This window comes from Frigoribacterium sp. ACAM 257 (assembly GCF_007954365.1).
GTDB lineage: Bacteria > Actinomycetota > Actinomycetes > Actinomycetales > Microbacteriaceae > Frigoribacterium.
On sequence record NZ_VOLO01000001.1, the window covers coordinates 457,517 to 685,474 of the forward strand.

The window sequence follows — 227,958 nt, forward strand, 5'->3', positions numbered from 1 at the left end:
AGGCCAGTGAGACGACGGCGAAGGCCAGCCAGAGCACGAGGAGGCGCGGCAGGCTCCGCACCCGTGGCGGGTGCCGCACGACGACGACCGCGGCGGCGACCACCATGACGCCGCAGACCACGCCCCAGCCCCAGAAGCTCGTCGCGTTCCGCAGCACGTCGCCGCCGAGCAGGACGAGGAAGACGATCGTGGCGAAGAGCGTGCGGGCACGCTCGGGAGGCGCCGGCGCGGCACGGCGAGCGGGGAGCGTCGTCGTCATGCGGACCAGGCTAGACGACGGCGCGCCCCCGCCGGGCCGGTGGTCAGACGAAGGCCGCCTGGCCGGTGATGCTGCGCCCGACGATGAGCGTGTTCATCTCGCGCGTGCCCTCGTAGCTGTAGAGGGCCTCGGCGTCGGCGAAGTGGCGTGCGACGTCGTAGTCGAGCACGATCCCGTTGCCGCCCAGCACCTCGCGGGCGTGCGCCACCGTCTCGCGCATCCGGGCCGTGGTGTAGGCCTTGGCGAGCGACGCGTGCTCGTCGCGCTGCTTCCCGTCGTCGAGCATCTGTGAGACCCTCACCACCATCCCGAGCGACGCGGTGATGTTGCCGATGCACTTGACCAGCAGGTCCTGGATCAGCTGGTGGGCGGCGATGGGCTTGCCGAACTGGATGCGCTCCCCGGCGTAGGCCAGGGCCGCCTCGTAGGCGCCGATCGAGTTGCCGACCGCGGCCCAGGCGACCTCGGCCCGGGTGAGCCGCAGCACGGAGGCGGTGTCGCGGAAGGAGTTCGCCTGCTGCAGGCGGAGGCTCTCCGGCACCCGGACCCCGTCGAGCACGATGTCGGCGTTCTGGACGATGCGGAGGCTCTGCTTGTCCTCGATCTTGGTCGCCGTGTAGCCGGGGGTCGATGTGGGGACGATGAAGCCCTTGACCTGGCCGTCCTCGGCGCTCTTGGCCCAGATGATCGTGAGGTCGCTGAAGGTCGCGTTGCCGATCCAGCGCTTCGACCCGTTCAGCACCCAGTCGTCGCCGTCACGGGTCGCGACGGTGCGGAGGCCCTGCGCCGAGTCGGAGCCCGAGAGCGGCTCGGTGAGGCCGAAGGCGCCCACGAGCTCGCCGCTCGCCATCCTCGGCAGCCACTCGGCTCGCTGCTCGGGGGAGCCCCCGACACTGATCGATCCCATCGCCAGCCCGTTCTGGACGCCGACGAAGGTGGCGACCGACGCGTCGACCCTGGCCAGCTCGAGGGCGACCCAGCCGCGGAACACGGCCGAGTTCTCGAACGGGCGCGTCTCCTCCCAGGGGAGGGCGAAGATGCCCAGGTCGGCGAGCCCCTTGACGATGCGCGTCGGGAACTCCGCGCGTGCCCAGTGGTCGTTGACGATCGGCTTCACCTCGGTCTCGAGGTAGTGCCGCAGGTCGGCCAGCACCGACTTCTCGCGGTCGGTGAGCAGGTCTTCGTACCCGTAGAAGTCGCTCGCGAGCGAGGTGAACGAGGTGAGGGTCGGTGTGGACATCAGGTGGCTCCGTTGCTCCGTGTCGTGGTGGCGACGACCGGCGCCCGCGCGCCGTCGTCCCTGGTGAGACGCGGCGAGCCTAGGCAGGCAGGTCGGGAGCGGCAACGAGCTTGGTAGTTTTGGCCAAGACCTCCCCGCCCGGGCGCTCGGCCCTTTGTAGAGGGGGCCCAAGCCCGGCCGACAGGTCGCAGCGCACGCCGCCCGACGGGCACGACCCACGACACGCTCGGAGAACCATGTTCCTCGCCATCACCAACACGCCGCGCGACTACGCGTGGGGCTCGCGCACCGCGATCTCCGAGCTGCTGGGCCGCAGGCCCTCCGGCGGGCCGGAGGCGGAGCTGTGGCTGGGGGCGCACGCGGGGTCGCCGAGCATCGTCGTGAACCCCGCCGTCGTCGACGGCGCCGACACCCTGGCCGACTGGTTCGCGGCCGAGCCGGCCCGGGCGCTCGGCCGGGGCCGCACCGAGCTGCCGTTCCTCCTCAAGGTGCTCGCCGCCGACCAGCCCCTCTCGATCCAGGCGCACCCGACGCCCGAGCAGGCCGAGGAGGGCTTCGCCCGCGAGGAGGCGGCGGGCGTCCCCCTGGGCGCGCCGCACCGCAACTACAAGGACCGGTTCCCGAAGCCCGAGATCATCGTCGCCCTCAGCGAGCGGTTCGACGCGCTGTGCGGCTTCCGCGCCCCGGCCGAGACGCTCGCGGACATCGACGCGATCGACGCGGGGACCGGGCGTCTCGCGGCCCTCCGCGGCAGCGTCGCGGCGTCGCTCGAGTCGACGCTGGCCTGGCTCTTCGACGGCTCGGACGAGTCGCGACGGGTCGTCGGGGCGGTGGCCGAGCTGGCGAGGGGGGTCGTCGACCCGACCCCGAGCACCGCGACCGTCGTCGAGCTCGACCGCCTCTACCCGGGCGACCCCGGCGTCGTCGTGTCGCTGCTGCTCAACCGGGTCTCGCTCCGGACCGGCGAGGCCCTGTTCCTCCCGGCCGGCAACGTCCACGCGTACCTCGGCGGGCTCGGCATCGAGCTGATGGCGCCCTCCGACAACGTGCTGCGCGGCGGCCTGACCCCCAAGCACGTCGACGTGCCGGAGCTGCTGCGGGTGCTCGAGTTCTCCCCGCTGCCCGTCCCGTGGCTCCGACCCGTCGAGGTGGCCCGCGGCGTCGAGCGGTTCGCCCCCGAGGGCACCGGGTTCGCCCTGCTGCGCGTGCACGCAGGAGGCGCGGGCGCGGTCGTCGAGATCGGCGGGCCCAGCATCCTCCTCGTCACCGACGGCGAGGTCGACGTCAAGGGACAGGACGGCACCATCCACCTGGCGCGGGGCGAGTCGGCGTTCGTGACCCCCGACGAGGTCCGTCTCGCGGTCAGCGGCGGCGGGCAGCTCTGGGTGGCGACGCCCGCCTGAGGCGCGCCTCGGCCTCGCCGGGCCGCAGCACCGGGAGGCGCCTCCTCGCCTCGCTAGGCTGACGCCATGTCATGGTTGGTCACCGGCGGTGCCGGGTACATCGGGTCCCACGTCGTTCGCGAGCTCACGGGGGCGGGCATGGACGCCGTCGTCCTCGACGACCTCTCGTCCGGCCTCGAGGCGTTCGTGCCCGACGGGGTGCCGTTCGTCCGCGCGAGCATCCTCGACCGCGACGCGGTCGCCGCGGCGATCGAGCAGCACGGGGTCACCGGGGTCGTGCACGTGGCCGGCTACAAGTACGCCGGGGTCTCGGTGCAGCGTCCGCTGCACACCTACGAGCAGAACGTGACCGGCACGCAGGTGCTGCTCGGCGCCATGGCGGACGCCGGGGTCGACCGGGTCGTCTTCTCGTCGAGCGCGGCCGTCTACGGCACCCCGCCGACGGACGTCGTCACCGAGGACACCCCGAAGGCCCCGGCCTCGCCCTACGGCGAGAGCAAGCTGATCGGCGAGTGGCTGCTCCGCGACCAGGCGACGGCCGTCGGCCTCCGGCACACGAGCCTCCGCTACTTCAACGTCGTCGGCTCGGGCTCGCCCGAGCTCTGGGACGCCAGCCCGCACAACCTCTTCCCCCTCGTCTTCGACGCGCTCGCGGCGGGGCGGGCGCCGCGGATCAACGGCGACGACTACGACACGCCCGACGGCACCTGCGTGCGCGACTACGTGCACGTGGCCGACCTCGCGGTCTCGCACGTCGCCGCCGCGCGCCGCCTCGACGCGGGCGAGCCCGTCGAGGCCGCCTACAACCTCGGCTCCGGAGGCGGTGTCTCGGTCGCCGAGATCATGGCCGCGATGCGAGAGGGCACCGGCATCGACTTCACCCCGGAGATCGGTCCGCGCCGTCCCGGCGACCCCGACCGCATCGTGGCCGACGGCGCGCTCGCGGCCCGCGACCTCGACTGGGAGATGCGCCACACGCTGCTCGAGATGGTGACCAGCGCCTGGGACGCGGCACCGCGCCGCTGAGCCGACGACCGCCTCCTGGGCAGGGGTGTCGGCGCTCGTGCCGACGCTCGCCGCTCCGTGGTCCGACACGCCGGAGCCCGCTTGACCCTCGATGAGGGGTGCAGGGTTTATGGGGTCCGACTTGACGTGGCCGAACTACACCGGTGTAATTGGCACATCGCAGCCGTCCAGGGAGCGAGCGACACGAGGGGAGATGTGCCATGGCGATCGACGAGAGCCGTGACGACCGAGACCTCGTCGCACCGGTCCGAGCGGGTGTGCCCGACGACTGGCACGTCGACCCGGTGCTGCTGGGCGTCCCCGGCGTCCGCCGGTCCGGCGACGACGACGAGGCCCAGCTCTCCTGGCAGGTCGACTCGCTCTGCGCCCAGACCGACCCCGAGGCGTTCTTCCCTGAGAAGGGCGGCTCGACCCGTGACGCGAAGAAGATCTGCGCCTCCTGCGACGTCCGGGCCCAGTGCCTCGAGTACGCGCTCCAGAACGACGAGCGCTTCGGCATCTGGGGCGGTCTCTCCGAGCGCGAGCGCCGCAAGCTCCGCAAGCGGGCCTGACCCGCTGCTCAGACGTCTGCACGGCGCCCGTCCCCTCCCGGGGCCGGGCGCCGTCGTCGTCGGTCGGGCGCCCGGAGGCCCGTCGATCGCCCGTCATCGGCCCCTCACAGGTAGTGGGGGACCGGCGCGGCGCGGCAGAGGTGCGGGGCGCCCGACCTAGGCTGCTCAGGTCATGCAGCCGAGAGTCACAGCGATCCTCGTCGCCCCTGGTGGAGCGACCTACCTCGACCGAACCCTCGACGCGCTGTCGCGGCAGACCCGCCCGCCGGAGTCGCTCGTGGTCGTGGACGCCGGCGGCAAGGACAGCGAGGCCGGCAGGCTCTCCCTGAGCGGCGCGGCCCAGCTGACGAGCGTGCCCGCCGGGACGACCTTCGTCCAGGCGCTCGCGCAGGGGGTGCGCGTCTCGGGGCCCGGCGACTCTCCTCGCGACGGCTCGGTCGACCCCGACGAGTGGCTGTGGTTCCTCGGGCACGACAACGTGCCCGGCCCCGAGGCGCTGGACCGCCTCCTGTCCCAGGTCGAGGTGTCGCCCTCCGTCGCCGTCGCCGGGCCCAAGCTCATGCGCTTCGACGACCCGACGGTCATCGCCGAGTTCGGCGAGACGATGACGCGGTACGGCGCGTCGATGCCGCTCGTCGAGAGCCAGCTCGACCAGGGGCAGCACGACCACCACGAGGACGTCCTGGGGGTCGCGGCCGCCGGCATGCTCGTCCGGCGCAGCGTCTGGACGGCCCTCGGGGGCTTCGACCCGGCCCTGCCGCACGTCGACTCGGCCCTCGACTTCTCCGTCCGCGCCCGTCTCGCCGGGCACCGTGTCGTGCTCGTGCCGGACGCGCGGGTGTCGAGCGCCGGCCAGCCGGAGGACTTCGGCCAGGCCCCCGGCGGACACGCCCGAGCGGCACGCCTGCACCGCGCCGCGCAGCTGCACCGTCGGCTCGTCTACGCGCCCCCCGCGGCGCTGCCGCTGCACTGGCTCTCGCTCGTGCCCCTGGCGTTCGTGCGCTCCGTCTGGCACCTCCTCACCAAGAACCCCGGGGCGGTGCCGGGGGAGTTCGCCACCGCCCTCGCCGCGGCGTTCGGGGGTTCCCGGGTGCTGCCGGCGCGGCGGGCGCTCGCGCGGACCCGGACGACCAGCTGGTCGGCCGTGGAGCCGCTGCGCGCCTCCTTCAACCTCATCCGCGAGCGGCGCGTCAGCGACCGTGACGCGCTCGTGGCGCACGGCGAGGACGCGTCCGACCCCCGGGCGAGCTTCATCGGGTCGGGAGGACTCTGGGTCGTCCTCGTCGCCGCCGTCGTGGGCGTCGTCGCGTTCCTGGAGTTCCTGCCGCAGCCGGCCCTGACCGGCGGCGGGCTCCTGCCCCTCAGCACCTCCGTCCCCGAGCTCTGGGACAACGTCGGCTGGGGCCGACACGAGATCGGCACCGGGTTCGTCGGCCCGAGCGACCCGTTCACCGCGGTGCTCGCCGTCCTCGGCTCCGTCACGTTCTGGTCGCCCTCCACCGCGGTGCTCGCGCTCTGGCTGGTCGCGTTGCCGGCCTCGGCCCTCGGCGCGTGGTTCGCGGCCCGCCGGGTCACGAGCCGGTCGTGGACCCCTGCCGTCGTCGCGGCCGTCTACGCCGTCTCGACCCCTCTGCTGTCCGGCCTGCAGTCGGGCCACATCGGCGCGGTCGTGGCGCACGTCGCGCTGCCGTTCCTGATCTGGGCGCTGATCGGGTCGGCACGCTCGTGGGCCGCCGGGGCGACCGCCTCCTTGCTCTTCGCCGTCGTCGCGGCCGCCGCACCGTCGCTGCTGCCCGCCCTCGTCGTGATCTGGCTCGGGTCGCTGGCCACCCGGCCCCGGGGCATCCACCGCATGCTGGCCGTCCCGCTGCCGGCCGTGGCGCTGTTCGTGCCGCTCGCCGTCGCGCAGATCTCGCGCGGCACCTGGTGGGCCGTCTTCGCCGATCCCGGCGTCCCCGCCAGGATCGAGCCCGCGTCGCCGTGGCAGCTGCTCGTCGCCTCGCCCGAGACCGGGCTGAACGGGTGGACAGCCGTGCTGGCCGGCCTCGGGGTGAGCGGGGCCACGGCCGCGGTCGTCGTGGCGGCCGCCTTCGTCCCTGTGGCGCTCCTCGCCGTCGCCGCGCCCTTCGTCGGCCAGGCCCGACGTGCCGTGCCGGCCCTGTCGCTCGCCCTGCTCGGCTTCGTCACGGCGGTCGCCGCGACCCACGTGTCGATCTCCGGCGTCGGCAGCGAGACGACGTCCGTCTGGGCCGGGAGCGGACTGAGCCTCTACCTGCTGGGCCTGGTCGGAGCCGCCTCGGTCACCCTCGACCGGCTGCCGCGCGTGGCGCCGACCGTGGGGGTCGTCGTCGCCGCCGTGAGCGTCGCGTCCGTCTTCCCGCTCGTCGTCGCCTCCTACGCGGGCACGGGCGACGTGCGTCCCAGCTCGGGCCGCATCCTGTCGGCGTACGTGACGGCCGAGGCGGAGGCGTCGCCCGAGGTGGGCACGCTGGTGCTGACGCCGCAGCCCGACGGCTCGCTGGCGGTCTCGCTCGAGCACGGCCAGGGCGCGACGCTCGACGACCAGTCGACCCTCGACGCCACCGCGCAGCGACTCAGCTCGACCAACGAGGACCTCACCGTCCTCGCCGGCAACCTCGTGAGCATCAGCGGCTTCGACCCGTCCGCCGACCTCGACCAGCTCGGGATCGGCTTCGTCCTGCTCGGCGAGGCCGCCGACGGCGACGACGAGGCACAGGACCTCGCGCGCCGGGCGAGCGAGGCGCTCGACGGGACCGCGTCGTTCCAGCCCGTCGGCGAGACCAGCAACGGCCTGCTCTGGCGCTGGGTGGACGCCTCGGGCGCCGCTCCCGACCGCGACGACGCCGGGCCGCTCCGCCCCGTCGTGCTCATCAGCTGGGCCCTCGTGTTCGGCTCTGCGCTCCTGTTGGCCGTCCCGACCACGCCGCGCCGTCGTCGATCGCGCGCCGGGGTGCCTGAGTCGGAGCAGCCCGCCACCACCTTCGACGAGGAGAGAGATGACTGAGCGACCCATCATCGCGCGGACCCGCCGGGTCGCGCTCGGCGCCGCCGGCCTCGCCGTCGCGGCCGTCGTCGTGGGCGCCGCGGGCGTCCTGCCGCTGCCGACGCTGCAGACCGTTCCCGCCGGGCAACTCGTGACGCCCGTGGCGGTCGACCAGCAGCGCGTCTGCGCGGGCGGGCTGCTCCGGCTCTCGGACGAGGAGGGGCAGCAGGCGACCACCGCCAGCTCCGTCGGACGCGCGAGGGTCGCCTCCGCCTCGAGCTCGGGCGACGACGAGAGCGCCGCTCTCGCCGGCGCGGACGGCAGCGCCTCGGACCCCCTGCTGTGGACGACGCCCGTCGAGGGGGACGACGTCCCGCTCGTCGCCGCGGCCCAGAGCCAGACCGTCTCGGACGGCGAGCTCGTGGGCTTCGCCGCCGCCCCGTGCACCGAGCCGACGAGCTCGACCTGGCTGGTGGGCGGTTCGACCGAGACGGGCCGCGTCTCGCTCGTCGTGCTCGTGAACCCCACGGACGTGAACGCGACCGTCGACCTGGGCATCGCCGCCGAGAACGGCCCCGTCCAGGGGCCCGGCATCGACGGCATCGTCGTCGCCCCCCGCAGCCAGAAGGTCGTGCCGCTCTCCGGCTTCGCGACCGGGCTCGTGTCGCCGGTCGTCCACGTCCAGAGCCGGGGCGGGCGGATCGTCGCCTCGCTGCAGCAGAGCGTCGTGCGCACCCTCGACCCTGGCGGCGTCGACATCGTCACCGGCGCGGCGTCGCCGGCCCGCCAGGTCGTCGTGCCGGGCATCGTCGTGCGGGATTCGGCAGCGCTCGAGGGCGCGCTCACCGAGCCGTCGTCGGCCGACCTGCAGAGCGTCGTCCGGATCTACGTCCCCGGCGACGACGCCGCACAGGTCTCGGTGACGCTCGCCACGGCCGACGGCACCGGCGCGACGTTCCAGACCAGGGCCGAGGCCGGCCGCGTCACCGACGTCCCGGTCGACGGCCTCGCCGACGGGACCTGGACGGCGACGCTCGCGTCGCAGGTCCCCGTCGTCGCCGGGGCCCGCACCTCGACGATCTCGGCCGAGGGCGCGGTCGACCTCGCCTGGGCCGCAGCGGCCCCCGCGCTTCGCGGCGACACGCTGGTGCAGGTGCCGCAGGGCCAGGGCTCCACGCTGTCGATCGCGAACCCCGCCACGGAGGCGGCCACGGCGGTCGTCGAGGTCGGCGACGACGAGCAGGAGCTCGCGGTCCCGGCCGGCAGCACGGTCGACGTCCCCGTCTCGAGCGGAGACGTGCTGACGCTGCGCGAGGCCGACGGGCTGCGGGCGGCGGTCAGCTGGTCGGCCGACGGCGCCGTCGCGTCCTGGCCCGTGACGTCGGCGTTCCCCGCGTCGACCCCGGTGGTCGTCTACCCCTAGGGCCTCGGCCGTCGGCGCCCTGCAGGGGTCAGCGATCGCGCCAGCGGTCGGGGGACAGGTCCCACGGGTCCTTGCCGAGGAGGTCGCCGACGGCCTGGAGCACCCAGCCCTCGACGAGGACCCGGTGCTGCCACTCGTCGTCGACCGGCCCGTGCGACTCGGGCACGTGGGACAGCCGCTCGATCGGCAGCCGGTAGACGACCACGGTGCGCGCGGCACGGTCGACGCGCCATCGTTCGACGCGGGTCGGGTCGGGGGCGGCCGGGAGGCCCGCGACCTCGAACGTCACGTCGGCGAGGTCGTCGGGCCACAGCTCGCGCAGGTGGTCGGCCGTCTCGGCGACGAGGTCGTCGAAGAGCTCGACCCGCGTCCGCAGGAAGGGCAGGTGCGGACCCGCGGCGGAGGAGCGGAGCCCGCGCCCGTGTCGGTCCCGACGTCGAGAGCGGTCGGTGACGCGGACTCGGCGTGGCCTCGGCATCCCGCTATCGTAGACCGGAGGTATCGTGTCGGACGATGATCCCACGCCCCTGCAGCAAGGTCGCCTGCCACGACGAGGCGGTGTCGACGCTCACCTACGTGTACGCCGACTCGATGGTGGTGGTGGGGCCGCTGAGCGAGCGGATCGAGCCGCACGGGTACGACCTGTGCGCGCGACACGCGTCCTCGCTGTCCGTGCCCCAGGGCTGGCAGGTGCTCCGCCAGGTAGTTTTAGGACATGACTACTGAGAACACCCCCGACCTCACCGCCTTCGTCAAGACGTACGACGTCCGCGGCCTGGTGGGGACGCAGCTGACCGACGAGGTCGTCGAGGCCTTCGGCGCCGCCTTCGCCGACGAGGTCGGAGCGGCGGGCAGCGAGCTCGTCGTCGGCCACGACATGCGCGACTCGTCGCCCGCCTTCGCGGCGGCCTTCTCGCGCGGGGCGCAGGCGAGGGGCGCCGACGTCGTCGCCCTCGGGCTCTGCTCGACGGACGAGTCGTACTTCGCCTCCGGCTCGCTCGACGCCCCGGCCGCGATGTTCACGGCCAGCCACAACCCGGCGACGTACAACGGCATCAAGATGAGCCGCGCCGGCGCCCAGGGCATCAGCCTCGACACCGGCCTGTCGTCGATCCGAGACCGCGCCGCCCGCTACCTCGCCGACGGCATCGACTCCGTCGACGAGGTCGGCTCCCTGCGGGAGCACGACGCGCTGCCGGGCTACGTCGCCCACCTGCGCGGTCTCGTCGACCTGACCGGCGTCCGTCCGCTGAAGGTCGTCGTCGACGCCGGCAATGGCATGGGCGGCCTGACGGTGCCCGCCGTCCTCGGCGACGCCGCCGGGCTGCCGGGCCTCCCGCTCGAGATCGTCCCGCTCTACTTCGAGCTCGACGGCACGTTCCCGAACCACGAGGCGAACCCGCTCGAGCCGGCCAACCTCGTCGACCTGCAGGCCGCCGTCGTCGCCCACGGGGCCGACCTCGGCCTGGCCTTCGACGGCGACGCCGACCGCTGCTTCGTGGTCGACGAGCGCGGCGACGCGGTGACGCCGTCGGCCGTCGCCGCGATCGTGGCCGTCCGCGAGATCGCTCGCGTCCGGGCCGCCGAGCCCGACGCCTCCATCTCGGTGATCCACAACCTCATCACCTCGCGCGCCGTGCCCGAGGCGATCGTCGCCTCCGGGGCGGTGCCGGTCCGCACCAGGGTCGGGCACTCGCTGATCAAGGACGAGATGCGCACCACCGGCGCGATCTTCGGCGGCGAGCACTCGGCGCACTACTATTTCCGCGACTTCTGGGGCGCCGACAACGGGATGCTCGCCGCCATGCACGTGCTCGCCGAGCTGGGCCACCAGGACGAGCCGCTGTCGACCCTGACCGACCGCTACACGCCCTACACGGCCAGCGGCGAGATCAACTCGACCGTCACCGACGTGCCCGCGGCGTACACCCGCGTCGTCGAGGCGTTCACGGGCCGCGGCGACTTCGACGAGCTCGACGGCCTCACCGTGTCGGGCTCGTCGGCCGACGGGGCCTTCTGGTGGTTCAACGTCCGACCCTCGAACACCGAGCCGCTGCTCCGGCTGAACGCCGAGGCGGCGACGCGCTCGGGGATGGAGTCCGTGCGCGACGAGGTCCTGGCGCTCATCCGGCAGTCCTGATGACCGGGGCCACGCCCGGCTACGGCGACTCCAAGCAGCAGATCGTCACGCGCCTCCGTCGTGCCGAGGGCCAGGTCCGCGGCATCCAGCGCATGGTGGAGGACGACGTCTACTGCATCGACGTCCTCACGCAGGTGAGCGCGGCGACGAAGGCCCTCGAGACGGTGGCCCTGCAGCTGCTGGAGGACCACCTCGCCCACTGCGTCGCCGAGGCGGCGCGCGAGGGCGGGGCGGTGGCCGACGCCAAGATCGCGGAGGCGTCGGCCGCGATCGCGCGTCTCGTGCGTTCCTGACGCGGTCGCCCGGTCCTGGGCGACACACGGGGCGGCGTGGGCGAGAATGGTCCCATGCCCACTGACACGACCACGCTGCCCTACAAGGTCGCCGACCTGTCCCTCGCCGAGGCCGGACGACACCAGCTCCGCCTCGCCGAGAACGAGATGCCCGGCCTGATGGCCCTCCGCGAGGAGTTCGGCCCCACGCAGCCCCTCGCGGGCGCCCGCATCGCCGGCTCGCTGCACATGACGGTGCAGACCGCCGTGCTGATCGAGACGCTGACCGCCCTCGGCGCGCAGGTGCGCTGGGCGAGCTGCAACATCTTCTCCACACAGGACGAGGCGGCGGCCGCGATCGTCGTCGGCCCGACCGGCACCCCCGAGCAGCCGGCCGGCGTGCCCGTCTTCGCCTGGAAGGGCGAGACGCTCGACGAGTACTGGTGGTGCACCTCCCAGATCTTCGACTGGTCGGCCGAGGCCGCCGAGTCGGGCGCCTCGTTCGCCGGCCCGAACATGATCCTCGACGACGGCGGCGACGCCACGATGCTCGTCCACAAGGGCCGCGAGTACGAGCTCGCCGGCACCGTGCCCGACGACGCCCCGGGCGACAGCCACGAGTGGCGGGTGATCCTCGAGGTCCTCCGCGGCTCGCTGGCCGAGTCGACCGACCGCTGGACGACCATCGGCGCCGAGCTGCAGGGCGTCACGGAAGAGACCACGACGGGCGTGCACCGCCTGTACGAGCTCGCCCGTGCCGGCGAGCTGCTCTTCCCCGCCATCAACGTGAACGACTCGGTCACGAAGTCGAAGTTCGACAACAAGTACGGCATCCGGCACTCGCTGCCCGACGGGCTGATGCGGGCGACCGACGTGCTCATCGGCGGCAAGGTCGCCTTCGTCGCCGGCTACGGCGACGTCGGCAAGGGCGCCGCGGAGGCGCTGCGCGGCCAGGGTGCCCGCGTCATCGTCAGCGAGGTGGACCCGATCAACGCCCTCCAGGCCGCGATGGACGGCTACCAGGTCGCCCGTCTGGAGTCGGTCGTCGAGACGGTCGACATCCTCGTCACGGGCACCGGCAACCTCGACGTCGTGACCGTCGACCACCTCCTCGCCCTCAAGCACCTCGCGATCGTCGCGAACGTCGGCCACTTCGACAACGAGATCGACATGGCCGGGCTCGAGTCGCTCGCCGGCGCCGAGCGCGTCGAGATCAAGCCCCAGGTGCACGAGTGGCGCCTCCCGACGGGTCGCAGCGTGCTCGTGCTCAGCGAGGGCCGCCTGATGAACCTCGGCAACGCCACCGGTCACCCCTCCTTCGTGATGAGCAACTCCTTCACGAACCAGGTCCTCGCGCAGATCGAGCTCTGGGCGCATCGCGAGAACTACGAGACCGAGGTCTACGTGCTGCCCAAGCACCTCGACGAGAAGGTCGCGCGGCTGCACCTCGACGCGCTCGGCGTCGAGCTGACCACCCTCACCGACGCGCAGGCGAAGTACATCGGCGTCAGCGTGGACGGGCCCTACAAGGTCGACCACTACCGCTACTGAGGCAGGTGCACGAACGCCCCCGGACCGTCGTCGCGACGGGCGGGGGCGTTCGTGCGTCCAGGGGAAGGACTGGTGCTCAGCGCCGCGGGAAGCCCCGCACCGTGCCCGTGAGGGCAGGCTCGAGCCTGCCGAGCAGCGCTGACTCGCGGGCCAGGGCGACGCCCTCGCGCTCGCGTCGGAGCGCCGACACGGCCGCGAGCAGCGACTCCGCGTCGGTCGCGGGCACGGGCGAGACGAACGGGGCGAGCTCCGTCGCGAGGGCCTCGGCGATGCGCCGTCGGCTCTCGGGGCGGAGGGCCGGGGCCTGCTGCAGGAACGACGAGACGCGACGGGCGAGGGGATCGGGGAGGCGCGCCACGTCGGCGACGTCGGCCCAGCCGAGGAGGTGCTGCGGCACCTGGACCACGACGCGCCCCGTGCGCGGTGCCCGCTCGTTGCGGCTGTAGGTGCCGGCCATCAGGTCGCCGAGGCGGCGCGACGAGCGGTTCAGGAGGGCGACGACCACTGCCAGCCCTCCTGTCGTCATCACGATCTCGAGCATGCCGACGAGCGACCGGGTGAGCGCGTGCCGGAGGCCGATCGCGCCTCCGTCGGTCCGCACGATGCGTGCGCCCGTCGCGAGCTTGCCGAGCGACCGCCCGTGCGAGGCCGTCTCGACCACGGTCGGCAGGCCGATCAGGCAGACGACGATCGAGGCGACCACGAGCGCCTGCGCGGTGGCGTCGTCGACGGCGCCGCGGTCGTTCAGCGAGACGACCAGCAGGACGAGGCCCACCAGCGCCAGGACGTAGCTGAGGTAGTCGATCAGGGCACCCGCGACGCGCAGGACGAAGCCCGTCGGACGGCGGTCGAGCCCGACCGCCTCGCCCGTGACGAGCTGGTCGTCGGCGCCGTCGAAGAAGTCGACCTGGTCGGGGCGCAGCGTGGGCGCCGACGTCGACCGCGAGCCGCGCGTCCCACGCGGGCGGCGCGTCGTCGGCGGAGGCGTCGTCGGCGGGTGCGTCGTCGGGTCGGACATGCCTAGTATCTAAGCAGAATGGATCTCGACGCCTACGCCGCCGCCCACGGTCACGAGTGGACCGAACTCGAGGCCCTCGCGCGCCGCCGTCGCCTGACGGGCCCGGAGGCCGACGAGCTGATCCGGCTGTACCAGTCGGGAGCCGCAGAGCTGTCGGCGTTGCAGACGGCGGCAGGCCCGTCGGTCGTCGCCGACCGGCTGTCGTTGACCCTGTCGCGCGCGCGGCTCCGGTTCACCGGGGCGGGGCGCAACCTCGCCTCGCAGGTGCCCGCCTTCTTCGTCGCGCAGTTGCCGGCGGCCCTCTGGCGGGTGCGCTGGCTGTCGATCGCGGTGCTCCTCGTCACCGTCGTCGTGGCGACGTCGTTCGCCGTCTGGGCTGCCGGGTCTCCCGCGGTGCTCGCGTCGTTCGGATCGGAGGAGTTCCGTCGCCAGTTCGCGACGGAGGACTTCGTGAACTACTACTCGGAGAGCGCGCCGTCGTCGTTCACGGGGCAGGTGTGGACGAACAACGCCTTCATCGCCGCCCAGTGCGTCGCGTTCGGCATCACCGGCGTCTGGGTGCCCTACGTCGTGCTGAGCAACGCGATGAACGTCGGGATCTCGGCGGGCCTCATGGCCGAGCAGGGGCGCCTCGAGTACTTCTTCCTGTACATCCTCCCGCACGGTCAGCTCGAGCTCTACAGCATCTTCGTCGCCGGCGGCGCGGGCCTGTTGATCTTCTGGTCGTGGGTGGCCCCCGGTGCCCGCACCCGGGGGCAGGCACTCGCGCAGGACGGCCGCGCGCTGATCACGGTCGCCGTGGGCCTCATGCTGGCGCTGCTCGTGTCGGGCGTCATCGAGGGCTTCGTCACGCGCCAGGACTGGCCGTGGCCGATCAAGATCGGCATCGGCACGGTCGCGCTGGCCGGGTTCCTCGCGTACCAGTGGGTGCTGGGCGGCCGCGCGCACCGTGCCGGCCAGACCGGCGACCTTGACGAGTTCGAGGCCGGGGCCACGGAGCTCGTCGCCGGCTGAGCTCCGACGACCCGGGCTTTGGCCCCTCCAGGTCTCACCAGAATTCAGGAACTCGGGCGCGCCGGGTCCTGATCTGTGCACGGTTCAGGACTCCGCCTCCCCCCGTCGCGCGGATCAGGACAGAAGTTCCTGAATGAGGAGGGGCGGCGCAGGTCAGAGGCGGCCGGCGGCCTTGTAGGCGAGGTAGCGGTCGGCCAGCGCCGGCGGCAGGTCGGCCGGCGAGCCGGACACGACGTCGGCACCCACCTGGCCGAGGGCGGCGGCCACGCGGGCGACGTCGAGCCGGGCCCGCTCGGCGGCGGCGGCGCGGTAGACCTCGTCGCGGTTCGTCCTCGTGACGGCGGCGACGGCGAGGTCGGGGTCGGTCACCGACGCCACGACGACGAGGTGGCGCTGACTCAGCTGGGGCACGGCCGCGAGCAGGCTGCGCGCCGAGCCGGGGGAGTCGACCGGCGTGACGAGCACGACGAGCGATCGCTGCGTGGTCACCGAGCGCACGAGGGCCGGCACGGTCGACCAGTCGGTCTCGACGAGCTCCGGCTCGATCGGGGCCATGGTCTCGACCATTGCCGACAGGAGGGCGGCCCCGGTCGCCCCTTGCACCCGTCCGCGCACCCGGCGGTCGACGACGACGAGGTCCACGTGGTCGCCCGCGCGCGACGCGAGCGCGCCGAGCAGCAGGGCGGACTCGAAGGCGGTGTCGAGCCGCGGCTCGTCCTCGATGCGAGCGGCCGAGGTCCGACCGCTGTCGACGACGATCACGACGCGTCGGTCGCGCTCGGGACGCCAGGTGCGCACGACCAGGTCGCTGCGCCGGGCCGTGGCCCGCCAGTCGATCGACCGGACGTCGTCGCCGCGGACGTACTCGCGCAGGCTGTCGAACTCGGTGCCCTGTCCCCTGATCATCACGCTCGTGCGCCCGTCGAGCTCTCGGAGGCGGGCGAGGCGAGACGGGAGGTGGCGGCGGGAGGAGAAGCGCGGCAGCACCCGCACGACGCCGGGGACGGCGTGCCCGGCCTGGCGACCCGCGAGGCGCAGTGGTCCGAGCGACCGGACCGTCACCTCCTCGGCTCGGCGTTCGCCTCGGCGGAACGGGGTGAGGGTCGTGGTGGCGCGCCAGGCACGACCGGGCCGGACGACCAGGGCACGGCGCGTGACCGCGGCGCCGGCCGACGGCTGCCAGGCGTCACGGACGACGCCCCGCAGGGTGCGGCGGCCCTCGTTGACGACGACGAGCTCCGCCGAGGTGGTCTCGCCCAGGCGGACGGGCCCCGGCAGCTCACGACGGATGCGCAGGAGGCGCGGCGAGGCGGCCAGCGCGACGTCCAGCGCCCCGAGGGCGAGCACGAGCACGAGCCAGCCCACGAGCGCCCAGGCGCTCCCCGTCGCCACGATCGGCACGACGCCGAGCGCGACCAGCGCGACGAACCATCCGGTGACGGCCATGATCAGATCGGGACCCGCACCTGCTGCAGCACCGACCGCAGCACGGCGTCCGCGTCGACGCCCTCGAGCTCGGCCTCGGGCCGCAGCTGCAGGCGATGGCGCAGCACGGGCAGGGCCATCGCCTGCACGTGGTCGGGCGTGATGCGGTCGAAGCCGGTCAGCCAGGCCCAGGCCTTGCTCGCCGACAGCAGGGCGGTCGAGCCGCGGGGGCTGACGCCGATCTTGACGGACGCGCTCTCGCGCGTGGCGCGGGCCAGGTCGACGACGTACGCGAGCACGTCGGGGGACGCGCCGACCAGCCCGACCTCGGCCTGCGCCTGCGCGAGCTCGGCCGGCCCGAGCACGGGGGTGACGCCCGCGGCGCGGAGGTCGCGCGGCGAGAAGCCTGCCGCGTGGCGCGTGAGCACCTCGACCTCGGCGTCGCGGGGCGGGAGGTCGAGCGTCAGCTTCATGAGGAACCGGTCGAGCTGCGCCTCGGGCAGCGTGTAGGTGCCCTCGTACTCGACGGGGTTCATCGTCGCGGCCACGAGGAACGGCTGGGGGAGCGGGCGCGAGACCCCGTCGACCGACACCTGCCGCTCCTCCATCGCCTCGAGCAGCGCCGACTGCGTCTTGGGGGGCGTCCGGTTGATCTCGTCGGCCAGCAGGATGTTCGTGAAGACGGGACCGGGACGGAACTCGAACTCGCCGGCCTTGGCGTCGTAGACGAGCGAGCCGGTGATGTCGCCGGGCATCAGGTCGGGCGTGAACTGCACCCGGTTCGTCTCGAGCGAGGTGGCGTGGCTGAGGGCGCGGACGAGCAGGGTCTTGGCGACGCCGGGCACGCCCTCGAGGAGGGCGTGGCCCTGGGCGAGGAGCGTGACGATCAGGCCGGTGACGGCGCCGTCCTGCGCGACGACGGCCTTGCCGACCTCGGTGCGCACGCGGGCGAAGGTCTGCTGGAGTTCGGTGGTCATGCGGCGGTTCTCCCGGTGGTGGTCGCTGGGCGAGGGGCGATGGTGGCGGTCAGGGTGCGAGTCGGCCCGGAGCCGGCCGGCTCCGATCCGATCGGCAGACGAGGAGGCGCGGCGCCGGTCACGAGGGAGCCGCCGCCCGTGCCGTCGCCCGCTCGAGGTCGAGCAGGCTGTCGCTGAGGCGGACGAGCTCGGCGTCGTCGGCCGGGTCGGCGTCGACGAGCACGTGCCGGAGCCCGCGGGGATCGGCCCCGACCAGGCCCGCGACGCGGTCGATCACCTCGTCCACCGACGACGTGGACGACAGGCCGGTCAGCCGGGCGAGCCGCCCGAGCGACCCGATGCGCAGCTGGTCGAGGGCGTGGCGGCGCTGGCCGGAGCGCTCGTAGAGCCGCGCCCGCCCCTCCGTCGTCTCGGACGCGCGGACGACGACGGGCATGCGCTCGACCACGAGAGGTCCGAGCCGGCGACCTCGCCAGACCATGGCGGCGACGGCGGTCGCCGTGAGCAGCAGCAGCACGGGCGTGACCCAGCCGGGCGTGAGCGTCGCGAGGGTGCCGGTGCCCTCGGGCACGTCGTCGACGCCGGGGAGGTACCAGACGAGCTCGTCGTCCTGCCCGAGCAGGGCGAGCGCGTAGGCGGCGTCGTCCGCGCCGGCGGTGGCGATCGTGCCGTTGGTCAGGGCCGTCGTCGTGCCCACGACCGTGACGCGGCGGTCACCGTCGTCGAGCACGACGAGCCCGGAGCCGTCGGAGTCGGGGTCTCGCACGCACGTGGCCACGTCGACGCCGTCAGCCGGGTCGACGCCCGCGGCGGAGTACGCGAGGCCGGCGGCGTGGACGCGGTCGACCCGTGCGAGGGAGGTCACGCCACAGCCGAGGGCACGCACCCCGTCGGAGACCTCGGCGACGGCGGAGACCCCGGGGGCGACGGCGTCGAGCGCCGTCGCGCCGGGGGCGAGCAGCACGAGCGAGCTCGCCGCGTCGCCGAGCTCGCTCCACTGGTCGGCGACGAGGTACGAGCCCGCGTCGTCGACGACCACGGTGGTGTCCGGACGTGCTGCGGCCTGCCGGGCCTGGTCGAGGCTCGAGACGACGCGGACCCGGACGCCCTCGTCGCGCAGGACCTCGACGAGGGCCTTGGCGCCCGCGGGGGCGGGGTTCTCGGGGCCGAGCGCCCGGCCGCCCGTCGCGTCCGACCCGCTCAGGAGGACCGTCGCGACGGCTCCGAGCAGGGCGAGGACGGCCAGGGCGACCCACGGTCTCGCGCGACGCGCCGAGGCGCGCACGGTCGGCGTCGTCGCCGTCACGGGGTCGCCACCGGGGTGAGTCGCTCCAGCTCGAGGTCGAGGGCGCTGATCTCGCGCCAGGCCGCCTCGGACCCGGGCCGGTCGAGGTAGCGCACGCCGTCGAAGCTGTCGGCGGCCGAGGCCAGGCGGTCGGCGAGCCCCGGGAAGACCTGGCCCGCACGGGCGCCGACTGCACGGGCGGTCGTGCCGGGCGAGGTCGAGAGGACGTCGCGCTCGACGAGGCCTCGGGCCAGCGCGCGGAAGGACTCGGTGACGGCGAGCACGAGGTCGCCCGCGGCCGCGGCCTCGGCGGCTGCACGCCGGAGACGATCGGCGTCTCGGTGGTCGCCCTCGCCGAACAGCTCCGGGCCGCGCGTCGAGCGCCGGTTCAGCCGAGGGACCCCGTAGACCGCGAGCACCACCACGAGGACGACGACCACGACGACGAGCAGCACCACCAGGGCGACGGCGGGAGCCCCCTCGACGCCGCCGAAGCGGATGCCGTTCAGCCAGTTCCAGAAGGCGTCGGCGGCTCGGTCGAGCCAGGTCGGCTGTGCCGCGACGTAGTCGCGTCCCGTGAGCTCGCGCAGCAACAGCCGGCGCGCCTCGTCGGGATCGGGGTCGAGAGGGGCGGCGGCCAGCACGGTCGTCGACGGCGTCACTGCAGAGGTGCCCCGCCCTGGCGGTCCGGGTGCAGCTGCGGCTCGGGCGAGCGCCACGGGTCCGGCAGGTCGACCTGGCCACGGCCACGGGCCTCGACGTGGCGCACCAGCTCGAGGTCGAGCCCCTCGGTCCGCATCCTGCGGTCGACGTAGACGAGCCCGACGGAGGCGGCCTGGACGACGGAGCCGATCGCCGTCACGACGGCGCTGACCGCGATGGTGAGGACGTACGCCACGGCCGCGACGGCGATCGCGCTGCCGTCGACGTCGCCGGTGGGCGAGATGAGGCTGCCGAACACGCCGAAGAGCAGCGAGAACGGGGCGGTGACGACCTGCGTCGCGATCTGGATCATGACGAAGACGAGCGCGACGACGCCGAAGGTGCGCCAGAACGAGCCGCGGACGAGCGACCACGAGCGGGCGACGGCCGCACGCAGGGGCATGCGCTCGAGCATGAGGGCGCTCGGCACGAGGCTGAGCTTGATCGTGAGCCAGATGCCGAGCACGAGCAGGCCGAGGCCGAGGAGGACGCCGATCCCGATCCCGACGCCGATGCTCGGACCCGTCCCGACGACCACGCCGATCGCGACGACCCCGACCACGAGCCCGGCGGCCACGAGGTAGGCGAGCGTCAGCAGCGCGGACCAGCCGGTGAGCGCGCCGATGCGACCGCGCGCCAGGGTCCAGAGACCGCCCAGCCGGAGGCGCTCGCCGAGCAGCTGACGCGAGGTCTCGAGCACGAACAGCCCCTGCAGGAGCGCGCTGACGACGACGGCGAGGAGCACGGGGACGAGGGTCGCGAGCACCACGGTGGCGACGGCTCCCGCCGCCACCGCGTCGCGGTCCTCCGGCAGGGCCGACTCCACGCGGGAGAAGGCGAAGAAGGCGCTCCCCCCGGCGGCCCCGACGGTGACGAGCAGCAGCACGACCTGCGCCAGCAGGGCGGTGCCGAAGGTGGTGCGCGGGTTGCGCCGGAACACCTGGAACGACGCGGAGAGGACCTCGCCGAAGGTGAACGGACGGAGCGGCAGCAGGCCGGGCCGAGGAGGCGGCGTCCAGGCGCCCGGACCGCCCTGCGGCTGCGGCGGCAGGGGAGGGGCCACGGGAGCAGCAGGAGGAGCGGGGTGCGCAGCCGGGACCCGCTCGCCCCAGCGGGGCTCGCCCTGCGCCCCGGGTGCCGCCCAGTCGTTCGGATCGGTCATGGCTTCCCCCGGTGGTCCGCGATCGAGGTCGTCCTCGCTCGTGGGCCCATGTTTCCACAGGCCGGGCGGGCGTGCCAGCCGACCCGCGCCTCCTTCTCGGCCGATCCGCGCCTCCTGCACTAATCTGGGTCGACGTGCCGCGACCCGAGCGGCCCAGCCGAAGACGGAGACCATGACCCCGCGCATCCTGGTGGTGGACGACGACCCCGCGCTCGCCGAGATGATCGGCATCGTGCTCAGGGCCGACGAGTTCGAGCCGCACTTCTGCGCCGACGGCGACGGGGCGCTCGACGCGTTCCGCGGCTCGTCTCCCGACCTGGTGCTGCTCGACCTGATGCTGCCGGGCAAGGACGGCCTCGAGGTCTGCCGGGAGATCCGGGCCGAGAGCGGCGTGCCGATCATCATGCTGACCGCAAAGGGCGACACCGTCGACGTGGTCAGGGGGCTCGAGAGCGGGGCGGACGACTACGTCGTCAAGCCGTTCAACCCGAAGGAGCTGGTGGCGCGGATCAAGACGCGGCTGCGGCCGCCGACCGAGCCGACGAACGACGTGCTCACGGTGGGCGACCTGCGACTGGACGTGGCGGCGCACGAAGTGCGACGCGGCGACGCCGTCATCGCCCTCACGCCCCTCGAGTTCGAGCTGCTGCTGGCGCTCGCGTCCAAGCCGCAGCAGGTGTTCACCCGCGAGATGCTGCTGGAGCAGGTCTGGGGCTACCACTACAAGGCCGACACCAGGCTGGTGAACGTCCACGTCCAGCGCCTCCGCGCGAAGGTCGAGCACGACCCCGACGCCCCGCGCATCGTCACGACCGTCCGCGGCGTCGGCTACCGCGCCGGCGGCGGGGCCTAGCAGCCCGTCGTGGGCGGGCCGGGCGACGGCACGGGCCGGCGGGGCGTGCTCCGCGGCGCCCTCGACCCGGAGGCCTGGTGGCGGCGCCGGGGCGCCTGGCGAGACGTCGGGCCCCGCCTCCTGTCGGCGTGGCGTCGTTCGCTCGAGTTCCGCACCGTCGCCCTCACGGTCGTCCTCGCCGGGGTCGGCGCGTCGATCATCGCCACGTCCATCTCGGTCAGCATCAGCGCCAACCTGTACGACCAGCGCCGCGACCAGGTGCAGTCCGAGTCCCAGCGCGCGACGATCCTCGCGCAGTCGATCTTCGACTCGGCGACGGCCACGGAGGACGCCGACCAGGTCGAGCTCGACTCGCTGCAGAACGAGGCGCAGAGCACGATCCTCCGCTCCACGTCGAGCCCGGGCGGCACGAGCATCGCGATCCTGCGGACACCTGGGCAGTCCACGGCGCAGACCGTGCAGGACATCGCGAGTCCCGACTTCCCCGGCGCCGAGCTGACGACGGAGCTCCGGGAGCGCGTGGCCTCCGACACCGGGGCGCTGTCGATGCAGCCCGTGGCGCTGCCCAGGGCCGACGGGGGGTCCGTGCCCGGCATCGTCGTGGGCAGCACCCTCCAGGTGCCGACGGCCGGCCAGTACGAGCTCTACCTCGTCTACGACCTCAGCGACGCCGCCACGACCCTCGCGCTGATGCAGCGCACCCTGGCGCTCGGCTCGCTCGCGCTCGTGGTCCTGATCGGGGTCATCACCTACGTGGTCGCCCGGACGGTCGTCCGGCCGGTGCGCGTCGCGGCCGAGACGAGCCAGGCGATCGCGGCGGGCGACCTCGACCAGCGCATCCCCGAGAAGGGCCAGGACGTCGTCGCCACCCTCGGTCGCTCGTTCAACGGGATGGCGGACGGCATGCAGCGGCAGATCTCGCAGCTCGCCGAGCTCTCTCGCGTGCAGCAGCGGTTCGTCAGCGACGTGTCGCACGAGCTGCGCACCCCGCTCACGACGATCCGCCTCGCCGGCGACGTGCTGTACGACCAGCGCGGCTCCTTCACCCCGTCGGCCGCGCGCACGGCCGAGCTGCTGCACACGCAGGTCGACCGCTTCGAGCTGCTGCTGGCCGACCTGCTCGAGATCTCGCGCTTCGACGCGGGCGCGGTCGAGCTCGACGTCGAGAGCACGACCGTCGTCGCGCTCGTCGAGGACGGCGTGGCCGAGTTCGGGCCCCTGGCCGCCGAGACGGGCAGCGTGGTCACCATCGACGCGCGGGGCGGGTTCCTCGAGGCCGAGGTCGATCCACGGCGGCTCCGCCGCATCCTCCGCAACCTGCTCGGCAACGCGATCGAGCACGGCGAGGGCAGGCCGATCGAGGTCGAGGTCGACAGCGACGCCGAGTCGGTGGCCGTCGCGGTCCGGGACCACGGGATCGGCATGCGGCAGGAGGACGTCCAGCGCGTGTTCGACCGGTTCTGGCGGGCCGACCCGTCCCGTCGTCGGACGATCGGCGGCACAGGCCTCGGGCTGGCCATCAGCCTGGAGGACGCCGTGCTGCACGGCGGCCGTCTCGAGGTGTGGTCGAGGCTCGGCGAGGGCAGCCGCTTCGTCGTGACGCTGCCCCGCGTCGCAGGCGCGGCCACCACCTCCTCGCCCCTGCCCGTCGTGCCGCGGGAACCCGACGACGCCGTGGACCGCGTCTCGGAGCCCTGGGCGGGCGCGTCCCCCGAGACGACCGGCGTGCTGTCCGCCACGACCGTGCACGAGGAGGTGCCCCGTGCGAGGCCGTGACCGCCTGCGCGCCCTCGTGGCCGGCGTCGTCGTCGTGGCGACGGTGCTGACGGGCTGCGCCTCCATCCCCGACAGCGGCCCCGTGCAGGAGGGGGACCCCATCACTGTCGACGTCCCGAGCGACGTCGTGTACACGCCGAAGGGCCCCGTGGCGGACAGCTCGCAGGAGCGCATCCTCCGGGACTTCGTCTCGGCGGGAACGGGTCCGCAGGACAACTACTCGGTCGCGCGGGAGTACCTCTCGGCCGGCTTCGCCGACGCCTGGGACGCCCGGGCGAGCGTCACCGTCCGTCCCGGCGGCGGCGCGACGACGCGCGTGGGGGAGAACGAGCTCGAGTACGCGTTCACGGCGACGGCGACCCTTGACGGCGGCGGCCACTACGTCCCCGCCACGACCTCGGTGCCCACCAGCCTCGCCTACTCGTTCGTGCAGGAGGACGGCCAGTGGCGCATCAGCGACGCCCCGGACGGCACGGTGCTCAACCCCGCCACGTTCCAGTCGATCTTCCGCGCGCACGCGGTCTACTTCTACGACCCCTCGTTCCGGTACCTCGTGCCCGACCAGCGGTGGTTCCTCGCCAGGTCGTCGACGAGCACCCGCATCGCCTCCGCGCTCCTCGACGGACCGTCGGCGTGGCTGCAGGGCGCGGTCGTCTCGGCGTTCCCCGAGGGCACGCAGCTCTCCCTCACGGCCATCACCGTCGACGACGGCACGGCCAGGGTCGACCTCACGAGCGACGCCCTCTCCGCCTCGGACGACGCCCGCGCGCGCATGCAGGCGCAGTTGCTGGCGAGCTTCTCGACCCTCTCGACCATCACGGCGGTCGACCTCAGCGTCGAGTCCACCGTCCTCGACGTGCCCGACCTGGGCGGGTCCGCGCCCCTCCGCGATCCCACGGTCGACGCGCGGCCCCTGGTCGTCGCCGACGGCGTCCTCGGGTTCGCCTCCCGGTCGTCCGTCAGCCCCCTGCCGGGGCTCGGCCCCGTCGCCGGGGCGCTGGCCCCGACCTCGGCCGAGGTGTCGGCGGACCTGGCCGTGGTCGTCGTCGGGACCGACCGCGGCGCACTCCGCGTGGGGGCGGACGGCTCGAGCGTGCTCGTCGACGGACGAGCCGGGCTCGCCCCGCCGTCCCTCGACGACGGCGGCTGGGTCTGGTCCGTGCCGGTCGACGACGCTCGGGCCGTCACGGCCACCGGGCCCGACGGCGTTCCCCGCGCCGTGACCTCCACGCTGCCCGCCGGCCCGGCCGTCGTGGCGTTCCGGGTGTCGCGGGACGGCGCCAGGGCCCTCGTCCTGCTCGACGACGAGGGCGAGTCCCGCCTCCTCGTCGTCGCGCTGCTCCGCGACTCGCGCGGCGTGCCGACAGCCCTCGGCCCGCCGGTCGAGCTCGCGGCCCCGACGGGTCGGCCCGTCGACGCCACGTGGGCCGACCAGCTGACCGTCGCCTCCCTGACCAGCACGGGTGAGGGCTCCCTCGTCTCGCTCGCCGAGGTGGGCGGGGCGTCGGAGGGATCGGGGCAGCCGTCGGGCAGCGCCACGACCATCGTCGGCGGGAACGGTCCCTCCAGCCTGCGGGTGCTGACGGCGGAGGGGTCGGTGCTCGAGCCCCGGGGCAGCAGCTGGCAGGACACGGGCGTGGTGGCGGACCTGCTCGCGACCCAGCGCTGAGTCCCGGGTCCCGGGTCCCGGCCCCAGGTCGTCTTCCCTCCCCGAGGCCCGTCGACGCGTCGCCGTCCACGCCCGCGACCGGTCCGTCGTCCGGGCGGATGACGGCGCCGCCACCCTGAGGGGGTGCCCGTCGTCCTCCCTGCCGCAGTCGCCGTCGCCCTCCGCGGCGCCCTGGCCGCCGTGTCGCCCGTCAGCTGCGCCGGCTGCGGCGCTCCCGACCTTGAGCTCTGCGACGGCTGCCGGGACCTCCTGCGCGCTCGGCCCGTCGAGGCGGTGCACGCAGGCCTCCGCGTCGTCACGGCGCTGCGGTACGAGTTCGAGGTCCGCGAGGCCGTCCTGGCCTTCAAGCAACACGGCCGGCTGAGGCTGGCGGCCCAGCTCGGCCCTGCGCTCCGTGCCGCGGTCGACCTCGCCCTGCCGCAGGGCGCCCCGCCGACGGCGTTGGTCGCGGTGCCGCCGTCGCCCTCGGGGCGACGGAGTCGGGGATGGGACCCGGTGACGACGCTGGCCCGGGCTGCGGGGGTGTCCGCCTCCGTCGGCGTCCTCGTCGTCCGGCCCGGACGCTCGTCAGCCCAGAAGCGCCTCGACCGAGAACAGCGCGCCCGGGCACGCGAGGGCAGCCTGCGCTGCCGGGTCGACCTGACGGGTCGACGGGTGGTCGTCCTCGACGACGTCCTCACGACGGGCAGCACCCTGCAGGAGGCGCGGAGGGCCCTCGAGGAGGCAGGAGCCGAGGTGGTCGCCGCGCTCTGCCTGGCGGCCACGCCGCTCGCCGCACGGGCGTCGTCGTGACGGTCTCGGCGGTCGGCGACGGCCCCGGTCCGGCGGCGCACGGGTGGACGGGAGGTGACAGGGAGGCGTCGACCTGGCTACGGTGGGGCAAAGGCGTGAAAGGACATCCGCCTGGCTGACAGGCGGCACGTCGATAGCCATAGGAGGTCGTCATGGAAATTTCCGTCACGGGTCGAAACGTCGGCATCACCGATCGTTTCCGCGACTACGCCACTGACAAGGCCGACAAGGTGGCGCAGCTCGCCACGAAGGCCCTGGCGCTCGAGATCAAGGTCTCGCGCCACAACGAGAAGGCGAGCGGCCAGGCCGGCGACGACCGCGTCGAGCTCACCCTCATCGGCCCCGGCCCCCTCGTGCGGGCCGAGTCGACGGGAGGCGACAAGTACGTCGCCTTCGACCTCGCGGTCGCGCGGCTGCTCGAGCGGATACGCCGGGCCAAGGACCGCAAGAAGGTCCACCGGGGACAGCACAGGCCGACGTCGCTGCAGGAGGCCTCGAGTGCCGACTTCAGCACGCTCGGCGTGGTGCCCGCCGCGGCAGAGACCCTGGACGCCGTCCGCACGGGCAGCGTGCCCACCGTGCAGGCCGAGGCGGCCGAGGAGGAGGACGAGGTCTACACGCCCGTCGTCATCCGCAAGAAGGTCTTCGCGTCGACGCCGATGACGGTCGACGACGCCCTGTACTACATGGAGCTCGTGGGGCACGACTTCTACCTCTTCATCGACTCGGAGACCGATCGCCCGAGCGTCGTCTACCGCCGCAAGGGCTGGGACTACGGCGTGATCGGCCTCGACCAGAGCTCTCCCGACCTGCAGGAGGCGGCGACGGCCCTGAAGGCGGGCTTCGCCGGCTGACCCGGCGGCGCCCGAGCCGGCGTCGCCCCGGCGGCCACGCCCTCGGGGGAGGCAGGGAGGACCACGCCGGTCCTCCCTCCTCCTCCCAGGGCCGTGGCCGCTAGTCTTGTCACCATTCCGTGCTCGTCCCGCGAGGGGGCGGGCACGTCCAGAACCAGGGAGCATCCGTTGGCCAACGTCCTAGAGAAGGTCCTCCGCGTCGGTGAAGGGCGCACACTCCGCAGGCTCAAGGCGTACGCCGCGGCCGTCAACGAGCTCGAGGACGACTTCACGACGCTCACCGACGACGAGCTCAAGAACGAGACCGTCGAGCTGCGCGAGCGCTACGTCGGCGGCGAGTCGCTCGACGACCTGCTGCCGGAGGCCTTCGCCGCCGTCCGCGAGGCGGCGAAGCGGACCCTCGGCATGCGCCACTTCGACGTCCAGCTGATGGGCGGCGCCGCCCTCCACCTCGGCAACATCGCCGAGATGAAGACCGGCGAGGGCAAGACCCTCGTCGCCACGACCGCCGCGTACCTCAACGCCATCGCCTCCCGCGGCGTGCACGTCATCACGGTCAACGACTTCCTCGCGAGCTACCAGTCCGAGCTGATGGGCCGCGTCTTCCGCGCTCTCGGCATGACGACCGGCTGCATCCTGGCCGGCCAGACCCCGGCGGAGCGCCGCGAGCAGTACGCGGCCGACATCACCTACGGCACGAACAACGAGTTCGGCTTCGACTACCTGCGCGACAACATGGCGTGGCAGTCGCAGGACATGGTCCAGCGCGGGCACTTCTTCGCCGTGGTCGACGAGGTCGACTCGATCCTCATCGACGAGGCCCGCACCCCCCTCATCATCTCCGGTCCCGCCTCGGGCGAGGCCAACCGCTGGTTCGCCGAGTTCGCCACGATCTCGAAGCGCCTGATCGCCGGCACCGACTACGAGGTCGACGAGAAGAAGCGCACGGTCGGGGTGCTCGAGCCCGGCATCGAGAAGGTCGAGGACTACCTCGGCATCGACAACCTCTACGAGTCGGCCAACACGCCCCTCATCTCGTTCCTCAACAACTCGATCAAGGCGAGCGCGCTGTTCAAGCGCGACAAGGACTACGTCGTCATCAACGGCGAGGTGCTCATCGTCGACGAGCACACGGGGCGCATCCTCAGCGGCCGCCGCTACAACGAGGGCATCCACCAGGCCATCGAGGCGAAGGAGGGGGTGGAGGTCAAGGCGGAGAACCAGACGCTCGCGACCGTCACCCTGCAGAACTACTTCCGCCTGTACAAGAAGCTCTCCGGCATGACGGGAACGGCCGAGACCGAGGCCGCCGAGTTCATGAGCACCTACAAGCTCGGCGTCGTCCCGATCCCCACGAACAAGTCGATGCAGCGCATCGACCAGACCGATCTCGTCTACAAGAACGAGACCGCGAAGTTCGAGCAGGTCGCCGAGGACATCGTCGAGCGCCACGAGAAGGGCCAGCCCGTGCTCGTCGGCACCACGAGCGTGGAGAAGAGCGAGTACCTGTCTCGCCTCCTCGCCAAGCGCGGGGTCAAGCACGAGGTGCTCAACGCCAAGAACCACGCCAGGGAGGCGGCGATCGTCGCGCAGGCCGGTCGCTTCGGCTCGGTCACGGTGGCGACGAACATGGCCGGTCGAGGCACCGACATCATGCTGGGCGGCAACGCCGAGTTCCTCGCCGTCGCGGAGATGAACACGAAGGGCCTCAGCCCCTCCGACACGCCGGACGAGTACGAGGCCGCCTGGGACGACGTCTTCGCGGCCAAGAAGGCCGAGGTCGCCACCGAGGCCGAGAAGGTCATCGAGGCCGGTGGTCTCTACGTGCTCGGCACGGAGCGCCACGAGTCGCGTCGCATCGACAACCAGCTGCGCGGACGCAGCGGCCGGCAGGGCGACCCGGGCGAGAGCCGGTTCTACCTCTCGCTCACGGACGACCTGATGCGCCTGTTCAACTCGGGCGCCGCCGAGTCGCTGATGGGCCGCGGCAACGTGCCGGACGACCTCGCGATCGAGAACAAGATCGTCGGCCGTGCCATCCGGTCCGCCCAGTCGCAGGTCGAGTCGCGCAACGCCGAGATCCGCAAGAACGTCCTCAAGTACGACGACGTCCTGAACCGTCAGCGCGAGGCCATCTACGGCGACCGCCGACACATCCTCGAGGGCGACGACCTGCAGGACCGCTCGCAGCGCTTCCTGGAGGACGTCGTCAACGAGGTCATCGACCAGCACACGGGCGAGGGCAGCCCGGACGACTGGGACCTCGACGCCCTCTGGACCGAGCTCCGGACCCTGTGGCCCATCTCGATCACGATCGACGAGGTCATCACCGAGGCAGGGTCCAAGGGCAAGGCCACGCGTGACTTCCTGGGCCAGGAGATCCTGTCCGACGCCAAGGTGGCCTACGGGACTCGTGAGGGGACGCTCGGCGAGCCCGCCATGCGCGAGCTCGAGCGCCGCGTCGTGCTGTCGGTCATCGACCGTCGGTGGCGTGACCACCTCTACGAGATGGACTACCTCAAGGACGGCATCGGCCTGCGGGCCATGGCGCAGCGCGACCCGCTGGTCGAGTACCAGCGTGAGGGCTACGCGCTTTTCCAGAGCATGATGGGCCAGATCCGCGAAGAGTCGGTCGGGTTCCTGTTCAACCTCGAGGTCGAGGTCCAGTCGCAGGTCGGCGCCGCGGAGGCGCCGGTGATCGCCGCGAAGGGGCTCGACGGCGAGACGCAGCAGCCCAAGAAGCTCGAGTACTCGGCCCCGAACATCGCGGGCGAGGTCGAGGTCCGCGACCAGCGCGGACGCCTCGAGCAGGCGGCGACGGCCAAGGCGCAGAAGGCCCAGGACGACGCCGAGCGCGGGGACGACCCCGAGGTCGCCGCCGCCCAGGCCACCGGCACCTCGAAGCCCGCCGGGCGCGGGGCCTTCGGCCAGGCGCCGGACGGCACCAGCGGTGGCTCGCCCGTGAACCGCGCGGAGCGTCGCGCCGCGGGCAAGAAGAACAGCTGAGGCAGCAGGCCTCCCGCCGCGCACACGACCCCGACGGGGCCGCTCACCACCGGTGAGCGGCCCCGTCGGGGTCGGCGGACGTGTCAGAGGATGTGGAGCGCGCTCGCCTGCCAGCGCTCGCCGACGATCTCGAGGCGGATCGCCACCGCACGGGCGCGACCCCGACCGTGCACGACGACGACGGTCTCGACGACGCCCGGCACCGGCCGCGCGACCTTCACGGTGCCGATCCGGAGGACGGGGCGGACGGGGCGGTCGGCGAGCACCGAGCGTGCCCGGGCGGCCAGCCGGACCCGGGTGCGCAGGACCGCGTGGACGTCCGAGCTGACCCACCGGGTCAGCTGCTGCAGGTCACGGGCGCCGGCGAGCACCTCGAGCACCGACCGGGCGAGCCCCTCGGCGGCCACGCCCGGGTCGAGCTCCGGCTCGGCGGGCACGGGCCGCTCCGGTGGGAGCGGCTCGACGAGGAACAGCTCGGCGGCCCGGTGCGGTCGACGAGGCCGACGACCGGGCTCGTCCAGCCCGTCCGGCTCGGCGGGCTCGTCGGGCTCGGACGACAGGAGGGCGAGAGGGGGAGTCATGGGGCTCGGACTTTCGTGGGGGGCGTGGCGTTCAACATATGACATGTCCGGACAGGTCTGTTCCGACCAGCTGTCGCTGTGGACAAGTGGCCGAGGCCCCACGCGGCCGAGGGGCCCGGCGAGCGCTCGATCGAGGTCGACCTAGACTGGGCGCGTGTCGACGCTCAGTGATCTCGTTCTCGCCCAGGGCCGCTCCAGCGAGGCGGACGTCGAGTGGCTGCACCTGCTGGTCGGCGACTGGCAGCTCCTCGCCGACCTGGCCTTCGCCGACATGGTGCTGTGGGTCCCCACGGACACCGGCAGCTACGTGGCCGTGGCGCACGCGCGTCCGTCGAGCTCCGCCACGCTCTTCTACCGCGACTTCGTCGGCCAGGAGGTGCGCCCCGAGTGGCGCTCGCAGATCCAGCAGGCCTTCGAGACGACGCGGATCGTCGACTCCGCGGCGCCCGACTGGTACGAGGAGACCCCCACGCGCGTCCGTGCCGTGCCCGTCCTCCGCCGTCTCGGCGCGAGCCGTCCCGACGTGACGGAGGCGCCCATCGCGGTGATCACGCGACACACGAACCTGAGCGAGGCGCGGACCCCCAGCCGTCAGGAACTCACGTTCAACCAGTGCAGCAACGACCTCTTCGCGATGATCGCCGCGGGGGACTTCCCCGACCTCGGCGCTCCGACCGGGCCGCGCCGGGGCGCACCCCGCGCCTCCGACGGCCTGCTCCGTCTCGACGTCGACGGCATGGTCACCTTCGCGAGCCCGAACGGCCTGTCCGCCTTCAACCGCATGGGCTTCGCCGGCGAGCTCGAGGGCGAGTCCCTCGCCGAGGTGACGACGGGACTGCTGCAGGGCAAGCTCGTCATCGACGAGTCCCTTCCGCTGGTCGTCACGGGGCGGGCGCCGTGGCGCACGGACATCGAGGCGCGGGGCGTCACCGTGTCGCTCCGCGCCATCCCGCTGCGGGACAAGGGCGAGCGGGTGGGCGCCGTCGTGCTCTGCCGCGACGTCACCGAGCTCCGACACCAGGAGCGAGAGCTCATCACCAAGGACGCGACGATCCGCGAGATCCACCACCGGGTCAAGAACAACCTGCAGACCGTCGCGTCGCTCCTCCGCATCCAGGCCCGACGCACACACACCGACGTCGCCCGCGAGGCACTCACCCAGGCCATGCGCCGCGTGGCCTCGATCGCGGTCGTGCACGACACGCTGTCCGAGGGCCTCAGTCAGAACGTCGACTTCGACACGGTCTTCGACCGGGTCCTCATGCTCATCACCGAGGTGGCGTCCAGCCACGCCACCACCGTGCGTCCCACGAGGACGGGCAGCTTCGGCGCCCTCCCGAGCGAGTACGCGACGCCGCTCGCCCTGGCGCTCACCGAGCTCGTGACCAACGCCGTCGAGCACGGTCTCGACGGCCGGGACGGCGTCGTGGAGATCTCGGCCGAGCGCGACGACGAGCAGTTGACGGTGAAGGTGCGGGACGACGGCGTCGGCCTGCCCGAGGGCAAGGTCGGCTCCGGCCTGGGGACGCAGATCGTCCGGACGCTCATCCAGGGCGAGCTCGGCGGCACCATCGACTGGCACACGCTCGTGGGCAACGGCACCGAGGTCACCATCGAGATCCCGTTCCGCTGGCTCACCCGCGCCTGACCGTCCCCGCTCGGCCCGTCCCCGCTCCGACCCGCCCTCGGCGGCAGGAAGGGGTGGGCTGTCCTAGCCGGACCCTGACTGTCGTCCGGACACGACGAGGCCGGCTCCCCGTGGGGGAGCCGGCCTCGTGTGTTCGCTGGTGCTCGGTGCCTAGCTGGCGCGGCGGGCGCGGGCGGCGCGGCGCTTGAGGGCCCGACGCTCGTCCTCGCTGAGCCCGCCCCAGACGCCGGAGTCCTGACTCGTCTCCAGGGCGTACTGCAGGCAGGTCTCCGTGACCGTGCAGCGACCGCAGACGGTCTTCGCCTTGTCGATCTGGTCCACGGCGGGGCCCGTGTTGCCGACCGGGAAGAACAGCTCCGGGTCAGCGGTCAGGCAGGCGGCTTTGTCACGCCAATCCATCGATGGGTACTCCTTTGGGTGCTGGACCGGGCACGTCGAAGCGCCGGGTTCCGGTGGGGGGAAGAAAGCCGAGAGACTTCGATTCATTGGGAGGCGCGCACCACGACGTACGCGTCACTTCGACCTCGAATATGGTCGCATACTGGAACCGCCAGATCAAGGATTCTCAGGAGGGATCGAGCGTGGCCGAGCAGTCCGGAGACACCCCGCCCGAGAGGACAGGTCGTTCTGCGACGCCGTCCCGTCCCGCCCTCTACTGGCTGCTCGTCCTCCTGCTCGCGGCCGAGGCCGCACTGCTCGCCGTCGCGACGGCGTACCTCCTGGTCGAGATCCTCACGGTGCGGCCCGACTCCTACGCGGCTGCCGCCGCGATCCTGTTGCTCACCCTCCTCGCCGCCGTCTGGCTGGGCGCGATCGTCGTCGGCGCAGTTCGCGGCCGAGGCTGGATCAGGGGCGCCGCGATCGTGTGGCAGGTGCTGCAGATCGCGGTCGGCGTCGGGAGCCTGCAGGGCACCTTCGCCAACCCCTCCGTCGGGCTTTGGCTCATCGTCCCCGCCGTTCTCGTCGTGGTGCTGCTGCTCGTCCCGAGCGTCGTCGCCGTCACGTCCGCACGCGACGACGCCCCGCCTCGCACCTACTGATCTGCAGGGCGAGGCTGGGCGTCGGCCGAGCGGCTCAGTCCAGGCCGAGCTTCTTCCGCAGCGACGCCACGTGGCCGGTCGCCTTCACGTTGTACAACGGCAGCTGAACGACGCCCTGCTCGTCGAGCACGAACGTCGACCGGATCGTGCCGGTGACGACGCGGCCGTAGTTGTTCTTCTCGCCCCAGGCGCCGTACTCCTGGTGCGCCGTCAGCTCCGGGTCGGACAGCAGGGGGAAGTTCAGTCCCTGCTCGTCCTTGAAGCGGCGGAGCGCCTCCGGGGCGTCCTTCGACACGCCCAGCACCTGGTACCCGGAACCCGCCAACGAGTTGATGTTGTCCCTGAAGTCGCAGGCCTGCGTCGTGCAGCCCGGCGTCGACGCCGCCGGGTAGAAGTACACGATCACCTTGCGGCCGGCGAAGTCCGACAACGAGACAGGGGCGCCCGACTCGTCGTCGAGGGTGAACGGGGGCGCCGTGGCGCCCTTCTCGAGCTTCGTGGACATGGTGCTCCGATCTCGCGGCGCACAGGGGCACCGGTGGTTCTCAGGGGGTCGAATCTCATGCTAGAGTCATTCCTCGTTGCGCCACGCCGCGCAGCACGCACCTCTAGCTCAATTGGCAGAGCAACTGACTCTTAATCAGTGGGTTCTCGGTTCAAGTCCGAGGGGGTGCACCACAAAATTGGCTTCCCCGTGTTCGAAGCTCCGCTTCTTCGCGGGGGATTTTGTTCCACGCCTTTCGTCGCCTGCGGCGACGTGCGGCTCGGGTCGTGCGGGGCAGGCACCTCTGCCCGCCAGGTGCTCGTGGCGCGGGGCGCGGACGACGCTTCGCTCGTCCCCTTCGGCGACAGGTGCGGACGACGCTTCGCTCGTCCCCTTCGGCGACGGGAGCGGACGACGCTTCGCTTGTCCCCTTCGGCGACAGGTGCGGACGACGCTTCGCTCGTCCCCTTCGGCGACAGGAGGGGGCGACGCTTCGCTCGTCTCCTTCGGCGACAGGAGGGGGCGGGGCGGGGCGGGGCCTAGGGTGGCGGGATGGCGACTGTTGTGGTGGTGCGGCACGGGCGGACTACGGCGAACGCGAGCGGGGTGCTGGCGGGGCGGACGGCGGGGGTGCTGCTCGACGAGGTCGGGCGGCAGCAGGCCGCGGCGGCGGGGGCGAGGCTGGCCGTGGTGCCGTTCGCCCGGGTGGTGACCTCGCCGCTCGAGCGGTGCCGGGAGACGACCGAGGCGATCGTCGCGCAGCAGTCGGCCGACGCCTCCTTCGAGGTGCTGGTCGACGACGCGATCACCGAGTGCGACTACGGGGACTGGCAGGGCCGTCCCCTCTCCGAGCTCGCCGGCGAGGACCTCTGGCAGGTCGTCCAGCGGCAGCCGTCCGCCGTGACGTTCCCGGGCGGCGAGACGATGTCGGGCATGCAGCACCGGGCCGTCAGCGCGATCCGCGCCCACGACGCCGCGGTCGAGCGAGAGCACGGGCCGGGAGCCGTCTGGCTCGCGGTCAGCCACGGAGACGTCGTCAAGTCCGTCCTGGCCGACGCCCTGGGCATGCACCTCGACCTGTTCCAGCGCATCTCGGTCGGCCCGGCGTCCGTGTCCATCGTGCGGTACGGCACGCACCGCACCGACGTCCTCGCCACCAACACCGACGGGGGCGACCTCGGCTGGCTGCGCGGCGCGGCGCCCAGCACGGACGCCGCCGTCGGGGGAGGCGCCAGCACCGTCTGAGTGCCCGCCCCGGACACCTGCGCCCGGCGCTCGTAGGATGACGCCATGCCCACCATCGTCCACGGGTTCGACTGGCCCGACCGCGTCGTCGTCGGCACCGTCGGGCGCCCCGGAGCCCGCACCTTCTACCTGCAGGCCCGTGACGGCCGCCGCGTCGTCAGCGTCGCCCTCGAGAAGGAGCAGTCCGCCGTCCTCGCCCGCAAGATCGACGAGATCCTCGACGAGGTGCGCAGCGTCGAGGGCAACCCCGCCAGCGTCCCCGAGACCACGCCCGACGAGCTCGTCGACCACGCGCCCCTCGACCAGCCGGTCGAGGCCGAGTTCCGGGTCGGCGCGCTCAGCCTCGGCTGGGACCCGTCGACGGCCCAGGTCGTCGTGGAGGCGTACCCCCTCGTCGACCCGGGCGACGACGACCTCGACGTCGACCTCGATCTCGACTCCGACGAGGCCGAGCCGGTCGAGATGATGACCCTGAGGCTCCCGGTCGGCACCGCGAGGGCCTTCGCGGCCCGCACCCTCGAGGTCGTGGGCGCCGGCCGTGCCCTGTGCCCGCTCTGCGGAGCGCCCATGGACCCCGAGGGCCACGTCTGCGCCGGTCCCGGCGACTCCTGGTGACGACCGGGCCCGACCTGCTGGCGGGGGAGCTGACGCTCACGGGCCGGGTGACCACCGCCTCCAACGCGACGTTCGTCGGCGAGGTCGACGGGGTCGTCGTGGTCTACAAGCCGATCGCGGGCGAGCGCCCGCTCTGGGACTTCCCCGACGGCGACCTCGCCTCGCGGGAGGTCGCGTCCTGGCACGTGTCCGAGGCGCTGGGCTGGGACGTCGTGCCCCGCACCTGGCTCCGGGACGGCCCTCTCGGCCCCGGCATGGTGCAGCTCTGGTGCGACGTCGACCCCGACCAGGACGCCGTCGACCTGCTGCCCTCCGCCGACGTGCCGGAGGAGGGCTGGCGCACTGTGCTCGAGGGCCTCGACGAGGACGACGAGCCGGTCGCGCTCGTGCACGAGGACTCGTCCGCGCTCCGCCGGATGGCGGTCTTCGACGTGCTCGTGAACAACGCCGACCGCAAGGGCGCCCACGTCCTGGCGATGCCGGGCGGTCACCGTCACGGAGTGGACCACGGGCTGACCCTGCACGTCGAGCACAAGCTCCGAACGGTGCTCTGGGGCTGGGCGGGAGAGCCCCTCACGCACGACGAGCTCGACGGGGTCGCCCGGGTCGAGCAGCAGCTCGGCGGCGAGCTGGGGGCCGTCCTCGGCGGGCTGGTCACCGAGGCCGAGGTCGCCGCGCTCGGCGCCCGGTGCGAGCGCCTGCGGGCGACGGGCACCTTCCCCGAGCCCGAGGGCCAGGCGCCCGCCGTCCCGTGGCCGCTGTTCTGACCGCTCGCTGGGGGCACGTGATCGTCGGCCGGTCCGTCGGCTAGTCCTGTCCGCGCTCGTCCCGGGGAAGCTGCGACGAGGCGTCGCGCCCGGTGACCGGGTAGGGGCCGGTCATGCCCTCGCGCAGCCGCGCGGCGGCCAGGATGCGGTCGCGCTGGAGGTGCCAGCCGAGCATCAGCAGCGGGATGATGACGACGAGCGACATGACGGTGCACGAGCCGATCGGCCAGTCGATCGCCATCAGCACGACCACCGCGAGCAGGAACGCCAGCGTCAGGTAGCTCGTCACGGGCGCTCCGGGCAGACGGAACGACGGCTCCTCCGCCTTGCCCTCCTTGGCCCACTGCCGCAGTCGCATCTGGCAGAGGATGATCGTCCCCCACGCGGTCAGGATCCCGAGCGAGGCGATGTTCAGCACGATCTCGAACGCGGTGTTCGCGCCGACGACGGCGTTCAGCACGACGCCGAGCAGGGTGATGCTCGCCGTGAGGAGGATGCCGCCGAAGGGCACGCCGCCCTTCGACATCTTCGTCGTGAACTTCGGCGCCGAGCCGTTCATGCCCATGGAGTGCAGCACGCGGCCGGTGGAGTACAGCCCGGCGTTGAGGCTCGAGAGCGCGGCGGTGACCACGACGAAGTTCATGATCGAGCCGGCGATCTCGCCCACCTCGGGGCTCCCGATGCTCCCGAAGAACGTCACGAAGGGGCTCTGCCCGGCCTCGTACGACGTGTAGGGCAGCAGCAGCGACAGCAGCACGAGACTGCCGACGTAGAAGACCGCGATGCGGATGATGACGGTGTTGATGGCCCTGGGCACGACCTTCTCGGGGTGCTGCGTCTCGCCCGACGCGGTGCCGACGAGCTCGATCGCGGCGTACGCGAACACCACGCCCTGGATGACGATGACCGCGGGCAGGAGGCCGTTCGGCAGGATCCCGCTCGCCGCGATGACCGACCAGCCCGTGTCGATCGACTCGCCGCCGCTCGTCACGGGGAACGAGGCGGCGAGCCAGACGACCCCCACGACGAGGAACACCACGAGGGCCGCGACCTTGATGATCGCGAACCAGAACTCCATCTCGCCGAACACCTTGACCGCGAGCAGGTTCACGGACAGCACGACCGCGAGCGCCACGAGGGCCAGCAGCCAGTCGGGGGCAGACGTGAAGGCGCTCCAGTAGTGCAGGTAGAGGGCGACGGCGGTCACGTCGACGATCGCGGTCATGGCCCAGTTGAGGAAGTACATCCAGCCGGCGGCGTAGGCGGCCTTCTCGCCGAAGAACTCCCGCGCGTACGAGACGAACGACCCTGAGGAGGGGCGGTGCAGCACGAGCTCGCCGAGGGCCCTGAGGATGAAGAACGCGAAGACCCCGCAGATCGCGAAGACGATCGCGAGCGCGGGGCCCGCCGTCGCGAGGCGCCCGCCGGCGCCGAGGAACAGCCCCGTGCCGATCGCGCCTCCGATGGCGATCATCTGCAGCTGACGGGGCTTCAGCCCTTGGTGGAACCCCTCCTGCTCGTGCGAGAAATCCTGGGGGACGTGATCGGGGGAGGCGCCGGGGCCACCCTCCTTCGAGGGACTCGTCATGGCACGACCGTAGACCCCTCGGTGCACGATCTGCACCCTCCCTGGCCGGTGGGCGCGAGACGAGGAGGCGGCGTGCCCGGCCTGCAGGCTCTGTAACGATGGGGTCTCGATCACGATCCCCGCAGGCACGGGCGACACGCCGTCACGGGGGACGCGCGCGGTCCCCAGGGAGGGGGTCGGCGACTTGGTCGTCACGTGTCGTCCGCGCTACCGTCGTGTCGACCCGGTCCGCCGGGTCCGACATCATCAGGACGCGTCGCCGTCGGCCCCAGGATCACCGGGCCGCGGCGACGTACGGTCCGGTGGCGCCGGCGCCGGTCCCGTGACCGGCCCAGCGGGGTACGGGTTCGCGAGGCAGACCAGGCACGACGCCGGTCACGCGCCGCTTGAGCCGGTCCGTCCCGCACGTGCCGTCGACCCGTCCGCCCGACCTGGACGCCGCCGACGGCTCCGGCCCGAGCGGCCGGACGCCCCTGTCGGCGTGCGCATGGAGAGCCCGTGACCACCACCCCCGCCGTGCGCGCCCGGAACCTGTACAAGGTGTTCGGCCGCCGACCCAAGGACGCCGTGACCCGCCTGGAGGCGGGCGCCACCCGAGCCGAGGCCGCGTCCCTCGGCACGGCCGCCGTCATCGACGCCTCCTTCGACGTGCAGCCCGGCGAGATCTTCGTCGTGATGGGGCTGTCCGGCTCCGGCAAGTCGACGCTCATCCGGATGCTCAACGGCCTGCTCGAGCCCACCTCCGGCTCGGTCGAGGTCTCGGGGTCCGCCATCTCCGACGTGCCCGCCGCGCGCCTCCGCGAGGTGCGACGGCAGAACGTGTCGATGGTGTTCCAGCACTTCGCGTTGCTGCCGCACCGCACCGTCCTCGACAACGTCGCCTACGGCCTCGAGGTCCAGGGCGTGCCGAAGGCCGACCGCCTGGCCAAGGCGCGCGAGATGACCGCCGTCGTCGGCCTCGGCGGCTGGGAGGACAAGCTCCCCGCCGAGCTGTCGGGCGGCATGCAGCAGCGCGTCGGCCTGGCTCGCGCGCTCGCCGCCGAGACCGACATCCTGCTGATGGACGAGGCGTTCAGCGCCCTCGACCCCCTGATCCGGCGCGAGATGCAGGAGCAGCTGCTCGAGCTGCAGGCGACCCTCGGCAAGACGATCGTCTTCATCACCCACGACCTCAACGAGGCGATGTTCCTCGGTGACCGGATCGCCGTCATGCGCGACGGCCGCATCGTGCAGATCGGCACGCCGGAGGACATCCTCACCGACCCGGCGAACGACTACGTCGCCCAGTTCGTGCAGGACGTCGACCGTGCGCGGGTGCTCACCGCGTCGAGCGTGATGGAGCCAGCCCGCGCCGTCGTCCAGCTGACCGCCGGCCCGCGGGGCGCGCTCCGCACGCTGCGTGACCTGCAGACCGCGGCGCTGTTCGTGCTCGGCCGCGACCGCACGCTGCTCGGCTGGGTGCGCGACGGCCACGTGATGCGCCAGGTCAAGGCCGCCGACACCGACCTCGCCTCGATCGTCAACGCCGAGTTCGCGAAGGTCGGCCCCGACGCCGCCCTCGTCGACCTCTTCGAGCTGGCCGTCGAGAGCCCCCTGCCCATCGCCGTCGTCGACGACCGCGACCGCTTGATCGGCGTCATCCCGCGCGTCACGCTGCTCGCCGCGCTCGGCGGGGTCGACACCTCGACGTCGCCGATCCCCGTGCTCGAGCCCGTGACCCGCTACTCCGAGAGCGAGCTCGACGAGACGCTCGCCGCGCCTGCCGGCGTCCCCGCCGCGACCACCGAGGGAGCCCTCCGATGAACGAGTACCTCCGCATCCCCTTCGGCGACGCCGTCGCCGTCGTCGTCGACTGGGTCACGACCCACCTCGGCGGCTTCTTCTCCGTGATCCGCGCGATCGTGACCTTCTTCTACGAGTGGGTCGAGTACTTCCTGAGCGCACCTCCCTTCTGGGCGGTCGTCGTCGTGATCGCGGTCCTGGCCTTCGTCGCGAAGGGCTGGAAGTTCGGCCTCGGCACGGCGGCCGGACTGCTCTTCATCGGCACCCTCGGCCAGTGGGAGAACGCCATGTCGACCCTCGCCCTGGTGCTCGTCGCCGGCGCGGTGGCCATCGTGCTGAGCATCCCGCTCGGGGTCCTCGCCGCGAAGTCGTCGCTGGCCTCGCAGATCATCCGGCCCGTGCTCGACTTCATGCAGACGACCCCCGCGTTCGTCTACCTGATCCCCGCCCTGCTGCTGTTCCGCATCGGCGTCGTCCCCGGCATCGTCGCGACGGTCGTCTTCGCGATGGCCCCCGGGGTCCGCCTGACCGAGCTCGGCATCCGGGGCGTCGACAAGGAGGTGGTCGAGGCGGGCCACGCGTTCGGCTCGTCCCCGTGGCGCATCCTCCGCCAGATCCAGCTGCCGCTCGCGAAGCCGAGCATCATGGCCGGCGTCAACCAGGTCATCATGCTCTCGCTCTCAATGGTCGTCATCGCCGGCATGGTCGGCGCGGGCGGGCTCGGCGGCGACATCGTCGCGAGCCTCAACCGGATCGACATCGCGCTCGGAGCGGAGGCCGGCATCTCGGTCGTCGTGCTCGCGATCATCCTCGACCGGATGACGGCGGCCCTGGGCGCCGACCGCCGGGCGCGTCGACGCCCGCTCCGCAGCGGCGCCGGCCGGGACGACGCTCCCGCGCCGACGCCGAGCACGCAGGAGGCGCGCACCGCCGACAGCGAGCAGCCCGTCCCCGTCGGGGCCGCCGCGTGAGCCCGCGAGCAAGCACCAGCACCAGCACCTCGAACACACCGATCGTCCCCGGAAGGACACCCATGAAGAAGCGCACCATCGCCGCCTCCCTCGCCCTCGGCACCACTGCCGTCCTCGGCCTCGCCGCCTGCTCGCCTCCCGGCAGCTCGTCGTCGGCCGAGACCCTCGACAACGGCGACAAGAGCGTCGTCGAGCTCGCCGTCTTCAACGGCTGGGACGAGGGCATCGCCGCCTCGTGGCTCTGGAAGTCGGTCCTCGAGGACGAGGGCTACATCGTCAACCTGCAGATGGCCGACGTCGCCCCCGTCTACTCGGGCCTCACGACCGACGACTACGACGTCGTGCTCGACACCTGGCTGCCCACGACCCACGCGGACTACGTCGAGCAGTACGGCGACGACCTCACCGACCTCGGCGCCTGGAACGACGACGCGAAGCTCGCCGTCGCGGTGAACGCCGACGCACCGATCGACTCGATCGAGGAGCTGAACGCGAACGCCGACCTCTTCGGCGGCTCCATCGTCGGCATCGAGCCCGGAGCGGGCCTGACGACGGCCGTCCAGGACGCGACCATCCCCGACTACGGCATCGACGCGCTCGAGCTGCAGACCTCGTCGACCGCCGCCATGCTCACCGAGCTGAAGAGCGCCACCGAGGCCGGCGAGAACATCGCCGTCACCCTGTGGAGCCCGCACTGGGCCTACGACGCGTTCCCCATCAAGGACCTCGCCGACCCGAAGGGCACGCTCGGCGACGCCGAGGGCATCCACTCGTTCGGCGGCAAGAGCTTCACCTCGAACTTCCCGCAGCTGACCGAGTGGCTCGAGGGCTTCGAGATGGACACCGAGACCCTCTCGTCGCTCGAGAACGCCATGTTCAACAGCGGCGTCGACGGCAGTGACTACACCGAGGTCGTGGACGAGTGGATCGCCGAGAACCAGGACTACGTGGACGGCCTCACCAGCTGACCCGCACCTCCTCGTCACGCCCCGTCCGGCTCAGCCGGGCGGGGCGTCGTCGTACCCCGACGCCAGGCTCCCGCACAGGCTGACCACCGGGGACGCACGGCAGAGCCCCAGGGGAGACCAGGGGAGTCGCGCGTAGCGTCGGTCTCGCACGTCCCCCACGAAAGGCACCACCCCGTGACCACCATCGCCGTCGAGCCCCTCCGCCGCAGCGCGCAGCTCAGCACCCGGAACGTCTCCGGCGGCCTCGTCCAGGTCTCGACGCCCGACCGCGTCCTCGGCCACGTCCGCGACGAGGGCGGCGTGCACGTGGCGCTGAAGGGCCCGAACCCGGCCTGGGCCGAGGAGGTCGGCCGCTACGCCACGCTCGGCATGGCACTCGAGGCGCTGCGCCTCCGCAAGCGCTCCGTCTGACGCACCGTCCGACGGGCCGCCCGTCGCGCCGTCAGTCGCCCACGCCGGCGAAGAACGACGTGAGCTCGCGGTCGATCCGTGACCGCGCCTCCTCGTCGCTGATCGACGGCTCGCCGTCGCCCGGCTGGGCGCCGTAGCTGCCGAACTGCGCGTGGGCGAGGCCCGGGATCTCGACGACCGTCGCGTCGTCGGGCAGCATGTCGCGGTAGCGCTCGATGTCGTCCGGCGTGCTCAGGCCGTCCCGGCTGCCGCCGAGGCTGAGCACGGGCAGGTCGTCGCGGCCCGAGAGGTCGGTCGTCGCGCAGTACGAGCCGAAGAGGACGAGGCCCTCGACCGTCGGGTCGTCCGCGGCGTACTGACAGGCGCGCACCCCGCCGAGGGAGTGCCCGCCGACTGCCCAGTTCGTCACCTCGGGCGCGAGGTCGGTGAAGTGCGAGAGCGGACGCGGGTCGAGGATCCCGAAGCCGAGCACGGGGCGCTCGACGACGACGGTGACGCCCGTGGCGACGAGGCCGGCGAGCACCTGCTCGTAGGCCTGCGGGTCGACGCGGGCGCCGGCGACGAAGACGAGTCCCTGGTCGAGCGCCGTGGTCCGGGCCGGGCGCAGCACGACGACGTCGGGCTGGTCGGCGACGTCGACCCGAGTGTCGTCCGCGACGGCGGCCAGTGAGGAGGCGGTGGCCGACATCGGCGTCTTCGCCCAGACGAAGAAGCCGGTCGCCACCAGGACGACCACGGCGAACAGGACGAGCGCGACGCCCTTCAGCACGCGACGCGTGCGGCTGCGGGGGGCCGCGCGGCGCCGGCGTCCGGGAGGTGACGAGGACGTGGCGTCGTCGTGACGGGAACCTGTGGATCGACTCACGGTCCCAGTCTGACGGGACCGAGGTCGGTCGGGCGCCCTCCGCGTGCGACAGTGTGGACGGATGCCTTGGATCCAACTGCTCATCTCGGTGGCCGCGGCCGTCGTGCTCACCTTCGTCGTCTCGGCGGTCGTCGGCCTCGTCGTGGGGCTCGTCGCCAAGAAGAAGGAGTGGGCGAAGGCGCTCGTCGAGCGCATGCGCCGTCCGTTCCGCTGGACGCTGCTGGTCGTCCTCCTCACGATCGCCCTCCGCACCTCCTTGCCTGCCCTGCTCGGCTCGCCGTACGCCGGCGAGGAGGTGGTGGCGCAGCTCTTCCGCTGCGCCGTCATCGTGGTCGTGGCCTGGTTCGTCGGGGCGCTGGCCCTCTTCTTCGAGGACCTGGGGCTCGCGCGCTACCGGATCGACACCGCCGACAACCGGATCGCCCGGCGGGTGCGCACCCAGGTGCTGATCCTCCGGCGCCTCACGATGGTGGTCGTGGTCGTCATCGCGGCCGGCGCGATCCTCCTCGGGTTCCCCGGCGTCGAGGCCGTCGGGGCCAGCGTCCTCGCGAGCGCCGGCCTGGTCTCGGTCGTGGCCGGCCTCGCCGCGCAGTCGACCCTCGCGAACGTGTTCGCGGGGATCCAACTCGCCTTCAGCGACGCGATCCGCATCGACGACGTGGTGGTGGTCGAGGGCCAGTGGGGCCTGATCGAGGAGATCACGCTCTCGTACGTTGTCGTCCACATCTGGGACGACCGCCGTCTCGTGCTGCCCTCGACCTACTTCACGACGACGCCGTTCGAGAACTGGACCCGTCGCAACAGCGAGCTGCTCGGCGCCGTCGAGCTCGACCTGGACTGGCGGGTCGACCCCGGCGCCATGCGCGACGAGCTCGACCGCATCCTCGAGCGCACCGACCTCTGGGACCGCCGCACGAAGGTGCTCCAGGTGACCGACGCGACCGGGGGCTGGGTGCGCGTCCGGGTGCTGGTCACCGCCAAGGACGCCGGCACGCTCTTCGACCTGCGCTGCCTCGTGCGGGAGGACCTCGTCGCGTGGCTGCACCGCGTGTCGCCGCAGGCAGTGCCGCGCACCCGCGTCCAGACGGTCGAGGCGGAGCCTGAGCCGACGACACGCCGTCCTGCACGGTCCACGTCGGAGGCAGGAGGGCTCTTCTCAGGCGAGAACGCCGGCTCGGAGCGCACGCAGCTGTTCACGCAGGCGATCCCGATCCAGCGCGACGCCGACCCGGAGCCGCGGCCCTACGCCGCCACCATGGGCGCCGAGGACGAGCGCGACCCGCACGTCGACCGGTCGTTCGACGGCCGACCGACGGGTCGCCCCGACCGCTGAGCCCGGTCCGCAGGCACGAAGGAGGCGCGCCCCCGACCGGGGACGCGCCTCCTTCGTGCCTGTGCCGGCACGTCAGCCGGTCGAGGGCCGAACGGTCAGTCGTTCTCGTTCGCGGCCTCGACCACGTTGCCGACCGCGATGGCCGTCGTGGCGGCCCAGGCCACGGCGGTGAGCAGCAGTCGCCAGTCGCGGGGACCGGAGCTGAGGCTCTTGAGCAGGCTCACGCCCGAGAAGAGCGAGCTGATGATCGCTCCGTTGAAAAGGAATTTGCGCACGGTTCTCTCCTGGTGATCGGTGGCTCCACCGTACTCGTCAGGCCGCTCCGCGCACCGGCGGGGATCGGTGCAGTGCGTGCAGGTCGCGGGGCCGTAGGGTGAGCTGCCCGGCTCGCCCGGTCCGGGCTCGTCGGCCGGAGGAGACCTGGTGCGCACTGCCGTGCTCGGAGCAGCGTTGCTCGTCGTCGGGCTCGTCGCCCTGCTCGCCGGGGTGCTCACGCTGGAGGAGCTGGGCACGCTCGTCGAGCGGGTCGCCCCGGTGCTCGGCTTCGTCGTCGCGCTGACGATCGTGTCGGAGCTCGCGGCCGAGGCCGGTCTCTTCTCCTGGCTGGCCGGGTTCGCCGCGCGGGCGGCGCGCGGTCGCGTCGTCGTGCTCTGGGCCTTCGTGGTCGCGCTCGCGCTCGGCTGCACGATCTTCCTGTCGCTCGACACGACCGCCGTGCTGCTCACCCCCGTGGTCGTGCTCGTCGCCCGTCGGGTCGGGCTGCCGCCGATGCCGTTCGCCCTCACGACGGTGTGGCTCGCGAACTGCGGCTCCATGCTGCTGCCGGTGTCGAACCTGACCAACCTGCTGGCCCTCGACGCCCTCGGGTCGCCGTCGCCCGCCTCCTTCGCCGCGCTCGTGGCGCCGGCGGCCGTGGTCGCCGCCGTCGTGCCGGTCGCCGCCGTCGGCATCCGCTACCGCCGCGAGCTGAGCGGGCGCTTCGAGGCTCCCGAGCGGGAGGAGGCAGGCGACCGCGTCCTCTTCGTCGTGGCCGCCGTCGCCGTGGCCCTGCTCGTGCCGGCGCTGGTCAGCGGGATCGAGGTGTGGATCCCCGCGGCGGTGGCCGCGCTGGTGCTCGTCGTCGTCACCGCGGTGCGTCGCCCGTCGACGCTGCGGCTCGGCCTCGTGCCGTGGGGCACGATCGTCTTCGCCAGCGGCCTCTTCGTCGTCGTCGAGGCGGCGCACTCGCTGGGGCTCGCGGACGCGCTCGCCGTGCTGGTCGGATCGGGCGACGGCCTGCCCGACCTGCTGCGCCTCGCCGCCGGCAGCGCGGCCGCCGCCAACGTCGCGAACAACCTGCCGGCCTACCTCGCCCTCGAGCCCGTCGCCGGCTCGCCGCTGCGGCTCGTGGCCGTGCTGGTGGGGGTCAACGTCGGCTGCCTGGTCGCGCCCTGGGCCTCGCTCGCGACGCTGCTCTGGCACGGGAGGCTCACGTCGATGGGCGTCGAGGTGAGGTGGCGCGGCGTCGTGCTCGGCGGGCTCGGGGTCGCCGTCGTCGCCGTGCCGCTCGCCGTCGTCGCCACGGTGCTCGTCGGGGCGTAGCCCGCCGACGTCGCCGTGCCCCCGGCCGGCACCGTGCCTGCTGCCGGAGTCGCGCCGACCGACAGCGCCGCGCGAGCGTGGGCCAGCGTGCGCCGCAGCATGTCCGAGAGCGCCACCTCGTCGGTCGTCCGGCCGGGGGAGTGCACCTCCGCGACGACCGACCCTGACCAGCCCGACCGCGCCAGGTGCTCGAGCACCTCGGCCACCGGCTGGTCGCCTGTGCCCGGCACCAGGTGCTGGTCGACCAGGCCGCCCGGCCGCGTCGAGACGACTCCGTCGCAGAGGTGGACGTGACGGAGGCGCGGGCCGAGAGCCAGCGCGAGGTCGAGCGCGTCGCGCCCGGCGACGGCGGCGTGCGAGAAGTCCAGCACCGCCGCGTCGACGTCGAGGGTCGACGGGTCGTGGCCGGGGGAGTAGACGTCGGCGACGATCGGACCTGCACGCCAGGGGAACATGTTCTCGACCGCCAGCTCGACGCCGGTCGACGCGGCCAGCTCCCTGACCAGGCCGAGGAACCGCGCGGAGTGCCGACGCTGCCACCGGAACGGCGGGTGCACGACCACCGTCGAGGCGCCGAGCTCGACCGCGAGCTCGGCCGAGCGTCGCAGCTTCTCGCCCTGGTCGCGGCCGAGGGCGAAGTGGGCGAGCGGCAGGACGGGCGCGTGCACCGAGAGCACCGGCAGCCCCCAGCGAGCCGAGGAGTCGCGGAGCAGCCGGGCGTCGCGGCTCGCCCGGTCGGCGGTCACCATCACCTCCACCCCGTCGAAGCCGGTGGTCCTCGCGAGGCGGAAGGCCTCGTCGACGGGGAGCGGGGAGACGCAGGACGTACTCGTTCCGACCGTGATCACGCGGCCAGGCTACGACCGGGCCCGTGGCGGGGGAGCCGAGCGGGGGTGAACGTCGGGCGAACGACCGGGGAACGTCCCCGGGGCCGGGCGACCGCCTCCTCGGGCCGGTCGAGCGCCGACTACAGCCAGTCGCGCTTGCGGAACTGCCACCAGAGCACGCCGCCCACGCCGACGATGAGCACGCACGAGGTGACGAAGCCGCCGACCGTGCTGAAGCCGGGGTACGGCACGTTCTGGCCGTAGAAGCCGGTGATGGCGGTGGGCACCGCGATGATCGCGGCCCAGCTCGTCACCTTCTTCATGATCCCGTTCATCCGGTTCGACTGCAGGTTGAGGTTGGTGTCGAGGATGGTCGAGACGAGGTCGCGGAGCGAGTCGTTCTGCTCGGCGACCCGGACGACGTGGTCGTAGACGTCCTGGTAGTAGGGCTGCATCACCGGGTCGAGGTCGTGCAGGTCGCGGCGCAGCAGGGTGTTGAGCACCTCGCGCATGGGCGAGGCGACGCGCCGCAGCCGCACGAGGCTCTTGCGCAGCGCGAACGAGCGCTTCTGCACGTCGAGGGTGCGGGGCGCGGGGTCGAAGAGGTCGTCGGCGATGCCCTCGATCTCGTCGTCCAGCGCGTCGACGGCCTCGAAGTGCCGGTCGACGACGACGTCGAGGACGCCCCAGAGCAGGAACGAGACCCCGTGCGCCGCGAGGTCGGGGCTCTGGTCGAACGCCTTCTCGAGCCGCGAGGCGTCGAAGTCGGCGTGGTGGATCGTCACGAGCGCCTTCGCGGTCAGGAACGCCTTGACCTCGCTCGTCGTCAGCTCGCCCGAGGCCGCGTCGAACGAGACGTCGTAGAGCGCGGTGAAGAGGTGGTTCTCGTAGCGGTCGACCTTCGGCCGCTGGCCGTCCTGCAGGGCGTCCTCGACGGCGAGTTCGTGCAGCCCCAGCTCGTCCTCGAGGTCGTCGAAGTCCGCCTCCGTGGGGTCGGTGAGGTCGACCCACACGGTGCAGCCGTCGGTCTCCAGGTGGTCGCTGACCTCGGACAGCGGGAACCCCTGCGCCACGAGCTGCCCCTCCCGGTACGCCCGGGTCTGCGTCGGGGTGCGGGTCGCGGTCGGGGCCTCGGTCATGGGGGCATGCTATCCACGTGACCCCGCACGTGAAGCAGCGCGCCGACGCCCCCGACGACTTCTTCGAGGCGGAGGCGGCCGGCCTCGCCTGGCTCGCCGAGGCCGTGCCCCGCGGGGGCGCGAGGGTCGTGGCCGTCGAGTCGGTCTCGGCAGGCCGCATCGCGCTCGAGGCCGTGCACGAGACCCGCCCGACGCCGGAGGCGGCACGGCAGTTCGGCGCGGCGCTCGCCGCCACCCACGCGGCCGGCGCGGACGCTTTCGGGGCGCCTCCTGCAGGCTGGCACGGCCCTGTCTTCATCGGCCGTCGGCAGCAGGACTGCACGCCTCGCGACAGCTGGGGCGCGTTCTACGCGGCCCAGCGAGTGCTGCCGTTCGCCCGGACGGCCGCCGAGGCAGGGGCGCTGACGCGGGACGAGCTCGACCTCGTCGAGTGCGCCTGCACCGCCGTCGCGTCGGGCGCCCTCGACGACGACGCCGCGCCCGCCCGGCTGCACGGCGACCTGTGGAGCGGCAACGTCCTGTTCGACGCCGACGGCGTCGTCCTGATCGACCCGGCTGCGCACGGCGGCCACCCCGAGACCGACCTGGCGATGCTGCAGCTGTTCGGCCTCCCCTTCCTGGAGGAGGCGCTGGCGGGATACCAGGAGGCGTCGCCCCTCCGGGCGGGCTGGCGCGACCGCGTGCCGCTGCACCAGCTGCACCCGCTCGCGGTGCACGCGGCGGGACACGGCCGGAGCTACGGTCGCGCGCTCGCCGAGGCGGCGGGGCAGGTGCTCCGGCTCGTCTGAGCGGCGGCCCGGGGGACAGGCCGCGCCGGGGGCCGGGACGGGCGCGCTGATAATCTGGCCGTCCCCCGTCTCCCGGGGGTCGAACGGAGCTGATCACCCCCATGTCTGACACCGCTGAGCGCTACGGCTTCGTCGTCGTCTCCAACCGCCTCCCCGTCGACCGCGTCGTCGCCGAGGACGGCTCCGCGTCCTGGCAGCACTCGCCCGGCGGCCTCGTGACCGCCCTCGAGCCCGTGATGAAGGCCAACGACGGCGCCTGGGTCGGCTGGGCCGGCCAGCCCGAGCTCGAGTTCGAGCCGTTCGTCGACGAGGGCATCCACATCGTCCCCGTGCCCCTCAGCGCCGACGAGGTGCAGCGCTACTACGAGGGCTTCAGCAACGACACCCTCTGGCCGCTGTACCACGACGTCATCGCCGCCCCTACGTACCACCGGCTCTGGTGGGAGGCGTACGTGCAGGTGAACCAGCGCTTCGCCGACCGCGCCGCCGAGATCACCGAGGAGGGCGGCACGATCTGGGTGCAGGACTACCAGCTGCAGCTCGTCCCGAAGATGCTCCGCGAGGCTCGGCCCGACGTGACGATCGGCTTCTTCAACCACATCCCGTTCCCGCCGCTCGGCATCTTCTCGCAGCTGCCCTGGCGCCGTCAGATCCTCGAGGGGCTGCTCGGCGCCGACGTCATCGGGTTCCAGCGCGGCGACGACGCCTCGAACTTCTCGCGGGCGGTGCGCCACCTGCTCGGCTACGGGACGACGCGTCCCTACGTCGAGGTGCCGGTCGACGACGACGTGGTCTCCGGCTCGTCGCACGTGTCGCGGCGCGGCACGAAGGTGCGCCGGGTGCTGGCCAAGCACTTCCCGATCTCGATCGACGCCGCCAGCTACGAAGAACTGGCCGCGCGACCCGACATCCAGGCCAGGGCCGCCGAGATCCGCGCCGGCCTCGGCAACCCGAAGACGGTCATGCTCGGCGTCGACCGGCTCGACTACACCAAGGGCATCCGGCACCGGATGAAGGCGTTCGGCGAGCTGCTCGCCGACGGGCGCCTGAGCGTCGAGGACGCGACGCTGGTGCAGGTCGCGAGCCCCAGCCGCGAGCGGGTCGAGACGTACAAGACGCTCCGCGACGAGATCGAGCTGACCGTCGGCCGGATCAACGGCGACTACGCGACGATGAGCCACACGGCCATCAGCTACCACCACCACGGCTACCCGCGTGAGGAGATGGTGGCGCTGTACCTCGCCGCCGACATCATGCTGGTCACGGCCCTGCGCGACGGGATGAACCTCGTCGCCAAGGAGTACGTGGCGGTCCGCCGCGACAACGACGGCGTGCTCGTGCTGAGCGAGTTCGCCGGCGCCGCCGACGAGCTCAAGACGGCGCTGCTGATCAACCCGCACGACATCGGCGGCCTGAAGAACACCATCATGCGCGCGATCGAGATGCCGAAGCGGGACCGGACGACGAGGATGCGCGCCCTCCGTCGTCGTGTGCTCGAGCACGACGTGGCCAGCTGGTCCGCGTCGTTCCTGCAGGCGCTCGAGAACGTGCGCCCCGGCCAGCAGATCACGGCACCCGCCGAGGAGGACGCATCGTGACCACGACCCCCCAGACCACGGACGACGAGTCGCGAGCCCTCTCGGACGCACTCGGCCGTCTCGCGACGACCCCGCGCCTCCTCGTCGCCCTCGACTTCGACGGCACCCTCGCGCCCGAGGTCGACCAGCCGATGGCGGCCCGCCCGCTGCCCGAGTCGAAGGAGGCGATCCGTCGCCTGCTCGAGCTGGAGGGCACCTCCGTCGCCCTCGTGTCAGGCCGCGACCTCGCGTCGCTCGACCGGATCAGCGAGATGCCCGAGCAGGTGCTGCTCGTCGGCTCGCACGGCATCGAGGTGCGGATCGGGGGAGAGATGACCTCCCTGACCGACGACGAGCTCGCCCGCCGCGAGGTCATCTCCGATGCGCTGCACACGGCCGCCGACGGTCGCGAGGGCGTCTTCGTCGAGGAGAAGCCCGCGGGCCTCGCCCTGCACACGCGGCTCGCCGACGAGGCGACGACGACGGAGGTGCGCGAGGCTGTCCGGCAGCGCCTCGCCGACGAGCCCGGCGTGCACTCCCGCGAGGGCAAGAACGTGCGCGAGTACGCGGTCCGCCCGACCGGCAAGGATGACGGAGTCGCGCGGCTGCGCGACGCCGTGGGCGCCACCGCCGTGCTCTTCGCCGGCGACGACGTCACCGACGAGGACGCCCTGCGGTCGCTCGGCGACGACGACCTCGGCATCCGGGTGGGGCCCGGCGAGACCGCCGCGAGCCACCGCGTCGCCGACCCGGCGGCGATCGGGCGGCTCCTCGGCGAGCTGGCCGACCTGCGCGCGCACCTGGGACATGCCTGATCGCGCATGCGTCCCTCGGCCGTGCCGTCCTCGGGCGGTCCTCTCAGGTGACCGCAAGGTAAGCTGACATCTCCGCCCGACTCCTCGTCGCCGATCAGCCCGAACGACCGACGAACTCGCCAGCCGACGGAGGTGCACCATGATGATCGCTGCTCTCGCGGCCTTCGCGGTCGCCTCGATCGTCGTCGCCGCACTGGGTCGCCGGCTCGGGCCGTCGCTGTTCCTCTGGGCCTCGGCCGTGCCCTTCGCCGCCATGGTGATGACCGCCCTGCAGGGCCCGCAGGTGCTCTCGCAGGGGCAGGTCGTCGAGTCGGTCCCGTGGATCCCGCAGCTCGGCATCACGCTGACCCTCCGCCTCGACGTGCTGTCGTGGGTGCTCGCCCTGGTCGTCACCGGCGTGGGCGGGCTGGTGCTCGTCTACTGCTCCCGCTACTTCAAGCCGGGGGAGAAGAGCCTCGCCCGCTTCGCCGCCGTGCTGGTCGCCTTCGCCGGCGCGATGTACGGGCTCGTCACCAGCGACGACGTCTTCGTCCTCTTCGTCTTCTGGGAGGCCACGAGCGTCTTCTCGTACCTGCTGATCGGTCACTACACGAACAAGCAGGCGAGCCGCGGGGCCGCGCTCCAGGCGCTGATCGTGACCACGGCGGGCGGGCTGGCCATGCTGGTCGGCCTCGTGGTCCTCAGCGTCCAGGGCGGCACCTCCTCGATCGAGGCCCTCGTCGCGTCGCCGCCGAGCGGCACGGCCGTCACCGTCGCGGTGATCCTCGTGCTCGTCGGCGCGCTGTCGAAGTCGGCCCTCGTGCCGTTCCACTTCTGGCTGCCCGCGGCCATGGCCGCCCCGACCCCGGTCAGCGCGTACCTGCACGCCGCGGCCATGGTCAAGGCGGGCATCTACCTCGTCGCCCGCTTCGCGCCCGGCTACCACGACTCGCCCGGCTGGCAAGAAGTGGTCGTCACCGTCGGCGTCGTGACGATGCTGCTCGGCGGCTACCGTGCCCTCCGCCAGCACGACCTCAAGCTCGTCCTCGCCTACGGCACCGTCAGCCAGCTCGGCTTCCTCACGATCATCGCGGGCTACGGCACGCGGGACGCGGGGCTCGCCGCCCTCGCGCTGCTCGTCGCGCACGCCCTGTTCAAGGCGACGCTGTTCCTCGTCGTCGGCATCGTCGACCACCGCACCGGCACGCGTGACCTCCGCAAGCTGAGCGGCCTGGGCCGCCAGGCGCCCTTGCTCGTCGTCATCACCGTGGTCGCGCTCGCGTCGATGGCCGGCGTGCCCCCGACGTTCGGCTTCGTCGCGAAGGAGGCGGTGCTCTCGGCCCTGCTCGCCGACGCCGAGCACGGCAGCGCCTGGGGATGGATCGCGCTCGTCGGCGTCGTCGTGGGCTCCGTCCTCACCACGGCCTACAGCCTGAGGTTCCTCTGGGGCGCCTTCGCCCGCAAGCGCGACGTGGCCCCGGTCGACTTCGTCCGCGAGCACATCGACTTCCTCGCGGCGCCCGCGGTCCTCGCCGCCCTCAGCCTCGTGCTCGGCTTCGTGGCGGCCCCGGTCGACTCCGTCATGGCCCGCTACGCCGACACGCTGCCGCACGTCGAGGGCGAGCACGGTCCGTACCACCTGGCGCTCTGGCACGGTCTCGAGCCCGCACTCGGCCTCACCGTGCTCTCGCTCGTGCTCGGCGCCGTGATGTTCTGGCAGCGCGAGCGGGTGTCCGCGGTGCAGAAGGCGGTCTCGTTCCTGCCGCGCGCCTCCGACGGCTACGTCCGGATCATGACCGGCATCGACAAGACGGCGTCGCGCACCACGGCGACGACCCAGCGCGGGTCGCTGCCGTTCTACCTCGGCACGATCCTGGTCGTCTTCGTGGTCTCCAGCATCGTCACGCTGTCGTCCAACCGGAGCTGGCCCGACGCGGCCGTCATCTGGGACTACCCGGCGCAGCTCGCCGTGGGCGGCCTGATGATCGTCGGCGCCGTCGCCGCGGCCCGGTCGAACAAGCGCTTCCAGGCCGTCGTGCTGGTCGGGGTGACCGGCTACGGCATGGCTGCGCTCTTCGCCCTGCACGGCGCTCCCGACCTCGCGCTCACCCAGGCGCTGATCGAGACGATCACCCTCATCGCCTTCGTGCTGGTGCTGCGGCGCCTGCCGGCCCGCCTCGGCGACCGCAACGGACGCTCGCACCGCGCGCTCCGAGCCGTCATCGGCGTCTCGGTGGGCTGCGTCATGGCGACCATCGCCGTCGTCGCGCTCGGCGCCCGCAGCGGCGGCACGATCTCGAGCGCGTTCCCCGAGCTCGCGGTCGTCGGCGGCCACGGCAAGAACGTCGTCAACGTGACGCTGGTCGACATCCGCGGCTGGGACACCATGGGCGAGATCAGCGTGTTGATCGCGGCCGCGACCGGAGTCGCGAGCCTCGTCTTCCTCACGTCGCGCACGGACATGCTGCCGCGTCCGGCCCGCCGTACCCGCGCCCAGCGCTTCCTGGCCCGCGTGCGCCCGGCCCTCGAGCCTGCTCCCGTCGTCCCGGGTTCCGGGGACGGCGGCAGCCAGGCCGACCGGGCCGACGCCTCCTCGAGCACGGCGGTCGGGTCAGAGGTCGAGGGCGACCGGCGTGCCTGGCTGCTCGCCGGCCGCAAGCTGGCGCCGCAGAACCGCTCGATCCTGCTCGAGGTCGTCGTCCGGCTGCTCTTCCACGCCATCGTCGTCGTCTCGATCTACCTGCTCTTCGCCGGCCACAACCTGCCCGGCGGCGGCTTCGCCGGCGGATTGGTCGCGGGCATGGCGTTCGTGGCGCGCTACCTCGCGGGCGGACGGTTCGAGCTCGGCGCCGCGGCGCCCCTCGACGCGGGCAAGGTGCTCGGCTCCGGCCTGCTGATCGTCGTCGCCACGGCCGTCGTCCCCCTCTTCTTCGGCGTCGACGCGCTGACCTCGACCTGGTTCGAGGGCGAGGTGCCGCTGCTCGGCCACGTCGAGTTCGTCACGTCGACGTTCTTCGACATCGGCGTCTACCTCGTCGTCGTGGGTCTCGTGCTCGACGTGCTCCGCAGCCTCGGGGCCGAGGTCGACCGACAAGAAGAAGAAGACGACCGCGGCGACGCCTCGGTCACGGCCACCACCAAGGCGGAGGGTCCCGCATGAGCGCGTCGCTCGTCCTGATCGTCGTGATGGCGGCGCTCTACGCGTGCGGCATCTACCTGATGCTCGAGCGCAGCATGACGCGTGTGCTGCTGGGCTTCCTGCTCGTGGGCAACGCGACGAACATCCTCATCCTCACGATGTCCGGCCGCAGCGGCGAGGCGCCGATCGCCGACGGCCAGGTGGCCGAGTCGAGCTTCGCCGACCCGCTGCCGCAGGCGCTCATCCTCACTGCCATCGTCATCACCTTCGGGGTCTCGGCCTTCCTGCTGGCCCTCATCTACCGTTCCTGGCGGCTCGCGCAGGAGGACGACGTGGCCGACGACCTCGAAGACCTCGAGATCGGCATCCGCGGGGTGCCCGCCGAGGACGAGACGCAGGGCGACGGCGACGACGAGAGCGACGGGGACACCGAGTTCGGTCCCGACGCCGAGGCGGCCGTCCCGAAGACGTCCTTCGACGACGACGACCCGTGGGACCACGCCCCGAGCGAGACCATCCCGGTGGCCGACCCGGAGCACGCTCCCGACCACGACCCGGCCCACCCCGAACGAGACCGCGACCGCGGCACCTACCGTGACGACCCGAGAGGAGGCCGACCGTGAACCTCGACTTCCTCGTCCCGCTCGTCGTGCTCGTGCCCCTCATCGGCGCAGGCGCCGCACTCGTCGCGACCCGGCGGCCCCGGCTCCAGGCCGTGCTCACGATCGCCGCCCTGGCGATCGTCGTGGCCATCAGCGCCGTCCTCCTCGTCGTCGTCGACCATGACGGCGCGATCGCGGTGCAGGTCGGCGGGTGGGAGGCGCCCTTCGGCATCCTCCTCGTGGTCGACCGCCTCGCGGCGCTCATGCTCACCATCTCGTCGATCGTGCTGCTGGCCGTCTTCGTGTTCTCGGTCGGGCAGGGCTCGGCGGACGGTGACGGCGACGCCCCCGTCTCGATCTACAACCCCACCTACTTGATCCTGGCCGCCGGCGTCTTCGACGCGTTCGCGGCGGGCGACCTCTTCAACCTCTACGTCGGCTTCGAGATGCTGCTGATCGCGAGCTACGTGCTGATCACCCTCGGCGGCACCGAGCAGCGGATCCGCGCCGGTGTCACGTACATCGTCGTGAGCCTGCTCTCGAGCGTGCTGTTCCTGGCCTCGATCGCGATGATCTACGGCGCCCTCGGCACGGTCAACATCGCCGACATCGCGCAGAAGATGGACACCATCCCGCCGGACGTCCAGACGATCATCCACGTGATGCTGCTCACGGCCTTCGGCATCAAGGCGGCGATCTTCCCGCTGTCGTTCTGGCTGCCCGACTCGTACCCGACCGCTCCGGCCCCGGTGACGGCGGTGTTCGCGGGCCTGCTGACGAAGGTCGGCGTCTACGCCATCATCCGGACCGAGACCGTGCTCTTCGTCGAGAGCAACGTGAACGTCTACCTGCTGATCATCTCGTTGCTGACGATGGTGATCGGGATCCTCGGCGCGGTGGCGCAGGCAGACATCAAGCGCCTCCTGTCGTTCACCCTGGTCAGCCACATCGGCTACATGATCTTCGGCATCGCGCTCGGGACCGTCGAGGGCCTGGCCGCGACGATCTACTACGTGGTGCACCACATCACGGTGCAGACCACGCTCTTCCTGGCGGCGGGGCTGATCGAGCGGCGCGGCGGGACGGCCTCGGTGCTGCGCCTCGGCGGGCTGCTCAAGGCGGCGCCCGTGGTGGCGGTGCTCTTCTTCATCCCGGCCCTCAACCTCGGCGGCATCCCCCCGTTCTCCGGCTTCATCGGCAAGGTGGCGCTCTTCGACGCCGGCGCGCGCCTCGACGACCCGCTCGTCTACGTGCTGATCGGTGCCGGCGCGGTCACGTCGCTGCTCACGCTCTACGCCCTGATGCGGGCCTGGAACCTGGCCTTCTGGCGTCCCGGCAGCGACGTCGAGGACCACGAGTCGCCCCTCACCGAGCGTCTCGAGGAGGCACCCGGCCGCACCGCTGTCCAGGCGAAGCGCGCCAACCCGCGCACCATGATCGGCGCCACCGTCGGCATGGTCGGCGTCTCGCTCGTCCTGACCGTCTTCGCGGGCCCGCTCTACGGGGTCGCCGAGCGCGCGGCGGGCAAGGTCTACGGCTCGAACTCGTACGTGCAGCTCGTCTTCCCCTCGGGTGAGGGCGACACCGCCGACAACGAGGGGAGCGCACCGTGACCGCCCGGCCCTCGGCCCACGAGATCGGACGCAGCCTGCTCCGTCAGCTGCCCCTCCTCGTCGGCCTCGTCGTCCTCTGGATGTTCCTCTGGAACCAGCTGACGGTGCTGTCGTTCGTCACGGGCGTGCTCGTGGCGCTGCTCGTCACGCGCGTGTTCTTCCTGCCGCCGGTCGAGCTGAGTGGGCGGTTCAACCTCGGCTGGGCGCTGGTGTTCCTCGGCCGGTTCGTCTTCGACCTCGTCGTCGCGTCGGTCGAGGTCGCCTGGAAGGCCGTGCGGCCCCGAGGCGTGAAGAGCAACGCCATCGTCGCCGTCCAGCTGCACACCCGGTCGGACTTCATCATGACGCTCGTCGCCGAGGCCGTCTCGCTCGTTCCCGGGTCGCTCGTCGTCGAGGCCGACCGTGAGAGGTCGATCCTCTACATGCACGCCCTCGCGGTCGAGGACGCGGACGGCGTCGAGGAGGTGCGGCACAGCGTGCTCGGCTTCGAGAAGCGCATCGCCCGCGCGCTCGGCAGCGCCGACGACCTCCGCCGCATCGCCGACGGCACGCCCGCCACCGAGGACGCCCCGACCGACCGGTCCGGCGCCGAGGTGCCCGTGAACGAGAAGAACAAGGGGGTCGCCTCATGACGATCGTCTCCTGGGTCGTCGGCGTGCTGTTCGCGTTCGCCGCGCTCGCGTCGGTGCTCCGGATCGTGCGGGGGCCGTCCATCCTCGACCGCATGATCGCGAGCGACATGCTGCTCACGACCCTCATCTGCGTCCTCGCCGCGGACATGGTGCTCGGGAACCACACCCGGACCCTGCCGGTCATCATCGTGCTTGCCCTGACGGCCGTCTTCGGCTCGATCACCGTGGCGCGCTACGTGTCGAGGCAGGACCCGTCATGAGCGACGAGTTCTACACGGTCTCGAGCGCGGTGCTGCTCGTCGCCGGCGCGACGCTCTCCGCGGCCGCGGGCGTCGGCCTGCTCCGGTTCCCCGACGCGCTGACCCGGATGCACGCCGCCACGAAGCCGCAGATCTTCGGGCTGATCCTGATGCTGTCGGCGATCGCGCTCGACCAGCACACCCTCGGCACCATCGCCTCCCTGGTGGTCGTCCTCGTCTTCCAGATGCTCACGGCCCCGATCTCGGCACACATGATCGGCAGGGCCGGCTACCGCAACGGCGACCTGCGTCGCGACATGCTCGTCGTCGACGAGCTCGACGAGGCGGTCGCCCGAGCGGGAGAAGAGCTCGTGGCCGACGGTCAGTCGCTCTCGGACGTCGACCCGTCGACCCTGCCGGTGGGGTCCGCCGACGCGTTGGCCGTCGAGCTCGACCGCGCGGACGGGCTCGACGACTCCGAGGGCGACGACGACGCCCACGACGACGAGGCGCGCGAACGGGAGCACGACGCCCCGCTGCACGTCAAGGGCGGGCACCACCACCCCGCTGATCCCGGCCTCGGCTGAGGGGCCTGCCTGCTGTCGGTCAGGCCCTAAACTCGACCCATGCCCGTGAATGACAGCCAGCCGTCGGACGCAGAAGCCCGAGGCCCCGTAGACGCAGCGCCCATCGACGCAGCACCGATCGACATCAAGCCCCGCAGCCGCGTCGTCACCGACGGGGTCGAGGCCACCACCTCGCGCGGCATGCTCCGCGCCGTCGGCATGGGCGACGAAGACTGGGACAAGCCGCAGATCGGCATCGCCAGCAGCTGGAACGAGATCACCCCCTGCAACCTGTCGCTCGACCGGCTCGCCCAGGGCGCGAAAGAGGGAGTGCACGGCGGCGGCGGCTACCCGCTGCAGTTCGGCACCGTCTCCGTCTCGGACGGCATCTCGATGGGCCACGAGGGCATGCACTTCTCGCTCGTCTCACGAGAGGTCATCGCCGACAGCGTCGAGGTCGTCATGAACGCCGAGCGCCTCGACGGCTCGGTGCTGCTGGCCGGCTGCGACAAGTCCTTGCCCGGCATGCTGATGGCCGCCGCCCGGCTCGACCTCGCGAGCGTGTTCCTCTACGCGGGCAGCGTCGCCCCCGGGTGGGTCAAGCTCAGCGACGGCACCGAGAAGAACGTCACGATCATCGACTCGTTCGAGGCCGTCGGCGCCCACAAGGCCGGCACCATCAGCGACGACGACCTCAAGGCCATCGAGTGCGCCATCGTGCCCGGCGAGGGCGCCTGTGGCGGCATGTACACCGCCAACACGATGGCGAGCGTGGCCGAGGCTCTCGGCATGAGCCTGCCCGGCTCGGCGTCGCCGCCCTCGGCCGACCGTCGTCGCGACTACTTCGCCCACCGCTCGGGCGAGGCCGTGGTGAACCTGCTGCGTCTCGGCATCACCACCCGCGACATCCTGACGAAGGAGGCGTTCGAGAACGCCATCGCCGTGGCCATGGCGTTCGGCGGGTCGACCAACGTCGTGCTGCACCTGCTGGCGATCGCCTACGAGGCCGAGGTCGACCTCACGATCGACGACTTCAACCGCATCGGCGACACGATCCCGCACATCGGCGACCTCAAGCCCTTCGGCAAGTACGTGATGAACGACGTCGACCGCATGGGCGGGGTGCCCGTCGTCATGAAGGCCCTGCTCGACGCGGGCCTGCTGCACGGCGACTGCCTCACCGTCACCGGCAAGACCGTGCGGGAGAACCTCGAGGCGATCAAGCCGAAGCCGCTCGACGGCGAGGTGCTCCGCACCCTCGAGAACCCCATCCACGCGACCGGCGGGCTCACCGTGCTCAGCGGCTCGTTCGCCCCCGAGGGCGCCGTGGTCAAGACCGCGGGCTTCGACGCCTCCGTCTTCGAGGGCCCGGCCAAGGTCTTCGAGCGGGAGCGCGGCGCGATGGACGCCCTGACGGCCGGTCGCATCGAGGCGGGCGACGTCGTCGTCATCCGCTACGAGGGCCCCAAGGGCGGCCCCGGCATGCGCGAGATGCTCGCCATCACGGCGGCCATCAAGGGCGCTGGGCTCGGCAAGGATGTACTACTCTTGACGGACGGGCGATTCTCGGGCGGCACAACCGGCCTCTGCATCGGCCACATAGCACCCGAAGCGGTGGACTCCGGTCCCATCGCCTTCGTGCGTGATGGCGACCTCATCCGTGTCGACATCGCCGCTCGCTCGATCGACCTACTCGTCGACGCCGCTGAGCTCGAGGCCCGCCGAGAAGGCTGGGCGCCCCTCCCTCCGCGCTACACCCGCGGTGTCCTCGCCAAGTACGCACGCCAGGTCCGCTCCGCGGCCGAGGGCGCAGTCACGTACTGACCTCGTCCCGACCGGCTCGGCGCGGCACCGCCGCCCGAGCCGGCATCCGGACGGGGCGTCCGGCTCGCCGCTCCGCACAGCGCACCGCCGTCGACCGGCACCGTCGTCACCGCTCCACCACCACCACGAAGAGGGAATCGGCACTGATGCCCAACGACACGACACCTCAGCCCGGCGCCCCCGTGCGCCCCGGCGCCCGGCCGGCCCCCGCCGCCGGCCCCACGAGCTCCGCGACGACCGCGCAGCCGGTCGTCCTCACGGGCTCCGGCGCCATCCTCAAGTCGCTCGAGCACCTCGGGGTCACCGACGTCTTCGGCCTCCCCGGCGGCGCGATCATCCCGTTCTACGACGAGCTGATGGCGTCGACCGCCATCCGCCACATCCTGGTGCGCCACGAGCAGGGCGCCGGCCACGCGGCCGAGGGCTACGCGGCGGCCTCAGGGCGGGTCGGCGTGGCGATCGCCACCTCCGGCCCCGGGGCCACCAACCTCGTCACCGCCATCGCGGACGCCTACATGGACAGCATGCCGCTGCTCGCCATCACGGGGCAGGTGTTCTCGACCCTGATGGGCACGGACGCGTTCCAGGAGGCCGACATCGTCGGCATCACGATGCCGATCACCAAGCACTCGTTCCTCGTGACGAAGCCGGAGGACATCCCGGCGACGCTCGCCGCGGCCTACCAGATCGCGAGCACCGGCCGGCCCGGCCCCGTGCTCGTCGACATCACGAAGGACGCCCAGCAGAACTCGGCGCCCTTCGTCTGGCCGCCCGTCGTCGACCTGCCCGGCTACCGGCCCGTCACGAAGGCGCACGGCAAGCAGATCGCCGCGGCGGCCCAGATGATCGCCGAGGCGAGGCAGCCCGTGTTCTACGTCGGCGGCGGAGTGATCCGCGCCGGGGCCTCGGCCGAGCTGAAGGCCCTGGTCGAGCTGACCGGCGCCCCGGTCGTCACGACCCTCATGGCGCGCGGCGCCTTCCCCGACACCCACGCCCAGCACCTGGGGATGCCCGGCATGCACGGCACCGTCCCCGCTGTGCTCGGCCTCCAGGAGAGCGACCTGATCATCGCGCTCGGTGCCCGCTTCGACGACCGGGTGACCGGCAAGGCCGATCTCTTCGCCCCCGGCGCCAAGGTCGTCCACGTCGACATCGACCCGGCCGAGATCTCGAAGATCCGCCTGGCCGACGTCCCCATCGTCGGCGACGCCAAGGTCGTCATCCCCGACCTCGCCGCGGCGTTCGCCGAGATCCCCGCCGCCGACCGTGCCGACACCTCGGCCTGGTGGCAGAAGCTCGAGGGGCTGCGCGAGCAGTTCCCGCTCGGCTACACCCAGCCCGACGACGGCCTGCTCTCGCCGCAGGCGGTGATCCAGCGGATCGGACAGCTGTCCGGTCCCGAGGCGATCTACGCCTCCGGCGTGGGCCAGCACCAGATGTGGGCCGCGCAGTTCATCGAGTACGAGCGTCCGCACGCCTGGCTGAACTCGGGAGGCGCGGGCACGATGGGCTACTCGGTGCCGGCCGCGATGGGCGCCAAGGTGGCCCAGCCGGACCGCGTCGTGTGGGCCATCGACGGCGACGGCTGCTTCCAGATGACGAACCAGGAGCTCGCCACCTGCGTCATCAACGACATCCCGATCAAGGTCGCGATCATCAACAACTCGTCGCTCGGCATGGTCCGCCAGTGGCAGACGCTCTTCTACGAGGGGCGCCACTCGTTCACCGACCTGAACACCGGCCACGAGACCCGGATGGTGCCCGACTTCGTCAAGCTCGCCGACGCGTACGGTGCCCTCGGCATCCGCGTCACGCGGGAGGACGAGATCGACGCCGCGATCCAGCTCGCGCTCGAGACGAACGACCGCCCGGTGGTGATCGACTTCGTCGTCAGCCGCGACGCCATGGTCTGGCCGATGGTGCCCCAGGGCGTCTCCAACTCCGAGATCCAGCACGCCCGGGCCCTCGCCCCCGAGTGGGACGACGAGGCCCCCGGCACCAGCGCCTCCGACACGACCCGTGACGGCGACATGACAGGAGAGCACGCATGAGCCACGTCCTGAGCCTCCTCGTCGAGGACAAGCCCGGTCTGCTGACCCGGGTCGCCGGGCTCTTCGCCCGCCGCGGCTTCAACATCGAGAGCCTCGCGGTCGGCAAGAGCGAGGTCGAGGGCCTCAGCCGCATCACCGTCGTCGTCGACGTCGAGGAGCTGCCGCTCGAGCAGGTGACGAAGCAGCTGAACAAGCTGATCAACGTCATCAAGATCGTCGAGCTCGACTACTCGCAGTCGGTGCAGCGCGAGCACATGCTGATCAAGGTGCGAGTCGACGCCACCACCCGGTCGCAGGTGCTCGAGGCCGTCACGCTCTTCCGCGCGTCCGTGGTCGATGTCTCTACGGACTCGCTCGTGATCGAGGTCACCGGCGACACCGGCAAGACGACGGCGCTGTTGCGCGTGCTCGAGCCCTACGGCATCCGCGAGATCTCGCAGTCCGGCCTGCTGGCCATCGGCCGCGGCTCGAAGGCGATCACCGACCGGGTCCCCAAGGCCCAGTGACCGGCGCGGGCTCGTCCCGTCGCCTCCCTGCTCCACCCCACCGCCCCACCGCCCCACACAAGGAGAACCACCACCGTGACTGAGATCGTGTACGACACCGACGCAGACCTGTCGATCATCCAGGGCAAGAAGGTCGCCGTCATCGGCTACGGCTCGCAGGGCCACGCCCACGCGCTCAACCTCCGCGACTCGGGCGTCGAGGTCGTCATAGGCCTGAAGGAGGGCTCGAAGAGCCGCGCCAAGGCCGAGGAGGCCGGGTTCACGGTCCACACCCCCGCCGAGGCCTCGGCCTGGGGCGACGTGATCGTCGTCCTCGCGCCCGACCAGGTGCAGCGCCACGTCTACGCGGACGACATCGCCCCGAACCTCACCGAGGGCAAGGCGCTCGTCTTCGGCCACGGCTTCAACATCCGCTTCGGCTACATCGAGGCCCCCGACAACGTCGACGTGTTGCTCGTCGCGCCCAAGGGCCCCGGCCACACCGTCCGCCGCGAGTTCGAGGCCGGCCGTGGCGTCCCCGTCATCGTCGCGGTCGAGAACGACGCCTCCGGCTCGGCCTGGGACCTCGCCTGGTCGTACTCCAAGGGCATCGGCGGCCTCCGCGCCGGCGGCATCAAGACGACCTTCACCGAAGAGACCGAGACCGACCTCTTCGGCGAGCAGGCCGTGCTCTGCGGCGGCACCTCGCAGCTGATCCAGTACGGCTTCGAGACCCTCACCGAGGCCGGCTACCAGCCGCAGATCGCCTACTTCGAGGTCCTGCACGAGCTCAAGCTCATCGTCGACCTCATCTGGGAGGGCGGCCTCGCCAAGCAGCGCTGGAGCGTCTCCGACACCGCCGAGTACGGCGACTACGTCTCCGGCCCCCGCGTCATCACGCCCGACGTCAAGGAGAACATGAAGGCCGTCCTGGCCGACATCCAGTCGGGCGCCTTCGCGAAGCGCTTCATCGACGACCAGGACGCCGGCGCGCCCGAGTTCGCCGAGCTGCGCAAGAAGGGCGAGGAGCACCCCATCGAGGCCACGGGCCAGGAGCTCCGCGCGCTCTTCGCCTGGAAGCAGACCGACACCGACTACGTGGACGGCAGCGCCGCACGCTGACCACCCCCTCTCCACCCGCAGGGGCCCCTCTCCATCCGGAGAGGGGCCCCTCGGCCGTCCGGGGCTCTCGGGCGCTCGTGGCATGATCTAGGGCATGGCAGCGAGCAAGAAGGCAGTGCACTTCGGTGCGGGGAACATCGGTCGGGGCTTCGTGGCGCAGTTCCTGCACGCGAGCGGCTACGAGGTCGTGTTCGCCGACGTCGCCGACGAGCTGATCGGCCTGCTGCAGCGGCAGCCGTCGTTCGAGGTGCACGAGGTCGGCGAAGAGAGCCGCACCAACGTCGTCGACGGCTACCGAGCGATCAACAGCCGGACCGACGAGGAGGCGCTGGTCGCCGAGATCGCGACCGCCGACGTCGTCACCACGGCCGTGGGCGCCCGCATCCTCCCGTTCGTCGCCCCGGTGATCGCCCGGGGGCTCGCTGCGCGGGACGCCTCCCTGGCGCCCCTCGCCGTCATCGCGTGCGAGAACGCCATCAACGCCACCGACTCCCTGGCCGAGGCCGTGCGCCAGGCCGACCCGGCCGACAACGCCGTCTTCGCCAACTGCGCCATCGACCGCATCGTCCCCGAGCAGGCCGCCGGCTCGCTCGACGTCACGATCGAGTCGTTCTTCGAGTGGGTCGTCGAGAGTGCGCCCTTCGGCGCCGACCGCCCCGACATCGCCGGCGTCACCTGGGTCGACGACCTGGCGCCCTTCATCGAGCGCAAGCTCTTCACGGTCAACACCGCCCACGCGGCCGCTGCTTACCACGGCTTCTCGCGCGGCCTCGACAGCATCCGCGAGGCACTGGCCGACGAGGCCGTGCTGGCCGAGGTCCGCGGCGCGCTCCGCGAGACCACCGAGCTGCTCGTCGCCAAGCACGACCTCGACCTCGACGAGCAGCAGGCCTACGTCGAGAAGAACCTCGTGCGCATCTCGAACCCGCACCTGCCCGACACGACCGAGCGAGTGGGCCGCGGCCCTCTTCGCAAGCTCAGCCGCCACGAGCGATTCGTCGGCCCGGCGACGCAGCTCGCCGAGCGCGGCCTGGGCCATGACGCCCTCGTCCGCGCCGTCCGTGCGGCACTCGACTTCGACGTGCCCGACGACGCCGAGAGCGTCGAGCTGCAGGCGCTGCTGACCTCGGGCCTCCCCGACGCCGAGCTGACGGTGACGCTGACCGGCGTCGAGCAGGGCCATCCGCTGTTCCCGGCCCTGTTGGAGGCGGTCTCGTCGAAGACGGCGGCATGACCGATCCGTCCCCGGCACGTCGCGAGCACGACGAGGCACACGACCTCGACGAGCACGACGACGACGCCCTCAGCTGGGGCGACGAACGCGACGCCAGCCACGTCGAGGGCCCCGCGCCCGCTGCGGCGTCCGGCACCGAGGCCGACGACGAGCTCGACGGGGGCATGAGCAGCGCCTCCCTCGTGGGCCACGGCGTCTTCGGCGGCGTCGCGCTGCTGTCGTGCGTCGGGTGGCTCGTCTCGCGAGACCAGTTCCTGACGTCCTTCGGAGGGACTGCCGTCGACCACCTCCAGACCGCCCTGTGGCTGCTCGGGGTCGCGCTCGCGATCGTCGCCCCCGCGGTGTGGTTCGTGACCACGATCCTGCTGGTGCCGCAGTCGCGGTCGTCGCGGCGCCTCCTCGTGTTCGCGATCGGCGCGGTGGCACTGGCACCGTGGCCCCTGGTGATCGGAGGAGGCGCGTGACCGCCCGCGAGACCGGCCCGGTCACGCACACGGCCGGCGGCACCACGGCCCCTCGTCGTCGTCGCCCCCGGGTCGCCTTCGTCGTGGTCGCCGTCGTCGCCGCGCTCTTCTTCGCCTACGACCTGTACGAGGCGATCACGAACCTCGTGCTCGTGCCGCAGGACGTCCGTTACCAGAACAACGAGTTCTTCGACGAGGTCGGGGTGGACGGCCTCGCCGCCACGCCGCCGTGGGCCGCGCTCGTCGCCAACGTGCTGCTGCCGGTCGTCGCCTGGGGCGGTGCGCTCCTCGTCGCGCGCAGGCGGCCCCTCTGGCAGGTCGTGCTCGCCTTCGTCGCGGGGCTGGCGCTCGTCGGCTCCGTGTCGCTCACGATCACGGCGTACGTCCTCAGCATCTGACCCGACCTGCACCGGTGCGCCCCCTGGCGAGGGCGCCGAGGGCAGACGCGGGGCGGGGCGTCATGTGCGCGTCATGCGCCGCCTGAGTCGATAGAGTGCACAGCAGCCGCGCCCACGGCGCGTCGCGGCGTTCACCCCAGACCCCTCTCGTTAGGACATCGTCTCCGTGGCCAAGCCCGTCGTGCTGATCGCAGAAGAACTCTCACCCGCCACCGTCGAGGCCCTCGGCCCCGACTTCGACGTCCGGTCCGTGGACGGCACCGATCGTCCCGCGCTGCTCTCGGCCCTCGCGGGGGCCGACGCGGTGCTCGTCCGCTCGGCGACGCAGCTCGACGCCGAGGCCATCGCCGCCGCTCCCGGCCTGAAGGTGATCGCCCGTGCGGGCGTCGGGCTCGACAACGTCGACATCAAGGCGGCCACGACGGCCGGCGTCATGGTGGTCAACGCGCCGACCTCGAACATCATCTCCGCGGCCGAGCTCACGGTCGGCCACATCCTCAGCCTCGCGCGCCACATCCCCGCGGCGCACTCCGCCCTGGCGCAGGGCCAGTGGAAGCGCTCGAAGTACACGGGCGTCGAGCTGTTCGAGAAGACGGTGGGCATCGTCGGCCTCGGGCGCATCGGCGCGCTGATCACCGCGCGGCTGCAGGCCTTCGGCGTGAACGTCGTCGCGTACGACCCCTACGTCACCCCGGCCCGAGCCCAGCAGCTCGGCGTCACGCTGCTCTCGCTCGACGAGCTGCTCGCCACCGCGGACTTCGTCACCATCCACATGCCGAAGACGGCGGAGACGACCGGCATGATCGGCCTCGAGCAGATGAAGGCCATGAAGCCCACCGCCTTCGTCGTCAACGTCGCGCGCGGCGGCCTGATCGACGAGGACGACCTCTACACGGCGCTCACCACGGGCGAGATCGCCGGTGCGGGCCTCGACGTCTTCGTGTCGGAGCCTCCCGTCGACCAGAAGCTGCTCGGCCTCGAGAACGTCGTCGTCACCCCGCACCTCGGCGCCTCGACCGACGAGGCTCAGGAGAAGGCGGGCGTCTCGGTCGCCCGCTCGGTGCGCCTCGCCCTCGGCGGCGAGCTCGTGCCCGACGCGGTCAACGTCGCAGGCGGGGTCATCGACCCCTACGTGCGCCCCGGCATCCCGCTGCTCGAGAAGATCGGCCAGGTCTTCGCGGCCCTCGCCGACTCGCCCCTGACCAGCGTCGACGTCGAGGTCCGCGGCGACCTCGTCGAGTACGACGTCAGCGTCCTCAAGCTCGCGGCGCTCAAGGGCATCTTCACGAACATCGTCAGCGAGTCGGTCAGCTACGTGAACGCGCCGCTGCTGGCGGAGCAGCGCGGCATCACCGTGCGCCTGCTCACCGACCCCACGAGCGAGGAGTACCGCAACGTCCTCACCGTCCGCGGCTCGCTCGCCGACGGCGGCCAGATCTCGGTCTCGGGCACCCTGACGGGCACCAAGCAGGTCGAGAAGATCGTCGAGATCAACGGCTACGACGTCGAGGTCCCGATCGCGGCCCACCACCTCGTCATGGTCTACGGCGACCGCCCGGGCATCGTCGCCGTCTACGGCAAGGAGTTCGGCGACGCCGGCATCAACATCGCCGGCATGCAGATCGCCCGTCGCAGCGCAGGGGGCCAGGCCCTCAGCGTCCTCACGATCGACAGCCCCGCGCCCGACGAGCTGCTCGAGAAGGTCCGCACGGCGATCGACGCCGAGCTGCTCCGCGAGATCGACGTCACGCTGTAGCGCTGCCCGCGCTGCCCGCGCGCCCCGCGCGACGCGGCGACGCCCCGGTGCCGGTCCTGTGACCGACGCCGGGGCGTCGTGCTGTGTGCGGGGTGCTGTGCCCTGCGCCTAGAGCTCGATCGACTCGTGGGCGGCGAGCTGGACGGCGTCGCCGCCGACGGACTGCGCGCTCGCCTTCATACGATCGAAGTGCATCGCGAGGCCCGGGCCGGACAGGGTCTGCTCGTGCGTCGGGAACGCCAGCTTCGGCTTCACCGCCGCGACGTAGTCGATGACCTCGGACACCTTGAGCCACGGGGCGCCGACCGGCGTCGCCAGGGTCTCGACCGGCACGCCCGGCACGGTGAACTGGTCGCCCGGGTAGAACAGCGAGCCGTTGACCATGACGCCGACGTTGTCGATGACGGGGATGCTCTCGTGGATCACTGCGTGCCGCGTCCCGTGGAACGACAGGCTGAAGGGCCCGGCCTCGACCGTGTCGCCGTCGGTGACCACGTGGACCTCGAACCCGTCGGCCGCGTCCGCGACGCCCTGCGGGCCGTACAGGACCGCGTCGGGGTTCGTCTCGCGGAGGTGGGCGAGCTGGTCGGGCGTCCAGTGGTCGGCGTGCTCGTGGGTCACGACGACGGCGTCGACGTCGTGCAGGTCGACCAGGGGAGCGGTGAACGAGCCAGGGTCGATGACGAGCTTGCGCCCGTCCTTCTCGACGACGAGGCAGGCGTGTTCGAGTTTCGTGAGGCGCATGGGGCCGACTGTACGCCCGTGGGCGCTACCGATGACCCCTGTCGCGCCCGCCTCCTGCCTGCTCTTGCCGCCCTTGCGGGATGCCTGCGACACGCGGAGCGGCCCCGATTTGTGACCGGCTCGACAGCTGTGGCATACTCGACGAGTTGCAAATACGGCCCCATCGTATAGCGGCCTAGTACGTCGCCCTCTCACGGCGGTAACACGGGTTCGAATCCCGTTGGGGTCACCATCACGAAACCGCCCGGCTCTCAGCCGGGCGGTTTCGTCGTTCGGGGGCACGATCCGCCAGCCGAGACGCCGACCTGACCCTCGCCTCCGGCTGGCCCCTCTGGCGAGTGGTCAGTTGCCGTCCTCCCGGCGCCGCGACGGAACCGTACGCGACCACTCGGCGCGGAGCAGCGCGGCCCGGACGGGAACGGCCCCGGCGACGTCGGGTGACGTCGCCGGGGCCTTCCCGCCAGCAGGCAGGTCGAGCGCCGCAGGCGGGCGATCTAGCCCTTCGTGGCGCCGGCCAGCAGGCCGCGGACGAAGAACCGCTGCAGGGCGAAGAACACGATCAGCGGCACGATGATCGAGATGAACGCACCTGCGGTGAGCAGCTCCCACGACTGGCCGTACGAGCCCGACAGGTCCTGCAGCGCCTTCGTGATGGGCAAGCCCTGCCCCGAGGTGAACACCGTCGCCACGAGCAGGTCGTTCCACACCCACAAGAACTGGAAGATGCCGAAGGAGGCGATGGCCGGCATCGACAGCGGCAGCACGATCCGGAAGAAGACCTGGCCGTGTCCGGCGCCGTCCATGCGGGCCGCCTCGATCACCTCCGCTGGGATCTCGGAGATGAAGTTGTGCAGCATGAAGATCGCCAGGGGGAGGGCGAAGATCGTGTGCGCGATCCACACCTTGGCGAACGAGCCGTCGAGCCCGTTCACCCCGAGGCCGGGGAGGATGTACAGGCCGCCGACGCGGAGACCGTCGGAGAAGAGCCGGAGCAGCGGCACGAGGGCCATCTGGATCGGCACGATCTGCAGGGCGAAGACCAGCACGAACATCGTGTTGCGGCCCTTGAAGTCGATCCAGGCGAACGCGTAGGCCGCGAGGCTGGCGATCGTGATCGGGATCAGCGCCGCGGGCAGCGTGATGACGAGCGAGTTGAAGAAGGCCTTGCCGAGCGTGAGGCTGTCGCCCGAGTTGAACGCGTTGACGTAGTTGTCGAGCGTGAAGCCCGGGTTGGCGAAGACCGTCCACCAGCCGGTCGTCTTGATGTCGTTGGCGGGGCGGAACGACGAGATGAACAGGCCGGCCGTCGGCAGGGTCCAGATGGCCGCGATGATGAGCGCGGCGATGGTGGCGCCTCGGCTCGTGGTGCCCTTCTTCAGCTTGCCGCTCGAGCTCTCGACGGCGGCGAGGCCGCGCTTGAGCTGCCGCTCGGTGCCCGAGCCGACAGCGACCCCGACGGGGGTGGGGGTGGCGGTCATCGGATCTCCCTCTGCTTCTGGATCTGGCGGGCGTTGTAGATGACGATCGGCAGGACGAGCACGAACAGGATCACGGCCAGCGCCGAGCTGTAGCCGGTGCGGCTGCCGAGCTGGAACTGGCGCACCATCTCGAACGCGAGGATGGTGGTGTCGTTGCGGCCGCCGGTCATGGCCGAGACGATGTCGTAGACCTTCAGCGACGCGATCGAGATGGTCGTGAGGACGACGATGATCGTCGTGCGGATGCCCGGCACGGTGATGTGACGGAACGCCTGGAACCCGTTGGTGCCGTCGAGCGAGGCTGCTTCCAGCTGCTCGGCGGGGACGCCCTTGATGGCCGCCGACAAGACGGTCATCGCGAAGCCGGCCTGGGTCCAGATCAGCACGATGACGAGCAGCAGGGTGTTCCACGGCTCGAGTCCGAGCCAGTCGACGGGCTGGCCGCCGAAGCCGACGAGGATGCCGTTCAGCAGGCCGATCTGGTCGCCCTGGCGGATGTCGTAGAAGAACTTGAAGATGATCGACGCGCCCACGAACGAGATGGCCATCGGCATGAAGACGAGCAGCTTCAGGAACTTCTCGCCTCGGCTCTTGTCGATGAAGACCGCGTAGGCGAGACCGATCGCGGTCGCCGTGATCGGGGCCAGCAGCACCCAGATCAGCGTGTTGCCGAAGGCAGTGAGGCCGTCGGGGCTCGTGAACACCCAGACGAAGTTGTCGAGCCCTGCGAAGCCGGACCCGTCGTTCTTCATGAACGCCTGCCCCGCGGTCGTGATCGTGGGGTAGATCAGGCCGATCAGCAGGAAGAACACGGCCGGGGTCATGAACGCGATGAGCTGCAGCGAATAGCCGGCGCCGCGCTTCGAGCGGTAGTCGAGCAGGAACAGCCCGCCGCCGAGCACGGCCGCGATCGCGGCGACCCAGATGACCGACTGGTAGAGGCCGAAGGCGAGCAGCACCACGACCGGGACGACCACGCAGACGGCGAGGCGGAGGATCGTGTACTGGAGGCCACGGCGGGGCGCGAACTCGACGAAGACGAGCACCACGCCCACCAGCGCGGCGAAGGCGAGCAGGATCAGGGGGATCTGGGCCAGGGGCGGGATGCCCGCCAACCACTGGAAGAAGCTGGACATCGCTGTCCCTTTCACGTTCGGGTACCAGGGCGCTCGAGCACGGCGCCGAGGAGGCGGCCGCGCGCGACGGGGATGCGTGAGGGGCCGCCGCCGCACGGCGACGGCCCCTCACGGTCGGGCTGCTGGCTAGCTGGTGTAGCCGGCCTGGATCTCCTCGAGCACCGAGTCGGTGTCCGTGCCGTCGATCCAGTCGACCATGCCCTTCCAGAAGCTGTCGGAGCCGACCGACTTGGGCATCAGGTCAGAACCGTCGAAGCGGAACGTGGTGTCGGTGCCCTGCAGGATCTCGACGGCGCTCTTCAGCAGGTCGCTGCCGGCGTTCTCCGGGTCGAGGCCCTTGTTGGCCGAGATGACGCCTCCGAGCGAGACGCGGCTGTTGGCCCAGTCGGCGCTGGCGAGGTACGCCTGCACCTTGGCGGTGTCGTCGTCGTTCGAGAACGCGGCGACGAACTCGCCGCCGCCCGTGACGGCGGCGGGGTCGCCCTCCTCCATCGGCGGGGTCAGGAAGGCCCAGACGTCGCCGTCCTCGGCGACCGTGGCGGGCGTGCCGTCAGCGTTGTTCGCGGCGGTGAGGAAGCCCTCGAAGAACGAGGCCTGGTGCGTGAGCGCGCAGCTGCCGTTCGCGACGTTCGTGGCGACGTCGCCGAAGGCCGTGGAGTTGATCGACTTCACGTCGCCGTAGCCGGCGTTGACCATGGAGGGGTCCTGCAGGATCGTGCCGACGGAGTCGAACGCGTCCTTGATCTCGGGGTCGGTGAACTTCGTGTCGCCCGTGACCCACGAGTCGTAGGCGTCGGGGCCGGCCTCGCGGAGCACGAGGTCCTCGATCCAGTCGGTGCCGGGCCAGCCCGAGGCCTCGCCCGAGTTGAAGCCGGCGCACCAGGGAGCCGTGCCGGTCTTCTCCTGGATGGTCTTCGAGACCTCGACGAGCTCGTCGTAGGTCTTGGGGATCTCGACGCCCCACTCCGCGAACTTGGCGGGGGAGTACCAGACGTAGCCCTTGACGCTCGCCATCAGCGGAGCGCCGTACTGCGTGCCGTCGACCTGGCCGTACTTCTGCCAGTCCTCCGACCAGCCCTCCTTGACGTTCGCGAGCGCGTCGGCCGGGAGCTCCTGCACCTTGCCGCTGCCGACGGTGTCGGCGAGCAGGCCCGGCTGCGGGAAGATCGCGAGGTCGGGGGTGTCGCCGCCCTGGACCTTGATGCCGATCTGCTTCTCGAACTCCTTGTCGCCCGTGTACTTGATCTCGATGTCGTTCTCGGCCTCCCAGTCGGCCCAGGACTCCTCGAGCAGGGTCGCCTCGTCGCCGTTGATCGTGCCGTACACGTTCACGACGCCGTCGGCCGTGCCGACCGAACCGCCCGCGTCGCCGCCCGCGTTGGGGTCGTTGGGGTCGGCGCTGCCGGAGCAGCCGACCAGCAGGAAGCTGGATGCAGCCAGGATGGCCAGGGGGCCCGTGAACCTGCGGTGCAGGGATGCTCGCATGGTGATCTCCTCGTCGAGTTGCGATGCACGTGGCCTGCTCGTGCTGCCGAGCCGGGCCACTGCCGCGCACGTCGTCGTCGACGCGCGTCGACGATGAGTGTCACACACGCGCAGGAGGCGCGCAACAACCCGTGCTACCGGCGCGCCGCAGCGGGGGCCGCGCCCCGCCCACCTGCTCGGCGGCCGTCGACCGGCGCCGGCGCCGAGCTGCCCCGCACGACGAGCTGAGGAGCCACGAGGAGGTGCGGCGCGTCCGTGCTGCGCCCCTCCAGCCGGTCGACGAGATGGTCGACGGCGGCGACCGCGAGCTCGGCGCCGGGCGGCGAGACGGTCGTGAGCGGGGGCGACGTCATGTCGGCGGCGAGGTCGCCGATGCTCAGCGCCACGACCGACACGTCACGGGGGATCGAGCAGCCGGCGAAGGCCGCCGCCTGGACGAAGCCCGCCAGCGCCGTCTCGTTGAAGGCGATCACGGCGGTGGGGTGCGCCGGCGACGCCGTCAGCGCGTCGAAGGCCGCGCGGCCGCCCGTGACGGAGACGGCGGCGTGGTGGACCTCGATCTTGAGGCCCGCCGAGCACCCGGCCTCGGCCAGGGAGCGCGCCGCACGGGCGAGCGGGCCGGAGCCCCGCTCGTGCGACCTCACCGACTGGCTGAGGAAGAACGCCCGCTCGTGGCCGAGGCCCACGAGGTGCTCGACGGCGATGCGCCCCAGCGCGTCGTAGTCGGCGTCGACGAACGAGAGGCCTGCGACGTCGTCGGGGCGGCCGATGTTCGTGAACGGGACCCGCGCCTCCGTCAGGACCGCCACCCGGTCGTCGTCCGGCGTCAGCTCCATCAGCACGACGCCGTCGACCAGGCCCTCGCTCACGAGGCTCTCGAGCCCCTCGACGTCGTCGATCGGCGTCGACCAGAGCAGGAGGTGGTAGCCGCGTTCCCGCGCACGGTCCGTGGCCGCCGCGACGTACTCGAACTCGGACGACGTCACGCCGCGTCTGCCGTACGGGTAGTGCAGGGCGAGGATCCCGCCGCGCGAGCCGGCGAGGCCACGGGCGAACGCGTTCGGCGTGTAGTTGAGCTCGGCCATCGCCGCCTCGACGCGGCGGCGGGTGGCGTCCGAGATGGTCCGTCGGCCGCTCAGGGCGTACGAGACGGTGCTGGACGAGACGCCGGCCAGGCGCGCCACGTCGTCACGGGTCGCTGGTGCCATGCTCGTCCACCTCGTCGTCGGTCGTGCGCACAGCATACGAGCGCAGGCCCGGACGAGCGACGAGCGTCGCGTGGTGGGCGAGGGCTACGCGGGCCTGAACTGCACCGAGATGCGCGGCCCGTGCGAACAGCCGATCGGTCGAACGTGCGTTCTGGTCGCGTGACGGTCACCATCGCTGAGCCACGACCTGCGACGCCGCCGGCCCCGTGAGCTCGTGCGCCACCCCGTCGACGTCCACGTCGACCAGCACCCCGCCCCAGAACGACACCTGCAGCCTTCCCTGGTAGACCCAGAGTCGGTCGCCCGACGACCGGTCGAAGGCGACGACCGTCGACCGGCCGCCCGAGCTGCCGTAGGCGAACGCGTAGCCGACGGTGCGTCCGGTCGCCGCGGGCACCGCGCCTCCGGGCAGCTCGACGACCGACCTCGCGGCGCCGTCCGACCCGTCGAGCACGCGGAGGGCGAGCGACCCGTCGTCCTGGGCGGGCGACGCGGCGAAGAGGTCGTCGTCGGTCTGGCCCGCGAGGCCGTCGACGCTGACCGCTCCCCGGCGGTCGTGGCTCCACCGGGTCTCGCCCGTGTCCCAGTCGACGCAGCTGACCCTGTCGTCCGCGACGTCGGTCACGACGAGGCACGAGCGGGCCGCGCTCGGCGCGCCCTGCACCTCGGGGGAGGTCGTCCACCGGGTGCGCCCGTCGAGGTCGACGGCGGTGAAGCCCCCCGACCGGCCCGACGCCGACACGATCAGGTCGTCGTGCACCAGGGGCCCGACCAGCGCGTCGAGCCTGGTGCCCCAGTCTCGCTCGCGGCCCGTCCCGGGATCGACGGAGACCGTGCCCTGCGGGGTCGAGACCAGGGCGCGGTCCGCCAGCGCGAGGACGACGCCCGTCGTGGTGCCCGCGCCCCGCCACGTCACGTGCCCGAGGTCGTCCGCGTCCCGGACCTCGTAGCGGTAGGCGCCGCCTGCGGACGGCTGGCGTCCCGTGAGGACCACCTGGCCCTCCGACTGGAACTGGTCGCTGTCCGTCGTCGTCCACGACGCCGAGCCGTCGACGACCTGCCCCGTCGCCGGGTCGAGCGCCACGAGCTTCGAGAGGGCGCCGCCGGAGGTGCGCAGCAGCAGTCGGTCCGGGTCGCCCGCCGGGCCGATCGCCGAGGCCGAGAGCACCTCGGCGCTGTCGAGGTCGCCCAGGTCGGGGAAGTCGTCCCTGGCGTCGTGCACCCAGGCCATCCGGCCGTCCCGCGTGTCGAGCAGCCCGACCCGGGACCCGACCCGGCGAGTGTCGCTTCCGCAGCCCGCGTCGTTCGCGAACCCGTAGGTCCAGGCCGGCGCGGCGCGCACGAGCACCAGGCCGTCGTCGCCGACCGGCACGGACGGGAACCGCAGGCAGAGCGCCGGGGCGCCGGGCGCGAGCGCGCCGGCGAGGTCGGCGGTCCAGCCGGAGGCGGTCGGCGCCTCCCTCAGGTCGACCGTCGACGTGCCCTGCCACGGCGGGAGCCCGCCGTAGACGGGCTGGCCGGGGACGAGCCCGGCGGTGACCGCCGCGGCGGCGACGGCGAGGGCGAGGTAGCCGAGCCCGAGGCGGCGGCCCGGTGCGAGGCGGCGCCACCAGCGTGGACGCGGCGGCGGCGTCCGGCCCGGGGGACGGCCGGGCGCAGGCGCGTCCTGCGGCGTGGCCCGCGCCTCCTCGGCCTCGGTCGCCCTCTGCCCCGGCGAGGGCGTCGTCGGCTTCTCCCAGACCACGGCGGCGCTCGGCCGCGAGGGCTGCCAGGGGGCTCCCGGCGTGGTCACGAGGTGCTCCCGACGCGGGTGCGGTCGACGAGGCGGGAGGCGACGGCCGAGTCGTCCACGACGACGAGCGCGCCGCCCCAGAACGCCGCGCGGCCGGCCGACGTCGAGCCCCAGAGCCGCCGTCCGCCCGACGCGTCGTACGCGGTGACGGCGTCCGGTCCCGCTCCGGAGTCGTCGGTCTCGACGTAGACGACGGTGCGCGACGCGGCGACGACGTCGTCCGAGGGGCCGAGCGGCAGGGCGACGCGGCGGGAGCCGTCAGCGGCGTCGAGGGCTGCCAGTTCGGGGCCGTCGTCCCGCTGCGCCACGACCCAGACGTCGTCCCGCGACTGTCCGGGGACGGGGACGACCCGGGAGGGGCCTCCGAGGTCGCGGCTCCACAGCGCACGGCCGTCGCCGCGGTCGAGGCAGGTGACCGAGGAGGCGTCGGGCGCCAGGGCGAGGACGCACCGGTCCGTCACGGCGAGGGCGCCCGCCTCGACGTCGCTCGTCCAGCGCCGGTCGCCGATCGGGTCGACGGCCGACACGGTCGGACGATCCCGGCCCGCCCGCTCCACGAGGTAGAGGGAGTCGTCGCCCGTGGGGCCGGTGGCGGCCGTCTCGACCGTCGTGCCCCGGCCGCGCTCGAGCGGACGGGCCTCGCCCGTCCTGCCGTCCACGAACGAGCTGCGACCGTCCGCCTCGACGACCACGCCGGACGCCAACAGCAAGGGAGTCGTGCCGACGTCGGCCCGGCCCTGCCAGATCGGCGAGGTGAGGTCGCCCGCGTCGACGAGGGAGAAGCGCCGGGACGCGTCGTCCGTCCCCCCGACGGCTCGGAGCTGCAGGCGCCCGACGGCGGCGACGCTCACGGCCGGCAGGTCTCGGCGCCCCCGTGCGACCTCCAGGGCGGCCCCGTCGGCGAGGGCGAGCGCGACCTGAGCAGCGCCCCCGGAGGTCTGCACCTGGACCAGCACGCGGCCGGCTCCCGGCACGACCTGCGACGCGGGGATGGCCAGGGCGTCGGCGTCGGGGACGTCGTCGGCGAGGTCGTGCACCCAGCGGACCCGACCCGTCCCGGCCTCGACGAGGGCGACGCGACTCGTGTTCCCCGAGACCGCCGAGCGGCGACAGCCGGTCGCCGACGCGGCGTCGTCGGTCTCGAGGTCGACCGACGTGCCGACCGCGACGAGGCCGTCGGTCGCGGCGGAGGGCCACACGTGCACGCAGGCCGGGGGCACGTCGGGAGCGAGGAGGCCGGCGAGGTCGAGCGTCCAGGCGGCGTCCGTCGGCGGGCGCCGCAGCTCGTCGGCGGCCGGGGTGCCGGCAGCGGTGTCGCCGCCGCCGTAGTGGGGGACCACCGCGACGCCCACGACGAGGACGAGCACGGTCGCCGCGGCGAGCGAGAGGTAGAGGGAGCGCAGGCGCGACGACGAGGAGGCGGTCGTCCTGCGCCGACGGCGGGGCGCCTCCTCGAGGGGCACGCCGGCAGGCGGCGAGGACGCCGTGGGGAGGGCTGCCGGCGGCCGTGCGCCGCGCGCCGCGACGTCGGCACGCCAGCCGGCGCCGGGACGGGCCGGGGACCAGGGAGCGTCGTCTCGCACCATGCTCGGTCGACCTCCTCGTCGGGCGGTGCCGCCACGGCGCGGCGGCGGACCTGGTACCAGTCAGGACCCACGAGGCCTCGCGCGTCCACCTCGTGTTCGGAGACCTCCGCCCCGGCGCTCGCCGCGGCGCTTCCCGCGGCGCTCGCCGAGGGAATGCGGGGTGCCCGCGGCCGCGTTGCACCCCGCAGCGCGTCGGGCCTCGGCCGGGAGGCGCTGGCGTAGACTTCGACGATCATTCCGACCGAGACACCCGAGGAGAGGGGCGTGCCCGTGGGCAGGACGCTTGCCGAGAAAGTGTGGGACGACCACGTCGTCGTCAAGGGCGAGGACGGCGCCCCCGACCTTCTCTACATCGACCTCCACCTCCTCCACGAGGTCACGAGCCCGCAGGCCTTCGACGGGCTCCGGCAGGCAGGGCGGCCAATGCGGCGCACCGACCTGACGATCGCCACCGAAGACCACAACACCCCGACCCTCGCGATCGACAAGCCGATCGCCGACCTCACGAGCCGCACCCAGATCGAGACACTCCGCCGCAACACGGCCGAGTTCGGCGTCCGGCTGCACCCCCTCGGCGACGCCGAGCAGGGCATCGTGCACGTCGTGGGCCCGCAGCTCGGCCTCACGATGCCGGGCATCACCGTCGTCTGCGGCGACTCGCACACCTCGACGCACGGCGCGTTCGGCGCGATGGCCTTCGGCATCGGCACGAGCGAGGTCGAGCACGTCATGGCGACGCAGACCCTGCCGCTCAAGCCGTTCAAGACAATGGCCGTCACCGTCGAGGGCGCCCTCCGGCCCGGCGTGACGGCGAAGGACATCATCCTGGCGGTCATCGCGCAGATCGGCACCGGCGGCGGGCAGGGCTACGTGCTCGAGTACCGCGGCAGCGCGATCCGCGCCCTCTCGATGGAGGGCCGCATGACGATCTGCAACATGTCGATCGAGGCCGGCGCCCGCGCCGGGATGGTCGCCCCCGACCAGATCACGTTCGACTACCTCGAGGGCCGCGACCACGCCCCGACCGGCGCCGACTGGGACGAGGCGGTCGCCTACTGGAAGACCCTCCCGACCGATGACGACGCCGTGTTCGACGCCGAGGTGTTCCTCGACGCCGACACACTCGAGCCGTTCGTGACCTGGGGCACGAACCCGGGCCAGGGCGTGTCGCTCAGCGACTCGGTGCCCGACCCCTCGACGGTCGTCGACCCCAACGAGCGCGCCGCCGCCGAGCGCGCCCTCGAGTACATGGCCCTCGAGGCCGGCACGCCGATGAAGCAGATCCCCGTCGACGCCGTGTTCATGGGCTCGTGCACCAACAGCCGCATCGAAGACCTCCGGGCGTTCGCGTCGATCGTGCAGGGCAAGACGAAAGCCGAAGGCGTCCGCGTCATGGTCGTGCCGGGCTCGGCCCGAGTGCGGCTCGAGGCCGAGGCCGAGGGTCTCGACAAGGTGTTCACCGACTTCGGCGCCGAGTGGCGCTTCGCCGGCTGCTCGATGTGCCTCGGCATGAACCCCGACCAGCTCGCGCCGGGCGAGCGCTGCGCGTCGACCTCGAACCGCAACTTCGAGGGCCGCCAGGGCAAGGGCGGGCGCACCCACCTGGTGTCGCCGCTCGTCGCGGCCGCGACCGCCGTCCGCGGCACGCTGTCGTCCCCGTGGGACCTCTCTGGCGACGAGGCAGCGGCCCTCGACGGGGCCGACGCCGCCTCGGCGACCCCCATCCACGACCAGGTCGCCGCCGAGCTGGCCGGCCAGACCGCAGGAGGCGCGTCCTAGTGCAGAAGTTCACGGTCGTCACCGGCGTGGCCGCGCCCCTGAAGCGGTCGAACGTCGACACCGACCAGATCATCCCGGCCGAGTTCCTCAAGAGGGTCACCAAGACCGGCTTCGAGGACGCTCTGTTCTTCTCGGCACGCCAGGATCCCGACTTCGTGCTGAACCGCCCGGAGTACCAGGGCGCCCGCGTGCTCGTGGCCGGCCCCGACTTCGGCACCGGATCGAGCCGGGAGCACGCCGTCTGGGCCCTCCGCGACTTCGGCTTCGACGTGGTGCTGAGCTCGCGCTTCGGCGACATCTTCCGGGGCAACTCGGGCAAGCAGGGCCTGCTGAGCGCCGTCGTGGCCGAGGACGACATCGAGCGGATCTGGGCGGTCGTCGAGGCGAGCCCCGGCATCGAGATCACGGTCGACCTCGCCGCGCAGACCGCCACGGTCGGCGACCTCACGGTCTCGTTCGAGGTCGATGCCTACACTAAGTGGCGCCTCCTCGAGGGTCTCGACGACATCGGACTGACCCTCCGCGACGAAGCCGCGATCACAGAATTCGAAACCCGCCGCGCCGCCTGGCGCCCGAAGACATTGCCGGTGAAGTAAGTGAACTCTCTCGTCCAAGACGCAGCAGCTGCAGGGGCCCGTGTCGGCCTGAAGTCCGATGAGATCGTCATCCGCGGCGGCAAGCCGCTGATCGGTCGCATCGAGGTGCGCGGGGCGAAGAACCTCGCCACGAAGGCCATGGTCGCCTCGCTCCTGGGCGACACCCCCAGCATCCTCCGCGACGTGCCGGACATCAGCGACGTCAACGTCGTCCGCGGCCTGTTGTCGGTGCACGGCGTCCGCATCACCGACCCGGCCCGAGGCGAGATGATCCTCGACCCGGCCAACGTCGAGTCGGCCCACTTCGCCGAGATCGACGCGCACGCGGGCTCGAGCCGCATCCCGATCCTCTTCTGCGGCCCGCTGCTGCACCGGCTGGGCGAGGCGTTCATCCCCGACCTCGGCGGCTGCCGCATCGGCGACCGCCCGATCGACTTCCACCTCGACGCGCTCCGTGCGTTCGGCGCGGTCGTCGACAAGTCGTACAACGGCATCCACCTGACCGCGCCCGACGGGCTCAAGGGCGCCAACATCGAGCTGCCCTACCCGAGCGTCGGCGCGACCGAGCAGGTCCTCCTCACGGCCGTGCTGGCCGACGGGGTGACCGAGCTCCGCAACGCGGCGATCGAGCCCGAGATCATGGACCTCATCGCGATCCTGCAGAAGATGGGCGCCATCGTCTCCGTCGAGCCGAACCGCGTCATCTTCATCGAGGGCGTGAAGTCCCTGCGCGGCTACAAGCACCGTGCCATCAACGACCGCAACGAGGCCGCCAGCTGGGCGAGCGCCGCGCTGGCCACCAAGGGCGACATCTTCGTCGAGGGCGCCGACCAGAAAGACCTGATGACGTTCCTCAACGTCTTCCGCAAGGTCGGCGGCGACTTCGACGTCCACGAGGACGGCATCCGATTCTTCCACCCGGGGGGCGAGCTGAAGCCCGTCGTCGTCGAGACCGACGTGCACCCCGGCTTCATGACCGACTGGCAGCAGCCGCTCATCGTCGCGCTGACCCAGGCGCAGGGCACCTCGATCGTGCACGAGACCGTGTACGAGAACCGCTTCCAGTTCACCGAGGCCCTGAACGACATGGGCGCCGACATCACCGTGCACAAAGAGGGCCTGCCGGGCCACGACCGGCGCGTCGCGCGCCGCGAGTTCGAGCAGGCGGCCGTGATCAACGGCCCGACCGCTCTGCACGGGGCCGACATCCGCGTGCCCGACCTGCGCGGCGGCTTCAGTCACCTCATCGCCGCGCTGACGGCCGAGGGCGAGTCGAAGATCAGCAACGTCGGCATCATCAGCCGCGGCTACGAGCACTTCATCGCGAAGCTGCGCAAGCTGGGCGCCGACTTCGACTTCCAGGGCTGATCGCGACGTGAGCGACGCCTCCTCGCCGACCCCGCCGGCCGGCGGCGTCGACGCGCCCCTCGTCCAGACGCCCCGCCGGGTCGGCCGCTTCGGTCGCGGCAAGGAGAAGAGCGCCGTGTTCCGGGGCGTCGCCGCTGTCGGTGCCCCGCTCTTCGACGGTCTCGCCCGCATCGAGGTGCGAGGCGCCGAGAAGCTCCCGGCCGAGGGCGCGTTCGTGCTCGCGCCGAACCACTACACGAACATCGACCCCGTCGTCGTGGCGCGGCTGATGTGGACGATCGGGCGCGTGCCGAGGTTCCTCGCCAAGGCCTCGCTGTTCCGCGTGCCCGTCTTCGGCTCGCTGATGCGCGCCATGGGGCACGTGCCCGTCGAGCGCGGCGGCCGCACGCACGACAGCGACCCGTTGCAGGCGGGGCGCGCCCTCGCGACCAGCGGCGGGGGAGTGATCATCTACCCCGAGGGCACGCTCACCCGCGATCCCGACCTCTGGCCGATGAAGGGCAAGAGCGGCGCCGTGCGGCTCGCCCTCCAGGCCGGGGTGCCGCTCATCCCGATGGCGCACTGGGGCAGCCAGCAGGTGATGGGGCGGTACTCCGCGAAGATCAGCCTGTTCCCGCGCAAGCGCATCGTGGCCGCCATCGGCGATCCCGTCGACCTGTCGCCGTGGCGTGGCCGCCACCTCGACCAGGCCGCCTACACCGAGGCCACGGCCCTGGTCATGCAGCGCATCACCGAGCTCCTGGCCGGCCTGCGCGACGAGGAGGCGCCCGCCGAGCCGTGGGACCCGCACACGAAGCACCAGAAGGAGACCGGACGCTTTGACCAGCCGTGACGACAGCAGCCGCGACGACCGAGCAGCCGAGACCCGGGAGGACGCGATCGGTGCGCTCGGGGAGGGCGCCGTCACCACGGAGGCGATCTCGGTCGTGATGCGCAGCGCCGTGCCCCGCACCGTGGCCGTGCTGGGCTCGGGCAGCTGGGGCACCACGTTCGCCAAGGTCCTCGCCGAGGGCGGGGCCGACGTCACCCTGTGGGCACGACGACCCGAGGTCGCGCGCGAGATCACCGAGAGCAAGCGCAACACCGACTACCTGCCGGGCATCAACCTGCCCCGCACCCTCGTGGCGACGCCCGACGTGGCCGCCGCGCTGCGCGGCGCCGAGCAGGTCTACCTGTCGGTGCCGAGCCAGACCCTGCGCGAGAACCTCGCCGCCGTCCGTCACCTGGTGCCCGCCGGCGTCCCCGTCGTCAGCCTGATGAAGGGCGTGGAGAAGGCGACCGGGCTGCGGATGAGCCAGGTCATCGAGCAAGAGCTCGACATCGACCCCGACCTGATCGCCGTCGCCTCCGGTCCGAACCTGGCGCTCGAAATCGCTAAGCGGCAGCCGACGGCCGCGGTCGTCTCGTCACGCAGCCTCGAGACCGCGACGGCCGTCGCGGCGACCGCCACCAACCCGTACTTCCGGTCGTTCGTCAACACCGACGTGATCGGCACGGAGTTCGGCGGGGTGCTCAAGAACCTCATCGCGGTCGCCATCGGCATCGTCGACGGGGTCGGCTACGGCGAGAACACCAAGGCGTCGATTATCACCCGTGGCCTGGCCGAGATGACCTCGTTCGCCGTGTCGTTCGGGGCGAAGGCCGAGACGCTCGCGGGCCTCGCGGGCCTCGGCGACCTGATCGCGACGTGCGAGTCGCCGCTCTCGCGCAACAACACGGCCGGCCGCCTCCTCGGCCAGGGCTACGCCTTCGGCGACGTCGTCCGGCAGATGAACCAGACGGCCGAGGGGCTGAGCTCCGTCGCGCCGATCCTCGAGCTGGCTCGCTCGCGAGGCGTCGACATGCCCATCGTGCAGCAGGTCGCCGAGGTGCTCGCCGGTACGCTCGACCCGCGGAACATCGCGCCGCACCTGACCGAGACCGACGAGCCCCAGGGCGAGTAGAGGCAGGAGGCGCGGCGTCCGTCACGGACGCGACCCGCGCCTCCTGCCTGCTCACGCGGGCCGGCGGCGCCGAACCACCCGAAGGGCCCCTCGATGACCACCACTCCCTCCGCCACGGCCGACAAGCAGACCGTCGTCGTCCTCTTCGGCGGACGCTCGAGCGAGCACTCGATCAGCTGCGCCACGGCCGGGGGCGTCCTGGCCGCGATCGACCGCGACCGATTCGAGGTGGTGCCCGTCGGCATCACCCGTGCCGGCGCCTTCACGCTGCAGCCCGACGACGCGGCACTCTTCGCCCTCGACGCCGAGTCGCTGCCCGAGGTGCGCGACAACGGCACCCGGGTGCGCTGGCCCGAGACCGCCGCGAGCCGTGAGCTGAGCGTCGTCGAGCCCGACGGCGGCGTCCGCCTGCTCGGCGACGTCGACGTCGTGTTCCCGATCCTGCACGGCCGGTTCGGCGAGGACGGCACCGTGCAGGGCCTCCTCGAGCTGGTCGGGCTGCCCTACGTCGGCGCGGGCCTGCTCGCGTCGGCCGTCGGCATGGACAAGCACTTCACCAAGACCGTGCTGCAGCAGGCCGGCATCGCCGTCGCGCCGTGGCGGACCGTGCGCCGGGCCGAGTGGGAGACCTCGCCGGAGGCGGTGGCCGCCGAGGTCGCCTCGCTCGGCTTCCCCCTCTTCGTCAAGCCCGCCCGTGCCGGGTCGAGCGTCGGCGTCTCTCGGGTCGACGGCCCCGAGCAGCTGGCCGCTGCCATGCAGGTCGGCCTCGCCGAGGACCACAAGGTGCTGGTCGAGGCTGGCGTCGTCGGCCGCGAGATCGAGTGCGCCGTGCTCGGCGGGCGCGACGGCGGAGCCCCGCGCACGTCGCTCGCGGGGGAGATCGTGCTCAGCGACGAGACCTTCTACGACTTCGAGTCGAAGTACCTCGGCGGTGCCGGCGCCGACCTGGTGTGCCCGGCGCCGTTGTCGGACGACGAGCTGGCCGAGATGCAGCGGCTCGCCGCCCTCGCCTTCGAGTCGATCGACGGCACCGGGCTCGCCCGCGTCGACTTCTTCCTCACCGAGGGGGGCTGGGTCGTCAACGAGGTCAACACGATGCCCGGCTTCACGCCGATCTCGATGTTCCCGGCCTGCTGGCTCGCGAGCGGGCTGAGCTACCCCGAGCTCATCACCGAGCTCGTCGAGCTGGGGCTCGCGACCGACCGCTGAGCGGGCGGTCCCGGTCGAGGCGTCGTCGGCGGGGGTGCGGCGGTCGATCCGCGCGCGGCTCAGGGAGCGGGCGTCTCCGACGGCACGTCGGCGGAGGTGTCGGCCGGGTCGCCGACGCTCGGCAGGTCGTCGACGCCGACGCAGCCGCGGCCGTCCTCGGGCAGGTAGCCGACGGCGTCGGCGAGGTCGAAGAGCGCCGTGGTGCCGACGTCGGCGCTGACGACGACCTGGACCGCCGGGGTGCGGCCGTAGGTGGTGAAGGTGAAGGCGTCCCCGTCCTCCGGGCCGTCCTCGGAGAGCCAGTCGACGCCCTGGATGTCGTTGCAGGGCAGGTCCGAGATCGCGGGGGACTCGACGCCGCAGCGCAGCAGCACCGTCGAGGGCGTGCCCCAGGCGCCGGTGCCCTGTGCGTCGGTCTCCCGGCGCTGCTGAGGGTCGGAGTCCGGCCCGACCGTGTCGGGCAGGTGCACGACGACCTGCGCACAGTCGGGGTCGTTCGCGGCGTCGGCCGACTGCATCGGCACGGCTGCCGTGCAGCCCGACAAGATCGACGCGGCGACCACGCCGAGCGCGACGACGACGGAGGGGCGCAGGAGGCGGCGGGACGGAGCGGACATCCCGGCCAGGCTACCGTCGACCCCATGGAACGAACCTCCAGGTCTCTCGACGCTGGCGACACCGCCGACGCTGCCCGCACCTCCGACGCCGTTGCCGACACCGTCGAGTCCGTCGGCGAGCTGGCGACCCTGGCGCGCATCCTGCCTCGCCTGCCCCGCGGCCTCGACACGCAGCTCGGCCCGGGCGACGACGCCGCCGTCGTCGCCGCGCCCGACGGCCGCTTCGTCGTGACGACCGACCTGATGGTGCACGGCCCGGACTTCCGTCGGGCTTGGTCGACGCCGCACGACCTCGGCTGGAAGGCCGCGGCCTCGAACCTCTCCGACGTCGCGGCCATGGGCGCCCGTCCCACTGCTCTCGTCGTGGCCCTGGCCGTGCCAGGCGACACGCCCGTCGCCGACCTGGAGGGCCTCGCCGACGGCCTCCGCGACGCCTGCGCCGCGATGTCGCCCGGCTGTGGCGTCGTCGGCGGCGACCTCTCGGTCTCGGCCGTCTTCACCGTCGCGGTCACGGCCTTCGGCGACCTCGACGGCCACGATCCGGTCCGCCGCGACGGCGCCCGCGTCGGCGACGTGGTCGCCGTGTCCGGCCCGCTCGGGCGGGCGGCGCGAGGCCTCGACCTGTTGTTCCGCCTGGGCGTCGACCACGAGGGCGTCCCCGACGCCGACCTCGCTCGCCAGGTGCGCGACCGCGACGCGGACGTCGGTTGGCAGCTGGCCCCCACGCCGCCGATCGTCGACGGTCCGGCCGCGGCCCTGGCCGGGGCGACGGCGATGCTCGACCTCTCCGACGGCCTCGCGCTCGACGCGTCTCGCCTGGCCCGCGCCTCCGGCGTCGTGCTCGACCTCGAGTCGGCGGCCCTCGGTGCCGACCCGCACGCCGCCCTCGCCGGCGGCGAGGACCACTCGTTGCTCGCCACGTTCCCGGCGGGCACCGACCTGCCCGGCGGTTTCCGCAGGCTCGGCACGGTGCGTGACCCCGCTGGAGGCGCCCCCCGCGTCGCCGTCGACGGCCGCGACCTCGGCGAGCCCGGCGGCTGGGATCCCTACCGCCTCTGGACCGGCCAGCACGGCTGACCTGACCCCGCCGCGCCTCCTGGTTCCCGCCGCCCGCCGCCCCTCAGGCGTCGCGCGTCGCGAACCAGACCGTCGTGTCGCCGTACGACTTGCGGGCGTCGAGCGTGAGCCCGTCGGGCCAGCCGGGTTCCCCGTCGCGCGAGGCGCGCTCGACGACGACCAGCGCCTCCTCGGCCAGCGACGGGAGCAGCGCCTCGAGGTCGGCGGCGAGCTCGGCCGCCGACAGCTCGTAGGGCGGGTCGAAGAACACGAGGTCGACGAGTCCCGCGCCCCCGGCGAGGTACGACCTCACCGGCTGGGCGACGACGTCGACCCTGGGTGCCTTCCCGGCGGGTGCCCGGCCGACGACCGCGTCGACGTTCTTCCGCAGCGCCTTCGCCGCGGCCGGCGCCTTCTCGACGAGCACGACCGAGGCGGCACCGCGCGACGCCGCCTCGAGCCCGAGCCCGCCCGTGCCGGCGTAGAGGTCGAGCACCCGGCGCCCAGTGATCTCGTCGCGGGCGTCGAGCGACGAGAACAGCGCCTCGCGCACCCGGTCGCTCGTGGGGCGCGTGCCCGTCTTCGGCACGGCCAGGGTCAGGTTGTCGGCGAAGCCGGAGATGATGCGGGACACGCCCCCATCCTGACGCATCGAGGCAGCCGTTCGAGCAAGTCGACAACGCGGCCCCGAGGAGGCGCGCGACCGATCGTGGGACCCGCACAAGCGAGTTGTCGGCCAGCACCCCGCCGGGCACGATCAGCCCCATGACCAGCGTCGACCGTACTGTCAGGCCCTCGTTCACCAAGTCGCTCTTCGCGGGGCGGATCGCGTCCGAGCTGGCGTTCCCGTACCCGCACATGTCCGCGGCCGAGGCCGCGCGGGTCGAGACGGTCTCGGCGTCGGCCCGTGAGGTGCTCGCCGACTACGACCCGCTGCGGGCCGAGCGCGAGGGCTGGATCGGCGACGACACGGTGAGGGCCCTCGGCGAGCGAGGCCTGATGGGCCTGTTCGTCTCCGAGGAGTACGGCGGGCTCGGCCTCAGCCAGAGCGCCTACTGCCGCGTCTACGAGGAGTTCGGCCGGGTCGACGGCACCCTCGCCACGGTGATGGGCGTGCACCAGTCGATCGGCACGAAGCCCCTGCACCTCTTTGGCACCGACGACCAGAAGGCCCGCTGGCTGCCCGACCTGGCGAGCGGCCGGAAGCTGGCCGCGTTCGTCCTCACCGAGCCGAACGTGGGCAGCGACGCCTACGCGCTCGAGACCAGGGCAGAGCGGCAGAGCGACGGCAGCTGGCTCCTGAACGGCGAGAAGCGCTGGATCGGCAACGGAGACAAGGACGTCCTGACGGTCTTCGCGCAGAGCGACCTCGGGCACGTGGCCCTGATCGTCGAGAAGGGCATGGACGGCCTCAGCACGGGCCCGCGCTTCGAGACGCACGGCCTCAAGGCCAACCACCTCCAGCGCGTGCACTTCAAGGACGTCCGGGTGCCCGCCGAGAACCTGCTCGGCGAGCCGGGCGACGGCTTCCGCATCGCGGTGAACACGCTGAACAACGGCCGGATGTCGATGGGCACGGCCATCGCGGGCGGCATGAAGCGGTTCCTCGAGCTGAGCCTGACGCACACGGAGGCGCGCCACCAGTTCGGCAGGCCCCTCGCCGACTTCGAGATGGTCGGCGACAAGCTCGCGTGGATGACCCAGCAGATCTACGGCGTCGAGTCGATGTCGTACCTGACCACCGGTCTCGTCGACCGCGGCGACACCGACTTCGCGCTCGAGTCGGCCATGACGAAGGTGACGGCCAGCGACACCGGCTGGTACGCCCTCAACCGCGCGGTGCAGCTGCACGGCGGCGAGGCGTACATGGAAGGTCACCCGCTGTCCAAGGCCCTGCGCGACTTCCGCATCTTCCCGATCTTCGAGGGCGCGAACGACGTCCTCCGCGCCTTCGTCGCCCTCAACGGCCTCAAGGCCCTCAGCGAGGAGCTACCCGTCGTGGCCTCGCTCAGCATCGGCGACCCCGGCCGCGCGATGGGCGTGCTCGCGCCCTACGTCGCGGGTCGCGTGCAGCGACGCATCAGGCCCGAGCGACCGGTGGGCGTGCACCCGCAGCTCGCGCGCGCCGCGGCCCAGGTGGGCGAGCAGGTCTCGCAGCTTCGCGAGCGGGCCGAGGGCGCCCTCCGCAAGCACGGCAAGCGGGTGCAGGACGCACAGCTCGTGCAGAGGCGTCTCGCCGACGCGGCGTCGGGCATCTACGCGCAGACGGCCGTGCTCTCCCGGGCCTCGGCCGCCCTCGAGCAGGCGCGGGCCGACTCCGACGCCGAGCGCCACCTGGCGATCGGGTTCTGCAAGCAGTCCGCGCGGCAAGTCGCACGGCAGCTGCGGGCGCTCGAGGTGAACGACGACCGGCACGTGGCCGCGCTCGCGGCGTCGACCCGCGCCTCCGGCGGCTACTCGTTCCGACTCTGAGGCGCGGGGCCGGCCCCGCGGACGGCGCGGCCCTGTCGGGGGTGCGCAGTAGCGTGGACGGGTGCCCGCGCCCCTGCCCGACCCGTCGCCGCTAGACGCTCCGCTCTCGAGCGCCCTCGGCGGCCGCACGGCACAGGCGATGCAGAAGGCCTTCGGCCTGCGGACCGTCGGCGACCTGCTGTCGCACTACCCGCGGCGCTACGCCCGCCGGGGCGAGCTGACGGCGCTCGACTCCCTGCCGCTCGGCGAGTCCGTCACGATCGTCGCCGAGGTGCTCGACGTGCGCGAGCGCACCATGCGGGCCCGCCGGGGGTCGATCCTCGAGGTGCGCATCGGCGACGGCGAGGGCATCCTCACCCTGACCTTCTTCAACCAGGCCTGGCGCTCGCGCGACCTCGTGCCCGGCGCCCGTGGCATCTTCGCCGGCAAGGTGGGCGACTATCGCGGCCTCCGACAGCTGGCGCACCCCGACTACGAGCTGTTCGACGCGTCGCACGAGGCCGTCGCGGGAATCGGCGACGCCGAGGCGCAGGCCTTCGCCCGGCAGCCGATCCCGATCTACCCGGCCAGCGCCTCCGTCGCGTCGTGGCAGGTGCAGAAGTCGGTCGAGGTGGTGCTCGACACGCTGCCTCCCCTCGACGACCCGGTGCCGGCCCGTGTCCGTGCCGAGCTCGACCTCGTCCCGTTCCGCGAGGCGCTCGAGCTGGTGCACCGGCCCGAGAAGGACAGGGACCACCTGAGGGGCCGCGACGCGCTCCGGTTCCAGGAGGCGTTCGTGCTGCAGAGCGCCCTGCTGCAGCAGCGCGCGCTGCTCCGCACGACCAAGGCGACGGCACGCGCGGCGCGGCCGGGCGGCCTGCTGGAGCGCCTCGATGCGGCGCTGCCGTTCGAGCGCACCTCCGACCAGGTGCTGGTCGGTTCGGAGATCGACCGCGACCTCGCGGCCGACGTCCCGATGAACCGCCTGGTGCAGGGCGAGGTCGGCTCGGGCAAGACCCTCGTGGCGCTCCGGGCGATGCTCGCGGTCGCCGAGAGCGGCGGCCAGTCGGCGCTTCTCGCCCCCACCGAGGTGCTCGCGGGGCAGCACCTCCGCTCGATCGTGCGGTCGCTCGGCCCGGACCTCGTCGCCGAGCTGCGCCCCGTGCTGCTCACCGGCCAGATGAGCACCGCCGAGCGCCGACGGGCCACGCTGGCGATCGTCAGCGGGCAGGCCCGGATCGTCGTGGGCACCCACGCTCTCATCAGCGAGGCCGTCGAGTTCTACGACCTCGGGCTCGTCGTCGTCGACGAGCAGCACCGCTTCGGCGTCGAGCAGCGCGAGGCGCTCCGCCGCAAGGGCGCGGCGCCGCCGCACGTGCTCGTCCTCACCGCGACGCCGATCCCGCGCACCGTCGCGATGACCGTCTTCGGCGACCTCGACATCTCGACGATCGCCGAGCTGCCGGCCGGCCGGCAGCCGATCGAGTCGTTCGTCGTGCCGCTCGCCGACCGACCCGGCTGGGCGGACCGCATCTGGCAGCGCTCCGCAGAGGAGATCGCGAAGGGACGCCAGGTGTTCGTCGTCTGCCCGGCCATCGACGCCGCGACGGTCGAGCAGGGCGAGCCTGCCCCGGAGGCCGGGGGACCGGAGGCCGGGGGACCGGAGGCCGGCAGCTCGGGCTCCGTCGCGACCGACGGGCCCGCAGGAGGCGCGCCTCCTGCCCCCGAGCGCGCCAGCGTCGAGGCCGTCACGGCCCTCGCCCGCTCGTTGCCTGTGCTCGCGGGCGCCCGGGTCGAGCCGCTGCACGGTCGCATGTCGGCCGACGAGAAGGACGACGTCATGCAGCGCTTCGCCCGCGGCGAGATCGACCTGCTCGTGGCGACCACCGTGATCGAGGTCGGCGTCGACGTCCCCAACGCCTCGACCATGGTGGTGCTCGACGCCGACCGGTTCGGCATCTCGCAGCTGCACCAGCTCCGCGGCCGGGTCGGTCGCGGGGGTCATCCCGGTCTCTGCCTCCTGGTGACGCACGCGCCCGTCGACTCCACTGCGCGCGAGCGCGTCGACGCCGTCGCCGCCACCCTCGACGGGTTCGAGCTCGCCCAGGTCGACCTCGAGCTGCGACGCGAGGGCGACGTGCTCAGCAGCCTCCAGTCGGGCGGGCGGTCGTCGCTGCGCCTGCTCCGGGTGACGACCGACGGCGACCTGATCGGCACCGCCCGCGAGCACGCGGCCGAGCTGCTCGAGGCCGACCCGACGCTGACGGAGCACCCGGCACTCGCCGCGGCCATCGCCCGGCGGCTCGACGACTCGAGCCGTGACTTCATGGCGGCGGGCTGAGGGTCTCTCCCGGGAGCCACCGGCTAGGGTGACGGGATGAGCAGGATCGCCGTCGTCCCGGGGTCGTTCGACCCGGTCACCCTCGGCCACGTCGACGTCATCGCGAGGGCTGCGGGCATCTTCGACGAGGTCCACGTCCTGGTCGTGCACAACCCCGACAAGACGGCCCTCCTGCCCCTGCCGAAGAGGGTCTCGCTGCTCGAGCGGTCACTCCGCGACGCGGGCCTGCCGAGCACCGTCTCGGTTCACAGCTGGAGCGTCGGCCTGCTGGTCGACTACTGCACCGAGGTCGGCGCCTCCGTCCTCGTCAAGGGCATCCGCTCCCAGGTCGACGTCGCGTACGAGACGCCCATGGCCATCATGAACCGCAGCCTGGCCGGGGTCGAGACGGTCTTCCTCCTGCCCGACCCGGCTCACGCCCACGTCTCGAGCTCGCTCGTCCGCCAGGTCGCCTCGCTCGGCGGCGACGTGCGACCCTACGTCCCGACGGCCGTCGCCGACTACCTCGCGACGACCTGACCCACTACCTGGCCCACCCGACCCACCACCCGGCCCACCCGATCCACCACCCGGCCCACCTGGCCCACCCGACCCACCTCAGCCGCACCGCACTCCGAACACGACACGACGCACCACGGACCGATCCAGATCACGCCCGGCACCCGAGAGACGACGACGATGACGACGACCACGACCAGCACCCCCGGCAGCGACGCCCGGCGCGAGCGCCGCAGGCCCGAGGCCGCCGTCGCGGGGCCGCCGATGTCGCTCGACGAGGTGCAGCAGAAGGCACGGGGCATCCTCGAGGCCGTCGCGACCGTCATCGACGGCAAGGACGGGGCCATCAGCACGGCCCTGACCGTCCTGCTGGCCGAGGGGCACCTCCTGATCGAGGACGTCCCCGGAGTCGGCAAGACGCAGCTCGCCAGGGCGCTCGCGAAGGCGGTCGACGCGACCGTGACGCGCATCCAGTTCACGCCCGACCTGCTGCCGAGCGACATCACGGGCGTCTCGGTCTACGACCGGGAACGGGGCGGCTTCCAGTTCGTCCCCGGCCCCGTGTTCGCGAACGTCGTGATCGGCGACGAGATCAACCGGGCCTCGCCCAAGACCCAGTCAGCCCTGCTCGAGAGCCTCGAAGAACGGCAGGTCACGGTCGACGGCATCACGCACCCGCTGCCGCAGCCGTTCCTCGTCGTCGCGACCCAGAACCCGGTCGAGATGGAGGGCACCTACGCGCTGCCCGAGGCGCAGCGCGACCGCTTCATGGCCCGCATCTCGCTGGGCTACCCCGACGCCGAGAGCGAGCTCCGCATGCTCCGCCAGCGAGAGCGCACCAGCCCGCTCGACGTGCTGCAGCCGCTGGTCTCGCTCGACGACCTGACCCGCATGATCGCCGCGGTCCGGGGCGTCTACGCCGCCGAGGCGGTCGAGCGGTACGCCGTGCGCATCGTGCAGGCGACCCGGGTGCACCCCGACGTCCGGCTCGGGGCGAGCCCGCGTGCGACGCTCCAGCTGATGCGCGCCGCGAAGTCGTGGGCGGCGCTCAACGGCCGCTCGTTCGTCGTGCCCGACGACGTCGACGCGCTCAGCGGGCCAGTCCTCGGGCACCGGATCATCCTCGCCGGACGAGCCGGGGCAGGTGCCGTCACGGCGGCGTACGACCTCGTCGCCGACGTGGTCGAGGCCACCGACGTGCCGCTCGGCGACCCCGCCGACGCCCGCTGACCGTGGCGCTCGGGCAGGCGCCGCGCCCCACGGCGCGGGGAGCAGGCGTGGTCGCCGCCGGCGTCGTCGTCGTGGTCTCCGGCGTCCTGCTGGACTCCACGCCCCTCGTCTTCGCCGGGCTGGTGCTCGTGCTGCTCGTCGTCGCGGTGCTCGTCTCGCTCCTCGTCCGTCGGCCCGACCTCGACGTCGCCCGGCGCTTCAGCCCCGGCCGCGGGGTCGCGGGCTGGTCGGTCGTCGAGACCCTCTCACTCACGCCCCGGGGGAGCAGCCAGGTCGTCGTGCTGCGTGAGGGGCTGCCCTGGAGGGGCGGTCCGTCCGCCGAGTCCGCGACCGTCACGCTCGAGCCGGGTCGCGCCTCCACCGCGGTGTTCCGCCACGTCGACCTGATCCGCGGCCGGCACCGGGTCGGCCCGTTGACCGTCGACCTCGTCGAGTCGTTCGGCGTCGGCCGGCGACGGACGACGGTGCCCGGCACGCACGAGCTCGTCGTCGTGCCCGAGGTGCTCGACCTCGGCCTCGCTCGCGAGTCGCGGGCCCTCGGCGACGGGGCGCGTCGTCAGCGCGGACAGAGCCTCACGGGCGCGGAGGACGACCCCGTCACCCGCGAGTACCGCCGGGGCGACCCGATGCGTCGCGTGCACTGGAAGGCCTCCGCCCGGCACGACGACCTGATGGTCCGCCAGGAGGAGCAGCACGGGCTGCCCCACGTCCGCCTGGTCCTGCCGACCTCGCTCGAGTCGTGGGACGACGCCACGACCGGGCCGGGAGGCGTCGGCCGGCACAGCGACGCGTTCGAGTGGGCGCTGTCGGTCGTCGCCACCCTCGCGGTCGAGTGGGGCCACGCCGGTTCCGTCGCCCTCCTCACCACGCCGGACGGCGACCTCGTCGCCCGTCACGACCCCGAGACCACGACCGCCTTCCTCGACGCGCTGGCCGACGTCGCCCTCGACGACCCCGCAGGGCCGCCCGCACCGCCCGCAGCGCCTCGCGAGCCGGTCGTGGCCGTCGTCTCCAGCCTCCGGCGCCGCGACCTCGACGTCCTGCTCCGGTCGCGCGCGGTCGGCGCGTCCGCCGTCGCCGTCGTCGTCTCGCCGACCCTCGGCTTCGCCCACACGGGCCGGCCCGCGACGGGCGACGACCGCGACGCGCCCCTGGGCCCGGACGCGGTCGCAGCGGAGCTGCGGAGCTCCCGGTGGCGGGTCGTCGAGGCGGGGGCGCACGACAGCGTCGCCGACGTCGTCCGAGGTGCGGGGCTGCTCGATGGCTGACGGCACCGCGCCTCGCCGGACCGCCGCCTCCTCGGCGTCCGTGTCGCCGAGCCCGCGACCGCCCGACCGCGTCTCGTCGGCTCGCCGACGGCCGACCTCCCCGACGACCGGCTGGGCCACCAGCCTGCTCGTCTGGCTCACCCTCGCGGCGTCGCTCGCGAGCCTGTCCTCCCTGTTCCAGGGGGCCGGCTGGTGGTTCGCGGGGGCGGGCGTCGCCGCGGTCGTGCTGGGTGCCTCCCTCGGCAGCAGGGCCCTCGGCGCCGGCCCGGTGCTCGGCTGGCTCGCCGGCCTCCTCTCGGGGCTGCTGGTCACGTCCGCGCTCGTCTCCGGCGGCACCGCCGTGCTCGGCGTCGTGCCCACGGCCGCGACCCTGCAGCGCCTCCGCGACCTCGGCGACCAGGCGACGACGACGATCGTCGAGGGCACCGCGCCCGTCGAGGTGCAGGACGGCCTGCTCGCCGTCCTGGTCGCCGCCGTCCTCGGCGTGGCCGTGGTCAGCGACCTCGTCTCGACCGTCGGGCGCCTGCCGGGCCTGACGGGAGCGTTCCCCGCCGTCGTCCTCGCCGTGCCGTCGTTCGTCCCCGGCACGGCCGTCCGGTGGCCCTGGGTCGTCCTCGCCGTGCTCTGCTGGATCGCGCTGCTGGCCGTCTCGACGGGGAGGCGGCCCACCAGGGCGACTGCCGCAGGGGGAGTCGCGGCGGTCGGCGTGGCCGCCCTGCTCACCGCGGTGGTCCCCTTCGGCGGCGTCGCGCCGCTGACCGGCGTAGGTACCGGCACCGGGCTCGCGACCGGGGTCAACCCCGTGGTCGACCTGGGCGACGACCTCCGTCGCGGTGCGCCCGTGACGGTCCTCACCTACCGGTCGTCCGACGCCGAGGGCACCTACCTGAAGCTGGTCGACCTCGTCGACTTCAGCGGCCGCACGTGGAGCCCCGCCGACGCCGAGATCGACCCCGACGACGGACTCGAGGCCATCCCCGACGCGCCGGGCATCGCCGACGGCACCTCGCGTCGCGTCGTCAGCACCGAGGTGCAGATCGGCGCACTCCGCAGCCCCTACCTGCCCGTGCCCGTGCCCCCGCAGACCATCACGGGCCTCGACGACGGCTGGTCGTTCGTCGACCAGTCGGGCGTGACGGTGCGCAGCACGAACGAGAGCACCCAGGGCCTCGACTACACGGTCGAGAGCCGTCCCGTCGACCCGAGCCCGGAACAGGTCGTCGCCGCGCTGAGCGACCAGGGCACCGACATGTCGACGTACCTCTCGGTCGACGGCGTGCCCCAGACCGTCACCGACCTCGCCGCCGAGGTGACGGCCGACGCCGCGAACCCCTTCGACGCCGCCGTCGCCCTGCAGGACTATTTCCGCGACGGCGACTTCACCTACTCGGAGGACACGCCGGTCGACGAGGGCTACGACGGCAACGGCCTCGACGCCGTCGAGCGGTTCCTCGAGGTGAAGAGCGGCTACTGCGTGCACTTCGCCTCCGCGATGGCCGTCATGGCGCGGACCCTCGGCATCCCGTCGCGGATGGCGGTCGGCTTCCTCCCGGGCACTCCTACGGGCTTCGGGGACGACACCGCCAGGGCCGTCAGCAGCGACGACCTGCACACCTGGCCCGAGCTGTACTTCGAGGGCCTCGGCTGGGTGCCCTTCGAGCCGACCGTCGGGCTCGGCACGCCGCAGTCGTACCTCCAGGAGACGGGCGTCGAGCCGACCGCCGACCCCACCGCGCCCGACGAGGCGACGCCGGCGCCCACGGCCGACGAGCCGTCGGCGGCGCCGAGCGCCGGCGGGCCCACCGCAGGGGCGGAGGAGTCGACGGGCGCCTCCGCGCGGTCCGGCACGGCCGGCCCCGTGCCGGTGGTCGGGGGCACGCTCGGACTCGCCGTCCTGGCGGCCCTGCTCGTCGTCCCCTCGGGCATGCGCCTCGCCCGGCGTCGCCGCCGGCTCACCGCGAGCCCGCCCGACCGTGCCCTTGGCGCGTGGCGTGAGTTGCTCGACACCGCACTCGACCTCGGCGTCGCCCCGTCGGCCGGCGCCACCCCTGCCGTCGCCGCCGCCGCGCTCGACGGCGTCCTCCGGGCGGCGGCACGTCCCGACGAGGAGGCGCGGCGCGCCTTGGCCTCGCTGGCGACGGCGCTCGAGGCGGAGCGGTTCGGAGCCGACCCCGCCGACGGCCGGGTCGCCGACGACGCGCGCCGGGTGCTGGGGGCCCTCCGCGCCTCCTCGCCCCCTGGACGACGTGTGGCGGCGACGCTGGCCCCGCGCTCGCTCGTGAGCTCCTCGGAGGCGAGATCCGGCGCGGGTGCGTAGACTCTCCCCTCGTGCCTCACTACACCAAGACCCCCTGGACGCTGTCGGTCTACGACCTCCTGCACCGAGCGGGCGAGATGCGCGAGCACTCGATCGAGGTCGTGGTCCCCGAGCGGCTCGGCGAGGGCCAGGTCGCCGTGCAGGCGGGCGCCGTCCTCGACCTCGACGTGCGGCTCGAGGGCCTGCACGACGGCATCCTCGTCTCCGCGACCGTCACCGGCACGGCGACCGGCGAGTGCAGCCGGTGCCTGAAGCCCATCGCCGAGCCTGTCGAAGTCGATATCGCCGAGCTTTTCGCGTACGATGTCGACGAAGCTTTTGACTACCAGGTTCACGAAGACCACGTGGATCTTGAACCTGTGGTCAGAGACGCAGTGGTCCTGTCACTGCCCTTCCAGCCGGTCTGTCGTCCGGACTGCCCTGGACTCGACCCGGTGACGGGCGAACGAGTAGAGGACATCCCCGACTACCAGCCCCGTGAAGGCGTCGATCCCCGGTGGTCGGCCCTCGCAGGGTTCCAGGCTGAGGCACCTGCCGACACAGCACGGGCAGACACAGAACGGGCCGACACCACGTCGAAGCCCGACGAGTCGGCCTGAGACCACCCGCGTCACCTACCCACGTCAGACCCAGGCCCCCGCGGGGGCCGCAACAGAGAAGAGAACCTCATGGCCGTTCCCAAGAGGAAGCAGTCACGCTCGAACACCCACGCACGTCGGTCGCAGTGGAAGGCCACTCCCGTCCAGCTGGTGAAGACCATCGAGAACGGCAAGGTCACCTACAGCCTCCCGCACCGTGCCAAGGTCGTCGAGGACAGCGCCGGCACCGCCCTGTACATGGAGTACAAGGGCCGCAAGGTCGCCGACGTCTGAACCCGTCTCCCGTGACCACGTCACCCGTGACACCGTCACACCCCGATCAGCCCGCGTCGAGCATCCGTGCCGACCGGGCTGATCTGTTGGTGCAGCTGGGCATCGAGGTGCGCGCCGACCTGATCGAGCTGGCCCTCACCCACAGGTCGTACGCCTACGAGCACGGCGGCATCGCCAACAACGAGCGGCTCGAGTTCCTCGGCGACTCGATCCTCGGGCAGGCCGTCACGGTCATGCTCTTCACCGAGAACCCCGACCTGGACGAGGGCGAGCTGGCCAAGCGCCGGGCGAGCCTTGTCAGCACGGTCGCCCTCGCCGAGGTCGCCCGCAACATCGGGCTCGGCGCGCACCTGCGCCTCGGCCGCGGCGAAGAGCTGACCGGCGGGCGCGACAAGCCCTCCATCCTCGCCGACACGGTCGAGGCGATCATCGGAGCGACCTACCTCGACGCCGGGGGAGAGGTCGCGACCGCCTTCGTGCTGCGCCTCGTGGCGCCGCTCCTCGTCGACCCGGCCCGCTTCGGCGCCGCGATGGACCCGAAGACGAGCCTGCAAGAACTCAGCGCCGCCCGCGGCCGCGGGATGCCCTCGTACCACGTCACCGACAGCGGGCCCGACCACGACAAGCGGTTCCACGCCGCCGTGAGGCTCGGCGACTCGCCGGTCGACGTCGCCCGCGGCACGGGCAGCAGCAAGAAGCAGGCCGAGATGTCCGCGGCGCTCGAGGCCTGGACGCGCCTCTCGAGCACCGACCGCTAGCCGTGCCTGAGCTCCCCGAGGTCGAGGTCGTCCGCGCCGGCCTCGCGCCCGTCGTGGCCGGTGCCGTCGTCACGGGCGTCAGCGTGCTCGACGAGCGCTCGCTCAAGCGGCACCACGGCCCGTCCGACGACTTCGTCGACCGTCTCGTCGGCGGCACCCTCGACTCGGCCGTGCGCCGTGGCAAGTTCCTCTGGTTCCCGTTCGAGCCGGCCGAGCGCCACGAGCACCCCCTGGCCCTCGTCGCGCACCTCGGCATGAGCGGCCAGGTGCTGCTCCGCAGCTCCGACCACGCTGCCGATCGGCTCATGCGCATCCGGCTCGACGTCGACAGCCCGAGGCTCGGCCCCGTCCGGCTCGCGTTCGTCGACCAGCGGATCTTCGGGTCGATGGCCCTCGACGAGACACTCCCCACCTCCGACGGCCGTGCAGCCGGCTACGCGGGGTCGCACCTGCTCGGGTCGCCCGCAGCGGAGGCCGAGCGCGAGGCTCGGGCCGAGCGCGAGGCCAGATCTGGGGCTCGCGTCGGTGCGGCGGCACCGGCACCGGCACCGGCACCGGCACCAGCACCGGCGTGGGCCCTCCGTGTCCCGCAGCAGGTCGCGCACATCGCCCGCGACCCCCTCGACCCGGCCTTCGACGAGGCCGCCGTCATCACGCGCCTCCTGGCCCGCCGCACCGGCGTCAAGCGCGCCCTGCTCGACCAGGGCCTGCTCAGCGGCGTCGGCAACATCTACGCCGACGAGAGCCTGTGGGCGGCGCGCGTGCACCCCGAACAGCCGACCGAGGCGCTCTCGCGGGCCAGGGCGCGCCTCCTGATCGCGGAGGTGCGTGTCGTGCTGCTCAAGGCGCTCGGCGAGGGCGGCACGAGCTTCGACGCGCAGTACGTCAACGTCAACGGCCAGTCCGGCTACTTCAGCCACAGCCTCGCCGCCTACGGGCAGCAGGGTCGGCCGTGTCCGCGCTGCGGCACCGCGATCGTGCGCGAGGCCTTCATGAACCGCTCGAGCCACCTCTGCCCACGCTGCCAGCGAGTCCGCGTCGCCTGACGCATCCAGCCGAGGGCGGGTATTCCGGGTCGAGGGCGGGTCGCCGCTGACCCGCCCTCGACCCGAAATACCCGCCCTCGACGACGGCGACCCGCCCGCGAGCAGATGTGGCGAGCAGATCACGCGAGCAGGCGCCGATGCCGGAGGCGTCGACGCCCGCGCCTCCCGGGCCGGAGGCCGCTGCTCGCCTATCCTCGAAGGGACGCCGCAGACCGTGTCGACACGTGACCTGAGCCAGGGAGGAGGGGCGCGTGCACCTGAAGAGCCTCACCCTCAAGGGCTTCAAGTCGTTCGCCTCGCCGACCACGTTCGCGTTCGAGCCCGGCGTCACCTGCGTGGTCGGCCCCAACGGCTCGGGCAAGAGCAACGTCGTCGACGCGCTCGCCTGGGTGATGGGCGAGCAGGGCGTCAAGTCGCTCCGGGGCGGCACGATGGCCGACGTGATCTTCGCGGGCACCTCCACCAGGGGCCCGCTCGGCCGGGCGCAGGTCGTCCTGACCATCGACAACTCCGACGGCGCGCTGCCCATCGACTACGCCGAGGTGACGATCAGCCGCACCCTGTTCCGCAACGGCGGCAGCGAGTATGCCATCAACGGCGAGGGCTGCCGCCTCCTCGACGTGCAAGAGCTGCTGAGCGACTCCGGCCTCGGCCGTGAGATGCACGTGATCGTCGGCCAGGGCCAGCTCGACGCCGTCCTGCGGGCCACGCCGGAGGAGCGGCGAGGCTTCGTCGAGGAGGCGGCGGGCATCCTGAAGCACCGGCGCCGCAAGGAGAAGACCCTCCGCAAGCTCGACGCCATGCAGGCCAACCTCACGAGGCTCAGCGACCTCGCCGGCGAGATCCGCCGGCAGCTGAAGCCGCTGGGCCGCCAGGCCGAGGTCGCGCGCGAGGCGCAGACGATCGCCGCGGTCGTCCGCGACGCGAAGGCGCGGCTCCTGGCCGACGAGGTCGTGGCGCTGCGCGACGTGGTCGCCCGCCAGTCGAGCAGCGAGGCCGAGCGCCGCAGCGAGCGGAACGTGCTGCAGGAGCAGCTCGACCAGGCGAAGGCCCACGAGCAGCGCCTCGAGCAGCAGATGGTCGGGGACGCGGTCGACGAGGCACGCCGCGTCGCCTTCGGTCTCGAGGCGGTCGAGGAGCGCCTCCGGGGCACGTCGAGCCTCGCCCGGCAGCGACTGCAGATGCTCGCCGAGCAGTCCGACCGGCCCGAGCTGCCCAGCACCGTGAGCGCGGGCATGGTCTCCGACGCGCAGGACGAGGCCGAGAGGCTGCAGGGAGGCGTGGCCCAGGGCGAGCAGGCGCTCGCCGAGGCGCGCGCGGCCACCGTCACCGCCCGGGCGGTGCTCGAAGCGCTCGACGACGAGATCACCGCCCAGAGCGCGCTCGTCTCCCGCCACGACCTGGTGCTCGGCCAGCTCCGAGGTGCTCTCGAGGTCGCGCAGTCCCGTCTGGCAGCGGTCCGCGGCGAGGTGCTCCGGCAGGGCGCGGCGCGGGAGGCGGCGGTCGCGCGCCGGGACGCGGGCCGGGCCGAGCTCGCCGATCGGGAACGAGAGCACGAGCAGGCGCCGGCGGCCGCGTCGACCAACCCCGCGGACGAGACCGTCGGCGGTCCCAGCGGTCCCAGCGGTCCCGGCGGTCCCGACGGTCCCGGGGAGGCGCATGCGGTCGGCGGCGACCCGGTCGACCACGAGGCCGTCCGCTCCGAGGCCGAGCGCGCCTCCGCCGAGCTGCAGTCCGAGGTCGACGACCTCCGTGGCCGCCTGCACGCGGCCGAGCGCGAGCGCGACGCGCTGGCCGCCCGTCGTGGTGCCCTGACGATGGCGCTCGAGCGCGCGGACGGCACGACGGCCCTCGTGGCCGCCGACCGCCCCGGGGTCCGCGGAGCCGTCGCCGAGCACGTCCAGGTGCGTCCCGGCTACGAGGCCGCCGTCGCCGCCGCTCTCGGCAGCGTGGTCGACTCCGTCCTCGTCGACGACCTCGACGCGGCCTTCGCCGCCGTCGCGCACGCGACCGACGCCGAGCTGGGGCGCGTCGAGGTCGTGGTGGCGGCGCCCGAGCGGGTCCTGCCTGCCCTCGAGGTCGACCTGCCGCGGGGAGCCGTGACCGCCTCGTCCGTCGTCGACGCGCCTCCCGGCGTCCTGGGCCTGCTCGCCAGCACCGTCGTCGCGGACGACCTGTCGACCGCCCGCGCCGCGTGGACCGCCCTCTCGGCGCACCCGTTGCCCGTCACCGTCATCACGCGGTCGGGCGAGGTCCTCACCGACTTCGTCCTCCGTGGTGGCTCCGGCGCCGAGCGCTCTCGCCTCGAGCTGGTCGCCGAGCGCGACGCCGCCGCCGAGCGCCTCGGCGAGGTCGAGGCCGCGGCTGCCCGGCTCTCCGCCCTGCACGCGACCGCCGAGGAGGCGCTGGCCTCGTCCCGTGCACAGGCCGCGGAGGCTGCCCGGTCGGCCCGCGAGCAGGCCGCGGAGGCGGCTCGCGCGGCCGCGGAAGCCGCGCGTGCGGCCCGCGAGCAGCAGGCGGCCGCCGCGGCCGTCGAGCAGCAGCTGGCGCGCCTGCGGGCCCAGGTCGACGCGGCCGAGGCGGAGGAGGTGCGGCTCGGCGAGTCGCTCGCCGCAGCCGAGCAGGGGGCGGTCACCGCCCTGGGCGCGGTCGACGAGGCGCGGGCGGCGCACGACGAGCACGCCTCGCGTCCCCGTCCGATCCTCGACGCGTCGTCCAGGGACGGCGTGCTCGCCGAGCTCGAGCAGGCGAGGGCGGTCGAGATCGAGCGCCGGGTGCAGCTCGAGACGATCCGGGAGCGGGTGCGTGCCGAGGCCGCGCGGGCCGTCGACCTGCAGCGCCAGCTCGACGAGCAGCGGGCCGCCGCCGACGACCACGCCCGTCGCACCGTCGTCCGACAGCGCGAGATGCGTCGCACCTCGGCCGTGCTGGCCGGGCTGCCCGCCGTGCTCGACTCCGTCGGCCGGTCGCTGGCCGAGGCGAGGCAGGAGCTCGCGTCGCAGGAGGCGGCGCGCACGCGGCAGAACGACGAGCTCGCGGCGCTGCGGCGCGACGAGCGTGCCCTCCGGGAGCGGCTGCTCGGCGTGACCGAGAACGTGCACGGCCTCGAGATGGAGATCTACGAGAAGAAGCTGCACCTCGGCCAGCTGCTCGAGCGCGCGGCGTCCGAGCTCGGGCTCGACGACGAGGTCCTCGTGGCCGAGTACGGGCCGGACGTCCTCGTGCCGGACGACGTCGCCCCGCACGAGGCCCGCCAGGCAGCCGAGGAAGTCGAGGGAGGCGCGGCGCAGGGCACGCCCTTCGACCGCGCGGAGCAGACCGCCCGCCTCGAGGCCGCCAGCCGCAAGCTCGCGCAGCTCGGCCGCGTCAACCCGCTCGCGCTCGAGGAGTTCGCGGCGCTCGAGCAGCGCCACGCGTTCCTCACCGAGCAGCTCGGCGACCTCACCCGCACGCGGCGCGACCTGCTCGCGATCATCGACGAGATCGACGAGAAGATGCAGACGGTCTTCGCGAGCGCCTTCGCGGACACGCAGGCCGCCTTCGACCAGGTCTTCCCGGTGCTGTTCCCCGGCGGCAGCGGGTCGCTGCTGCTCACCGACCCCGACGACCTCCTGGCGACCGGCATCGAGGTCACGGTGCGGCCGGCCGGCAAGAAGATCGAGCGCCTGTCGCTGTTGTCGGGCGGGGAGCGGTCGCTCGCCGCGGTCGCGCTGCTGATCGCCATCTTCAAGGCCCGCCCGAGCCCGTTCTACATCATGGACGAGGTGGAGGCGGCCCTCGACGACGCGAACCTCGGCCGCCTCCTCGCGATCTTCGAGGACCTGCGCCAGACGAGCCAGCTCATCGTCATCACGCACCAGAAGCGCACGATGGAGATCGCCGACGCGCTCTACGGCGTCTCGATGCGCCAGGACGGCGTGAGCGCCGTCGTCGGCCAGCGCGTCGTCACCGACCGCCCGCCGCGGACCGTCGAGGTGGGAGAGAGGGCCTCGGCCCCGACGGGCGCCGTGGGCTAGACGGTGCGGTCGTTGATCGAGACGACCTTCCAGGCCGACCCGTCCCACTCGACCGTGTTGGCGGCGGCGTTCTCGATGTGCGGCACCTCGGCGCCCATGATCGCAGCGAGGGTGAAGCGGATGATCGTGCCGTGGCAGACGACGACGATGTGCGCGTCGGGGCCGTCGAGGGGCAGGCGGGTGTCGCGGATCATCTCGAGCGCGCCCAGGCCGCGCGCGGCGACCGACTCGCGCGGCTCGATGTCGGGGAACGACTCGTTCGGCTCGTCCGGGATGGGGGAGTCGGGCACCCAGCCCTCCCGTGACGCGTAGTCGCGCTCGATCAGCTCGTCGTAGGCGTCGCCGAGCTCGATGCCGAGCTCGGCCGCGATGATCTGCGCGGTCTCCCTGGCACGCATGAGCGGCGACGACACGATGGCCGACCACTCGGCGCCGGCGAGCACGCGGGCGGCCTCGAGGGCCTGGCCGCGGCCGGTGTCGTTCAGCGGGACGTCCGACGAGCCCTGCAGCTTGTCCTGGCTGTTCCAGTCGGTCTGTCCGTGTCGGATGAGCTCGAGTCGCATGTGCCTGTGGTTCCGTCCTGGTGTCGCGGTCGCGGTCGTGGTGGTGCGGTGTCGCTGTCGTGCAGTGCCGCAGCCAAGCCGAGGAGGCGGTGCGCGCGTCCCGGGGACGCGCGCACCGCCTCCTGCGCCCTAGCGCTCGTCGGCCTCGGCGGTCGTCGCCGGCAGCTTGTTCGGGATGCCGTCCCGCTTCGTCTTGCGGAGGCTGAGGACCGTCGCCACGGCGATGGTCAGCAGGATGAACCCGAGCGAGAACCAGATCGGGATCTCGGGGATCCACTCGATCGGCTGGCCGCCGTTGATGAACGGCACCTCGTTGACGTGCAGGGCGTGGAAGACGAGCTTCACGCCGATGAAGGCGAGGATGACGGCGAGGCCCTGGGCCAGGTAGACGAGGCGCTCGAGCAGGCCGGAGATCAGGAAGTACAGCTGGCGGAGGCCGAGCAGCGAGAACGCGTTCGCGGTGAAGACGATGTACGCCTCCTGCGTCAGGCCGAAGATCGCGGGGATCGAGTCGAGCGCGAACAGGACGTCCGTGAGGCCGATCGCGAGCATCACCAGGAACAGCGGCGTGAACAGGCGCTTGCCGTTCACCTTGGTGGTCAGGCGGTCCTCGTCGTAGTCGTCCGAGGTGGGGACGATGCGGCGCAGCGTGCGGATCAGCTTGCTGTCGGCCTGGTCGCCCTCGTCGTGGCCGCCGCGCACCTGGCTGTACGCGAGCCAGAAGAGCAGGGCGCCGAAGAGGTAGAAGACCCAGGAGAAGTTGTCGATGATCGCGACGCCGGCGGCGATGAAGAGGCCGCGCGAGATCAGGGCGATCGCGATGCCGACGAGCAGCACCTTCTGCTGGTAGATCCGCGGCACGGCGAAGCTCGTCATGATGATGAGGAACACGAAGAGGTTGTCGACCGAGAGGGCCTTCTCGGTGATCCAGCCGGCGAAGTACTCACCGCCGTAGGTCCAGTTCGAGAAGACGCCGACGCCGACGCCGAACAGGATCGCGATTCCGATGTACACGATCGACCAGAAGGCCGACTCCCGGATGGTGGGCTCGTGCGGGGTCCTGACGTGGCTGTAGAAGTCGAAGATCAACAGCCCGAGGATGCCGGCGATGGTGATCGCCCAGGTGAGGAAGTGGACGTCCATGGTGTACCTCCAGTACGCGACGGGTACTGAAGGTCTCTTCCGCCCAGACGGCCGTCCAGCTCAGCTGGACGGTCGAGGACCGGCGCACCGGGTCGAGATCGGTCTCTTCCGTATTGACGATGACGCCGCGAGGGAGTACTCCCCTTCAACCCGCTGAGCTTACATCGACTGCAACGGTCGCGTCGGTCTCGGGCCCGAGAACGAGTGCCCTTGGCTCACGTCAGCTCGCCGTCGCTCGCCTCAGTAGGCTGTGGCGCATGGCTTCCCCCTGGTCCCTGTCCGGTGCCCTCCGCGGCATGTTCGCGAAGAAGACGATCGACGACACCACCTGGGACGAGCTCGAGGAGGCGCTGATCGGCGCCGACTTCGGCCCCGACGTCACCGAGCAGGTCGTCGACGACCTGCGCGAGAAGGTGCAGCGCTACGCGACGACCGACCCGGCCGATCTCAAGCGCATGCTGCGTGAGACGCTGGAGGAGCGGCTGTCGGTGCTCGACTCGACGCTGAAGCTCAGCGCGCGGCCCGCGGTCGTGCTGATGGTCGGCGTCAACGGGGTCGGCAAGACCACCACGATCGGAAAGTTCGCCAAGTTCCTCCGCAACTTCGACCGCTCGGTCGTGGTCGGTGCGGCCGACACCTTCCGCGCAGCTGCCGTCGAGCAGGTCGCGACCTGGGCCGAGCGTGCGGGCGCCCAGATCGTCCGGCCGCAGCAGCCGGGACAGGACCCGGCCTCCGTGGCCTTCCAGACCGTCGAGTACGCGATGCGCGAGGGCATCGAGATCGTCCTGATCGACACCGCCGGCCGCCTGCAGACGAAGTCGGGCCTGATGGACGAGCTCGGCAAGATCAAGCGCGTCGTCGAGAAGCAGACCGAGATCGCCGAGGTGCTGCTCGTGCTCGACGCCACCACCGGCCAGAACGGCCTGGCGCAGGCTCAGGCGTTCATCGAGCACGCCGGCGTCACGGGCCTCGTCCTGACCAAGCTCGACGGCTCGGCCCGCGGCGGGTTCGTGCTCGCCGTGCAGGAGCAGACCGGCATCCCGATCAAGCTCGTCGGGCAGGGCGAGGGCATCGCCGACCTGACCGGCTTCACCCCCCACGTCTTCGTCCAGAACCTCATCGGCTAGGACGCGCGACCCCGCTGCCCCGGGTCAGTTAAGATGGGGCCACCATGGCCACATTCGGAACCCTCTCTGACCGCCTCGCGGACACGTTCAAGAACCTCCGCAACAAGGGCAAGCTCACGCCCGCCGACGTCGACGGCACCGTCCGTGAGATCCGGCGCGCGCTGCTCGACGCCGACGTCGCGTTCGAGGTCGTCAAGGCGTTCACCACCAAGATCCGTGAGCGCGCCCTGGGCGACGAGGTCAACAAGGCGCTGAACCCCGCCCAGCAGGTCGTCCAGATCGTCAACGAAGAGCTGATCGAGATCCTCGGCGGCCAGCAGCGCCGCCTCGAGTTCGCGAAGAACCCGCCGACCGTCATCATGCTCGCCGGCCTGCAGGGCGCCGGCAAGACGACCCTCGCCGGCAAGCTCGCCAAGTGGCTCGCGAAGGACGGCCACACGCCCCTCCTCGTGGCCTGTGACCTCCAGCGCCCCAACGCCGTGCAGCAGCTCCAGGTCGTGGGCCAGCAGGCGGGCGCAGCCGTGTTCGCGCCCGAGCCGGGCAACGGCGTCGGCGACCCGGTCAAGGTCGCCAAGCAGGCGATCAAGTTCGCGCGGGACAAGGTCTACGACACGGTCATCGTCGACACCGCCGGTCGCCTCGGCGTCGACGCCGAGCTGATGAAGCAGGCCGCCAACATCCGCAAGGCGATCGATCCCGACGAGGTCCTCTTCGTCATCGACGCCATGATCGGACAGGACGCGGTCGCGACGGCCAAGGCCTTCCAGGCGGGCGTCGACTTCACGGGCGTCGTGCTGTCGAAGCTCGACGGCGACGCCCGCGGCGGCGCGGCCCTCAGCGTCGCGTCGGTCACCGGCCGGCCGATCATGTTCGCCTCGACCGGCGAGACGCTCGACGCGTTCGAGCCGTTCCACCCCGACCGCATGGCGAGCCGCATCCTCGACCTCGGCGACATCCTCTCCCTGATCGAGCAGGCGCAGGGCGCCTTCGACGAAGAAGAGGCCCGGGCCGTCGCGGAGAAGATCGCGACCGACAACTTCACCCTCGACGACTTCCTGAAGCAGATGCAGCAGCTGCGCAAGATGGGGTCGATCAAGGGCATGCTCGGCATGCTCCCCGGCGCGAAGGGCATGCGCGAGCAGCTCGAGAACTTCGACGAGCGCGAGATCGTGCGCACCGAGGCGATCATCCAGTCGATGACCCCTCAGGAGAGAGCGCTGCCGAAGCTCCTCAACGGCTCGCGTCGGCTCCGCATCGCACGCGGCTCCGGCATGACCGTCACCGACGTGAACCAGCTCGTGCAGCGCTTCGAGCAGGCCTCCAAGATGATGAAGACCGTGGCGAAGGGCGGCGTGCCGCAGGTGCCCGGCATGGGGCCGATCCCCGGCGCGTCCTACGGCGGCAAGAAGCAGCAGCCGAAGAAGAAGGGCTCGAAGGCCGGCAACCCCGCCAAGCGTGCCGCCCAGAACGCCGCCCTCGCCTCCGGCGGGTCGGCAGGCGGCTCGAGTGGTTCCGCGGGCGGCTCGGGCTTCGGCCTGGGCGGCGGCGGTGGCAAGGCGCCGACCGAGGAAGAGCTCGCCTCGCTGCAGAAGATGATCGGCCGCGGCTAGCGCCGGTCAGGGGCGCAGGCCCCCGAGAGCGCAGGAGGCGCGGGTCGGCCGACCCGCGCCTCCTCCCGTTTACGAGGCGGGCGCGATCCCCTCGCGGAGCTCGCGTACGAGCGACGAGACGACCGGCCGCAGGTCGCCCCCGTGCTGTGCGGAGACGGTGAGCTGTCTTTGGTAGCTGGCGCCGCGCTCGACGATCGTGTCAACGCCGCGGAGCTGCTCGAGGCAGCCGAGACGCTCGGCGACGGGCTCGAGGTCGACCAGCAGGTCACGCAGGTCGTCGGTCACCAGTCGCTCGTTGCCGGCGGCGTCGAGGATGACGATCGCGTCCATGCCGTAGCGGGCCGCCCGCCACTTGTTCTCGCGGACGAACCAGGGCTGCATCTGCGCGGGCTCGTGACCCTGGTCGAGCTTCGTCGACATGTCGTCGACGAGGCACTGGACGAGCGCCGCCATCGCACCGACCTCCTCGAAGGTGGAGATGCCGTCGAAGACGCGGGTCTCGAGGGTGCCCCACTTCGGCGACGGGCGGAGGTCCCAGCGCAGCTCACTGTGGTCGTCGATGACGCCGGTGTGGGTCATGTCGGCGACCATCTCCTCGTAGTTCGCCCAGGCGCCGAACTGCGGGGGGAGGCCGGCGGTGGGCAGCTGCTGGAACATGAGCGCGCGGTTGGACGCGTAGCCCGTCTCCTCCCCGACCCAGAAGGGGCTCGACGCGGTGAGCGCCTGGAAGTGCGGCAGCCAGGTGAGCAGGCCGTTCAGGATCGGCAGCACCTTGTCGCGGGAGTCGATGCCGACGTGCACGTGGACGCCCCAGATCATCATCTGTCGGCCCCACCAACGCGTCCGGTCGATCAGCGTGGCGTAGCGCTCCTTGTCGGGCGTGACGTCCTGGTCGGCGTACCGGCTGAACGGGTGGGTGCCCGCGCACATCAGGTCGGCGCCGAGCAGCTCGGCGCTGGCCTGGACGTGGTCGATGGTGGAGCGGAGATCGTCGACGGCGTCGGACACCCGGCGGTGGACGCCCGTCACGACCTCGACGGTGTTGGTGAGCAGCTCGCCCGTGAGGCGCTCGGGGCCGTCGTCGTTGAGGTGCGCCAGGTCGGCGAGCACGGCCGGCGCGTGGGGGGCGAGCTCGCCGCTGTCCTGGTCGACGAGGGCCAGCTCCCACTCGACGCCGAGGGTCGAGGGCTCGGAGCTGGTGAAGTCGATGCGCATGCTGCCTGCTCTCTCGTCGGGGGCGCGGGGCCCCGGCTGCACCATCCTGGCAGCCGCCCGCCGTCGGGGTCCGCCGACACGATCTCGCTGGAGTGGCAGATGGGCCTCCGGGTCTGCAACAATGGTGGGTCGAGTCTTCGGTCGTCCGACCCTCTAATCAGGTGGCCGCCAGACCTCATAGAGCTTTCGAGCCGAGTGTGCCCCCACGCTCACGGCTAGCAACTCGCCCACATCACATCACACAGGAGAATTGTGGCTGTCAAGATCCGTCTCAAGCGCATGGGCAAGATCCGTGCTCCGTACTACCGCATCGTCGTCGCCGACTCGCGCACCAAGCGCGACGGTCGTGTCATCGAGGAGATCGGCAAGTACCACCCCACCGAGGAGCCCTCGTTCATCGAGGTCGACTCCGACCGTGCGCAGTACTGGCTCGGTGTGGGCGCCCAGCCGTCCGAGCAGGTCGCCGCCATCCTCAAGCTCACGGGCGACTGGGGCCGCTTCAAGGGCGACGCCGACGCTGTCAGCACCGTCAAGACCAAGGCTCCGAAAGAGGCCTTCGTCGCCGACGAGAAGAAGAAGCCCGTGCTCGTCCCGAAGTCGGACAAGCCCGCCAAGGCCGAGCCCGCCGAGGCTCCGGCCGAGGCTTCTGACGCCGCCGAGACCACCGAGGCGTAGTCAGTGCTCGCACCTGCACTCGAACACCTCGTCCGGGGGATCGTCGATCACCCGGACGAGGTGCAGGTCGTCGAGTCGTCGTCGCCCCGCGGCGACGTGCTCGAGGTGCACGTCCACCCCGACGACCTCGGGCGGGTCATCGGCCGTTCCGGCCGGACCGCCAAGGCTCTCCGCACGCTCGTGACGGCGATCGCCGACGGCAAGCGCGTCCGGGTCGACGTCGTCGACAGCGACTCCTGAGCCGTGGCAGCCACGGACAAGACCCAGCTCCGCGTGGGGCGCCTCACCAAGGCCCACGGCCTCAAGGGCGCGCTCAAGCTCGAGCTCTTCACCGACACTCCTGAGCAGCGCTTCACGCCGGGCGCCTCGTTCACGCTGCAGGTCCCCGAGACCAGCGAGTGGAGCGGCAAGACCCTCACCCTCGGCGAGCTCCGGTGGTACAACGGCCACCCCGTGGGCTTCTTCGAGGGCGTCGACGACCGCACGGCTGCCGAGTCCCTCGTGAAGGCCATCCTCTGGGTCGACCAAGACCTGGACGAGCTCCCCGACGAAGACGACGCCTGGTACCACCACCAGCTCGTCGGCCTCCGGGTCGAGCGCGACGGCGCCGTCGTCGGCACCGTGTCGCGTGTCGACCACCTGCCCGCACAGGATCTCCTGGCCGTCGAGACGGAGCAGGGCGAGGTCCTCGTTCCCTTCGTCAGTGCTCTCGTGCCCTCGGTCGACATCGAGGCGGGCGTGGTCACGGTGACTCCGCCTCCCGGGCTCTTCGAGGAGCTCGCGGACGACTCGTCCGATGCCGACGCGGACGACTCGCCAGTCGCGGACGACTCGTCGGCGGTCGACGCCTCGGCCGACGCTGAGGCTGAGAACGCGTCCCGTCCCGTCGACGAGAGCTGACGGCTCAGCGGTGCGCATCGACATCGTGTCGATCTTCCCGGAGTTCTTCTCCGTGCTCGACATCTCCCTGCTCGGCAAGGCCCGACAGCAGGGTCTCCTCGACGTGGCGGTGCACGATCTGCGCGACTTCACGCACGACCGGCACCGCACCGTCGACGACACCCCCTACGGCGGGGGGGCGGGCATGGTCATGAAGCCCGAGCCCTGGGGCGAGGCGCTCGACCACGTGCTGGGCGACGAGGCCGACCCCGAGGCGACCACGGTCATCGTGCCGTCGCCGGCCGGTACGCCCTTCACCCAGGCGCTGGCGCGCGAGCTCGCCGCCGTGCCGCACCTCGTCTTCACCTGTGGGCGCTACGAGGGCATCGACCAGCGCGTCGTCGAGCACGCGTCGTCGCGGGTGACCGTGCGCGAGATCAGCCTGGGCGACTACGTCCTGAACGGCGGCGAGGTCGCCGTCACGGCGATGATCGAGGCGGTCGGCCGTCTCGTCCCCGGCGTCGTCGGCAACCCGGAGAGCCTGACCGAGGAAAGCCACGAGGGCGGTCTGCTCGAGTACCCCAGCTACACGAAGCCCGCCTCGTGGCGCGGCCTCGACGTGCCGCCGGTGCTCATGGGCGGCAACCACGGAGCGATCGCCTCGTGGCGCCACGAGCAGCAGCTCGAGCGCACGCGCCGGGTCCGGCCCGACCTGCTCGGCTGAGCCCGGCGCTTCTGCGGCCGGGCCTCGTCCGACTTCGCAGCCAGTTCTCCGCCGGTCGCCCGTACCCTCGGGGCATGGCGATCCGTCGAGTCCTGTACCGCCTCCTCTGGCCTGCCGTCTTCGTGCTGCCCCTCTGGGTGCTCTTCGGGCGGGCCTTCTTCGGCGTCCCGCTGGGGCTCCAGGTCCTCGGGCAGCTCGTGCTCGTGCCGCTGCTCTTCGTCGGCCAGGCGATCGCCGCGGGCGTCGTCACGGCCCGGCGCAGCGTCCGCGACCAACGAGCGGTCTCGTGGGTCGACGCAGGCCTGCTCGCTCTCACCTGGGCGGCCCAGCTGGCCCTCGGCTTCTTCCTCGTCGACGGGTCGGCCGCCTCCTCGGCGTCGTCGGCCTTCACCCGTGTGGTGCCCGGCGGCGACCTCGATCTCTCGAGCGCCCTCTTCGGGCTGTCGGCGGTCGTGACCGTCGCCGGCGGGCTCGGCCTGCTCGCGGCCGCCGTGTGGCAGTTCCTGGCGGAGGCGCGGCGTCGGGTGGCAGCGTCGTTGGCCGATCTCGACAGGGTCGCCACGGCTGCTCGGGTCGACGCCCGCGCCGGGGGAGTCGCCGCGGGGGACCCCGCCCGCGTCATCCGCATCTCGCCGCGGGAGTAGCGAGGCGGCACCGAGCCTCCGCGGTGGCGTGGGAGCGCGCGGCTGTGGCATGATTGACGCTTGTGCCTGGGCACGACTCTGCCTCAGGGGAGTCTGCCTCTCCAGAGCACGTCTTCTTCATCACCAGATGGTGGGCATCCACCACGAACGGCAGTCGACCTGTGGCGGCTGCAGAGAGCGAACGACTATGCACATCCTCGACGCGGTTGACTCCGCCAACCTCCGCTCGGACGTCCCCGACTTCCGCGCCGGCGACACCGTCAAGGTGCACGTGAACATCATCGAGGGCACGCGCTCGCGAGTCCAGGTCTTCCAGGGCGTCGTCATCGGCAAGCAGAACGAGGGCATCCGCGAGACCTTCACGGTCCGCAAGGTCAGCTTCCAGGTCGGCGTCGAGCGCACCTTCCCCGTCCACTCGCCGGTCATCGACCACATCGAGGTCGTCAGCCGCGGTGCCGTCCGTCGCGCCAAGCTGTACTACCTCCGCGAGCTCCGCGGCAAGAAGGCCAAGATCAAGGAGAAGCGCGACAACTGACCCGTCGCACGATCTTCACCGAGCTCCCCGCCCTGTACGATGGCGGGGAGCTCGGGCGGTTAAATTGACGAATGCATCCCTGCGGCGCCGTCTGCGCCGCCCCCGTCGTGACGACGACCGCAAGCGCGGCGTCGGCACGTTCCTGCGCGACGTGGTGGTCATCTTCCTCGCCGCGCTCCTCATCTCGTTCTTGATCAAGACGTTCCTGATCCGGTCGTTCTACATCCCCAGCGGGTCGATGGAGGACACGCTGCAGATCAACGACCGCATCATCGTCAACGAGCTCGTTCCCGACCTCGTCGACGTGAAGCGCGGCGACGTCGTCGTCTTCACCGACCCGGGCGGCTGGCTCGAGGGCACGGCCCCCGTCGCCCCGGCCTCGGGCGGCCCCGTCTCCGACGGCCTCGCCTGGTTCCTCACCCAGGTGGGCCTGGGCGCACAGGACAGCAACGACCACCTCATCAAGCGGGTCATCGGCCTGCCCGGCGACACCGTCGAGTGCTGCAACGACTACGGGCAGATGTCGGTCAACGGAGTGCCGATCAAGGAGCCCTACGTGAAGTTCCCGCCCGGCGAGACCCGGGTGTCGGGCGACGACTTCTCCGTCACGGTGCCCGAGGGCTCCCTCTGGGTGATGGGCGACAACCGGTACAACTCGAAAGACTCCCGGTACAACCGCGAGACGCCGAGCGAGGGCTTCGTGCCGATGTCCGACGTCGTGGGCCGTGCCTTCGTGATCAGCTGGCCGTCGACCCGGTGGACGTGGCTCGGCGACCATCCCGAGGTCTTCCGCGGCACCGAGCGCGACGGAGAGTGATGGCGGTCGTCGAACCCACCCTCGACGTCGAGCGCGAGCTGCACGCCCGTGGCGCGACCTGGGTGATCGGCTGCGACGAGGTCGGGCGCGGGGCCATCGCGGGCCCGGTCGCCGTCGGCCTCAGCGCCGTCCATGCCGAGTGCGGCGAGATGCCGGTCGGCCTGCGCGACAGCAAACTGCTGAGCGAGAAGCGCCGCGAGGCGCTCTACCCCGTCGCTACTGGCTGGGTGCAGGCGCACGCGGTCGGGCTGGCCGAGGCGCACGAGGTCGACCGGATCGGCATCGTGGCCGCCCTCGGCCTCGCCGGTCGGCGTGCGCTGACCGCCCTGCACGAGGCGGGGGTGGGCATCATGAGCTCGGTCGTCGTCCTCGACGGCAACCACGACTACCTCTCCCCGGCGCTGACGACGGTGCCCCGCATCACGACCAGGGTCAAGGCCGACCGCGACTGCGCGTCCGTCGCCGCCGCCTCCGTCATCGCCAAGGTGCACCGCGACCGCATGATGATCGAGGCCGACCTCGAGCACCCCGGCTACGGCTGGGCGGGCAACAAGGGCTACGGCTCGGGAGCGCACTACGCGGCCCTCGGCGAGCTCGGCCCGTCGCCCCTGCACCGGCTGACCTGGTTGCACTGAGCCGGCTCGGCGTGACGCCCGCTGCTGGCCGCGTAGGATGTCTTCTCGATGGACGAGGACGAGTTCGAAGACTACGACCGTGAGGTCGAGCTCGCGTTGTACCGCGAGTACCGGGACGTGGTGTCGCAGTTCCGCTACGTCGTCGAGACGGAGCGGCGCTTCTACCTGGCCAACGAGGTCGAGCTCGTGCGCCGCGACACCGAGCACGACTTCTACTTCGAGCTGACGATGACCGACGTCTGGGTGTGGGACGTCTACCGTTCCGATCGTTTCGTGAAGTCGGTCCGCGTCCTCACCTTCAAGGACGTCAACGTCGAGGAGCTGACGGCTCGCGACCTCGAGCTGCCCAAGGAACTCGCTCTCGACGAGTAGCTCGTCCCTCCCCAGCTGATCGGGACGCGACGCTCGTCCCCAGTGGGAAGCTCCCGACCAGCGACCTCGGCTCCACCTGCTGCACAGTCCGTGCAGGAGGTCGAGATGGCGAAGAAGGACGAGACGGGTCGGCACGGCGAGGTGCTGGCGGCACGGTGGCTCGAGGAGCGCGGCCTGCGTGTGGTCGAGCTGAACTGGCGGTGCCGAGAGGGCGAGATCGACGTCGTCGCCCTCGACGGCGACGAGGTCGTGGTCGTCGAGGTGAAGACACGGCGCGGGGTCGGCTGGGGCCACCCCCTCGAGGCGGTGACCCCGGCGAAGCTGGCCCGGCTGAGGCGCCTGGCCGGTGCATGGCTCGAGGCGCACCCCGGCACGGGCAGGCGGGTGCGCATCGACGTCGTCGGCGTCGTTCTCGGCCGCACCCCGGCCGACGACGAGGTCTCGTGGGTGCGGGGGGCCGGGGCATGAGCGTCGGCCGCACGAGGGCCGTGTCGCTGCTCGGGCTCGAGGGAGCGCTCGTCGAGGTCGAGGCGGACATCGGCCCCGGTCTGCCTGCTTTCGTCATCATCGGGCTGCCCGACGCGTCGCTCGGCGAGGCCCGCGACCGGGTGCGCTCGGCGGCCACCAACGCCGGGTGCGCCCTGCCTCCGCGCAAGCTGACCGTCAACCTGTCGCCGGCGTCGCTCCCGAAGCACGGCTCGTCGTTCGACCTGGCGATCGCCGTGGCGGCGCTCGCGGCCTCGGGTCTCGTGTCGGCGCGGTCGGTTGAGCAGGCGGTGCACCTCGGCGAGCTCGGGCTCGACGGTCGAGTCCGGCCCGTCGACGGGGTGCTCCCCGCCGTCCTCGCCGCCCGGCGGGCGGGGGTCGCGACCGTCGTCGTCCCGGCGGACGCGGTCGACGAGGCGTCGCTGGTGCCGGGCATCGCCGTGGTCGGCGTCGCGAGCCTGCGCGAGGCGGCCATCCGGCACGGTGCCGATCTCGCGCCCGAGCCCGTCGAGACCATCCGCCGGGCGCGGTCCGCCGAGCAGGCGCGCGACGTCTCCGACCTCGGCGACGTCATCGGCAACTCGGACGCCGTGGAGGCGCTGGTCGTCGCAGCGGCGGGCGGCCACCACCTGCTCATGGTGGGGCCGCCCGGGGCAGGCAAGAGCATGCTCGCCGCGCGGCTGCCGGGGATCCTGCCCGACCTCGACGTCGACGAGGCACTCGAGGTCAGCTCGGTCCGCTCGTTGTCCGGCAGGCCGGTGGGCGGCGAGCTCGAGCGACGCCCGCCGTTCGAGGATCCCCACCACACGTCGAGCGCCGCGGCGATGGTCGGCGGCGGCAGCAGCGTGATCCGCCCCGGTGCCGTGACCCGCGCGAGTCGTGGCGTGCTCTTCCTCGACGAGGCGCCCGAGTTCTCGCAGTCGGTGCTCGACTGCCTCCGCCAGCCCCTCGAGTCGGGGCAGGTCGTCATCCACCGGGCCCGGGCCGTGGCACGGTTCCCGGCGAGGTTCCAGCTGGTGGCCGCGGCCAACCCGTGTCCGTGCGGCCAGCACGGCACGAGGGACGGCGACTGCGTCTGCACGCCGATCCAGCGCCGGCGGTACCACGCCAAGCTGTCGGGTCCGCTCGTCGACCGCATCGACATCCAGCTGCAGGTGGCGCGCATCAGCTCCGCCCAGTTCCGCCTGGCCGAGACCGCCGAGGTCGTCACCACCGCGGCGGCGCGCGCGCGAGTCGAGGAGGCGCGGCATCGGTCTGCGGCCCGGCTCGCGGGCACCCCGTGGCGGCTCAACGCCGAGGTGTCCGGCACCTGGCTGCGGTCCCCGGGCCGCCGCCTCCCGCTGTCCGCGACCCGACCGATCGACCGGGCACTCGAGTCGGGCGCCCTGACCATGCGGGGCTACGACCGCGTGCTCAAGGTGGCGTGGACGCTCGCCGACCTCGACGGGGCCGACGTGCCGGGCCACGGGCACGTGGCCAGAGCCCTCGGTCTGCGGCGGTCGCTGTGAACGCGCTCCTGTCGGCGAGCACGGCCGACCTCGTCGACCTCGCTGCCGGCGTGCGTGCCGCCGAGCCGTCGACGTGCGACCCCGTCGACGCGTTCGGCCTCGCCGCCTGGAGCGGAGTGGCGTCGGACGGAGACGCCGCGGCAGGTGCCTGTCGCCGGGCGCTGGGCCCGGCCGTGTCGCTCCGGCTGGTGCTCGAGTCCTTGGCGTCACGCCGTTCCGAGCTCGACCCCGGCGTCCTCGGGGCCCGCATGGTCGAGGCGGGCGTCGTCGAGGTCGATCGCCTCGAGCTGCACCGTGCGCTCAGCCGGTGGGCGCCGCGGGTCGAGGCGGGCATCGTCCGCGGCTGGTTCCGGTCCGCGGCGGCCCTGGGGGTCCGCGTCGTCGTGCCCGGGGACGCGTCATGGCCGTCCGCCCTCGACGACCTCGGCGACCACGCACCCGCGGCCCTGTGGCTGAGAGGAGGCGGACGGCTGCCCGGGTCGGGCAGCGGGGTGGCCCTCGTCGGCGCGCGGGCGGCGACGTCCTACGGTGAGCAGGTCGCCGCCGACCTCTCGAGCGGGCTCTCCGACCGCGGCCTCGTCGTGGTCTCCGGCGGCGCCTACGGCGTGGACGGGATGGCGCACCGCGCCGCCGTCGCGTCGGACGCCGGGACGATCGCCGTCATGGCGGGCGGAGTCGACCGCTTCTACCCGACCGGGCACGACGACCTGCTCCGTGCCGTCCTCCGGGACGGCCTCATGGTCTCTGAGTCGCCGTGCGGCACCATGCCGCACCGCTTCCGGTTCCTCAGCCGCAACAGGTTGATCGCCGCCCTGAGCTCGGCCGTGGTCGTGGTCGAGGCCGGTCGCCGATCCGGCTCGCTCAACACGGCCGGCCACGCGACCGCCCTCGGGCGCCCCGTCGGAGCCGTTCCCGGGCCCGTCACGTCGCCCCTGTCCGCCGGCTCTCACGCGCTGCTCAGGTCGGGCCTCGCCGCCTGCGTCACCGGGGTGCCCGACGTCGTCGAGCTCCTGGGCGTGGAGGACGACCTCGTCGCGCAGGCGTGGCAGGCCGAGCAGCCCGTCGACGTCGGGCGCGTGCAGGACGCCCTCAGCACCAGGGTCGAGCGGAGCACGGACGAAGTCGCCGCCGCCTCCGGCCTCTCGGTCACGACGGTGCGGACCCTCCTGGCGGAGATGGAGGCCGACGAGCTGGTCGAGAGACGGCCCGCCGGGTGGCGCCGACGTCCCGCCCCGCGACGTGGGTAGCCTGACCCCGTGCGAGCGACGAGCGGCGACCCCGGGGCGCGAGAGGCGACCACAGCAGGTCGTGCCGGGTCAGGCAGACCGTGACGCGCCTCCTCGGCGACGTCGAGCGGTTCCTGGCCCACCTCCGCGACGGCCGCGGGCTGAGCGAGCACACCGTCCGTTCGTACGCGTCCGACCTCGACGCCCTCGACGCCCACGCCGCCGGGCGGGCGGGCAGGCCGGCGGTCACGGCCGACCTCGACCTCGAGCTGCTGCGCGACTGGCTCTGGCGCTCGACGGAGTCCGGCCTCGCGCGCACGACCCTCGCGCGGCGGGCATCGAGCGCACGCGCGTTCACCCGGTGGCTCGACGAGACGGACCGCACCCTCGCGGACGTGGGCGTGCGGCTCCGTGCCCCCAAGGCGGAGAGCCACCTGCCCCGCGTCCTCACGTCTCCGCAGGTCGACGGCGTGCTGCGGTCGCTCGCCGTCCGGGCCGACACCGACGACGCGGGGGCTCGGCGCGACCTGGCCGTCGTCGAGCTGCTCTACGCGTCGGGCCTCCGCGTGTCCGAGCTCGTGGGCACCGACCTCGGCGACCTCGACCTCGACCGCCGTACCGTGCTCGTGACGGGCAAGGGAGCCAAGCAACGGGTCGTCCCCTTCGGGGTCCCCGCCGCCGAGGCGATCGACCGCTGGCTCACGCTCGGGAGGCCGGCGGTCGCCGCGGTCGTGCCGACCGACGTCAGCCGTGCCGACGACGCGCGTCGGGCCGCTTTCCTCGGCGCCGGCGGTGCCCGGCTCGGCACGCGAGCAGTGCACCGGCTCGTCGCGGGGCTGCTCGCCGACCTGCCGGGCGGCGGCCCGGCTGGCCCGCACGCGCTGCGGCACACCGCCGCGACCCACCTGCTCGACGGCGGCGCCGACCTCCGCGCCGTTCAGGAGCTCCTCGGGCACGCCAGCCTCGGCACCACCCAGATCTACACGCACGTGTCGACCGAGCGCCTCCGCGAGAGCTACCGCACGGCCCACCCCCGAGCCTGACCCGTCCGCCCGGTCACCCGGGGCGACGGGTCGGCAGCAGCACCGAGGGCCGCCCGAGCCCGAGCATCATCAGCGGCGAGACGTACTCGCCGTCGATCCTCGCCCCCAGGTGGACGCACTCGACGTCGGGGCAGTGGCCCGCCTGGACGGTCCCGACCACCTGCCCGCGGTGCACCGGGTCGCCCGCGGACAGTTCGCTGATCACGGGCTCCAGGCTGCTGAGGACACCGTCCGCGTGTCGGAGCGACAGCACCGGGCGGTCGACGACGACGCCCGAGAAGTGCACGACGCCGTCGCTCGGCGCCGTCACGGACGAGCCTGTGGACGTGCCGACGTCGATGCCCCTGTGCCCGGGGGACCAGGGGTGCTCGGGCGCCGTGAACGCCCGGACCACGGGGTGCGGCGGGGCCACCGGCCACGACCACGGCACGGCCGGTGCCGACGAGGTCGAGGTCGCTGCCGCACTCGCCGCTGCGCTCGCCGGGTCGTCGGCGCCGCAGGTGAGGACGAGCAGCACGACCGGCAGCTCGACCAGCAGCCGGCGGAGGCGGACGAGGCGGGGGAGGGGGCGGTGCTGCCGGGTGCGGCCGAGGCGACGGGCTGTGTCCATCGCGCGACTCTGCCGGGTGTGCACCGATGCCGTGCCGGGCGTACTGTTCACGCGTGCACGAACACCTGTGCACGACGGATGTGGGGGAGCGAGGACACGAGCCCGCTCTCCGAGCAGTGGAACGGAGACCCAGTGTCGAACGCGGCGCGATCAACAGAGACGACGAAGAGCCTGAACAGACGGGTGACGGCTCTCGCGGTCGCTGCGGCCGTCGGCGGCTTCCTCTTCGGCTTCGACTCGTCAGTCATCAACGGAGCGGTCCAGAGCATCACCGACGAGTTCGGGCTCACGGAGTTCGCCTCCGGCTTCGCCGTGGCCTCGGCCCTCATCGGCTGCGCGATCGGCGCCTACGTCGCCGGTCGGCTCGCCGACAAGATGGGCCGCATCAAGGTGATGCTCATCGGGGCGGCGCTCTTCCTCATCAGCTCGATCGGCGCGGCGTTCGCGTTCGCCGTCTGGGACCTGGTCCTCTGGCGCGTCATCGGCGGCCTCGGCATCGGCATCGCCTCGGTGATCGCGCCCGCGTACATCTCCGAGGTCTCGCCCAAGGCGATCCGCGGTCGACTCGCCTCGTTCCAGCAGCTCGCCATCACCCTCGGCATCTTCGTCGCCCTGCTCTCCGACCAGCTCTTCGCGGTCACCGCGGGCGGCGCCTCCGAGCCGTCGCTCTTCGGGCTCGCCGCCTGGCGCTGGATGTTCCTGGTCGGCATCGTCCCCTCCGTCGTCTACGGCTTCCTCGCCTGGCGACTGCCCGAATCGCCGCGCTACCTCGCGGGCGAGGGGCGGGAGGACGAGGCGAAGGACGTCCTCAAGAGCATCGTCCCGGCCGACACCGTCGACACGAGCCTGAAGGAGATCACGGACTCGATCGCCACCGAGGCCGCCCTCGACAAGAAGTCGAGCATCCGCGGCACGCGGTTCGGCCTGCAGCCCATCGTCTGGGTGGGCATCATCCTCGCCGTGCTGCAGCAGTTCGTCGGCATCAACGTGATCTTCTACTACTCGACGACGCTCTGGCAGGCCGTCGGCTTCCAGGAGAGCGACTCGTTCACGATCTCCACCATCACCGCCGTCGTGAACGTCGTCGTGACCTTCGTGGCCATCGGCCTGGTCGACAAGGTCGGCCGTCGCCCGCTGCTGCTGGCCGGCTCCATCGGCATGTTCGTCAGTCTCGCCGTCACGGCGATCTCGTTCAGCCAGTCGGTCGTCGACTCGAGCGGCGACCCGCAGCTGCCCGGTGCCTGGGGCCCGATCGCGCTCGTCGCGGCCAACCTCTTCGTCGTCTCGTTCGGCGCGACCTGGGGCCCGCTCATGTGGGTGCTGCTCGGCGAGATGTTCCCGAACAGCATCCGTGCGACGGCGCTCGGCGTCGGCAGCATGGCCAACTGGATCGCCAACTTCATCGTCACGGTGTCGTTCCCCTCGCTCGCCGCCGTCAGCCTCACGCTGTCGTACGGGATCTTCGCGGCCTTCGCCCTCATCTCCTTCTTCTTCGTGCTCGCGAAGATCCCGGAGACCAAGGGCCGCAGCCTCGAGGAGATGGGCGTCTCCGCCGTCGAGTCCTCCGCGGGGAAGCCCGCGGGAGGCGCTCGCGCCTGATCTCTGGCATCATCGACGAACGCCCTGCCCGGCCCCGGGCGGGGCGTTCTCGCTGTGGAAGGACGTTCTCATGAGCCACGCCGACGACTCGACCCAGGTCGAGCCTGCCGACGGACCCTCGACGGAGGGCGCGACCGCCGTCGCCTCCCGGGACGAGGAGGCGCCCTCCGGCGCCTCGAGGACGCGAGCGTTCGCCCCCTGGGTCTTCTGGCCCGCGGCCGCGATCATCCTCGCGTTCGTGGTGTTCGCCATGCTGTTCCCCCAAATCGCCGAGGGGCTCTTCGGCGCCGTCCAGACCGGCATCGTCGGCGCCTTCGGCTGGTACTACGTGCTCTTGGCCGCCGTCTTCGTCGTCTTCGCCCTCTGGATGGGCCTCAGCCGCTACGGCGACATCAAGCTCGGCAAGGACGACGACGAGCCCGAGTTCTCGCGCGGCTCCTGGCTGTCGATGCTCTTCGCCGCAGGCATGGGCATCGGCCTCGTCTTCTACGGCGTCGCCGAGCCGCTCAGCCACTACGCGAGCCCCCGGCCGGGCGTCACCGGCACCGACAACGAGCTCGCGGGCCAGGCGCTGAGCCAGACCTACCTCCACTGGGGCGTGCACGCCTGGTCCATCTACATCGTCGTGGGCCTCGGCATGGCCTACGCGATCCACCGGCGTGGTCGACCGGTGTCGATCCGCTGGGCCCTCGAGCCCCTCCTCGGCGACCGGGTCAAGGGCGGCTGGGGCAACCTGATCGACGTGGTCTCCGTCGTCGGGACCCTCTTCGGCGTCGCCACGTCGCTCGGCCTCGGCGTGCTGCAGATCTCGGCCGGCCTCGCCGCCGCCGGCATCGCCGAGCCGACCATCGTCGTCCAGGTGATCCTCATCGCCGCCATCACGTGCGTCACGATCTTCTCGCTCGTCAGCGGGGTCACCAAGGGCATGAAGTGGCTCTCGAACATCAACATCGTCCTCGCCGCGCTCCTGCTCGTCTTCGTGCTCGTCAGCGGGCCGACCCTCTTCCTCCTCCGCGACTTCGTGCAGTCGCTCGGCGCCTACCTCCAGAACGTCGTCGGGCTGACCTTCACCGTCAGCGCCTTCTCCGGCGCCGAGGGCGAGGCCTGGCAGGGCAGCTGGACCACCTTCTACTGGGGCTGGTGGATGTCCTGGGCGCCGTTCGTCGGCATCTTCATCGCCCGCATCTCCAAGGGCCGGACCGTCCGTGAGTTCGTCACCGGCGTGCTCGTCGTCCCGACGATCCTCACGTTCCTCTGGTTCAGCGTCATGGGCGGCGCGGCCCTGTACCGCGAGGTGTTCGGCGGCGGAGGCCTGGTCTCGGCCGACGGCTCGGTCGACACCGAGGGCGCCCTGTTCGAGATGCTCCAGGGTCTGCCGGGCGGGTCGATCGCCGTGTTCGGCGCCATCCTGCTGATCGGCCTCTTCTTCATCACGTCGTCCGACTCGGGCTCGCTCGTGCTCGGGATGATCTCGACCGGCGGCGACACCGAGCCGAAGACCTGGGTCCGGATCTTCTGGGCCGTCGTCACCGCGCTCGTCGCGATCGCCCTGCTGCTCACCGGCGGCCTGGACGCCCTCAAGACCGCGGCCATCATCACGGCGCTCCCCTTCAGCGTCGTCATGATCGGCATCTGCATGGCGACCTTCCGGGCCTTCGACGACGAGCACCGCAAGTTCCTCAGGGCGCAGCGTCGGCAGTTCCGCGACAGCATCGGCGACCACTTCGGACTCGAGGAGGCGGCGCACCCGCGCCGTCGACCGCTCGGCTTCCTGACGCGCCGCCCGCGCTGAGCTGCGGGGGCCTCGCCCCCTCTCAGGAACACGACCCGCAGGGGCGTCCCGGATCGTCTGGGCGCCCCTCGTCGGTGCTACCATGAGCGTGCAGCCTGCCCAGCAGGCTGACTTCGCGTGCCCGTGCGTCTCGACGCACCTCGCCCTCGCAGCTCAGTTGCCCCGCAGCTCAGGTGCCCGCGGCGTGACACCGGCCTCCGCATCCACTCGGTCCGACCGTGCTCCGGCACGGGCGGCGGATGCGTGCCCGGGCACCAGGCAGCGGCGGCCGTCCGGCCGTCCAGACAACCGACAACAGGCTCGCGTCCGCGCGGGCCGCAGAACTAGGAGAACGACCATGGCCGTCGTCACCATCCGCCAGCTGCTCGACAGCGGCGTCCACTTCGGACACCAGACCCGCCGCTGGAACCCGAAGGTGAAGCGATTCATCCTCGCCGAGCGCTCCGGCATCCACATCATCGACCTCCAGCAGTCGCTCGGCTACATCGACTCCGCCTACGACTTCGTCAAGGAGACCGTCGCCCACGGCGGCACCGTCCTCTTCGTCGGCACCAAGAAGCAGGCGCAGGGCTCCATCGCCGAGCAGGCGAACCGCGTCGGCCAGCCCTTCGTGAACCAGCGCTGGCTCGGTGGCCTCCTGACCAACTTCCAGACGGTCTCGAAGCGCCTCGCCCGCATGAAGGAGCTCGAGGACATCGACTTCGACGACACGACGCAGGGCTTCACCAAGAAAGAGCTCCTGATCAAGAAGCGCGAGCTCGACAAGCTGCACAAGACACTCGGCGGGATCCGCAACCTCACGAAGACGCCGTCGGCCCTCTGGGTCGTCGACACCAAGAAGGAGCACCTCGCGATCGACGAGGCCAAGAAGCTGGGCATCCCGGTCATCGGCATCCTCGACACGAACTGCGACCCCGACGAGATCACCTTCCCGATCCCCGGCAACGACGACGCCATCCGTTCCGTCGGCCTGCTGACCCGCATCGTCGCCGACGCCGCCGCCGAGGGCCTGGTGCAGCGTCACCAGAAGCCGGAAGACGCCGACGCCCCCGTCGAGCCCCTCGCCGAGTGGGAGGCCGAGCTGCTCGCCCAGGGCGAGGCCAAGGCCGCCGAGTCGGCTCCCGCCGCTGAGGCTGCTCCCGCCGCCGAGGCCGTTCCCGTCGAGGTTGTGCCTGTCGAGGAGAATGACGCCGACGCTCAGGTCGCCGAGAAGCCCCTGGGCGAGCCGGTCGTCGAGCCCGTCGCCGAGCCCCGCGACGAGACCGCTGCGGAGCCGGCCGACGCCGACGCCGCCGCGGACGCCAAGTAGAACCCCCCACCTCCCCCTTCCGACTCCACGAAAGGAAGTCAGACCATGGCGAATTTCTCCGCCGCTGACGTGAAGACCCTCCGTGACCGCCTCGGCGCGGGCATGATGGACAGCAAGAACGCGCTGGTCGAGGCCGATGGCGACATCGAGAAGGCCGTCGAGATCCTGCGCGTCAAGGGACTGAAGGGCGTCGCCAAGCGCGAGGGCCGTCAGACGACCGCGGGCCTCGTCGCCGCCAAGGCGTCGGGCGGCTACGCCACCCTGATCGAGCTCGCCAGCGAGACCGACTTCGTCGCGAAGAACGAGAAGTTCATCGCGCTGGCCGACTCCGTGCTCGAGGCCGTCGCGGCCTCCGGCGCGAAGGACGCCGCCGAGGGCAACGCCGCCGCCATCGGCGGCCAGACCGTCGAGGCCTTCGTCAACGACGAGGCCGCGCTCATGGGCGAGAAGGTCGAGCTCCGCACGGTCGCCCGTGTCGAGGGCACCGAGTTCGCGATCTACCTGCACAAGACCTCGAAGGACCTGCCCCCGCAGGTCGGCGTGGTCGTGGGCTACACCGGCTCCGACGCCGAGACCGCTCGCTCGATCGCCCAGCACGTGGCCTTCGCCGCGCCGACGTACCTGTCGCGCGACGAGGTCCCCGCCGAGGACGTCGCCAAGGAGCGCGCCATCGTCGAGGAGACCGCGAAGAACGAGGGCAAGCCCGAGGCCGCCCTGCCGAAGATCATCGAGGGTCGCCTCACCGGCTTCTTCAAGGAGATCGCCCTGCTCGACCAGGCCTACGCGAAGGACAGCAAGCTGTCGGTCGCCAAGGTCGTCGAGCAGGCCGGCATCGAGATCCAGGGCTTCGCCCGGATCAAGGTCGGCGCCTAGCCAGCCACGGGACGGGGTCCGGGACGCACGCGTCCCGGACCCCGTTCGTGTGCCCGCCGCCGTCCCGGCCCCACGAGGCCGAGGAGGCGCGGGTCGCGCACCAGAGGACCGGGCACCTGCGCCGCGACTCGCTACCCTGGCTACGGCCACGACACGAGGGAGACCCCACATGACGACAGAGACCACCACACGACGACGCGTCCTCCTCAAGCTCTCGGGCGAGGCGTTCGGGGGAGGGCAGCTCGGCGTGAACCCCGACGTCGTCGGGGCGATCGCCCGCGAGATAGCCGAGGCCGCCAAGGAGGTCGAGGTCGCCATCGTCGTCGGCGGCGGCAACTTCTTCCGTGGCGCCGAGCTGAGCCAGCGCGGCATGGACCGGGCGCGGGCCGACTACATGGGCATGCTGGGCACCGTCATGAACGCCCTCGCCCTGCAGGACTTCCTCGAGCAGGCCGGCGCCGCCACGCGCGTGCAGAGCGCCATCGAGATGACCCAGGTCGCCGAGCCGTACATCCCGCGCCGCGCGGAGCGCCACCTCGAGAAGGGCCGCGTCGTCATCTTCGGCGCGGGTGCGGGGCTGCCCTACTTCTCGACCGACACCGTCTCGGCGCAGCGCGCGCTCGAGATCGGGGCCGCCGAGGTGCTGGTCGCGAAGAACGGCGTCGACGGCGTCTACTCGGCGGACCCCCGCCACGACCCGTCGGCCGTCAAGCTCGACCGCCTCACCTACCAGGAGGCGCTGGTCCAGGGCCTCAAGGTGGTCGACTCGACCGCGTTCAGCCTCTGCATGGACAACGGCATGCCGATGCACGTCTTCGGCATGGAGGGTGACGGCAACATCGCCAGGGCCATCCGGGGCGAGCGCATCGGGACCCTCGTCAGCAACTGACGACTAAGCTCGACGACGAACCAAGGGAGCATCGTGACGATCACTGACGTACTGACCGAGACACGCGAGAAGATGGACCGAGCGCTCGACTCGGCCAAGACGGATTTCGGGCAGGTGCGGACCGGGCGGATCAACCCCGGGCTGTTCCAGAAGATCCCGGTGGACTACTACGGGACCCCGACGCCGCTCGCGCAGCTGGCCTCGCTGCAGGTCCCCGAGGCGCGCACCATGATCGTGACGCCCTACGACAAGTCCGCCCTGAAAGAGATCGAGAGGGCCATCGCGACCTTCCCGAACCTCGGCGCCAGCCCGACCAACGACGGGACGATCGTCCGCGTCACCATCCCCGAGCTGACGCAGGACCGCCGCAAGGAGTTCGTCAAGATCGTCCGCGGCAAGGGCGAGGACGCCAAGGTCCAGATCCGCAACATCCGTCGCAAGTCGAAGGAGTCCCTCGACGGGCTCAAGACCGAGGTCGGCGACGACGAGGTGGCACGGGGCGAGAAGGAGCTCGAGGCGGTCACGAAGGGATACATCGACCAGATCGACGACGCCCTGAAGAAGAAGGAAGCCGAGCTGCTCGAGGTCTAGATGAGCGACGCTCCCGACGGCGCACGTCCCGACGAGTCGGTGCCGACACCCAAGACCACCCTCGGCAGCCGTCGCGCCGACTTCGACGCCAGGGCCCAGGCTGCGCGGCACGACCTGGAGAACCAGATCCGCAACCGCCGGGCCCAGCTCGGCGCCCGCAACGTCGAGCTAACAGCTCGTACGGGGCGCAACCTCCCGGCCGCGATCGCGGTCGGCGTCGGGCTCGGCGCGGCCGTCCTGCTGAGCCTCGTCTTCGAGCCGGCGTTCTTCATGATCGTCGCCGGGGCCCTCATCGGGTCGCTCTGCTTCGAGCTGACGAGCGCGCTCCGCTTCGCGGGCCGAGACGTGCCTCGGCTCCCCAGCGTGCTCGTGGGCCTGGCGATGGTGCCCCTCTCCTTCGTCTACGGCGCGCAGGGCCAGTGGCTCGGGCTCGTCGGGGGCGTGCTCCTGGTGTCGCTCTGGCGCGTGGCAGAGCTGGCGCGCCCCTCGCACCGCAAGCCCGCCTCCGTCGTCTGGCGCGACATCGGTGCCGGCGCGTTCGTGCAGATCTACTGCTCGTTCCTCGGCAGCTTCATGCTCGTCCTCGCGGCAGAGCCCAACGGCGCGAACTGGACGCTCGCGACGCTCATCATCGTCATCGCCGTCGACACGGGCGCGTACGCGACCGGGCTCAACTTCGGCAAGCACCCGATGGCGCCGCGCATCAGCCCCAAGAAGACCTGGGAGGGCTTCGCCGGGTCGGTCGCCGCGAGCCTGATCGCGGCCGTGCTCACCTCGTGGCTGATGCTGGACGAGCCCTGGTGGTTCGGCTTCGTGCTCGGCGGGGTCATCATCCTCACGGCGACGATCGGCGACCTGTCGGAGTCGCTGATCAAGCGCGACCTCGGCATCAAGGACATCAGCACCTGGCTGCCCGGCCACGGAGGGTTCCTCGACCGCCTCGACAGCACGTTGCCGTCGGCCGCCGCGGCGTACGCGCTCTACCTGCTGGTCACTTGACCCGGCCAGGGGCCCTGCTGCGGGCCTCCGGGGCCGATGCGGCATGATGGACGGCGTGAGCTCAACTTTCCCCACGGTGCCCAAGGGCCAGCGCGGCTACGACGTGTCCGAGGTCGAAGCGTTCCTCGCCGAGGCGCGCGCCGCCTACACCGGTGGTGCCGAGACGCCGTCGCCGGTCGACTCGGCCCGCATCCGCCGTGCCGCGTTCGCGATGCGCAAGGGCGGCTACTCGCCGGCGCACGTCGACCAGGCGCTCGAGCGCCTGGAGGACGCGTTCGCGAGTCGTGAGCGCGACCGGGCCGTGACGGCCGCCGGCGACGAGGGCTGGTACGGCGAGGCGCGCAGCGCGGCCGAGGAGATCGTGGCCAGGCTCGACCGTCCGGTGGGCCATCGGTTCGACCGTGTCAGCGTGCTGACCGTCGGCTACCACCCCAAGGACGTCGATCGCCTGGCCCGGCGCCTGCAGGGCTACTTCACCGACGGCAAGGCCCTCAGCATCGACGACGTGCGGGCATCCGTCTTCAGGGCTCGACGCGGGGGATACCGCGAGGCCCAGGTCGACGTGCTCCTCGACGCCGTGGTCGACGTCATGCTCGCTGTGCGCTGACCCGAGCGGCGGGGCGGTCCCCGACACGAGCCGCCGCGCGAGTCAGGGGGACGTGCCGACGCGCCCCGGGGGCCCTGGCCGAACCGGGACGGATCCGTTACCCTGGACGAACTCATGGGCAGGCACTCAGCGAACGCGACCACGGGCCACACTCTCTCCGAGCAGCGGCTGGTCGTCAGTCGACCTCGGGCCATCGAGAAGCGACGCGTCCCCGCCTCCCTGCTGACGCCTCCTCCGGTCCGATCGGCACCTCAGCCTCGCCCCTCGGCAGGGCGACGGTACGTCCTGCCGCTCATGGGCTTCGCCGCCACCTTCGCGTTCCTCTCGGCCTCCCTCGTCAACCCGCTCTCGGGTGCCGAGGCCGCCACCACGAGCGTGGGCGGCGCGGCAGCGCTCGTCGCGCCGGGCCAGTCGTTCGTGGTGGGCGCCGGCGTCGTCCTCGCCGCCGACCGCGACCAGTACGGAGTGACGCTGCCGCCGCCTCCTCCGCCGCCCGCGCCCGTCGTCGAGGAGACCCCGGTCGACGAGGCGCCTGCCGGCAGCGCCAAGAAGTCGTCCTCGGGCGGCGCCGCTCCCGTCGCGGGCGTCCCCGACCCCGGCACGGCCAAGGCCATCGCCGCCGAGATGGTCGCCGCCCGTGGCTGGGGCACCGGCGAGTACGACTGCCTCGTCTCGCTGTGGAACAGGGAGTCGGGCTGGAACATCAACGCGCACAACGCGTCCAGCGGCGCGCACGGCATCCCTCAGGCCCTGCCCGGCAGCAAGATGGCGTCGGCCGGTGCCGACTGGCAGACCAACCCCGCCACCCAGATCACGTGGGGGCTCGGCTACATCCAGGGTCGCTACTCGACCCCCTGCGGCGCATGGGGCCACTCGCAGTCCGTCGGCTGGTACTGACCCTCCACCCGTGAGGGTCCGGCTACGCTGGAGCGCATGCCCCGCAGCAACCGCCCGCGTCGCCCGCGCGACCGTGCGGAGCAGAACCGCACCGAAGACGCCCGTGACGAGCGCGACCTGGCTCGTTCCCTCTTCGGAGGCCCTCGGACGGAGACGCGGCGAGGGCGCGAGTTCGTCGTCCAGTCGGTGTCGGCGTCCTCGGCCGTCAAGCAGTACACCTGCCCCGGCTGTTCCCTGACCGTCTCGCCGGGTACGTCCCACCTCGTCGTCTGGCGGGCCGACGGGCTGTTCGGCGAGCAGGACGACCTCGCCTCGCGCCGTCACTGGCACACCCACTGCTGGAGGATCTCGTGACCCTGCCCCCCGCCGTTCCCGTCGACGTCCGCGGCGGCGTCGAGCTCCCCGGCCGCCGTTCCGCCGTCGAGCTCCGCACCGCGGACGGGCTCACCCTGGTGGGCGAGCTCGCCCTGCCGCTCGACCGGGACCCGGTCGCCACCCTGGTCACGCTGCACCCTCTGCCGACGGCCGGCGGGTTCATGGACTCGCACGTCATCCGGAAGGCGGCGGCCAGGTTGCCGGCCCTGGCCGACGTCGCCGTCCTGCGTTTCAACTTCCGCGGCGTCTCGTCCCCCCGGGGGCGCTCGGAGGGGACCTTCGGAGAGGGCGAGGCCGAGGCCGCCGACCTGCGGGCGGCCGTGTCGCTGGTGCAGGGAGCCGGGCTGCCCACGCCGTGGCTGCTCGGGTGGTCGTTCGGCACCGAGGTGGCGCTCAAGCACGGCCGCGGCGTCGACGTCGCCGGCCTCCTCCTGCTCTCGCCGCCCCTCCACCGCACGACAGATGCCGAGCTCGCCGCCTGGAACGACTCCGACGTGCCGATCGTGGCCGTCGTGCCGGAGCACGACGACTACCTGCAGCCGGAGGAGGCGCGCACCCGGTTCGCCGCCGTGCCCCGCGCCGAGGTCGTCGCGGTCGAGGGCGGCAAGCACCTGTGGGTGGGCGAGAGGCAGACGGCGAGGGTGCTCGAGGAGATCGTGCGCCGGGTCGCACCCGCGGCGCTCCCGCTGCCGACCACGTGGCCTCCGACGGCGGCCCCGCCTGCCTCTTCCTAGCGCGCGTCCTGTCGGGGCACGACGACCTGGCGGATGATCAGGAGGATCGACGCGGCGACGGGGATGGCGATGAGGGCCCCGAGCACGCCGAGGAGCGTGCCCCCGGTGAGCGCGGCGATGACGACGACGACTCCCGGCACCTTGACCGCCCGGCGCATGATGCGGGGGCTGAGGACGTAGGCCTCGACCTGCATGTAGACGAGGTACCAGATCGCCGCTGTGACCCAGGTCGCGGGGGAGTCGGGCAGCAGCACGATCTGGGCGAGCACGATGATCGCCGAGCCGCTGATCGTGCCGACGAGCGGGATGATCGAGCCGAGGAACGCGATGAAGGCGAACACGGCCGGCTGCTGCGCGCCGATGGAGCTGAGGAACACGAAGCTGAGGACGCCGTTGATGGCGGCGAGCGTGAACTGGCCGATCACGTAGCGGCCGACCGACTGGCTGATCTGCTCGGCGATGTCGGCGAACCGCACGCGCTTGGAGGCAGGGACGAGCTGGTAGACGCCGGCCTTGAAGGTGTTGATCGACGATGTGAAGTAGAGCACGAGGATGACCACGACGACCGTGGCGAAGACGCCGTTGCCGATGGCCACGCCGACCGCGAGCACGCCGCCTCCGATGGTGACCACGTTGTCGGGGTTCGTGAGGAAGTCGAGGACCGAGTCCAGCGCCTGCTGCACGTCGAAGAAGTTCTGCGGCACGAGGGCCTGGAGGTTGTCGACGAACTCCTGCGTGGTGACGCTCTGCAGGTAGGTGACGAGGTTCGTGATGAGGGCGGTGGCCTGGCTGACGATGACGGGCACGATCGCGAAGACCACGCCGACGAAGGCGCCGATCGCGACGGTGAAGACGATCACGATCGCGAGCCAGCGCGGCACCGAGCGGTTCTCGAGCCAGGACACGACGGGATCGAGGCCCAGGGCGATGAAGATCGCGGCCCCCACGTAGGTGAGGATCGTCGAGAGCTCGCTGAGGGCACCTCCGATGACGAGGGCGGCGATCACGCCGAGGCCCGCCAGCAGCCCGAGGCGGAAGGGATCGTGGATCTTCACGCGGACGGCTCCTGTCGACGACCGGTGCGCCGTTCAGCTCGACGCCACCGACTGCCTACTCTGACGCACCCTGTGCCTGCGGGGCCAACACGGCGCGCAGGTTCCCGAGGTACCCGGCGACGGCGTCGCGTTCCTCGCGGATCTCGGCGAGCCGACGCTCGGCGTCGTCGGTGAGCTCTGCCGACCGGCGCTCCGCCTCGTCGATCGAGCTCGTGGCGCGCTGCTCCGCGTTCGCGAGCACGTCTCGGGCCGTCTCGTCTGCCTCGGAACGGACCGTGCGGGCGTGTTCGTGCGACGTGCGCTCCAGCTCGTCCGCCTCTCGGCGTGTCTCGACGGCGCGCTGCCGCGCCTCCTCGAGCTGCGCCGCGGCGTCGTCGAGGTAGCCCTGCGTCTCCGCGACCGCGGCGTGGTGACGCTGCACGAGCTCGCGCTCGGCCTCGTCGCGACGGGTGCGCAGCTCGACCTCCGCGTCGGTGCGACGCACCTCGAGCTCCCGGGCGAGCTCGGCGACGGCGGCCTCCCGGTCGGCGACGAGCCGGGCGTGCTGGGTGGCGGCCTCGGCTCCGAGGCGCACGCGCTGCGCCTCCTCGTCGTCGACGAGCCTGGCCTGGCTCTCGGCCACCTCGGCGTCGAGGTCTGCCCGGGCGTTGACCGTCTCGGCCTCGACGACGGCACGTGCCTCCCCGGCCTCCCGCTCGAGCCGGTCCTGCTGCTGCTGCACCTCGCGCTCGAGGCGTTCGTGCGTCGCGGCGATCTCGGCGGCGAGAGCGTCGCGAGCCGTCGACAGCTCGTGGTCGAGGTCGGCCCTCGCGGACTCGACCTCCCTCCGGGCCGCGACCCGCGCCTCCTCGACCTCGCGCTCGAGCGCGGCGCGCGTCTGCACGACGTCGGCGTCGAGCTCCGCCCTGGTGACGGCGACGTGCTCGGCGAGCTCGGCGCGGCCGGTGTCGACGTCGTCGTCGAGCTCGGCGCGCGCGGCCTCGACCTCGCGAGCGAGGTCGTCCCGTCGTGTCGACACCTCGAGCTCGAGGTCGGCGCGTGTGGTCTCGTCGAGGCGCGCCAGCTCGGCGCGCACCGTCTCGGACTCGCGGGCGAGGTCGGCGCGCACCCGCTCGTCCTCGGCGACGAACTCGGCTCGTGCCCGCTCGGTGTCCCGGGCCAGCGCCGCGGCGCCGTCGCGGGCGTCCGCGACCTCGCGCTCGACCTCTGCGCGCAGCTCGGCGACCTCGCGCTCGGCAGTCGCGTGCAGGGCGGCGACCTCGTGCCGCGCCGTGCTGACGTTCTCCGCCGACTCGGTGGCCGCCGCGCCGCGCATCGCCGAGGAGTCCCGCTGGGCCTCCTGCAGCAGGGCACGTGCCTCGCCTCGCGCCCTGGCGACCATGCGGTCGGCCTCGCCGGTGCTCTCGGCCACCTGCGCGGTCGCGCGGCCGCGGGCGTCCTCGAGGAGCGCGTCCGCGCGCTCCCGCGCGTCGGAGAGGACCCGGCGCGCCTCGGTCGTCGACGACGTGCGGAGCTCCTCGGAGTCGATGTCGGCCTTGCTGACGAGGGCCGTCGCCTGCTCCTCGGCGAGTCGGAGGGTCTGCTCGAGCTTGCTGCCGAGCCCGGCGTAGGTCGGCGTGCCGGCCTCCTCGAGCTCCGTCTGCAGGTCGTCGAGCCGGGTCTGGAGGTGCTTGACGGAGGCTGCCATCTCGGCACGGTCGGCGTTGGCCTTGATCAGCTCTCGCCGGAGGTCGCCGAGGGCCGCGTCGACGTCGTCCTTGCGGTAGCCGCGCAGCTCGGTCCCGAATTCCGTGTCGTCAGCAGCCACTGTTGTCTCCCTCGCGTCCGTCACGGGCACTGGTCCCGTGCCCGGCGCGTCGATTTTAGCGGTCGGAGCACCCCGTGAGGGCGCCGGCGGAGCTCGCAGCCGTCCCCGAGGAACGCCGGGGTGCGGCACTCAGGCTGGTCGGATACGCTGAGCCGTCTTAAATACCCGCCGCCGTGCCCGGCCTCCCGGCCAGGCCCGCGCGAGCTCCGTCGGCGTCTGCCGCGGCGTTCCCACCCGACCGGGATGGCGGCACGGAGGGAGAAGCAACGTGCGTTTCATCATCGCTGTCGTCGTCGTCGTGCTCGCGGCGCTGATGGTGGGCCTCGGGTTCGCGCAGCGCACGGTGTTCGCGCCTCCGTCGAGCGTGTCCTCGTCCGTCTCGACCAGTGCGTCGGAGGCGACCGTGACGGTCGTCCCCGCCGCGGCCCTGCACGGTCGCGACGGGCGGCAGGCGGTCTCGATCGACGGAGCCGACACGGTGTTCGCGGCCACGGGCCGCACCTCCGACGTCCTCGGCTGGGTCGGCGACGCCGACTACAACCTCGTCGAGTGGGACGCGGACGCGAGCGAACTCACGGCTCGCACCGTCTCCGGGGACGAGACGACCGTGCCCGACCCCGCCGACTCCGACCTCTGGTACGACCAGTACACCGGCAGCCCCCTCACGTTCTCGCTCGACGCGCCCGACGACGTCTCGCTGGTCGTCGTGTCGGACGGCACGGCCCCTGCCCCCGCGGACCTCGCCGTGACGTGGCCCCTCTCGACCGCCACCCCGACGGCCGGGCCGCTCATCGTGGGCGGCCTCGTGACGCTCCTGGTCGGCGTGCTCCTGTACATCTGGGCGATCGTGCACCACCGTCGCACGCGGGGCCCTCGTCGCACCTCGAGCGACGGCTCGCGGCCGAAGATGAGGCGGCCCTCCCGGCGGCGTGCGCTCAGGGCGGGCACGCCCGAGTCGATCGACGCCTCAGGGTCGTCCGGAACGCGCCGGGGCCGCACCCGACGGTCGGTCGCCGTCGTCCCGGTCCTCCTCGTCGGGTCGCTCGCCCTCGCCGGCTGCTCGTCCGACTACTGGCCTGCGCCCGCCGAGGGCGCCGGCGCGAGTTCGTCCGCGACGGCGACGCCCACGGCCACCGCCACTGCCGGCGCCGACTCCGAGGACGAGGCTCCGAGCGTGCAGCCGCCGGTGGTCACCGTCGCCCAGGCCGAGCGCATCGTCCAGCGCATCTCGGCGGTGGCGTCGCAGGCGGACGGCGCGCTCGACGCCGCGCTGGCCGAGACCCGCTTCACCGGCCCCGCTCTGCAGCAGCGCCAGGCGGCCTACGTCATCCGGGCCAAGGACGCCGCAGCTGCGGGCCCCCTGGCCGTCCCGGCCGGCGACGTCACTCTGACGCTCCCGCAGCAGTCCGACACGTGGCCCCGTACCCTCTTCACGGTCGTCCAGGACGCCGACGCCACCAAGGCGCCGGTGGCGCTGACCCTGCTGCAGGAGTCGGCTCGAGACCCCTACAAGGTCGAGTACGTGCAGTCGCTGGAGGCGCAGGCCACCCTGCCGACGGTCGCACCCGCGACGATCGGGGCCGCGAGGCTCGCACCCGACGTGAAGCTCCTGACGCTGCGGCCCGACCAGCTAGCCGAGGCCTACGGCGACATCCTGCGGAACGGCGACGAGAGCCAGTGGGCCGCGCAGTTCCAGGGCGAGGGCGACACCCTGCGGGACAAGATCGGCAAGGCCTACAAGGACGCGAAGCGGACGGCCCTGCCGACCACCGCCTCCATCGACTTCTCGTCCACCCCGGTCGAGGACGACGCCGTGGCCTTCGCGACCAACGACGCCGGTGCACTGGTCTCGGTCGCGCTGAACGAGGTCGAGACGGTCAAGCCGACCGCCGAGGGCGCGAGCGTCGAGCCGCAGGGCGTCGTCAAGTCGCTGCTCGGCCTCGACACGTCCAAGAAGGGCATCGAGGCGACCTACGGTGTCCAGTTGTTGTTCCAGGTGCCTCCCGTGGGCAGCGACGACAAGATCGTCCTGCTCGGCTTCAGCCAGGCACTCATCCAAGCGAAGGAGCTGCCGTGACCGGCCTTCCCCCCGTCCCCGCCGGCCTCCGAGGGGCCGTCGACCTGTCGTCCCTCGTCAACCGGCCAGCGTCCGCCGCGGCCGGGGCACCGGCCCAGCCTGCTGCTCCCGGCCAGCCGACGGGTGCCCCGGGTGCCCCGGGTGCCCCGGGTGCCCCGGGCGCCTCCTCGGTGGCGGTGCCGGCGCTCGTCGTCGACGCGACCGACGCGACCTTCTCCCAGGTGCTCGAGCTGAGCAACACGGTCCCCGTGATCGTGGACCTCTGGGCCGAGTGGTGCGGGCCGTGCAAGCAGCTCTCCCCGGTCCTCGACAAGCTCGTGGCCGAGTACGCCGGGCGGCTGCTGCTCGTCAAGGTCGACGTCGACGCGAACCCCCAGCTGACCGAGGCGTTCCAGGCGCAGTCCATCCCCGCGGTGGCGGCCGTCATCGGCGGTCGGCCCGTGCAGCTGTTCGTCGGCGCGCTGCCCGAGGCGCAGGTGCGCGATGTCTTCGAGCAGGTGCTCGAGCTGGCCGCCCAGAACGGCGTCACCGGGACGGCCGTCGTCGACGGCGCCGCGGCCGCGGCGGACGGCGAGGCCGCCGAGCCCGAGCCTGAGCCTCTTCCGCCGCACCACCAGGACGCCTACGACGCGATCGACCGGGGCGACTACGACGCGGCGATCACGGCGTACCGCACGGCCATCGCGCAGGACCCGCGCGACCAGCTGGCCGTCGCGGGCCTCGCCCAGGTGTCGCTGATCGCCCGCCTCCAGGGCGTGACTATCGCCGACGTCCGCGGGGCGGCCGCGGCTGCGCCGACCGACGTCGACGCCCAGTTGGCCGTGGCCGACCTCGACGTCAGCGGCGGCCACGTCGACGACGCCTTCGACCGCGTGCTCACGGTGTTCCCGTCCCTCAACGCGACGGGCAAGGACGCAGCGCGCACGCGCCTCCTCGACTACTTCGAGATCGTCGGCCTCGACGACCCCCGGGTCGCCGCGGCGCGCCGTCGGCTGACGATGCTGCTCTACTGATCTGCGCCCCGCACGAGAAGGGCCCCGACGACCAGGTCGTCGGGGCCTTTCTCGTGGTGCCGCACGACGGTGCGGCCGGATCAGCGGCGGAGCTTCAGCCAGACGACGCCGAGCGGGGGCAGCTGCACGTCGGCGGAGGCGGGACGCCCGGCCCACGGGCTGTCCACGGCCGTGACCGCGCCGAAGTTCCCGACGCCCGACCCGCCGTAGATCGTCGCGTCGGTGTTGAGCACCTCGTCCCACGTGCCGGCCTCGGGCAGGCCGAAGCGCATGCGCTGCGGCTGGCCCGAGAAGTTCGCCAGCACGGCGAGCGAGTCGCCCGAGCCCGACTTCCGCAGGAAGGCGACGACGCTCTGCTCGCCGGCGCCGCCGTCGATCCACTCGAAGCCGTCGGTGTCGAAGTCGTGTGCCCAGAGCGCGCTCTCCGACTTGTACACCTGGTTGAGGCGAGCCACGAGGTCGAAGACCTGCTGGTGCTGCGGCCGGTCGAGCACCGACCAGTCGAGCCCCAGCTCCTGGCTCCACTCGGTGGGCTGGCCGAACTCCGAGCCCATGAAGAGCAGCTGCTTGCCGGGGTGCCCCCACATGTAGGCGAGGTAGGCCCGCAGATTAGCGCGCTTCTGCCAGTCGTCGCCGGGCATCTTCTCGAAGAGCGAGCCCTTGCCGTAGACGACCTCGTCGTGGCTGATCGGCAGCATGAAGTTCTCGCTCCACGCGTAGTGGAACGAGAAGGTGATCTCGCCGTGGTGGTACGAGCGGTACAGCGGGTCCTTCTCGACGTAGTCGAGGGTGTCGTGCATCCAGCCCATGTTCCACTTGAGGCCGAAGCCGAGGCCGCCCTCGCTGGTGGGTCGCGAGACGCCCGGCCAGCTGGTCGACTCCTCGGCGATCATGACGATGCCGGGGTGGCGACGGTAGGCCGTGGCGTTGGTCTCCTGCAGGAAGGAGATCGCCTCGGTGGCCTCGCGGCCGCCGTGCTCGTTCGGCAGCCACTCGCCGTCGTTCCGGCTGTAGTCGAGGTAGAGCATCGAGGCCACGGCGTCGACGCGGAGGCCGTCGACGTGGAACTCCTCGAACCAGTACAGCGCGTTCGCGACCAGGAAGTTCCGCACCTGGGAGTCGCCGAAGTTGAAGACGTAGGTGCCCCAGTCGGGCTGTTCGCCACGACGCGGGTCGGAGTGCTCGTAGACGCTGCGGCCGTCGAAGCGCCCGAGCGCCCACTCGTCCTTCGGGAAGTGCCCGGGCACCCAGTCGACGATGACGCCGATGCCGGCCTGGTGCAGCCGGTCGATGAGGTAGCGCAGGTCGTCGGGGGAGCCCCAGGTGCTCTGCGGCGCGTAGTAGCCGGTGACCTGATAGCCCCACGAGCCGCCGAAGGGGTGCTGCGCGAGCGGCATGAACTCGACGTGCGTGAAGCCGAGCGCGGTGACGTAGTCGACGAGCGGGTCGGCCAGCTCGCGGAACCCGAGGCCGGGCTTCCACGAGCCGACGTGCAGCTCGTACACGCTCATCGGGCCGGCGTGCTGGTCGGTCGCCGCGCGGCGCTCGAGCCAGGCATCGTCGCCCCAGTCGTGGCCGGCCTCGGTGATGACGGAGGCGGTGGCCGGGGGGACCTCGGCGCGGCGCGCCATCGGGTCGGCCCGCTCGACCCACTCGCCGTCGGGCGTGAGGATCTGGTACTTGTACGAGCCCTGGTCCACCCCTGGCACGAAGAGCTCCCACACGCCGTTGCCGTCGAGCCGGCGCATCGCGTGCCGGTCGCCCCACCAGCCGTTCAGGTCGCCGACCACGCGGACGGCCTGCGCGTGCGGCGCCCAGACCGCGAAGGAGGTGCCCCGGACGCCCTCGTGCTCGCGCACGTGGCTGCCCAGCACGGTCCAGAGCTGCTCGTGGCGGCCCTCTCCGAAGAGGTAGAGGTCGAGGTCGCCCACCGTGGGGGAGAACCGGTACGGGTCGTCGGCGACCCAGGGGGCGCCTCCTTCGTAGTCGGCCGTGACCTGGTAGCCGCCGAGCGGCGCCGCGGCGACGCCCTGCCAGAGGCCGTGCGCGTGGTGCTCGAGCACGACGGCCTCGCCGGAGGCGCCCGTCACCCTGACGGAGCCGGCCAGCGGCCGGACGACGCGCACGACGGTGACGCCGTCCACCGTGTGCTCGCCGAGCAGGGCGTGCGGGTGGGCATGGCGGCCCTCGGCGGCCGCCTGGACCTCGGCATCGTCGAGATGCGGGAGCCGGGGAGTCTCGGGCTCGGCCGCGGCGGGCTCGCTGCGCACGTCCGGGGGCGTCGGGTCCTCGTGCCGCACGTCGGCCGTGACGGCCTCGTGGGTCGCGACGGGCGCGTCGGCGGCATCCGGGACCTCGTCGGACTCGGCCGGGTCGGTCGTGTCGTCGGGCTCGTCGGCCGTCGTGGGCTCGTCGGTCGCCGACGGCTCGTCGGCGGGGAGCGGGGGCTCGGCCGTGACGGGCGGGTCGTCGACGTCGGGCACCGAGGTGACCGGCTCGGCGGCGGCGGCGGGCTCGGGCTGGACGGGCTCGCGGGGCTCGTCGTCTCGCGACGAGCCGTGGCGGGAGAAGATGCTCATGGTGGGTCGCCTTCCTACGGCGCTCGGGTGAGGTCGACGGAGAGCACGTGCACGGGCTCCACGAAGGCGTCGAGGCGGACGTAGTTGTCGTCGCCCCAGGTCCACGACTGGCCGGTGATGAGATCGCGGACCGTGTAGGTGCCGCCGGGCGCGAGCCCGAACTTCGTCACGTCGAGGTGCACGGTGGTCTCACGGGCCGAGTGCGGGTCGACGTTCGCGACGACGATGATCGCGTCGGCCCGGCCGCTGCGCGTGTGCGCCCGCGACAGGTACTTCGAGTAGACGAGCACGGCGTCGTCGTCGCTCGAGTGCAGGTCGAGGTTGCGGAGCTGGCGGAGCGCCGGGTGCGAGCTGCGGATCCGGTTGAGCTGGGTCAGGTACGGGGCGAGGGTCGCGCCCTCCGCCTCCGCGCCGGCCCAGTCGCGAGGCTTGTACTCGTACTTCTCGTTGTCGATGTTCTCCTCCGAGCCCGGGCGGGCGACGTCCTCGAAGAGCTCGTAGCCCGAGTAGACGCCCCAGGTCGGCGACGCCGTCGCGGCGATCGCGGCCCGCACCTTGTAGGCCGGGCGCCCGCCGTACTGCAGGTAGGGCGTGAGGATGTCGTGGGTGTTGACGAAGAGGTTCGGGCGCAGCCAGGCGCTCGTCTCCTTCGACAGCTCGTCGAGGTACTCCTCGAGCTCCCACTTCTCGTTGCGCCAGGTGAAGTACGTGTACGACTGGTGGAACCCGACCCGGGCGAGCGCCTGCATCATGGCCGGCTTGGTGAACGCCTCCGAGAGGAACACCACCTCGGGGTTCGTCTGCCGCACCTCGTGCAGCAGCCACTCCCAGAAGCGCACCGGCTTCGTGTGCGGGTTGTCGACGCGGAAGATCGTGACCCCGAGCTCGATCCAGTGCCGCACGATGCGCAGCACCTCGCGGCTGACGCCCTCGTAGTCGTTGTCGAAGTTCAGGGGGTAGATGTCCTGGTACTTCTTCGGCGGGTTCTCGGCGTAGGCGATCGTGCCGTCGGGCAGCGTCGTGAACCACTCGGGGTGCTCAGTGACCCACGGGTGGTCGGGCGAGCACTGCAGCGCCAGGTCGAGCGCGAGCTCGAGACCGGTGTTCTTGGCGGTGTCGACGAACCAGCGGAAGTCGGCGAGCGTGCCGAGGTCGGGGTGCACCGCGTCGTGGCCGCCGTCGGCCGAGCCGATCGCGTACGGCGACCCCGGGTCGTTCGGGCCGGCGGTCAGGGTGTTGTTCGGCCCCTTGCGGAACGTCGTGCCGATGGGGTGCACCGGGGGGATGTACAGCACGTCGAAGCCCATCCGCGAGATGGCGGGGAGGCGGCGGGCCGCGGTGCGGAACGTGCCGCTCTTCCAGGTGCCGTCGGCCAGCTTCTTCGCGCCCTCGCTGCGGGGGAAGAACTCGTACCAGCTGCCGACCGCGGCGCGGCTTCGCTCGACGCGCAGCTCCTCGGGGGCGCTGCGGGTGACCAGGCTGGCCATCGGCTTCGCCGTGAAGACGGCGGCGAGGCGGGCGTCGGTCGCGACGCGGAGGCGCGAGCCGGGCGAGAGGGCCTCGTTCGCGAGCGCCTTGGCCGCGTCCCGCACGAGCGTCGTGTCGGGGTAGCCGGGGGCGGCGGCGGCCAGGAGGCGGCTTCCGATGGCGAAGGTGACCTCGACGTCCAGCTCGGCCGGGACCTTGATCTCGGCCGTGTGCAGCCAGGTCGCCCAGTCGTCGGTGTACGCCTCGACCTGCCACGTCCAGTCGCCCTCCGTCTCGAGCTGCACCTCCGTCGTCCAGCGGTCGGTGCCGGGCAGGCCCGCGACGAGCGGGTGCCGGGACTCGGACCCGGAGGGGTCGGTCAGGACCAGGTCGGCTCCGACGACGTCGTGCCCCTCGCGGAAGACCGTCGCGCCGAAGGGCACGACCTCTCCGGAGAAGGCCTTCGTCGGGAAGTCCCGGTCGGGGGTGGTCGGGGAGAGCGCCGTGACGGGGATCCGCCCGACTCTGGGTTCGTATGCTGTCGCCACGGTGGCGACGCTACCCGGTCTCGAGGCCCGGCGTCCCGCCTCCTCGGGGGACGGCGCGAGATGGCCGGGCGGAGTCGCCGGGTGGCCGGCGGGTGAGATCGGTTGCCCCCCGGACTGGGTGCATGTGAGCGCATGGAAAACCCTGTCGGCATTTCGGGGGACCCGGTAGCGTCGATCCCGTCAGCAGGCCAGCCGCCGCGGGACCCGAACCCCGCGAGCCCGGCGCCCGCGGACGGCGTCGTCGGACCCGAACCCCACGACGCGGCACTGCCCCGACACTCGTCACCCCGGACCGGACGCGCAAGGCTCGGCCCCAGGGCGACGTTCGACGCGCCTGGGCGCGGACAGGACAGATCATGAACACCTTCGTCAAGAGCGCCGTCGCCGGCGCGGCCGGCGTCGCCCTCCTCCTCGGGGGCGCGGGCACCTTCGCCGTCTGGAACAGCAGCGCGAGCGCCTCGGCGGGCGTGCTGCAGACGGGCCAGCTCGCCCTCTCGACCGTGGCCGGGTCCGGCCAGTGGAAGGACCTGAAGACCGGGTCGGTGCTGAGCGCCGCCGAGCTCCCGTCGTACCGGATGATCCCCGGCACGCAGCTCGAGTACACGGTGCCCGTCACGGTGACGGCCACGGGGACCGGGCTGAAGGCCGTCTTCTCGTACGACCTCGGCGCCACGTCGAGCACGCTCACGAGCGTCGTCCCCGCCCTGACCGTGCAGAAGAGCCGCACCGACGCGGGCCTGCCGGCCGGCTTCACGGCCGTCAGCGGCAAGGCGAACTCCTTCTCCGTCACGCCGTCGGCCACGAGCACCGACGCCGTCGCGCGCCTCGGGATCACCGTGCCGACCGACGCCGACAACAGCACCCAGAACAAGACCCTCGACCTCAGCAAGGTCGTCTTCACGCTGACGCAGGTCGAGTAGCGGGAGGCCCGTCCGTGCATCACAGCCCACGTCGCACCGCACGTCACGCCGCTCCGCGGCGCGGCGTGCTGCGGCGCGTGTGGACGGGCACGGCCGTGCTGGGCGGGGCCGTCGCGCTCGGGCTCGCCGCGACCGGCGGGTCGTACGCGCTCTGGAGCTCGTCCGCTCCCGGTCGGACGACCGGGATCGTGACCACCGGCACGGCCGCGCTCGCCGTGACGCAGCCGACCGGCCTGACCTCGACGGGCCTCCTTCCCGGCACGTCGGCCGTGGGCTCCTTCTCCCTCACGAATCGCGGGGTCGTTCCGTTGGCGGCGACGGTCACGACGACGGGGGCGCGGGGCATGTACGACGGCCCCGTATCCGGTGCGTCCCTGGACGAGCTCCAGCTGCGGGTGGCGGCCCGGCCAGCCGGCGGGACGTGCGCCTCGGCGCTCTCCGGGGCCGCCGCCGCCCGGCTGGTGGGGTTCCGCGCCCCGGACCTGCTGCCACGGCTCGAGCCAGGCGCCTCGGCGACGATCTGCGTCGAGGTGCTGCTCGACGCCGACGCCCCGCAGTCCGTTCAGGGAGCCGTCGACAGCTGGTCGGTCCGCGTCGTCGGAACGCAGGTGGTGTCGTGAGCGGGCGCGTCGCGCGGCGACGTGCGCTCGGGCGCGGCGCCGTGCTCGTCGCCCTCGTCGTGGCCCTCGTGGGCACCGGGACGGGCACGGGCTGGGCTCTCTGGACCGCCACCGTCGACGCCGCCTCGCAGACGACGTTCGCCAAGGTCGACCTCGAGCTCGAGTCGTCGAGCCCCCGCGCCGTCGACTACACGGCCGTGGGCCAGTCCGTGACGACCGCGGTCACGATCTACAGCGGCGGCACGGTGCCGGCGGACTACCGGCTGTCGGTCGTGGTGGGGACGACGGGCGCCGTCTCGGCCGACCTGCCCGCTCGCGTCGACGTGCAGGCCTGGCCGGCGACCACCGCCTCCTGCACCTCGGCCGTCCCGCCGGACGCGATCGGCGGCACGTGGGCGTCGGCGCCGGTCGCGACGGGGACCGTGGCCGCCTCGAGCAGGGTGACCTGGTGCTATCGCTCGACCGTCTCCTCCTCGGCCCCCGACAAGGCCACGGTCAACCCGAGGTTCGAGGTCGTCGGCGGCTCGCACGGCTGGACCGACCGGGCCAGCATCCAGGACTTCTACCAGAACACCCGGTTCGCGAGCCCGGCGCCGACGGCCCGTGCGCTCAGCTGTGGGACCACGGACACCGGCGACGGGACCTCGTTCGCGACGGTCTCGTGGGACGCCCCGCTCGACTCCGACCAGTGGGGCCTGTTCGTCGCCGGGCAGCGGGTGGGGAACACCGTGTCGGGCCAGGCACCGACGAAGGAGCACGTCGTGACGCGCGACCACGTGCCCGCCTCGCTCGTGCCCGACGGCCGTGTGACGGTCGACGTGCGGTCGGTCGCGGGCGCCGAGCCGGGACCGGTCGCCTGGACGGGGGCGGTCGTCGTCGGGCCCAACGCCCAGGGGCAGCGACAGGTGTCGTGCCCGTGAGCGCGGATGCCGGGACAGCGGCCGGGGCTGGCGCCCCCGACGGTGGACGTGGCCTGCTCGGGGCGCTGCTCCTCGGCCTCAGCGTCGGCGTGCTGGGCCTCGTCGTCGGGCTCGCCGCTCTGCTCGTCGTCGTCCCGAAGGCCACGGGGTCGACGCCGCTCACCGTGCTGACGAGCTCGATGGAGCCGACCTTCCCGCCCGGCACGCTGCTCGTCGTGCGGCCCGTCGACACCGATCTGGTCGAGCCGGGCGACGTGCTGACGTACCAGGTCGAGTCCGGCGAGGCGGCGGTCGTCACCCACCGGGTGGTCGAGGTCGTGTCGTCGTCCGACGGCACGCGCTCGTTCGTGATGCGCGGCGACGCCAACGGCAGCGTCGACGCCGACCCGGTCATGCCCGTGCAGGTGAGGGGCGCCGTCTGGTACAGCCTGCCGCTCGTCGGCTGGGTCGCCCAGGCCGTGGGCGGCGAGGGTCGTGGCTGGGTCGCCACCGCCGTCGGCGTCGCCCTCTGCCTCTACTCGGTCGCGGCGCTCACCGTGGGGGTCCGGCGCAGGAGGCGCGCCAGGGCAGGCAGGACGGGCCGCGGCCGGAGGACCGCCGGCGCGCGCTGACCCCTCAACTGGGTGGATGCAGTTGCATCGAGATGCCTTGTCCGCCATCAGGGGGACCGGTAAAGTCGGACACGTCGACGCGGCCTGCCCGCCCGGGGTGCGATCCGCCCCGAGAGCCCGGCGCCCTCGACACGCTCGTCAGCACGACGGGCACCGTCCTGCCGTCACCCCGGTCGATCGCCGTGGGTGCCGCCCCAGGACGCTGCTGCAGCGCGCCCGGACCCGGCCCGAACCGGTCCGGTCGCCGGCAGCGGTCCGTCGTGCCCCGAGCGGACGGCACGCCTCCGTGCGCCCGTACCGCGCAGCACGGAGCCCCGCTCGGACCGCGCCGTGGCGCGGTCCGAGCGGGGCTCGTGGTCGCCCCCGTGAGGGGCGGCCGGTGCAGCTGGCTACTCGGTGAAGCCGACGATCGTCCAGTCGAGGTCCGACGCGCCGGCACGGGCGCCGTAGTTCGCGAGCGTCGGGCTCTGGGCCGAGATGAGCGGCTGCTGGATGATCGGCATCGAGTGCCCGATCTCCCAGATCGCCTCGTCGGCCTGGTTGTACAGGTCGGCCGCGGCGTCGGGGTCGCCCTCGGCCACCGCCTCGTCGAGCAGCGAGCTGATCTCGTCGCTCGAGACGCGGCCGTAGTTCTGGCCCTGCTCGTCCTGGTTGTAGATGCTGACGCCCGACGCCTGGTAGCCGGTGCCGGCCCAGACGAAGATCGTCATGTCGTAGTTGCCGGGCGTGACGTTGTCCTCGAAGAAGGCGTCCGTGCCGACCGCGTTGATGTCGAGCTTGATGCCGACCGCGGTCAGCTGGCTCTGGATCACCTCGGCGAGCTGCTGCGACACAGGTGCCGACGAGGGGATGGTGATCGAGATGGCCAGCTGCTCGCCGTCCTTCGCACGGACGTCGCCGTCCATCTCCCAGCCCGCGTCGTCGAGGATCGCGCCAGCTTCCTCGACGTCGTAGTTCCCGGTCTCGCCCGCGTTGTCCTGGTACGCACCGTCGGTGCTGAGGTACAGGTGGTTGTTCAGCGTCGACACCTCGTAGGGCAGCGTGCCCGTGATGACCTTGCCGAGTGCGTCGCGGTCGACCGCGTGCTGGATCGCCTGGCGGACCGCCTCGTCGGCCAGCAGGCCCTTCGTGCTGAAGTCGACGTGGGTGTAGCGAGCCGAGGGGGCGGCACGGAGCTCGCTGCCGTCGGCGTCCTTGACCCGGTCGTACCGGTCCGAGGTGTTCGCGTAGACCTGGTCGATCTCGCCGTTCAGGTACGCGTCGATGTCGGCGTCGCCGTCCAGGGCACGGAAGATCACCGTGTCGAGCTTGGGGGCGTCGCCCCACCAGTTCTCGTCGGGCACCATCGTGACGGTCTGGGCCGTCTGGTCGATCGCGTCGATCTTGTAGGGGCCGGCCGAGATCGGCACGGCGTCCACGTAGGCGGTGTTGAACGCGGTCGGGTCGTTGTAGATCTTCGCCGGGTAGAGCGGCGCGAACATCGACTTCCAGTCGGAGAAGGGCTCCGAGTACGTCACGACGACCTGCTTGTCGCTCGTGCCGGGCTCGACGCTCTCCATGCGGTCGGGGCCGAGGGTGCTGCCGACGAGGTACTCGGCGTTCGTGCCCTTGAGGGCCGTCCACCACGCCTGGAAGTCGGCGACCGTGATCGGGGTGCCGTCGTTCCACTGCGCGTCCGGGTTGATGTCGTAGGTGACGACGAGGGGGTCGTCGCTCGTGGCCTCCGCGCTCGTGACCAGGTCCTCGTCGATCTGCGGCACGCCCTCCTCGTCGATGCGGAAGGGCTGCGGCAGGATCGCGCTCTCGATCAGCGCGGCGTCGAGGAGCGCGCCGTCGAGCTGGCCGTAGTTCCACTGCGAGGGCAGCTGCGACAGCGGCAAGGTCAAGGTGCCTCCCTGCTCGACGTCGCCGGCCGCGGTCGCGTTGATGTCGCCGGTGGGGGACAGCTCGCCGTTCTTGGGGGCGGCGTCGCCGTCCTGCCCGCCTCCGCCGCTGCACGCCGTGACGACGAGAGCGAGTGCGGCGAGGCCCGCGACGACGCCGGCCTTCTTCGTGTTCTTCATGGCACTCCGAACTAGATGGTGTGAAAAACGCCGGTCACCCCAGTTGTCCGAGGTGCTGTCCCGCTCGGTGATCTCGAGCCGGGTCCCCCCTCGTCCGGGACCGACGAGTGCCACGCTACGGATCCGTGCACTCGATGCGAACTTTTCCGCCACTTCGTTACACGCCTGAAACGTCGTGGCACCGGTGGCCTCCGGGGTACGTCTATGTTGTTCTTCCATGGCCCGCTATCTCGCGCGGCGGCTGGTGTACTACGTCGCTCTCGTCTTCCTCGCCACGTCGCTGACGTACTTCCTGGCGTCGGCGACGTTCACTCCCCGGTCCGCCTACGCCGAGCGCAACCCGCGGCCCACCGAGCAGGTGATCGACGCGAAGCTCGACTCGATCGGCGTCAACGACAAGGTGCCCGTGGTCGAGCGGTACGCCTCCTGGCTCGGCGGCGCCGTCACCGGCGACCTCGGCAGGACCATCCAGGACAAGCCGGTGGACACCGAGTTCTGGCCGCGTCTCGGGGTCAGCCTCCGCCTCCTGCTCGCGGGCTCCGTGATCGGCATCGTCCTCGCCATCGCCGTGGGCACCTGGAACGCGATCCGTCAGTACAAGCTGTCCGACCGGGTCTCCGCGATCCTCTCCTTCGTCCTCATCTCGACCCCGGTGTTCCTCTCCGCCGTGCTGCTGAAGATCGGCGCGACGCAGCTCAACAGCGTGCTCGGCTTCCAGCTGATCAGCTTCACGGGCGAGGCCACGCCGGGGCTCGGGGGCGGCTTCGCGACCGTCCTCGGCGACCGTGCGGTGCACCTCCTGCTGCCCACCATCTCGATCGCCGCGGGGCTGATCGCGATCTACAGCCGGTACCAGCGGTCGACGATGCTCGACGTGCTGCAGGCGGACTTCATCCGGACCGCCAGGGCGAAGGGCCTCCGGAGGCGCCCCGCCATCGTCAAGCACGGCCTGCGGACCGCATTGATCCCCATGACGACGCTCTTCGCCTTCGCGTTCCTCGGCGTGCTGACCGGCGCCACCTTCACCGAGAAGATCTTCGGCTGGAACGGCCTCGGCGCCTGGTTCATCGACGCCGTGCAGGGCAACGACGTGAACGTCGTCGTCGCGTACACGCTCTACAGCGCCGTCGTCGTGCTCTTCGCCGGCTTCGTCAGCGACGTGCTGAACGCCGTCCTCGACCCGCGCGTGCGCAGCCAGAAGTAAGGGGAGCCACCATGACCAGGTTCAGTCCCGAGCTGCTCGACGGCGGCGCCGACGACGTGCTGCCCGCCACCCGAGAGGAGGCGGCGACCGGCTCTCCGAACCGCTTCGTGCTGACGATGCGGCGTCTCTTCTCGAATCGCGGCGCCACCGTCGGCCTCGTCGCCGTGCTGCTGCTGTTCGCCTTCGCGTTCCTCGGGCCGCTGGTGTCGCCGTGGGCCTACGACTACATCGACTACACGGCTCTCTCGTCGCCCCCGACCGCCGCGCACTGGTTCGGCACGAACAACATCGGGCAGGACGTCTTCGCGCAGACTGCCCGCGGCATGCAGAAGTCGCTGCTCATCGGCCTGCTCGTCGCCCTGTTCTCGACCGCCATCGCCGGGTTCCTCGGCGCGATGGCCGGCTACTTCGGCGGCTGGGTCGACCGGGTCGTCATGATCTTCGTCGACCTGCTGCTCGTCCTGCCGTCCTTCCTGATCATCGCGATCCTGTCGCCGCGTCTCAAGCAGTTCGGCTGGTTGATCCTCGTCGCGCTGCTCGCCCTGTTCGGCTGGATGATCACGGCGCGCGTGGTGCGCTCGCTCACCCTCAGCATCAAGGAGCGGGAGTTCATCCGCGCTGCTCGCTACATGGGCATCGGCCACTTCACGATCATCACGCGGCACATCCTGCCGAACGTCGCGTCGTTCCTCGTCATCGACGCGACCATCGCGATCGGGGCCGCCGTGCTCACCGAGTCCGGGCTGTCGTACTTCGGCTTCGGCGTGCAGCCGCCCGACGTCTCGCTCGGCACCCTCATCGCCCAGAACCAGAACGTCGCGACCACGAAGCCCTGGCTCTTCTTCTTCGCCGCAGGCGCGCTGATCGTCTTCGCCCTCGCCAGCAACCTGCTCGGCGACGGACTGCGCGACGCGCTCGACCCCACCTCGACGGCGGGCCGCACCGGTCGCCGTCGTCGCCTGCGCGCGGGCGGCCGAGGACGAGGAGGCGCCGCCCCCGTCGGCCGTGCCGCCGCGCTGTCCGAGGACGCGGCCGCCGCGCCCGGCGCGACCGTCCCCACCGCCCGGACCCGACCCACGGGGGAGACCCGATGACCCTCGCCGATCCCGTCGTCCCGACCCGCGCCTCCTCGGGGCCGGTGCTCGAGGTGCGCGACCTGCACGTGACCTTCCCGACGCCGGACGGGCCCGTGCGGGCCGTCCGCGGCATCGACCTGACGCTGCACCGGGGCGAGGTGCTCGGCATCGTCGGCGAGTCCGGCTCCGGCAAGTCGGTGACGAGCACCGCGATCCTCGGCCTGCTGCCGTCGACTTCCCAGGTCACCGGGTCGATCCGGCTCGACGGCGAGGAGCTGCTCGGCAAGGGCGACAAGGCGATGTCGGCCATCCGCGGTGCGCGGATCGCGATGGTGTTCCAGGACCCGCTGTCGGCCTTCACTCCCGTGTACACGGTCGGGCAGCAGATCGCGGAGACGGTGCTGATCCACCGCGGGGGCAGCAAGGCCGACGCGCGGGCGCGCGCCGTCGAGCTGCTCGGCCTGGTCGGCATCCCCGAGCCCGAGCGGCGCGTCGACTCGTTCCCGCACGAGTTCTCCGGCGGGATGCGGCAGCGGGCGATGATCGCCATGGCGATCGCCAACGACCCCGACGTGATCCTCGCCGACGAGCCGACCACGGCCCTCGACGTGACCATCCAGGCGCAGGTGATCTCCGTGCTCCGCACGGCCCAGCGCGAGACCGGCGCCGCCCTCGTCTTCGTCAGCCACGACCTGGGGGTGATCGCGGGCTTCGCCGACCGCATCGCCGTCATGTACGCGGGGCGGGTCGTCGAGACGGCCACCGCGGAGGACCTCTTCGCCCACCCGCGCATGCCGTACACGGTCGGCCTCATCGGTGCGCTGCCGCGCCTCGACCAGCGGAGCGACCAGCCGCTCGTGCCCATCCCCGGCACGCCGCCGTCGCTGCTCTCGCTGGCTCCCGGCTGCCCCTTCGCCGCCCGCTGCCCCCTGGTGCGCGACGACTGCCGCGCGGTCGAGCCCGCGCTCGAGCAGGCGCCCTCGGCCGAGGCCGGGCACGCGGCGGCCTGCCTGCACTCGGACGAGCTCGTCGGCGCGGGCACCGAGCCCGACGAGGTCTACGACCTGCCCGAGGCGCCGCGGTCGGCCCTCTCGCGCATCGCCCGAGACGAGCGCGAGCGCGTGCTGCACGTCGAGGGGCTCGTCAAGACGTTCCCGATCACGAAGGGCGCCGTGTTCAAGCGCCGGGTCGGCACCGTCTGGGCCGTCGACGGCGTCGACCTCGACGTGCGTCGCGGCGAGACGCTCGGCCTGGTGGGGGAGTCGGGCTCGGGCAAGAGCACGACCCTGCACGAGATCATGGACCTGCGTCGGCCCGAGGCCGGCACCGTCGAGCTGCTGGGGACCGACCTCTCGTCGGGCAAGCTCGACCGCTCGACCGTCGCGCGCCTCCGGAGCACCGTCTCGATGGTGTTCCAGGACCCGATGGCGAGCCTCGACCCCCGTCAGCCGGTCAGCGACATCGTCGCCGAGCCGCTGCGCGCGGCCGGTCGGTCGTCCGACGAGATCGGGCGGCGAGTCCCCGAGCTGATGCGGCTGGTCGGCCTCGAGCCGGCCGCCGCGACCCGGTACCCGCACGAGTTCTCGGGCGGCCAGCGCCAGCGCATCTCGATAGCCCGGGCGCTCGCCGCCGACCCGTCCCTCGTCGTGCTCGACGAGCCGGTCTCGGCCCTCGACGTGTCGATCCAGGCCGGCGTGCTCAACCTGCTCGCCGAGCTCAAGGCGACCCTCGACCTGTCGTACCTGTTCGTCTCGCACGACCTCGCCGTCATCCGTCACGTGGCGGACCGCGTGACGGTGATGTACCTCGGCCGCACCGTCGAGACGGGGCCGGTCGACGACGTGTTCGAGCACCCGCTGCACCCGTACACGCGGGCGCTGCTCTCGGCCGTGCCCGTGCCCGACCCCGTCGTCGAGCGGGCACGGGAGCACATCCTGCTGCCGGGCGACCCGCCGAGCCCCACGGTGCAGCAGACCGGCTGCCGGTTCCGCAGCCGCTGCCCGCTCTTCGCCCTGCTGCCCGACGAGAAACAGCGAGCCTGCGTCGAGGACGTGCCCGCGATGCTGCCGCACGGCCGCGAGGGCGAGGACCACACGGCCGCGTGCCACTGGGCCGAGGAGCCGGTGCCCGCCTAGGAGGAGGCTGGTCGGCGTCGGCGTCGGCGTCGGCGTCGGCGTGTGGGGTCGGTTCAGCCTGCGGGCAGGCGGACGACGAGCACGACGACGACGACGATCGCGAGGTTGAGCGCGACGGTCAGCCGGAACGACGACTGGAACGACCGCTTCCGCGTCTTGTGTCGCAGCCGTCGCTGCGCCACGATCGCGCCGGGCCAGCCTCCGGCGAGGCCGAGCGTCAGCAGCGTGCGCTCGGGCACCCGACGGGCCCCACGCCGCGCAGCCCGCTTGTCGAGCGCGTACGCGAGCACCGTCACGCCGTTGAGCGCGACCAGCGCCGCGACGACCGCCACGACGGCCCAGACGGTCGTCGAGGTCGTCGGGTCAGTCACGGGCGATCGGCAGCAGCCGCGCCCCGGTGGCGCGCACCAGGTCGTCGGGAGCGATCTCGAGGTCGAGCCCGCGCCTCCCTGCGCTGACGAAGACGGTGGCGAAGGAGGCGGCGCTCGCGTCGACGACGGTTGCCAGCGTCGTGCGCTGGCCCACCGGGCTGATGCCGCCGACGACGTAGCCCGTGCGTCGCTCGGCCACGGCGGGGTCGGTGAGGCGGGCCTTCTTCGCGCCGACCGCGGCGGCGAGGGCCTTCAGGTCGAGCCGCCGCGCGACGGGCACGACGGCGACGACGAGCACGTCGTCGGCCGAGGCCACGAGCGTCTTGAAGACGCGGTCCTCGGACAGGCCCAGCTCGGCCGCCGCCTCCTCGCCGAAGTTCGTCGCGGTGTCGTGGTGCTCGTAGGCGTGCGCCGTGAACGGGATGCCCGCCGCGGTCAGCGCGACGGTCGCCGGGGTGCCCGCGCCCTTGCCCCCGCCCGCGGCCGACGGAGTGCGACCGCCGCTCACGACACGGCCCGGAAGATCACGACCGTGGGGGCAGACACGAGCACGTCGTCGCCCGGCTCGAGGGGGCGCAGCTCGGCGGAGTCGTCGCTCGACCAGAGCGGCTCCCAGCCCGCGACGCCCTCGGCCCTCGCGAGCGTGACGGCGGCCGTCGACTCCGCCCCGTGCACCAGCACGAGCACCGTGTTCGGCGTCTCGTGCTCGGGCGTCGAGCGCGCCACGTACTGCAGGGTGCGGACGCCCGGGTCCTCCCACTCGTCGGGGCGCATCTCGGCGCCGGACGCGTCGGCCCAGGTGATGTCGTTGGCGCTGAGCGTGCAGGCGCCGTCGAGGCCGAAGCGCGTCGGGCGGAGCGCGGGGTTCTCCCGGCGGATCCGGGCGAGCGTCGAGACGTCGTCGAGGACGCCCTGCTGCCACGGCTGCGTCGCCCAGTCGACCCACGTCAGCTCGCTGTCGGTGCAGTAGCCGTTGTTGTTGCCGCGCTGCGTGCGGCCGCGCTCGTCGCCCGCGGTGAGCATCGGCACGCCCGACGACACGAAGAGCGTGCCGAGCAGGTTCCGCATCGAGCGTCGTCGCGCGTCGCTGATCCACGGGTTGTCGCTCTGCCCCTCGACGCCGTGGTTGAACGAGCGGTTGTCGTCGGTGCCGTCGCGGTTCTGCTCGCCGTTGCTCAGGTTGTGCTTGGCGTCGTGCGAGACGAGGTCGAGCAGGGTGAAGCCGTCGTGGGCCGTGACGAAGTTGAGCCCGGCGAGCGGCCCGCGGTCGTGGCTGAAGACGTTGCTCGAGCCGCTGAGCTTCGAGGCGAAGCTGCCGACGCCGGTCGGCGGAGTGCCCTGCGCGCGGGCGGTGGCCACGTCGGTCAGCCAGAAGTCGCGCGCCCGGTTGCGGAAGCGGTCGTTCCACTCGATCCAGCCGTCGGGGAACCCGCCGGTCTGCCAGCCGCCCGCGCCGACGTCCCACGGCTCGGCGACCATCTTGACGCCCGCGAGCGCCGGGTCGGAGACGATGTCGTGCAGCAGCGGGTGCTCGGGGTCGAAGACGTGGCCCGCGTCGCGGCCGAGGGTCGCGGCCAGGTCGAAGCGGAAGCCGTCGATCTGCATCTCGGTCGCCCAGTAGCGCAGCGAGTCCATCACGAGCCGGTGGGCGGCAGGGTGGCTGGTGTCGAGCGAGTTGCCGCAGCCGGTCACGTCGACGGGCCGGCCCTCGGCGTCGTGCCGGTAGTAGGCGCCGGCGTCGAGGCCGCGCAGGCTCGTGACGGGCCCGCCGTCCTCGCCCTCCTCGGCGGTGTGGTTGTAGACCACGTCGAGCCAGACCTCGATGCCCGCCTCGTGCAGCAGGCGCACCATGCCCTTGAACTCGCGGACGACGGCGGAGGCGCCCGCCAGCTGGGCGTCGCGGCTCGCGTACGCCGCGTGGGGCGCGAAGAACGACAGCGTGTTGTAGCCCCAGTAGTTCTCGATGCCCTGCGCGACGAGGCGCTGCTCGTCGACGTGCTGGTGCACCGGCAGCAGCTGGACCGCGGTGACCCCGAGGCCCTTGAGGTAGGCGATGGTCGTGTCGGCGGCCAGCCCCGCGTAGGTGCCGCGCAGCTCGTCGGGCACGAACGGCGCGAGCCTCGTCAGGCCCCTGACGTGCGCCTCGTAGACCACGACACGGTCGAGCGGGGTGCGTGGCTTGTCGACGCCGCCCCAGTCGAACGACTCGTCGACCACGGTCGCGCGGTGCTCGCCACGGCCCGTCCGGCCGAGGCCGCGCGCGTACGGGTCGAGCAGGGTCGGCCGCTCGGCGCCGTCGACGCGCAGCCAGTAGCGGCGGCCGGGCGTCAGGGCGCCGTCGGTCGCGCTCCACACGTCGTGCTCGTCGCGGGTCAGGGGGACGACCCTGTCGTGGGGGGCGTCGTCGATCACGACCTCGAGGCGCTCGGCCGACGACGAGAAGACGCGGAGCGTCGGCCCGTCCGGCCCCTGGCGCACTCCGAGGTCGGCGAGGGGGTCGATGTCGGGCACGGGACCTACAGTAGATGAGGGCCGAGACGGGCCCGCGAACCGACCGACCGGCAGGAGGCGCCCCCATGGTCGTCTACCTCGACCACGCCGCGACGACGCCGATGCACCCGGCGGCCATCGCCGCGTACGCCGCGGCCCTCGGCGCGGTCGGCAACCCCTCCTCGATCCACTCCGCAGGCCAGGGCGCGAAGCGCGTGCTCGAGGAGGCGCGCGAACGCGTCGCCGCGTCCCTCGGCTGTGAGCCGATCGAGGTCGTCTTCACCTCCGGCGGCACCGAGTCCGTGAACCTCGGGGTCAAGGGCCTCTGGTGGGCGAGGCAGGCCGACCGGCCGCGCCCGCGCCTCCTCGTGCCCGCCGGCGAGCACCACGCCACCGTCGACGCGGTCGAGTGGCTCGAACGGCACGACGGCGCCGTCGTCACGTGGCTGCCCCTCGACGAGCACGGCCGGCTGCGGGTCGACGCGCTCGCCGCGGCCCTCGACGAGCACGACGACGTCGCCCTCGTCAGCCTGCTCTGGGCCAACAACGAGGTGGGGACGCTGCAGCCCGTCGACGAGGTCGTCGCGCTCGCCGCCGCCCACGGGGTGCCGGTGCACTGCGACGCGGTGGCCGCGTACGGGCAGGTGCCGATCGACTTCCGCGTGTCGGGCCTCGCCGCGCTCAGCGTCAGCGCCCACAAGATCGGCGGTCCGATCGGCATCGGCGCCCTCGTGCTCGCCCGCACGGCGACCGTCGAGCCCCTGATCCACGGCGGCGGCCAGCAGCGCCAGGTGCGCTCGGGCACGCAGGACGGCCCGGCCGCGGTGGCCTTCGCCGTCGCTGCTGAGCAGCCGCACCACGCGTATGAGCCGCTGCGCGACCGGCTGATCGGGGGCGTGCTCGCCTCGGTCCCGACCGCGGTGCTCCGGGGCGACCCGGTCGACCGCCTCCCCGGCAACGCCCACTTCACGTTCCCCGGCTGCGAGGGCGACTCGCTGCTGTTCCTCCTCGACGCTGCCGGCGTCGCCGTCTCGACCGGGTCCGCCTGCCAGGCGGGCATCCCGGAGGCGTCGCACGTCCTGCTCGCGATGGGCCTCACCGACGAGGAGGCGCGGGGCGCGCTCCGCATGACGGTCGGCCACACGAGCACCGAGGCCGACGTCGACGCGCTCCTGGCCGCGCTGCCGGGCGCGGTCGCCCGCGCGACCCGCGCCGGCTACGCCGCGCACGCCCCCGCCTCCTTCGCTCGCTAGCCGCCTGCGCCCCGCGACTCCGCGCCCGTGCGTCCCTTTCGCCCCCGCCTCCGCCCGCGCGCTCGCGCTCGCGGGCGAGATCGGCTCATGTGTCGCGACGCGTACCCTCGAGCACCCGCAGACCGCACGACGTGGCACCTGACTGCTCCTCGCCTAGTCAGGGTCTCCGTGAGGTGCGGTCATGTGTCGTGACGAGCGGTCGCGGTGGTCCCGAAGGGGCCTGATGCGACACATGACCACTGCTCACGCTGAGCGCGAGGCGCGGCGTGTCCACAAGAAGGAGGTGGTGGTCGTTCTCCACAGGCAGACCGAGTCGCCGTGCGGGCAGAGGGCGACGACCAGCATGATCGGCGGCATGCGTCCGCGACCCCTTCCCCTCGAGCTCCTCGACTCGCCCTTCGCGCGGCGACGCGCCCTCGAGCTCGGCGTCGCCCCTGGTCGGCTGCGCGCCAGCGACCGGTACGTGCCGCACCGAGGCGTCCGGTCGCCGGCCCGCGCCTCCACCCTGGTCTGGTGCGCGGCGGATGCCCTGCCCCTGCTCCTCGAGGGCGAGTGGTTCAGTCACGTCACGGCCCTCAGCCTCTGGGGGCTGCCGCTCTCCGCACGGTGGGAGGCCGCCGACCTGCACGTGGCGGGCACGAGACGGCGTCAGCTCCGCCGCCCCGGCCTCGTCGGGCACCGGCTGGTCCGTCAGTCGTCACGCCGGACCGTGTCCGGTCTCCCGGTGTCGTCGCCCCTCCAGGCGTGGGTCGAGTCGGCCTCCCTGCTCGCGCTCGACGAACTCGTCCAGGTCGGGGACGCGCTGGCAGGTCGATGGTCACCACACGCTGCCGCGCGCCGACTGCCGATGTCCGCCCTCGCCGAGACGGTCTCGCTCGCCCGCGCCCGGCGCCGACCGGGAGCTGTGCGGCTCGGCCAGGCGATGTCCCTCGTCCGGGAGCGGGTGGACTCGCCGCGCGAGACCCTCCTGCGGCTGCAGATCGTGAGGGCAGGCCGCCCGGAGCCCGAGGTCAACGTCCGACGGCTCGGCAGCGACGGCTCCTGGCTCGGCCGGCCCGATCTCAGCTATCCCGACGAGAAGGTCGTCGTCGACTTCGAGGGCGACGGGCACCGCACCGACCGCCGCCAGTGGGAGACCGACGTCGATCGTCGAGAGCGGTTCGTCGACGACGGCTGGGCCTACCTGAGGGTGACGAACCAGCACCTCGGACCGCCCCGCTGGCAGCAGTTCCTGACGCGTCTCGATCGCGAGCTGGGCAGACACGGGGCCTCGCAGTGAGCGTCCGTCCGGGAGACGACGTCAGCCACGCGGACGAGGAGGAGGCGGGGCGGCAGACTGGGGGGATGCAGATGTACTCGGCGTCGAACGCCGTCCGTGCCCGTCAGGTCGCCGGCGACGTCGTCGCCGTCGTGCTCGTCGTGGTCTTCGTCGCGCTCGGGCTGGCCGTCGCCGCCTTCGTCGGCGGCCTCGCCGAGCTGGGGCGGCAGATCGAGGAGGCGGGCACCGGCTTCCAGGGGACGATGGACGACGCCTCGCGCGTCCTGGGTGGCATCCCGCTGCTGGGCGGCGCCGCGTCGGCACCGTTCGACGGTGCGTCCGGAGCCGGCCAGGCGCTCGTCGACGCGGGCCGCCAGCAGCAGGACGACGTGGGGCGCGCCGCGCTCGTGGCCGGGCTGCTCGTCGGCGGGCTGCCGAGCATCGTGGTTCTCTGGGCCTGGCTGCGCGGGCGCGTCGCGTTCGTGCGCCGCGCCTCCTCGGTGCGGGGGCTGCTCGCCCTGCCCGGGGGAGAGGACCTGCTCGCCCTGCGTGCCCTCACCGGACGCGACGCCCGCGCGGCGCTCGCCGTCGCGCCCGACCCCGTGGCCTCGTGGCGGGCCGGCGACCCCGAGGTCGTCCGCCGTCTCGCCGACGTCGCCCTCCGCGAGGCGGGCGTCCTCCGGCCGCGCCCCGGCACGCAGGCCCCGTCCGCCCCGGCCCGGTAAGCTCGACCACCATGATCGCACTGGACTTCTCTGAGCAGATTGCCGCCCTCCGGGCCACGTTCGAGGACATCCGGGCCGTGATCGGTCAGGACCGCCTCGTGGCCGAGATCGCGCAGCTGAGCGAGCAGGCGTCCGCGCCCGACCTCTGGGACGACACGGAGAACGCGCAGAAGGTCACGAGCGCCCTCAGCCACCGCCAGGCCGAGCTCGAGAAGCTCGAGACCACCGAGCAGCGCCTCGACGACCTCGGCGTGCTCGTCGAGATGGCCAACGACGGCGACGACCAAGAGAGCGCGGACGAGGCGCAGGCCGAGCTCAAGGCCCTGCAGAAGATGATGGACACGCTCGAGGTGCAGACGCTCCTCGACGGCGAGTACGACCCTCGCCCTGCGGTCATCACGATCCGTGCGGGGGCCGGCGGCGTCGACGCGGCCGACTTCGCCGAGATGCTGCTCCGCATGTACCTGCGCTACGCCGAGAAGCACGGCATGGCCGCCACGGTGATGGACACGAGCTACGCGGAAGAGGCGGGCATCAAGAGCGCCACCTTCGAGATCGACGCGCCCTACGCGTTCGGCACCCTGAGCGTCGAGGCCGGCACGCACCGTCTCGTGCGGATGAGCCCCTTCGGCGCCGCCGGCAAGCGCCAGACGAGCTTCGCCGCGGTCGAGGTCATCCCGCTCATGGAGGAGACGGAGGCGGTCGAGATCCCCGAGAACGACATCCGCGTCGACGTCTTCCGGTCGTCCGGCCCCGGCGGCCAGAGCGTCAACACGACCGACTCCGCGGTGCGCCTCACCCACATCCCGACCGGCACGGTCGTCTCGATGCAGAACGAGAAGAGCCAGATCCAGAACCGGGCCGCGGCCATGCGCGTGCTGCAGTCGCGCCTCCTCCTGTTGCAGAAGGAGGCGGAGAACGCCAAGAAGAAAGAGCTCGCCGGCAACATCACGGCCAGCTGGGGCGACCAGATCCGCAGCTACGTGCTCGCGCCGTACCAGATGGTGAAAGATCTGCGCAGCGAGCACGAGGTCAACAACCCCTCGAACGTGTTCGACGGCGACCTCGACGGCTTCATCTCGGCGGGCATCCGCTGGCGCAAGCGCGACGACGACTGAGGCGTGGCCGGGGCCGCTGTCAGCGGATCCATAGGCCCGTTCGCGGGGCGAGTCGCGACCGGGATCGGCCCGGCCCGCGCTTAGGGTGATCCCCGTCATGATCCGTTTTGATGAAGTCACCAAGGTGTATTCCGGCAACCCCAGGCCGGCACTGAACTCGGTCACCCTCGAGATCCTCAAGGGCGAGTTCGTGTTCCTCGTCGGCGCCTCCGGCTCCGGCAAGTCCAGCTTCCTGCGCCTCGTGCTCAAGGAGGAGAAGCCCTCCCAGGGCCAGATCCACGTGCTCGGGCAGAAGCTCGGCGTGCTCTCGAGCCGAAAGGTCCCGTACTTCCGCCGCAACCTCGGCGTCGTGTTCCAGGACTTCCGGCTGCTGCCGCAGAAGAGCGTGTTCGACAACGTCGCCTTCAGCCTGCAGGTCATCGGCAAGAGCAAGGGCTTCATCCAGGAGGCGGTCCCCGACGTCCTGAAGATGGTCGGCCTGGTGGGCAAGCAGCAGCGCCTGCCGCACGAGCTGTCCGGTGGTGAGCAGCAGCGCGTGGCCATCGCCCGTGCGATCGTCAACAAGCCGTCGATCCTGCTGGCCGACGAGCCCACGGGAAACCTCGACCCCTCTACCAGTGCCGGCATCATGACGCTGCTCGAGCGGATCAACGCCGGCGGCACCACGGTCATCATGGCCACGCACGACGCGGGCATCGTCGACCAGATGCAGCGTCGGGTCATCGAGCTGAGCGCGGGCAACATCCTCCGCGACGAGCGCCACGGCGGCTACCAGACGCAGGCGGTGCCCATCCAGGCCATCGGGGTAGAGGACCTCAGCCTGAGGGGAGCGGACGAATGAGACTCGGACTCGTCCTCGGCGAGGTCGGCAGCGGCCTCCGGCGCAACGTCTCGATGGTCGTCGCGGTCGTGCTCGTCACGTTCATCTCGCTGACCTTCGTCGGCACCGCGGCACTGCTCCAGCTGCAGATCAACCAGATGAAGGGGTACTGGTACGACAAGGCCCAGGTGGCCGTCTACCTCTGCACCGAGACCGACACGACCGGCAACTGCACGGGCGCGAAGGCCACCCAGGACCAGATCGACGGCGTCGAGGCCCAGCTGAGCAGTCAGGTGCTCGCCCCGTTCGTCGACCGGTCGTACTTCGAGACGCAGGACGAGGCGTACGACCGCTTCACGACCCAGTTCGCGGACAGCCCCGCGACCGAGTTCGTGCAGCCCTCGTACCTCAACGAGACGTTCTGGGTGAACCTGAAGGACCCGACCCAGTCGGACGTCCTCACCGAGAGCCTCTCGAGCCTCGCCGGCGTGCAGAGCGTCGTCGACCAGCGTGGCTACCTCGACCCGATCTTCTCCGTGCTGAACGCGGCGAGCTACACGGCCATCGGCATCGCGGTGCTCATGCTGATCGCGGCGGTGCTGCTGATCGCCACGACCATCCGGCTCAGCGCCTTCAGCCGACGGCGTGAGCTCGGCATCATGCGGCTGGTGGGCGCGTCGAACAGGTTCATCCAGACGCCGTTCATCCTCGAGGGCGTGATCGCCGCGTTGGTGGGCTCGGTCCTGGCGGGCGGCGCCCTGATCGCCATCGTCAACTTCTTCGTCAAGGGCTACCTCGTCACGACCTTCGCGTCGACGCCGTTCATCGGGCTGCGCGAGACCGCGATCGTCGTTCCGGTCGTGGTCGTGATCGGCATCGCCCTGGCGGCGCTGTCGGCGAACGTGGCGATCCGCCGGTACCTCAAGGTCTAGTAGACTGACAGGCTGCCTGACAGCGGGCAGACCACCACACGAGCGACCGGAGGCCAGCGTGGCGAAAGAACGCGGCGAGAAGGTCGTGGCCACCAACCGTCGGGCGCGCCACGACTACCTGATCGAGGACACCTACGAGGCGGGCATCGTGCTGAGCGGCACCGAGGTCAAGTCCCTTCGGCAGGGGCGGGCGTCCCTCGTCGACGGCTACGCGTTCGTCGACGCCGGCGAGGCCTGGCTCGACGCGGTGCACATCCCCGAGTACACCGAGGGCACCTGGAACAACCACGCACCCCGGCGCAAGCGCAAGCTGCTGCTGCACAAGCAGCAGATCGTCAAGATCGGCCAGAAGACGAAGGAGGGCGGATTCACGGTGATCCCCCTCAAGATCTACTTCAGCGACGGCCGGGCGAAGGTCGAGATCGCGGTGGCCAAGGGAAAGCGCGAGTACGACAAGCGTCAGACCCTGCGTGAGCGTACGGCGACCCGCGAGGCGCAGTCGGCGATGTCGGCCCGGAAGCACCTGGGCGAGTAGCTCCGCCGCGGCAGGGCGAGTAGATTCTTCCCTGCGGGGCAACTACAATCGTCCACAGCGACAACGGTTCTTCATAGATCAACAGAGTGTGACAACGGCCCCTCATGGGGATGATCGGTTTCGACATCGCCTGTGTGCGAACGAGAAGCGGGCCGAGGATCCAGGGTTATCTCGTAAACGATCTCTGGAAAACAATAAGTGCCAATAACAAGCGCACTGACTTCGCTCTCGCTGCGTAAGCAGTAGAGCCACATGGAGTCCGTCAGTCTGGTGACCGCCTTCTAACCAGAGCCTGACGTCATCTAGAGGGCTTGCTGCGTGACTACGCCTGAGGGCCACGCGGGACTCGAACTCGGGCTGGGCCCGTCGACCTAGAAGCCAGTAGCAAAGGTCGGGGCCGAGTAGAACGTCTCATCTGGCTACGCCCGTAGAATGCGTGCAATCTCAGCGATGGACGGGGGTTCAATTCCCCCCATCTCCACCACTGGCCGTCGTCACACTCTGCCTGATCGTCGCGACGACGAAGCCCCCTTCCCGCATCGGGAGGGGGGCTTCGTCGTTCCGGGGGCGCACGGCCCGGTGCACTTCGCGGGGCATCCCAGAGGAGGCGCGGTGGCCGACACGAGGACTCACGGAGCGGCAAGGCGGGGCGAGTCGCGCCCCCTCGTCGTTGTTATAGTGACGGGGCCCTGGGCGAGAGACGCGCCGGGACAGTAAGGCGATGGGCCCCATGACCGACATCTTCACCCGGACGACGGACGACGGCGACGGTCAGTCGTCCGCCGAGGGCCCCCGCAAGGGCCGTCGTCTCTCCCGGGGCACGAAGGTGCTGATCGTCCTGGCCTCGATCGTCGTCGGGATCCTGCTCGTCGCGATCGTGGGCGTCGGCGTGTGGGCGTCTCGTCTCGCGGCCACCTTCGACGACAACGCGACGACCATCGAGCAGGCGTTCCCCGACGAGTCCACGCGGCCGGTCGCCGACGAGACCGGCGCGATGAACATCCTCCTGATGGGCTCCGACTCCCGTGCCGACCCGACCACCGTCGACGACTCCGCGGCATCCGACCAGCGCACCGACTCGATGATGCTCGTCCACGTCGACGCGGACCGGAAGGCGGTCTGGGTCATGTCCATCATGCGCGACCTCTACGTGCCGATCCCGGGCCACGGCGAGGCGAAGATCAACGCCGCGTTCGCCTACGGCGGGTCGGCCCTCACCGTCCAGACGGTCGAGCAGCTGCTCGGCGTGCGCATCGACCACGTGGCCATCATCGACTTCGAGGGCTTCAAGGGCATGACCACGGCGCTCGGCGGTGTCGACGTGTCGTCGCCCCAGGCGTTCACCGCTCGCGGACACTCGTACGTCGAGGGCGTCAACCGCCTGGAGGGCGACGCCGCCCTGGCCTTCGTGCGCGAGCGGTACGCGTTCCCCGACGGCGACTTCACGAGGGTCGAGAACCAGCAGGCCTTCGTCAAGGGGCTGGCGAACACCGTCCTCGGTCGCTCGACCCTCACCGACCCGGGCAAGGTGTCGGACTTCGTCACCGCGATGTCGCCGTACCTCTCGGTCGACGCCGGCTTCGACGTCGGCACGATCGGCAGCCTCGCCTTCAGCCTGCGCAACCTCGACTCGTCGACGATGCACTTCTTCACGATCCCCACGGCCGGGACGGGCATGGTGGGGGACCAGTCGGTCGTCAACGTCGACCAGGCGGGGCTCGAGACCGTCAAGGCCGCGCTCGCGGACGACGGCCTCGCGGCCGTGGTCGCCGCCGACTAGCCCGCCCGTGGCCGGGTCGTCATCGCGACCGGCCCCCCGCCGACGGGCACCCGCGTGGTCGCCGTGCAGTCCGCGCGGTCCGTGCCGTCCGTGCCCTCCATGGGAGCCGTGCAGCGACTGCAGGTGTAGGACGGAACCTCCATGACGAACGCGCCCGACACCTCCTCCGTGCCCACCTCCTCCTCGTCGGGGTACGACGAACGCCAGAAGTGGCAGGCGTTCTGGGTCTGCGTGGGGGTCGCCGCCCTGACGATCCTCGACCTGTCGAAGGTAAACGTGGGGCTGCCGAGCATCGAGGCGTCGCTCGGCGCCGGCCCGACGGCCCTGCAGCTGATCGTCGCGGGGTACGCGCTCGCGTTCGGCCTCTCGCTCGTGCCGTCGGGGCGGCTCGGCGACCTCAAGTCACGTCGCCTGATGTTCGTCATCGGGCTCAGCTCGTTCACCGTCGCCAGCGTGCTGTGTGCGCTCGCCCCCACGGTCGAGCTGCTCGTCGCCGCTCGCATCCTGCAGGGGGTCGCCGCAGGCATCCAGATGCCCCAGGTGCTCGGCCTGATCCAGCAGCTGTTCCAGGGACGCGAGCGCGGTCGTGCCTTCGGGCTGTTCGGGGCCGTCATCGGCGTCGCCACCGCCTTCGGCCCGACGATCGGGGGCCTGCTGATCGCGGTGGGCGGGGCCCAGGACGGCTGGCGCCTCCTCTTCTGGATGAACGTGCCGCTCGGCATCGTGGCCATCGTGTTCGCGCTCAGGCTGCTGCCCCGCACTTCCACCGCTCCGAGCGGGCACAACGAGCTCGACCTCGTGGGCATCGTGCTGTTGGGGCTCACGATCCTCACCCTGATGCTGCCGTTCGTGTTGACCACGGGCCAGGGCGACGACCCGCTGCGCTGGCTGTTCCTGGTGGGCTTCGTCGGCTTCGGCGCCCTCTTCGTCTGGTGGGAACAGCGGTACAAGGCCCGCGGCAAGTCGCCGGTCGTCCACTTCTCGCTGTTCTCGTTGGCGTCGTACCGCAACGGCACGCTGATCGCCACCGTGTACTTCTGCGCGCTGCCGGCGACGTTCCTGCTCACGACTCTGTTCCTGCAGCAGGGACTCGGACTTGAGCCGGTCTACGCGGGCATGGTGACGATCCCGTTCGCGCTGACCAGCGCGGTCGCGGCCTTCTACGGCGGCCGGATCGTCGAGAAGTACGGCCGCAGCCTCGTCGTGCTCGGCCTCGTCCTGGTCGGCGTCGGCTTCGTCGTGCTGCTGCTCGCCGCGACCCTCACCCCGCCCGAGTACACGCCGTGGGCGATGGCGGCCGGGATGCTCGTCGCCGGCACCGGCGGTGGCTTCGTCATCTCGCCGAACCAGACCCTGACCCTGGCGGAGGTGCCGGTCGAGATGGGCGGAGTGGCCGGCTCGATGGGCCAGGTCGGCCAGCGTGCCGGCACGGCCATCGGCACGGCCGCGGCGGTCTCGACCTTCTACTCGGTCATCGCCGGACGCAGCGAGGGCTCGACCCTCGACATCTACCATGAGGCGTACCGCAGCGGTTTCCTCGTGACCATCGCCCTGGTGGCGGGAGCGCTCGTGCTGGCGCTGCTGGACCTGCGGGCGCGGAAGCAGGGGCGCGTGGGCGAGACGACCGACGCCTCCTAGGGGAGACGCGACGCGACGCGAAAACGACGAAACGACGTGATGTCCTGCGTCGCTTCGTCGTTTTCCCGTGGCCCTGCGGGCACCTCTGGTCAGGCGGCGGGCGACTGCGCCGCGGCGCCCGCGGCGTCGAGCCAGGCGGTGATGTCGACGGCGCGCGTGCGCGGCAGGTCGACGGCGGCCGGATCGACGCGGGCGATCGTGCTCGCGTTGGCGGCGACGACGGAGGCGGCGGTGACGACGGACATGGTGGGCTCCTCTGCGAGACGGGCTGGTTGGCGGGGCCGCCGCGGCCCGTCGACGTGACGACGGACCGCGGGGCTCCTGGCACGCTCACCCGTCGTGTGACGGGACCCCTCCGGGGTGCGGCGACTGCCTGCGGCCAGTCAAGCCGAGAGGGTGTCTCGTCAGCGTCAACCGAAGGGACCGTCCTCGGCGCCCACGCCTACGCCGAGGGGATGACCTCGGGTGCCGTGTCGAGCGACCGGGCGACGACCCCGAGGACGTCGTCGTGCAGCAGGCCGTTCGTCGCGAGGGCGCTGCCGTGCCAGGGGCCCGGCTCGCCGTCGGCGCTCGTGAACCGGCCGCCCGCCTCCTCGACGATCGGGATGAGCGCCGCCATGTCGTACGGTTCGAGGCCGAGCTCGCCCGCGACGTCGAGGGCGCCCTCGGCGACGAGGACGTACGACCAGAACTCGCCGTAGGCGCGGGTCCGCCAGACCTGGTCGGTCAGCGTGAGCAGCTGCTCGAGGCGGCCTGCCTCGCGCCAGTACTCGAGGCCGTTGTAGCTCAGCGACGCGTCGGCCAGGTCGCGCACGCCCGAGACGCTCAGGGGAGCGGTGCCGTGCTCGGACGCGAACGCTCCGCCGCCCGCGCTCGCCCACCAGCGACGGCCGAGGGCCGGGGCGCTGACGACGCCGAGCACGGGCACGCCGTCGACGACGAGCGAGATGAGCGTCGCCCAGACGGGGACGCCCCGCAGGAAGTTCGCCGTGCCGTCGATCGGATCGACGATCCACTGGCGGCGGGGGACTCGGCCCGTGCCCTCGTCGGAGGCGGCATCGTCCCCGGCAGTGTCGTCCCCGTACTCCTCGCCGTAGAAGGAGTCGTCGGGGCGTTCCGACTCGACGCCGGCCCGGATCGCTCGCTCGACGGCCTGGTCGGCGTCGGTGACGTGCGTGCGGTCGGGCTTGAGCGACACGTGCAGGTCGGCGGAGCGGTAGCGCTCGGTGCTGATCGCGTCGGCGGCGTCGGCCAGAGCCAGTGCGAGCCGCAGATCGGCCGCCCAGCGGGCGCCGCCGTCGGCGTCGGCCGTGGCATCGGACGAGGAGGCGGGGGTCGGGTCGGTCACGCTGCCAGCGTACCGAGCGTACCGAGCGTACCGAGCGTGCCCGGCCGGCACCGCGCCTCGCACATGCCGACCGGACGGCGACACGGGTCGCTGTAGAACAGGGAAATCCCGTTGTTGCAGGGTCCCAGGTCGGCATCTGCGGACGCCACCCATCGGTGACGCCGGCGGCGGGCGGCCGGGCCGGCTAGCGCGTCGGCGCCGGCGGCTGCTCGTCCGAGCGGGCGTCCTCGTCGCGGGCGGCCTGCTCGCGGCCGCTGACCCCGCCCTTCGAGGCGAGCAGCGTCTGCAGCGAGGCGAGCCGCTCCCGCCCGACGTCGCCGAGCTCACCCGCCTCGACACGGTCGACGATCTCCCAGTCGTGCGCCTCGGCCAGCGGGATCCCGTCGCGCGAGGGCTTCTCGGAGGGGTGGGCGTGCCGCGCGAACGACCGCAGGATGTTCTCGGGGTCGACGTGCCCGAGCCCGAACGAGCGGACGCCGGGGGTGTCGACGATCCAGCCGCCGCTCGGCACCTTGAACGAGACGGTCGACGACGACGTGTGGCGCCCGCGTCCCGTCACCGCGTTGACGACGCCGACCTCGCGCTGCGACCCCGTCAGGGCGTTGACGAGCGTCGACTTGCCGACGCCCGAGTGGCCCACGGTCACGGTCACGTGTCCGTCGAGCAGCTCGCGCAGCTCGTCGAGCACCGGCGACGGCGAGCCGTCGGGCAGGGGATCGAACGACGTGGAGGTGGTGGTCACGATCCGCAGGTCGAGGCACGAGAAGTGCGCCGCGAACGGCGCGGGGTCGGCCAGGTCGGTCTTGGTGATGCAGAGGATCGGCTCGACGCCCGCGTCGAAGGCGGCGACCATGTAGCGGTCGACGAGGCGGGGGCGCGGCTCCGGGTCGGCCGCGGCCACCACGATGAGCATCTGGTCGGCGTTGGCGACGATGACGCGCTCGACGGCGTCGCTGTCGTCGGCGCTGCGTCGCAGCAGCGTCGTCCGCTCCTGCACCTTGACGATGCGCGCCAGCGAGCCCTCGGCGCCGCTCGTGTCGCCGACGACCCCGACCCGGTCACCGGTGACGACGCTCTTCTTGCCGAGCTCGCGGGCCCTGGCGGTCGTGATCTCGCGCTCGTCGGGGGTGCCGGCGTCCATCAGCACGCCGTAGCGGCCGCGGTCGACGGTCCAGACCACCCCCTGCTCGGCGTCCGCGTACGCGGGCCGCTGCTTGGTGCGCGGCCGGTTGGCCTTCGGGTTCGGGCGCTGTCGCACCGAGCTCTCGTCGTACTGGCCCCAGGCCTCGTCCTCTGCGGCGTCGTCGCCGTCGCTCCACCAGCTCACCGGGGGCCTACAGGAACCCGAGCAGGTCGATGTCGGCGGGGCGCTCGACGACGCGGCGGCCGAGCAGGTCGTCCCACAGCTCGACGAACTGGGGCAGCGTCTTCGAGACGACGCGGACGTCGTCGAGCTCGACGCCGTCGACCGCGAGGCCGATGATCGCCGCGGCGTGGGCCATCCGGTGGTCGCCGTAGGTGCGCCACTGGCCGGCGTGCAGGGGCGACGGCTCGACGTGCAGGCCGTCGTCGAGCTCGGTGACGAGGCCGCCGAGGGCCGAGATCTCGCTGGCGAGGGCCGCGAGGCGGTCGGTCTCGTGCCCGCGCAGGTGACCGATGCCGGTGATGGTGCTCGGGCCCGACGCGAGGGCCGCCAGCGCGACGAGAGCCGGGGCGAGCTCGCCCCCGCGGGAGAGGTCGACGTCGACGCCGGGCAGCGACCCGCCGCCGACGAGGCCGTCGCCGCCGTCGACCGTCAGCACGCCGTCGACCAGCGTGACGGTCGCTCCCCAGAGCGGCAGCAGCTCGATCAGGTCGGCTCCGACCTGAGTCGTCTCGGCCGGCCAGTGCGCGATCGAGACGGTGCCGCCCGCCACGAGGGCCGCGACGAGGAAGGGCGCGGCGTTCGACAGGTCGGGCTCGATCGTGAGGTCGCGTCCGGCGATCGCCGTGGGCGGGACCTCCCAGACGCCGGGCTCGGGCGTCGCGACGGTCACGCCGCGCTGCGCGAGCGCGTCGATCGTCATCTCGATGTGCGGCGTGCTCGGCAGCACGTCGGCGGTGTGGCGGAGCGTCAGTCCGCGCGAGAACCGCGGCGCGGACAGCAGCAGGCCGGACACGAACTGGCTGGAGGCGGACGCGTCGATCTCGACGTCGCCTCCCTCGACCTCGCCCGTGCCGTAGAGGCTGAACGGGAGCGAGCCCCGTCCGTCGTCCGAGACGTCGACGCCGAGGGCCCGAAGCGAGTCGAGGGTGGCGCGCATCGGGCGACGTCGAGCGGCCTCGTCGCCGTCGAAGGTGACGGGGCCGAGGGCGAGCGCAGCCACTGGGGGCAGGAACCGCATGACCGTGCCCGCGAGGCCGCAGTCGACGGTCGCGCCGCCCGCGAGCTCGCCGGGCGTGACGACCAGGTCGGGGCCGAACGGCTCGCCCGACTCGAGCTCGTCGATCGTCGTGCCCAGGGCGCGCAGCGCCGCGATCATCAAGGAGGTGTCGCGCGAGTGCAGGGGCGCCCGCAGCGTCGAGGGGGAGTCGGCCAGGGCCGAGAGCACCAGCTCCCGGTTCGTCAGCGACTTCGACCCGGGCAGCGACGAGGAGGCGCGGAGCGGGCCCGCGGCCCGTGGCGCGACCCAGCGCCCGTCGTCGACCTCGGGGGGAACGCCGCCGTCGTCGTAGGGAGAGAACTCGGGCCCGGAATACCTGTACACCTGCATCGGTTCACCAGGGTAATGCAGCGACGACCTGGAGGACACGTGCCCACAGCACTTGCACCGAGGCGGATCACCGTGGCCGAACTAGAATCGGCCGTGATGATCACCCCCGAGGGCGACGAGCCCACACCCGCGACCAGCGCGACCGCACCCGACCCCGTCGTGGCGTCGGACGAGGGCGAGCCCGACCTGCGGGGTCTCTTCGAGGAGCAGGCCCTGCCGTTCATGGACCAGCTCTACGCGGCGGCCATGCGCATGACGCGCAACCCGGCCGACGCCTCCGACCTCGTCCAGGAGACGTTCGTCAAGGCGTTCGCGGCGTTCCGGCAGTTCCAGCAGGGCACGAACCTCAAGGCCTGGCTGTACCGGATCCAGACCAACACCTTCATCAACACGTACCGCAAGAAGCAGCGCGACCCGTACCAGGGCACCATCGACGAGCTCGAGGACTGGCAGATGGGCGGCGCCGAGTCGGCGACCCGCACCTCCGGCTCCACCCGCTCGGCCGAGGCCGAGGCCATCGACCACCTGCCGGACACCGCCGTCAAGGACGCGCTCCAGAAGGTCCCGGAGGACTTCCGCATGGCGGTCTACTTCGCGGACGTCGAGGGCTTCTCGTACCAGGAGATCGCCGACATCATGAAGACGCCCGTGGGCACGGTGATGAGCCGTCTGCACCGCGGCCGTCGCCTGCTGCGGGGACTACTCGCCGACTACGCCCGCGACCGGGGGATCGCGGTCCCGGCCGGCACGACATCGAAGGGCAGCACCAAATGACCGACTGCGGTTGCGACAAGGCGAAGGCCGAGCTCGAGGAGTTCCTGCACGACGAGCTCTGCCGTGAGGACGCCGCCGACATCCGGGAGCACATGGCCACCTGCGCCGACTGCTCGGGCGAGCACAAGGTCGGCATCGTGCTGACGGAGGCGGTGCAGCGCGCCTGCAAGGAGACCGCCCCTGAGGACCTGCGCTCGACCGTCCTCGCACGCCTGCGCGACCTGCAGGCCTCGCACTAGCGACCCGGACCCCGAGGCGTCAGCTGAGCGTCGCGTCCTCGCGACGGGCGGCGTGCACCACGACGTCGTCCCACAGCAGCTGCAGCGACGGGTCGCCCGCGTCTCCGGTGCGCTGCACGACCTTCGAGACGGCGGGCACGCAGAGGCAGAAGTCGGGCTCGCCGACGACGAGCACGAGCGGGTCGTCGCCCGAGCCGGAGCAGAGCCGGCCGCCGTACTCGCGGCGCACCGTCTCGAAGAAGTAGCAGGCCGCGCCCAGCGAGACCGCGTCGGGGACGCCGTCGGCGTCGACGTCCCCGCGGTGACGGGCGATGACGGCGTCGAGGGTGCCGACCGAGGCAGGGCTGAAGTCGAGCGAGGCCGCGTCGTCGCGGTGCCCGCCCTTCGCGACCGACTTGACGAAGCGGGCCGCCTCGTCGGCGACGTGCTGCTCGGGCGTCGAGTTCCGTGTGAAGAGACCCATGGCAACCGACCCTATCCTCCGACGTCACGCGTCGTCGACCTGCGCTAGCGTCGTCGCATGACCGCCACGGTGGAGATCCTCGCCAGCCCGACGTCCGACGACCTCGACGACCTGGTCGCCCTCATCGGGCTGCTCGGCCACTCGCTCGACGCCGAGGTGCTCTCGGGTCGGCTCGCGCACCTCACCGCCGCCGCGGGGCACGAGACCTGGGTCGTGCGCGGTGACGACGGCCACGTGGTCGCGGTGGCGGGCGCCCACGTGCGCTGGGCCTACAACGCCGACGCGCCGACGGCGCAGCTGCTGCTGCTGGTGGTGGGGGAGACGGCCCGGCGAGACGGCACCGGCTCGCACCTCCTGCAGCACTTCGAGGAGTGGTCGCGCGGCCACGGCGCGCGCACCCTCGAGGCCGTCTCGGCCGCCGCCACCGACTCCGCCCACCGCTTCTACCGCAAGCGCGGCTACCACGAGGCCGGCGTCCGCTACTCCAAGCTGGTCTGAGCCTCGCGGGCGGCCGCCGCGGCTCGTGGCCGACGCTCGTTAGGCGCTGAACGACGCGAGAGCGACGAACCGACGCGATGTTCCGCATCGGTTCGTCGCTCTCGCGTCGTTTCTCCGGCCGGCCGCTACAGCGTGAGCGCCGCCGCGATCAGCTCGGCCTGCTGGGCCGCGCTCGCCTTGGTCGAGCCCGCCGCCGGCGAGGCCGACGCGGGGCGCGAGGCGACCGTGATCCGCCGGTCGAGGTGCTTCTGCAGCTCGAGGACGACGAACGGCCAGGCGCCCTGGTTCTCCGGCTCCTCCTGGGCCCAGACGAGCTCGGCTGCGGGGTAGCGCGACAGCACCTCGCGGATGCGCTCGAGCGGCAGCGGGTAGAGCTGCTCGAGGCGGACCAGCGCGATGTCGTCCTGCACGCCGCGCTTGTCGAGCTCAGCCGTCAGGTCGTAGTGGATCTTGCCCGAGTGCAGCACGACGCGCTTCGTCGCCGACGTGTCCTGGACGCGCGTGCAGTCGAGCACGGGCTCGAACCGACCGCTCGTGAAGGCGTCGACGCCGCTCGTCGCGCCGCGGAGGCGCAGCATTGCCTTCGGCGTGAAGACCACGAGAGGACGACGGGGCCTCGCGTACGCCTGGCGGCGCAGCAGGTGGAAGTAGGAGGCGGGGGTCGAGGGGCGCGCGATGGTCATGTTGTCCTCCGCGCACATCTGGAGGAACCGCTCCATCCGGGCCGACGAGTGGTCGGGGCCCTGGCCTTCGTAGCCGTGCGGCAGCAGCAGCACGACGCTCGAGCGCTGGCCCCACTTCTGCTCGGCGCTCGAGATGAACTCGTCGATGATCGTCTGCGCGCCGTTGCTGAAGTCGCCGAACTGCGCCTCCCACATCACGAGCGCGTCGGCCCGCTCGACCGAGTAGCCGTACTCGAAGCCCATCGCCGCGTACTCGCTGAGCAGCGAGTCGTAGATCCAGAGGTTCGCCTGGTCGTCGGTGATGTTCTGCAGGGGCAGCCACTCCTGGCCGTTCTCCCGGTCGTGCAGCACCGAGTGGCGCTGCACGAACGTGCCGCGTCGGCTGTCCTGGCCGGCGAGACGCACCGGGGTGCCCTCGGTGAGGACCGAGCCCATCGCGAGCAGCTCGGCGAAGGCCCAGTCGATGCCGCCGTTGCGGCTCATCTCGACGCGCTTCTTGAGCAGCTGCGAGAGCTTCGGGTGCACCGAGAAGCCCTCGGGCGGGTTGTCGTGCGCGTCGCCGATCGCGTGGATCAGCTCGAGCTCGACGCCCGTGCTCTCGGGCTCGCCCGTGGCGTCGTCCCGCTGCGACTTCGGTCGCTCGAGGTCGTCGACGTCTCCGCCGTCGTCCGTGATCACGGGCATCGAGCCGGTCTGCGCCGCGTGCGTCTCCTGGAAGGCCCGCTCTAGGCGGTCCTGGAAGTCGCGGTGGGCACCGTCGTACTCCTCCTGCGTGATGTCGCCGCGGCCGACGAGCGCCTCGGTGTAGAGGGTGCGGACGCTGCGCTTGGCCTCGATCAGGTTGTACATCAGCGGCTGGGTCATCGACGGGTCGTCGCCCTCGTTGTGTCCACGACGGCGGTAGCAGATCAGGTCGACGACGACGTCGCGCTTGAACTGCTGACGGTACGAGAACGCGAGCTCGGCGACCCGGGCGACGGCCTCGGGGTCGTCGCCGTTGACGTGGAACACCGGAGCCTGGATCGTCTTCGCGACGTCGGTCGAGTAGATCGACGAACGCGACTCGGACGGGGGAGTCGTGAAGCCGACCTGGTTGTTGATGACGACGTGGATGGTGCCGCCGACGCGGTAGCCCCGCAGCATCGACATCTGCAGGGTCTCGACCACGACGCCCTGGCCGGCCATCGCCGCGTCGCCGTGGATGAGGATGGGGAGGGTGCCGAAGACGCCCTTCGGGCCTCTGTCTTGCTTGGCCCGGACGATGCCCTCGAGCACGCCATCGCCGGCCTCGAGGTGCGACGGGTTCGCCGCGATGTAGACGGGGATCGTCTCGCCGGTGGCGCTCGTGAACTCGCCCTCGGTGCCGAGGTGGTACTTGACGTCACCCGAGCCCTGGACGGTACGGGGGTCTTGGGTGCCCTCGAACTCGCGGAAGATCTGGCCGTACGTCTTGCCTGCGATGTTGGTGAGGACGTTGAGACGGCCACGGTGTGCCATCCCGATCGCCACCTCCTCGAGTTCCTCTCGGGCCGCCTGCTGGATGACCGTGTCGAGCAGGGCGATGGCGGACTCGCCGCCCTCGAGGCTGAACCGCTTCTGGCCGACGTACTTCGTCTGCAGGAACGTCTCGAACGCCTCGGCCTCGTTGAGCTTCGCGAGGATGCGCATCTGCTCGTCGTGCGACGGCTTCACGTAGGGCACCTCGACGTGCTGCTGCACCCAGGCCCGCTGTGCGGGATCCTGGATGTGCATGTACTCGACGCCGATCGTGCGGCAGTACGAGTCGCGCAGGATGCCGAGGATGTCGCGCAGCAGGGCGGAGGTGTGGCCGCCGAGGCCGCCCGTGACGAACTCGCGGTCGAGATCCCAGAAGGTGAGGCCGTGGCTCTCGATCGCGAGGTCGGGGTGGCTGCGCTGGCGGTACTGCAGCGGATCGATGTCGGCCATCAGGTGGCCGCGGACCCGGTAGCTGTTGATCAGTTCTTGCACCCGAGCCGTCTTGCCCACGCGCTCGGCGAGGTTGACGTTGATGTCGGGGTTCCAGCGGATGGGCTCGTAGGGGATGCGCAGAGCGGCGAAGATCTGCTCGTAGAAGCCGCGCTGCCCGATCAGCAGCTCGTTGACCTTCTTGAGGAACTCGCCGGAGCCGGCGCCCTGGATGACGCGGTGGTCGTAGGTGCTCGTGAGGGTGACCGTCTTGCCGATGCCGAGCTCGACGAGCGTCTTCGACGAGGTGCCCTGGAACTCTGCGGGGTAGTCGAGCGCGCCGGCTCCGATGATCGAGCCGGCGCCCTTCATCAGGCGGGGCACGCTGTGCACCGTGCCGATGCCGCCCGGGTTCGTCAGGGAGATCGTGTTGCCCTGGAAGTCGGCCGCGGTCAGCTTGTTGTCGCGGGCGCGGCGGACGACGTCCTCGTAGGCCGACAGGAAGTCGGCGAAGGTCATCTCGTCGGCCTTCTTGATGCCGGGGACGAGCAGGGCGCGGGTGCCGTCGGGCTTCGGGATGTCGATCGCGAGCCCGAGGTTGATGTGCGCGGGCGTCACCACGGAGGGCTTGCCGTCCACCTCGTCGTAGAAGACGTTCTGGCTCGGGAACTCCTTGAGGGCCTGGACGAGCGCCCAGCCGATGAGGTGCGTGAACGAGACCTTGCCGCCCCGGGCGCGCTTCAGGTGGTTGTTGATGACGATGCGGTTGTCGATCATCAGCTTGGCCGCGACGGTGCGGACGCTGGTGGCCGTCGGGACGCTGAGGCTCGCGTCCATGTTCGTGGCGAGGGACTTCGCCATGCCGCGCAGAGGTGCGACCGTGGCCTCGGGCTCAGGGGCGGGCTCGGTGCTGCTGCGGGGCTTCTCGGGCGCCTTGGCGGGGGAGTCGGCCGGGATCGGCTTCTCGGACGGCTCGACCGAGGTCGTCTTGGCGGCCTTCTTGCCGGCCGGGGCAGCCGGTGCAGGTGCGGGCGCGGGGGGCTCGTTCTCGCCGGGGGCGCCGGTGACCTCGTCAGGGACCTGGGCCTGGCCGCCGTCCGTCTCGCCGGGCGCAGGAGCCCGGGCCTCGGTCTCGCCGCCTTCGCCGCTGCTGCCGGAGGGCCTGTACGCCTCGAGGACGGGCCACCACGACTCGTCGACCGCGGACTTGTCGACCACCCACTTCTCGTAGAGCTCGTCGACCAGCCACTCGTTGGCGCCGAAGGCACCCTCGTCGGTCGTTCCCGTCACGTGGCTCGTCACAGCCGATCGCCCACTCTCCGTTGATCGTTCGATGTCGCGGCGGGCAGCGGTGCCCGCCGTGGACCAGCTTAACAAGGTCCGCCTGGCCGCGTCCCGACGACCCGCAGGGATTACCGTTGGGGCATGAGGTTCTACGAGACGACGCCGACCCACGACCTGACGTACTCCGACGTGTTCCTGGTGCCGAGCCGCTCGTCGGTGACGAGCAGGCTCGACGTGTCGCTCGCGCCGGGCGACGGCACGGGCGCCACGGTGCCGATCGTCTCGGCCAACATGAACTCGGTGACCGGCCCTCGCCTCGCGGCGACCCTCGCGCGTCGCGGCGGCCTCGGGGTGCTGCCGCAGGACATGCCGCTGCAGGACCTCGACGCGGCGATCCGCTGGGTCAAGTCGCAGCCGGTCGAGTGGGACACGCCCTGGTCGCTCGATCCGGGCGAGACCGTCGGCGCCGCCCTCACCCGCGTGCTGGCGGTCGAGGGGCACGGCATCGTGCTGCACGACTCCCACGGAGCGTTCCTCGGCTGCATCGCCGCCTCCCGCCTCGCCACCGCCCCGCGCGACGCCGTGCTCGGCGATCTGCTGCACGGCGCGCTGACCTCGCTCGACGCCGACGACGTCGACTCGCCGCGGGCCGCCTTCGACCGCATGGTCGCCGCCGAGATCGACTTCGCGCCGGTGCTGCGGCACGGCCAGGTGGTCGGCACGGTCAGCCGCAAGAGCGCGCTCCGCTCGACGATCTACCAGCCCGCGCTCGACCGCGACGGCCGCCTCCGGGTCGCCGCCGCCGTCGGCATCAACGGCGACGTCGAGCAGAAGGCCAGGGCGCTCGCCGCGGCGGGCGTCGACGTGCTGGTGCTCGACACCGCCCACGGCGACCAGGACGGCATGATCGCTGCCGTCAAGAAGGTGGCGGCGGCGAAGCTGGGCCTGCCGATCGTCGCCGGCAACGTCGTCACCGAGGAGGCGGTGCGCCACCTCGTGGGCGCGGGCGCGGACGTGATCAAGGTCGGCGTCGGCCCCGGGGCGATGTGCACCACCCGGATGATGACCGCCGTGGGCCGCCCCCAGTTCTCCGCCGTGCTCGAGACCGCGGCGACCGCCCGCTCGCTCGGGGCGCACGTCTGGGCCGACGGCGGCGTGCGCTACCCGCGCGACGTCGCTCTCGCCCTCGCCGCGGGCGCGTCGTCGGTGATGATCGGCTCGTGGTTCGCGGGCACCGTCGAGGCGCCCGGCGAGCTGGCCACCGACGAGCGAGGCCTCTACAAGGAGAGCTGGGGCATGGCGTCGACGAAGGCCGTGCAGGGCCGCTTCGGCCGCCTCGACCCCTTCGAGCTCGCCCGCAAGACCCTCTTCGCCGAGGGCATCTCGTCGTCGCGCATCTACCTCGACCCGCTGCGGCCGGGCGTGGAGGACCTGCTCGACATGATCACCTCCGGCGTCCGTAGCTCGTTCACCTACGCGGGTGCGCGCACCCTGCCCGAGTTCGCTGAGCGGGCCCTCGTGGGCATCCAGTCGGCCGCGGGCTACGAGGAGGGCAAGGCGCTCCCCGTCAGCTGGTGACGAGGCTCCCGTCAGCCGGTGAGGAGATGCCTGCCGACCGGTGACGGACGAGGCCTCCAGCGGCTAAGATTCCCTCTCTATGGATGACCCTCCGTCTCAGCCCGCTGCACCCTCCCACCATCCCGCTCCCTGGGGCGGTGCTCCGTCGTCGTGAACGAGTGGATCCTGCTCGCGATCGGCATCGTCCTCACGATCGGCACCGGCCTCTTCGTCGCCAGCGAGTTCTCGCTGGTCAACCTCGACCGCTCCGACCTCGAGGCCCGTCAGGCCAAGGGCGAGAAGGGGCTCGCGCCGACCATCGGCGCCCTCCGCATCACGTCGACGCACCTCTCCAGCGCCCAGCTGGGCATCACGCTGACGACCCTGCTGACCGGCTACACGATGGAGCCGGCGATCTCCCGGCTGCTCGCGCCGCCCCTCCTCGGCGTCGGCCTGCCCGAGCCGGTGGTCACGGTCGCCGGGCCCGTCGTCGCGATCGTCGTGGCGACCCTGCTCTCGATGATCGTCGGCGAGCTGGTGCCGAAGAACTTCGCGCTGGCGCTGCCGCTGCGGACGGCGAAGCTCGTGATCCCGTTCCAGGTCGGCTTCACCACGGTGTTCCGTCCCGCCGTGGCGCTCCTCAACAACACGGCGAACGCCATCCTGCGAGGTGTGGGGATCGAGCCCAAGGAGGAGCTGTCCGGCGCACGCACCGCCGAGGAGCTCTCGTCGCTCGTCCGCCGCTCTGCCTTCGAGGGCAGCCTCGCCCTCGACACGGCGACCCTGTTGGCGCGCACCCTGGCCTTCAGCGACCACACCGCCTCCGACGTGATGACGCCGCGTCCGCGCCTCTCGACGGTGACGCGCACCGACTCGGCCGAGACGGTGCTGCAGCTGGCGCGCCGTACGGGCCTGTCGCGGTTCCCGGTCACCGACGACGGGATCGACGACGTGGTGGGGCTGGTCCACGTCAAGCAGGCAGTGTCGGTCCCTCGGGAGAAGCGCGCCGACGTGCCCGTCTCGGCCCTGCTCACGGACGCCGTGCGCGTCCCCGAGACCATGACCCTCGACAACCTGCTCGGCGAGGTCCGCGGCCGCGGCTACCAGATGGCCGTCGTCGTCGACGAGTACGGCGGAACGGCCGGCGTCGTCACCCTGGAGGACCTCATCGAGGAGCTCGTGGGCGAGGTCTCGGACGAGCACGACCGCAGCCGGGTCGACGTCGTCCGCTCGCGCAACTGGCTCACGTTCCCGGGGCTCCTCCGACCCGACGAGCTGCTCGAGCGCGCCACGGTCAAGGTCCCGGAGGAGGGCCCGTGGGAGACCGTCGGCGGCTGGGTGATGAGCGAGCTCGGACGACTTCCCGTCGTCGGCGACGTCGTCGAGTCCGAGGCGGGCACGTTCCGCGTCGAGCGGCTCGACGGCCGACGGATCGACCGCGTCAGGTTCACTCCGACACCGGAGGACGCGATCGTCGAGCAGCCGGAGCGCGGCAGCCGCGCCGAGCGCGCGAGCAGGTCGGACCGCGCGGGCAGGTCGGGTGCGCCGTCGTCGATGCGCGACTCCGACGCCCGCGAGAAGGAGGCGACCCGATGAGCGACTGGTGGGGCATCGTCTGGCTCGTGCTGCTGCTGATGGGCAACGCGTTCTTCGTCGCGGCCGAGTTCGCCGTCATCTCGGCTCGGCGGTCGCAGATCGAGCCCAAGGCCGAGGCCGGCAGCCGTGCCGCGAAGACCACGCTCTGGGCCATGGAGCACGCGACGATGATGCTCGCGACGACGCAGCTCGGCATCACGATCTGCTCCCTGCTCATCCTGAACGTGTCCGAGCCCTCGATCCACCACCTCCTCGAGGGGCCGCTCGGCCTGACCGGGCTCAGCGAGCAGCTGGTGAGCGTCGTCGGGTTCGTCATCACGCTGCTGCTGGTGTCGTTCCTGCACGTCGTGCTCGGCGAGATGGTGCCGAAGAACATCTCGTTCTCGCTGCCGGACAAGGCCGCGCTGCTGCTCGCGCCGCCCCTGGTGGCCGTGGCGCGCCTCCTGCACGTCGTCGTGGTGTCGCTCAACTGGTCGGCGAACGCCGTCCTGCGAGCGTTCCGCGTCGAGCCGAAGGACGAGGCCGCCAGCGCCTACACGGTCGACGAGGTGGCCACGATCGTGGCGCAGTCGCAGCGTGAGGGCACCCTCCGCGACGGCAGCGGCACGCTCCAGGCGGCGTTCGAGTTCACCGAGAAGACGGTCGACGACGTGGCCGTGCCGATGTCGGGCCTCGTCACCCTGCCCGAGGACGCCACCCCGGGCGACGTCGAGCGAGCCGTCTCGCAGAACGGCTTCTCGCGCTACGTGCTCGTCGACGACGGCGGCGATCCGACGGGCTACCTGCACCTGAAGGACGTCATCGACCTGGACGAGGACGAGTTCGGCGACCCGGTGCCGCCGAAGCGGATCCGCCAGCTGATCTCGATCTACCAGGGCACCGACCTCGAGGACGCCCTCGCGACGATGCGCCGGAGCGGCGTGCACGTCGCGCGCTCGTTCGACGAGCGGGGCGACACCCAGGGCGTGCTGTTCCTCGAGGACATCCTCGAGGAGCTGATCGGCGAGGTGCAGGACGCGACCAGGCGGTCGTAGGCCCCTGCGGCGGACGACGGCCGCGCCGACCCCGAGGGGGCGGCGCGGCCGTCGTCGTGTGGCCGGGCCCGCTACGAGACGCGGAACGGCGCCCGGAGGTACTGCTCGGGCCAGTAGTCGAGCTCGACCCCCAGCTCGGCCGCGGCGCGCAGCGGGAAGTGCGGGTCGCGGAGGAACTCGCGGGCCATAAGCACGACGTCCGCGCGGCCCTCGGCGACGACGGCCTGTGCCTGCTGCGCGGACACGATGAGGCCGACGGCGCCCGTCTCGACCTCCGCGGTCTCGCGCACGTGCTGCGCGAACGGCACCTGGTAGCCGAGGCCGACCGGGATCGTCACCCCGGCGACGAGACCCCCGGTCGAGATGTCGAAGAGGTCGGCGCCCGCGTCGCGGCACCAAGCGGCCACGGTCGCGGTCTCGTGCTCGTCCCAGCCGCCCTCGGCCCAGTCGGTGGCCGAGAAGCGGACGAGCAGCGGCAGGTCGTCGCCGACCTCGGCCCGGACGACGCGGACGACGTCGACGAGGAGGCGCGCCCGGTTCTCGAGGGAGCCGCCGTGGTCGTCGGTGCGCTCGTTGCTGAGCGGCGAGAGGAACTGGTGCAGCAGGTAGCCGTGGGCGGCGTGCAGCTCGATCAGCCCGAAGCCGGCCTCGACCGAGCGGCGCGCGGCGGCACGGAAGGCCTCTACGAGCCCGGCGATCTCGTCGCGCGAGAGCTCGCGCGGCGCGGCGTAGCCCTCGAAGGCGATCGCGGAGGGCGCGACGGTCGGCCAGCCGCCCTCGGCCTCGGGGACGGAGCCCTGGACCTCGCTCCAGGGGCGGAACGTCGACGCCTTGCGGCCGGCGTGCGCGAGCTGGATTCCGGGGACCGAGCCCTGCGACCGCACGAAGGCCGTGATCGGCTTGAGGGCCTCGACCTGCTCGTCGTTCCAGATGCCGAGGTCCTGCGGCGAGATGCGGCCGTCGGGGGTGACCGACGCGGCCTCCGAGATCACCGCGCCCGCGCCTCCTCGTGCCAGCGAGCCGAGGTGCACGAGGTGCCAGTCGGTGGCGACGCCGTCCTCCTCCTCGGCCGAGTACTGGCACATGGGCGCGACCCAGAGCCGGTTGCGGAACGTCTGCCCGCGCAGCGTCACGGCGTCGAACAGGCCGACGGGGGCGTCGCCCTGCGTCGAGGCGGGAGGGGTGTCGGGGGTGGTCGAGGGTGCAGCGTCCGTCTGGGTCACGAGAGCGGTCATCGCCTTTCGGTGGGGTGGCCCGCCAGGCCCTCGACGAAGTGTCGGAGCGGCTCGGGGCCGGTGAACAGGTGCCCGGTGATGCCGAGCGCCTGGGCGGCCTCGACGTTGTCGGACCTGTTGTCGATGAACACCGTGTCGGCGGCGGTTGTTCCGAGCTCGGCGAGCACGTGCCGGAAGATCGAGGCCGACGGCTTTAGGTCGTCGAGCTCGGCGCTCACGAACACCTGCTCGAACAGGTCGCCGAGGGGCGAGTGGCGGAACGGCGAGGCGAAGTCCTGGCCGGCGTTCGAGAGGATCGCCAGGCGGGTGCCGCCGTCGGCCAGCTCGGCGATGACGTCGAGCGTGCCGGGCTCCGGCACGAACCAGGACGGGAAGTCGGCGGCCCAGAGCTCGTGCACCCGGGTGCGCGACCAGTCGGCGCCGGTGTCGGCCTCGACGGCGCGCCAGTAGCCCGTGGCGGTGAGCCGCCCGTGGTCGAGGGCGTGCCGGTGGTGGCCGTAGCTCGCCCAGAGCACGGCGGGGTCCACGCCTGCCAGCTCTTCGATGCGCCGACGCGAGGCGTCGTCCGGGAACCGCGAGATCACCTCGCCGTAGTCGAAGACGACGGTGCGGCCGGGGATCGAGATGCTCATCGGCCCACCGTATCGGCGGGTCGGGCCGTGGCCCGTGCAGAACCTGTGCCGACGGCCCGGACGCCGGCGCCGCGAGCCCGACTAGCGTCGGGGCGTGACCACCGACACGCACTCCGCCTCCCGCCCCGCGCCCTGGACCGCCGCCGACGCCGCCGACTGGATCGCCGTCCCTGAGGTCGACGACGACAAGTACAGCCGCGGCGTCCTCGGCGTCGTGACCGGCTCGACCGCGTACCCGGGGGCAGCAGTCCTCGGCGTGGAGGCCGCGCTGCACACCGGCGTCGGCATGCTGCGCTACCTGGGCCCGGCGCGCGCGTCGGACTTCGTGCTGCACCGCCGCCCGGAGGCCGTGACGAGCCCCGGCCGGGTGCAGGCCTGGCTGCTCGGCTCGGGGGTGGACCCCGACCACCTCGACGACGAGACCGCCGAGGGGTTCGAGACGGCCGCCTCCTCGGGGCTGCCCCTCGTGCTCGACGCGGGTGCGCTGTCGCTCCGCGAGCGGGCGACGGGGCCGGTCGTGCTGACGCCGCACTTCCGCGAGCTCTCGCGGGCGTCGGGCCGGTCGGTCGACGAGGTCGCCGCCGATCCTGCGGAGGCCGCGGCGCGCGCGGCGGGGGAGTGGGGCTGCACCGTGCTGGTGAAGGGCCACCGCACGCACGTCGCCTCGCCCGGCGGCACCCGGCTCGTCGCCGAGAGCGCGCCGACCTGGCTCGCGACGGCCGGTGCGGGCGACGCGCTCGGCGGCGTGCTGGGCGCGCTCGTCGCCACCCATTCACAGGAGGCGCTGGCGCAGGAGGACGCGCTCGCCCGGCTGGCCGTGACGGCCGCGGTCGTCCACGGTCTGGCCGCCGAACGTGCGAGCGGGGGAGGCCCCCTCACGGTCCTCGGCCTCGTCGACGCGCTCCCGGCGACGATCGCCGCCCTGCTGCGCGCCTAGGAGGCGGGGGTCGCCGAGACGAGGAACTCGACCGTTCCCGAGTCCTCGACCTGGACGAAGCCGAAGCTCGGCGCCTCGACGCCGTAGTCGCTGAAGGTCACCGGCACCGAGCCGCTGATCTGCACCCCGTCGCCCGAGAGGGCGGCCTGCAGCGAGACGGTGACGCTCTGGGTGACGCCGTGCATCGTGAGGTCGCCCGTCGCCTCGACGGTCTCGACGTCGCCGTCGGCGGGGACGCCGGCGTCGATGGGCTGGGTCAGCACGAAGGTCGCGGTCGGGTAGGTCGAGGCCTCCATGGCGTCGTCGCGGAAGTAGCCGTCGCGGTTGCCGCTGTCCGTGGCGATGCTCGCCACGTCGACGTCGATCGTGGCGGCCGTGACCGAGTCGCCCTCGACGGTGACGGTGCCGGTGACCTGGTCGGTCGTGCCCACGACGGTGACGTCGGTGCCGTTCAGCACCTCGTCGACGCGGTAGCCCGCCGTGCTGCCCTCGCCGACGTTCCAGGCACCGCTGAGGTCGCTCGTGTCGATGGTCGTCGCGCCGGGGGTGACCGAGACGGTGGGGGCGGCCTCGGGCTCGCCCACGATCACGTCGCGGTAGAACGCGGGGCCGGCGACGGCGGCGGTGACGCCGAGGCCCACCACGACGACGGCCGCGACTCCGAGGACGATTCCGGTCTTCTTCTTCATGGTGTGTCTCCTGGGGTCGGCTCGGGTGCTGCTCGGGCTGGTCGGCAAGGAGGAGGCGCCTGCCGAGGATGATGACGCGTCACCCTAGGGAGGCGCTGGGAAGGTGCAGGGACGGCACCTAGCCCGAGACGCGGGCGAGGAACTCCCTCGCCCGCTCGGTGCGCGGCGACCCGAAGAGCTGGGCCGGCGGCCCCTGCTCGGCGATGCGGCCGGCGTCGAGGAACACCACGCGGTCGGCGACGTCCCGCGCGAACGCCATCTCGTGCGTCGCCATGAGGATGGTGGTCCCCACCTCCTTGAGCGTGCGGACGAGGTCGAGCACCTCGCCCACGAGCTCGGGGTCGAGGGCGCTCGTCACCTCGTCGAGCAGCAGCACGGCAGGCCTCGGGGCGAGGGCCCGCGCGATCGCGACGCGCTGCTGCTGGCCGCCCGACAGGCGGTCGGGGTAGGCGCGGGCCTTGTCGCCGAGCCCGACGCGCTCGAGCAGCTCGAGGGCCCTCGCCTCGGCCTCCGCCCGGGGGCGTCGCAGCACGTGGCGGCTCGCCAGCGAGACGTTGTCGAGCACGGTGAGGTGCGGGAACAGGTTGTAGTGCTGGAACACGACGCCGATGCGGGCCCGGACGGCGTCGACGCGCACTCGCGGGTCGGTGATGTCCTCGCCGCCGAGCACGATGCGCCCGTCGTCGACCTGCTCGAGCAGGTTCACCGTGCGCAGCAGCGTCGACTTGCCCGACCCGCTCGCGCCGATCAGGGCGACGACCTCGTCGCGGGCCACGTCGAGGTCGATGCCGTCGAGCACGGTCGTGCCGCCGAACGACTTGCGCACGCCCTCGAGACGGAGGACGACGTCGGCGCCCGGCGCCGCGCCTCCCGCGGTCAGGTGGGCCTGGCCGTGGCCCTTGCTCTGGTCCTGCCCGTTCACACGACGCTCCCGGCCTGCTCGCGCCGACGGAGGCGCGCCGACAGCCAGTCAGTCAGCCAGACGGTCGGCAGGGCCAGCAGCACGAAGAGCAGCCCGGCGAGCACGTAGGGCGTGAAGTTCGCCGCGGTGGCCGTCTCGATCTGGGCGGCGCGCACGGCGTCCACGGCGCCGAGCACGGAGATGAGCCCCACGTCCTTCTGCATCGAGACGACGTCGTTCATCAGGGCCGGCGTGACCTTGCGGATCGCCTGGGGGAACACGACCAGCCGCAGGGTCGCCGCGTGGCTGAGCCCGAGCGAGCGGGCGGCCAGCCGCTGGGACGGGTGCACGGCGTCGAGCCCGGCGCGGATGACCTCGCTGACGTAGGCCGAGTACGTGAGGACGAGCGCCACGGTGCCCCAGACCTCGGCGGGCAGGCGCGGGATGCCGAGGCCGAGCCCCGGCACCCCGAAGCCGACGAGGTAGAGCACGATGATCAGCGGCAGCCCGCGGAACAGGTCGGTGTAGCCGCGCACGAGGGCGCGCACGGGGAAGAACACCGGGCCGCGCAGCGTGCGGAGGGCCGAGAGCAGGGTCGAGAGCACGGCGACGCCGATCAGCGCCACCACGAGCACCCTGACGTTGAGCCACAGCCCCTCCAGCACCCGCGGCCACGCCGCGACGAGGGTGGGCCCGTCGAAGAAGCTGAACCGCACGCGGTCCCAGCCGGGCGTGCTCGTGACGGCCCACCAGGCGAGGGCCGCGAAGGCGATCGTGCTGACGGCGGCGATCGCGACCGAGCGCACCGACTGGCGGCGCCGGAAGGCTCGCCGGCCGAGCTCGAGGTCGCTGACGGGAGGAGCGTCGACGGCGACCGCGTCGCGGGCTACGACAGCTCCGTCACGTCGTAGTCGGCCAGCCACTCCTGCTGCAGCTGGTCGAGGGTGCCGTCGGCGCGGAGGGCGTCGACGGCGTCGGTCACGTCGCCGGTGAGCCCGCTGCCGAGCGGCAGCACGATGCCGAGCTCGTCGCTCGCGCCGTCCTCCGCCGCGAGCTGGCCGAGCACCACGCCGCCCTCGACGAAGTAGGTGGCGGTCGGCACGTCGAGCACGATCGCGTCGACCTGGCCGGCCTCGAGCGCCGCCTTGGCGTCGTCGTTCGAGTTGTAGGCCTGCACTCCGCCCTCGGGGTCGATGACCTGCTCGGCCGCGGTGAAGCTCGTGGTGCCGCTCTGCGCGCCGATGGCGAGGGCGGCGAGGTCGGCGACGCTCGTGGCGCCCTCGGCCGCGGTGCCCGGCAGGGTGACGACGGCCTGGCGCGTCTCGTAGTACGGCGACGAGAAGTCGACGGCCCTCGCGCGCTGCTCGGTGATCGAGAACTGCTGCAGGTTCAGGTCGAACGTCTTCGGGCCGGGCGCGATGGCCTCGTCGAAGGTCGAGCGCACCCAGACGACGTCGTCCTCCGCGTAGCCGAGCTGGTCGGCCACGGCGTAGGCGAGCGCCGCCTCGAAGCCCTCGCCGGTGGTCGGGTCGTCGTCCTCGACCCACGGGCTGTAGGCGGGCTCGCCGGTCGCGATCGTCAGCTTGCCCTCGGTGACGAGCCCGTCGGCGGACCCGCCGGAGCCGGACGTGGGGGCGCAGGCCGACAAGGAGGCGGCGGCGACGACGGAGACGGCGGCGGCCGCGAGACGGAGACGGGTGCGGGGCATGAGGGGCAGGATATCCGTCCGCGGGTGCGGGCGGCGGCACCGGGGCGTCGTGTGACGCCGGACGGCTAGCCTTGCCCGCATGACCGTCGCCGCGCCTCCTCGTGCACCCGGCGCGGACGGCGTCTCGCGCCGCCTGCCCGCGCGCGTCGCGGCCCACCCCGCCGTGCTCTGGTCGGCCTTCGTGCTCGTGCACCTCGTCCTGGGCCACGCCGCCCTTACCGGGCCGAACCAGCCGCTGGGCGACGTCTGGAGCGTCTACCGCACCTGGATGCAGCAGGGCGTGGGAGGCGGCGACTGGGTGGGCGTGGACCGTGCGTGGGTCTACCCCCTGCTGGCAGCCGTGCCCATGCTGCTCGCCCGCGTCGGCGGCGACGCCCACTACGGCCAAGCGTGGCTGACGATCGTGCTGCTGCTCGACGCCGGGGCGTTCGCCGTGCTGACCGGCGGGCTCCGTAGGTCGTGGGCCCGGACGCGAGGCGCGCAGTCAGTGCGCGGACGCCGTCACGTCGGCGCGGCGTGGTGGTGGCTGCTCTTCCTCCTCGCCCTCGGGCCGATCGCCGTGGGGCGCATCGACGCCGTCACCGTGCCGTTCGCGATCGTCGGGATGCTGCTGCTGGCCTCACGGCCGCTCGCCGCCTCGGTCCTCCTGACCGTCGCCGCCTGGGTCAAGGTCTGGCCGGCCGCGCTGGTCGTCGCCGCCGTCGTCGCCCTGCGGGGCCGTGCCCGACGCGACGTCGTCGTGGCCGCCGTGTCGACGACCGTCGCCGTGGTCGCGATCTCGCTCGTCCTCGGCAGCGGGGCCACCGTGCTCGGCTTCGTGCAGGAGCAGGCCGGACGCGGGCTGCAGGTGGAGTCGCCCACCGCCACCGCGTGGCTGTGGCGGGCCGCGGCCGGGGTGCCGGGCACGTTCGTCTACTACGACCGCGAGATCCTCACCTACCAGGTGGAGGGCGACGGAGTCGGCGCCGCTGCGCGCCTCACGACGGTGCTGATGGCCCTCGTCGTGCTGCTCGTCCTGCTGCTGGGGCTGCGGGCCGCGAGGCGCGGTGCGTCGGCCGTGCACCTCCTCGCGCCCCTGTCGCTCGCGTTCGTGACCGCCCTCATCGTCACCAACAAGGTCGGGTCGCCGCAGTTCGTCGCCTGGCTCGCGCCTCCCGTCGTGCTCGGGCTGGTGCTCGCGCGGCGCGGGGGGCCGTCTGCGGCCCTGCCCGCGGGGCTCGCCGTGGGGATCGCCGGGCTGACGCAGGTCATCTACCCGTGGGGGTACCAGGCCCTGCTCGGCGTCGAGCCGTGGATGCTCGTGCTGATCACCGTGCGGAACGCCGCCGAGGTCGTGCTGCTCGTCGTCGCGCTGGTGCAGCTGTGGCGGGCTGGGTCAGGCAGCCGGGGCTGCCGTCCCGGCCACGACGGTGCCAGGATGGCCGCATGATCGTCGCCTTCTCCGTCTCGCCCAGCGGCGGTCCGTCCGCCGGATCGCTCGATCCCGAGGCGCACGGCGACTCGGTGCACGAGGCCGTGGCCGCGGCCGTGGCCGTGGTGCGCGCGTCCGGGCTGCCGAACCGCACCTCCTCGATGTTCACCGAGATCGAGGGCGAGTGGGACGAGGTCATGGACGTCGTCAAGCGAGCGACGGAGGCGGTGGGCCGGTACGGCACGCGCGTCTCGCTGGTGCTGAAGGCCGACATCCGTCCGGGCCGCACGGGCGAGCTCGACGGGAAGCTGGAGAGGCTCGAGGCCGCGCTCGACGACTAGCCGCGCACGGCCCGATCGGCGGGCTGCTGGGCGCACTGCCGAGGGCGCCTCGCCAGGTGATGCGGGATCGAGTCGGGTCCTGCGAAGGGCCTCAGACACCCGTGGGTGAGGGCGCGTTCACCCGTCCGTAGGGCAGGTGCTCGGCCAGGATGAGCTGGGAGTGACCACGTGGTTGCGCCTGTGAGCCAGAGGAGCCACCGTGAGACGTCCGTCCCTTGTCACCCTCGGAGTCACGGCCCTCGCCGTCGTCGCCAGCACCGTCACCCCCCTGGCATCCGCGCCGGCTCCGGCATCAGCCGCCGTCACCACGCCGGTCCTGAGCGTCTCGAGCACGCACGAGGCCGGCTACCCGAGGGGCCGGCAGCACGCAGGTGTCGGTTCATCCGCATCCATCAGTGCCGCGACCCTCACCGGCGGCGTCACCATGACCGGGACCGAGAGCAAGGCCGGAGCCGGTGACAGCGTGACCGTGTCCGTCCAGCCTCCGCAGGGGCAGCGGCTCGCCATCGGGCGCTACTCCATCGACTCTCGCGTCCAGGACGCCACCCGAGCGCGTGTGGAGATGTCCGTGGGCTCCCTCAGCGAGGGCTTCGTGGGCGACGTCGAAGTCCTCGATCTCGCTGCGGACGCCACGGGCAAGCTCACCCGCTTCGACATCGTCTTCCGCAACGGCACCGAGTCGCCCGCCTACGCCTACTTCGGCCAGCTTCGCCTCGGCCAGGCGGGAGACACCGGGGCAGTCCTGAGCGCGACGACCGTCCAGTACCCCGGTACGCCGATCGGCTCCGTGCCCACGAGCGCCACCGAGACGATCTTCAACACCAGCACCGCACCCCTCTCCGTCGGCACGGCAGCAGTCACCACCGGCTCGACCACCGACTTCAGGATCAGCGACGACACGTGCAGCAACACCACCCTCGCCGCCGGGGCGAGATGCACCTTCAAGATCGGCTTCGTCCCCACGAAGGCAGGACCACGCCAGGGCATCGTGACCGTCAGGGTCGGCGCGACCACGAAGCAGATCTCCCTCGCAGGCTCGGCCCCCCTGGGCACGACCGGGATCACGTACAAGGGCGACGACTACGTCTCCGGGGGCACCACTCACAGCTTCCCCGACGGATCCTTCACCACGGTCCTCGGCAGCAACGCCAGCGACGGCTACTCGTTCGTCCCGCTGCGCCCCTACGGACTCGACACCGGAGCAGACACCACGCGCGTCGACGTCGTTCGCTACGGCGGCGGCCCGTTGGCGATCGGCACCTTCGACACCAGCGAAGACACGGGGCCCGCTCCCGACTCGACCGCGAAGTACGGGCTCGCTGTCCGCGGATCCGGGCGTGGCTGCGGTTCCTACACCGGCAAGCTCACCGTCTCCGCGTTCGACGTCGACTCGGCCGGCGTCCTGACTTCTGCTCGCATGTCCTGGACGCTTCGGTGCACGTTCTCCGACGGCACCATGACCGGGTCCCTCAACTGGCGCAACCGAGCCGACAAGGCCGCCCCCCGTGCGGTGACGTCCCTCGGGGTCGCTGCCGCCGCGAGCGGCACTCGCACCGCGACGTGGCGCGCCTCCACCTCGACGGACAACCGGGAGACCTTCGTCCGCCTCGTGCCCGGCACGGTCAAGGGCGCCACGCCCACCAGCGGGCTGCCGGTCACCGTCACCAGCACCACTTCCGCGAGACTCCCGGCACTGATCACCGGCAAGAGGTACACCCTCGTCGCCTGGTCCGTCGACACCGCCGGCAACCTCGGGCCCCGTGTCGCCCTCCCCGTCACGGGCTGACAGCCGTCCGGGCGTCGTCGCTCTCGGGACGCCGACGTGACGCCCGACCCAGTCAGGACGAGCGGGCCGTCGTCGCGAGGCGACCGGATCGTCTGGGCTGTTGCCTGACCTGGCGAGGCCGTAAGATCGTCGTGATCGGGTCGAATCGATTCGAACCGATTCGACGCGATCGACGGGCCGCGTGCCCGTCGCTCACCAGACAGCTCGAGGGAGAGTCCCTGGTCCCCAGCCCGCCCCTCCGACCTCGAAGGCAGCCGCCCGTGATCGTCCTCACCACCCGTCGCAAGACACTCGCCCTGATCGCCCTCGCGCTCGGCGGCTTCGGCATCGGCTCGACCGAGTTCGTCGCCATGGGCCTGCTGCCGAACATCGCGCAGGATCTGCTGCCCGGCCTCTACGCCCAGTCGTCCGACGAGGGCATCGCCCGGGCCGGCTGGCTCGTCAGCGCGTACGCGCTCGGCGTCGTCGTCGGCGCCCCCACGATCGCGGCGATGTCGTCGCACCTGCCCAAGAAGAAGCTGCTCATGGGCCTGTTGACGCTCTTCGTCGTCGGCACCGTGCTGTCGGCGGTGCTGCCGTCGTTCGGCTGGGTGCTCGGGGCTCGTTTCTTCGCGGGACTGCCGCACGGCGCCTACTTCGGCATCGCCTCCATCGTGGCGGCGACCATCATGGGCCCCGGCAACCGCGGCAAGGGCGTGGCCCTCGTTCTCAGCGGCCTCACGATCGCGAACGTCATCGGCGTGCCGGCCATCACCGCCCTCGGCCAGGCGCAGGGCTGGCGCGTCGCCTACCTCGCCGTCGCCGCGATCTTCGCGCTGACCTTCGTCGCGGTCTGGCTGGCGGTGCCGCGCATGGAGGGCGACTCGTCGGCATCGATGCGACGTGAGCTGAGCGCCTTCAAGAAGCCCCAGGTGTGGCTGGTCATGGGCGTCGGCGCGATCGGCTTCGGCGGGTTCTTCGCGGTCTACAGCTACATCGCGAACGCGGTGACCGAAGGTGCGGGCGTCGACGAGGGCGTCGTGCCGTGGGTGCTCGTCGGGGTCGGCGTCGGCATGACGATCGGCAACGTGATCGGCGGCTGGGCGAGCGACAAGAACCTCAAGGCCGCGCTCACCGTGGGGTTCATCGGGTTGATCGCGGCCCTGGTCGCCTACGCGCTGCTCGTCGACGGCATCGTGGGCATCTTCGTGACGACGTTCTTCCTGGGCCTCGTCAGCTCGATGATCGGGCCGTCGGTCCAGTCGCGTCTGATGGAGGTGGCCGGCGAGAGCCAGGTGATCGGCGCCGCGCTCAACCACTCGTCCATGAACCTCGGCAACAGTGCCGGCGCCTACCTCGGCGGCGCCGTGATCGCGGCGGGCTTCGGCTTCGCCGCACCCGGCTGGGTCGGCGTGGCGCTCGCCCTCCTCGGCGTGGTGCTCACCGTGATCAGCTTCCGGCTGCAGAAGTCGGGCGACGCGCGCCAGGCGGCGCTCTGTGCCGCCGCCAGCGAGGCCGACCACAAGGAGGACACCGACACGGGGTCCGTCTTCGTGGTGCAGGGGCGCTAGCAGCGCCGCTCGAGCGGAACGGACGCGAAAAGGGACGAGATGCCCGGTGCCCCCGGCGATCTCGTCCCTTTTCGCGTATTTCGTGAGCGACGGCACGGCCGCCGCGCCCCGGCCGCAGCCGAGCAGCCCTAGAAGCTGGTCTGCGCCGGAGTGTCGGTCTGCAGCAGGATGCCGTCCGTGATGGCGCGCTTCCGCAGCGCCACCTTCGTGCCGACGTCGTAGCCCGCCACGCGGTACTTCTCGCGGATGCGCTTGAGGTAGCTCTTCGCCGTCTCTTCGCTGATGCCGAGCTGGTACGCCACGGCCTTCACGGGCTCGCCGCCGCCGTAGAGTGCCATGACTCGCCTCTCCTGGGCGCTGAGCTTCGGCACCCCGCCGATCTCGGCGGCGTTGAGCGCGAGGTCGAGCTCGGCCGAGATGTACGACTCGCCCTTGGCGGCGGCCCGGATCGCCTCGACGATCATCTCGGCGTCCTCGCTCTTGACGAGGTAGCCGAGAGCGCCGGCGGCCAGGGCCTCACGGACGACGTTGGGCTCGGAGTAGGTGCTCATCAGGACCGTCTTGACACCCGTCGTCTTCAGGGTGTTGATCTTGAGCGAGATCGGGATGTTGTCCTTGAGGTCGAGGTCGAGCAGCACGACGTCGACGGGGAACTCGGGGTGCGTCAGCAGCTCGGGCCAGGACGCCACGGCGGCGACCATCGAGATGTCGCTGGCTGCGCCCCGGATCCACTCGCTCAGGGCGCCCAGGAGCATCTTGTGGTCGTCGACCAGGGCCAGACGGATGCGGTCGTCGGGAGTCGTCACGGGGCGGTCCTTCTTTCTGAGGAGGTGGTGTCCATGCTAGACGGACTGGTCGAGGTGCAGACGGCCCTGTCGCGGGGGGTCACGACTCGGCCGGGTTGTCGACGACGCAGTGGATGCGGAGCCTGAGGCTGGACTCGTGGGTCGACGCCGAGTACTCGCCGACGCGCTCGAGGGCGCTCCACGTCGCGGGGGTCACCCGGTTGCGCCGGATGCCGGTGGTCGAGACGACGATCGGGACCTCGACGCTGCGACCTGCCAGGGAGGCGATCGACTGCGTGACGGCGGCCACCGGGCCCAGCGTCAGCGTGATCGCCGCGCTCGGCGCCCTCGTCTTCGAGTCGCCGAGCAGGAGCCACACGGCCTGCAGCAGGCCGTCGCGCTGTGGCGGCGCGAGCAGCCCCGCGAGCGACGACGGGTCGACGAGCGTCACCGAGCGTCCGAGGTACTCGGACTCGGTGACGGCGTGGTGCAGCCAGGTCTCGCGTCGGCCCTCGATCAGGTGGAGGCGCAGCTCGGTCGCGAGGGACGCGGCCTGCGAGGCCACCTTGGGAGACAGGGGGAGCGGCACGTCGCCGCCGGCGACGCCGTCGAGGAGCTTCTCGGCCGCGAGGTCGAGGCGGGCCAGCTCGTCGCTCGCGAGCATGCCCACGGCGAAGCGCGGCTGGGACACGTTGCTCTGCACGAGGACACGGTCGAGCTCGACCTGCACCATCCGTCGGAACCGCTGCACGACGGAGACCGCGACGGCGCCCGGGAGCACGGCCAGGGCGACGATGGATATCTGCTGGGGCACGGAGTCGGCCGTGAGGGGAGTCGACGCGACGACCATGACGGCGAAGCCGACGAACAGGAGCCCGACGGCGACGACGATCTCACGGGCGGGCCGGAGCGTCACGACGGGCAGCAGGCCGAAGCCGACGGCGACGCTCGCCGTGGCGTAGGCGCCGACGTCGTGCAGGGGCCAGACGGCGACGAAGTCGAGGGCGACGACCACGACGAGGATCCCGCCGATGACGGCGAAGACCCCGCCGGTGAGGCGCTCGCCCCGGATCGTGACGAGGGCCGCGGTGCCGACGAAGACGGCGATGTAGAGCAGCCAGGCGACGAGCGCCGGCGCGACCACCGGGTAGTCGCCGAGGTGGCTGAGGAAGAAGACCAGGCCGTAGACGGCCTGCACCGCGGCGACCACGGCGGCCCCGAGCCCCAGGTAGCCGGTCCCGAGGGTCGCGCCGGCCGCGCGCGCCTGCCGCAGGGAGCGGGCGCCGGTCGAGCCGATCGGCAGGCCGCGGGCGGCCCTCCGTCCGCGCTGCACCCCGAGGGTGTTCTCGTCGATGCTCATCGCGGTGCCTCCAGGACGACGGTGGTGCCGGCGCCGGGCGACGAGAAGAGGCGGGCGCTACCGCCCACCTCGCGCAGGCGGCCGACGACGGACTCCTTGAAGCCGAGGCGCTCCTCGCTCACGCCGTTCAGCTCGAAGCCGACGCCGGCGTCGGTGACCATCGCCCGCACCATCGAGTCGTCGTGGATGATCGTGACGTGGGCCTCGGTCACGCCCGCGTGTCGCCGCACGTTCTCGAGGCACTCGGCGAGCGCGAGCAGGAACGCGTCGAGCACGTGGGTCGGCAGCAGCACCTGGCCGGTGCCGTGCCAGCTGACCTCGAGGCCCATCCGGCCGAACCGCTGCTTGACCGATTCGAGCGTCTGCCCGAGCGGCGACTCCTCGACGGTCTCGAGCGTGTACTCGCCGGAGGCCTGCGGCTGGGGCGTCCCGCCGAGTCGCAGGTGACGGAGCAGGCGCGCGTCCTCGGCCGCCTGCGCCTGCAGCGCCTCCGGGGTGACCCCCACGCCCGAGTGCGCGAGCAGGGTCAGGGTGGCCAGGACCGTGTCGTGCAGGAGGCGCGCGCCCTGCCGGCGCTGCGCCTCCGTCTCGCTCGCCTGCCGTTCCGCACGGTGGGCGTTGCCGATGCTGTAGATGCGACGGGCCGCGAGGGGCACGGCGCGGCCGAGCCAGATGCCGACCACGAAGACGAGGACCCAGCCGAGCACGACGGCCGCGACGGGGAACGTGAGGACCGACCCCGTGGCCAGCGAGACGCACGCGACGGAGACGGCGAAGGCGACGACGGCGGTGACGACGCGGATGCGGCTCGTGGACAGGACGAACGCGAACGACGCGTTGGCGCCTCCTGCGAGGGGGATGACCGCCGTCGCGACGGCCGCGTCGGCGGGGGCCCCGAAGGGGAGGAGGGCGACCACGGTGGCGGCGAGGCCGGCGGCCATGCCGCCGAGCACGGCCCAGCGCGAGCCCGACCTGCCGACGACGACGAGGGCCGCGACCAGGACGGCGACGAGCGCGGCCACGAGGGCGAGGTGGGCCGGCTCGGTCACCCCCGGGAACGCCAACGCCACGAGGGACACCCCAGCGCACGCGATCCCCAGGGTTCGCGTGGTGGAGCTCAGGAGCCGATCGCGTTCCTGGGCGAATATGTCCATGGTGATCCAACGTGTCCGGACGACGTGGTGCGTGCCTGTCGGGTGACAGCGACCCCTCATGTTTTCACATGTACAGGTCCTGTGAGGCCCACGGGCGCGCGCGACGCGCCGTGGAGGTGCGGTTCGCTCGCGTCGAGGTCAGCAGCCGATCGGGGGACGTGTCGGCCGAAATGGGGACACGTCGACCGGGCTGACCCGGACGGCTCCGGACCGACCCTGGACGGCTCCGGACCGACCCGGACGGGGCTCAGGGCTGGCTGGCGAGCAGGCGTCCCAGGTGCCGGCCCACCGCGTCGTCCTCGATGAGGAAGCCGTCGTGGCCGTACTCGCTGGCGACGACGACGGCCTCGGCGCCGTCGAGGCCGTTCGGCAGGTGCCGGGCGATGGCCTGCTGGTCGCGGGCGGGGAACAGCCGGTCGCTGTCGACGCCGAGCACGAGGGTCCGCGCCGTGACCCGCCCCAGCGCCTCCTCGACCCCGCCGCGGTCGCGGCCGACGTCGTGGGAGTTCATCGCGCCGAGCAGGACGACGTAGCTGCCGGCGTCGAACCGCCGCGTGAACTTGGCGCCGTGGAAGTCGAGCCAGCTCTCCACCTGGAATCGGCCAGGCCCGCCCAGGGGCGAGATGTCGCTCTGCCAGGCCCGCCCGAACCGGGCTGCGAGCTCTTCGGGCGAGCGGTAGTTGAGCAGGGCCATCCGCCGGGCCAGGGCGAGGCCGCGCCAGGGCCCCTCGCCGTCCGCGGCGTCGTAGAAATCGCCCCCGGCGAAGGCGGCGTCCATGCGGATCGCCTCCGTCTGCACCGTGTTCAGGGCGATCTGGTCGGCGCTCGCCAGCGGCGGCGCCGCGAGCACGGCCAGCCGCTCCACCCTGTCAGGGTGCGTGACGCCCCACTCCAACGCGTGCATCCCGCCCATCGATCCGCCGACGACGGCCGCCCAGCGCTCGACGCCGATCGCGTCCGAGAAGGCTGCCTGGGCGGCGACCTGGTCGCGGATCGTCAGGTGCGGGAACCTCGAGCCCCACTCGACCGCGTCGGGCCCGAACGACGACGGACCGGTGCTGCCCTGGCAGCCCCCGAGCATGTTGGGGGCGACGACGAACCAGCGGTCCGTGTCCACGGCGAGGCCCGGGCCGACGATCCCGCCCCACCAGCCCGCGGTCCGGTGGCCGGGGCCGGCCGGCCCCACGACGTGGCTGTCGCCCGTGAGCGCGTGCAGCAGCAGCACGGCGTTGTCGCGTGCGGGGGAGAGCTCGCCCCAGGTCTCGTAGGCGACCCGGACCCGGTCGAGCGACGTGCCGCTCTCGAGGTCGAGCCGGTCGAGCGAGACGAACGAGCGATCGCCCGGGTCGTCGCCGTCTCGCCAGGCGCCGGTGACGGGCGGGCGGGCCAGCATGGCGAGCCGGGTGCGCTCGCTGACGACGCTCGACGGGACGGTGTCCTCGGGGGTGCTCTGCCAGTCCATGTGCTGCCCATCCTGGTGGACCCGAGGAGGCGCGGCCCGATTGTTACGCCCGCCGCGCCTCCCCGGTGCGGCCTCAGGAGGTGCGGAGCGCCTCCTGCGTGACCGCGCGCGCCGCCGCGAAGCCGGCGTCGAGGTCGGCCTTGAGGTCGTCGACGTTCTCCAGGCCGACCGAGAGCCGGACGAGGCCGGGGGTCACGCCGGTCGTGAGCTGCTGCTCGGGGGTCAGCTGCGAGTGCGTCGTCGAGGCAGGGTGGATGACGAGGCTCCGCACGTCGCCGATGTTCGCGAGGTGGCTGAACAGGCGCAGCCCGTCGACGAGGGCCCGGCCGGCGTCCACGCCGCCCTTGAGCTCGAACGAGAGCACGGCCCCGACGCCGCGGGGCGCGTACTTGTTCGCCGCCGCGTACCAGGGGCTCGTCGGCAGCCCGGCGTACCAGACCGCGGCCACGTCGTCGCGGGCGTCGAGCCACTCCGCGATCTCCTGGGCGTTCTGCACGTGCCGCTCGATGCGCAGGCTCAGCGTCTCGATGCCCTGGATGAGCGAGAACGCGCTGTCGGCGCTGTTCGAGGCGCCGAGGTCGCGGAGCAGCTGCACCCGGGCCTTGATGACGTAGGCGAGGGCGTCGCCCACCGCCTGCGTGTAGACAGCGCCGTGGTACGACGGGTCGGGCTGCGTGAGGCCGGGGAAGCGCTCGGCGTTGGCGCTCCAGGAGAACGTGCCGCCGTCGACGATGAAGCCGCCGATCACGGTGCCGTGCCCGCCGAGGAACTTCGTCGCCGAGTGCACGACGATGTCGGCCCCGTGCTCGATCGGACGGATCAGGTACGGCGTCGCGATCGTGTTGTCGACTATCAGGGGCACGCCCTCGGAGTGGGCGACGCCCGCGACCTTCTCGATGTCGAGGACGTTGATCTTGGGGTTGCCGATCGTCTCGGCGAAGAAGAGCTTCGTGTTCGGCCTGACGGCGCGGCGCCACTCGTCGGCGTCGTCCTGGTCCTCCACGAAGGTGGTCTCGATGCCGAGCTTCGCGAGCGTGTAGCGGAACAGGTTGTACGTGCCGCCGTAGATCGACGACGACGAGACGATGTGGTCGCCCGCCTCGGCGAGGTTGAGCACGGCGAAGGTCGACGCGGCCTGGCCGGACGCCACGAGCAGGGCGCCGACGCCGCCCTCGAGCGCGGCGATGCGCTGCTCGACGACGTCGTGGGTCGGGTTCATGATGCGCGAGTAGATGTTGCCGTTCTCGGCGAGCGCGAAGAGGTCCTGGGCGTGCTGCGAGTCACGGAAGACGTACGAGGTCGTCTTGTAGATCGGCGTCGCCCTGGCGTGGGTCGTCGGGTCGGGGCGGGCCCCGGCGTGGATCTGCTGGGTCTCGAACTTCCAGTCGGGCGTCTCTGCGCTCATGGTGTGCTCCTGCGTCCGGGTCGGGGGTGCTGCGGGTCCGTGTCACGGTACGGAGGCGGGGCGCCGGTGTCCACGGCAGGGGACACGGGGCGTAACGGGTGGCGTCCCCGGGTCGCGCTAGCGTGGGCGACGGCCGGCGACGGCCACCACCGACGAGGACGAACGAGCGAAGAGGACGGCACATGGCGAAGCGGGCACTGGTCACGGGAGCGAGCTCGGGCATCGGCGCGGCGACGGTGCGGCTGTTCCGGGCACGGGGCTGGGACGTGCTGGCGGTCGCCCGGCGCGAGGACCGCCTCCGGGCGCTCGCCGACGAGACGGGCGCGACCTGGTTCCGGGCCGACGTGACGAGCGACGACGACGTCGCGGCCCTGCGCGCGCACGTCGACGAGACCGGGCCGCTGCACGTGCTGGTCAACAACGCCGGCGGCGCCTTCGGCCTCGACTCGGTCGAGCACGGCTCGGTCGACGACTGGCGGCGCATGTTCGACGTCAACGTGCTCGGCACGAAGCGCGCCGTGTCGGCGCTGCTCCCGGCGCTGCGGCGAGGAGCGGAGGAGGCGGGCGGCGCGGACGTCGTGACGGTCACCTCCATCGCGGGCCACGTCGCGTACGAGGGCGGCGGCGGGTACAACGCGTCCAAGTTCGCGGAGCACGCGCTCGTCGCCGTGCTGCGGCTGGAGCTCGCGGGGGAGCCGATCCGCGTCGTCGAGATCGCGCCGGGCATGGTGCACACGGAGGAGTTCTCGCTCGTCCGCTTCGGCGGCGACCAGGCACGGGCCGACGCGGTCTACTCGGCGGTGCAGGCGCCCCTCGTCGCCGACGACGTCGCGGAGTCGATCGTCCACTCCGTCGAGCTGCCCGCCCACGTCAACCTCGACCTCGTGACGATCAAGCCGGTCGCGCAGGCCGCGCCGCACAAGGTGGCGAAGGGGCCGCTGCGGGTCAGCCGCGACTGACGTCGGTGCCGGTGCCGGTGCCGGTCTCGGCGCCGGTGCCGCTGTCGTCGACGTCCTCGCGACCGGCCGCGCGCAGCAGGTCGGCGAGGTCGCCCTCGACGAGCCCGCGGATGCGCTCGTCCCGCCCGTCGTCGTAGTCCGGCGCGGGCGACGCGGCCCAGCCGAGCCGGTCGACCACGGTGCTGCCGACGTCGTCCCAGGCGCGCGACCTGGCCGCCTCGACGACGCCGCGGACGAACGCGTCGTCGTCGCGCCTCCTCGTCAGCTCGGCGGCGAGCGCCTTGGCGGTCGCCTCGCGGAGCTTCAGCGCCCCGGCGTCGTCGGTGCGGTAGTCGAACTGGTGCCGCGACTGGCCGTAGGCGCGGCCGGTCTGGCGGCGCAGGCGCCGCACGCGGGCGGCCCCGGACCGCTGCTGCTCGGCCAGGCGGGCCATGTCGTCGCGGACGACCTCGGTGGCCACGGCCTCGTCGAAGGGCAGCGCCTCCTGCAGCGCCCGCCGGATGACGTGGTTGGTCGCCGAGACCACGAGGGCCGAGCGGACGATCAGGAAGCCCTCGTCGACCGACCGCTCGAGGGCTGTTCGCTCGGCGCGGCGGCGCTGGCCGGGACCGTGGGGCACGGGCAGCCTCCTGGGGGACGGGCGCCGCAGACGGCGGACGGCGAGGTGGACGGGCACCAGGCTAGCCACGTGCGGCGGAGGCTGTGACGGCGCACCGGGGAGCTGTCTACGGTGGCGACATGACCGCCTCCCCGCGGGACGCCTCCCCGGTGTCCGCCGCCGCGCCTCCTCTGCTCCGTCGCCCGTTCGTGCGTCAGCACTGGGGCGACCTGGCCTTCGCGCACTGGCGGGTGGAGCCCGAGCGGGTCGCCCCTCTGCTGCCGCCCGGCACCCGGCCCGACGTCCACGACGGGTCGACCTGGGTCGGGCTCATCCCGTTCCGCCTCTCGGGCAGCGCGTTCGGCCCGTTGCCCGCCGTGCCGTGGGCGGGCTCGTTCCTCGAGACGAACGTTCGGCTCTACTCGGTCGACGACCTCGGTCGTCGCGGCGTCGTGTTCCGCACCCTCGAGGCGCAGAAGCTGCTGCCGGTGCTCGGCGCGCAGGCGGGCCTCGGCCTGCCCTACCGCTGGGCGTCGATGACCCGGCGAGAACGAGGAGGCGTCGTCGAGTACGCGTCCCGCCGTCACGGCCCCGGGGCGCGGCCCTCCAGCCGCCTCGCCGTCCGCCCGCTCGCCGACGAGGTGGTCGGCGACCCCCTCGCGGACTTCCTCACCGCACGCTGGGGGATGCACGTGGCCCGCGGCGGACGCACCCGGTACTGGCCGAACGAGCACGCGTCGTGGCGGCTGCGCCGCGCGGAGCTCGTGGACCTCGACGACGAGCTCCTGGCCGACTCGGGCCTGCCGGGGGTCGCCGACCGCGCGCCTGACTCGTTGCTGTGGTCGGACGGCGTCGACACGGTGTTCGCGCCTCCCGGCGGCCGGTGGGAAGCGCCCCGTGCCTGAGGGCGGGAGATCATCTTCGTGACGTCGGCCCGGGCAGCGGCCACGTTCTCGTCACGGTGTGCCTCCAGCTGCGCCGGCCCCTCGACCCCCTTCACGGTCCTCGCGGCGTAGCCGTCCCGGACGGTCGACCTTGACGCATATTGATATTTACAATATGTTGTGCCCAGATGCTCAGCCACTGGCTGACCGAGGCAGAAGGGTCGCCACGATGGATCTGACCACACGAGGATCGGACTCGGTCCGCGACGACGCACCGCTCGTGCTCGACGCCGATCGCCACGACGCGGTCGAGCGCTTCCCTCGCCTGCGTCGCGCCCCGCTCTTCTCCCTCGACTGGCTCGACGTCCCGAACGACGTCGGTCGAGCCGGCATGCCGCTCGGCACGTGCCTGGTGCTGCGCTGCACCGGCGGACGGGTTCCCGAGAACGTGGTCGTCGAGCTCGCGGACGGCGACGTCCGCCGCACCGACGCGCTGGGTCAGCACTCCGAGCTGGGCATCGCGACGCCGCTCGAGCTCACCGCCCTGGTCGACATCGGCACCGTCTTCGTCGAGTGGTCCTCCTCGGGGGGCGCCCGTCGCACGACCTGGCTCCGCGTCCCGCCGGTGCCGTCCCGCTACCGTGTCCGCCTCCGGGGCCCCGTCCAGTAGACCCGGCCTGCGACGGCACCTGTCCGTCCCGTCGGCCCGGACGCCGGGCAGGGTCACGCGGAGCGACGCCCCGCGACCCCGCCCCCCCCGGCGTCGCCGAGCACGCCCCGGCCCGGTACGGTTGCGGGATGGTCTCCTCACCCGACGCCCCGTCCGACCTCGACCCTTCGTCGGCCGGAGCGGCCCCCGTCGTGGTGGAGGACGACGTGGCAGGCGACCCCGACGCGTCCGCACCTGCGGCCCCGTCTGCGCTCGTGCCCTCGCCTGCGTCCTCGGCCGAGCGCGAGGTCCTCGGCTGGCTCGAGTTCGGCGAGGCCGCACGCCACCTCGCCCGCGACGTGGTGGCGGCCGACTTCACGCCCGACGTGATCGTCGCCGTGGCCCGGGGCGGCCTCGTGCTGGCCGGCGCCATCTCGTACGCCCTCGACACGAAGATGTGCGGGTCGATCAACGTCGAGTTCTACACGGGCGTCGACGAGCGCCTGCCCGAGCCCGTGCTGCTGCCCCCGACCCTCGACGCCCCGGCGCTCGCGGGCAAGCGCGTGCTCGTCGTCGACGACGTCTCCGACTCGGGCCGCACGCTCGCCCTCGTCCGCGACCTGCTGGCCGAGGTCGCCTCCGAGGTTCGCACCGTCTGCTTGTACAGCAAGCCGCAGACGATCCTCGAGCCCGACTTCACGTGGAAGCGCACCTCCCAGTGGATCACCTTCCCGTGGAGCGCCCTGCCTCCCGTGACCCGCGACGCCGGGCAGGGGGACGCCTCGTGAGCATCCACCTGGTGGGCGGCGGCTGGGACCCTGACGAGCCCGGGCTCTACGACCTCTTCGTCGCCGAGGCGGCGGTCCGAGGCCGTGCCGTCGGGCGCGAGGTCCCGCGCGTCGGCGTCCTCGTCGTCGTCGCGGACGACTCGCCCTCGGAAGACTGGCGCACCGGGTTCCCTGCCCTCATCGCGTCCGGCGGTCGCTGCGAGGTCGTCACGACCGTCGTCGAGGCCGGCGAGGTCTTCGACACCCGGGTGCTCAGCGACGTCGACGGCCTCGTCGTCGGCGGCGGGCTGACGCCGGCCTACCTCGAGGCGGTGGCTCCGCTGGTCGACCAGGTGCGCCTCCTCGTGAGCGACGGCCTGCCCTACGTCGGGTTCTCGGCCGGGGCGGCCATCGCGGCCGACCGTGCCCTGCTCGGCGGCTGGCTGATCGGCGACGTCCCCGTCTGCCCGCAGGACGCCGCTGAGGACCTCGACGAGGTCGAGCTCGGCGAGGGCCTCGGGCTCGTCGACCTCGCCGTCGACGTGCACGCCGCCCAGTGGGGCACGCTCACGCGCCTCGTCGCCGCGACCGAGGCCGGCATGGTCCGAGGAGGCGTCGCGATCGACGAGCACACCGCCCTCGTCGTCGGGGAGGGCGCGTTGACCGTGCTCGGCCGCGGCAGCGTCTGGCGCGTGGAGCCGCAGGTCGACGAGCAGGGCGACGTCGTCGGCGTCTCCGTCGGCTCGCTGGGCGCGGAGTGATCGCCCGCCCGCTCGCCGACCTCGTGCACCCGAGCTGGGCTGCGGCCCTCGAGCCCGTCGCGCCGCTCGTGGCCGACATGGGCGAGTACCTCCGCGCCGAGGTGCGCGCCGGTCGCGGCTACCTCCCCGCCGGCGAGGCCGTGCTGCGCGTCTTCACGACGCCGCTCGACGAGGTGAAGGTGCTCGTCGTCGGGCAGGACCCGTACCCGACGCCCGGCCACCCCATCGGTCTCTCGTTCGCCACCGCTCCCGACGTCCGTCCCGTGCCTCGCAGCCTGGCGAACATCTACCGCGAGCTGCACGACGACCTCGGCCACCCGCCCGTCGCGCACGGCGACCTCACGTCGTGGCAGCGCAGCGGGGTCATGTTGCTCAACCGCGTGCTGACCGTGCGTCCCGGGGAGGCCGGCTCGCACCGCGGCAAGGGCTGGGAGCCGGTGACGCAGCGTGCCGTCGAGGTGCTGGCCGCCCGCGGCGGGCCGCTCGTGGGCCTGCTGTGGGGGCGCGACGCGGCCTCGCTGGTGCCGATGCTCGGCGACGTGCCGACCGTGCAGTCCGCTCACCCGAGCCCGCTCTCCGCGTCGCGGGGCTTCTTCGGGTCGCGGCCCTTCAGCAGGGTCGACGCGCTGCTCGTGCAGCAGGGCGGCACGCCGGTCGACTGGCGCCTGCCGGACCTGCCCTGAGCTGGCTGGCCTGCCCGCGCCTCCTCGTGGCCGGTGCCGCGCCTCCTTCGTGATCCAGGAGATCGCGGGCCGCGCCTCCTGGATCGTGCACGGCTCAGGACTCGCGATCCCCCCGCTGCGCGATCCAGGACCCGTCTTCCTGAACGAGGAGGCGGCAGCGTGCCAGAGTGGGGACGTGCTCGAGGAGGAATACCAGCAGAGGCGGCAGCTGCCGCGCCGACTTCGTCCGGCGCCGGCCCCCGAGCCCGAGTTCTCGTTCGAGATCCGGCCGCTCGAGCCCGCCGACCTCCCGTACGTGCGGGAGATCTACGCCCACTACGTCGCGAACTCGAGCGTCACCTTCGACGAGAAGGCGATGACGCTCGCCGAGTGGCGACGCAAGGCCGCCGTCGGGCAGAAGCTCGGCATGCCGTTCCTGGTCGCGGTCAGCCCGGCCGGCGAGGTGCTCGGCTACGCCCACGCGGCTCCCTGGGGCGGCAAGGCCGCGTACCGGTACACGGTCGAGACGTCGATCTTCCTGCGGGCGGCGACGACGGGACGCGGACTCGGCCGGGCCCTGCTGGAGGCGCTGGTCGAGGCCTGCAGGGAGGCCGGCATCCGCGAGATGATCGCGGTCATCGCCGATGCGAAGGCCGACGCCTCCATCGCTCTGCACTCCCGGCTCGGCTTCGTGGAGGTCGGCCGGATGGGACGGGTCGGCTTCAAGTTCGGCCGCTGGCTCGGCACCGTCACGATGCAGAAGTCGCTCAAGAAGCGGCGCGGACGCGACAAGCCGTGACACGGCCGCCCGCGCCTAGGCTCGACGCGTGTTCGAACTCCACCACCTCAGCGCCCAGGAGCAGTGGGACTGGCTCCGCCGCGGCGAGGTCACGCCCCGCGAGCTGACCGACCACTACCTGGCACGGATCGACCGGCTCGACTCGGGCGACGACGGCGTCGGCGCGTTCGTCGCGGTCGGGGCCGACGCCGCCCGCGACCGGGCCGACGCTCTCGGGCGCGCAGGCCGCAGCACGGCGCCGCTCTGGGGCCTTCCCCTCGCCGACAAGGACCTGACCGACCGCGCCGGCCTGCCGACCGGCCTCGGCTCGCGGCTCTCCCGCGGGCGCGTCCCCGAGCAGGACTCGGAGATCTCCGCGGTGCTGGGCGAGGCCGGCGCGGTCAGCCTCGGCAAGACCGCGACGCCCGAGTTCGGCCTCACGGGCTACACCGAGCCGGTGGTCGGGCCCGTCACGCGCAATCCGTGGCGGCGCGATCTCGGCGCGGGCGGCTCCAGCGGGGGAGCGGCCGCCGCGGTCGCCGCCGGGCTGCTGCCCTTCGCGCCCGGCTCGGACGGCGGGGGCTCGATCCGCATCCCCGCAGCCATGACCGGGCTCGTCGGCCTCAAGCCGTCCCGGGGCCGCGTGCCCGCACAGTCGGGCATCACGAGCCTCGGCGGACTCGCCGTCGGCGGGCCGATCGCCCGCACGGTCGCGGACGCCGCGATGCTGCTCGACGCCATGGTCTCGCCCGACGGCCGGGCGCCGCGCGACCACTTCGCCCTGCGGGCGCCAGGCTCGCCCGACGGGGCGTGGCTCGGCACCGCCGTCCGCGGCGAGGGGCGGTTCCAGCTCGGGGTGCTGACGGCCAGCCCGTGGGACGACGCGTACGACGTCCGGGTCGACCCGCGCCTCCTGGGGGTGCTGCGCGACACCGCCGACCAGCTCGACGCCCTCGGGCACGGCGTGGACGACGCGTCGCTGCCGGGCTCGGACCCGGGGGCGCCGAACTACCCGGCCCTGTTCCGGACGATCTGGCAGGCCAGCGCGGCGGGCATCCCCGCCGAGACCGACGACGACTTCGCGCTGCTCGAGCCGATGACCGCCTGGCTGGTGCGGCGCGGCCGCGAGCTCGGCGCCCGCGAGCTGGGCGCTGCCCTCGCCGGCCTGAGCGCCTTCGAGCAGAGCGTGATCGCGGCCTTCGACCGCTTCGACGCCGTGCTGACGCCGTCGCTCGCGCTGCTGCCGCCGGCCCTCGGCTGGCACGACGCCGACGACCCTGAGCGCGCCTTCGAGCAGCAGTGCCTCGTGTCGCCGTTCACCTCGTTCGTCAACGTCGCGGGCCTGCCCGCGATCACGCTGCCGGTGGCAGAGGTCGACGGGCTGCCCGCCGGGGTGCAGCTGATCGGCCGGCCGGGCCGGGAGGACGTGCTGCTCGCGATCGGCGCCCAGCTCGAGCGGCGCCTGCGCTGGCAGCGACGGCATCCCGACTGCTGGTGAGGCGCGGCTGACCTGCGCGGCCGCCCCCGCTCGACGACGGGCCCGGGTCAGGGGCCGTCGAGCGTCGGCACCGACGCGATGAGGCGCTTCGTGTAGTCGTGCTGCGGCCGTCCCAGCACGTCGGCGGTGGCGCCCTGCTCGACGATGCGCCCGCCCTGCAGCACGGCCACGCGGTCGCTCAGGTGCTGCACGAGCCCGACGTCGTGCGACACGATCAGCAGCGACAGCCCGAGGGCGTCGCGCAGCTCGGCCAACAGGCCGAGGATCTGCGCGCGCACCGTGACGTCGAGGGCGCTCATCGGCTCGTCTCCGACCAGCAGGTCGGGGCCGTGCACGACGGCGCGGGCGAGGGCGACGCGCTGACGCTGGCCGCCGCTCAGCTCGTGCGGCCACAGGTCGACGCCCCGGGGCTCGAGGCCGACGCGCTCGAGCACCTCGGCAACCATCCGGCGGTGGTCGCCCGGCACCCGCAGCAGGCGAAGCGGCTCGGCCACGACGTCGCCGATCCGCATGCGGGGGTCGAGCGAGCTGTACGGGTCCTGCAGCACGACGCCCGTGCGGCGGCGCAGCCAGCGGAGGCGCGAGGCGCGGTCGGGACGCACCTCGCGCCCGTCGAACGTCACGGTGCCGGCGGTCGGCCGGTCGAGGGCGAGCAGGAGCCGCACCAGGGTCGACTTGCCCGAGCCGGACTCGCCGATCAGGGCGACGCTCTCGCCCCGTCCGACGTCGAGGTCGGCCTCGACGAGGGCGTGCCGCACCGGCCCCGGCTGGAACGGCGACCGGCGGGGGAGCGTGAAGGTGCGCGAGAGGTCACGGCCGCTCAGCAGCGGCCCGGGGCCGGTGCCTGCGTCGTCGTGCTGCGTGTCCGAGCCGGTCACGGTGCCCTCCAGGTCGTCGCACGCGTCGCCTCGACGAGGCCGCGCGTCACGGGGTGGGCAGGCGAGCCGAGGAGGCGGGCGACCGGCCCGCTCTCGACCACGCGTCCCCGGGACAGCACCGCCGCCTCCTCGGCCACCTGCGCCAGCACCGCGAGGTCGTGCGTGACGAACAGGAGCGAGGCCCCGCGCTCGTCGACCAGCCGTCGGAACAGGGCGAGCACCTCGGCCTGCGTCGTCACGTCGAGGGCGGTCGTCGGCTCGTCCGCGAGCAGCACGGCCGGGCGGGCGATCAGGGCCGTCGCGATCACGGCTCGCTGGCGCTGGCCGCCCGACAGCTGGTGCGGCCACGAGTCGGCGACCGACTCGTCGAGCCCGACCTCGGCCAGGGCCTCGACGGCGCGGCGGCGCGCGTCGGCCCGGGAGACGCGGCCGTGCAGGCGCAGCGGCTCGGCCACCTGGCGCCCGATGGTCATGACGGGGTCGAGGGCCGTGCGCGGGTCCTGGAAGACGGCGGCGATCGTCGCTCCCCGCAACGGGGCGAGCTGCCGGTCGGAGAGGCCGACGAGCTCGCGGCCGTCGAGGCGGATGCTGCCCGTCACGACGGCCTGCGGCGGCAGCAGGCCGAGCACGGCGAGGGTCGTCATCGACTTGCCCGAGCCCGACTCGCCGATCAGGCCGAGGCGGGCTCCGTCGGCGAGGTGCAGCGAGACGCCGTCGACGACGCGACGGCCGTCGATCGTGACGGTCAGGTCGTCGACGTCGAGGCTCACGAGGACGCCCCCCTCAGCCTCGGGTCGGCGGCGTCGCGCACGGCGTCGCCGAGCAGGTTGAGCGCCAGCACGGTCAGCGTGATGGCCAGCCCCGGCCAGACGATCGTCCACGGGTGCACGCCGAGGAACTTCTGCAGGTCCGCGAGGAGGCGCCCCCACGAGGCCGTCTCGGCCGACGCCCCGTAGCCGAGGAACGACAGCCCCGCCTCCGCGAGGATCGACGTCGCCATCGCGAGGGACAGCTGCACGACGAACACCGGCGCGATGTTCGGCAGCACGTGCCGCAGCAGAACGGTCGCGGTGCCGGCGCCCGACGCGCGGGCGGCCGTGACGTAGTCCTCCCGCGCGACGCGGCGGATCTCGCTCCGCGAGACACGGGCGATGGTCACGCCGTAGCCGAGGCCCGAGGCGACAACGACGACCCCGAGCGACCCACCGAACGCCGCGGCGAGTGCCATCGCGACGAGGATGGTGGGGAACGCGACGAGGACGTCGATGAGGACGGCGACCGACTCGCGCACGATGCGTGCGGTCAGCGAGCCGAGGGCGGCGAGGCCGAGCCCCACGACGAGCGCGAGCACCCCGGCCGACACGGCCACGACCACGGTGGTGCCGCTCGCCGCCATCAGGTAGCTGGCGATGTCGCGGCCGACGGCGTCGGTGCCGAACAGGTGCCCGCCCGACGGGGGCAGCCAGGCCGAGTAGGGATCCGTGCGGAACGGGTCGGCCGGGGTCCAGACCCGGCTGACCGCCGCGGCGAGGGCGACGAGGGCCAGCCAGGCGACGGCCGCCGCGCCCTGGGGTCGGCGCAGCAGGGAGCGCACGAACGAGCCGCGCCTCATCGCTCGACCTCGCGCAGCCGGGGGTCGAGCCGCCTGTGCGCGACGTCCACGAGCAGCCCGACGAACAGGACGATCGCGGTGAGCGTCATCAGCTCGCCCTGCACCTTCGTGAGGTCGCGGCGGCCCACGTCGGTGACGAGCATCCGTCCGAGGCCGGGAAGCGTGAAGAGCTGCTCGACGACGACTGCGCCGACCACCAGGCCGACGACCTGCAGGCCGAGCACGCTGACGACGCTGAGCATCACGTTCGGCAGGCCGTGCCGGAGCAGCGCGCGGTCGAGGGTCATGCCCTTGGCCGCGGCGGCGCGGAGGTAGTCCTGGTCGAGCGCGCCGATCGCGGCCGACCGGGTGAAGCGCAGCAGCACCGCACCCTCGATGATCCCGATCGTGAGGGCGGGCAGCACGAGCGAGCGCAGCGCCCGCCCGGGATCCTGCCAGCCGTCGAGCGGCCAGCCCTGGGTGGGCAGCCAGCCGAGCGTCACCGCGAAGAGCGCGATGAGGAGCATGCCGAGCCAGACGGCGGGCACCGCGGCGAGCAGCTGCGATCCGACGCCGACGACGAGGCCGACGGGACGGCGGTGCCGGGCGGCGGCCCAGACGCCGGCGGGGACGCCGATCAGCAGCCCGAAGACGAGCGACAACCCGGCGAGCGGCAGGGTGACGCCGAGCTTCTCCGCGATCTCGCCGGCGACGGGGCTGCCGGTCACGAGCGAGTCGCCGAGGTCCAGCCGCAGCAGCCCGCCGGCCCACTCCAGGTACTGCGCGACGATCGGCCGGTCGAGGCCGAGCTGTTCGCGCAGCGCCGCGACCTGGGCCGCCGAGCCCGTCGTGCCCGCGATCGACTGCGCCACGTCGCCCGGCAGGAGGCGGAGGGTCGCGAAGATCAGCACGCTCGCGACCACGAGCCCCAGGGCGAAGAGGGCGGTGCGTCCGAGCAGGAACCGGGTCACTCCGTGACGGCCAGCGCGGACAGGTCGAGGCGGGTGCTGGTGGACGACGTCGGGAAGCCCGTGACGCCGTCGCGCACGGCCGTCAGCGTCGTCGCGGTGTAGAGCCACTCGGCGGGGGCGTCCTCCGACACGATCCGGGCGGCCTCGGCGAGCTTCGAGGCGGCGACGTCGGGGTCGGTCGCGGCCAGCGACTCGGCGTAGAGCTGCTGGACGGGAGCCGAGTCGTAGCCCCAGTAGTACGTCGGGTCGGCCCAGTTCGAGAAGTCGTGGGTCTCGGCGTGGTTCACCATGCTCAGCTGGAAGTCGCGCGTGCCGCCGTCGGCGGGCGGCGCGAGCACGTCGTTGAGCCAGGTCGTGAAGTCGACCTGCTGCACCGTCAGCGTGACGCCGACGTCGGCGAGCTGGGTGGTGAGCACGTCGCCGATCGCGGCGGGGTAGAAGTTCGCGTACTCGAGCGTGAGGTCGAGGTCGTCGGCGTGGCCCGCCTCCGCCAGGAGCTGCTTCGCCTGGTCAGGGTCGTAGGCGTCGACGTCGGTCAGGTCCTCGTAGCCGGGGTCGAGCTCGGGGATCGGGCCGCCCTGGTCGACGGCCGAGCCGCCCACGGCCGCGATCAGCGCGTCGTTGTCGACGGCCATCCGGATCGCCTGGCGCACCCGCGGGTCGGTGAAGGGGGCGACGGCGTTGTTGAAGGCGAGGGTGTACTTGTCGGTCGTCTGGCCCTGCTCGACCGTGATGCCGTCGACACCGTCGAACTGAGAGGCGAGGGTCGCGTCGACCGCCGTCTGCACGTCCAGGTCGCCCGAGAGGGTCGCGTTGATCGCGGCGGAGCCGTCCGTGACGTAGCGGAACACGACACCGGCGACGCCCGCGGCCTCGCCCCAGTAGTCGTCGTTCCGCTCGAGGCGGAGGCTGTCGCCCTGGGTCCACGAGGCGAGCGTGAACGGCCCCGTGCCGTTGGCGGTCGTCGAGAGGTCGTTGGTGGCCGCCTGCTCGAGCACGAGCCCGGCACGGCCCGTCAGGGCGAACAGCAGGGCTGAGTCGGGCTGCGTCAGCGTGAGCACGACGGTGTCGTCGGCGGGGGAGCTGACGTCGGCGACGGAGGCGAGGTCGGCGTGGCCGGCGAGCGACTCGTCGTCGGCGACCTGCTGCAGCGACCACACGACGTCGGCGGCGGTCATCGCGGCGCCGTCGTGGAAGGTCACGCCGTCCTGCAGGGTGAACGTGTAGGTCAGGCCGTCCGCGCTGATCGTGTGCTCGCTGGCCAGCACGTCGACGATCTCGTTGTCCTGCGTGCGGCCGACGAGGCCCTGGTAGACGTTGTCGATCAGCACCTGGTCGAGGGCGATGCCGGAGGTGGTGCGGACGTCGAGGTCGGAGGGCTCGAGCACGAGGCCCACCGTGACGGTCGCGTCGGCACCGCCGCGTGGGGTGTCGGAGCCGCCCGCGGTGCACCCGGCGAGCAGGGCGAGCGAGGCGGCGGCGGCGACCACGGGGACGAGGAGGCGGGAGGGGCGCATGGCGGTGGAGGTGCCTTTCGGGAGCGGTTCGGGTCGGTGCGCGTCGTCGCTCGTGGCGACCTGCGCACTCCGGTCGAAGGAGGACCGTCGTCGCTTGTGGACGTCGGACCGCGGCTGGCGCGTCGTCGCTGCCGGACTGACGCGCCGCCCCTCGCCCCCGGGTCGCTGCCGGACCCGTGGACGTCAGAGAATCTACTACACGGGCGTCGGCCGGGCGCGGGGCTGTCGGGCGTGCCTGTGCACCTGCCCCGAGGGGCAGCCGCCGAGTGGCGGATGAGGCAAGGCTCACCTACATTGAACGGGACATGATCCTCGACTTCGCCGACCCGCCCCTGCCGTACGACGCGATCCGCGTCCTCTTCGCGGGCGACGCCTCCTCGGTCCCGACCCTCCGGGCCATGCTCGCCGCGCTGCCGATCTGTGCGCGCGGCCAGGTCTTCGTCGAGGTCGACACCGCCGCCGAGATCGAGTCGCTGCCGTCGCCCGGCCGCGTCACGGTCACCTGGCTCGCTCGTGACCGCCGCTCGGGCGCTCCCGGCACCGGGCTCTCCTGCGCGCCCGGCGAGGCGGTCGAGCGCGCAGTCCGTGCCTGGCTCGCGGAGATGTACGTCGACGCCGACGCCCTGGCCGAGGCCGAGCACCTGATCTGGCTCGGCGGCCCTGAGGGGTTCGCCTGGGACCTGCGCCGGGACCTGCACGACATGGTCCCCTCTGCCCAGGACGCCTCGCGCGACCGGGGCGCGACCGCGGTCTGAGCCCGGGCCTCCAGGCCGGTGTGGTCGACACCTGTCGCTCGACGTCGAGATGATCCCTGGCGACTTAGGTTAGGCATGCCTTAGGCTCGACTCGTGACGATCACCGCAGAGGCCCCGCCCGAGGCCCGCCAGAAGCCCGCCCACCGCCCGTACCGGGTGCGCGTCGCGGCCCTGCAGGCCCTGAGCCCGCACTTCGTCCGCGTGACCTTCACGGGCGACGACCTCGGCGACTTCGGGGTCGACGGCCTCGACCAGCGGATCAAGCTGGTGCTGCCGCTCGAGGCCACCGGCTACGACACGTTCCCTACCGACGACTGGTGGCCGTCCTGGCGTGCCCTGCCGGCCCACCAGCAGAACGCCTTGCGCACCTACACGGCCCGCGCCGTCCGGCCGCAGCTCCGCGAGGTCGACGTCGACTTCGTCAGCCACGGCGACCAGGGAGCCGCGGCCGCGTGGCTCGCCCGCACCCGCGTCGGCGACGAGGCGATGCTCATCGGCCCCGACGCGACGAGCGGCGTCACCGGCAGCGGCGTCGAGTGGGCGCCCGGCCGTGCGTCGACCGTGATGATCGCCGGCGACGAGACCGCCGTGCCCGCCATCTCGTCCATCGTCGAGTCGCTGCCGGCCGACGCCAGGGGCTGCGTGTTCCTCGAGGTGCCGACCGCCGGTGACGTACTGCCGCTGGTGGCGCCGCCCGGCGTGGCCGTGCACTGGCTGCCTCGCTCCGGTGACGGTGCGGCGCAGCACCCGGCCGGTGGCGAGGGCGTCGCCTACGGAGTGCCCTTGCAGACTGCGGTGCGCGGCTGGACCGCGCGCTACGTGACGGCCTGGCACCGCGGCGTCGACCTGGAAGAGGTCGACATCGAGCACGACATCCTCTGGGACGTCCCCCAGGGCGAGGCGCAGCACGGCGCGGCCCTGCAGGGTGAGCTGTACGCGTGGCTCGCGGGGGAGGCCGGCGCGATCAAGGCCCTGCGACGGTTCCTCGTGAGCGAGGTCGGCGTCGACCGCCGCCAGGTCGCCTTCATGGGCTACTGGCGGCTGGGCCGCGCCGAGATGTAGCTCCCGGCGGCCTGCCGGTCAGACCTGGGGGTCGACCCCGACGATCTCGCTCGTCCTGTCCCACAGCGCCTCGGCCAGCAGGTCGTCCTGCGCGTGGCGGTGCAGCCGCCCGTGGGGCTTGAGCTGGTCGAAGTAGGTGCCGTTCTCGACGCTGACCGAGCTCGGGCCCGACAGCTGGATCAGGGGCACGGCGCCCGCGTGGGCCGAGATGCCGTAGTTGCCGTTCGAGAGCACGTTCGCCATCCGCCACATCGGCGACGACGAGCCGAACGACGTCTTGACGATGCCGGGGTGGAACGAGAACGCCTCCAGTCCGGTGCGCCGCGCGAGCTCGCGGACGAACAAGATCGTCTCGATCTTGCTCGTGCCGTACTGGCGCCAGCCGCCGAGCCAGGGCCGCTTCGCCCAGTTCAGGTCGTCGAGCCGGACGCTGCCGAACAGGTTGGCCACGCTGGCCGTCGAGACGACCCGGCCCGAGCTCTCGAGCAGCCGGGGCAGCAGGAGGCGCGTCAGCAGGAACGGAGCCAGGTGGTTCGACTGCAGGATGCGCTCGTGCCCGTCGTGGCTGAGGCCCCGCTCGCTCACGAGGCCGCCCGCGTTGTTGGCCAGCACGTCGATGCGCGGGTACGCCTCGAGCAGCTCGTCCGCGAGGCGGCGCACGTCGTCGAGCCGGTCGTAGTCGGCCAGGAAGGCGCGACCGCCGACCTGGTCGGCGACGGCGCGGGTGCGCTCGGCGTTGCGGCCGACCACGGCGACCTGCGCGCCTCCCGCGGCGAGCTCGATCGCCGCCTCCCGGCCGATGCCGCTGCTGGCTCCGGTGATGATCACGGTGCGGGTCATCGATAGCCGCCTTCCTCGAGGCCTGCCTCGATCTCGAACCTGTTCGTCAGCGGGTCGCTGCCGGCCAGGAAGTACAGGAACGGCATCAGCATGCCGTACTTCTGCCACTGCCTCACGTGGACGGCCTCGTGCTGCAGCACGCGGGGGCCGTCCTTGTCGCGGGTCAGGTAGACCCGTCCGACGCAGGTGCCGCCCCGCTTGAAGGCCCACCGGGGGAGGCCCCGGCAGACGATCAGGTCGCCCACGACGCGCACCCGGCCGACGCTGAGCGGCACGCCGATCGCGAGTCCGACCGCGGTCGCCCAGGCACAGCCGAGGCGCGAGACCGGCGAGTCGAGGAGGGGGTTCCTCACGGACGCCCGTAGGCGTCGAGCAGGCGCAGCCAGATCTCGCTCACCGTCGGGTAGGCGGGGACGGCGTGCCAGAGGCGGTCGATCGGCACCTCGCCGACCACGGCGATCGTGGCGGCCTGGAGCAGCTCGGCGACGTCGGGCCCGACGAAGGTCGCGCCCACGATCACCTTGCGGCTCTCGTCCACGACGATCCGCGCGTGCCCCTCGTAGTCGTCCGAGTGCAGGGCCGCCCCGGCGACGCCGGCGAGGTCGTAGTCGACGACCTTCACGTCGATGCCGCGCTTCTCGGCGGCGTCCGCGGTGAGGCCGACGCTCGCGACCTCGGGGTCGGTGAACGTCACCTGGGGAACGGCGGCGTCGTCCGCGGTCGCGACGTGGGCGCCCCACGGCTCGGTCTTCAGCTCACGGCCGAGGGCGCGGGCAGCGATGACCTCGCCGGCCGCTCGGGCCTGGTACTTGCCCTGGTGGGTGAGCAGTGCACGGTGGTTGACGTCGCCGACGCCGTAGAGCCAGTCGGTGCCGTGCACGAGCAGCGTGTCGTCCACCTGCAGCCAGTCGCCGGGCTCGATGCCCACGTTCTCGAGGCCGAGGTCGGAGGTGCGCGGCACACGGCCCGTCGCGACGAGGATCTCGTCGGCGATCACGACGCTGCCGTCGTCGAGGGTGACCTCGACCGTGTCGTGCTCGGTCCGGAGGACGGAGGCGGGGGACGAGCCTGTGCGCACGTCGACGCCTCGCTCGCGGAGGCTCTTGCCGACCAGCTCGCCGGCGAAGGGCTCCTGGCCGCCCAGCAGGCCGCTGCGGGCGATGACCGTCACCGTCGAGCCGAGGCCCTGGTAGGCGGTCGCCATCTCGAGGGCGACGACGCCGCCTCCGACGATGACGAGGCTCTGCGGCACCGTCTGGGCGCTGGTCGCCTCGCGGCTCGTCCACGGGCGGGCCTCGGCCAGGCCGGGCACGTCGGGGAGCAGGGCGGTGGAGCCGGTGGCCGCGACCACGGCATGTCGGGCGGTGTGCACGGTCCCGTCGACCGTCACCTCCTTGACGCCGGTGATGATCGCGTGGCCCCGGAGCAGGGCGATGCCCGCGCCCTCGACCCAGTCGGCCTGTCCCGAGTCGTCCCAGCCGCTCGTGAACGAGTCGCGTCGGCGCAGCACCGCGGCGACGTCGACGTCGCCGGTCACGGCCTGGGCCGCGCCCCCGACGGACTTCGCGGCCCGGATGACCGAGGTCGAGCGGAGCAGGGCCTTGGACGGCATGCAGGCCCAGTACGAGCACTCGCCGCCGATCAGCTCGGCCTCGACGAGGGCCACCTCCAGCCCGCTGCGGGTGGCGTAGTCCGCCACGTTCTCGCCGACCGCGCCGGCTCCGATCACGATGAGGTCATAAGTCGTCATGGCTCAGACGGTAGTCCTGCGGGCCTGTCGAGCACCGGGGGAGTCCCCGGGGCGCACATGCACGATCGCTGTACGATTTCTGAGTACTGCGTGACAGGCGGGGACGCGACGGGCCCCGAGGCGTACGGTGCTGGAAAAGGCGCAGACAGCGCCTGTAGCGAGGAGGTCACCATGGGACTCGACGACAAGATCAAGAACGCCGCTCAGGACATCGCCGGTAAGGCGAAGGAGGCCATCGGAGACCGCAAGGGCGACGACAGCCTCAAGGCCGAAGGTCAGAAGGACCAGGCCGGCGCGTCCGCCAAGAAGGTCGGCGAAGGCGTCAAGGACGTCTTCAAGTAGGTCGATCCGCCTCGTTCTCGAGCCCGTCTTCCCTCAGGGGGAGGCGGGCTCCTGCGTGTCCGGGGCCCGCGGCGTCCGGTCTCGTCGTCGTCTGCGCTGCGGAGGGCGACACGAGGAGGCGGTCAGTCGCCCTCGTACTCCGCCGTCGTCCTCGAGAGGAACGCCTCCATGCCCCGGCGCGCGTCCCCGGTCCGCATGAGCCGCACGAGCTCCGGCTGCAGCTGCGCCTCCGCGGCGGCGTCGCCCTCCCGCACCGCCAGCCGGGCGGAGGCCAGCGTCGCCTGCACGGCCAACGGCGCCTGGGCGGCGATGCGGTGCGCGAGCTCGAGGCCGCGGGTGCGGGCCTCGCCCTCGGGGACGACCTCCTGCACGAGCCCGATGCGCCGCGCCTCCTCGGCGTCGAACAGGTCGCCGGTGAGCATCCAGCGCATCGCGTCCCCCCAGCCGACCCGGCGGGGGAGCCGGATCGTGGCCCCGCCGAACGGGAGGATCGCGCGGCTCACCTCGATCTGCCCGAAGCGGGTGCCGACCTCGGCCACGACGACGTCGCTCGCGAGGGCGAGCTCGACCCCGAGCGTGAGGCAGGTGCCCTGCACGGCGGCGACGACGGGCTTCGTGAGCGCGCGCCCCTCGACCTGCCAGGGGTGCAGCCCGCCCTCGGGCACGACGTCGAGCCCGTCGTCGCCGACTGCCGGGGCGACGTCCCCGAGGTCGAGGCCCGCCGTGAAGTGCTCGCCGTGGCCGACGAGCAGGCCGGCCCGCAGGTCGGGGTCGCGGTCGAGCAGGCCGTAGGCGAGCGAGAGCTCGCGGAGCATCCGCAGGTCGGCCGCGTTCCGTTTCTCGGGGCGGTCGAGGCCGATGACGAGCACGTGGCCGTCGCGCTCGACGGAGACGCGTTGCCGGTCCTCGCCGACGGGTCCGTCGTCCTTCCCGCCCGCGCTCATCGGGCGAGCGCCCCGACGACGCGGAGGATGGTGCCCATGTCGTCGGCCGCGGCGGCCGAGTCGACAGGGGCGAACGAGCAGATGCCGGCCCCGACGAGCGCGAAGCGCTCCTTGAGGGCGGTGATCGTCGCGATCAGGACGGCAGGGTCGAGGCCGAACGGCACGGGCTCGAGCAGCCCGTCGAGGGTTCCCGGGTCGAGCACGTCGAGGTCGACGTGGACGTAGACCTCGGTCGCGCCCGTCGCGGCGACGGCCTCGACCACCTCCTCGGGGGTGAGGTCGAGCGACGAGACCGTGCGGACCCGGCGGCTCTCGACCCAGGTGTCCTCGGCGTCGTCGTAGGTGCGGCTGCCGGCCAGCACGATCCGGCCGGGCTCCAGACGCCGGGCGCCAGGGCCGGCCTCGAGAGCGCCGAGCTCGTCGGTCCCGTCGCCGGTCAGGGCGCGCAGCACCATCCCGCTGAAGGCACCGCTCTCGCTGGTGCGCGGGCTGTGCAGGTCGGGGTGCGCGTCGAACCAGACGACGGCGGTGTCGGGGCCCAGCGCGTGCTGCACCGCTGCGTACTCCACGCCGCAGTCGCCGCCCACGACGAGGGCCGGCGACGCCCCGGCCTCGAGCTCGCGACGGAGGGACGCGGCGACGGCCACGACCGACGAGAACCTGTGCACCCGGGTGCCGAGCGAGTCCCCGGCGCCGACCGGCACCTCCACCACGGTGGTCGACTTCGTGGGCAGGTCGCCGAGCACGGCGTACGCCCCCTCGGCGAGCCGCATCGCCCTCGACGACGGTGAACCCTGCCACTGCGGAACCACGACGAACCTCATGCGCGTGAGTCTGGCACAGGGCGGTCCGCCGAGCGCCGGGGCCTGCTCACCGTGTGGTCAGGAGGTGCTCGCCGCCCGGTGGTCACGACCAGCTCGGCGCCAGGGCGTGCTGACGCTGGCGACGAGCCGCTCGAGCGGGCCGCGTCCGACGAACCGGCGCCAGAGCACGGCCCAGGCGAGGGTGAGGACGATCGCCGCGACCAGCCAGCCGAGGGGCAGGCCGTAACGGCCGCCGTCGAGTCGGTAGAGCGTGAAGAGGGGAGCAGTCAGCACCAGGTGCGCCGCGTAGATCGTGAGCGGCTGGCTGCCGACGGCGGCGAGCGGCGAGAGGCCCGTCGCGAGGAGGCGTCCGCCGGGCCAGGCAGGCCGGGTGGCGAGCAGCAGCAGGCCGACGACGGCCAGGGCCGTGCCGCCCGATCCGACGATCTCCGCCGGTGCGCCCTCGTGCGCCGCCGGGTCGAGGGCAGGCCACGAGGAGGCGCCCGGCAGCCACCGGGACCCGTAGCCGACGACCGCCGCCACGGTCCCCCCGACCAGCAGGACGACTCCGGTGCGCAGCCGACGAAGGTCGCTCCGGGCGGCGGCGAGACCGACGAGCAGGAAGGGCAGCCAGACGAGCGCCGGGTACGAGCCGACGAGCAGGGCGTCCTGTGCCAGGCCCACGATCCCGCCCGCGAGCGGACTGCCGAGGTTCGTCACGGGCACCTGGTCGGCGAGCCACGGGGCGACGACCGTCACGACCGCGGCCAGCGCGAGGAGCACCGCCCGCGGCGCGAAGAGGACGAAGGCGAGCAGCGCGAACATCACGCCGTAGTAGGGCAGGATCACGAGGACGTACTCGTTCCAGGCCTGCAGCACGAGGCCGAGCAGCACGAGGACCGCGGCCCGGATCAGCACGGAGCCGACGACCGGGGCGCGGCCTCCCCGTGCCGTCGGGCGCGACCCGCCCGACGAGAGTCCCAGCGAGATGCCCGCGAGGGTGGCGAACAGGATCGCCGAGCGGCCGTCGAAGACGCGCTCGTCGAGCTCCGCCCGCGGCCACATGTGCGCCGCGAACATGCCGAGCACCGCCAGCCCCCGCGCGACGTCGACCGCGACGACGCGCGACGCCCCGCCGCCCGGCCGGTGGACGGCGGGAGGCGGGGCGAGGGAGCCGGAGGCGGTGGTCACGCGTCGAGCGCGCCCAGCTTCAGCGCGGCCAGGCGCGCGTCGACCTCGGTCTGCTGGTCGAGGTCCTCGAGGCCCTCGAACTGCGCGTCGAGGCTGGACGCGGCGAGCTCCTGCTGGCCCAGCACCTTCGCCTCCTCACGACGGACCTTGTCCTCGAAGCGACCGATCTCGCTGGTCGGGTCGAGCACGTCCATGCTGCCGAGGGCGTCGGCGACCTGCGACTGCGCGGCCGCGGTCTTCGACCGGGCGACGAGCTCGTTGCGCTTCGAGTCGAGCTGGTCGAGCTTCGACCGCATGCCCGTGAGGCCGGCCTTCAGCTTGTCGACGACGACCGTCTGCGAGGCGATCGTCGGCTCGGCGTCCTTCGCCTCCTTCTCGGACGAGATCTGCTTGCCGAGGGCGACCTTGGCGAGCGCGTCGAACTTGTCCGCGTCGGCGGCGTTGCCGGACGTGCGGAGCTGGTCGGCCTTGTTGCTGGCGGCGAGTGCCTTGCGCTCCCAGTCGGCGGCCGCGGCGACGTCCTCCGCGTGGTCCTGCTCGAGCAGCCGCAGGTTGCCGATCGTCTGGGCCACGGCCGACTCCGCCTCGGCGATGCTGTTCGTGTAGTCGCGCACCATCTGGTCGAGCATCAGGGCAGGATCTTCCGCCTGGTCGAGCAGGGCGTTGATGTTGGCGCGGGTCAGCTGTGCGATCCGGCCGAAGATGGACTGCTTCGCCATGGTGGTGTCCTCTCGTGGGTGGTGCGTCGATCCCGCCGGGCGGCGCCCGCCGGGGAGTCTGGTCGTGCTCGTGCTCGTGCTCATGGTCGTCGTCTGCGTCAGGGCTGCGCGGCCTCGGTCAGAACCGTCCGCCGCCGGAGCGACGTCCGCCGCCACCGCCTCCGCCGCCCCCGAAGCCGCCGCCCCCGCCGCTGCGCCCGCCGAAGCCGCCCAGACCGCCGAGACCGCCGCTGCCGAAGCCTCCGCCTCGCCCGCCGCCGCCCCCGCCGAGCAGCCCGCCGAGGACGATCCCCGTGACGATGCCGCTCAGGTCGGCCCCGCCGCCGCGTCCGCCGCCCCCGCCGAACGGCACGCCCTGCTGGTACGACGAGACCTCGGCCTGTGCCTCCGACGCGGCCGTGCCGGCCAGCTGCACGGCGAGGTGCGCCTCGCCGAGGGCACGGTCCCGGTCGGAGGTCGCGAGCGAGACGGACGTCGCGAGGTGACGCTCGGCCTCGGACAACCGGGTGCGCGGCTGCGGGCCTACCGCGCCGCGTCGTGTCTCGATGAAGTCGCGGGCGGCGCTGATCTGACTGCGCGCCGTGAGGAGCGCCTGGTCGAGGGCGGCCTGCACCCTGCGGTCCTTCTCCACGGCGTCGCGGAGGGCGACGAGGGCGGCGTCGACGCGCACGTTCGCGGCCTCGAGGCCTGCCAGCACGGCGAGTGGATCGTCGGCCTGCGTCTCGCCGAGGGCGACGGCCGCGCGTGCCGCCGCCACCGAGCCCGAGACGTCGACTCCCTCGGGCACGCGATCGGCCGGCAGGCCCTCCGCGGCCGCGATGTCGCGCCGCAGGTCCGCCGAGAGCGCGGCGATGGTCGTGCCCGCGGTGCGCAGGGCCTCCGCCGCCTTGTCGACCGAGCCGACGAGCTGGTCGACCTGGCCGAGCGACTGCCTGGCCGCACGCACGGCGCCGACGGCCTCGCCGGTGTCGCCGCGGCCGATCGAGTCGGTCGCCGCGGCGGCGGACTCGTCCGCGAAGTCGAGGAGGCGCTCGGCCTGGTCCGGGGCGTCGGCCACCGTGGCCACGGCCCTGGTCGAGTACGTCTGCCGGAGCTGGGTCAGGAGCTCCCGTGCACGCCGCACCTTCTCGCGCCGGCCGGCGACCTCGCCGGGCAGCGCGGCCGCATCGCGGGGAGCGCGCTCCTCGTCGGCGCGGAGGGCGTCGAACGCCGCCGACTGCTCGTCGAGCGACCGTCCGGCCTCGTCACAGAGCTGGACGATGCGCTCGGTCCACTCGCGACGCTGCTCGGGCGAGTCGGGCACGGAGTCGTCCAGCCGCTGTTGCAGCTCGAACGCCTCCCGGGCCTGTTCCCTCGCCTCGGTCAGCGCGGCGGCGAACGGCGCGACGGCGTCGTCGCCGAACTGCGCCGCGGCGAAGCCGACCTCCTGCGCCCCGGCGGTCAGCTCGTCGTCGAGGGCGACGAGCAGGGCGGCCGCGCGGCGGTCCAGCTGAGCCTGCGCCTCCTCGGCCGACCGGAAGGCCCGGCGACGGGCACGGGAGCGGACCACGCCGAACACGACGGCGCCGGCGGCCGCCAGCACGACGAGCGCCACGAGCACCCAGAGCAGCCAGGAGAGGTCGGGGCCGGCCGCGTCGTCACGGATGCCGTCGGCGAGGGCCACCGCGGCGCCCGCCCAGTCAGAGTCACGGAGGCGGGGCTCCAGCACGTCCGACTGCAGCGCCTCCTGCTGGGCTGCCGTCACGGTCGAGCTGGACGAGACCGACAGGTCGTAGACCCGGTCGTCGACCGCCACGCTCAGCAGCACGTCGTCTGTGCCGAGCTGGTTGCGCTCAGCCGTCGCGAGGCCCCAGGCCGCGCTGTCGGCGGGGGAGTCGAAGGCGTCCACGTAGACGACGAAGAGGTCGATCCCGGCGTCTGCGGAGAGCTGGTCGAGGCTGTCCGTGACCTGCGACTCCTGCGCGGGAGAGAGGACGCCGGCGTCGTCGAGGACGTAGGCACCAGAGAGGTCGACGGGCGCCGTCGCGAGTGCAGGAAACGCCCCCAGGCCGACCGCCGCGGCGACCGCGAGCAGGCCGGTGACGCCTGCCGTGATGGCCCGGCGCGTGCCCTGGCCTCGTCGTCGACCCTTCGCGCTGACGGTCACGGTGCTCCCCTCGGTGTGATGGCTGGAGTCTAGCCACGGGGCCCCTGCCGGAGTCCGGCCCGCAGGCGTCGTCGTGGAGGACCGCGTCTGCACCGTGCCGGGGGAGGAGCCGCCTCAGTCGACGAAGAGGAGGACGATCGAGGCGACGGCGCAGACGGCACCGACGGCGATGAGGATCCAGCCCACGGTGCGGAGGGCCCGGCCGTCCTCGTGCGGCGGGTCGAGCCGCGGCCTCGAGGGGCGCCACGGGTCGTAGTGCACCGCGAGCTCCGTCTCGACGGGGGTGTCGACGGGGTGGTCGTCGAACTCCGTCTCGTGCAGCTCGCCGGAGGAGTCCATCCACCGCGCGGTGGCCGCGTGCGCCCAGTCGGGCGCGGGGATGACGACGGCGACCGTCTGTTCCCACCGACGAGAACGGGAGCGCATGACGCTGCCGGCGAGCAGGAAGGGCGTCCCGACGATGAACCCGAACCAGCCGAAGAGCTCCACGACGGGGGAGATCACGGTGAGGGCGTCGGACACTCGTCGATCGTACTGTGGCCGGGCCCCGTGGTCCTGCCGCCCTAGACTCGTCCTGCCCCGACGACCCCGGAGACCGCCGCCCGTGACCCGCCCCGCCGCCCTCGAGCGAGTGCCAGCGCCCCTCCTCGCCGTCGCGGCCATCGTGTCGGTCCAGTTCGGCGCTGCCCTGGCTCGCAGCCACTTCGACGCCGTCGGTCCGCTCGGCGCGGCGGCGCTCCGCCTCGGGTTCGGCGCACTGGTGCTGCTGCTCGTCTTCCGGCCGCGGGTCCGCGGCTGGACCCGGCGCACCTGGCTCGGCGTCGTCCTGCTCGGCGTCGCCCTCGCCGGGATGAACCTGCTCATCTACCTGGCCATCGACGTCGTGCCCCTCGGCGTCGCCGTGACGCTCGAGTTCCTCGGGCCGCTCACGGTCGCCCTCGTGCAGACTCGACGGTTCGTCGACGCGGCCTGGGCCCTCCTCGCGTTGACGGGGGTCGTCGTGCTCGGCCTCGACTCGAGCGGCGCGACCCCGCTCCTGGGCGTCCTGCTCGCCCTGGGGGCAGGCGCGTTCTGGGCCGGCTACATCGTCGCCAACGCCAGTCTCGGCCGTGGCGACGACTCGCTCGGCGGCCTCGCCGTCGCGATGACGGTCGCCGCGGTGGTCGTGGTGCCGCTGGGCGCCGGTGACGCGGCCTCGGCCGTCTCGGCCGACCCGAGCCTCCTGCTGGTGTTCCTCGTCGTCGCGGTGCTCACGAGCGCCCTGCCCTACTCGCTCGAGATGGTGGCCCTGCGGCGGCTGCCGACACGGGTGTTCGGGGTCCTGTCGAGCCTCGGCCCGGCGACGGCCGCGCTCGCGGGCCTCGTCGTGCTCGGCCAGGCGCTGGGGGTGCGCGAGCTCGTGGCCCTCGCCCTCGTGACGGTCGCGAGCGTCGGCGTCACGGCCACGTCTCGACGGCCTCGTCGCGACCGGCCGCTCGTGGAGCCGCCGCCCACCTGACGCCGTACCCCTACGGCACCCGTTCCGCCGACGGGTGAGGGGCGGGCGGTCCTGGAGGCCAGGGCGAGCGGTCGTGGTCGGGTGTACCCCGTTCACGGGGCTGCGCGGCGGCTTCGCGGGGTAATCTCCGGAGATCGGCCCTACCCGAGGCCGCCTGACCCGAGGAGGACATCATGGGTGCTGTTCTTGAGAGGACTTCGCGAGCGGAGGTCGTGCCCCTGGGCGACGGCTTCCACCGGGTGTCCACCCCCACCGCCGGCGTGATCGGCTTCGTGCACGAGACTGAGGGCCGTTTCGAGGTGCTCCGTGGCCGCGTCCGATCGGCCACACGTGCCGAGGGCGCCTACCGCACGCTCGACGTCGCGGTCATCGCGCTGACGTACAGCTGAGCCCGCGACGCGCAGTCGACCGTCAGCAACGGCGCCGACGGTCGACTGCGCACCCGACGACGAAGGCCCGCCCGACGACGAAGGCCCCGCAGCTGCGGGGCCTTCGTCGTTCCCGACCGGCAGGTCGAGGAGGTGCGGGTGCCCCCAGAAGGATTCGAACCTTCGCCCCTGCCTCCGGAGGGCAGTGCTCTATCCCCTGAGCTATGGGGGCCAGGGACGTCGACAAGGCTAGCAGCGATTGCCGGCGGTCACGGACGTGCTCGACGGACGCGGCGGCGGGACGAGAGCAGGCTGGTCTCGTGACTCCTCCCGACTCCGCTCCCGGCGCCTCCTCGTCCTCTCCGTCCTTCCGCGACCGCGTGAGGGGGGCGGCGTCGCCGAGCCCCGACGTCGGCGGCCTCGACATCTCCTCGACGCCTGCCGACCCGGTCGCGCTGTTCCTCGAGTGGCTCGACGCCGCGGTCGCCGCCGGTGTCGTCCAGCCGCACGCGTTCACGCTGTCGACGGCCTCGACGGCGTCGGGCCCCACGGCCCGCACGCTCCTGCTCAAGGACGTCGACGACGCCTTCTGGTTCACCTCGTCGGCCCTGAGCCCGAAGGGTCGACAGATCGCCGAGGACGAGCGCGTCGCGCTCACATTCTTCTGGGCGGCGCAGGGGCAGCAGGTCCGCGTCGTCGGCTCGGCGGTGCCCGGTCCGCGTGACGTGGCCGAGCAGGACTTCCGCCACCGGCACCCCGACTCCCGTGCCGTCGCCGTCGCCGTGCCGCAGAGCACCGAGATCGACGACGTCCGGGTGGTCGACGAGGCGCTCGACCGGGCCCGCGCCGAGGTCGAGGCCGACGACGACCTCGTGCCCGACGACTGGACCGCGTACCGGGTGCTGCCCGTGTCGGTCGAGTTCTGGCAGGCCACGACGGGCCGCGACCAGGTGCGCGTGCGGTACGACCGGGTCGGCGAGGACTGGCGCCGCGCCTCCCTCTGGCCCTGACCCCGCCTGGCCCTGACCCCGCGACGTAACGGCGCGACACACAGCTGGCGAGGTCGGCGACCGCCGACGACCATGGAGCCATGACCTCCTCCCTCGTCCGCCCCGGGTCCGCTGCCGTCGTCGCCGCGCGCCCGATGCTGGCCGTGGTCGAGGTGACGGCCGACCGTCCGCACGCCCCGCGCTACCACGCCTACGTGCAGACCCTCAACGAGCGGATCGTCGAGGCCGCGAGGGCCCTCGGCTGGGACGCTCGTCGGTTCGCCGCCGGCGACCTCGGCGCGACGGAGCTGCTGCGGGTCACCGAGGGCGCGTCGGCGATCGTGATCGCCGGGGGAGAAGACCTCGACCCGGCGGCGTGGGGCGGTCGGGGCGGCTACGAGGGCGAAGGCCGTCACGACGAGGAGGCGGACGCCGGCCAGATCGCGCTCGTCCGTCGTGCGCTGGTGCGGTCCACCCCCGTCCTCGGCATCTGCCGCGGGCACCAGGTGATCGACGTCGCCCTCGGCGGCACCCTCGTGCCGCACCTCGACGACGCCCACGGGATCCACCGCGGCTCGGGGGCCGTCGAGAGCCTCATGGTCGACCACGACGTCGAGGTCGTCGCCGGCAGCCGCACGGCCGCTGCCCTCGGGAGCACGACGGCGAGGGTGCGGAGCGCCCACCACCAGGCCGTCGACCGGGTCGGCGAGGGCCTGCTCGTCGTCGCCCGCACGGCCGACGGCGGGGTGGAGGCGGTCGAGCACGAGAGCGCACCGATCACGGGCGTGCAGTGGCACCCGGAGGACCGCGGCGCCGACCGGGCACAGCTGCCGCTCCTCCTCTCCCTCCTCGCGGGGCAGGCGGGCGTCGTCTCCCTCGCTGCCTGACCGGCGCCTCCCGCGCGTCGTCACGACGGCAGTCGTCCCGCCATCGGGCCCTCCGTCGCCCAGCCGGTAAGATCGACGACCGTGACTCCCGCCGAACTCTCCACGTCCCTGCTCGCCGTCGTCGACGGGGTGCTCCAGCGTCGAGGCGTTCCCGCCGACGTCGTCGTGACGCCCGCCGACGTCGTGCTCGAGCGGCCCCGCAACCGAGACCACGGCGACTGGACGACGAACGTGGCCATGAAGTTCGCGAAGCGCGTCGGCGCCTCGCCCCGCGACCTGGCGACCGAGATCGCGGCCGAGCTGGCCGAGGTGGACGGCGTCTCCGACGTCGACGTCGCCGGCCCCGGCTTCGTCAACGTCCGCCTCGACGCCGCCGCGGCCGGCCTGCTCGCGAGGACGATCGTCGAGCAGGGGGCCGCGTTCGGTCGCGGCACCTACTACGACGGCGTCACCATCGACCTCGAGTTCGTGTCGGCGAACCCCACGGGGCCGATCCACATGGGCGGCGTCCGCTGGGCGGCCGTCGGCGACAGCCTCGCGCGGGTCTTCGAGGCGCAGGGCGCGCTCGTCACCCGCGAGTACTACTTCAACGACCACGGCGGTCAGATCGACCGCTTCGCCCGCAGCCTCGTGGCCCGGGCGCTCGGCGAGCCGACCCCCGACGACGGCTACGGCGGGCAGTACATCGGCGACATCGCCGACCGCGTCCTCGCGGCGACCGACGTCGACCTGCTCGCGCTGCCCCGGGACGAGGCACAAGAGGCGTTCCGTGCCGCCGGCGTCGACTTCATGTTCGCCGACATCAAGCAGTCGCTGCACGACTTCGGCGTCGACTTCGACGTCTATTTCCACGAGAACGAGCTGCACGAGTCGAAGGCCGTCGAGCGTGCCGTCGCCCGCCTCCGCGAGCTCGGGCACGTCTACGAGGCCGAGGGCGCGACCTGGCTCCGCACCACCGACTTCGGCGACGACCGCGACCGGGTCGTCATCAAGACGGACGGGGAGGCGGCCTACATCGCGGGCGACCTCGCCTACTACCTCGACAAGCGCGAGCGCGGCTTCGAGCGGAACCTGATCATGCTGGGCGCCGACCACCACGGCTACGTCGGCCGCATGATGGCGATGTGCGCCGCGTTCGGCGACGAGCCGGGCGTGAACCTCGAGATCCTCATCGGCCAGATGGTGAACCTGCTCCGCGACGGCGAGCCGATGCGCATGTCGAAGCGGAACGGCACCGTCGTCACGATGGAGGACCTGGTCGACGCCGTCGGCATCGACGCGGGTCGGTACTCGCTCGTCCGCAGCCCGGTGAACAGCTCGATCGACATCGACCTCGACCTGTGGACCAGGCGCACGAACGACAACCCGGTCTTCTACGTCCAGTACGCGCACGCCCGCACCAGGTCCGTGGCGCGCAACGCCGAGGCCGCCGGCGTGACGCGTGACGCGTTCGACGCCTCCCTGCTCGTCCACGAGACCGAGAGCGCCCTGCTCGGCGCCCTGGCCGAGCTGCCCCGCGTGGTCGTGCAGGCCGCCGAGCTGCGCGAGCCGCACCGGGTCGCGCGCTACGTCGAAGAACTCGCCGGCACCTACCACCGGTGGTACGACAGCTGCCGGGTCACCCCCCTGGGCGACGAGGAGGTGACCGACCTGCACCGCACGCGCCTCTGGCTCAACGACGCGGCCGGGCAGGTCATCCGCAACGGTCTCGGCCTGCTCGGCGTCTCCGCCCCCGACCGGATGTGACGAGGGCATGAGCGACGTCGACGACTTCTTCGCCGAGCGGCCCGTGCCGCGCCGCCGTGCGCGGGGCGCCGCCGCGGGCCTCTTCGTCCTGTTCGGCGTGCTGGTCGTGCTCGCCGTCCTGGCGGTCGTCGCGGACGTGGTCACCCGCAGCCTGGTCGAGCAGCGCGCCGCGGCCGAGATCGCCACCTCCACCGGGCTGGACGACGTGGCCGTCGACGTCCACGGCGTCTCCGTGCTGTGGCAGATCGCGCACGGCTCGCTCGACGACGTGACCCTGTCGTCGGGCTCCGCCGGCGATCCGGTCTCGTTCACGGTGGACGTCAGCGACGTCCCGACCGACCTCGAGGGCACCTCCGGCCCGGTGACGGGCACGCTCACGGCCGACTCCGCGACGGTGAGCTCCCTCGAGGGGATCGAGTCGGTCGGGGCGTCGGTGGCGCTCGGCACCGACGAGATCACCTACTCTCGCTCTTTCGACCCGCCGTTCATCCCGCCCGTCGCCGTCGACGTCACGGCGACGCCGGCCCTCGTCGACGACGGGCGCGCCCTCGACTTCGCGCCGACGCGGGCGTCCCTCCCCGACGTCTCCGTCTCGCTCGACCTCACCCCGTTCCTCGGGGACTTCGCCGCGCGGATCTGCGTCGCGGAGCAGCTGCCGCCCGGCGTCGTCCTCACGTCGGTCGACGTCGAGCCCGACCGGGTGCAGCTCGGACTCCGGTCTGACGGCCTGCCCCTCGACTCCTCCGCGCTGGCGGCGAAGGGCACCTGCGGGTAGTCGACGCCGCGTCCTCGTGCGTCCGCCGCCAGCGGCTCCGTCACGGTCGGCTGCTGTCGGTAGGCTCGACCTCGTCCCGCTCCTCTCCGTCCCCACCGAGGTCCCCTTGTCGCAGAACCCCCTCGCCCCTGCCTGGCTGCTCGAGCCCGACGACGTCGACGCCCTCGCCGCCTCGGTCTGGTCCCGCGGTTCGCAGCGTGGCGACGACGGCGTCGTCGCGGTCGCCGGCGTCCCCGCCACCGAGCTCGTCGCCCGCCACGGCAGCCCGCTCTACGTCGTCGACGAGGACGACTTCCGAGGCAGGGCCCGCGGCGCGAAGGAGGCGTTCGACCGAGAGCTCGGACGCATCGGCACCAGCGCGATCGTCTACTACGCCGCGAAGGCGTTCCTCTCCGTCGAGGTCGCGCGCTGGGTGGCCGAGGCGGGCCTCCGCGTCGACATCTGCACGGGCGGCGAGTTCGCCGTCGCCGCGGCGGCCGGCGTCGAGCCCTCGCGCATGGCGTTCCACGGCAACAACAAGTCGCTCGCCGAGATCGACCGCACCGTCGCGGCGGGCATCGGCAACATCGTCGTCGACAACGCGGACGAGGTCGTGCGGGTCGCCGAGGCGGCGTCGCGTCACGGCGTCGTCCAGTCCGTCCGCGTCCGGGTCAACAGCGGCGTGCACGCGTCGACCCACGACTACCTCGCCACCGCACGCGAAGACCAGAAGTTCGGCATCACCCTCGCCGACGCGCCCGCCGTGGTCGCCGAGATCCGTCGTCGTCCCTCCCTGCGGTTCCTCGGTCTGCACTCGCACATCGGCTCCCAGATCTTCGGCTCGGACGGGTTCGGCGAGGCCGCACGCCGCCTCCTCTCCCTGCACGCCGACCTGCTCGCCGGCGGTCCCGTCCCCGAGCTCAACCTCGGCGGCGGATTCGGCATCGCGTACACGTCGGTCGACGACGCTCGCCCGCTCGACGAGCTGGCGGCGGCGCTGGCCGACATCGTCGCGGCGGAGTGCGCGAGGCTCGGCATCTCGCTGCCGGTGGTGGCCGTCGAGCCCGGCCGGGTGATCGCCGGGCCCGCCGGCACCACGCTCTACACGGTGGGGACGGTCAAGGACGTCGCGGTCACGCTCGACGAGCGCACCGGCGAGACCGCCGTGCGACGCTACGTCAGCGTCGACGGCGGCATGAGCGACAACGCGCGCCCGGCCCTCTACGAGGCCGACTACTCCGCACGTGTCGTGAGCCGCGCCTCCTCGGCGGGCCCCGCCCTCGTCAGGGTCGCGGGCAAGCACTGCGAGAGCGGCGACCTCGTCGTGCTGGCCGAGTACCTCCCCGCCGACGTCGCGCCGGGCGACCTGCTGGGCGTGCCCGCGACGGGCGCCTACTGCTGGAGCCTCGCGAGCAACTACAACCACGTCGGGCGCCCCCCGGTCGTCGCGGTGCGAGACGGGTCCTCCCGGGTCGTCGTGCGCGGCGAGACCGAGGCCGACCTGCTGGCCCGCGACGCCGGTCTCGACTGACCCTCGCTCCGCACGTCACCCGACCACCCCCCTTTCCCCCAGCTCACGGCGCCCCGACCGGGACCGCCTCCAGAGAACGGATCACCATGGACGAATACCGCGACGTGAGGGTCGCCCTGCTGGGCGCCGGATCGGTCGGGTCGCAGGTGGCCCGCCTGCTCCTCGAGCACGGAGACGAGCTCGCGGGGCGGGCCGGCGCCGGCCTGCAGCTGGTGGGCATCGGCGTCCGCGACGTCGACGCGCCGCGCGACGTCGACCTGCCGCGCGAGCTGTTGACGACCGACCTCGAGTCGCTGATCCTGGGGGCCGACATCGTCGTCGAGCTCATGGGCGGCCTCGAGCCGGCTCGTCACCACGTGCTCCAGGCTCTGCTGTCGGGGGCCGACGTCGTGACGGGCAACAAGGCGCTGCTCGCGCACCACGGCCCCGAGCTGTTCGCGGCGGCCGAGCAGGTCGGCGCACAGCTCTACTACGAGGCGGCCGTCGCCGGCGCCATCCCGATCATCCGGCCGCTGCGCGACAGCCTCGCGGGCGACCGCATCCGCCGCATCATGGGCATCGTCAACGGCACGACGAACTTCATCCTCGACCGGATGGACACGGACGGCGACACCCTGGAGGACGCCCTCGCGACGGCGACCGAGCTGGGCTACGCCGAGGCCGACCCCACGGCCGACATCGAGGGCTTCGACGCGGCCCAGAAGGCGAGCATCCTCGCGAGCCTCGCCTTCCACACGACGGTGCCCCTCTCGGCCGTGCACCGCGAGGGCATCACGTCCGTGACGCACGAGCAGGTGCAGGCGGCACGCAAGGCCGGCTACGTGGTCAAGATCCTGGCGATCTGCGAGCGCCTCACCGACGCCGACGGCGTCGACGGGGTCAGCGCACGCGTCTACCCCGCGCTCGTCCCGCTCGACCACCCGCTCGCCGCCGTGCACGGCGCGAAGAACGCGGTGTTCGTCGAGGCCGAGGCCGCAGGCGACCTGATGTTCTACGGCGCCGGCGCCGGCGGAGTGGAGACCGCGTCGGCGGTGCTCGGCGACCTCGTGTCGGCTGCGCGCCGCCACGTGGTCGGCGGCCCGGGCGTCGCGGAGTCGACCCAGGCCGACCTGGCCGTCCTGCCCATCGGGCACGTGGTGACGAGATACCAGATCACCCTCGACGTGGCCGACCAGCCCGGCGTCCTGGCCGAGGTCGCGACGGTGCTCAGCCGACACGGCGTCAGCGTGCACAGCGTCGAGCAGACCGGGGGCCTCGAGCCCGGCGCGTCACGCGACGAGGAGGCGGCCCCCGCGACCGCTACCCTGATCATCGGCACGCACCGTGCCCGCGAGTCCGACCTCGCCGCCACGGTCGTCGCCCTCCGCAACACCACGGTCGTGAACACCGTCACGAGCGTGCTGAGAGTCGAAGGAGCCTGATGGCCCACCAGTGGCAGGGTGTCCTGCGCGAGTACGCCGACCGTCTCGACGTCACGGAGGCGACTCCCGTCGTCACCCTCGGCGAGGGCGGCACGCCCCTCATCCCGGCACCGGCGCTGTCCGCGCGCACCGGGGCGAAGGTGTTCGTCAAGTACGAGGGCATGAACCCGACCGGCTCCTTCAAGGACCGCGGCATGACGATGGCCATCTCGAAGGCCGTCGAGCACGGAGCGAAGGCCGTCATCTGCGCCTCGACCGGCAACACGTCGGCGTCGGCCGCCGCGTACGCCGCCCACGCGGGCATCACCGCGGCGGTCCTCGTGCCCGAGGGCAAGATCGCCATGGGCAAGCTGAGCCAGGCCGTCGCGCACAACGGCCAGCTCATCCAGATCCAGGGCAACTTCGACGACTGCCTCGACATCGCGCGCGACCTGGCCGCCAACTACCCGGTGCACCTCGTCAACTCGGTCAACAACGACCGCATCGAGGGGCAGAAGACCGCGGCGTTCGAGGTCGTCGACGTGCTCGGCGACGCCCCGGACTTCCACTTCCTCCCCGTGGGGAACGCCGGCAACTACACGGCGTACACCCGCGGCTACCGCGAGGACGTCGAGGCCGGCCGGTCGACGCGCCTGCCGCGCATGTTCGGCTTCCAGGCGTCCGGCTCGGCGCCCATCGTGGCCGGCGAGGTCGTGAAGCACCCCGAGACCATCGCGAGCGCGATCCGGATCGGCAACCCCGCCTCCTGGCAGCTGGCACTCGAGGCCCGCGACCTCACGAACGGCTGGTTCGGCGCCATCACCGACGACGCCATCCTCGCGGCGCAGAAGATCCTGGCGGCCGAGGTCGGCGTCTTCGTCGAGCCGGCCTCGGCCATCAGCGTGGCTGGCCTGCTCGAGCGCTCCGACGCGGGAGTCGTCCCGGCGGGCGCGACGGTCGTCCTCACGGTCACGGGCCACGGCCTGAAGGACCCGCAGTGGGCGCTGCGCCGCGCCGACGGCTCCGAGGTCACGCCGACGGTCGTCGAGAGCGACACCTCGCGCGTCGCCGAGGTGCTCGGGCTCGTCCCGGCGTCTGCATGACCGAGGCACGCCGATGACCAAGGTGGGCGACCCGCGCTCGGTCCTGGTCCGGGTGCCGGCGACGTCCGCGAACCTCGGGCCGGGCTTCGACACGCTCGGGCTGGCCGTCTCCCTGTACGACGAGCTCGTGGTCACGACGACCACGAGCCCGGGCGTCGAGGTGCACGTCGAGGGGGTCGGCGCCGGCGAGGTACCCACCGACGAGGGCAACCTCGTCGTGCAGGCGATCGCCGCGGCCTACGCGTCGGTCGGGCAGCCGCTGCCGGGGCTCCGGCTCCGGGCGCGCAACGTCATCCCGCACGGCCGCGGCCTCGGCTCGTCCGCCGCCGCCATCGTCTCCGGCGTCGTCGCGGCCAAGGGCCTGCTCGAGGGCGTCGTCGACTTCTCGTCCGCCGACCTGCTGCGTGTGGCGACCGAGATGGAGGGCCACGCCGACAACGTCGCGCCCGCCCTGTTCGGCGGACTGACCATCGCGTGGATGACCTCGTCCGGGCCGGCCCACAAGCGCCTGCTGGTGCACCGTGGCGTGTCGCCCGTCGTCTTCGTGCCGCAGTCGACCCTGTCGACCAAGCTCGCACGCAGCCTCCAGCCGGCGTCGGTGCCGCACGAGGACGCGACGTTCAACGTGTCCCGCTCGGCGCTGCTCGTGGCGGCCCTGATCCAGAGCCCCGAGCTGCTCCTCGCCGCGACGGAGGACAGGCTCCACCAGAGCTACCGGGCGAGCGCCATGCCCGAGACCGATGCCCTGATCACGATGCTGAGGAACGCCGGCCTGGCCGCCGTCGTCTCCGGCGCGGGTCCCTCGCTGCTGGTCCTCGGCAGCGACCCCGCGCAGCGCTTGTTCGCGGCGGATCTCGTGGCCGAGCACTCCCTGTCCGACTGGCGCGCCGTCATGCTCGCCGTCGACCTGCGGGGTGCTACAGTGAAGCCGCACCCGGTAGAGAATCAAGATCCCCTGGGCATCTAGCAGCACCTCCTCGGTTCTCGAGTAAGTGCGTCGAGTCCCCAGGCTCCCCGATCCCCCCGGGCCGCACATCCCGTAGTGCACATCTCGCAGTGTGCGTCCGCCTGTCTGGCGTACGTGCACCGCACCTCCGTGAGCTCCCCTGCGCATCCCGCGCAGCGCGCAACCGCGCAGGGCCTGCCGACAGGGCAGACCCCAGGCCACGAGGTGTGACCAGCTCAGCCTCGCGGCTCTCGCGGGGGAGCGGAAGGAACCCAACACCAGTGTCAGACGTCGACATCCGCAACTCTGCGGACACCACCGCCGAACTCAGCGCCATGCGCCTCCCGCAGCTCCAGGCCCTCGCCTCCTCGCTCGGCATCAGCGGTCTCTCCAAGCTCCGCAAGGGCGACCTCGTCGCCGCGATCGCCGCCGTGCAGGCGCAGTCGGCCGGGGGCAGCGCCGCCCCGGCCGAGGCCGCCGAGCCCGTCGTCGAGCAGCCCGTCGCAGAGCAGCCCGTGCTCGACGTGCCCGTCGAGACGCCCGCCGACGTGCCCGTCGAGGTCGCCGCAGGCACCGAGCCGGCCGAGGCCGCTCAGGTCGCCGCCGCCGACGAGGCGCCCGTCGCCCCGACCCGTGCCCGTCGCGGATCGCGACGCGCGACCGCCGCTGCCGGCGCCCCCGCCCAGCGCGGCGCCGGCGACCACGTCAACGGCGGAGAGTCGGGCGTCGAGCCCGTCCTCCAGGCCCCCGCCACGACCCCGGTCGAGGCTCCCGCCGCGCAGGCCGAGCAGGCTCCCGCCGAGACCCTGCAGGAGGCGCCGGTCGCCGCCGAGCGTCCGTCGCGCAGCCGCCGTGGCTCGCGCCGCGCCTCCGACACGACCGTCGCCGAGGCGCAGGCCGCGGCGCAGGGCGAGCAGGCAGCCACCACGGACGCCGACGCGACCGCCGACAGCGATGCAGGCGTGGCCGCAGGCGCTGACCAGGGCCAGGGAGACCAGGGCCAGGGCGACCAGACCCAGGGCGACCAGGCCGGTCAGCAGGGCGGCGGACGCCGCAGCCGCAGCCGTGGTCGCGGTGACCGCAAGAACGGCCAGGCCGGTCAGCAGCCGACGAACGGCGACCAGCAGCAGGGCCAGAAGGCCGACCCGCAGCAGGGCGGTCAGCAGGATCGTCAGCAGGGCGGTCAGAAGCTCGACCAGCAGCAGGGCGACCGCCAGCAGCAGGGCGACCGTCAGCAGCAGGAGCGACAGCACCAGGACCGCCAGCAGGGCACCGGCCCTCAGCAGCAGGACGAGAACGGTCGTCAGGGCCGTGGCCGTCAGCGCGACCGCAAGCGCGGCCGC

At 72.6% G+C, this 227,958-nt stretch carries 208 protein-coding genes, 3 tRNA genes, 1 other RNA gene and 1 pseudogene (2 of these 213 only partly in view); 142 read left to right on the top strand and 71 right to left on the bottom strand.

Features of this window, described 5'->3' with window-relative positions:
• Positions 1-259, bottom strand: partial view of an O-antigen ligase gene (locus ES689_RS02140; RefSeq protein WP_146899578.1) — the start only. The gene continues 1,109 nt to the left of window position 1, outside the view; only the first 259 of its 1,368 coding nucleotides appear in the window; it begins with the start codon at positions 257-259; its stop codon lies beyond the left edge, outside the window.
• Positions 260-302: 43 nt separating this feature from the next.
• A complete protein-coding gene (locus ES689_RS02145) occupies positions 303-1,499 on the bottom strand; it encodes an acyl-CoA dehydrogenase family protein (protein ID WP_146899581.1) in 1,197 nt (398 codons plus the stop codon).
• A gap of 236 nt (positions 1,500-1,735) precedes the next feature.
• Between ES689_RS02145 and manA the strand changes: the two genes are divergently transcribed.
• From manA to ES689_RS02170, 5 genes are all read left to right on the top strand, one after another.
• A complete protein-coding gene (manA, locus tag ES689_RS02150) occupies positions 1,736-2,902 on the top strand; it encodes a mannose-6-phosphate isomerase, class I (protein ID WP_146899584.1) in 1,167 nt (388 codons plus the stop codon).
• A gap of 66 nt (positions 2,903-2,968) precedes the next feature.
• Complete coding sequence (gene galE, locus ES689_RS02155) at positions 2,969-3,928, top strand: UDP-glucose 4-epimerase GalE (RefSeq protein ID WP_146899587.1); 960 nt, start codon at positions 2,969-2,971, stop codon at positions 3,926-3,928.
• Between the two features lie 200 nt (positions 3,929-4,128).
• Complete coding sequence (locus ES689_RS02160) at positions 4,129-4,479, top strand: WhiB family transcriptional regulator (RefSeq protein ID WP_146899590.1); 351 nt, start codon at positions 4,129-4,131, stop codon at positions 4,477-4,479.
• Between the two features lie 172 nt (positions 4,480-4,651).
• A complete protein-coding gene (locus ES689_RS02165; protein ID WP_146899593.1) occupies positions 4,652-7,504 on the top strand; it encodes a glycosyltransferase in 2,853 nt (950 codons plus the stop codon).
• Entirely contained in the window at positions 7,497-8,906 is a 1,410-nt protein-coding gene (locus ES689_RS02170) for a DUF5719 family protein (RefSeq protein ID WP_146899596.1), read from the top strand. The genes ES689_RS02165 and ES689_RS02170 overlap by 8 nt, the downstream gene beginning before the upstream one ends.
• Before the next feature lie 28 nt (positions 8,907-8,934).
• Here the strand turns inward: ES689_RS02170 and ES689_RS02175 are convergent, their stop codons facing one another.
• The gene (locus ES689_RS02175) at positions 8,935-9,384 is read right to left on the bottom strand and encodes a hypothetical protein (protein WP_146899599.1); all 450 of its coding nucleotides are present in this window, start codon (positions 9,382-9,384) and stop codon (positions 8,935-8,937) included.
• A gap of 35 nt (positions 9,385-9,419) precedes the next feature.
• Here ES689_RS02175 and ES689_RS02180 point away from each other — a divergent pair, with 35 nt between their 5' ends.
• The 4 genes from ES689_RS02180 to ahcY are packed head-to-tail and all read left to right on the top strand — an operon-like array spanning position 9,420 to position 12,869.
• The gene (locus tag ES689_RS02180) at positions 9,420-9,632 is read left to right on the top strand and encodes a DUF3499 family protein (RefSeq protein WP_146899602.1); all 213 of its coding nucleotides are present in this window, start codon (positions 9,420-9,422) and stop codon (positions 9,630-9,632) included.
• The gene (locus tag ES689_RS02185; protein ID WP_146899605.1) at positions 9,622-11,046 is read left to right on the top strand and encodes a phosphomannomutase/phosphoglucomutase; all 1,425 of its coding nucleotides are present in this window, start codon (positions 9,622-9,624) and stop codon (positions 11,044-11,046) included. The genes ES689_RS02180 and ES689_RS02185 overlap by 11 nt, the downstream gene beginning before the upstream one ends.
• Positions 11,046-11,339 (top strand): metal-sensitive transcriptional regulator, encoded by a 294-nt coding sequence (locus ES689_RS02190; RefSeq protein ID WP_146899608.1) that lies wholly within the window; start codon positions 11,046-11,048, stop codon positions 11,337-11,339. Before ES689_RS02185 ends, ES689_RS02190 begins: the two co-directional genes overlap by 1 nt.
• A 54-nt stretch (positions 11,340-11,393) precedes the next feature.
• Positions 11,394-12,869: an adenosylhomocysteinase gene (gene ahcY, locus ES689_RS02195; RefSeq protein WP_146899611.1), complete on the top strand. Its 1,476-nt coding sequence runs from the start codon at positions 11,394-11,396 to the stop codon at positions 12,867-12,869.
• 76 nt (positions 12,870-12,945) lie between these two features.
• Here the strand turns inward: ahcY and ES689_RS02200 are convergent, their stop codons facing one another.
• Positions 12,946-13,887: an RDD family protein gene (locus ES689_RS02200; RefSeq protein WP_146899614.1), complete on the bottom strand. Its 942-nt coding sequence runs from the start codon at positions 13,885-13,887 to the stop codon at positions 12,946-12,948.
• A gap of 18 nt (positions 13,888-13,905) precedes the next feature.
• Between ES689_RS02200 and ES689_RS02205 the strand changes: the two genes are divergently transcribed.
• Complete coding sequence (locus tag ES689_RS02205; protein WP_146899617.1) at positions 13,906-14,901, top strand: stage II sporulation protein M; 996 nt, start codon at positions 13,906-13,908, stop codon at positions 14,899-14,901.
• Positions 14,902-15,054: 153 nt separating this feature from the next.
• Here ES689_RS02205 and ES689_RS02210 read toward each other — a convergent pair whose 3' ends face one another.
• The 5 genes from ES689_RS02210 to ES689_RS02225 all read right to left on the bottom strand — a co-directional run bounded on the left by ES689_RS02210 (position 15,055) and on the right by ES689_RS02225 (position 20,452).
• On the bottom strand, positions 15,055-16,347 hold the full coding sequence (locus ES689_RS02210; protein WP_146899620.1) for a DUF58 domain-containing protein: 1,293 nt from the start codon (positions 16,345-16,347) through the stop codon (positions 15,055-15,057).
• A gap of 2 nt (positions 16,348-16,349) precedes the next feature.
• A complete protein-coding gene (locus ES689_RS02215; RefSeq protein ID WP_123546508.1) occupies positions 16,350-17,303 on the bottom strand; it encodes a MoxR family ATPase in 954 nt (317 codons plus the stop codon).
• A 118-nt stretch (positions 17,304-17,421) separates the two neighbouring features.
• Entirely contained in the window at positions 17,422-18,609 is a 1,188-nt protein-coding gene (locus ES689_RS15500) for a DUF4350 domain-containing protein (RefSeq protein WP_191330136.1), read from the bottom strand.
• A complete protein-coding gene (locus tag ES689_RS15505) occupies positions 18,606-19,250 on the bottom strand; it encodes a DUF4129 domain-containing protein (protein WP_191330139.1) in 645 nt (214 codons plus the stop codon). Before ES689_RS15505 ends, ES689_RS15500 begins: the two co-directional genes overlap by 4 nt.
• Positions 19,247-20,452: a glycerophosphoryl diester phosphodiesterase membrane domain-containing protein gene (locus tag ES689_RS02225; RefSeq protein WP_146899625.1), complete on the bottom strand. Its 1,206-nt coding sequence runs from the start codon at positions 20,450-20,452 to the stop codon at positions 19,247-19,249. Before ES689_RS02225 ends, ES689_RS15505 begins: the two co-directional genes overlap by 4 nt.
• 172 nt (positions 20,453-20,624) lie before the next feature.
• Here ES689_RS02225 and mtrA point away from each other — a divergent pair, with 172 nt between their 5' ends.
• The 6 genes from mtrA (at position 20,625) to secA (ending at position 29,402) form a co-directional block, all read left to right on the top strand.
• Positions 20,625-21,305, top strand: a complete 681-nt coding sequence (gene mtrA, locus ES689_RS02230; RefSeq protein ID WP_146899627.1) for an MtrAB system response regulator MtrA — start codon at positions 20,625-20,627, stop codon at positions 21,303-21,305.
• A gap of 9 nt (positions 21,306-21,314) precedes the next feature.
• Positions 21,315-23,081: an MtrAB system histidine kinase MtrB gene (gene mtrB / locus ES689_RS02235; RefSeq protein ID WP_146899630.1), complete on the top strand. Its 1,767-nt coding sequence runs from the start codon at positions 21,315-21,317 to the stop codon at positions 23,079-23,081.
• Positions 23,068-24,750, top strand: coding sequence for an LpqB family beta-propeller domain-containing protein (locus tag ES689_RS02240; protein WP_146899633.1), 1,683 nt, complete (start codon positions 23,068-23,070; stop codon positions 24,748-24,750). The genes mtrB and ES689_RS02240 overlap by 14 nt, the downstream gene beginning before the upstream one ends.
• A gap of 123 nt (positions 24,751-24,873) precedes the next feature.
• A complete protein-coding gene (locus ES689_RS02245) occupies positions 24,874-25,542 on the top strand; it encodes a ComF family protein (RefSeq protein ID WP_146899636.1) in 669 nt (222 codons plus the stop codon).
• 152 nt (positions 25,543-25,694) lie between these two features.
• Positions 25,695-26,396: a ribosome hibernation-promoting factor, HPF/YfiA family gene (hpf, locus tag ES689_RS02250; RefSeq protein WP_146899640.1), complete on the top strand. Its 702-nt coding sequence runs from the start codon at positions 25,695-25,697 to the stop codon at positions 26,394-26,396.
• Positions 26,397-26,564: 168 nt separating this feature from the next.
• Positions 26,565-29,402 (top strand): preprotein translocase subunit SecA, encoded by a 2,838-nt coding sequence (secA, locus tag ES689_RS02255; RefSeq protein WP_146899643.1) that lies wholly within the window; start codon positions 26,565-26,567, stop codon positions 29,400-29,402.
• Between the two features lie 83 nt (positions 29,403-29,485).
• Here secA and ES689_RS02260 read toward each other — a convergent pair whose 3' ends face one another.
• Positions 29,486-29,983: an Rv3235 family protein gene (locus ES689_RS02260; RefSeq protein ID WP_146899646.1), complete on the bottom strand. Its 498-nt coding sequence runs from the start codon at positions 29,981-29,983 to the stop codon at positions 29,486-29,488.
• A gap of 154 nt (positions 29,984-30,137) precedes the next feature.
• Here ES689_RS02260 and ES689_RS02265 point away from each other — a divergent pair, with 154 nt between their 5' ends.
• Positions 30,138-31,631 carry a sensor histidine kinase gene (locus tag ES689_RS02265; RefSeq protein WP_146899649.1) on the top strand — a complete coding sequence of 498 codons (1,494 nt, stop codon included), beginning with the start codon at positions 30,138-30,140 and terminating at the stop codon, positions 31,629-31,631.
• Positions 31,632-31,781: 150 nt separating this feature from the next.
• Here ES689_RS02265 and ES689_RS02270 read toward each other — a convergent pair whose 3' ends face one another.
• Positions 31,782-32,030 (bottom strand): WhiB family transcriptional regulator, encoded by a 249-nt coding sequence (locus tag ES689_RS02270; RefSeq protein ID WP_055796236.1) that lies wholly within the window; start codon positions 32,028-32,030, stop codon positions 31,782-31,784.
• A 131-nt stretch (positions 32,031-32,161) separates the two neighbouring features.
• Here ES689_RS02270 and ES689_RS02275 point away from each other — a divergent pair, with 131 nt between their 5' ends.
• Complete coding sequence (locus ES689_RS02275; protein ID WP_223269336.1) at positions 32,162-32,671, top strand: hypothetical protein; 510 nt, start codon at positions 32,162-32,164, stop codon at positions 32,669-32,671.
• Between the two features lie 34 nt (positions 32,672-32,705).
• Here the strand turns inward: ES689_RS02275 and bcp are convergent, their stop codons facing one another.
• Positions 32,706-33,176: a thioredoxin-dependent thiol peroxidase gene (bcp, locus tag ES689_RS02280; RefSeq protein ID WP_146899652.1), complete on the bottom strand. Its 471-nt coding sequence runs from the start codon at positions 33,174-33,176 to the stop codon at positions 32,706-32,708.
• Between the two features lie 97 nt (positions 33,177-33,273).
• On the opposite strand from bcp, the gene ES689_RS02285 reads away from it, so the two are divergent.
• From ES689_RS02285 to ES689_RS02300, 4 genes are all read left to right on the top strand, one after another.
• A tRNA-Lys gene (locus tag ES689_RS02285) sits at positions 33,274-33,349 on the top strand.
• Between the two features lie 358 nt (positions 33,350-33,707).
• Positions 33,708-34,400 carry an MSMEG_4193 family putative phosphomutase gene (locus ES689_RS02290; RefSeq protein WP_146899655.1) on the top strand — a complete coding sequence of 231 codons (693 nt, stop codon included), beginning with the start codon at positions 33,708-33,710 and terminating at the stop codon, positions 34,398-34,400.
• Between the two features lie 45 nt (positions 34,401-34,445).
• Positions 34,446-35,015 (top strand): DUF3090 domain-containing protein, encoded by a 570-nt coding sequence (locus ES689_RS02295; protein WP_146899658.1) that lies wholly within the window; start codon positions 34,446-34,448, stop codon positions 35,013-35,015.
• Positions 35,012-35,782 (top strand): SCO1664 family protein, encoded by a 771-nt coding sequence (locus ES689_RS02300; protein ID WP_146899661.1) that lies wholly within the window; start codon positions 35,012-35,014, stop codon positions 35,780-35,782. The genes ES689_RS02295 and ES689_RS02300 overlap by 4 nt, the downstream gene beginning before the upstream one ends.
• Positions 35,783-35,822: 40 nt before the next feature.
• Here the strand turns inward: ES689_RS02300 and ES689_RS02305 are convergent, their stop codons facing one another.
• Positions 35,823-37,370: an amino acid permease gene (locus ES689_RS02305; protein ID WP_146899664.1), complete on the bottom strand. Its 1,548-nt coding sequence runs from the start codon at positions 37,368-37,370 to the stop codon at positions 35,823-35,825.
• A 498-nt stretch (positions 37,371-37,868) separates the two neighbouring features.
• Here ES689_RS02305 and ES689_RS02310 point away from each other — a divergent pair, with 498 nt between their 5' ends.
• The 4 genes from ES689_RS02310 (at position 37,869) to ES689_RS02325 (ending at position 41,502) form a co-directional block, all read left to right on the top strand.
• The gene (locus ES689_RS02310; protein ID WP_146899666.1) at positions 37,869-39,173 is read left to right on the top strand and encodes a glycine betaine/L-proline ABC transporter ATP-binding protein; all 1,305 of its coding nucleotides are present in this window, start codon (positions 37,869-37,871) and stop codon (positions 39,171-39,173) included.
• Positions 39,170-40,123 carry a proline/glycine betaine ABC transporter permease gene (locus ES689_RS02315; RefSeq protein ID WP_146899669.1) on the top strand — a complete coding sequence of 318 codons (954 nt, stop codon included), beginning with the start codon at positions 39,170-39,172 and terminating at the stop codon, positions 40,121-40,123. The genes ES689_RS02310 and ES689_RS02315 overlap by 4 nt, the downstream gene beginning before the upstream one ends.
• A 62-nt stretch (positions 40,124-40,185) precedes the next feature.
• Positions 40,186-41,091: a glycine betaine ABC transporter substrate-binding protein gene (locus tag ES689_RS02320; protein WP_146899672.1), complete on the top strand. Its 906-nt coding sequence runs from the start codon at positions 40,186-40,188 to the stop codon at positions 41,089-41,091.
• 174 nt (positions 41,092-41,265) lie between these two features.
• Complete coding sequence (locus ES689_RS02325) at positions 41,266-41,502, top strand: hypothetical protein (RefSeq protein WP_146899675.1); 237 nt, start codon at positions 41,266-41,268, stop codon at positions 41,500-41,502.
• 31 nt (positions 41,503-41,533) lie between these two features.
• Here the strand turns inward: ES689_RS02325 and ES689_RS02330 are convergent, their stop codons facing one another.
• Positions 41,534-42,367 carry an alpha/beta hydrolase gene (locus tag ES689_RS02330; protein WP_223269337.1) on the bottom strand — a complete coding sequence of 278 codons (834 nt, stop codon included), beginning with the start codon at positions 42,365-42,367 and terminating at the stop codon, positions 41,534-41,536.
• A 61-nt stretch (positions 42,368-42,428) separates the two neighbouring features.
• Here ES689_RS02330 and ES689_RS02335 point away from each other — a divergent pair, with 61 nt between their 5' ends.
• A complete protein-coding gene (locus tag ES689_RS02335) occupies positions 42,429-43,700 on the top strand; it encodes a mechanosensitive ion channel family protein (protein ID WP_146899681.1) in 1,272 nt (423 codons plus the stop codon).
• A gap of 95 nt (positions 43,701-43,795) precedes the next feature.
• Here ES689_RS02335 and ES689_RS02340 read toward each other — a convergent pair whose 3' ends face one another.
• A complete protein-coding gene (locus ES689_RS02340; RefSeq protein ID WP_123546487.1) occupies positions 43,796-43,975 on the bottom strand; it encodes a hypothetical protein in 180 nt (59 codons plus the stop codon).
• A gap of 148 nt (positions 43,976-44,123) precedes the next feature.
• Here ES689_RS02340 and ES689_RS02345 point away from each other — a divergent pair, with 148 nt between their 5' ends.
• The gene (locus ES689_RS02345; RefSeq protein ID WP_146899684.1) at positions 44,124-45,281 is read left to right on the top strand and encodes an SLC13 family permease; all 1,158 of its coding nucleotides are present in this window, start codon (positions 44,124-44,126) and stop codon (positions 45,279-45,281) included.
• Positions 45,282-45,418: 137 nt separating this feature from the next.
• Here the strand turns inward: ES689_RS02345 and ES689_RS15775 are convergent.
• Together ES689_RS15775 and ES689_RS02355 are read right to left on the bottom strand one after the other, a co-directional pair.
• Positions 45,419-46,129, bottom strand: a pseudogene (locus ES689_RS15775) (sugar phosphate isomerase/epimerase family protein); the annotation flags it as partial.
• A gap of 119 nt (positions 46,130-46,248) precedes the next feature.
• Positions 46,249-47,247, bottom strand: coding sequence for a magnesium transporter CorA family protein (locus ES689_RS02355; protein WP_146899689.1), 999 nt, complete (start codon positions 47,245-47,247; stop codon positions 46,249-46,251).
• 17 nt (positions 47,248-47,264) lie between these two features.
• Between ES689_RS02355 and ES689_RS02360 the strand changes: the two genes are divergently transcribed.
• The 17 genes from ES689_RS02360 (at position 47,265) to serA (ending at position 66,531) form a co-directional block, all read left to right on the top strand.
• Entirely contained in the window at positions 47,265-48,035 is a 771-nt protein-coding gene (locus ES689_RS02360) for a fructosamine kinase family protein (protein ID WP_146899692.1), read from the top strand.
• Positions 48,036-48,136: 101 nt separating this feature from the next.
• Positions 48,137-49,633, top strand: coding sequence for a trehalose-6-phosphate synthase (locus tag ES689_RS02365; RefSeq protein WP_146899696.1), 1,497 nt, complete (start codon positions 48,137-48,139; stop codon positions 49,631-49,633).
• Positions 49,630-50,427, top strand: a complete 798-nt coding sequence (otsB, locus tag ES689_RS02370; protein ID WP_223269338.1) for a trehalose-phosphatase — start codon at positions 49,630-49,632, stop codon at positions 50,425-50,427. The genes ES689_RS02365 and otsB overlap by 4 nt, the downstream gene beginning before the upstream one ends.
• Before the next feature lie 142 nt (positions 50,428-50,569).
• Positions 50,570-53,566 carry a Na+/H+ antiporter subunit A gene (locus ES689_RS02375; RefSeq protein ID WP_146901700.1) on the top strand — a complete coding sequence of 999 codons (2,997 nt, stop codon included), beginning with the start codon at positions 50,570-50,572 and terminating at the stop codon, positions 53,564-53,566.
• Entirely contained in the window at positions 53,563-54,168 is a 606-nt protein-coding gene (locus ES689_RS02380; RefSeq protein WP_146899702.1) for a Na(+)/H(+) antiporter subunit C, read from the top strand. Before ES689_RS02375 ends, ES689_RS02380 begins: the two co-directional genes overlap by 4 nt.
• Positions 54,165-55,760: a Na+/H+ antiporter subunit D gene (locus ES689_RS02385; protein ID WP_146899705.1), complete on the top strand. Its 1,596-nt coding sequence runs from the start codon at positions 54,165-54,167 to the stop codon at positions 55,758-55,760. The genes ES689_RS02380 and ES689_RS02385 overlap by 4 nt, the downstream gene beginning before the upstream one ends.
• Positions 55,757-56,392 (top strand): Na+/H+ antiporter subunit E, encoded by a 636-nt coding sequence (locus tag ES689_RS02390; RefSeq protein WP_146899708.1) that lies wholly within the window; start codon positions 55,757-55,759, stop codon positions 56,390-56,392. The genes ES689_RS02385 and ES689_RS02390 overlap by 4 nt, the downstream gene beginning before the upstream one ends.
• Positions 56,389-56,652 (top strand): monovalent cation/H+ antiporter complex subunit F, encoded by a 264-nt coding sequence (locus ES689_RS02395; protein WP_123546477.1) that lies wholly within the window; start codon positions 56,389-56,391, stop codon positions 56,650-56,652. Before ES689_RS02390 ends, ES689_RS02395 begins: the two co-directional genes overlap by 4 nt.
• Positions 56,649-57,218 carry a monovalent cation/H(+) antiporter subunit G gene (gene mnhG / locus ES689_RS02400; protein ID WP_146899711.1) on the top strand — a complete coding sequence of 190 codons (570 nt, stop codon included), beginning with the start codon at positions 56,649-56,651 and terminating at the stop codon, positions 57,216-57,218. The genes ES689_RS02395 and mnhG overlap by 4 nt, the downstream gene beginning before the upstream one ends.
• Before the next feature lie 39 nt (positions 57,219-57,257).
• Positions 57,258-59,021, top strand: a complete 1,764-nt coding sequence (gene ilvD / locus ES689_RS02405) for a dihydroxy-acid dehydratase (protein WP_146899714.1) — start codon at positions 57,258-57,260, stop codon at positions 59,019-59,021.
• A gap of 146 nt (positions 59,022-59,167) precedes the next feature.
• Positions 59,168-61,072, top strand: a complete 1,905-nt coding sequence (locus tag ES689_RS02410; protein ID WP_146899717.1) for an acetolactate synthase large subunit — start codon at positions 59,168-59,170, stop codon at positions 61,070-61,072.
• Entirely contained in the window at positions 61,069-61,578 is a 510-nt protein-coding gene (ilvN, locus tag ES689_RS02415) for an acetolactate synthase small subunit (protein WP_123546473.1), read from the top strand. Before ES689_RS02410 ends, ilvN begins: the two co-directional genes overlap by 4 nt.
• A 75-nt stretch (positions 61,579-61,653) precedes the next feature.
• A complete protein-coding gene (ilvC, locus tag ES689_RS02420; RefSeq protein WP_123546472.1) occupies positions 61,654-62,679 on the top strand; it encodes a ketol-acid reductoisomerase in 1,026 nt (341 codons plus the stop codon).
• A 94-nt stretch (positions 62,680-62,773) separates the two neighbouring features.
• Positions 62,774-63,913 (top strand): mannitol-1-phosphate 5-dehydrogenase, encoded by a 1,140-nt coding sequence (locus ES689_RS02425; RefSeq protein ID WP_146899720.1) that lies wholly within the window; start codon positions 62,774-62,776, stop codon positions 63,911-63,913.
• On the top strand, positions 63,910-64,377 hold the full coding sequence (locus ES689_RS02430) for a hypothetical protein (protein ID WP_146899724.1): 468 nt from the start codon (positions 63,910-63,912) through the stop codon (positions 64,375-64,377). The genes ES689_RS02425 and ES689_RS02430 overlap by 4 nt, the downstream gene beginning before the upstream one ends.
• Positions 64,374-64,775: a hypothetical protein gene (locus tag ES689_RS02435; protein ID WP_146899726.1), complete on the top strand. Its 402-nt coding sequence runs from the start codon at positions 64,374-64,376 to the stop codon at positions 64,773-64,775. The genes ES689_RS02430 and ES689_RS02435 overlap by 4 nt, the downstream gene beginning before the upstream one ends.
• Before the next feature lie 166 nt (positions 64,776-64,941).
• On the top strand, positions 64,942-66,531 hold the full coding sequence (serA, locus tag ES689_RS02440; protein WP_146899730.1) for a phosphoglycerate dehydrogenase: 1,590 nt from the start codon (positions 64,942-64,944) through the stop codon (positions 66,529-66,531).
• A gap of 108 nt (positions 66,532-66,639) precedes the next feature.
• Here serA and ES689_RS02445 read toward each other — a convergent pair whose 3' ends face one another.
• Positions 66,640-67,275, bottom strand: coding sequence for an MBL fold metallo-hydrolase (locus ES689_RS02445; protein WP_146899732.1), 636 nt, complete (start codon positions 67,273-67,275; stop codon positions 66,640-66,642).
• Positions 67,276-67,431: 156 nt separating this feature from the next.
• Between ES689_RS02445 and ES689_RS02450 the strand changes: the two genes are divergently transcribed.
• A tRNA-Glu gene (locus ES689_RS02450) sits at positions 67,432-67,507 on the top strand.
• Positions 67,508-67,769: 262 nt separating this feature from the next.
• Here ES689_RS02450 and ES689_RS02455 read toward each other — a convergent pair.
• The 6 genes from ES689_RS02455 to ES689_RS02480 form a co-directional block, all read right to left on the bottom strand.
• The gene (locus ES689_RS02455; RefSeq protein ID WP_133737753.1) at positions 67,770-68,753 is read right to left on the bottom strand and encodes a carbohydrate ABC transporter permease; all 984 of its coding nucleotides are present in this window, start codon (positions 68,751-68,753) and stop codon (positions 67,770-67,772) included.
• Positions 68,750-69,889 carry a carbohydrate ABC transporter permease gene (locus tag ES689_RS02460; RefSeq protein ID WP_146899735.1) on the bottom strand — a complete coding sequence of 380 codons (1,140 nt, stop codon included), beginning with the start codon at positions 69,887-69,889 and terminating at the stop codon, positions 68,750-68,752. Before ES689_RS02460 ends, ES689_RS02455 begins: the two co-directional genes overlap by 4 nt.
• 126 nt (positions 69,890-70,015) lie before the next feature.
• On the bottom strand, positions 70,016-71,374 hold the full coding sequence (locus tag ES689_RS02465) for an ABC transporter substrate-binding protein (RefSeq protein WP_146899737.1): 1,359 nt from the start codon (positions 71,372-71,374) through the stop codon (positions 70,016-70,018).
• Between the two features lie 134 nt (positions 71,375-71,508).
• Positions 71,509-72,582 (bottom strand): LacI family DNA-binding transcriptional regulator, encoded by a 1,074-nt coding sequence (locus tag ES689_RS02470; protein ID WP_191330141.1) that lies wholly within the window; start codon positions 72,580-72,582, stop codon positions 71,509-71,511.
• Between the two features lie 166 nt (positions 72,583-72,748).
• Positions 72,749-74,374: a PQQ-binding-like beta-propeller repeat protein gene (locus tag ES689_RS02475; RefSeq protein ID WP_146899743.1), complete on the bottom strand. Its 1,626-nt coding sequence runs from the start codon at positions 74,372-74,374 to the stop codon at positions 72,749-72,751.
• Positions 74,371-75,960: a PQQ-binding-like beta-propeller repeat protein gene (locus ES689_RS02480; protein WP_146899747.1), complete on the bottom strand. Its 1,590-nt coding sequence runs from the start codon at positions 75,958-75,960 to the stop codon at positions 74,371-74,373. Before ES689_RS02480 ends, ES689_RS02475 begins: the two co-directional genes overlap by 4 nt.
• Positions 75,961-76,230: 270 nt before the next feature.
• On the opposite strand from ES689_RS02480, the gene leuC reads away from it, so the two are divergent.
• The 6 genes from leuC to ES689_RS02510 all read left to right on the top strand — a co-directional run bounded on the left by leuC (position 76,231) and on the right by ES689_RS02510 (position 82,855).
• Positions 76,231-77,739, top strand: coding sequence for a 3-isopropylmalate dehydratase large subunit (gene leuC / locus ES689_RS02485; RefSeq protein ID WP_223269425.1), 1,509 nt, complete (start codon positions 76,231-76,233; stop codon positions 77,737-77,739).
• A complete protein-coding gene (leuD, locus tag ES689_RS02490; protein ID WP_123546460.1) occupies positions 77,739-78,335 on the top strand; it encodes a 3-isopropylmalate dehydratase small subunit in 597 nt (198 codons plus the stop codon). The genes leuC and leuD overlap by 1 nt, the downstream gene beginning before the upstream one ends.
• Positions 78,336-79,703 carry a UDP-N-acetylglucosamine 1-carboxyvinyltransferase gene (gene murA, locus ES689_RS02495; RefSeq protein WP_146899751.1) on the top strand — a complete coding sequence of 456 codons (1,368 nt, stop codon included), beginning with the start codon at positions 78,336-78,338 and terminating at the stop codon, positions 79,701-79,703.
• Between the two features lie 7 nt (positions 79,704-79,710).
• A complete protein-coding gene (locus ES689_RS02500; protein WP_146899754.1) occupies positions 79,711-80,535 on the top strand; it encodes a 1-acyl-sn-glycerol-3-phosphate acyltransferase in 825 nt (274 codons plus the stop codon).
• A 97-nt stretch (positions 80,536-80,632) separates the two neighbouring features.
• On the top strand, positions 80,633-81,646 hold the full coding sequence (locus ES689_RS02505) for an NAD(P)H-dependent glycerol-3-phosphate dehydrogenase (protein ID WP_146901703.1): 1,014 nt from the start codon (positions 80,633-80,635) through the stop codon (positions 81,644-81,646).
• Between the two features lie 93 nt (positions 81,647-81,739).
• Complete coding sequence (locus ES689_RS02510) at positions 81,740-82,855, top strand: D-alanine--D-alanine ligase family protein (protein WP_146899757.1); 1,116 nt, start codon at positions 81,740-81,742, stop codon at positions 82,853-82,855.
• Between the two features lie 59 nt (positions 82,856-82,914).
• Here the strand turns inward: ES689_RS02510 and ES689_RS02515 are convergent, their stop codons facing one another.
• Positions 82,915-83,472 carry a DUF3515 domain-containing protein gene (locus tag ES689_RS02515; RefSeq protein WP_146899760.1) on the bottom strand — a complete coding sequence of 186 codons (558 nt, stop codon included), beginning with the start codon at positions 83,470-83,472 and terminating at the stop codon, positions 82,915-82,917.
• A gap of 24 nt (positions 83,473-83,496) precedes the next feature.
• On the opposite strand from ES689_RS02515, the gene thiL reads away from it, so the two are divergent.
• Complete coding sequence (gene thiL, locus ES689_RS02520) at positions 83,497-84,549, top strand: thiamine-phosphate kinase (protein ID WP_146899763.1); 1,053 nt, start codon at positions 83,497-83,499, stop codon at positions 84,547-84,549.
• Between the two features lie 43 nt (positions 84,550-84,592).
• Here the strand turns inward: thiL and rsmD are convergent, their stop codons facing one another.
• On the bottom strand, positions 84,593-85,162 hold the full coding sequence (gene rsmD, locus ES689_RS02525) for a 16S rRNA (guanine(966)-N(2))-methyltransferase RsmD (RefSeq protein ID WP_146899766.1): 570 nt from the start codon (positions 85,160-85,162) through the stop codon (positions 84,593-84,595).
• A gap of 131 nt (positions 85,163-85,293) precedes the next feature.
• On the opposite strand from rsmD, the gene ES689_RS02530 reads away from it, so the two are divergent.
• The 11 genes from ES689_RS02530 (at position 85,294) to ES689_RS02580 (ending at position 101,325) form a co-directional block, all read left to right on the top strand.
• Entirely contained in the window at positions 85,294-87,000 is a 1,707-nt protein-coding gene (locus tag ES689_RS02530) for an acyl-CoA dehydrogenase family protein (RefSeq protein ID WP_146899770.1), read from the top strand.
• 61 nt (positions 87,001-87,061) lie between these two features.
• The gene (locus ES689_RS02535) at positions 87,062-89,320 is read left to right on the top strand and encodes an ATP-dependent DNA helicase RecG (RefSeq protein ID WP_255515937.1); all 2,259 of its coding nucleotides are present in this window, start codon (positions 87,062-87,064) and stop codon (positions 89,318-89,320) included.
• A 36-nt stretch (positions 89,321-89,356) separates the two neighbouring features.
• Positions 89,357-89,839, top strand: a complete 483-nt coding sequence (gene coaD, locus ES689_RS02540) for a pantetheine-phosphate adenylyltransferase (RefSeq protein ID WP_146899773.1) — start codon at positions 89,357-89,359, stop codon at positions 89,837-89,839.
• A 159-nt stretch (positions 89,840-89,998) separates the two neighbouring features.
• Positions 89,999-91,048, top strand: a complete 1,050-nt coding sequence (locus ES689_RS02545) for an AAA family ATPase (RefSeq protein WP_370512318.1) — start codon at positions 89,999-90,001, stop codon at positions 91,046-91,048.
• A gap of 47 nt (positions 91,049-91,095) precedes the next feature.
• Positions 91,096-92,316: a DUF58 domain-containing protein gene (locus tag ES689_RS02550; protein ID WP_146899776.1), complete on the top strand. Its 1,221-nt coding sequence runs from the start codon at positions 91,096-91,098 to the stop codon at positions 92,314-92,316.
• Entirely contained in the window at positions 92,309-94,633 is a 2,325-nt protein-coding gene (locus ES689_RS02555) for a DUF3488 and transglutaminase-like domain-containing protein (RefSeq protein ID WP_146899779.1), read from the top strand. Before ES689_RS02550 ends, ES689_RS02555 begins: the two co-directional genes overlap by 8 nt.
• A gap of 77 nt (positions 94,634-94,710) precedes the next feature.
• Positions 94,711-95,232, top strand: coding sequence for a DUF177 domain-containing protein (locus tag ES689_RS02560; protein WP_146899782.1), 522 nt, complete (start codon positions 94,711-94,713; stop codon positions 95,230-95,232).
• A gap of 69 nt (positions 95,233-95,301) precedes the next feature.
• Positions 95,302-95,505, top strand: a complete 204-nt coding sequence (rpmF, locus tag ES689_RS02565) for a 50S ribosomal protein L32 (protein ID WP_043593937.1) — start codon at positions 95,302-95,304, stop codon at positions 95,503-95,505.
• A gap of 26 nt (positions 95,506-95,531) precedes the next feature.
• Complete coding sequence (rnc, locus tag ES689_RS02570; protein WP_370512319.1) at positions 95,532-96,263, top strand: ribonuclease III; 732 nt, start codon at positions 95,532-95,534, stop codon at positions 96,261-96,263.
• Positions 96,264-96,265: 2 nt separating this feature from the next.
• Positions 96,266-97,309, top strand: a complete 1,044-nt coding sequence (locus tag ES689_RS02575) for a DNA-formamidopyrimidine glycosylase family protein (protein ID WP_146899785.1) — start codon at positions 96,266-96,268, stop codon at positions 97,307-97,309.
• A gap of 251 nt (positions 97,310-97,560) precedes the next feature.
• On the top strand, positions 97,561-101,325 hold the full coding sequence (locus ES689_RS02580) for a chromosome segregation SMC family protein (RefSeq protein ID WP_146899789.1): 3,765 nt from the start codon (positions 97,561-97,563) through the stop codon (positions 101,323-101,325).
• Here the strand turns inward: ES689_RS02580 and ES689_RS02585 are convergent.
• Both ES689_RS02585 and ES689_RS02590 read right to left on the bottom strand, forming a co-directional pair.
• The gene (locus tag ES689_RS02585) at positions 101,322-101,888 is read right to left on the bottom strand and encodes a histidine phosphatase family protein (RefSeq protein WP_146899792.1); all 567 of its coding nucleotides are present in this window, start codon (positions 101,886-101,888) and stop codon (positions 101,322-101,324) included. The genes ES689_RS02580 and ES689_RS02585 overlap by 4 nt on opposite strands.
• Positions 101,889-102,017: 129 nt before the next feature.
• Positions 102,018-103,031 carry a TerC family protein gene (locus ES689_RS02590; protein ID WP_146899795.1) on the bottom strand — a complete coding sequence of 338 codons (1,014 nt, stop codon included), beginning with the start codon at positions 103,029-103,031 and terminating at the stop codon, positions 102,018-102,020.
• A 257-nt stretch (positions 103,032-103,288) separates the two neighbouring features.
• On the opposite strand from ES689_RS02590, the gene ftsY reads away from it, so the two are divergent.
• Together ftsY and ffh are read left to right on the top strand one after the other, a co-directional pair.
• Positions 103,289-104,158: a signal recognition particle-docking protein FtsY gene (gene ftsY / locus ES689_RS02595; RefSeq protein WP_123546443.1), complete on the top strand. Its 870-nt coding sequence runs from the start codon at positions 103,289-103,291 to the stop codon at positions 104,156-104,158.
• Positions 104,159-104,202: 44 nt separating this feature from the next.
• Positions 104,203-105,768, top strand: a complete 1,566-nt coding sequence (ffh, locus tag ES689_RS02600) for a signal recognition particle protein (RefSeq protein WP_146899798.1) — start codon at positions 104,203-104,205, stop codon at positions 105,766-105,768.
• 69 nt (positions 105,769-105,837) lie between these two features.
• On the opposite strand, the gene ES689_RS02605 is transcribed toward ffh, so the two are convergent.
• Positions 105,838-106,983 carry a glutamate--cysteine ligase gene (locus ES689_RS02605; protein ID WP_146899801.1) on the bottom strand — a complete coding sequence of 382 codons (1,146 nt, stop codon included), beginning with the start codon at positions 106,981-106,983 and terminating at the stop codon, positions 105,838-105,840.
• Positions 106,984-107,235: 252 nt separating this feature from the next.
• On the opposite strand from ES689_RS02605, the gene rpsP reads away from it, so the two are divergent.
• The 13 genes from rpsP to ES689_RS02670 all read left to right on the top strand — a co-directional run bounded on the left by rpsP (position 107,236) and on the right by ES689_RS02670 (position 116,527).
• Positions 107,236-107,658, top strand: a complete 423-nt coding sequence (gene rpsP / locus ES689_RS02610) for a 30S ribosomal protein S16 (RefSeq protein WP_146899803.1) — start codon at positions 107,236-107,238, stop codon at positions 107,656-107,658.
• 3 nt (positions 107,659-107,661) lie between these two features.
• Entirely contained in the window at positions 107,662-107,898 is a 237-nt protein-coding gene (locus ES689_RS02615; protein ID WP_123546439.1) for an RNA-binding protein, read from the top strand.
• A gap of 3 nt (positions 107,899-107,901) precedes the next feature.
• Positions 107,902-108,558, top strand: a complete 657-nt coding sequence (rimM, locus tag ES689_RS02620; RefSeq protein ID WP_223269339.1) for a ribosome maturation factor RimM — start codon at positions 107,902-107,904, stop codon at positions 108,556-108,558.
• A gap of 10 nt (positions 108,559-108,568) precedes the next feature.
• Positions 108,569-109,261 (top strand): tRNA (guanosine(37)-N1)-methyltransferase TrmD, encoded by a 693-nt coding sequence (trmD, locus tag ES689_RS02625; RefSeq protein WP_146899806.1) that lies wholly within the window; start codon positions 108,569-108,571, stop codon positions 109,259-109,261.
• A 74-nt stretch (positions 109,262-109,335) separates the two neighbouring features.
• Complete coding sequence (locus ES689_RS02630) at positions 109,336-109,905, top strand: hypothetical protein (protein WP_146899809.1); 570 nt, start codon at positions 109,336-109,338, stop codon at positions 109,903-109,905.
• Positions 109,906-110,092: 187 nt separating this feature from the next.
• Entirely contained in the window at positions 110,093-110,440 is a 348-nt protein-coding gene (gene rplS / locus ES689_RS02635; protein ID WP_043596315.1) for a 50S ribosomal protein L19, read from the top strand.
• A gap of 64 nt (positions 110,441-110,504) precedes the next feature.
• Positions 110,505-111,257 (top strand): signal peptidase I, encoded by a 753-nt coding sequence (gene lepB, locus ES689_RS02640; RefSeq protein WP_370512320.1) that lies wholly within the window; start codon positions 110,505-110,507, stop codon positions 111,255-111,257.
• Positions 111,257-111,892: a ribonuclease HII gene (locus tag ES689_RS02645; RefSeq protein ID WP_146899812.1), complete on the top strand. Its 636-nt coding sequence runs from the start codon at positions 111,257-111,259 to the stop codon at positions 111,890-111,892. Before lepB ends, ES689_RS02645 begins: the two co-directional genes overlap by 1 nt.
• A 48-nt stretch (positions 111,893-111,940) precedes the next feature.
• Positions 111,941-112,264 carry a DUF2469 family protein gene (locus tag ES689_RS02650; protein WP_146899814.1) on the top strand — a complete coding sequence of 108 codons (324 nt, stop codon included), beginning with the start codon at positions 111,941-111,943 and terminating at the stop codon, positions 112,262-112,264.
• A 105-nt stretch (positions 112,265-112,369) separates the two neighbouring features.
• On the top strand, positions 112,370-112,732 hold the full coding sequence (locus tag ES689_RS02655) for a YraN family protein (protein ID WP_146899818.1): 363 nt from the start codon (positions 112,370-112,372) through the stop codon (positions 112,730-112,732).
• On the top strand, positions 112,729-114,258 hold the full coding sequence (locus tag ES689_RS02660) for a YifB family Mg chelatase-like AAA ATPase (protein ID WP_146899821.1): 1,530 nt from the start codon (positions 112,729-112,731) through the stop codon (positions 114,256-114,258). Before ES689_RS02655 ends, ES689_RS02660 begins: the two co-directional genes overlap by 4 nt.
• Complete coding sequence (dprA, locus tag ES689_RS02665; protein ID WP_146899823.1) at positions 114,255-115,505, top strand: DNA-processing protein DprA; 1,251 nt, start codon at positions 114,255-114,257, stop codon at positions 115,503-115,505. The genes ES689_RS02660 and dprA overlap by 4 nt, the downstream gene beginning before the upstream one ends.
• Positions 115,506-115,585: 80 nt before the next feature.
• Complete coding sequence (locus ES689_RS02670) at positions 115,586-116,527, top strand: tyrosine recombinase XerC (RefSeq protein WP_146899826.1); 942 nt, start codon at positions 115,586-115,588, stop codon at positions 116,525-116,527.
• Between the two features lie 13 nt (positions 116,528-116,540).
• Here ES689_RS02670 and ES689_RS02675 read toward each other — a convergent pair whose 3' ends face one another.
• Positions 116,541-117,137: a M23 family metallopeptidase gene (locus ES689_RS02675; RefSeq protein WP_146899829.1), complete on the bottom strand. Its 597-nt coding sequence runs from the start codon at positions 117,135-117,137 to the stop codon at positions 116,541-116,543.
• A 78-nt stretch (positions 117,138-117,215) separates the two neighbouring features.
• Between ES689_RS02675 and ES689_RS02680 the strand changes: the two genes are divergently transcribed.
• The 11 genes from ES689_RS02680 (at position 117,216) to ES689_RS02730 (ending at position 127,802) form a co-directional block, all read left to right on the top strand.
• Positions 117,216-118,736, top strand: coding sequence for a sugar porter family MFS transporter (locus tag ES689_RS02680; protein ID WP_146899833.1), 1,521 nt, complete (start codon positions 117,216-117,218; stop codon positions 118,734-118,736).
• A gap of 70 nt (positions 118,737-118,806) precedes the next feature.
• On the top strand, positions 118,807-120,528 hold the full coding sequence (locus ES689_RS02685; RefSeq protein WP_146899836.1) for a BCCT family transporter: 1,722 nt from the start codon (positions 118,807-118,809) through the stop codon (positions 120,526-120,528).
• 337 nt (positions 120,529-120,865) lie between these two features.
• Positions 120,866-121,837 (top strand): 30S ribosomal protein S2, encoded by a 972-nt coding sequence (rpsB, locus tag ES689_RS02690; RefSeq protein WP_146899839.1) that lies wholly within the window; start codon positions 120,866-120,868, stop codon positions 121,835-121,837.
• A gap of 45 nt (positions 121,838-121,882) precedes the next feature.
• Positions 121,883-122,710, top strand: a complete 828-nt coding sequence (gene tsf / locus ES689_RS02695) for a translation elongation factor Ts (protein ID WP_123546429.1) — start codon at positions 121,883-121,885, stop codon at positions 122,708-122,710.
• A gap of 169 nt (positions 122,711-122,879) precedes the next feature.
• Positions 122,880-123,599, top strand: a complete 720-nt coding sequence (pyrH, locus tag ES689_RS02700) for a UMP kinase (RefSeq protein WP_146899842.1) — start codon at positions 122,880-122,882, stop codon at positions 123,597-123,599.
• Positions 123,600-123,671: 72 nt separating this feature from the next.
• On the top strand, positions 123,672-124,190 hold the full coding sequence (frr, locus tag ES689_RS02705) for a ribosome recycling factor (protein WP_223269427.1): 519 nt from the start codon (positions 123,672-123,674) through the stop codon (positions 124,188-124,190).
• The gene (locus ES689_RS02710; RefSeq protein ID WP_146899849.1) at positions 124,191-125,189 is read left to right on the top strand and encodes a phosphatidate cytidylyltransferase; all 999 of its coding nucleotides are present in this window, start codon (positions 124,191-124,193) and stop codon (positions 125,187-125,189) included.
• A 46-nt stretch (positions 125,190-125,235) separates the two neighbouring features.
• Positions 125,236-125,796: a DivIVA domain-containing protein gene (locus tag ES689_RS02715; protein ID WP_146901718.1), complete on the top strand. Its 561-nt coding sequence runs from the start codon at positions 125,236-125,238 to the stop codon at positions 125,794-125,796.
• 294 nt (positions 125,797-126,090) lie between these two features.
• Positions 126,091-126,693 carry a lytic transglycosylase domain-containing protein gene (locus ES689_RS15780; RefSeq protein WP_223269340.1) on the top strand — a complete coding sequence of 201 codons (603 nt, stop codon included), beginning with the start codon at positions 126,091-126,093 and terminating at the stop codon, positions 126,691-126,693.
• Between the two features lie 36 nt (positions 126,694-126,729).
• Positions 126,730-127,047, top strand: coding sequence for a hypothetical protein (locus ES689_RS02725; protein ID WP_146899851.1), 318 nt, complete (start codon positions 126,730-126,732; stop codon positions 127,045-127,047).
• Between the two features lie 2 nt (positions 127,048-127,049).
• Positions 127,050-127,802, top strand: coding sequence for an alpha/beta family hydrolase (locus ES689_RS02730; RefSeq protein WP_191330232.1), 753 nt, complete (start codon positions 127,050-127,052; stop codon positions 127,800-127,802).
• Here ES689_RS02730 and ES689_RS02735 read toward each other — a convergent pair.
• Both ES689_RS02735 and ES689_RS02740 read right to left on the bottom strand, forming a co-directional pair.
• Entirely contained in the window at positions 127,799-128,857 is a 1,059-nt protein-coding gene (locus tag ES689_RS02735; protein WP_146899857.1) for an AI-2E family transporter, read from the bottom strand. The two genes, ES689_RS02730 and ES689_RS02735, sit on opposite strands and share 4 nt — an antisense overlap.
• 55 nt (positions 128,858-128,912) lie before the next feature.
• A complete protein-coding gene (locus ES689_RS02740) occupies positions 128,913-130,664 on the bottom strand; it encodes a hypothetical protein (protein WP_191330145.1) in 1,752 nt (583 codons plus the stop codon).
• 268 nt (positions 130,665-130,932) lie between these two features.
• On the opposite strand from ES689_RS02740, the gene ES689_RS02745 reads away from it, so the two are divergent.
• Positions 130,933-132,741: a hypothetical protein gene (locus ES689_RS02745; protein ID WP_146899863.1), complete on the top strand. Its 1,809-nt coding sequence runs from the start codon at positions 130,933-130,935 to the stop codon at positions 132,739-132,741.
• Positions 132,738-133,754: a tetratricopeptide repeat protein gene (locus ES689_RS02750; RefSeq protein ID WP_146899866.1), complete on the top strand. Its 1,017-nt coding sequence runs from the start codon at positions 132,738-132,740 to the stop codon at positions 133,752-133,754. The genes ES689_RS02745 and ES689_RS02750 overlap by 4 nt, the downstream gene beginning before the upstream one ends.
• A gap of 80 nt (positions 133,755-133,834) precedes the next feature.
• Here the strand turns inward: ES689_RS02750 and glgB are convergent, their stop codons facing one another.
• Both glgB and ES689_RS02760 read right to left on the bottom strand, forming a co-directional pair.
• On the bottom strand, positions 133,835-136,333 hold the full coding sequence (gene glgB / locus ES689_RS02755; RefSeq protein ID WP_223269342.1) for a 1,4-alpha-glucan branching protein GlgB: 2,499 nt from the start codon (positions 136,331-136,333) through the stop codon (positions 133,835-133,837).
• A 14-nt stretch (positions 136,334-136,347) separates the two neighbouring features.
• Complete coding sequence (locus ES689_RS02760) at positions 136,348-138,348, bottom strand: alpha-1,4-glucan--maltose-1-phosphate maltosyltransferase (RefSeq protein ID WP_146899869.1); 2,001 nt, start codon at positions 138,346-138,348, stop codon at positions 136,348-136,350.
• 356 nt (positions 138,349-138,704) lie between these two features.
• Between ES689_RS02760 and ES689_RS02765 the strand changes: the two genes are divergently transcribed.
• Genes ES689_RS02765 through ES689_RS02780 form a run of 4 tightly spaced genes read left to right on the top strand, consistent with a single transcriptional unit; the run spans position 138,705 to position 141,419 of the window.
• Complete coding sequence (locus ES689_RS02765; protein WP_146899872.1) at positions 138,705-139,268, top strand: alternate-type signal peptide domain-containing protein; 564 nt, start codon at positions 138,705-138,707, stop codon at positions 139,266-139,268.
• Between the two features lie 14 nt (positions 139,269-139,282).
• Entirely contained in the window at positions 139,283-139,888 is a 606-nt protein-coding gene (locus ES689_RS02770; protein WP_146899874.1) for a hypothetical protein, read from the top strand.
• A complete protein-coding gene (locus ES689_RS02775) occupies positions 139,885-140,808 on the top strand; it encodes a hypothetical protein (protein ID WP_146899877.1) in 924 nt (307 codons plus the stop codon). The genes ES689_RS02770 and ES689_RS02775 overlap by 4 nt, the downstream gene beginning before the upstream one ends.
• Positions 140,805-141,419, top strand: coding sequence for a signal peptidase I (locus tag ES689_RS02780; RefSeq protein WP_223269343.1), 615 nt, complete (start codon positions 140,805-140,807; stop codon positions 141,417-141,419). Before ES689_RS02775 ends, ES689_RS02780 begins: the two co-directional genes overlap by 4 nt.
• 389 nt (positions 141,420-141,808) lie before the next feature.
• Here the strand turns inward: ES689_RS02780 and ES689_RS02785 are convergent, their stop codons facing one another.
• A complete protein-coding gene (locus ES689_RS02785) occupies positions 141,809-143,482 on the bottom strand; it encodes an ABC transporter family substrate-binding protein (RefSeq protein ID WP_191330147.1) in 1,674 nt (557 codons plus the stop codon).
• A gap of 217 nt (positions 143,483-143,699) precedes the next feature.
• On the opposite strand from ES689_RS02785, the gene ES689_RS02790 reads away from it, so the two are divergent.
• The 3 genes from ES689_RS02790 to ES689_RS02800 are packed head-to-tail and all read left to right on the top strand — an operon-like array spanning position 143,700 to position 147,897.
• Positions 143,700-144,686: an ABC transporter permease gene (locus ES689_RS02790; RefSeq protein ID WP_146899882.1), complete on the top strand. Its 987-nt coding sequence runs from the start codon at positions 143,700-143,702 to the stop codon at positions 144,684-144,686.
• Between the two features lie 11 nt (positions 144,687-144,697).
• Positions 144,698-145,780: an ABC transporter permease gene (locus ES689_RS02795; RefSeq protein ID WP_223269344.1), complete on the top strand. Its 1,083-nt coding sequence runs from the start codon at positions 144,698-144,700 to the stop codon at positions 145,778-145,780.
• Positions 145,777-147,897, top strand: a complete 2,121-nt coding sequence (locus ES689_RS02800) for an ABC transporter ATP-binding protein (RefSeq protein ID WP_146899885.1) — start codon at positions 145,777-145,779, stop codon at positions 147,895-147,897. The genes ES689_RS02795 and ES689_RS02800 overlap by 4 nt, the downstream gene beginning before the upstream one ends.
• 53 nt (positions 147,898-147,950) lie before the next feature.
• Here ES689_RS02800 and ES689_RS02805 read toward each other — a convergent pair whose 3' ends face one another.
• From ES689_RS02805 to glgX, 3 genes are read right to left on the bottom strand one after another with little or no spacing between them, the layout of a single operon-like run.
• Positions 147,951-148,268, bottom strand: a complete 318-nt coding sequence (locus tag ES689_RS02805) for a DUF1294 domain-containing protein (protein WP_146899888.1) — start codon at positions 148,266-148,268, stop codon at positions 147,951-147,953.
• A complete protein-coding gene (gene ybaK, locus ES689_RS02810; protein ID WP_146899891.1) occupies positions 148,261-148,776 on the bottom strand; it encodes a Cys-tRNA(Pro) deacylase in 516 nt (171 codons plus the stop codon). Before ybaK ends, ES689_RS02805 begins: the two co-directional genes overlap by 8 nt.
• Positions 148,773-150,779 (bottom strand): glycogen debranching protein GlgX, encoded by a 2,007-nt coding sequence (gene glgX / locus ES689_RS02815; protein WP_146899894.1) that lies wholly within the window; start codon positions 150,777-150,779, stop codon positions 148,773-148,775. Before glgX ends, ybaK begins: the two co-directional genes overlap by 4 nt.
• A gap of 65 nt (positions 150,780-150,844) precedes the next feature.
• Between glgX and ES689_RS02820 the strand changes: the two genes are divergently transcribed.
• The 10 genes from ES689_RS02820 to ES689_RS02865 all read left to right on the top strand — a co-directional run bounded on the left by ES689_RS02820 (position 150,845) and on the right by ES689_RS02865 (position 160,817).
• Complete coding sequence (locus ES689_RS02820; protein WP_146899897.1) at positions 150,845-152,011, top strand: cysteine desulfurase family protein; 1,167 nt, start codon at positions 150,845-150,847, stop codon at positions 152,009-152,011.
• 232 nt (positions 152,012-152,243) lie between these two features.
• A complete protein-coding gene (locus ES689_RS02825; protein WP_146899900.1) occupies positions 152,244-153,290 on the top strand; it encodes a hypothetical protein in 1,047 nt (348 codons plus the stop codon).
• A gap of 65 nt (positions 153,291-153,355) precedes the next feature.
• Positions 153,356-153,994, top strand: coding sequence for a hypothetical protein (locus ES689_RS02830; RefSeq protein WP_146899903.1), 639 nt, complete (start codon positions 153,356-153,358; stop codon positions 153,992-153,994).
• Between the two features lie 11 nt (positions 153,995-154,005).
• Positions 154,006-155,112 (top strand): peptide chain release factor 2, encoded by a 1,107-nt coding sequence (gene prfB / locus ES689_RS02835; protein ID WP_146899906.1) that lies wholly within the window; start codon positions 154,006-154,008, stop codon positions 155,110-155,112.
• Positions 155,113-155,209: 97 nt separating this feature from the next.
• The gene (gene ftsE / locus ES689_RS02840) at positions 155,210-155,953 is read left to right on the top strand and encodes a cell division ATP-binding protein FtsE (RefSeq protein WP_146899909.1); all 744 of its coding nucleotides are present in this window, start codon (positions 155,210-155,212) and stop codon (positions 155,951-155,953) included.
• Positions 155,950-156,864 carry a permease-like cell division protein FtsX gene (gene ftsX / locus ES689_RS02845; protein ID WP_146899911.1) on the top strand — a complete coding sequence of 305 codons (915 nt, stop codon included), beginning with the start codon at positions 155,950-155,952 and terminating at the stop codon, positions 156,862-156,864. The genes ftsE and ftsX overlap by 4 nt, the downstream gene beginning before the upstream one ends.
• 58 nt (positions 156,865-156,922) lie before the next feature.
• A complete protein-coding gene (gene smpB, locus ES689_RS02850) occupies positions 156,923-157,399 on the top strand; it encodes an SsrA-binding protein SmpB (RefSeq protein WP_123546410.1) in 477 nt (158 codons plus the stop codon).
• A gap of 106 nt (positions 157,400-157,505) precedes the next feature.
• Positions 157,506-157,883: a transfer-messenger RNA gene (gene ssrA, locus ES689_RS02855) on the top strand.
• A gap of 246 nt (positions 157,884-158,129) precedes the next feature.
• Positions 158,130-159,179: an LCP family protein gene (locus ES689_RS02860; protein WP_191330149.1), complete on the top strand. Its 1,050-nt coding sequence runs from the start codon at positions 158,130-158,132 to the stop codon at positions 159,177-159,179.
• Positions 159,180-159,320: 141 nt separating this feature from the next.
• Entirely contained in the window at positions 159,321-160,817 is a 1,497-nt protein-coding gene (locus ES689_RS02865) for an MFS transporter (RefSeq protein WP_146899917.1), read from the top strand.
• An 89-nt stretch (positions 160,818-160,906) separates the two neighbouring features.
• Here the strand turns inward: ES689_RS02865 and ES689_RS15510 are convergent, their stop codons facing one another.
• The 4 genes from ES689_RS15510 to aroA all read right to left on the bottom strand — a co-directional run bounded on the left by ES689_RS15510 (position 160,907) and on the right by aroA (position 164,918).
• Positions 160,907-161,062: a hypothetical protein gene (locus ES689_RS15510; RefSeq protein WP_191330151.1), complete on the bottom strand. Its 156-nt coding sequence runs from the start codon at positions 161,060-161,062 to the stop codon at positions 160,907-160,909.
• 197 nt (positions 161,063-161,259) lie between these two features.
• Entirely contained in the window at positions 161,260-162,090 is an 831-nt protein-coding gene (locus tag ES689_RS02870) for an inositol monophosphatase family protein (protein WP_223269428.1), read from the bottom strand.
• Positions 162,091-162,349: 259 nt separating this feature from the next.
• Positions 162,350-163,492, bottom strand: coding sequence for a ribosome small subunit-dependent GTPase A (rsgA, locus tag ES689_RS02875; RefSeq protein WP_146899922.1), 1,143 nt, complete (start codon positions 163,490-163,492; stop codon positions 162,350-162,352).
• A 7-nt stretch (positions 163,493-163,499) separates the two neighbouring features.
• The gene (gene aroA / locus ES689_RS02880; RefSeq protein ID WP_146899925.1) at positions 163,500-164,918 is read right to left on the bottom strand and encodes a 3-phosphoshikimate 1-carboxyvinyltransferase; all 1,419 of its coding nucleotides are present in this window, start codon (positions 164,916-164,918) and stop codon (positions 163,500-163,502) included.
• Positions 164,919-165,014: 96 nt separating this feature from the next.
• On the opposite strand from aroA, the gene ES689_RS02885 reads away from it, so the two are divergent.
• Positions 165,015-165,692 carry a sigma-70 family RNA polymerase sigma factor gene (locus tag ES689_RS02885; protein WP_146901731.1) on the top strand — a complete coding sequence of 226 codons (678 nt, stop codon included), beginning with the start codon at positions 165,015-165,017 and terminating at the stop codon, positions 165,690-165,692.
• Positions 165,689-165,931, top strand: a complete 243-nt coding sequence (locus tag ES689_RS02890) for a zf-HC2 domain-containing protein (RefSeq protein WP_146899928.1) — start codon at positions 165,689-165,691, stop codon at positions 165,929-165,931. The genes ES689_RS02885 and ES689_RS02890 overlap by 4 nt, the downstream gene beginning before the upstream one ends.
• 19 nt (positions 165,932-165,950) lie before the next feature.
• Here the strand turns inward: ES689_RS02890 and ES689_RS02895 are convergent, their stop codons facing one another.
• Positions 165,951-166,394: a hypothetical protein gene (locus ES689_RS02895; RefSeq protein WP_146899931.1), complete on the bottom strand. Its 444-nt coding sequence runs from the start codon at positions 166,392-166,394 to the stop codon at positions 165,951-165,953.
• A gap of 57 nt (positions 166,395-166,451) precedes the next feature.
• Here ES689_RS02895 and ES689_RS02900 point away from each other — a divergent pair, with 57 nt between their 5' ends.
• Positions 166,452-166,892, top strand: coding sequence for a GNAT family N-acetyltransferase (locus ES689_RS02900; RefSeq protein ID WP_146899935.1), 441 nt, complete (start codon positions 166,452-166,454; stop codon positions 166,890-166,892).
• Between the two features lie 125 nt (positions 166,893-167,017).
• On the opposite strand, the gene ES689_RS02905 is transcribed toward ES689_RS02900, so the two are convergent.
• Positions 167,018-170,803 (bottom strand): multifunctional oxoglutarate decarboxylase/oxoglutarate dehydrogenase thiamine pyrophosphate-binding subunit/dihydrolipoyllysine-residue succinyltransferase subunit, encoded by a 3,786-nt coding sequence (locus tag ES689_RS02905; protein WP_146899938.1) that lies wholly within the window; start codon positions 170,801-170,803, stop codon positions 167,018-167,020.
• 123 nt (positions 170,804-170,926) lie between these two features.
• Between ES689_RS02905 and ES689_RS02910 the strand changes: the two genes are divergently transcribed.
• From ES689_RS02910 to ES689_RS02920, 3 genes are all read left to right on the top strand, one after another.
• Positions 170,927-172,363, top strand: coding sequence for a GuaB1 family IMP dehydrogenase-related protein (locus ES689_RS02910; protein ID WP_146899941.1), 1,437 nt, complete (start codon positions 170,927-170,929; stop codon positions 172,361-172,363).
• Between the two features lie 150 nt (positions 172,364-172,513).
• Positions 172,514-173,938: a hemolysin family protein gene (locus ES689_RS02915; protein WP_146899944.1), complete on the top strand. Its 1,425-nt coding sequence runs from the start codon at positions 172,514-172,516 to the stop codon at positions 173,936-173,938.
• On the top strand, positions 173,935-174,972 hold the full coding sequence (locus ES689_RS02920) for a hemolysin family protein (protein ID WP_146899947.1): 1,038 nt from the start codon (positions 173,935-173,937) through the stop codon (positions 174,970-174,972). The genes ES689_RS02915 and ES689_RS02920 overlap by 4 nt, the downstream gene beginning before the upstream one ends.
• Positions 174,973-175,043: 71 nt before the next feature.
• On the opposite strand, the gene ES689_RS02925 is transcribed toward ES689_RS02920, so the two are convergent.
• Positions 175,044-176,207 (bottom strand): NADH:flavin oxidoreductase/NADH oxidase, encoded by a 1,164-nt coding sequence (locus tag ES689_RS02925; RefSeq protein ID WP_146899950.1) that lies wholly within the window; start codon positions 176,205-176,207, stop codon positions 175,044-175,046.
• The gene (locus ES689_RS02930) at positions 176,204-176,839 is read right to left on the bottom strand and encodes an HAD family phosphatase (RefSeq protein WP_146899953.1); all 636 of its coding nucleotides are present in this window, start codon (positions 176,837-176,839) and stop codon (positions 176,204-176,206) included. The genes ES689_RS02925 and ES689_RS02930 overlap by 4 nt, the downstream gene beginning before the upstream one ends.
• A gap of 94 nt (positions 176,840-176,933) precedes the next feature.
• On the opposite strand from ES689_RS02930, the gene ES689_RS02935 reads away from it, so the two are divergent.
• A complete protein-coding gene (locus tag ES689_RS02935; RefSeq protein ID WP_146899956.1) occupies positions 176,934-177,776 on the top strand; it encodes an ADP/ATP-dependent (S)-NAD(P)H-hydrate dehydratase in 843 nt (280 codons plus the stop codon).
• Here the strand turns inward: ES689_RS02935 and ES689_RS02940 are convergent.
• From ES689_RS02940 to ES689_RS02955, 4 genes are all read right to left on the bottom strand, one after another.
• Complete coding sequence (locus ES689_RS02940; protein WP_146899959.1) at positions 177,773-178,465, bottom strand: YceI family protein; 693 nt, start codon at positions 178,463-178,465, stop codon at positions 177,773-177,775. The genes ES689_RS02935 and ES689_RS02940 overlap by 4 nt on opposite strands.
• A gap of 118 nt (positions 178,466-178,583) precedes the next feature.
• Positions 178,584-179,345, bottom strand: a complete 762-nt coding sequence (locus ES689_RS02945; protein WP_146901734.1) for an amino acid ABC transporter ATP-binding protein — start codon at positions 179,343-179,345, stop codon at positions 178,584-178,586.
• A gap of 38 nt (positions 179,346-179,383) precedes the next feature.
• Entirely contained in the window at positions 179,384-180,289 is a 906-nt protein-coding gene (locus ES689_RS02950) for an amino acid ABC transporter permease (protein WP_146899962.1), read from the bottom strand.
• Positions 180,253-181,074: an ABC transporter substrate-binding protein gene (locus ES689_RS02955; protein WP_146899965.1), complete on the bottom strand. Its 822-nt coding sequence runs from the start codon at positions 181,072-181,074 to the stop codon at positions 180,253-180,255. Before ES689_RS02955 ends, ES689_RS02950 begins: the two co-directional genes overlap by 37 nt.
• Before the next feature lie 79 nt (positions 181,075-181,153).
• On the opposite strand from ES689_RS02955, the gene ES689_RS02960 reads away from it, so the two are divergent.
• The 4 genes from ES689_RS02960 (at position 181,154) to ES689_RS02975 (ending at position 186,162) form a co-directional block, all read left to right on the top strand.
• The gene (locus ES689_RS02960) at positions 181,154-182,503 is read left to right on the top strand and encodes a glycosyltransferase 87 family protein (RefSeq protein WP_146899967.1); all 1,350 of its coding nucleotides are present in this window, start codon (positions 181,154-181,156) and stop codon (positions 182,501-182,503) included.
• A complete protein-coding gene (locus tag ES689_RS02965; RefSeq protein ID WP_146899970.1) occupies positions 182,500-182,826 on the top strand; it encodes a thiamine-binding protein in 327 nt (108 codons plus the stop codon). The genes ES689_RS02960 and ES689_RS02965 overlap by 4 nt, the downstream gene beginning before the upstream one ends.
• A gap of 199 nt (positions 182,827-183,025) precedes the next feature.
• Positions 183,026-184,612 carry a hypothetical protein gene (locus ES689_RS02970; RefSeq protein ID WP_146899973.1) on the top strand — a complete coding sequence of 529 codons (1,587 nt, stop codon included), beginning with the start codon at positions 183,026-183,028 and terminating at the stop codon, positions 184,610-184,612.
• A gap of 260 nt (positions 184,613-184,872) precedes the next feature.
• Complete coding sequence (locus ES689_RS02975; RefSeq protein WP_146899976.1) at positions 184,873-186,162, top strand: MFS transporter; 1,290 nt, start codon at positions 184,873-184,875, stop codon at positions 186,160-186,162.
• A gap of 128 nt (positions 186,163-186,290) precedes the next feature.
• Here the strand turns inward: ES689_RS02975 and ES689_RS02980 are convergent, their stop codons facing one another.
• From ES689_RS02980 to ES689_RS03000, 5 genes are all read right to left on the bottom strand, one after another.
• The gene (locus tag ES689_RS02980; RefSeq protein WP_146899980.1) at positions 186,291-186,968 is read right to left on the bottom strand and encodes a response regulator transcription factor; all 678 of its coding nucleotides are present in this window, start codon (positions 186,966-186,968) and stop codon (positions 186,291-186,293) included.
• A gap of 79 nt (positions 186,969-187,047) precedes the next feature.
• The gene (locus tag ES689_RS02985; RefSeq protein WP_146899983.1) at positions 187,048-188,307 is read right to left on the bottom strand and encodes a hypothetical protein; all 1,260 of its coding nucleotides are present in this window, start codon (positions 188,305-188,307) and stop codon (positions 187,048-187,050) included.
• The gene (locus tag ES689_RS02990) at positions 188,304-189,377 is read right to left on the bottom strand and encodes a sensor histidine kinase (RefSeq protein WP_223269346.1); all 1,074 of its coding nucleotides are present in this window, start codon (positions 189,375-189,377) and stop codon (positions 188,304-188,306) included. The genes ES689_RS02985 and ES689_RS02990 overlap by 4 nt, the downstream gene beginning before the upstream one ends.
• 331 nt (positions 189,378-189,708) lie before the next feature.
• Positions 189,709-190,923, bottom strand: coding sequence for a homoserine O-acetyltransferase (locus ES689_RS02995; protein ID WP_146899989.1), 1,215 nt, complete (start codon positions 190,921-190,923; stop codon positions 189,709-189,711).
• A 73-nt stretch (positions 190,924-190,996) separates the two neighbouring features.
• Entirely contained in the window at positions 190,997-192,328 is a 1,332-nt protein-coding gene (locus tag ES689_RS03000) for a bifunctional o-acetylhomoserine/o-acetylserine sulfhydrylase (RefSeq protein ID WP_146899992.1), read from the bottom strand.
• A 182-nt stretch (positions 192,329-192,510) separates the two neighbouring features.
• On the opposite strand from ES689_RS03000, the gene ES689_RS03005 reads away from it, so the two are divergent.
• Entirely contained in the window at positions 192,511-193,287 is a 777-nt protein-coding gene (locus ES689_RS03005; protein WP_146899994.1) for an SDR family oxidoreductase, read from the top strand.
• On the opposite strand, the gene ES689_RS03010 is transcribed toward ES689_RS03005, so the two are convergent.
• Positions 193,274-193,906, bottom strand: coding sequence for a hypothetical protein (locus tag ES689_RS03010; RefSeq protein WP_146899997.1), 633 nt, complete (start codon positions 193,904-193,906; stop codon positions 193,274-193,276). The two genes, ES689_RS03005 and ES689_RS03010, sit on opposite strands and share 14 nt — an antisense overlap.
• Before the next feature lie 119 nt (positions 193,907-194,025).
• Here ES689_RS03010 and ES689_RS03015 point away from each other — a divergent pair, with 119 nt between their 5' ends.
• The 7 genes from ES689_RS03015 (at position 194,026) to ES689_RS03045 (ending at position 199,884) form a co-directional block, all read left to right on the top strand.
• The gene (locus ES689_RS03015) at positions 194,026-194,790 is read left to right on the top strand and encodes a YqjF family protein (protein ID WP_146900000.1); all 765 of its coding nucleotides are present in this window, start codon (positions 194,026-194,028) and stop codon (positions 194,788-194,790) included.
• Positions 194,791-194,998: 208 nt separating this feature from the next.
• The gene (locus ES689_RS03020; RefSeq protein ID WP_146900003.1) at positions 194,999-195,439 is read left to right on the top strand and encodes a hypothetical protein; all 441 of its coding nucleotides are present in this window, start codon (positions 194,999-195,001) and stop codon (positions 195,437-195,439) included.
• A 128-nt stretch (positions 195,440-195,567) separates the two neighbouring features.
• Positions 195,568-196,206 (top strand): phosphoribosyltransferase, encoded by a 639-nt coding sequence (locus ES689_RS03025; protein ID WP_146900006.1) that lies wholly within the window; start codon positions 195,568-195,570, stop codon positions 196,204-196,206.
• On the top strand, positions 196,203-196,946 hold the full coding sequence (locus tag ES689_RS03030) for a Type 1 glutamine amidotransferase-like domain-containing protein (protein WP_223269347.1): 744 nt from the start codon (positions 196,203-196,205) through the stop codon (positions 196,944-196,946). Before ES689_RS03025 ends, ES689_RS03030 begins: the two co-directional genes overlap by 4 nt.
• A complete protein-coding gene (locus ES689_RS03035) occupies positions 196,943-197,629 on the top strand; it encodes a uracil-DNA glycosylase (RefSeq protein ID WP_146900009.1) in 687 nt (228 codons plus the stop codon). Before ES689_RS03030 ends, ES689_RS03035 begins: the two co-directional genes overlap by 4 nt.
• A gap of 175 nt (positions 197,630-197,804) precedes the next feature.
• Entirely contained in the window at positions 197,805-198,407 is a 603-nt protein-coding gene (locus ES689_RS03040) for a GNAT family N-acetyltransferase (RefSeq protein WP_146900012.1), read from the top strand.
• A 28-nt stretch (positions 198,408-198,435) separates the two neighbouring features.
• Positions 198,436-199,884 carry an amidase gene (locus tag ES689_RS03045; RefSeq protein ID WP_146900015.1) on the top strand — a complete coding sequence of 483 codons (1,449 nt, stop codon included), beginning with the start codon at positions 198,436-198,438 and terminating at the stop codon, positions 199,882-199,884.
• Between the two features lie 47 nt (positions 199,885-199,931).
• Here the strand turns inward: ES689_RS03045 and ES689_RS03050 are convergent, their stop codons facing one another.
• The 5 genes from ES689_RS03050 to ES689_RS03070 are packed head-to-tail and all read right to left on the bottom strand — an operon-like array spanning position 199,932 to position 204,841.
• Positions 199,932-200,762, bottom strand: coding sequence for an ABC transporter ATP-binding protein (locus tag ES689_RS03050; protein ID WP_223269348.1), 831 nt, complete (start codon positions 200,760-200,762; stop codon positions 199,932-199,934).
• A complete protein-coding gene (locus ES689_RS03055) occupies positions 200,759-201,532 on the bottom strand; it encodes an ABC transporter ATP-binding protein (RefSeq protein ID WP_133737691.1) in 774 nt (257 codons plus the stop codon). Before ES689_RS03055 ends, ES689_RS03050 begins: the two co-directional genes overlap by 4 nt.
• Positions 201,529-202,374 carry an ABC transporter permease gene (locus ES689_RS03060; protein WP_146900018.1) on the bottom strand — a complete coding sequence of 282 codons (846 nt, stop codon included), beginning with the start codon at positions 202,372-202,374 and terminating at the stop codon, positions 201,529-201,531. The genes ES689_RS03055 and ES689_RS03060 overlap by 4 nt, the downstream gene beginning before the upstream one ends.
• Positions 202,371-203,324 carry an ABC transporter permease gene (locus tag ES689_RS03065; RefSeq protein WP_146900021.1) on the bottom strand — a complete coding sequence of 318 codons (954 nt, stop codon included), beginning with the start codon at positions 203,322-203,324 and terminating at the stop codon, positions 202,371-202,373. Before ES689_RS03065 ends, ES689_RS03060 begins: the two co-directional genes overlap by 4 nt.
• On the bottom strand, positions 203,321-204,841 hold the full coding sequence (locus tag ES689_RS03070; RefSeq protein WP_146900024.1) for an ABC transporter substrate-binding protein: 1,521 nt from the start codon (positions 204,839-204,841) through the stop codon (positions 203,321-203,323). Before ES689_RS03070 ends, ES689_RS03065 begins: the two co-directional genes overlap by 4 nt.
• Before the next feature lie 305 nt (positions 204,842-205,146).
• On the opposite strand from ES689_RS03070, the gene ES689_RS03075 reads away from it, so the two are divergent.
• Positions 205,147-205,596 carry an SIP domain-containing protein gene (locus ES689_RS03075; RefSeq protein ID WP_146900027.1) on the top strand — a complete coding sequence of 150 codons (450 nt, stop codon included), beginning with the start codon at positions 205,147-205,149 and terminating at the stop codon, positions 205,594-205,596.
• Between the two features lie 93 nt (positions 205,597-205,689).
• Entirely contained in the window at positions 205,690-206,658 is a 969-nt protein-coding gene (locus tag ES689_RS03080) for a siderophore-interacting protein (protein ID WP_223269349.1), read from the top strand.
• An 18-nt stretch (positions 206,659-206,676) separates the two neighbouring features.
• On the opposite strand, the gene ES689_RS03085 is transcribed toward ES689_RS03080, so the two are convergent.
• From ES689_RS03085 to ES689_RS03095, 3 genes are read right to left on the bottom strand one after another with little or no spacing between them, the layout of a single operon-like run.
• A complete protein-coding gene (locus tag ES689_RS03085) occupies positions 206,677-207,498 on the bottom strand; it encodes an SDR family NAD(P)-dependent oxidoreductase (RefSeq protein WP_146900030.1) in 822 nt (273 codons plus the stop codon).
• The gene (locus tag ES689_RS03090) at positions 207,495-207,851 is read right to left on the bottom strand and encodes a Fe-S oxidoreductase (RefSeq protein WP_223269350.1); all 357 of its coding nucleotides are present in this window, start codon (positions 207,849-207,851) and stop codon (positions 207,495-207,497) included. The genes ES689_RS03085 and ES689_RS03090 overlap by 4 nt, the downstream gene beginning before the upstream one ends.
• A complete protein-coding gene (locus ES689_RS03095) occupies positions 207,848-209,248 on the bottom strand; it encodes an NAD(P)/FAD-dependent oxidoreductase (protein WP_146900033.1) in 1,401 nt (466 codons plus the stop codon). The genes ES689_RS03090 and ES689_RS03095 overlap by 4 nt, the downstream gene beginning before the upstream one ends.
• A gap of 171 nt (positions 209,249-209,419) precedes the next feature.
• Between ES689_RS03095 and ES689_RS03100 the strand changes: the two genes are divergently transcribed.
• Positions 209,420-209,590 (top strand): CsbD family protein, encoded by a 171-nt coding sequence (locus ES689_RS03100; RefSeq protein ID WP_146900037.1) that lies wholly within the window; start codon positions 209,420-209,422, stop codon positions 209,588-209,590.
• 122 nt (positions 209,591-209,712) lie between these two features.
• On the opposite strand, the gene ES689_RS03105 is transcribed toward ES689_RS03100, so the two are convergent.
• The 6 genes from ES689_RS03105 to ES689_RS03130 all read right to left on the bottom strand — a co-directional run bounded on the left by ES689_RS03105 (position 209,713) and on the right by ES689_RS03130 (position 215,915).
• Positions 209,713-210,534: a crotonase/enoyl-CoA hydratase family protein gene (locus ES689_RS03105; RefSeq protein WP_146900040.1), complete on the bottom strand. Its 822-nt coding sequence runs from the start codon at positions 210,532-210,534 to the stop codon at positions 209,713-209,715.
• Entirely contained in the window at positions 210,531-211,358 is an 828-nt protein-coding gene (locus ES689_RS03110) for an arginase family protein (protein ID WP_146900042.1), read from the bottom strand. Before ES689_RS03110 ends, ES689_RS03105 begins: the two co-directional genes overlap by 4 nt.
• Positions 211,359-211,415: 57 nt before the next feature.
• Positions 211,416-212,528, bottom strand: a complete 1,113-nt coding sequence (locus tag ES689_RS03115; RefSeq protein ID WP_146900045.1) for a DUF418 domain-containing protein — start codon at positions 212,526-212,528, stop codon at positions 211,416-211,418.
• The gene (locus ES689_RS03120) at positions 212,525-213,247 is read right to left on the bottom strand and encodes a PspA/IM30 family protein (RefSeq protein WP_146900048.1); all 723 of its coding nucleotides are present in this window, start codon (positions 213,245-213,247) and stop codon (positions 212,525-212,527) included. The genes ES689_RS03115 and ES689_RS03120 overlap by 4 nt, the downstream gene beginning before the upstream one ends.
• Before the next feature lie 118 nt (positions 213,248-213,365).
• Complete coding sequence (locus ES689_RS16040; RefSeq protein ID WP_191330153.1) at positions 213,366-215,393, bottom strand: TPM domain-containing protein; 2,028 nt, start codon at positions 215,391-215,393, stop codon at positions 213,366-213,368.
• A 114-nt stretch (positions 215,394-215,507) separates the two neighbouring features.
• On the bottom strand, positions 215,508-215,915 hold the full coding sequence (locus tag ES689_RS03130) for a hypothetical protein (RefSeq protein WP_146900054.1): 408 nt from the start codon (positions 215,913-215,915) through the stop codon (positions 215,508-215,510).
• Between the two features lie 82 nt (positions 215,916-215,997).
• Here ES689_RS03130 and ES689_RS03135 point away from each other — a divergent pair, with 82 nt between their 5' ends.
• Together ES689_RS03135 and ES689_RS15515 are read left to right on the top strand one after the other, a co-directional pair.
• Positions 215,998-216,891 (top strand): DMT family transporter, encoded by an 894-nt coding sequence (locus ES689_RS03135; protein WP_223269351.1) that lies wholly within the window; start codon positions 215,998-216,000, stop codon positions 216,889-216,891.
• A gap of 212 nt (positions 216,892-217,103) precedes the next feature.
• Entirely contained in the window at positions 217,104-217,280 is a 177-nt protein-coding gene (locus ES689_RS15515; protein ID WP_158614603.1) for a hypothetical protein, read from the top strand.
• Between the two features lie 139 nt (positions 217,281-217,419).
• Here ES689_RS15515 and ES689_RS03140 read toward each other — a convergent pair.
• Positions 217,420-217,491: transfer RNA gene (locus tag ES689_RS03140), tRNA-Arg, on the bottom strand.
• A gap of 88 nt (positions 217,492-217,579) precedes the next feature.
• Here ES689_RS03140 and ES689_RS03145 point away from each other — a divergent pair.
• From ES689_RS03145 to rho, 9 genes are all read left to right on the top strand, one after another.
• Positions 217,580-218,269 carry a pyridoxal 5'-phosphate synthase gene (locus ES689_RS03145; RefSeq protein WP_191330155.1) on the top strand — a complete coding sequence of 230 codons (690 nt, stop codon included), beginning with the start codon at positions 217,580-217,582 and terminating at the stop codon, positions 218,267-218,269.
• An 80-nt stretch (positions 218,270-218,349) separates the two neighbouring features.
• The gene (locus tag ES689_RS03150) at positions 218,350-219,135 is read left to right on the top strand and encodes a gamma-glutamyl-gamma-aminobutyrate hydrolase family protein (protein ID WP_223269352.1); all 786 of its coding nucleotides are present in this window, start codon (positions 218,350-218,352) and stop codon (positions 219,133-219,135) included.
• Between the two features lie 81 nt (positions 219,136-219,216).
• Positions 219,217-220,881, top strand: coding sequence for an arginine--tRNA ligase (gene argS, locus ES689_RS03155; RefSeq protein WP_146900064.1), 1,665 nt, complete (start codon positions 219,217-219,219; stop codon positions 220,879-220,881).
• A gap of 7 nt (positions 220,882-220,888) precedes the next feature.
• Positions 220,889-221,656 carry a DUF2993 domain-containing protein gene (locus ES689_RS03160; RefSeq protein WP_146900067.1) on the top strand — a complete coding sequence of 256 codons (768 nt, stop codon included), beginning with the start codon at positions 220,889-220,891 and terminating at the stop codon, positions 221,654-221,656.
• A 106-nt stretch (positions 221,657-221,762) separates the two neighbouring features.
• Positions 221,763-223,166, top strand: a complete 1,404-nt coding sequence (lysA, locus tag ES689_RS03165) for a diaminopimelate decarboxylase (RefSeq protein ID WP_146900070.1) — start codon at positions 221,763-221,765, stop codon at positions 223,164-223,166.
• A gap of 86 nt (positions 223,167-223,252) precedes the next feature.
• Positions 223,253-224,587, top strand: a complete 1,335-nt coding sequence (locus ES689_RS03170) for a homoserine dehydrogenase (RefSeq protein ID WP_146900072.1) — start codon at positions 223,253-223,255, stop codon at positions 224,585-224,587.
• On the top strand, positions 224,587-225,669 hold the full coding sequence (gene thrC, locus ES689_RS03175) for a threonine synthase (protein WP_146900074.1): 1,083 nt from the start codon (positions 224,587-224,589) through the stop codon (positions 225,667-225,669). The genes ES689_RS03170 and thrC overlap by 1 nt, the downstream gene beginning before the upstream one ends.
• Positions 225,670-225,682: 13 nt before the next feature.
• Positions 225,683-226,636 (top strand): homoserine kinase, encoded by a 954-nt coding sequence (gene thrB / locus ES689_RS03180; RefSeq protein ID WP_146900078.1) that lies wholly within the window; start codon positions 225,683-225,685, stop codon positions 226,634-226,636.
• 260 nt (positions 226,637-226,896) lie between these two features.
• On the top strand, positions 226,897-227,958 hold the beginning of the coding sequence (gene rho, locus ES689_RS03185) for a transcription termination factor Rho (RefSeq protein WP_146900081.1). Its footprint extends 1,206 nt past the window's final position; only the first 1,062 of its 2,268 coding nucleotides appear in the window; its start codon is at positions 226,897-226,899; its stop codon lies beyond the right edge, outside the window.

What these genes read in the sequence shown, in the direction of transcription:
- ES689_RS02145 (WP_146899581.1), bottom strand. Translation starts at nt 1,499, where the DNA reads ATGTCCACACCGACCCTCACCTCGTTCACCTCGCTCGCGAGCGACTTC.
- manA (WP_146899584.1), top strand. Translation starts at nt 1,736, where the DNA reads ATGTTCCTCGCCATCACCAACACGCCGCGCGACTACGCGTGGGGCTCG.
- galE (WP_146899587.1), top strand. Translation starts at nt 2,969, where the DNA reads ATGTCATGGTTGGTCACCGGCGGTGCCGGGTACATCGGGTCCCACGTC.
- ES689_RS02160 (WP_146899590.1), top strand. Translation starts at nt 4,129, where the DNA reads ATGGCGATCGACGAGAGCCGTGACGACCGAGACCTCGTCGCACCGGTC.
- ES689_RS02165 (WP_146899593.1), top strand. Translation starts at nt 4,652, where the DNA reads ATGCAGCCGAGAGTCACAGCGATCCTCGTCGCCCCTGGTGGAGCGACC.
- ES689_RS02170 (WP_146899596.1), top strand. Translation starts at nt 7,497, where the DNA reads ATGACTGAGCGACCCATCATCGCGCGGACCCGCCGGGTCGCGCTCGGC.
- ES689_RS02175 (WP_146899599.1), bottom strand. Translation starts at nt 9,384, where the DNA reads ATGCCGAGGCCACGCCGAGTCCGCGTCACCGACCGCTCTCGACGTCGG.
- ES689_RS02180 (WP_146899602.1), top strand. Translation starts at nt 9,420, where the DNA reads ATGATCCCACGCCCCTGCAGCAAGGTCGCCTGCCACGACGAGGCGGTG.
- ES689_RS02185 (WP_146899605.1), top strand. Translation starts at nt 9,622, where the DNA reads ATGACTACTGAGAACACCCCCGACCTCACCGCCTTCGTCAAGACGTAC.
- ES689_RS02190 (WP_146899608.1), top strand. Translation starts at nt 11,046, where the DNA reads ATGACCGGGGCCACGCCCGGCTACGGCGACTCCAAGCAGCAGATCGTC.
- ahcY (WP_146899611.1), top strand. Translation starts at nt 11,394, where the DNA reads ATGCCCACTGACACGACCACGCTGCCCTACAAGGTCGCCGACCTGTCC.
- ES689_RS02200 (WP_146899614.1), bottom strand. Translation starts at nt 13,887, where the DNA reads ATGTCCGACCCGACGACGCACCCGCCGACGACGCCTCCGCCGACGACG.
- ES689_RS02205 (WP_146899617.1), top strand. Translation starts at nt 13,906, where the DNA reads ATGGATCTCGACGCCTACGCCGCCGCCCACGGTCACGAGTGGACCGAA.
- ES689_RS02210 (WP_146899620.1), bottom strand. Translation starts at nt 16,347, where the DNA reads ATGGCCGTCACCGGATGGTTCGTCGCGCTGGTCGCGCTCGGCGTCGTG.
- ES689_RS02215 (WP_123546508.1), bottom strand. Translation starts at nt 17,303, where the DNA reads ATGACCACCGAACTCCAGCAGACCTTCGCCCGCGTGCGCACCGAGGTC.
- ES689_RS02225 (WP_146899625.1), bottom strand. Translation starts at nt 20,452, where the DNA reads ATGACCGATCCGAACGACTGGGCGGCACCCGGGGCGCAGGGCGAGCCC.
- mtrA (WP_146899627.1), top strand. Translation starts at nt 20,625, where the DNA reads ATGACCCCGCGCATCCTGGTGGTGGACGACGACCCCGCGCTCGCCGAG.
- hpf (WP_146899640.1), top strand. Translation starts at nt 25,695, where the DNA reads ATGGAAATTTCCGTCACGGGTCGAAACGTCGGCATCACCGATCGTTTC.
- ES689_RS02260 (WP_146899646.1), bottom strand. Translation starts at nt 29,983, where the DNA reads ATGACTCCCCCTCTCGCCCTCCTGTCGTCCGAGCCCGACGAGCCCGCC.
- ES689_RS02270 (WP_055796236.1), bottom strand. Translation starts at nt 32,030, where the DNA reads ATGGATTGGCGTGACAAAGCCGCCTGCCTGACCGCTGACCCGGAGCTG.
- ES689_RS02275 (WP_223269336.1), top strand. Translation starts at nt 32,162, where the DNA reads ATGGTCGCATACTGGAACCGCCAGATCAAGGATTCTCAGGAGGGATCG.
- bcp (WP_146899652.1), bottom strand. Translation starts at nt 33,176, where the DNA reads ATGTCCACGAAGCTCGAGAAGGGCGCCACGGCGCCCCCGTTCACCCTC.
- ES689_RS02290 (WP_146899655.1), top strand. Translation starts at nt 33,708, where the DNA reads ATGGCGACTGTTGTGGTGGTGCGGCACGGGCGGACTACGGCGAACGCG.
- ES689_RS02295 (WP_146899658.1), top strand. Translation starts at nt 34,446, where the DNA reads ATGCCCACCATCGTCCACGGGTTCGACTGGCCCGACCGCGTCGTCGTC.
- ES689_RS02305 (WP_146899664.1), bottom strand. Translation starts at nt 37,370, where the DNA reads ATGACGAGTCCCTCGAAGGAGGGTGGCCCCGGCGCCTCCCCCGATCAC.
- ES689_RS02315 (WP_146899669.1), top strand. Translation starts at nt 39,170, where the DNA reads ATGAACGAGTACCTCCGCATCCCCTTCGGCGACGCCGTCGCCGTCGTC.
- ES689_RS02320 (WP_146899672.1), top strand. Translation starts at nt 40,186, where the DNA reads ATGAAGAAGCGCACCATCGCCGCCTCCCTCGCCCTCGGCACCACTGCC.
- ES689_RS02335 (WP_146899681.1), top strand. Translation starts at nt 42,429, where the DNA reads ATGCCTTGGATCCAACTGCTCATCTCGGTGGCCGCGGCCGTCGTGCTC.
- ES689_RS02355 (WP_146899689.1), bottom strand. Translation starts at nt 47,247, where the DNA reads ATGACCGAGGCCCCGACCGCGACCCGCACCCCGACGCAGACCCGGGCG.
- ES689_RS02365 (WP_146899696.1), top strand. Translation starts at nt 48,137, where the DNA reads ATGTCTGACACCGCTGAGCGCTACGGCTTCGTCGTCGTCTCCAACCGC.
- ES689_RS02375 (WP_146901700.1), top strand. Translation starts at nt 50,570, where the DNA reads ATGATCGCTGCTCTCGCGGCCTTCGCGGTCGCCTCGATCGTCGTCGCC.
- ES689_RS02380 (WP_146899702.1), top strand. Translation starts at nt 53,563, where the DNA reads ATGAGCGCGTCGCTCGTCCTGATCGTCGTGATGGCGGCGCTCTACGCG.
- ES689_RS02395 (WP_123546477.1), top strand. Translation starts at nt 56,389, where the DNA reads ATGACGATCGTCTCCTGGGTCGTCGGCGTGCTGTTCGCGTTCGCCGCG.
- mnhG (WP_146899711.1), top strand. Translation starts at nt 56,649, where the DNA reads ATGAGCGACGAGTTCTACACGGTCTCGAGCGCGGTGCTGCTCGTCGCC.
- ilvD (WP_146899714.1), top strand. Translation starts at nt 57,258, where the DNA reads ATGCCCGTGAATGACAGCCAGCCGTCGGACGCAGAAGCCCGAGGCCCC.
- ES689_RS02410 (WP_146899717.1), top strand. Translation starts at nt 59,168, where the DNA reads ATGCCCAACGACACGACACCTCAGCCCGGCGCCCCCGTGCGCCCCGGC.
- ilvN (WP_123546473.1), top strand. Translation starts at nt 61,069, where the DNA reads ATGAGCCACGTCCTGAGCCTCCTCGTCGAGGACAAGCCCGGTCTGCTG.
- ES689_RS02425 (WP_146899720.1), top strand. Translation starts at nt 62,774, where the DNA reads ATGGCAGCGAGCAAGAAGGCAGTGCACTTCGGTGCGGGGAACATCGGT.
- ES689_RS02430 (WP_146899724.1), top strand. Translation starts at nt 63,910, where the DNA reads ATGACCGATCCGTCCCCGGCACGTCGCGAGCACGACGAGGCACACGAC.
- ES689_RS02445 (WP_146899732.1), bottom strand. Translation starts at nt 67,275, where the DNA reads ATGCGCCTCACGAAACTCGAACACGCCTGCCTCGTCGTCGAGAAGGAC.
- ES689_RS02455 (WP_133737753.1), bottom strand. Translation starts at nt 68,753, where the DNA reads ATGACCGCCACCCCCACCCCCGTCGGGGTCGCTGTCGGCTCGGGCACC.
- ES689_RS02460 (WP_146899735.1), bottom strand. Translation starts at nt 69,889, where the DNA reads ATGTCCAGCTTCTTCCAGTGGTTGGCGGGCATCCCGCCCCTGGCCCAG.
- ES689_RS02465 (WP_146899737.1), bottom strand. Translation starts at nt 71,374, where the DNA reads ATGCGAGCATCCCTGCACCGCAGGTTCACGGGCCCCCTGGCCATCCTG.
- ES689_RS02470 (WP_191330141.1), bottom strand. Translation starts at nt 72,582, where the DNA reads ATGGCACCAGCGACCCGTGACGACGTGGCGCGCCTGGCCGGCGTCTCG.
- ES689_RS02480 (WP_146899747.1), bottom strand. Translation starts at nt 75,960, where the DNA reads ATGGTGCGAGACGACGCTCCCTGGTCCCCGGCCCGTCCCGGCGCCGGC.
- ES689_RS02505 (WP_146901703.1), top strand. Translation starts at nt 80,633, where the DNA reads ATGCGCAGCGCCGTGCCCCGCACCGTGGCCGTGCTGGGCTCGGGCAGC.
- ES689_RS02510 (WP_146899757.1), top strand. Translation starts at nt 81,740, where the DNA reads ATGACCACCACTCCCTCCGCCACGGCCGACAAGCAGACCGTCGTCGTC.
- ES689_RS02515 (WP_146899760.1), bottom strand. Translation starts at nt 83,472, where the DNA reads ATGTCCGCTCCGTCCCGCCGCCTCCTGCGCCCCTCCGTCGTCGTCGCG.
- thiL (WP_146899763.1), top strand. Translation starts at nt 83,497, where the DNA reads ATGGAACGAACCTCCAGGTCTCTCGACGCTGGCGACACCGCCGACGCT.
- ES689_RS02530 (WP_146899770.1), top strand. Translation starts at nt 85,294, where the DNA reads ATGACCAGCGTCGACCGTACTGTCAGGCCCTCGTTCACCAAGTCGCTC.
- coaD (WP_146899773.1), top strand. Translation starts at nt 89,357, where the DNA reads ATGAGCAGGATCGCCGTCGTCCCGGGGTCGTTCGACCCGGTCACCCTC.
- ES689_RS02545 (WP_370512318.1), top strand. Translation starts at nt 89,999, where the DNA reads ATGACGACGACCACGACCAGCACCCCCGGCAGCGACGCCCGGCGCGAG.
- ES689_RS02555 (WP_146899779.1), top strand. Translation starts at nt 92,309, where the DNA reads ATGGCTGACGGCACCGCGCCTCGCCGGACCGCCGCCTCCTCGGCGTCC.
- ES689_RS02560 (WP_146899782.1), top strand. Translation starts at nt 94,711, where the DNA reads ATGCGCGAGCACTCGATCGAGGTCGTGGTCCCCGAGCGGCTCGGCGAG.
- rpmF (WP_043593937.1), top strand. Translation starts at nt 95,302, where the DNA reads ATGGCCGTTCCCAAGAGGAAGCAGTCACGCTCGAACACCCACGCACGT.
- ES689_RS02585 (WP_146899792.1), bottom strand. Translation starts at nt 101,888, where the DNA reads ATGCGACTCGAGCTCATCCGACACGGACAGACCGACTGGAACAGCCAG.
- ES689_RS02590 (WP_146899795.1), bottom strand. Translation starts at nt 103,031, where the DNA reads ATGGACGTCCACTTCCTCACCTGGGCGATCACCATCGCCGGCATCCTC.
- ftsY (WP_123546443.1), top strand. Translation starts at nt 103,289, where the DNA reads ATGGCTTCCCCCTGGTCCCTGTCCGGTGCCCTCCGCGGCATGTTCGCG.
- ffh (WP_146899798.1), top strand. Translation starts at nt 104,203, where the DNA reads ATGGCCACATTCGGAACCCTCTCTGACCGCCTCGCGGACACGTTCAAG.
- ES689_RS02605 (WP_146899801.1), bottom strand. Translation starts at nt 106,983, where the DNA reads ATGCGCATCGACTTCACCAGCTCCGAGCCCTCGACCCTCGGCGTCGAG.
- ES689_RS02630 (WP_146899809.1), top strand. Translation starts at nt 109,336, where the DNA reads ATGGCGATCCGTCGAGTCCTGTACCGCCTCCTCTGGCCTGCCGTCTTC.
- rplS (WP_043596315.1), top strand. Translation starts at nt 110,093, where the DNA reads ATGCACATCCTCGACGCGGTTGACTCCGCCAACCTCCGCTCGGACGTC.
- ES689_RS02645 (WP_146899812.1), top strand. Translation starts at nt 111,257, where the DNA reads ATGGCGGTCGTCGAACCCACCCTCGACGTCGAGCGCGAGCTGCACGCC.
- ES689_RS02650 (WP_146899814.1), top strand. Translation starts at nt 111,941, where the DNA reads ATGGACGAGGACGAGTTCGAAGACTACGACCGTGAGGTCGAGCTCGCG.
- ES689_RS02655 (WP_146899818.1), top strand. Translation starts at nt 112,370, where the DNA reads ATGGCGAAGAAGGACGAGACGGGTCGGCACGGCGAGGTGCTGGCGGCA.
- ES689_RS02660 (WP_146899821.1), top strand. Translation starts at nt 112,729, where the DNA reads ATGAGCGTCGGCCGCACGAGGGCCGTGTCGCTGCTCGGGCTCGAGGGA.
- ES689_RS02675 (WP_146899829.1), bottom strand. Translation starts at nt 117,137, where the DNA reads ATGGACACAGCCCGTCGCCTCGGCCGCACCCGGCAGCACCGCCCCCTC.
- ES689_RS02680 (WP_146899833.1), top strand. Translation starts at nt 117,216, where the DNA reads ATGTGGGGGAGCGAGGACACGAGCCCGCTCTCCGAGCAGTGGAACGGA.
- ES689_RS02685 (WP_146899836.1), top strand. Translation starts at nt 118,807, where the DNA reads ATGAGCCACGCCGACGACTCGACCCAGGTCGAGCCTGCCGACGGACCC.
- rpsB (WP_146899839.1), top strand. Translation starts at nt 120,866, where the DNA reads ATGGCCGTCGTCACCATCCGCCAGCTGCTCGACAGCGGCGTCCACTTC.
- tsf (WP_123546429.1), top strand. Translation starts at nt 121,883, where the DNA reads ATGGCGAATTTCTCCGCCGCTGACGTGAAGACCCTCCGTGACCGCCTC.
- pyrH (WP_146899842.1), top strand. Translation starts at nt 122,880, where the DNA reads ATGACGACAGAGACCACCACACGACGACGCGTCCTCCTCAAGCTCTCG.
- frr (WP_223269427.1), top strand. Translation starts at nt 123,672, where the DNA reads ATGGACCGAGCGCTCGACTCGGCCAAGACGGATTTCGGGCAGGTGCGG.
- ES689_RS02710 (WP_146899849.1), top strand. Translation starts at nt 124,191, where the DNA reads ATGAGCGACGCTCCCGACGGCGCACGTCCCGACGAGTCGGTGCCGACA.
- ES689_RS02715 (WP_146901718.1), top strand. Translation starts at nt 125,236, where the DNA reads ATGGACGGCGTGAGCTCAACTTTCCCCACGGTGCCCAAGGGCCAGCGC.
- ES689_RS15780 (WP_223269340.1), top strand. Translation starts at nt 126,091, where the DNA reads ATGGGCTTCGCCGCCACCTTCGCGTTCCTCTCGGCCTCCCTCGTCAAC.
- ES689_RS02725 (WP_146899851.1), top strand. Translation starts at nt 126,730, where the DNA reads ATGCCCCGCAGCAACCGCCCGCGTCGCCCGCGCGACCGTGCGGAGCAG.
- glgB (WP_223269342.1), bottom strand. Translation starts at nt 136,333, where the DNA reads ATGAGCATCTTCTCCCGCCACGGCTCGTCGCGAGACGACGAGCCCCGC.
- ES689_RS02765 (WP_146899872.1), top strand. Translation starts at nt 138,705, where the DNA reads ATGAACACCTTCGTCAAGAGCGCCGTCGCCGGCGCGGCCGGCGTCGCC.
- ES689_RS02785 (WP_191330147.1), bottom strand. Translation starts at nt 143,482, where the DNA reads ATGAAGAACACGAAGAAGGCCGGCGTCGTCGCGGGCCTCGCCGCACTC.
- ES689_RS02790 (WP_146899882.1), top strand. Translation starts at nt 143,700, where the DNA reads ATGGCCCGCTATCTCGCGCGGCGGCTGGTGTACTACGTCGCTCTCGTC.
- ES689_RS02795 (WP_223269344.1), top strand. Translation starts at nt 144,698, where the DNA reads ATGACCAGGTTCAGTCCCGAGCTGCTCGACGGCGGCGCCGACGACGTG.
- ES689_RS02800 (WP_146899885.1), top strand. Translation starts at nt 145,777, where the DNA reads ATGACCCTCGCCGATCCCGTCGTCCCGACCCGCGCCTCCTCGGGGCCG.
- ES689_RS02820 (WP_146899897.1), top strand. Translation starts at nt 150,845, where the DNA reads ATGGTCGTCTACCTCGACCACGCCGCGACGACGCCGATGCACCCGGCG.
- ES689_RS02825 (WP_146899900.1), top strand. Translation starts at nt 152,244, where the DNA reads ATGACCACTGCTCACGCTGAGCGCGAGGCGCGGCGTGTCCACAAGAAG.
- ES689_RS02830 (WP_146899903.1), top strand. Translation starts at nt 153,356, where the DNA reads ATGCAGATGTACTCGGCGTCGAACGCCGTCCGTGCCCGTCAGGTCGCC.
- prfB (WP_146899906.1), top strand. Translation starts at nt 154,006, where the DNA reads ATGATCGCACTGGACTTCTCTGAGCAGATTGCCGCCCTCCGGGCCACG.
- ftsE (WP_146899909.1), top strand. Translation starts at nt 155,210, where the DNA reads ATGATCCGTTTTGATGAAGTCACCAAGGTGTATTCCGGCAACCCCAGG.
- ftsX (WP_146899911.1), top strand. Translation starts at nt 155,950, where the DNA reads ATGAGACTCGGACTCGTCCTCGGCGAGGTCGGCAGCGGCCTCCGGCGC.
- ES689_RS02860 (WP_191330149.1), top strand. Translation starts at nt 158,130, where the DNA reads ATGACCGACATCTTCACCCGGACGACGGACGACGGCGACGGTCAGTCG.
- ES689_RS02865 (WP_146899917.1), top strand. Translation starts at nt 159,321, where the DNA reads ATGACGAACGCGCCCGACACCTCCTCCGTGCCCACCTCCTCCTCGTCG.
- ES689_RS15510 (WP_191330151.1), bottom strand. Translation starts at nt 161,062, where the DNA reads ATGTCCGTCGTCACCGCCGCCTCCGTCGTCGCCGCCAACGCGAGCACG.
- aroA (WP_146899925.1), bottom strand. Translation starts at nt 164,918, where the DNA reads ATGCAGGTGTACAGGTATTCCGGGCCCGAGTTCTCTCCCTACGACGAC.
- ES689_RS02885 (WP_146901731.1), top strand. Translation starts at nt 165,015, where the DNA reads ATGATCACCCCCGAGGGCGACGAGCCCACACCCGCGACCAGCGCGACC.
- ES689_RS02890 (WP_146899928.1), top strand. Translation starts at nt 165,689, where the DNA reads ATGACCGACTGCGGTTGCGACAAGGCGAAGGCCGAGCTCGAGGAGTTC.
- ES689_RS02895 (WP_146899931.1), bottom strand. Translation starts at nt 166,394, where the DNA reads ATGGGTCTCTTCACACGGAACTCGACGCCCGAGCAGCACGTCGCCGAC.
- ES689_RS02900 (WP_146899935.1), top strand. Translation starts at nt 166,452, where the DNA reads ATGACCGCCACGGTGGAGATCCTCGCCAGCCCGACGTCCGACGACCTC.
- ES689_RS02910 (WP_146899941.1), top strand. Translation starts at nt 170,927, where the DNA reads ATGAGGTTCTACGAGACGACGCCGACCCACGACCTGACGTACTCCGAC.
- ES689_RS02920 (WP_146899947.1), top strand. Translation starts at nt 173,935, where the DNA reads ATGAGCGACTGGTGGGGCATCGTCTGGCTCGTGCTGCTGCTGATGGGC.
- ES689_RS02925 (WP_146899950.1), bottom strand. Translation starts at nt 176,207, where the DNA reads ATGACCGCTCTCGTGACCCAGACGGACGCTGCACCCTCGACCACCCCC.
- ES689_RS02930 (WP_146899953.1), bottom strand. Translation starts at nt 176,839, where the DNA reads ATGAGCATCTCGATCCCCGGCCGCACCGTCGTCTTCGACTACGGCGAG.
- ES689_RS02940 (WP_146899959.1), bottom strand. Translation starts at nt 178,465, where the DNA reads ATGAAGAAGAAGACCGGAATCGTCCTCGGAGTCGCGGCCGTCGTCGTG.
- ES689_RS02955 (WP_146899965.1), bottom strand. Translation starts at nt 181,074, where the DNA reads ATGCCCCGCACCCGTCTCCGTCTCGCGGCCGCCGCCGTCTCCGTCGTC.
- ES689_RS02960 (WP_146899967.1), top strand. Translation starts at nt 181,154, where the DNA reads ATGACCGTCGCCGCGCCTCCTCGTGCACCCGGCGCGGACGGCGTCTCG.
- ES689_RS02965 (WP_146899970.1), top strand. Translation starts at nt 182,500, where the DNA reads ATGATCGTCGCCTTCTCCGTCTCGCCCAGCGGCGGTCCGTCCGCCGGA.
- ES689_RS02985 (WP_146899983.1), bottom strand. Translation starts at nt 188,307, where the DNA reads ATGAGCATCGACGAGAACACCCTCGGGGTGCAGCGCGGACGGAGGGCC.
- ES689_RS02995 (WP_146899989.1), bottom strand. Translation starts at nt 190,923, where the DNA reads ATGGACTGGCAGAGCACCCCCGAGGACACCGTCCCGTCGAGCGTCGTC.
- ES689_RS03000 (WP_146899992.1), bottom strand. Translation starts at nt 192,328, where the DNA reads ATGAGCGCAGAGACGCCCGACTGGAAGTTCGAGACCCAGCAGATCCAC.
- ES689_RS03005 (WP_146899994.1), top strand. Translation starts at nt 192,511, where the DNA reads ATGGCGAAGCGGGCACTGGTCACGGGAGCGAGCTCGGGCATCGGCGCG.
- ES689_RS03015 (WP_146900000.1), top strand. Translation starts at nt 194,026, where the DNA reads ATGACCGCCTCCCCGCGGGACGCCTCCCCGGTGTCCGCCGCCGCGCCT.
- ES689_RS03020 (WP_146900003.1), top strand. Translation starts at nt 194,999, where the DNA reads ATGGATCTGACCACACGAGGATCGGACTCGGTCCGCGACGACGCACCG.
- ES689_RS03025 (WP_146900006.1), top strand. Translation starts at nt 195,568, where the DNA reads ATGGTCTCCTCACCCGACGCCCCGTCCGACCTCGACCCTTCGTCGGCC.
- ES689_RS03060 (WP_146900018.1), bottom strand. Translation starts at nt 202,374, where the DNA reads ATGAGGCGCGGCTCGTTCGTGCGCTCCCTGCTGCGCCGACCCCAGGGC.
- ES689_RS03070 (WP_146900024.1), bottom strand. Translation starts at nt 204,841, where the DNA reads ATGCGCCCCTCCCGCCTCCTCGTCCCCGTGGTCGCCGCCGCCGCCTCG.
- ES689_RS03075 (WP_146900027.1), top strand. Translation starts at nt 205,147, where the DNA reads ATGATCCTCGACTTCGCCGACCCGCCCCTGCCGTACGACGCGATCCGC.
- ES689_RS03085 (WP_146900030.1), bottom strand. Translation starts at nt 207,498, where the DNA reads ATGACCCGCACCGTGATCATCACCGGAGCCAGCAGCGGCATCGGCCGG.
- ES689_RS03095 (WP_146900033.1), bottom strand. Translation starts at nt 209,248, where the DNA reads ATGACGACTTATGACCTCATCGTGATCGGAGCCGGCGCGGTCGGCGAG.
- ES689_RS03100 (WP_146900037.1), top strand. Translation starts at nt 209,420, where the DNA reads ATGGGACTCGACGACAAGATCAAGAACGCCGCTCAGGACATCGCCGGT.
- ES689_RS03105 (WP_146900040.1), bottom strand. Translation starts at nt 210,534, where the DNA reads ATGAGCGCGGGCGGGAAGGACGACGGACCCGTCGGCGAGGACCGGCAA.
- ES689_RS03110 (WP_146900042.1), bottom strand. Translation starts at nt 211,358, where the DNA reads ATGAGGTTCGTCGTGGTTCCGCAGTGGCAGGGTTCACCGTCGTCGAGG.
- ES689_RS03120 (WP_146900048.1), bottom strand. Translation starts at nt 213,247, where the DNA reads ATGGCGAAGCAGTCCATCTTCGGCCGGATCGCACAGCTGACCCGCGCC.
- ES689_RS03150 (WP_223269352.1), top strand. Translation starts at nt 218,350, where the DNA reads ATGACCTCCTCCCTCGTCCGCCCCGGGTCCGCTGCCGTCGTCGCCGCG.
- ES689_RS03160 (WP_146900067.1), top strand. Translation starts at nt 220,889, where the DNA reads ATGAGCGACGTCGACGACTTCTTCGCCGAGCGGCCCGTGCCGCGCCGC.
- ES689_RS03170 (WP_146900072.1), top strand. Translation starts at nt 223,253, where the DNA reads ATGGACGAATACCGCGACGTGAGGGTCGCCCTGCTGGGCGCCGGATCG.
- thrC (WP_146900074.1), top strand. Translation starts at nt 224,587, where the DNA reads ATGGCCCACCAGTGGCAGGGTGTCCTGCGCGAGTACGCCGACCGTCTC.
- thrB (WP_146900078.1), top strand. Translation starts at nt 225,683, where the DNA reads ATGACCAAGGTGGGCGACCCGCGCTCGGTCCTGGTCCGGGTGCCGGCG.